Source organism: Acidovorax sp. 99 (assembly GCF_003096455.1).
GTDB classification, from domain to species: domain Bacteria; phylum Pseudomonadota; class Gammaproteobacteria; order Burkholderiales; family Burkholderiaceae_C; genus Acidovorax; species Acidovorax delafieldii.
The window spans coordinates 4,316,266-4,546,951 of sequence record NZ_QEKU01000001.1 but is presented as its reverse complement, the minus strand read 5'-3'; the positions used below and the strand labels follow the sequence as shown (position 1 = coordinate 4,546,951).

At 65.1% G+C, this 230,686-nt stretch carries 202 protein-coding genes (2 of these 202 running past the window's edge); 106 read left to right on the top strand and 96 right to left on the bottom strand.

The window, feature by feature from the left end; genetic code table 11:
* The 10 genes from C8C95_RS20895 to C8C95_RS20850 form a co-directional block, all read right to left on the bottom strand.
* A protein-coding gene (locus tag C8C95_RS20895; protein WP_243415737.1) for a Crp/Fnr family transcriptional regulator crosses the window boundary here: on the bottom strand, positions 1-354 show its start. The gene continues 459 nt to the left of window position 1, outside the view; 354 of the gene's 813 nt are visible here — the first part of the coding sequence; it begins with the start codon at positions 352-354; its stop codon lies beyond the left edge, outside the window.
* A complete protein-coding gene (locus C8C95_RS20890) occupies positions 351-1,424 on the bottom strand; it encodes a hypothetical protein (RefSeq protein ID WP_243415736.1) in 1,074 nt (357 codons plus the stop codon). The genes C8C95_RS20895 and C8C95_RS20890 overlap by 4 nt, the downstream gene beginning before the upstream one ends.
* 230 nt (positions 1,425-1,654) lie before the next feature.
* Positions 1,655-2,179 carry a hypothetical protein gene (locus tag C8C95_RS20885; RefSeq protein ID WP_133246253.1) on the bottom strand — a complete coding sequence of 175 codons (525 nt, stop codon included), beginning with the start codon at positions 2,177-2,179 and terminating at the stop codon, positions 1,655-1,657.
* Between the two features lie 398 nt (positions 2,180-2,577).
* Entirely contained in the window at positions 2,578-3,615 is a 1,038-nt protein-coding gene (locus C8C95_RS20880; protein WP_116749848.1) for a polymer-forming cytoskeletal protein, read from the bottom strand.
* Positions 3,612-4,862 (bottom strand): glycosyltransferase, encoded by a 1,251-nt coding sequence (locus C8C95_RS20875; protein ID WP_116750390.1) that lies wholly within the window; start codon positions 4,860-4,862, stop codon positions 3,612-3,614. Before C8C95_RS20875 ends, C8C95_RS20880 begins: the two co-directional genes overlap by 4 nt.
* Before the next feature lie 445 nt (positions 4,863-5,307).
* Positions 5,308-7,044 (bottom strand): sulfate permease, encoded by a 1,737-nt coding sequence (gene sulP, locus C8C95_RS20870; protein ID WP_116749847.1) that lies wholly within the window; start codon positions 7,042-7,044, stop codon positions 5,308-5,310.
* Between the two features lie 16 nt (positions 7,045-7,060).
* The gene (locus tag C8C95_RS20865; RefSeq protein WP_116749846.1) at positions 7,061-7,417 is read right to left on the bottom strand and encodes a TIGR01244 family sulfur transferase; all 357 of its coding nucleotides are present in this window, start codon (positions 7,415-7,417) and stop codon (positions 7,061-7,063) included.
* A 1-nt stretch (position 7,418) separates the two neighbouring features.
* Positions 7,419-7,868, bottom strand: coding sequence for a YeeE/YedE family protein (locus C8C95_RS20860; protein ID WP_116749845.1), 450 nt, complete (start codon positions 7,866-7,868; stop codon positions 7,419-7,421).
* Between the two features lie 28 nt (positions 7,869-7,896).
* A complete protein-coding gene (locus tag C8C95_RS20855; RefSeq protein WP_056744892.1) occupies positions 7,897-8,328 on the bottom strand; it encodes a YeeE/YedE family protein in 432 nt (143 codons plus the stop codon).
* Complete coding sequence (locus C8C95_RS20850) at positions 8,322-8,657, bottom strand: metalloregulator ArsR/SmtB family transcription factor (RefSeq protein WP_056062726.1); 336 nt, start codon at positions 8,655-8,657, stop codon at positions 8,322-8,324. Before C8C95_RS20850 ends, C8C95_RS20855 begins: the two co-directional genes overlap by 7 nt.
* Positions 8,658-8,757: 100 nt before the next feature.
* On the opposite strand from C8C95_RS20850, the gene C8C95_RS20845 reads away from it, so the two are divergent.
* The 7 genes from C8C95_RS20845 to C8C95_RS20815 all read left to right on the top strand — a co-directional run bounded on the left by C8C95_RS20845 (position 8,758) and on the right by C8C95_RS20815 (position 15,730).
* On the top strand, positions 8,758-9,618 hold the full coding sequence (locus tag C8C95_RS20845; RefSeq protein WP_116749844.1) for an MBL fold metallo-hydrolase: 861 nt from the start codon (positions 8,758-8,760) through the stop codon (positions 9,616-9,618).
* Between the two features lie 47 nt (positions 9,619-9,665).
* Entirely contained in the window at positions 9,666-10,046 is a 381-nt protein-coding gene (locus tag C8C95_RS20840) for a rhodanese-like domain-containing protein (RefSeq protein WP_116749843.1), read from the top strand.
* An 85-nt stretch (positions 10,047-10,131) separates the two neighbouring features.
* On the top strand, positions 10,132-10,323 hold the full coding sequence (locus C8C95_RS20835) for a DUF2892 domain-containing protein (RefSeq protein WP_116749842.1): 192 nt from the start codon (positions 10,132-10,134) through the stop codon (positions 10,321-10,323).
* Positions 10,324-10,388: 65 nt separating this feature from the next.
* Positions 10,389-10,757, top strand: coding sequence for a carboxymuconolactone decarboxylase family protein (locus C8C95_RS20830; RefSeq protein WP_116749841.1), 369 nt, complete (start codon positions 10,389-10,391; stop codon positions 10,755-10,757).
* 139 nt (positions 10,758-10,896) lie between these two features.
* Complete coding sequence (locus C8C95_RS20825; protein WP_116749840.1) at positions 10,897-11,433, top strand: molybdopterin-dependent oxidoreductase; 537 nt, start codon at positions 10,897-10,899, stop codon at positions 11,431-11,433.
* 27 nt (positions 11,434-11,460) lie between these two features.
* Positions 11,461-14,547, top strand: coding sequence for a response regulator (locus C8C95_RS20820; RefSeq protein WP_116749839.1), 3,087 nt, complete (start codon positions 11,461-11,463; stop codon positions 14,545-14,547).
* Positions 14,540-15,730, top strand: coding sequence for a two-component system response regulator (locus C8C95_RS20815; protein WP_116749838.1), 1,191 nt, complete (start codon positions 14,540-14,542; stop codon positions 15,728-15,730). Before C8C95_RS20820 ends, C8C95_RS20815 begins: the two co-directional genes overlap by 8 nt.
* A 115-nt stretch (positions 15,731-15,845) precedes the next feature.
* On the opposite strand, the gene bioB is transcribed toward C8C95_RS20815, so the two are convergent.
* The 9 genes from bioB to scpA all read right to left on the bottom strand — a co-directional run bounded on the left by bioB (position 15,846) and on the right by scpA (position 25,949).
* Positions 15,846-16,889 (bottom strand): biotin synthase BioB, encoded by a 1,044-nt coding sequence (bioB, locus tag C8C95_RS20810; protein WP_116749837.1) that lies wholly within the window; start codon positions 16,887-16,889, stop codon positions 15,846-15,848.
* Positions 16,890-17,243: 354 nt separating this feature from the next.
* Positions 17,244-17,633 carry a phosphopantetheine adenylyltransferase gene (locus C8C95_RS20805; RefSeq protein ID WP_116749836.1) on the bottom strand — a complete coding sequence of 130 codons (390 nt, stop codon included), beginning with the start codon at positions 17,631-17,633 and terminating at the stop codon, positions 17,244-17,246.
* 90 nt (positions 17,634-17,723) lie between these two features.
* Entirely contained in the window at positions 17,724-17,915 is a 192-nt protein-coding gene (locus C8C95_RS23920; RefSeq protein ID WP_243415735.1) for a hypothetical protein, read from the bottom strand.
* A 207-nt stretch (positions 17,916-18,122) separates the two neighbouring features.
* Positions 18,123-18,593: a VOC family protein gene (locus C8C95_RS20795; RefSeq protein ID WP_060987719.1), complete on the bottom strand. Its 471-nt coding sequence runs from the start codon at positions 18,591-18,593 to the stop codon at positions 18,123-18,125.
* Positions 18,594-18,703: 110 nt separating this feature from the next.
* Entirely contained in the window at positions 18,704-20,752 is a 2,049-nt protein-coding gene (locus tag C8C95_RS20790; RefSeq protein ID WP_116749835.1) for an acetyl/propionyl/methylcrotonyl-CoA carboxylase subunit alpha, read from the bottom strand.
* Positions 20,753-20,761: 9 nt separating this feature from the next.
* Entirely contained in the window at positions 20,762-21,172 is a 411-nt protein-coding gene (gene imm45, locus C8C95_RS20785; RefSeq protein WP_116749834.1) for an Imm45 family immunity protein, read from the bottom strand.
* Between the two features lie 15 nt (positions 21,173-21,187).
* Positions 21,188-22,720: an acyl-CoA carboxylase subunit beta gene (locus C8C95_RS20780; protein WP_056062687.1), complete on the bottom strand. Its 1,533-nt coding sequence runs from the start codon at positions 22,718-22,720 to the stop codon at positions 21,188-21,190.
* 35 nt (positions 22,721-22,755) lie between these two features.
* Complete coding sequence (meaB, locus tag C8C95_RS20775; protein WP_116749833.1) at positions 22,756-23,784, bottom strand: methylmalonyl Co-A mutase-associated GTPase MeaB; 1,029 nt, start codon at positions 23,782-23,784, stop codon at positions 22,756-22,758.
* On the bottom strand, positions 23,781-25,949 hold the full coding sequence (gene scpA / locus C8C95_RS20770) for a methylmalonyl-CoA mutase (RefSeq protein WP_116749832.1): 2,169 nt from the start codon (positions 25,947-25,949) through the stop codon (positions 23,781-23,783). The genes meaB and scpA overlap by 4 nt, the downstream gene beginning before the upstream one ends.
* Positions 25,950-26,092: 143 nt before the next feature.
* Between scpA and C8C95_RS20765 the strand changes: the two genes are divergently transcribed.
* The gene (locus C8C95_RS20765; protein WP_116749831.1) at positions 26,093-26,728 is read left to right on the top strand and encodes a GntR family transcriptional regulator; all 636 of its coding nucleotides are present in this window, start codon (positions 26,093-26,095) and stop codon (positions 26,726-26,728) included.
* A 184-nt stretch (positions 26,729-26,912) separates the two neighbouring features.
* Positions 26,913-28,769 (top strand): long-chain fatty acid--CoA ligase, encoded by a 1,857-nt coding sequence (locus C8C95_RS20760; protein WP_116749830.1) that lies wholly within the window; start codon positions 26,913-26,915, stop codon positions 28,767-28,769.
* A 21-nt stretch (positions 28,770-28,790) separates the two neighbouring features.
* Here the strand turns inward: C8C95_RS20760 and C8C95_RS20755 are convergent, their stop codons facing one another.
* Positions 28,791-29,912, bottom strand: coding sequence for a saccharopine dehydrogenase NADP-binding domain-containing protein (locus C8C95_RS20755; protein ID WP_116749829.1), 1,122 nt, complete (start codon positions 29,910-29,912; stop codon positions 28,791-28,793).
* A gap of 168 nt (positions 29,913-30,080) precedes the next feature.
* Between C8C95_RS20755 and C8C95_RS20750 the strand changes: the two genes are divergently transcribed.
* Complete coding sequence (locus C8C95_RS20750; RefSeq protein ID WP_116749828.1) at positions 30,081-30,530, top strand: Lrp/AsnC family transcriptional regulator; 450 nt, start codon at positions 30,081-30,083, stop codon at positions 30,528-30,530.
* A gap of 161 nt (positions 30,531-30,691) precedes the next feature.
* Here C8C95_RS20750 and C8C95_RS20745 read toward each other — a convergent pair whose 3' ends face one another.
* The gene (locus tag C8C95_RS20745; protein ID WP_116749827.1) at positions 30,692-31,279 is read right to left on the bottom strand and encodes a lysophospholipid acyltransferase family protein; all 588 of its coding nucleotides are present in this window, start codon (positions 31,277-31,279) and stop codon (positions 30,692-30,694) included.
* A gap of 322 nt (positions 31,280-31,601) precedes the next feature.
* Between C8C95_RS20745 and C8C95_RS20740 the strand changes: the two genes are divergently transcribed.
* The 3 genes from C8C95_RS20740 (at position 31,602) to C8C95_RS20730 (ending at position 34,637) form a co-directional block, all read left to right on the top strand.
* Positions 31,602-32,771, top strand: a complete 1,170-nt coding sequence (locus C8C95_RS20740) for an alkane 1-monooxygenase (protein ID WP_116749826.1) — start codon at positions 31,602-31,604, stop codon at positions 32,769-32,771.
* Between the two features lie 284 nt (positions 32,772-33,055).
* Entirely contained in the window at positions 33,056-34,057 is a 1,002-nt protein-coding gene (gene dusA, locus C8C95_RS20735; protein ID WP_243415734.1) for a tRNA dihydrouridine(20/20a) synthase DusA, read from the top strand.
* The gene (locus tag C8C95_RS20730; RefSeq protein WP_116749824.1) at positions 33,999-34,637 is read left to right on the top strand and encodes a GNAT family protein; all 639 of its coding nucleotides are present in this window, start codon (positions 33,999-34,001) and stop codon (positions 34,635-34,637) included. Before dusA ends, C8C95_RS20730 begins: the two co-directional genes overlap by 59 nt.
* 61 nt (positions 34,638-34,698) lie before the next feature.
* Here C8C95_RS20730 and C8C95_RS24030 read toward each other — a convergent pair whose 3' ends face one another.
* Positions 34,699-37,545, bottom strand: coding sequence for an EAL domain-containing protein (locus C8C95_RS24030; protein WP_116749823.1), 2,847 nt, complete (start codon positions 37,543-37,545; stop codon positions 34,699-34,701).
* Between the two features lie 213 nt (positions 37,546-37,758).
* On the opposite strand from C8C95_RS24030, the gene C8C95_RS20720 reads away from it, so the two are divergent.
* The 3 genes from C8C95_RS20720 (at position 37,759) to rsxB (ending at position 41,370) form a co-directional block, all read left to right on the top strand.
* Positions 37,759-38,847, top strand: coding sequence for a RelA/SpoT domain-containing protein (locus C8C95_RS20720; protein ID WP_116749822.1), 1,089 nt, complete (start codon positions 37,759-37,761; stop codon positions 38,845-38,847).
* A gap of 205 nt (positions 38,848-39,052) precedes the next feature.
* Complete coding sequence (phaZ, locus tag C8C95_RS20715) at positions 39,053-40,666, top strand: polyhydroxyalkanoate depolymerase (protein WP_116749821.1); 1,614 nt, start codon at positions 39,053-39,055, stop codon at positions 40,664-40,666.
* Positions 40,663-41,370 carry an electron transport complex subunit RsxB gene (gene rsxB, locus C8C95_RS20710; protein ID WP_116749820.1) on the top strand — a complete coding sequence of 236 codons (708 nt, stop codon included), beginning with the start codon at positions 40,663-40,665 and terminating at the stop codon, positions 41,368-41,370. Before phaZ ends, rsxB begins: the two co-directional genes overlap by 4 nt.
* 43 nt (positions 41,371-41,413) lie before the next feature.
* Here the strand turns inward: rsxB and C8C95_RS20705 are convergent, their stop codons facing one another.
* Complete coding sequence (locus tag C8C95_RS20705) at positions 41,414-42,901, bottom strand: methyl-accepting chemotaxis protein (RefSeq protein WP_116749819.1); 1,488 nt, start codon at positions 42,899-42,901, stop codon at positions 41,414-41,416.
* A gap of 180 nt (positions 42,902-43,081) precedes the next feature.
* Here C8C95_RS20705 and dapC point away from each other — a divergent pair, with 180 nt between their 5' ends.
* The 6 genes from dapC (at position 43,082) to C8C95_RS20675 (ending at position 50,821) form a co-directional block, all read left to right on the top strand.
* Positions 43,082-44,287 carry a succinyldiaminopimelate transaminase gene (gene dapC, locus C8C95_RS20700; RefSeq protein WP_116749818.1) on the top strand — a complete coding sequence of 402 codons (1,206 nt, stop codon included), beginning with the start codon at positions 43,082-43,084 and terminating at the stop codon, positions 44,285-44,287.
* Positions 44,288-44,303: 16 nt separating this feature from the next.
* Complete coding sequence (dapD, locus tag C8C95_RS20695; RefSeq protein WP_056744941.1) at positions 44,304-45,137, top strand: 2,3,4,5-tetrahydropyridine-2,6-dicarboxylate N-succinyltransferase; 834 nt, start codon at positions 44,304-44,306, stop codon at positions 45,135-45,137.
* Positions 45,138-45,208: 71 nt separating this feature from the next.
* On the top strand, positions 45,209-46,372 hold the full coding sequence (locus C8C95_RS20690; protein ID WP_056062628.1) for a PilT/PilU family type 4a pilus ATPase: 1,164 nt from the start codon (positions 45,209-45,211) through the stop codon (positions 46,370-46,372).
* Between the two features lie 162 nt (positions 46,373-46,534).
* A complete protein-coding gene (gene dapE / locus C8C95_RS20685) occupies positions 46,535-47,728 on the top strand; it encodes a succinyl-diaminopimelate desuccinylase (RefSeq protein ID WP_116749817.1) in 1,194 nt (397 codons plus the stop codon).
* Positions 47,725-48,666: a 50S ribosomal protein L3 N(5)-glutamine methyltransferase gene (prmB, locus tag C8C95_RS20680; protein ID WP_116749816.1), complete on the top strand. Its 942-nt coding sequence runs from the start codon at positions 47,725-47,727 to the stop codon at positions 48,664-48,666. Before dapE ends, prmB begins: the two co-directional genes overlap by 4 nt.
* A 115-nt stretch (positions 48,667-48,781) precedes the next feature.
* A complete protein-coding gene (locus C8C95_RS20675; protein WP_116749815.1) occupies positions 48,782-50,821 on the top strand; it encodes an ATP-binding cassette domain-containing protein in 2,040 nt (679 codons plus the stop codon).
* Positions 50,822-51,298: 477 nt separating this feature from the next.
* Here C8C95_RS20675 and phbB read toward each other — a convergent pair whose 3' ends face one another.
* From phbB to phaC, 4 genes are all read right to left on the bottom strand, one after another.
* Entirely contained in the window at positions 51,299-52,036 is a 738-nt protein-coding gene (gene phbB, locus C8C95_RS20670; protein ID WP_116749814.1) for an acetoacetyl-CoA reductase, read from the bottom strand.
* 251 nt (positions 52,037-52,287) lie between these two features.
* On the bottom strand, positions 52,288-53,070 hold the full coding sequence (locus tag C8C95_RS20665; RefSeq protein ID WP_116749813.1) for an EAL domain-containing protein: 783 nt from the start codon (positions 53,068-53,070) through the stop codon (positions 52,288-52,290).
* A gap of 272 nt (positions 53,071-53,342) precedes the next feature.
* Positions 53,343-54,521: an acetyl-CoA C-acetyltransferase gene (locus C8C95_RS20660; RefSeq protein WP_116749812.1), complete on the bottom strand. Its 1,179-nt coding sequence runs from the start codon at positions 54,519-54,521 to the stop codon at positions 53,343-53,345.
* 70 nt (positions 54,522-54,591) lie between these two features.
* On the bottom strand, positions 54,592-56,292 hold the full coding sequence (gene phaC / locus C8C95_RS20655; RefSeq protein WP_116749811.1) for a class I poly(R)-hydroxyalkanoic acid synthase: 1,701 nt from the start codon (positions 56,290-56,292) through the stop codon (positions 54,592-54,594).
* Between the two features lie 123 nt (positions 56,293-56,415).
* Here phaC and C8C95_RS20650 point away from each other — a divergent pair, with 123 nt between their 5' ends.
* Complete coding sequence (locus C8C95_RS20650) at positions 56,416-56,757, top strand: hypothetical protein (RefSeq protein WP_056745193.1); 342 nt, start codon at positions 56,416-56,418, stop codon at positions 56,755-56,757.
* Here C8C95_RS20650 and C8C95_RS20645 read toward each other — a convergent pair.
* The 3 genes from C8C95_RS20645 to C8C95_RS20635 form a co-directional block, all read right to left on the bottom strand.
* Positions 56,677-57,582, bottom strand: a complete 906-nt coding sequence (locus C8C95_RS20645; protein WP_116749810.1) for a polyphenol oxidase family protein — start codon at positions 57,580-57,582, stop codon at positions 56,677-56,679. The genes C8C95_RS20650 and C8C95_RS20645 overlap by 81 nt on opposite strands.
* Positions 57,579-58,247: a maleylacetoacetate isomerase gene (gene maiA, locus C8C95_RS20640; protein WP_056062603.1), complete on the bottom strand. Its 669-nt coding sequence runs from the start codon at positions 58,245-58,247 to the stop codon at positions 57,579-57,581. The genes C8C95_RS20645 and maiA overlap by 4 nt, the downstream gene beginning before the upstream one ends.
* A 110-nt stretch (positions 58,248-58,357) precedes the next feature.
* Positions 58,358-58,813: a MarR family transcriptional regulator gene (locus C8C95_RS20635; RefSeq protein WP_043566498.1), complete on the bottom strand. Its 456-nt coding sequence runs from the start codon at positions 58,811-58,813 to the stop codon at positions 58,358-58,360.
* A gap of 121 nt (positions 58,814-58,934) precedes the next feature.
* Here C8C95_RS20635 and C8C95_RS20630 point away from each other — a divergent pair, with 121 nt between their 5' ends.
* The 3 genes from C8C95_RS20630 (at position 58,935) to C8C95_RS20620 (ending at position 60,524) form a co-directional block, all read left to right on the top strand.
* Positions 58,935-59,630 (top strand): fumarylacetoacetate hydrolase family protein, encoded by a 696-nt coding sequence (locus tag C8C95_RS20630; protein ID WP_116749809.1) that lies wholly within the window; start codon positions 58,935-58,937, stop codon positions 59,628-59,630.
* Positions 59,631-59,730: 100 nt separating this feature from the next.
* A complete protein-coding gene (locus C8C95_RS20625; RefSeq protein WP_015014179.1) occupies positions 59,731-60,282 on the top strand; it encodes an NUDIX hydrolase in 552 nt (183 codons plus the stop codon).
* 8 nt (positions 60,283-60,290) lie between these two features.
* Positions 60,291-60,524: a DUF1737 domain-containing protein gene (locus C8C95_RS20620; RefSeq protein ID WP_015014180.1), complete on the top strand. Its 234-nt coding sequence runs from the start codon at positions 60,291-60,293 to the stop codon at positions 60,522-60,524.
* A gap of 57 nt (positions 60,525-60,581) precedes the next feature.
* Here C8C95_RS20620 and C8C95_RS20615 read toward each other — a convergent pair whose 3' ends face one another.
* From C8C95_RS20615 to C8C95_RS20585, 7 genes are all read right to left on the bottom strand, one after another.
* The gene (locus C8C95_RS20615; RefSeq protein WP_243415793.1) at positions 60,582-62,843 is read right to left on the bottom strand and encodes a transglycosylase domain-containing protein; all 2,262 of its coding nucleotides are present in this window, start codon (positions 62,841-62,843) and stop codon (positions 60,582-60,584) included.
* Between the two features lie 151 nt (positions 62,844-62,994).
* The gene (gene ligA / locus C8C95_RS20610) at positions 62,995-65,148 is read right to left on the bottom strand and encodes an NAD-dependent DNA ligase LigA (RefSeq protein WP_116749807.1); all 2,154 of its coding nucleotides are present in this window, start codon (positions 65,146-65,148) and stop codon (positions 62,995-62,997) included.
* A gap of 14 nt (positions 65,149-65,162) precedes the next feature.
* Positions 65,163-66,278, bottom strand: a complete 1,116-nt coding sequence (locus C8C95_RS20605; RefSeq protein WP_116749806.1) for a cell division protein FtsZ — start codon at positions 66,276-66,278, stop codon at positions 65,163-65,165.
* Between the two features lie 16 nt (positions 66,279-66,294).
* Positions 66,295-69,819 carry a chromosome segregation protein SMC gene (gene smc / locus C8C95_RS20600; RefSeq protein ID WP_116749805.1) on the bottom strand — a complete coding sequence of 1,175 codons (3,525 nt, stop codon included), beginning with the start codon at positions 69,817-69,819 and terminating at the stop codon, positions 66,295-66,297.
* Between the two features lie 261 nt (positions 69,820-70,080).
* Positions 70,081-71,145, bottom strand: a complete 1,065-nt coding sequence (locus tag C8C95_RS20595) for a sensor domain-containing diguanylate cyclase (protein ID WP_108499451.1) — start codon at positions 71,143-71,145, stop codon at positions 70,081-70,083.
* Positions 71,146-71,278: 133 nt separating this feature from the next.
* Entirely contained in the window at positions 71,279-74,374 is a 3,096-nt protein-coding gene (locus C8C95_RS20590) for an EAL domain-containing protein (protein WP_116749804.1), read from the bottom strand.
* 271 nt (positions 74,375-74,645) lie between these two features.
* Entirely contained in the window at positions 74,646-76,097 is a 1,452-nt protein-coding gene (locus tag C8C95_RS20585; RefSeq protein ID WP_116750389.1) for a short-chain fatty acyl-CoA regulator family protein, read from the bottom strand.
* 134 nt (positions 76,098-76,231) lie between these two features.
* On the opposite strand from C8C95_RS20585, the gene C8C95_RS20580 reads away from it, so the two are divergent.
* The 10 genes from C8C95_RS20580 (at position 76,232) to C8C95_RS20535 (ending at position 87,496) form a co-directional block, all read left to right on the top strand.
* On the top strand, positions 76,232-76,627 hold the full coding sequence (locus C8C95_RS20580) for a hotdog domain-containing protein (protein WP_116749803.1): 396 nt from the start codon (positions 76,232-76,234) through the stop codon (positions 76,625-76,627).
* Positions 76,624-77,781 carry a 2-methylcitrate synthase gene (gene prpC, locus C8C95_RS20575; protein WP_116749802.1) on the top strand — a complete coding sequence of 386 codons (1,158 nt, stop codon included), beginning with the start codon at positions 76,624-76,626 and terminating at the stop codon, positions 77,779-77,781. Before C8C95_RS20580 ends, prpC begins: the two co-directional genes overlap by 4 nt.
* Positions 77,782-77,815: 34 nt before the next feature.
* Positions 77,816-80,452 carry a Fe/S-dependent 2-methylisocitrate dehydratase AcnD gene (acnD, locus tag C8C95_RS20570; RefSeq protein WP_116750388.1) on the top strand — a complete coding sequence of 879 codons (2,637 nt, stop codon included), beginning with the start codon at positions 77,816-77,818 and terminating at the stop codon, positions 80,450-80,452.
* Between the two features lie 35 nt (positions 80,453-80,487).
* The gene (locus C8C95_RS20565; protein WP_207780627.1) at positions 80,488-81,765 is read left to right on the top strand and encodes a PrpF domain-containing protein; all 1,278 of its coding nucleotides are present in this window, start codon (positions 80,488-80,490) and stop codon (positions 81,763-81,765) included.
* 80 nt (positions 81,766-81,845) lie between these two features.
* A complete protein-coding gene (locus C8C95_RS20560; RefSeq protein ID WP_116749801.1) occupies positions 81,846-82,712 on the top strand; it encodes an isocitrate lyase/PEP mutase family protein in 867 nt (288 codons plus the stop codon).
* A 105-nt stretch (positions 82,713-82,817) separates the two neighbouring features.
* Positions 82,818-84,185: a GGDEF domain-containing protein gene (locus tag C8C95_RS20555; RefSeq protein ID WP_116749800.1), complete on the top strand. Its 1,368-nt coding sequence runs from the start codon at positions 82,818-82,820 to the stop codon at positions 84,183-84,185.
* Positions 84,186-84,206: 21 nt separating this feature from the next.
* A complete protein-coding gene (locus tag C8C95_RS20550; protein WP_133246252.1) occupies positions 84,207-84,527 on the top strand; it encodes a hypothetical protein in 321 nt (106 codons plus the stop codon).
* 135 nt (positions 84,528-84,662) lie between these two features.
* A complete protein-coding gene (locus C8C95_RS20545; RefSeq protein WP_116749798.1) occupies positions 84,663-85,130 on the top strand; it encodes a CopD family protein in 468 nt (155 codons plus the stop codon).
* Positions 85,131-85,207: 77 nt separating this feature from the next.
* Entirely contained in the window at positions 85,208-87,055 is a 1,848-nt protein-coding gene (locus C8C95_RS20540) for an ABC transporter ATP-binding protein (RefSeq protein ID WP_116749797.1), read from the top strand.
* 114 nt (positions 87,056-87,169) lie between these two features.
* On the top strand, positions 87,170-87,496 hold the full coding sequence (locus C8C95_RS20535) for an EthD family reductase (RefSeq protein ID WP_116749796.1): 327 nt from the start codon (positions 87,170-87,172) through the stop codon (positions 87,494-87,496).
* Positions 87,497-87,530: 34 nt separating this feature from the next.
* Here the strand turns inward: C8C95_RS20535 and C8C95_RS20530 are convergent, their stop codons facing one another.
* Positions 87,531-89,567 carry a tetratricopeptide repeat protein gene (locus tag C8C95_RS20530; protein WP_116749795.1) on the bottom strand — a complete coding sequence of 679 codons (2,037 nt, stop codon included), beginning with the start codon at positions 89,565-89,567 and terminating at the stop codon, positions 87,531-87,533.
* Positions 89,568-89,796: 229 nt separating this feature from the next.
* On the opposite strand from C8C95_RS20530, the gene C8C95_RS20525 reads away from it, so the two are divergent.
* A complete protein-coding gene (locus tag C8C95_RS20525; protein ID WP_116749794.1) occupies positions 89,797-90,120 on the top strand; it encodes a helix-turn-helix transcriptional regulator in 324 nt (107 codons plus the stop codon).
* A gap of 69 nt (positions 90,121-90,189) precedes the next feature.
* Here the strand turns inward: C8C95_RS20525 and C8C95_RS20520 are convergent, their stop codons facing one another.
* Both C8C95_RS20520 and C8C95_RS20515 read right to left on the bottom strand, forming a co-directional pair.
* Positions 90,190-91,182 carry a tripartite tricarboxylate transporter substrate binding protein gene (locus C8C95_RS20520; protein WP_056644750.1) on the bottom strand — a complete coding sequence of 331 codons (993 nt, stop codon included), beginning with the start codon at positions 91,180-91,182 and terminating at the stop codon, positions 90,190-90,192.
* A gap of 101 nt (positions 91,183-91,283) precedes the next feature.
* Positions 91,284-92,381 (bottom strand): beta-propeller fold lactonase family protein, encoded by a 1,098-nt coding sequence (locus tag C8C95_RS20515; RefSeq protein WP_116749793.1) that lies wholly within the window; start codon positions 92,379-92,381, stop codon positions 91,284-91,286.
* A 382-nt stretch (positions 92,382-92,763) separates the two neighbouring features.
* Here C8C95_RS20515 and C8C95_RS20510 point away from each other — a divergent pair, with 382 nt between their 5' ends.
* The 4 genes from C8C95_RS20510 to C8C95_RS20495 all read left to right on the top strand — a co-directional run bounded on the left by C8C95_RS20510 (position 92,764) and on the right by C8C95_RS20495 (position 96,349).
* Positions 92,764-93,735 (top strand): tripartite tricarboxylate transporter substrate binding protein, encoded by a 972-nt coding sequence (locus tag C8C95_RS20510; protein ID WP_056062533.1) that lies wholly within the window; start codon positions 92,764-92,766, stop codon positions 93,733-93,735.
* Positions 93,736-93,784: 49 nt separating this feature from the next.
* On the top strand, positions 93,785-94,696 hold the full coding sequence (gene kdgD / locus C8C95_RS20505) for a 5-dehydro-4-deoxyglucarate dehydratase (protein WP_116749792.1): 912 nt from the start codon (positions 93,785-93,787) through the stop codon (positions 94,694-94,696).
* Positions 94,697-94,850: 154 nt separating this feature from the next.
* Positions 94,851-95,315, top strand: a complete 465-nt coding sequence (locus tag C8C95_RS20500; protein ID WP_116749791.1) for a nuclear transport factor 2 family protein — start codon at positions 94,851-94,853, stop codon at positions 95,313-95,315.
* Between the two features lie 65 nt (positions 95,316-95,380).
* On the top strand, positions 95,381-96,349 hold the full coding sequence (locus tag C8C95_RS20495) for a 2-hydroxyacid dehydrogenase (protein ID WP_116749790.1): 969 nt from the start codon (positions 95,381-95,383) through the stop codon (positions 96,347-96,349).
* 65 nt (positions 96,350-96,414) lie between these two features.
* Here C8C95_RS20495 and C8C95_RS20490 read toward each other — a convergent pair whose 3' ends face one another.
* Together C8C95_RS20490 and C8C95_RS20485 are read right to left on the bottom strand one after the other, a co-directional pair.
* Positions 96,415-97,716: a M20/M25/M40 family metallo-hydrolase gene (locus C8C95_RS20490; RefSeq protein ID WP_116749789.1), complete on the bottom strand. Its 1,302-nt coding sequence runs from the start codon at positions 97,714-97,716 to the stop codon at positions 96,415-96,417.
* A 111-nt stretch (positions 97,717-97,827) separates the two neighbouring features.
* The gene (locus C8C95_RS20485) at positions 97,828-98,694 is read right to left on the bottom strand and encodes a LysR family transcriptional regulator (RefSeq protein WP_116749788.1); all 867 of its coding nucleotides are present in this window, start codon (positions 98,692-98,694) and stop codon (positions 97,828-97,830) included.
* Positions 98,695-98,791: 97 nt separating this feature from the next.
* Between C8C95_RS20485 and C8C95_RS20480 the strand changes: the two genes are divergently transcribed.
* On the top strand, positions 98,792-99,223 hold the full coding sequence (locus C8C95_RS20480) for a nuclear transport factor 2 family protein (RefSeq protein WP_116749787.1): 432 nt from the start codon (positions 98,792-98,794) through the stop codon (positions 99,221-99,223).
* Here C8C95_RS20480 and C8C95_RS20475 read toward each other — a convergent pair.
* Entirely contained in the window at positions 99,201-100,127 is a 927-nt protein-coding gene (locus tag C8C95_RS20475) for a LysR family transcriptional regulator (protein WP_116749786.1), read from the bottom strand. The genes C8C95_RS20480 and C8C95_RS20475 overlap by 23 nt on opposite strands.
* Before the next feature lie 108 nt (positions 100,128-100,235).
* Between C8C95_RS20475 and metE the strand changes: the two genes are divergently transcribed.
* Positions 100,236-102,617 carry a 5-methyltetrahydropteroyltriglutamate--homocysteine S-methyltransferase gene (metE, locus tag C8C95_RS20470; RefSeq protein WP_116749785.1) on the top strand — a complete coding sequence of 794 codons (2,382 nt, stop codon included), beginning with the start codon at positions 100,236-100,238 and terminating at the stop codon, positions 102,615-102,617.
* 12 nt (positions 102,618-102,629) lie between these two features.
* On the opposite strand, the gene C8C95_RS20465 is transcribed toward metE, so the two are convergent.
* Positions 102,630-103,595 carry a ketopantoate reductase family protein gene (locus C8C95_RS20465; RefSeq protein WP_116749784.1) on the bottom strand — a complete coding sequence of 322 codons (966 nt, stop codon included), beginning with the start codon at positions 103,593-103,595 and terminating at the stop codon, positions 102,630-102,632.
* Between the two features lie 329 nt (positions 103,596-103,924).
* On the opposite strand from C8C95_RS20465, the gene C8C95_RS20460 reads away from it, so the two are divergent.
* From C8C95_RS20460 to C8C95_RS20435, 6 genes are all read left to right on the top strand, one after another.
* Entirely contained in the window at positions 103,925-104,458 is a 534-nt protein-coding gene (locus C8C95_RS20460; protein ID WP_056062509.1) for a MarR family winged helix-turn-helix transcriptional regulator, read from the top strand.
* 34 nt (positions 104,459-104,492) lie between these two features.
* The gene (locus C8C95_RS20455) at positions 104,493-105,971 is read left to right on the top strand and encodes an efflux transporter outer membrane subunit (RefSeq protein ID WP_116749783.1); all 1,479 of its coding nucleotides are present in this window, start codon (positions 104,493-104,495) and stop codon (positions 105,969-105,971) included.
* Positions 105,972-106,049: 78 nt separating this feature from the next.
* The gene (locus tag C8C95_RS20450) at positions 106,050-107,375 is read left to right on the top strand and encodes an HlyD family efflux transporter periplasmic adaptor subunit (protein WP_116749782.1); all 1,326 of its coding nucleotides are present in this window, start codon (positions 106,050-106,052) and stop codon (positions 107,373-107,375) included.
* 16 nt (positions 107,376-107,391) lie between these two features.
* Entirely contained in the window at positions 107,392-109,035 is a 1,644-nt protein-coding gene (locus tag C8C95_RS20445; RefSeq protein WP_279323249.1) for a DHA2 family efflux MFS transporter permease subunit, read from the top strand.
* A 230-nt stretch (positions 109,036-109,265) separates the two neighbouring features.
* Positions 109,266-109,424 (top strand): DUF3309 family protein, encoded by a 159-nt coding sequence (locus C8C95_RS20440; RefSeq protein ID WP_007856361.1) that lies wholly within the window; start codon positions 109,266-109,268, stop codon positions 109,422-109,424.
* Positions 109,425-109,685: 261 nt separating this feature from the next.
* Entirely contained in the window at positions 109,686-111,365 is a 1,680-nt protein-coding gene (locus C8C95_RS20435; RefSeq protein WP_116749781.1) for a PAS domain-containing sensor histidine kinase, read from the top strand.
* A 74-nt stretch (positions 111,366-111,439) separates the two neighbouring features.
* Here C8C95_RS20435 and C8C95_RS20430 read toward each other — a convergent pair whose 3' ends face one another.
* From C8C95_RS20430 to C8C95_RS20420, 3 genes are all read right to left on the bottom strand, one after another.
* The gene (locus C8C95_RS20430; RefSeq protein WP_116749780.1) at positions 111,440-112,021 is read right to left on the bottom strand and encodes an EF-hand domain-containing protein; all 582 of its coding nucleotides are present in this window, start codon (positions 112,019-112,021) and stop codon (positions 111,440-111,442) included.
* A 187-nt stretch (positions 112,022-112,208) separates the two neighbouring features.
* Positions 112,209-113,024 (bottom strand): ATP-binding protein, encoded by an 816-nt coding sequence (locus C8C95_RS20425; RefSeq protein ID WP_116749779.1) that lies wholly within the window; start codon positions 113,022-113,024, stop codon positions 112,209-112,211.
* Positions 113,025-113,138: 114 nt separating this feature from the next.
* Entirely contained in the window at positions 113,139-113,957 is an 819-nt protein-coding gene (locus C8C95_RS20420) for a response regulator transcription factor (RefSeq protein WP_099730163.1), read from the bottom strand.
* Between the two features lie 474 nt (positions 113,958-114,431).
* Here C8C95_RS20420 and C8C95_RS20410 point away from each other — a divergent pair, with 474 nt between their 5' ends.
* From C8C95_RS20410 to C8C95_RS20395, 4 genes are all read left to right on the top strand, one after another.
* On the top strand, positions 114,432-114,905 hold the full coding sequence (locus C8C95_RS20410) for a hypothetical protein (RefSeq protein ID WP_056062488.1): 474 nt from the start codon (positions 114,432-114,434) through the stop codon (positions 114,903-114,905).
* Between the two features lie 151 nt (positions 114,906-115,056).
* Positions 115,057-115,485 (top strand): hypothetical protein, encoded by a 429-nt coding sequence (locus tag C8C95_RS20405; RefSeq protein WP_116749777.1) that lies wholly within the window; start codon positions 115,057-115,059, stop codon positions 115,483-115,485.
* 93 nt (positions 115,486-115,578) lie between these two features.
* On the top strand, positions 115,579-117,291 hold the full coding sequence (locus tag C8C95_RS20400) for a DUF4384 domain-containing protein (RefSeq protein ID WP_116749776.1): 1,713 nt from the start codon (positions 115,579-115,581) through the stop codon (positions 117,289-117,291).
* Positions 117,292-117,326: 35 nt separating this feature from the next.
* Entirely contained in the window at positions 117,327-118,586 is a 1,260-nt protein-coding gene (locus C8C95_RS20395; protein WP_116749775.1) for an SEL1-like repeat protein, read from the top strand.
* 166 nt (positions 118,587-118,752) lie between these two features.
* Here the strand turns inward: C8C95_RS20395 and C8C95_RS20390 are convergent, their stop codons facing one another.
* On the bottom strand, positions 118,753-119,655 hold the full coding sequence (locus tag C8C95_RS20390) for a LysR family transcriptional regulator (RefSeq protein ID WP_116749774.1): 903 nt from the start codon (positions 119,653-119,655) through the stop codon (positions 118,753-118,755).
* Between the two features lie 194 nt (positions 119,656-119,849).
* Between C8C95_RS20390 and C8C95_RS20385 the strand changes: the two genes are divergently transcribed.
* The 6 genes from C8C95_RS20385 (at position 119,850) to mmsB (ending at position 125,158) form a co-directional block, all read left to right on the top strand.
* Complete coding sequence (locus C8C95_RS20385; RefSeq protein WP_116749773.1) at positions 119,850-121,373, top strand: CoA-acylating methylmalonate-semialdehyde dehydrogenase; 1,524 nt, start codon at positions 119,850-119,852, stop codon at positions 121,371-121,373.
* A 189-nt stretch (positions 121,374-121,562) separates the two neighbouring features.
* On the top strand, positions 121,563-121,943 hold the full coding sequence (locus C8C95_RS20380; RefSeq protein WP_243415791.1) for a lysozyme inhibitor LprI family protein: 381 nt from the start codon (positions 121,563-121,565) through the stop codon (positions 121,941-121,943).
* Positions 121,944-121,988: 45 nt separating this feature from the next.
* A complete protein-coding gene (locus C8C95_RS20375) occupies positions 121,989-123,155 on the top strand; it encodes an acyl-CoA dehydrogenase family protein (protein ID WP_116749771.1) in 1,167 nt (388 codons plus the stop codon).
* Positions 123,156-123,218: 63 nt separating this feature from the next.
* On the top strand, positions 123,219-123,722 hold the full coding sequence (locus C8C95_RS20370) for a TfoX/Sxy family protein (RefSeq protein WP_116749770.1): 504 nt from the start codon (positions 123,219-123,221) through the stop codon (positions 123,720-123,722).
* 34 nt (positions 123,723-123,756) lie between these two features.
* Positions 123,757-124,158: a DUF488 family protein gene (locus C8C95_RS20365; RefSeq protein ID WP_116749769.1), complete on the top strand. Its 402-nt coding sequence runs from the start codon at positions 123,757-123,759 to the stop codon at positions 124,156-124,158.
* A 58-nt stretch (positions 124,159-124,216) separates the two neighbouring features.
* The gene (gene mmsB, locus C8C95_RS20360) at positions 124,217-125,158 is read left to right on the top strand and encodes a 3-hydroxyisobutyrate dehydrogenase (RefSeq protein WP_279323252.1); all 942 of its coding nucleotides are present in this window, start codon (positions 124,217-124,219) and stop codon (positions 125,156-125,158) included.
* Between the two features lie 254 nt (positions 125,159-125,412).
* Here mmsB and C8C95_RS20355 read toward each other — a convergent pair whose 3' ends face one another.
* Entirely contained in the window at positions 125,413-126,327 is a 915-nt protein-coding gene (locus C8C95_RS20355) for a hypothetical protein (protein WP_133246251.1), read from the bottom strand.
* A gap of 370 nt (positions 126,328-126,697) precedes the next feature.
* Here C8C95_RS20355 and C8C95_RS20350 point away from each other — a divergent pair, with 370 nt between their 5' ends.
* The 6 genes from C8C95_RS20350 (at position 126,698) to C8C95_RS20325 (ending at position 134,298) form a co-directional block, all read left to right on the top strand.
* The gene (locus tag C8C95_RS20350; protein WP_116749766.1) at positions 126,698-127,087 is read left to right on the top strand and encodes a hypothetical protein; all 390 of its coding nucleotides are present in this window, start codon (positions 126,698-126,700) and stop codon (positions 127,085-127,087) included.
* Between the two features lie 305 nt (positions 127,088-127,392).
* Complete coding sequence (locus C8C95_RS20345) at positions 127,393-129,447, top strand: TonB-dependent receptor (RefSeq protein WP_243415790.1); 2,055 nt, start codon at positions 127,393-127,395, stop codon at positions 129,445-129,447.
* 18 nt (positions 129,448-129,465) lie between these two features.
* Entirely contained in the window at positions 129,466-131,079 is a 1,614-nt protein-coding gene (locus tag C8C95_RS20340) for an ABC transporter substrate-binding protein (RefSeq protein ID WP_165836560.1), read from the top strand.
* Complete coding sequence (locus C8C95_RS20335; protein WP_116749765.1) at positions 131,076-132,044, top strand: ABC transporter permease; 969 nt, start codon at positions 131,076-131,078, stop codon at positions 132,042-132,044. The genes C8C95_RS20340 and C8C95_RS20335 overlap by 4 nt, the downstream gene beginning before the upstream one ends.
* Positions 132,041-132,883 carry an ABC transporter permease gene (locus C8C95_RS20330; protein ID WP_116749764.1) on the top strand — a complete coding sequence of 281 codons (843 nt, stop codon included), beginning with the start codon at positions 132,041-132,043 and terminating at the stop codon, positions 132,881-132,883. Before C8C95_RS20335 ends, C8C95_RS20330 begins: the two co-directional genes overlap by 4 nt.
* Entirely contained in the window at positions 132,880-134,298 is a 1,419-nt protein-coding gene (locus C8C95_RS20325; protein ID WP_116749763.1) for an ATP-binding cassette domain-containing protein, read from the top strand. Before C8C95_RS20330 ends, C8C95_RS20325 begins: the two co-directional genes overlap by 4 nt.
* A 58-nt stretch (positions 134,299-134,356) precedes the next feature.
* Here the strand turns inward: C8C95_RS20325 and C8C95_RS20320 are convergent, their stop codons facing one another.
* The 4 genes from C8C95_RS20320 to icd form a co-directional block, all read right to left on the bottom strand.
* Positions 134,357-137,989: an EAL domain-containing protein gene (locus tag C8C95_RS20320; protein WP_116749762.1), complete on the bottom strand. Its 3,633-nt coding sequence runs from the start codon at positions 137,987-137,989 to the stop codon at positions 134,357-134,359.
* A gap of 18 nt (positions 137,990-138,007) precedes the next feature.
* Positions 138,008-138,418 carry a response regulator gene (locus C8C95_RS20315; RefSeq protein WP_056062437.1) on the bottom strand — a complete coding sequence of 137 codons (411 nt, stop codon included), beginning with the start codon at positions 138,416-138,418 and terminating at the stop codon, positions 138,008-138,010.
* Positions 138,415-140,265 carry a PAS domain S-box protein gene (locus C8C95_RS20310; RefSeq protein ID WP_116749761.1) on the bottom strand — a complete coding sequence of 617 codons (1,851 nt, stop codon included), beginning with the start codon at positions 140,263-140,265 and terminating at the stop codon, positions 138,415-138,417. The genes C8C95_RS20315 and C8C95_RS20310 overlap by 4 nt, the downstream gene beginning before the upstream one ends.
* Before the next feature lie 359 nt (positions 140,266-140,624).
* Entirely contained in the window at positions 140,625-141,884 is a 1,260-nt protein-coding gene (gene icd / locus C8C95_RS20305) for an NADP-dependent isocitrate dehydrogenase (RefSeq protein ID WP_060983856.1), read from the bottom strand.
* A 225-nt stretch (positions 141,885-142,109) separates the two neighbouring features.
* Here icd and C8C95_RS20300 point away from each other — a divergent pair, with 225 nt between their 5' ends.
* Both C8C95_RS20300 and C8C95_RS20295 read left to right on the top strand, forming a co-directional pair.
* Positions 142,110-142,313, top strand: a complete 204-nt coding sequence (locus C8C95_RS20300; RefSeq protein WP_015014238.1) for a hypothetical protein — start codon at positions 142,110-142,112, stop codon at positions 142,311-142,313.
* Between the two features lie 197 nt (positions 142,314-142,510).
* Positions 142,511-143,050, top strand: coding sequence for a DUF192 domain-containing protein (locus C8C95_RS20295; RefSeq protein ID WP_207780626.1), 540 nt, complete (start codon positions 142,511-142,513; stop codon positions 143,048-143,050).
* 167 nt (positions 143,051-143,217) lie between these two features.
* Here C8C95_RS20295 and C8C95_RS20290 read toward each other — a convergent pair whose 3' ends face one another.
* Entirely contained in the window at positions 143,218-143,799 is a 582-nt protein-coding gene (locus tag C8C95_RS20290; protein ID WP_056062412.1) for a Fe-Mn family superoxide dismutase, read from the bottom strand.
* 209 nt (positions 143,800-144,008) lie between these two features.
* On the bottom strand, positions 144,009-145,334 hold the full coding sequence (xseA, locus tag C8C95_RS20285; RefSeq protein ID WP_099730138.1) for an exodeoxyribonuclease VII large subunit: 1,326 nt from the start codon (positions 145,332-145,334) through the stop codon (positions 144,009-144,011).
* A 352-nt stretch (positions 145,335-145,686) separates the two neighbouring features.
* Between xseA and C8C95_RS20280 the strand changes: the two genes are divergently transcribed.
* The 6 genes from C8C95_RS20280 (at position 145,687) to adk (ending at position 149,832) form a co-directional block, all read left to right on the top strand.
* Entirely contained in the window at positions 145,687-146,334 is a 648-nt protein-coding gene (locus C8C95_RS20280; RefSeq protein WP_056062406.1) for a MotA/TolQ/ExbB proton channel family protein, read from the top strand.
* A 5-nt stretch (positions 146,335-146,339) separates the two neighbouring features.
* On the top strand, positions 146,340-146,774 hold the full coding sequence (locus tag C8C95_RS20275) for a biopolymer transporter ExbD (protein WP_116749760.1): 435 nt from the start codon (positions 146,340-146,342) through the stop codon (positions 146,772-146,774).
* A gap of 5 nt (positions 146,775-146,779) precedes the next feature.
* On the top strand, positions 146,780-147,880 hold the full coding sequence (gene lpxK, locus C8C95_RS20270; protein ID WP_116749759.1) for a tetraacyldisaccharide 4'-kinase: 1,101 nt from the start codon (positions 146,780-146,782) through the stop codon (positions 147,878-147,880).
* 28 nt (positions 147,881-147,908) lie between these two features.
* A complete protein-coding gene (locus C8C95_RS20265; protein ID WP_056062396.1) occupies positions 147,909-148,091 on the top strand; it encodes a Trm112 family protein in 183 nt (60 codons plus the stop codon).
* A complete protein-coding gene (kdsB, locus tag C8C95_RS20260) occupies positions 148,088-148,918 on the top strand; it encodes a 3-deoxy-manno-octulosonate cytidylyltransferase (RefSeq protein WP_108499904.1) in 831 nt (276 codons plus the stop codon). The genes C8C95_RS20265 and kdsB overlap by 4 nt, the downstream gene beginning before the upstream one ends.
* Positions 148,919-149,175: 257 nt before the next feature.
* Positions 149,176-149,832, top strand: coding sequence for an adenylate kinase (gene adk / locus C8C95_RS20255; RefSeq protein WP_116749758.1), 657 nt, complete (start codon positions 149,176-149,178; stop codon positions 149,830-149,832).
* Positions 149,833-149,984: 152 nt separating this feature from the next.
* Here the strand turns inward: adk and C8C95_RS20250 are convergent, their stop codons facing one another.
* Genes C8C95_RS20250 through C8C95_RS20240 form a run of 3 tightly spaced genes read right to left on the bottom strand, consistent with a single transcriptional unit; the run spans position 149,985 to position 151,882 of the window.
* Positions 149,985-150,455, bottom strand: coding sequence for a DUF6152 family protein (locus C8C95_RS20250; RefSeq protein WP_116749757.1), 471 nt, complete (start codon positions 150,453-150,455; stop codon positions 149,985-149,987).
* A 28-nt stretch (positions 150,456-150,483) separates the two neighbouring features.
* Entirely contained in the window at positions 150,484-150,903 is a 420-nt protein-coding gene (locus C8C95_RS20245; RefSeq protein WP_116749756.1) for a hypothetical protein, read from the bottom strand.
* Between the two features lie 19 nt (positions 150,904-150,922).
* The gene (locus tag C8C95_RS20240) at positions 150,923-151,882 is read right to left on the bottom strand and encodes an asparaginase (RefSeq protein ID WP_116749755.1); all 960 of its coding nucleotides are present in this window, start codon (positions 151,880-151,882) and stop codon (positions 150,923-150,925) included.
* A gap of 83 nt (positions 151,883-151,965) precedes the next feature.
* Here C8C95_RS20240 and lexA point away from each other — a divergent pair, with 83 nt between their 5' ends.
* From lexA to C8C95_RS20225, 3 genes are all read left to right on the top strand, one after another.
* Entirely contained in the window at positions 151,966-152,640 is a 675-nt protein-coding gene (gene lexA, locus C8C95_RS20235; RefSeq protein WP_056062380.1) for a transcriptional repressor LexA, read from the top strand.
* A 566-nt stretch (positions 152,641-153,206) separates the two neighbouring features.
* Entirely contained in the window at positions 153,207-153,392 is a 186-nt protein-coding gene (locus C8C95_RS20230) for a hypothetical protein (protein WP_116749754.1), read from the top strand.
* 302 nt (positions 153,393-153,694) lie between these two features.
* The gene (locus C8C95_RS20225; protein WP_056746014.1) at positions 153,695-154,702 is read left to right on the top strand and encodes a D-2-hydroxyacid dehydrogenase family protein; all 1,008 of its coding nucleotides are present in this window, start codon (positions 153,695-153,697) and stop codon (positions 154,700-154,702) included.
* A gap of 127 nt (positions 154,703-154,829) precedes the next feature.
* On the opposite strand, the gene C8C95_RS20220 is transcribed toward C8C95_RS20225, so the two are convergent.
* The 4 genes from C8C95_RS20220 to C8C95_RS20205 form a co-directional block, all read right to left on the bottom strand.
* On the bottom strand, positions 154,830-155,957 hold the full coding sequence (locus C8C95_RS20220) for a branched-chain amino acid ABC transporter substrate-binding protein (protein WP_056062370.1): 1,128 nt from the start codon (positions 155,955-155,957) through the stop codon (positions 154,830-154,832).
* Positions 155,958-156,088: 131 nt separating this feature from the next.
* Complete coding sequence (locus tag C8C95_RS23900) at positions 156,089-156,289, bottom strand: hypothetical protein (protein WP_225581307.1); 201 nt, start codon at positions 156,287-156,289, stop codon at positions 156,089-156,091.
* A 392-nt stretch (positions 156,290-156,681) separates the two neighbouring features.
* Positions 156,682-157,116 carry a DNA polymerase III subunit chi gene (locus C8C95_RS20210; RefSeq protein WP_116749752.1) on the bottom strand — a complete coding sequence of 145 codons (435 nt, stop codon included), beginning with the start codon at positions 157,114-157,116 and terminating at the stop codon, positions 156,682-156,684.
* A gap of 6 nt (positions 157,117-157,122) precedes the next feature.
* A complete protein-coding gene (locus C8C95_RS20205) occupies positions 157,123-158,679 on the bottom strand; it encodes a leucyl aminopeptidase (protein WP_116749751.1) in 1,557 nt (518 codons plus the stop codon).
* A gap of 23 nt (positions 158,680-158,702) precedes the next feature.
* Between C8C95_RS20205 and lptF the strand changes: the two genes are divergently transcribed.
* The 5 genes from lptF to C8C95_RS20180 all read left to right on the top strand — a co-directional run bounded on the left by lptF (position 158,703) and on the right by C8C95_RS20180 (position 163,556).
* Positions 158,703-159,809 (top strand): LPS export ABC transporter permease LptF, encoded by a 1,107-nt coding sequence (lptF, locus tag C8C95_RS20200; protein WP_116749750.1) that lies wholly within the window; start codon positions 158,703-158,705, stop codon positions 159,807-159,809.
* Positions 159,806-160,915 (top strand): LPS export ABC transporter permease LptG, encoded by a 1,110-nt coding sequence (gene lptG / locus C8C95_RS20195; protein ID WP_015014258.1) that lies wholly within the window; start codon positions 159,806-159,808, stop codon positions 160,913-160,915. Before lptF ends, lptG begins: the two co-directional genes overlap by 4 nt.
* A gap of 22 nt (positions 160,916-160,937) precedes the next feature.
* Positions 160,938-161,309, top strand: a complete 372-nt coding sequence (locus C8C95_RS20190) for a CbiX/SirB N-terminal domain-containing protein (RefSeq protein ID WP_116749749.1) — start codon at positions 160,938-160,940, stop codon at positions 161,307-161,309.
* A 73-nt stretch (positions 161,310-161,382) separates the two neighbouring features.
* Positions 161,383-162,324: a CysB family HTH-type transcriptional regulator gene (locus tag C8C95_RS20185; RefSeq protein ID WP_056062356.1), complete on the top strand. Its 942-nt coding sequence runs from the start codon at positions 161,383-161,385 to the stop codon at positions 162,322-162,324.
* Positions 162,325-162,389: 65 nt separating this feature from the next.
* On the top strand, positions 162,390-163,556 hold the full coding sequence (locus C8C95_RS20180) for a pyridoxal phosphate-dependent aminotransferase (RefSeq protein ID WP_116749748.1): 1,167 nt from the start codon (positions 162,390-162,392) through the stop codon (positions 163,554-163,556).
* 22 nt (positions 163,557-163,578) lie between these two features.
* On the opposite strand, the gene C8C95_RS20175 is transcribed toward C8C95_RS20180, so the two are convergent.
* The gene (locus tag C8C95_RS20175; protein ID WP_116749747.1) at positions 163,579-164,481 is read right to left on the bottom strand and encodes a DMT family transporter; all 903 of its coding nucleotides are present in this window, start codon (positions 164,479-164,481) and stop codon (positions 163,579-163,581) included.
* 491 nt (positions 164,482-164,972) lie between these two features.
* Here C8C95_RS20175 and kdpF point away from each other — a divergent pair, with 491 nt between their 5' ends.
* The 6 genes from kdpF (at position 164,973) to C8C95_RS20145 (ending at position 173,150) form a co-directional block, all read left to right on the top strand.
* On the top strand, positions 164,973-165,068 hold the full coding sequence (kdpF, locus tag C8C95_RS20170; protein ID WP_056062349.1) for a K(+)-transporting ATPase subunit F: 96 nt from the start codon (positions 164,973-164,975) through the stop codon (positions 165,066-165,068).
* On the top strand, positions 165,065-166,858 hold the full coding sequence (kdpA, locus tag C8C95_RS20165; protein ID WP_116749746.1) for a potassium-transporting ATPase subunit KdpA: 1,794 nt from the start codon (positions 165,065-165,067) through the stop codon (positions 166,856-166,858). The genes kdpF and kdpA overlap by 4 nt, the downstream gene beginning before the upstream one ends.
* Before the next feature lie 20 nt (positions 166,859-166,878).
* Complete coding sequence (gene kdpB, locus C8C95_RS20160; RefSeq protein ID WP_116749745.1) at positions 166,879-168,945, top strand: potassium-transporting ATPase subunit KdpB; 2,067 nt, start codon at positions 166,879-166,881, stop codon at positions 168,943-168,945.
* A 51-nt stretch (positions 168,946-168,996) separates the two neighbouring features.
* The gene (gene kdpC, locus C8C95_RS20155; protein WP_116749744.1) at positions 168,997-169,614 is read left to right on the top strand and encodes a potassium-transporting ATPase subunit KdpC; all 618 of its coding nucleotides are present in this window, start codon (positions 168,997-168,999) and stop codon (positions 169,612-169,614) included.
* Between the two features lie 67 nt (positions 169,615-169,681).
* Positions 169,682-172,399: a DUF4118 domain-containing protein gene (locus C8C95_RS20150; protein ID WP_116749743.1), complete on the top strand. Its 2,718-nt coding sequence runs from the start codon at positions 169,682-169,684 to the stop codon at positions 172,397-172,399.
* A 28-nt stretch (positions 172,400-172,427) separates the two neighbouring features.
* Entirely contained in the window at positions 172,428-173,150 is a 723-nt protein-coding gene (locus C8C95_RS20145; RefSeq protein WP_116749742.1) for a response regulator, read from the top strand.
* A gap of 7 nt (positions 173,151-173,157) precedes the next feature.
* Here the strand turns inward: C8C95_RS20145 and C8C95_RS20140 are convergent, their stop codons facing one another.
* Positions 173,158-174,123, bottom strand: coding sequence for a YafY family protein (locus tag C8C95_RS20140; protein ID WP_116749741.1), 966 nt, complete (start codon positions 174,121-174,123; stop codon positions 173,158-173,160).
* A 94-nt stretch (positions 174,124-174,217) separates the two neighbouring features.
* Here C8C95_RS20140 and C8C95_RS20135 point away from each other — a divergent pair, with 94 nt between their 5' ends.
* Positions 174,218-174,826 (top strand): glutathione S-transferase family protein, encoded by a 609-nt coding sequence (locus tag C8C95_RS20135; protein ID WP_116749740.1) that lies wholly within the window; start codon positions 174,218-174,220, stop codon positions 174,824-174,826.
* A gap of 186 nt (positions 174,827-175,012) precedes the next feature.
* Here the strand turns inward: C8C95_RS20135 and rng are convergent, their stop codons facing one another.
* The 7 genes from rng to C8C95_RS20100 form a co-directional block, all read right to left on the bottom strand.
* A complete protein-coding gene (gene rng, locus C8C95_RS20130) occupies positions 175,013-176,503 on the bottom strand; it encodes a ribonuclease G (RefSeq protein ID WP_056062322.1) in 1,491 nt (496 codons plus the stop codon).
* A gap of 30 nt (positions 176,504-176,533) precedes the next feature.
* Positions 176,534-177,148 carry a Maf family protein gene (locus tag C8C95_RS20125; RefSeq protein ID WP_116749739.1) on the bottom strand — a complete coding sequence of 205 codons (615 nt, stop codon included), beginning with the start codon at positions 177,146-177,148 and terminating at the stop codon, positions 176,534-176,536.
* 100 nt (positions 177,149-177,248) lie between these two features.
* Positions 177,249-177,716 carry a 23S rRNA (pseudouridine(1915)-N(3))-methyltransferase RlmH gene (rlmH, locus tag C8C95_RS20120; RefSeq protein WP_010458753.1) on the bottom strand — a complete coding sequence of 156 codons (468 nt, stop codon included), beginning with the start codon at positions 177,714-177,716 and terminating at the stop codon, positions 177,249-177,251.
* Between the two features lie 73 nt (positions 177,717-177,789).
* A complete protein-coding gene (gene rsfS, locus C8C95_RS20115) occupies positions 177,790-178,653 on the bottom strand; it encodes a ribosome silencing factor (protein ID WP_116749738.1) in 864 nt (287 codons plus the stop codon).
* Positions 178,654-178,837: 184 nt separating this feature from the next.
* Positions 178,838-179,827 carry an oxygen-dependent coproporphyrinogen oxidase gene (gene hemF, locus C8C95_RS20110; protein WP_116749737.1) on the bottom strand — a complete coding sequence of 330 codons (990 nt, stop codon included), beginning with the start codon at positions 179,825-179,827 and terminating at the stop codon, positions 178,838-178,840.
* Complete coding sequence (purD, locus tag C8C95_RS20105; protein WP_056062310.1) at positions 179,827-181,107, bottom strand: phosphoribosylamine--glycine ligase; 1,281 nt, start codon at positions 181,105-181,107, stop codon at positions 179,827-179,829. The genes hemF and purD overlap by 1 nt, the downstream gene beginning before the upstream one ends.
* Before the next feature lie 112 nt (positions 181,108-181,219).
* Positions 181,220-181,939 (bottom strand): YebC/PmpR family DNA-binding transcriptional regulator, encoded by a 720-nt coding sequence (locus tag C8C95_RS20100; RefSeq protein ID WP_116749736.1) that lies wholly within the window; start codon positions 181,937-181,939, stop codon positions 181,220-181,222.
* Between the two features lie 250 nt (positions 181,940-182,189).
* Between C8C95_RS20100 and C8C95_RS20095 the strand changes: the two genes are divergently transcribed.
* The 7 genes from C8C95_RS20095 (at position 182,190) to C8C95_RS20065 (ending at position 190,021) form a co-directional block, all read left to right on the top strand.
* A complete protein-coding gene (locus C8C95_RS20095; protein WP_116749735.1) occupies positions 182,190-183,728 on the top strand; it encodes a helicase HerA-like C-terminal domain-containing protein in 1,539 nt (512 codons plus the stop codon).
* 184 nt (positions 183,729-183,912) lie between these two features.
* Positions 183,913-184,725 carry a hypothetical protein gene (locus C8C95_RS20090; protein ID WP_116749734.1) on the top strand — a complete coding sequence of 271 codons (813 nt, stop codon included), beginning with the start codon at positions 183,913-183,915 and terminating at the stop codon, positions 184,723-184,725.
* Positions 184,726-184,895: 170 nt separating this feature from the next.
* Positions 184,896-185,738 (top strand): enoyl-CoA hydratase-related protein, encoded by an 843-nt coding sequence (locus tag C8C95_RS20085; protein ID WP_116749733.1) that lies wholly within the window; start codon positions 184,896-184,898, stop codon positions 185,736-185,738.
* Positions 185,739-185,934: 196 nt separating this feature from the next.
* Positions 185,935-186,909 (top strand): threo-3-hydroxy-L-aspartate ammonia-lyase, encoded by a 975-nt coding sequence (locus tag C8C95_RS20080; protein WP_056062298.1) that lies wholly within the window; start codon positions 185,935-185,937, stop codon positions 186,907-186,909.
* 83 nt (positions 186,910-186,992) lie between these two features.
* Positions 186,993-187,622, top strand: a complete 630-nt coding sequence (gene upp, locus C8C95_RS20075; protein WP_056062295.1) for a uracil phosphoribosyltransferase — start codon at positions 186,993-186,995, stop codon at positions 187,620-187,622.
* A gap of 299 nt (positions 187,623-187,921) precedes the next feature.
* Entirely contained in the window at positions 187,922-188,932 is a 1,011-nt protein-coding gene (locus tag C8C95_RS20070; RefSeq protein ID WP_056062290.1) for a BMP family protein, read from the top strand.
* 123 nt (positions 188,933-189,055) lie between these two features.
* Positions 189,056-190,021: a 5'-methylthioadenosine/S-adenosylhomocysteine nucleosidase gene (locus C8C95_RS20065; protein ID WP_116749732.1), complete on the top strand. Its 966-nt coding sequence runs from the start codon at positions 189,056-189,058 to the stop codon at positions 190,019-190,021.
* Positions 190,022-190,067: 46 nt separating this feature from the next.
* Here C8C95_RS20065 and C8C95_RS20060 read toward each other — a convergent pair whose 3' ends face one another.
* Together C8C95_RS20060 and C8C95_RS20055 are read right to left on the bottom strand one after the other, a co-directional pair.
* Entirely contained in the window at positions 190,068-190,499 is a 432-nt protein-coding gene (locus tag C8C95_RS20060) for a DUF4087 domain-containing protein (RefSeq protein ID WP_207780625.1), read from the bottom strand.
* Positions 190,496-191,395, bottom strand: coding sequence for a glycoside hydrolase family 19 protein (locus tag C8C95_RS20055; protein ID WP_116750381.1), 900 nt, complete (start codon positions 191,393-191,395; stop codon positions 190,496-190,498). Before C8C95_RS20055 ends, C8C95_RS20060 begins: the two co-directional genes overlap by 4 nt.
* A gap of 187 nt (positions 191,396-191,582) precedes the next feature.
* Between C8C95_RS20055 and C8C95_RS20050 the strand changes: the two genes are divergently transcribed.
* From C8C95_RS20050 to C8C95_RS20040, 3 genes are all read left to right on the top strand, one after another.
* Positions 191,583-193,130 (top strand): ABC transporter ATP-binding protein, encoded by a 1,548-nt coding sequence (locus C8C95_RS20050; RefSeq protein ID WP_116749731.1) that lies wholly within the window; start codon positions 191,583-191,585, stop codon positions 193,128-193,130.
* A gap of 25 nt (positions 193,131-193,155) precedes the next feature.
* A complete protein-coding gene (locus C8C95_RS20045; protein WP_116749730.1) occupies positions 193,156-194,214 on the top strand; it encodes an ABC transporter permease in 1,059 nt (352 codons plus the stop codon).
* A gap of 259 nt (positions 194,215-194,473) precedes the next feature.
* Positions 194,474-195,397 carry an ABC transporter permease gene (locus tag C8C95_RS20040; protein WP_056746065.1) on the top strand — a complete coding sequence of 308 codons (924 nt, stop codon included), beginning with the start codon at positions 194,474-194,476 and terminating at the stop codon, positions 195,395-195,397.
* On the opposite strand, the gene C8C95_RS20035 is transcribed toward C8C95_RS20040, so the two are convergent.
* Entirely contained in the window at positions 195,376-195,744 is a 369-nt protein-coding gene (locus C8C95_RS20035) for a VOC family protein (RefSeq protein ID WP_116749729.1), read from the bottom strand. The two genes, C8C95_RS20040 and C8C95_RS20035, sit on opposite strands and share 22 nt — an antisense overlap.
* Positions 195,745-195,815: 71 nt before the next feature.
* On the opposite strand from C8C95_RS20035, the gene C8C95_RS20030 reads away from it, so the two are divergent.
* Entirely contained in the window at positions 195,816-197,090 is a 1,275-nt protein-coding gene (locus tag C8C95_RS20030) for an amidohydrolase family protein (RefSeq protein ID WP_116749728.1), read from the top strand.
* Positions 197,091-197,157: 67 nt separating this feature from the next.
* Here C8C95_RS20030 and C8C95_RS20025 read toward each other — a convergent pair whose 3' ends face one another.
* The 5 genes from C8C95_RS20025 to C8C95_RS20005 form a co-directional block, all read right to left on the bottom strand.
* Positions 197,158-198,291: an ABC transporter permease gene (locus C8C95_RS20025; protein ID WP_116749727.1), complete on the bottom strand. Its 1,134-nt coding sequence runs from the start codon at positions 198,289-198,291 to the stop codon at positions 197,158-197,160.
* 1 nt (position 198,292) lies between these two features.
* On the bottom strand, positions 198,293-201,103 hold the full coding sequence (gene rbbA / locus C8C95_RS20020; RefSeq protein WP_116749726.1) for a ribosome-associated ATPase/putative transporter RbbA: 2,811 nt from the start codon (positions 201,101-201,103) through the stop codon (positions 198,293-198,295).
* The gene (locus C8C95_RS20015) at positions 201,067-202,137 is read right to left on the bottom strand and encodes an HlyD family efflux transporter periplasmic adaptor subunit (protein WP_116749725.1); all 1,071 of its coding nucleotides are present in this window, start codon (positions 202,135-202,137) and stop codon (positions 201,067-201,069) included. Before C8C95_RS20015 ends, rbbA begins: the two co-directional genes overlap by 37 nt.
* A 227-nt stretch (positions 202,138-202,364) precedes the next feature.
* Positions 202,365-203,003, bottom strand: coding sequence for a DUF1569 domain-containing protein (locus C8C95_RS20010; RefSeq protein ID WP_243415733.1), 639 nt, complete (start codon positions 203,001-203,003; stop codon positions 202,365-202,367).
* A gap of 164 nt (positions 203,004-203,167) precedes the next feature.
* Positions 203,168-204,259: a GGDEF domain-containing protein gene (locus C8C95_RS20005; RefSeq protein ID WP_243415732.1), complete on the bottom strand. Its 1,092-nt coding sequence runs from the start codon at positions 204,257-204,259 to the stop codon at positions 203,168-203,170.
* Positions 204,260-204,643: 384 nt separating this feature from the next.
* Here C8C95_RS20005 and C8C95_RS20000 point away from each other — a divergent pair, with 384 nt between their 5' ends.
* Positions 204,644-205,468: a hypothetical protein gene (locus tag C8C95_RS20000; protein ID WP_116749722.1), complete on the top strand. Its 825-nt coding sequence runs from the start codon at positions 204,644-204,646 to the stop codon at positions 205,466-205,468.
* A 36-nt stretch (positions 205,469-205,504) separates the two neighbouring features.
* Here the strand turns inward: C8C95_RS20000 and C8C95_RS19995 are convergent, their stop codons facing one another.
* The 5 genes from C8C95_RS19995 to C8C95_RS19975 form a co-directional block, all read right to left on the bottom strand.
* Positions 205,505-206,797, bottom strand: a complete 1,293-nt coding sequence (locus tag C8C95_RS19995) for a hypothetical protein (RefSeq protein WP_116749721.1) — start codon at positions 206,795-206,797, stop codon at positions 205,505-205,507.
* 171 nt (positions 206,798-206,968) lie between these two features.
* Positions 206,969-207,730, bottom strand: coding sequence for a hypothetical protein (locus C8C95_RS19990; protein WP_116750380.1), 762 nt, complete (start codon positions 207,728-207,730; stop codon positions 206,969-206,971).
* Positions 207,731-207,735: 5 nt separating this feature from the next.
* A complete protein-coding gene (locus C8C95_RS19985) occupies positions 207,736-208,311 on the bottom strand; it encodes a hypothetical protein (RefSeq protein WP_116749720.1) in 576 nt (191 codons plus the stop codon).
* On the bottom strand, positions 208,308-208,604 hold the full coding sequence (locus C8C95_RS19980; protein ID WP_015014301.1) for a DnaJ domain-containing protein: 297 nt from the start codon (positions 208,602-208,604) through the stop codon (positions 208,308-208,310). Before C8C95_RS19980 ends, C8C95_RS19985 begins: the two co-directional genes overlap by 4 nt.
* Before the next feature lie 84 nt (positions 208,605-208,688).
* Positions 208,689-209,402: a YebC/PmpR family DNA-binding transcriptional regulator gene (locus tag C8C95_RS19975; protein ID WP_056062254.1), complete on the bottom strand. Its 714-nt coding sequence runs from the start codon at positions 209,400-209,402 to the stop codon at positions 208,689-208,691.
* 277 nt (positions 209,403-209,679) lie between these two features.
* Between C8C95_RS19975 and C8C95_RS19970 the strand changes: the two genes are divergently transcribed.
* Complete coding sequence (locus C8C95_RS19970; protein WP_116749719.1) at positions 209,680-210,909, top strand: spore maturation protein; 1,230 nt, start codon at positions 209,680-209,682, stop codon at positions 210,907-210,909.
* A gap of 63 nt (positions 210,910-210,972) precedes the next feature.
* Here C8C95_RS19970 and C8C95_RS19965 read toward each other — a convergent pair whose 3' ends face one another.
* The 3 genes from C8C95_RS19965 to sbcB all read right to left on the bottom strand — a co-directional run bounded on the left by C8C95_RS19965 (position 210,973) and on the right by sbcB (position 215,187).
* The gene (locus tag C8C95_RS19965) at positions 210,973-212,301 is read right to left on the bottom strand and encodes a protein kinase (RefSeq protein WP_116750379.1); all 1,329 of its coding nucleotides are present in this window, start codon (positions 212,299-212,301) and stop codon (positions 210,973-210,975) included.
* A 40-nt stretch (positions 212,302-212,341) separates the two neighbouring features.
* Complete coding sequence (locus C8C95_RS19960) at positions 212,342-213,589, bottom strand: cystathionine gamma-synthase family protein (protein WP_116749718.1); 1,248 nt, start codon at positions 213,587-213,589, stop codon at positions 212,342-212,344.
* Between the two features lie 149 nt (positions 213,590-213,738).
* Positions 213,739-215,187, bottom strand: coding sequence for an exodeoxyribonuclease I (gene sbcB, locus C8C95_RS19955; RefSeq protein ID WP_116749717.1), 1,449 nt, complete (start codon positions 215,185-215,187; stop codon positions 213,739-213,741).
* A 173-nt stretch (positions 215,188-215,360) separates the two neighbouring features.
* On the opposite strand from sbcB, the gene C8C95_RS19950 reads away from it, so the two are divergent.
* The gene (locus tag C8C95_RS19950) at positions 215,361-216,782 is read left to right on the top strand and encodes a lytic murein transglycosylase (protein ID WP_243415731.1); all 1,422 of its coding nucleotides are present in this window, start codon (positions 215,361-215,363) and stop codon (positions 216,780-216,782) included.
* A gap of 157 nt (positions 216,783-216,939) precedes the next feature.
* On the top strand, positions 216,940-217,509 hold the full coding sequence (locus C8C95_RS19945; RefSeq protein WP_116749715.1) for a YdeI/OmpD-associated family protein: 570 nt from the start codon (positions 216,940-216,942) through the stop codon (positions 217,507-217,509).
* Positions 217,510-217,581: 72 nt separating this feature from the next.
* Here the strand turns inward: C8C95_RS19945 and C8C95_RS19940 are convergent, their stop codons facing one another.
* From C8C95_RS19940 to C8C95_RS19925, 5 genes are all read right to left on the bottom strand, one after another.
* Positions 217,582-220,845 (bottom strand): error-prone DNA polymerase, encoded by a 3,264-nt coding sequence (locus C8C95_RS19940; protein WP_116749714.1) that lies wholly within the window; start codon positions 220,843-220,845, stop codon positions 217,582-217,584.
* A 19-nt stretch (positions 220,846-220,864) separates the two neighbouring features.
* On the bottom strand, positions 220,865-222,466 hold the full coding sequence (locus C8C95_RS19935) for a DNA polymerase Y family protein (RefSeq protein WP_116749713.1): 1,602 nt from the start codon (positions 222,464-222,466) through the stop codon (positions 220,865-220,867).
* Positions 222,429-223,355, bottom strand: a complete 927-nt coding sequence (gene imuA, locus C8C95_RS19930) for a translesion DNA synthesis-associated protein ImuA (protein ID WP_116749712.1) — start codon at positions 223,353-223,355, stop codon at positions 222,429-222,431. The genes C8C95_RS19935 and imuA overlap by 38 nt, the downstream gene beginning before the upstream one ends.
* A 129-nt stretch (positions 223,356-223,484) precedes the next feature.
* On the bottom strand, positions 223,485-223,607 hold the full coding sequence (locus tag C8C95_RS24025; protein WP_279323248.1) for a hypothetical protein: 123 nt from the start codon (positions 223,605-223,607) through the stop codon (positions 223,485-223,487).
* Positions 223,608-223,700: 93 nt separating this feature from the next.
* On the bottom strand, positions 223,701-225,011 hold the full coding sequence (locus C8C95_RS19925) for an HD domain-containing phosphohydrolase (protein WP_116749711.1): 1,311 nt from the start codon (positions 225,009-225,011) through the stop codon (positions 223,701-223,703).
* A gap of 531 nt (positions 225,012-225,542) precedes the next feature.
* Here C8C95_RS19925 and C8C95_RS19915 point away from each other — a divergent pair.
* Both C8C95_RS19915 and C8C95_RS19910 read left to right on the top strand, forming a co-directional pair.
* Complete coding sequence (locus tag C8C95_RS19915; protein ID WP_056746105.1) at positions 225,543-225,830, top strand: hypothetical protein; 288 nt, start codon at positions 225,543-225,545, stop codon at positions 225,828-225,830.
* 89 nt (positions 225,831-225,919) lie between these two features.
* Positions 225,920-226,216, top strand: a complete 297-nt coding sequence (locus C8C95_RS19910; RefSeq protein WP_116749709.1) for a DUF4148 domain-containing protein — start codon at positions 225,920-225,922, stop codon at positions 226,214-226,216.
* Between the two features lie 124 nt (positions 226,217-226,340).
* On the opposite strand, the gene C8C95_RS19905 is transcribed toward C8C95_RS19910, so the two are convergent.
* Positions 226,341-226,982, bottom strand: a complete 642-nt coding sequence (locus C8C95_RS19905) for a CoA transferase subunit B (RefSeq protein ID WP_116749708.1) — start codon at positions 226,980-226,982, stop codon at positions 226,341-226,343.
* A gap of 43 nt (positions 226,983-227,025) precedes the next feature.
* A complete protein-coding gene (locus C8C95_RS19900; protein WP_056067750.1) occupies positions 227,026-227,733 on the bottom strand; it encodes a CoA transferase subunit A in 708 nt (235 codons plus the stop codon).
* 75 nt (positions 227,734-227,808) lie between these two features.
* Between C8C95_RS19900 and C8C95_RS19895 the strand changes: the two genes are divergently transcribed.
* Positions 227,809-228,354, top strand: coding sequence for a PAS and helix-turn-helix domain-containing protein (locus tag C8C95_RS19895; RefSeq protein WP_056067748.1), 546 nt, complete (start codon positions 227,809-227,811; stop codon positions 228,352-228,354).
* Between the two features lie 38 nt (positions 228,355-228,392).
* On the opposite strand, the gene pcaC is transcribed toward C8C95_RS19895, so the two are convergent.
* Both pcaC and katG read right to left on the bottom strand, forming a co-directional pair.
* On the bottom strand, positions 228,393-228,779 hold the full coding sequence (pcaC, locus tag C8C95_RS19890; protein WP_082522567.1) for a 4-carboxymuconolactone decarboxylase: 387 nt from the start codon (positions 228,777-228,779) through the stop codon (positions 228,393-228,395).
* 178 nt (positions 228,780-228,957) lie between these two features.
* A protein-coding gene (gene katG / locus C8C95_RS19885) for a catalase/peroxidase HPI (protein ID WP_116749707.1) crosses the window boundary here: on the bottom strand, positions 228,958-230,686 show its 3' portion. Its footprint extends 473 nt past the window's final position; 1,729 of the gene's 2,202 nt are visible here — the last part of the coding sequence; its start codon lies beyond the right edge, outside the window; it ends in the stop codon at positions 228,958-228,960.

The following is a 230,686-nucleotide window of genomic DNA, read 5'->3' as shown; positions in this document are numbered from 1 at the left end:
CAGCCCTGCGCTGGCACCCAACATGCCCTCAAAGCCGATCTGTCCGGCCTCAAAGTGCCGCGCGCCCTCCAGGTTGGACAGCAACGAGATCATGCTGTTGGTGGGAAAGTACACATGGCTGAGTCGTTCACCCGCTCGCCCCAATACTTGCTGGCTTTCCAGTTCGACCCACTCGGCAACGGACAGCAGGCGCGACCGCTCTGTAGGCCGCAAAAGGGCCAGCAGTCGGTTCGCGAGGGATTGGTCGATGTGCGGCTTCTTGACAGCAGGACGGGATCGTTTTGAATTCTCGGAGGAGACGCCGTCTCTGTCTGTCTGCTGGCGCACATGGAGCTTACGCAGGCCCGCCCTCATGCCGCCGTGCTCCCGCCCAACACGGCTTTGGTGCGAAGATAGAAGCCCAATTCGTTGATGGTGACCAGGCTGCGGTTGGCCGCAAAGGTTTTTTCCATGGCCGCCAGTTGAGTACGCGCCTGACTGCCCTGCCCTCGAAGCGCGGCAACGTACCCGAGGATGGCCCACGGGAAAGGGTCATAGCGCCCGGTTTCCCAGCCTGGTGAGCGCGTGTTGAGGAAGTTCCACCCTGCTGCAAACAGCCCGGTCAGCTCGCGCAATCCAAAGGCCTGCGGGTACACCTGACAAGTGGTGCCAGGGTAAAACTGTGCGCTGGGTGCCAGCGTGGCGTCGCTGGCCAAAAATGACTGCTCTGGGGCCTTGTAGAGCTGGCGCGCAATGCCTTCTGCGGTATTGGTCGCCAGCAGGTCATAGTAGTTGGCTTCAGACAGTTCGCTGCGCGACCGCAGCACCGCCGCAAAGTCGCGCAGACCTCGGTAACCTTCGCAGTTGTCCATGAGGTAGCCGCTGGCGTTGGTCTGGCTGCGTGGCGCCTGAAACACTGCAGTCAGCCCCGAAGACTTGGCAGTCAATGCCAGGTTGCGGTAAGCGATATTTTTGAGGGCCGCTTTGCGCGCCTCCCACCAGGCCCAATTGCCACTGGCCGCCACATAGCGCGACGCCAGGGACAGAAAGGTGGATGCATAGGCGTCGTCCGAGTCAGCCAGCACCTTCTTGACCACCGAGGTATTGGCCCGGCCATAGGGGAACTCAATATCCGCAATGGTGCTGGTGGCAGGATCGGTGCTGGCCAGGTACAGATTCAGATACGGGAGGACGTATGTTTCCAGATCCGGCGCACTGAGCATGGGCACCAAGGGCAACAATCCCAGGTTGGCGAAGTACCAGTTCAGGCGTCCATTGGGCGCCAGCTCGTAGCCACCGGCATAGGGACCCGACAGGATGCGCAACGCCTTGATCTCCGCTACAGCATCGATGGGCGCGCGAGCTTCTGACGCCCAGCTGGCCGAACACAAAAGCAACCCAGCCCCAAAGGCTGGCACCTTTTCTAGCAATGAACGACGCCGCATGTGCACGATCTCCGAACGCAAGCCCGGACACCGCTTTCAACATCTGGAGAGCAACAGCGCAAAAAGAAGCGCACTGCCAGGAAGGCCGACACCCCCGGGTGAAGGGTGGCGTCCTTATTTTGCAGAAGATGCCTTCGATTTCTTCACTGCGTACGCAGGCGTACAGACAAGTGAACCTGGCGGCGCCGCAGAGGGTACGGCTGAACAGACCCGACAGGGGAATGAGCGCTCTAATGTGTAGCGGACAAGGGTGCCGTGCTGGCCGCCCATGCATACAGCGCCACAAACACCATCATGTCGAACAGCGCCCCGAAACACAGGTACAGCACTGGCATGAACACCACCGACAAGTGCTGCAGAACCAGCAGGTGCAACATGGCTTGCTGCGGCACCATGACCCCAAAGAACAACAAGATAAGCAGGGTATGCACGACCTTGGCCTGCCAGCTGATCTGCAGCGGGTAGTAACCGAGCGCCATCAGCACCGGTATGACCAGAATGAGCAGATAGCCAGCATCCAGCAGGTCCATGACATGGTTCAGCACCAAGTGCGGGAACGGCATCGGCGCAAACCAGAAGTACAGCAGCGCCAGCGCCTGCACCACGCACAGCACCCGCACCAGATACTGCGCAGGAAGCCATCGCCCTCGCAGGCGCAGTGCCAGTCCCCAGGCCACCACAGTCAGCACGGCAGCCAGGGCAGCACCGGTGGTGATGGACAGCCCCAGGTCACTCGCGCCTGGCAACCAGCTCATTCCCAACAGGTCCTGGCGTGATGACACTGCAGCTGGCTGCAGCGGCATATGCAGCCACCGCGCCCAGGTGAGCAGGTAGTTGCGCCAAAAACCGTACAGAGGCTCCCGCAAAGCGTAGATCAGAGACAACCACACCACCGGCAGCCCCACCATTTGCAAAAGCAGCCATGGGTTGAGCCGGATGCGGCTGAGAGCGCGGTGGGGCAACTGGTGCCTGTGGGTTTGTTGGGCCTGAGCCAACAGGCCGCGCGCAGCATTGAAAGCCAGCTCGCGGTCTTGGCGGCTGTGGGGAATAACGGTGGGATGTGGCAAGGGGAAGCCCTCTGTGGCGGTTTAGCGGACGGAACAATGCGAGGGTGCAGGCCACCGACCAACCATGCAATGCGGGTGCGCCGCGTTCACGCCGACCACACAATGCCCAGTTGGCGGGCCCACACGGTGCCATGCGCCCGGGCGCCCGCCTCCGCCATGATGGTTTCTGCGCTGACGGTGGTGAGGGCCTGCGGCGAGCCCACCTGTACCCCAGCGCCCAGCAGGATGCCCGATTCGGACACCACGGGTCCGGCCACCTGGGCATGGTCCAGGAGCTGGATCTGCTTTTCACTGCATAGCGAGCCCTGCACCCGCGCGTGGTCGCCCATGACGATGCCGCCACGGGCTTTCACGTCGCCTTCAATCACGGTGCCAGCCCCAATGAGCAAACGCCCCGTGACCACCAGCGAGCCGTGATACCGGTGCATGCGTGGCAGCTTACAGTCGCCGCGCACGAGCGTCACATGCTCGCTCTGGCGAAGCGCACCCTCCAGCCGATCAAAGCTGGCCTCGATCAAAGGTGCATGCTCGCGTTCAGGTTGCAGGGCCGCATCACCACCAAAGCGGATGTGTGGCGCCTGGATCCGCTCAAAACAGCAATCTGCCTCCAGCTCCACGGCGGTCGATGAAGACAGGCGCCGCAGCCCCGAACAGCCCTGGGCCAGATGCAGGGACGCGTCGGCATGTGCCCACTGCCCCACATCGCTACCCGCACCAAGCCGGATACGGCCCTGCGCCAGCAGGCCCACAAAGCGGCTGCGGGCCGGTGCTTCGAAGTCACCATGCACGAACAGCGGTGCAGCACATTGGATCGCTGTCTGCGGCTTGACCGAGCCCAGGCAAACCAGGGGTCGCAGCATGCCGGCCCAGTTCACGCCCTCCAGTGACACCGGCGCAAAATCAAACTCGTTGGCATAAGGACCCGGCACTTGCGCCTGGTGGGCCTGCACCAGCGCGCGGAACCGGTCAGCGAAATGATCTATGTCGGTGGTGTAGTGCGGCAACACCTGCAATGCCTCGGTATCGGTGGGGTGCTGCCACTCGCGCCAGGTGGGACCAAAGGCAATCACCATCAATCCCGAGCTGATCAATACAAAGGCCAGGTAGAACAAGGCGGTGTTCATTGTTCGACGCTCGGTTGCCGGTAGCGCACGGTCTTGTCCCACACCATGTCGCGGCGCAGCAGCTTGTCCATCAACTGCCCCCACACCGATGACGATATGGCAAACAGGCTGATCACGAAGCCCAGCAAGCTGAGCGGCAGCAGCCGTAACCGCCTGCGTTTGCCGTCCAGCAGCACCGCTACGGCTATCTCAAAGAACGCGGCAAAGTTGCCCAGCGTGCCATAGGCCATGAGCGCAAACAAGGAGATCAGCCCCGTCAGCATGTCCCCGGCATTGAAAAAATACAGGCCCAGCGCCAGCAGCCAACCCATCAGCAGCAACGGCGGCAGCACAAAAACACACAAAAGCAGCAGCCCGTCCAGGCGTTCTCGCCAGCTCAGGTAAGGACTGAATGCAAAGCGCAAGCCATAGCGCACCATCACCTGGTTGTGCCCCTTGGCCCAGCGCTTGATCTGCTTGATGCGCACCTGCCAGTCCTGAGGCACCTCTTCATAGCACTCGGACCTATTGGTGTAGACAGTCTTCCAGCCGTTGAGCAACAGCCGATAGGTAATGTCCGTGTCTTCGGCCAGCGTATCGTCGTGCCAGCCGCCCACCGCAGCCACAGCCGAGCAGCGCACGCCACCCACGGTGCCGCCGTACTGGGGCACCAGGCGAAGGTTCATACGGGCCTGCTGGTCCACCTGGTAGCCGCCGCTTCGCTCCAGATCCAGCATGCGTGTGAGCAGGTTCACCCCCGTATTGACCGGCACCACACGGCCCATCACTGCCCCCACCTCGGGGTCGAAAAATGGCGCCACTAGCTGCTTGAGCAGCCCACGGCCGGGCACATAGTCGGCATCGAAGATGATCACAATGTCGCCCTGCGCATGCTGCAGGGCATCCTTGAGCGCTGCGGCCTTGCCTGGCTTGCCCTTGGTACGGTGAAACGGCACGATTCGGCCCGGGTAACGGCCTACCCAGTCATCGATGATGGCGCGCGTGCCATCGGTAGACCGGTCGTTGACCGGCACCACCTTCAGCCGGTCGAGCGGGTAATTGGTGTCCAGCAGGGCCTGCAAGCATCCGGCGATCACCTGTTCTTCGTTGTGGGCAGCGATGAACACCGTGATCAGGGGCCAGTCTGCCTGATCGATGTCCAGGTACGGATGGCGCTGGTGCCCTAGCAGGCGGTTCAGTGTGAGCACTCCATGCCGGGTGGCATACACCATCATCACCACGATGATCATGGCCAGTAGCGCCGCCATAGTGGACAGCACCGCATATGCCACAGGGCCAGGCACCCACCGCTGACTCAGCGCTTCGATGGATTCAAGAGGCTGCGTCATCGGGGCCGCCCACGTACTGGCGCTGCCCAACATGGTGGCAAATGCCGTCGCACACCGCAGCCACCGCGCCGGGTGAATATGGAGTGCAGCGCTGCGCTCGGCAGGACCAAGCTGCCGGCTCTCTCGATTCACGTGCATAGAACGCCTTTTGTTCCGACCACTGCTGGACCCTGCGCGCAGGACGTGGAGTGGCGGCGTCTTGCGACCCCGTTACGTCACACCCTGCAGGGATGTGAGACGGAATGTAAGCAGCAGACGGGGCACGGTCTGTTCGATGGCGAACACAGGCAAAGTTCAAGCGCAAAAGGGCTGTGGATGGGGCTCAATGCACCCGTGCCGTCAGTCGCCGTCCACCCGCTGCACGCTATCGGGCCAGCGATGGCGATGGGTTGGGCGAGACAGTCGCCTCGCGGTTTGCAAATTGGAACGCTGCATGGGTGCTCAGAAACACCCTGCCCTCCAAACGCAGCCCCAGCGGCGTGGTCTGCAGGCGGTCCAGCACAGGCCCTTTGACCTCTGCCAGCAGCAATGCAATGCCGCGCTGGGCCAGGCTGCGCTCTAGGTCGGTGAGCGCACCCACGGCTGTGGTGTCGATCTGGTTGATGGCCGAGCACACCAACAGCACATAGTGCGTGTCAGGCTGTGCCGCCACCAGAGACTCCACCTTATCGAGCAAGGCATCCGAGTTGGCGAAATACAGGCTTTCGTCGACCCGCACGGCAATCAGGCCGGGTTCGGTAGTGACTGCATGGCGGGCGACGTTGCGGAAATGCTCCGTGCCTGGCACGCGCCCCACGACCGCAATGTGCGGATGGCTGCTGCGCCACACCAACGTGCCCAGCGACAACGCCACCCCCATCAGGATGCCGACTTCCACGCCCAAAGCGATCACGCCCCCTGCGGTGGCCAGCAGGGCCATGGCATCCGCCTTGTCGTAATGCCAAGCCTCGCGCAGTGTCTCTACGTCAATCAGGGACACCACCGCCACGATGATGGTGGCCCCCAGCACGGCATGGGGCAGATAGTGAAACAGCCCGGTCAGCGCGGCAATCACCACACCCATCAGCACGGCAGAAATGACACCTGCCAGGGGCGTGTTGGCTCCGGCGGCAAAATTGACGACCGAGCGCGCAAAGCCGCCCGTGACGGGGAAACCGCCCGACAGCGCACTGGCGACATTGGCCGCTCCCAAGCCCAGCAGCTCTCGGTTGGGCTGAATGCGCTGCTGCCGCTTGAGCGCCAGCGATTGCGCTACCGACACACTTTCCACAAAGCCCACCAGCGAGATCAGCAGCGCAGGCAGCCACAGCGAGCCCACAGACGCCATAGAAACTGCCGGCAGCCCAAGCTGTGGCAGGCCCTGGGGCACCGTGCCGACAATGCTGACCCCTGCCGTCAGGTCCCAGCGCATGGCGGCCACCAAGGCGGTGGACACCATCACCGCCAGCATCGGCGCCAGTTTGGATGCGATGTCTGCCAACCGAGGGCTGGCGCCCAGGCGGACCAGCCACGGGGACAAGGACTTGCGCGCCAGCACTAGAAACAACACGCTGCCCGCACCAATGCCCAGCGTGACCAGGTTGGTTGCGGGCGCCGCGTGCGCGAGCTGCACCACGGTGTCAAATACGTCGGTACCGTCGGCCCTTACCCCCAGCAGGTGCTTGACCTGGCCCACAGCGATGAGCACTGCCGAGCCGGAGATAAACCCGCTGATGACCGGATGGCTCAGAAAATGGGCCAGGAAGCCCAGCCGCAATGCGCCAAATAGCAGCAACATGCCTCCTGACAGGAGTGACAGCAGCATGGCCAGCGCCACGTAGTCGGGCGAGCCAGCCGCCGCTAGCGGCTGCAGGGCGCTCGCCGTCATGAGCGAGGCCACCGCCACGGGCCCCACAGCCAGCGTCATGCTGGAGCCCAGCATGGCGTAGGCAATGATGGGCAGGATGCTGGCGTACAAGCCGACCTCGGGGGGCAAGCCCGCCAGCAGCGCGTAGGCCAGGCTCTGCGGGATCAGCATGACCGTCACGATCACACCGGCAACCATGTCCCCGGAGAGCCAGGACTTCTGGTAGTTGCGGACCCAGCCGGGTATGAGGTTCATGATGGCTCCCGGTTGATCAGGACGCCTCGGCATCCAGGGTCTGCGTCAGTCCAAACAACTGGGCAGACCTGGCACCCGAACGGCAAAACGCCAACGTGGGCTTGGGGGCCGAGATCAAGACCTTGTGCATGGCCTGCACCTGTTCCGGGGTGATGGCACCACTCACAACAGGCAAATACACATAGTGCAGCCCAGCCACCGTGGCGGCGCGCTCCATTTCAGGGCTGGTGGGTTGTGCGCCACCGCCCTCCCCGTCGGGCCGGTTGTTGATGATGGTCTTGAAGCCCTGCTGGGCCAAAAAGGCAAAGTCCGTGGTGGCCAGCTGGGGCGACACTGCGAAGTCGGGGGTCAGGGCAATGATCTGCAGCGGCATGTCAGCGGGCTCCAGTCTGGGTAGGTGGGGCGCGGTGGGACATGCGTTCGGCCAGCTCAAACAGCCACATGCCCGCCAGCATCGCCATCACAAACACGATGGCTTTGGGCTGGCCCGCGCCCGCCGAAACGATGGCGGGCCCCGGGCAAAAGCCTGCAATGCCCCAGCCCGCACCAAAGATGAGGCTCCCGACCACCAGGCGGCGATCGATGTCGCGCGACGTGGGCAGATGCATGGCGCCTCCCAGGAAACTGGTGGTGCGTTTCTTGGCCGCAGCGAACGCAAAGACGCCCACCGCAATCGCGCCGCCCATCACAAACGCCAGCGACGGGTCCCACAAGCCAGCCAGGTCCAGGAAGCCCAGCACTTTGCCGGGATCGGTCATGCCCGAGACGATCAGGCCCAGTCCGAAGATCAGACCCACCACAAACTCTGTAATGCGATTTTTCATAGCGATCAATGCTCCGATGTAGGCCGGGTCAGCCCAGCGCGTGCCGGATGAGAAAGACGGTGACAAACCCGGCCCCCATGAAGGCCAGGGTGGCCACCAGGGACCGGGGCGACATGCGCGAGAGTCCGCACACCCCGTGGCCGCTGGTGCAGCCCGATCCGTAGCGGGTACCGACACCCACCAGCAGGCCAGCGATCACCACCATGCCCCAGCTCGCATCAATGCGCGGCTGCGTGGGGCCGACTACCAGCCAATAGAGACTGGGGGCTACCAGCATGCCCAGCACAAAAGCCAAGCGCCAGCCAATGTCCCCAGCGCGGGGGCGCAACAGCCCGCCCACAATGCCGCTGATGCCCAGAACGCGTCCGTTGAGGAGCACAAAAAGCGCCGAGGCAAGGCCCAGCAAAACGCCGCCAGCGAGCGCAGCCCAGGGAGTGAAATGGGTCCAGTCGATCAGCATGGCTTGCTCTCCTGGGCGGGGCCACAAAATTGTTCAAACAGCACGTTCATCACCGCCAAGGCCTGGGGGCTGGCGATCTCGTAATAGATGTTTTTGCCGTCACGGCGCGTGTTGACGAGGCCCTCCTCGCGCAATACGCCCAGCTGCTGCGACAAGGTGGGCTGGGAGATGCCCACCAACTCTTCCAGTTCACCCACACGCTTTTCACCCTGCGTCAGCTGGCATAGCAGCAGCAGGCGGTCGGGGTTGGACAACACCTTCATCAAGCGACAAGCGCTGTCGGCGGACCTGCGCAAGGTTTCCAGGTCCATTTGTGCTTCTGCGTGCATGGTCGCGCGCTCCTTTTCAAATTCGATGTTCATATTCTATTGACCAACAATCTATCAGTCAATAAACTATCAACATCGAAATTAAATACGGAGCCCTTCGATGAAACCCCAGATAGAAGCCTTCTTTGATGACTCCACCTGGACGGTGAGCTATGTGGTGTTCGATCGGCCTGGCGGCCACTGCGCGGTGGTGGATTCGGTGCTGGACTACGACCCGAAGTCGGGCCGCACCCGTACGCGGTCTGCCGACAAGATCGTGGAGTTTGTGCAAAGTCAGGGGCTGACGGTGCAATGGATTCTGGAAACCCATGCCCACGCAGACCACCTGTCGGCCGCGCACTACCTTCGCGACAAGTTGGGCGGAAAGATCGCCATTGGTGCGTCCATCACCCAGGTTCAGGACGTATTCAAGAAGGTGTTTCATCTGGAGCCCGGGTTCCACCCCGATGGCAGCCAGTTCGACCAGCTGCTGCACGACAACGAGGTCTTCCACATCGGCCAGCTGGAGGCCCAGGCGCTTGCAGTGCCCGGCCATACACCCGCCTGCATGGCCTACCAGGTGGGCGACGCTGTGTTTGTGGGCGACACCCTCTTCATGCCCGACGTGGGCACAGCGCGCTGCGACTTTCCCGGGGGCAATGCCCACACGCTGTACCAGTCGGTGCGCAAATTGCTCAGCCTGCCGGATGAAACCCGCCTGTTCATGTGCCACGACTACCCCCCTGCAGGGCGCGCCGTGGCCTGGCAAACCACCGTCGCCGACCAGCGTGCCAAGAACATCCATGTGCATGACGGGGTGACCGAAGACGCCTTTGTGGCGCTGCGCACCCAGCGCGACGCGACGCTGGAGATGCCCGTGCTCATCCTGCCCTCGGTGCAGGTCAACATCCGCGCAGGGGAAATGCCGCCAGCGGAAGCCAATGGCGTGACCTATCTCAAGATTCCTGTCAACGCGCTGTGACACAACTGCCACATCCGTACCGCCCCACCCACTGCAGGAACGCACACATGAAAACAGCCCACGACCTCGTCACCGCTGCCAAGGCCCTGGTGCAAGAGGTACCGCTGGACCAGGCCGACGAAGCCGTTCGCACCGCCGACGTGCTGATCGATGTGCGGGAGGCCGACGAATACCAGGCAGGACATATCCCGGGCGCGATTCACGCCTCGCGCGGGGTGTTGGAGTTCCGCCTCAGCAGTACGCCCGAACTTAGCGCACGCGACCTCAAGGTGGTGCTGTACTGCAAGACCAGTGGCCGGGCCGCGCTGGCTGCGCGCGCCATGCAGGACATGGGCTATCTGCAGGTGCAGTCCATTGCCGGCGGCTTTGACGCCTGGGTGGCTGCAGGCAAGCCTGTCGCGGCACCTGCGTCTCCCTCATTCGACTGACCGGGCAGCGAGCGCATTCCGCGTTCGCTGCGCTTGTGCAACCAGGGCCCATCCCGGGCCACAACCTCAGAGCAAGGAAATCATCATGAACATCAACGTAGGAACTGTGGACCGTGTGCTGCGCGTCTTGGCAGGCCTGGTCCTGATCGCATTGGCTGCCACCGGCACGGTGGGCTGGTGGGGATGGCTGGGCGTGGTGCCACTGGCCACCGGCCTGTTTCGCTTCTGCCCGGCTTACACGCTGCTCGGCATCAACACCTGTTCCATGAAGAAATAAACCGCCGGCAGGTACCAGCTCACACAGAGTCCGGTGCCCTCAAGGCCCCAGCAAGGAACCATTCCATGAGTACGTTCGACCACACCAGCCTGATCCAGGGCATCAACGAAAGCCTGGCCACCTTTCGCAAGGCACAGCCCGATGCCATGCGGGGCTTTGCGCAGCTCGCCCAGGCATCCATGGCGGAAGGGGCGTTGACCAGCAAGCACAAGGAGCTGATTGCCCTGGCCATCGGCGTCACGCAGCGCTGCTCCGGGTGCATCGGTTTTCATGTCAAGGCGCTGCAAAAGCTCGGCGCCACCCGCGCAGAACTGGAAGAAATGTTGACCGTGTGCGTTTACATGGGCGGTGGCCCGGCACTCATGTATACGGCCGAGGCCCTCAAGGCCTGGGACACCATGGCCGTCGCCGCCAACGCCGCAGCCGCAGCCTGAAGCAGGGGCCCCGCCACCTGTCCGCCCCCGTCGCGCGCTCGACACCCCGGCGGTCCATCCGTCAAACCGATGGTGATAAATCGGTTTACATTTTGGCCATCTATCCGCGAGACTGTTACCAAAACAGGAGGGGGTGTCCATGCAATCTCATCGTCGTTATGGGTTGAAATTGGCGTTGTCCAAGGCATGGGCGGCATGGGTCGTCGGTGCGGCGTTACTGGCAACGAGCAATGTGCAGGCGCTGGAGCCACCCACAGGCCCCGTCGTCCTGACCATCGACGGCGCCATCACCCAGACCAACCGGGGTCAGCAGGCGCAGTTCGACATGAAGATGTTGGAGAAGCTGCCGCAGCACAGCTTCTCCACCCAGACCCCCTGGTACCCCAGCGCTGTCACGTTCACTGGCCCCCTGCTGCGCGATGTGCTGGCGGCGGTGGGCGCCAAGGGCACCAAGATCACCGCCGTGGCCCTGAATGACTACAAGACGGAGATCCCGGCAGACGACGCCAAGCGGCATGACGTGATCGTGGCGCGCCTGATGAACAACCGGCCCATGCCCATCCGCGAAAAAGGCCCGCTGTTCATCGTTTACCCGTTTGATACCAAGGCCGAGTTGCGCAGCGAGCTGTATTACAACCGGGCAGCCTGGCAGCTCAACGCACTGCACATCCGGTAGTCGCCCTCCGCGCCCCGGCCCACCCGTATGCTGCGCAGCCAACACATCCTGCGGCTCATCATTGCGGGGCTGGTGTTGGCCTACGTGGCCATAGCGGCGGTGCAATACAGCCAGTACCGCAGTGTGGAAGCCGTGATGCGGCGCGGCGATGTGAATGCGCTGTGGTCGTTCTTGCAGCTCAATGTGGAGTATGAAAAGCTGGACCACGCGCTGCACCAGTTCGAGCTGGACCCCACCAGCATCACGATGGACAAGCTGGAGCTGCGCTACGACCTGTTCCTGAGCCGGTTCAGCGCGCTGGAAAGCGGCACCTCGCGCACGCTGATGCAGGACGAGCCCATTTACAGCACTGCGCTGGCCGCCCTGCAGCGGTTTGTGGCAGCGGGCGACAGCTACTTTGGCGCCAGTGTGGACGCCACCTCCAGCCAGACCAACATGCGGCGCCTGCGCATCGAGCTGGATGGCTTGCGCGAGACGGTGCAAGAGCTGTCGCTCAGCGCTTCGCGCGTGTCGGCCCTGCTGGGCGACTCGCGCAACGCCGAGGTCAAGCACCAGACCTTGTTGACCACCGGGCTCACCGCCTTCCAGGCGCTGCTCACCTTTTTGCTCGCTTTTGCCATGGCGCGGCAGTTCTTGCAGCGCGAAAAGGCCACGGCCCAGGCCATGGCAGCGCAGAACGAGCTGGTCGATGCCCTCAAGCGCAACGAGGAGGTGCTGGAAGCGCGCGTGGCCGAGCGCACGGTGGAACTGCAAAAGGTCAACGCGGCCCTGCGCGAACACGAGGACGAGCTGGAGATTGCCCGCGCCCGCGCGGAGGAAGCATCGCAGATGAAGTCGGACTTCCTGGCCAACATGAGCCACGAGATCCGCACCCCGATGAACGCGGTGATCGGCATGAGCCACCTGGCCCTGGGCACCAACCTCACACCGCGCCAGCGCGACTATGTCGAAAAGATCCAGCGCTCCGGCCAGCATCTGCTCGGCCTGATCAACGACATCCTGGACTTCAGCAAGATCGAAGCGGGCAAGCTCGAAGTGGAGGTGGTGGACTTTGACCTGCGCGGCGTGCTGGACAACGTGGCCAACCTGGTCAGTGACAAATGCGCGCACAAGGGTCTGGAGCTGCTGTTCGATGTGGACCCGGCCCTGCCCGACGACCTGCGCGGCGACCCGTTGCGCCTGGGGCAGATCCTGGTGAACTACGCCAACAACGCCGTCAAGTTCACCGACAAGGGCGAAATCATCGTGCGCGTCACCGAAACGTCGCGCGACGACACCGGAGTCCTGCTGCGCTTTGAGGTGCAGGACACCGGCATCGGCCTGACCTCTGAGCAGCAGTCGCGGCTGTTTCGCTCGTTCGAACAGGCCGACACCTCCACCACGCGCAAATACGGTGGCACTGGGCTGGGGCTGGCCATCTCCAAGAAGCTGGCTGGCTTGATGGGCGGCGAGGTGGGGGTACAAAGCCAGCCGGGGGTGGGCAGCACCTTCTGGTTTACCGCCCGTCTGGGGCTGGGCAACCCCAGCCATGCCCCCCTGCTGCCCACCCCCGACCTGCGTGGGCGGCACGTGCTGGTAGTGGACGACAGCGAGCAGGCCCGGCATATCCTGGGCGAGATGCTGGCCCGCATGAGCTTTGCCGTCACCACGGCCTCTTCCGGCGAGGAGGCGGTGGCCCAGGCCCGCGCCGCCGAACAGGCTGGTCGCCCCTGCGAGATCGCATTCGTGGACTGGAAGATGCCCGGCATGGACGGGTTTGACACCCACCGCGCACTTGCCCGCCTGCAGCACCCGCCACCCACGGTCATCGTGACCGCAGCAGGGCGCGACGATGTGCAAAGCGAACTGGAACGCGCCGGGCTGCAGCTGATGCTGTCCAAACCCGTCAGCCCCTCGCAACTTTTTGATGCCGCCATGCAGGCGCTGGGCGGGCAGATCCGGTCGTCCGACGGGCGTGGCAAACAAACACCCCGGCGCGCTGCGCACCTTTCCGCCATTGCTGGCGCACGGGTGCTGCTGGTGGATGACAACGACCTGAACCAGCAGGTGGGCGCCGAGCTGCTGAGCGGCGCTGGCCTGGTGGTGGACGTGGCCCAGAACGGACAGGTGGCGCTGGACATGCTCGCCCAAGCCCCCTACGACCTGGTACTGATGGACATGCAAATGCCCGTGATGGACGGCCTGACCGCCACCAGGCACCTGCGCCAGAACCCGTCCTGGGCCCAGCTGCCCGTGGTGGCCATGACGGCCAACGCCATGAGCCGCGACCGTGACCTGTGCCTGGAAGCGGGCATGAACGGCCACCTGGCCAAACCCATCGACCCGGACGAACTGTTTGCTACCCTGCTGCAATGGATTGCACCCCGATCCACCGGTGCGGACGAGGCTGACCGCGAAGGCGGAGACCCTCAGGGGCAGCCAGCTAGCGCCCCTTCCAACTCCGACACAGCGCCCCACTCCACAGCCGCGCTTCCCGCCGATGACGCACTGCGCCGCATCCCAGGGCTCGAAGTGACCGCCGGCCTGCGGCGCGTGCTGGACAAACGGCCTGCCTACGAAGGCCTGCTGCGCAAGTTTGTGGCGGGGCAAGCGCAGGCGGTCCAAGCCACCCGTACTGCCCTGGCTGCCGGGCTGCACGACGAGGCCCAGCGCGCCATGCACACGCTCAAAGGCACGGCCGGCACCATTGGCGCCACCGCACTGGCAGCCCTGGCGCAGCGTGCGGAAGAAGCCATCGCCCAGAAGGCCTCGCCCGAGCTGGCAGAGCCACTGCTGGAGCCCGTGGAAGCGGCTTGCCAGGCGCTGGTCATGGCGCTGCAGCAGGCCCTGCCCGCAGAGGAGGTTGCGGGCGCGGACGCTGCGCCTGGCCCGCAGATCGACGCCTCCGCTGCGCGTGCGCTGGTGGCGCAGCTCGACGCACTGCTGTCCGACGACGATTCCGACGCCATCGAAATCTTCAGGCAATCCACGCCCACCCTGCAGGCCCTGCTGGGGCCGGCGTATGGCCAGATGAAGCGGTCGCTGGACAGCTACGACTTTGTGGAGGCACTGGCCATACTGCGCCAGGCCCCCGAGGCGCACAATGACAACAAGGAGGACCCGGTCCATGAATAGCCCATTCGCACCCAACGGCAAATGCACGGTGCTGGTCGTAGACGACACGCCCGACAACCTCTCGCTGATGAGCGACCTCCTGCGCACCGACTACAAGGTCAAGCTTGCGCCCAGTGGCGAGCGCGCCCTGCAGATCGTGGCGGGCGACAGCAAGCCCGACCTGATCCTGCTGGACATCATGATGCCGGACATGGATGGCTACGAGGTGCTGCGCCGCCTGCAGTTCAACCCCGACACCGAAGACATCCCTGTCATCTTCCTCACCGCCATGAGCGCGGCCGATGACGAAAGCGTTGGCCTGGAGCTGGGCGCGGTGGACTACATCACCAAACCCATCAACCCGGCCATCGTGATGGCCCGGGTGCGCAACCACCTGCAGCTCAAGCGCGCGCGCGACTTCCTGGCCCAGCACAACCACTTTCTGGAGCAGGAGGTCGCCAACCGCACGCGGGCGATGGCCGAGCTGCAGGACGCCACGATCCGCGCCATGGCCTCGCTGGCCGAAACGCGCGACAACGAAACGGGCAACCACATCCGGCGCACGCAGCACTACATGGAAGCGCTGGCCCGCCACCTGCAAAACCACCCGCGCTTCAAGGACGAGCTGACCGACGCCGCCATCGAGACCATCTTCAAGTCCGCCCCGCTGCACGACATCGGGAAGGTGGGCATCCCCGACCGCATCCTGCTCAAGCCCGGCAAGCTCACGCCGGAAGAGTTCGAGATCATGAAGACGCATACCACGCTGGGGCGCGACGCCATCATCGCGGCCGAGACGGGGACCACACAGGACAACCCGTTTTTCCGGTATGCCAAGGAGATCGCCTACAGCCACCAGGAGAAATGGGACGGCTCGGGCTACCCCGAAGGCCTGGTGGGCAACACCATTCCACTGTCAGCGCGGCTCATGGCCGTGGCCGACGTGTACGACGCACTGATTTCCGAACGCGTCTACAAGCCCGCGTACTCCCACGAACAGGCGGTAGAGATCATTCGCGACGGCCGGGGCAGCCACTTCGACCCCGACATGGTCGATGCCTTCCTGACCCTGTCCGAGGAGTTCCGGCGCATTGCCCAGCAGTTTGCCGATGCCGAGCCAGCACGGCTGGCCCAGGTAGACCGCATGGCCGCCGATCTGCCCATGGAGCGCATCGAACTGACCTCGCGCGAAGAGCCGCTCTGAATGGCAGTGCCCCGCGCGTTACCGTACCGCATTACCGTAGCGCAGCACTGAGGCACGGCATTCGGTGGCGCCGCAGCGGGCTCCAGCAGAAGCACGCCGCCGCGTCGGGGGGGCATCAAGCGCTGTGGCTGTGCCCGTCGAGGGTGGTGGTCGTGGTGCGGTGGCCGTTCAGCCCCAGCTTGGCCAGCAGTTGCACATCGGCCTCCACATCGGGGTTGCCCGTCACCAGCAGCTTGTCGCCATAAAAGATGGAATTGGCCCCGGCCATGAAGCACAGCGCCTGCACGGCGTCACCCAGTTGCTGGCGCCCCGCCGACAGGCGCACGCGCGCCTTGGGCATGGTGATGCGGGCCACGGCAATCACGCGCACAAAGTCAAACGGGTCGATGGGCTCGCTGTCGGCCAAAGGTGTTCCAGGCACGCGCACCAGGCTGTTGATGGGCACCGACTCAGGGTACGGCTGCAGGTTGGCCAGCTGCGCAATCAGGCCCGCACGGTGCACGGGCGCTTCGCCCATGCCCACAATGCCACCGCAGCACACGCTGATGCCCGCATTGCGCACGTTCTGCAGCGTGTCCAACCGGTCCTGGTAAGCGCGGGTGCTCACCACGTCGGTGTAGTACTCGGGCGCGGTGTCCAGATTGTGGTTGTAGTAGTCCAGCCCGGCGTCTTTCAATGCTTTTGCCTGGTGCGATTCGAGCATGCCCAGCGTGGCGCAGGTCTGCAGGCCCAGGCCCTTCACCGCGCCAATCAGGGCGCTGACTTTTTCAATGTCGCGGTCTTTGGGCGCACGCCAGGCGGCACCCATGCAAAAGCGCGTGGCGCCCGCGTCCTTGGCGGCCTGGGCGGCGCGTACCACCTCATCCACCTCCATGAGCTTGTCGGCCTTTACCCCGGTGTCGAACTCGGCCGCCTGCGGGCAATAGCCGCAGTTTTCTGGGCAGCCGCCGGTCTTGACCGACAGCAGCGTGGCCAGCTCGATGTCGCCCGCAGGCCAATGCTGGCGGTGCACGGTTTGTGCCTCGAACAGCAAGTCCATCAACGGCTTGTCGAGCAGCGACTGGATGGCCTCGACCGACCACTTACCCGGCACGGCCGGCGCAGGGACGGGGCGATGGATCTGGATGGGCTGGGGGGCGGAGAGGGTTGCATTGGCCATGGGTGGATTCCTTTCGAGAGCCTGCTGCTGCAAGCACCAGGGATTGCATCAGCGATCACATAAAGCGCCACATCACGGTGTCCCAAAGAGCCGCCCTGCGTCGCTATCACCATGATTTTGAAGGAGATTTTGGTGCAATTGCCCTCAACATGGTCACAAAAGGTGCCACTGTTATTAGGCCCACAACTGCCCCGATCTTTCCGGACAAAAACGCAGAAAAAGGCGGCCGTTGGCCGCTGTAGAGAGCACGTTCAAACGGCGGCAAAACCCGCCCGCACAACATGCTCCCAACGGGCGGCTTTGGCTTGCATCTTGCAGCCGGGGCCCGCTTGCGCGGCCCGAAGTTAGACCAAGTTAGATGCAGGCCGGGTCCCGCTCGGACCGCGCTCTGGCCACAGCGCCCGCAACCAGGCACACCAACGCCAGCCCGTCAGCCACCAAAACGCGCTGCAAATGTGTGTTGAAGCCGCCGGTGGACCACGCCAGCAGCAGGAATGAGAGAACACTGACCGCACCCACAGTCAGCCCCAGCCACTGGTAGCAGGGCTTGAACGCCGCCCTCAGGCAGATGCCACCCACAATGCCAAACAGCACGGCACGGTGGCGCAACAGGATGAGGGTGTTCGGATCAGAAGGGGTCGTGCCGTGGAGGCTGGCCAGTTGCGCTGCGCCAAGCACGCCGAGCAACGGAATCAGGTGGATGGCACCTGCGAGCAGCAGGGCCAGAGAAGCAATCTTTTTCATGGGCAGGCGACACCAAAGACAAGGTGCCGCTGTTGTAGCCCCCGTCGGGGTTGGCGACCATGACGTGCCCGGTCATGGACGCCGCGCGGTTCAGCGCCCCAGCATCTGCTCCAGCGCCTCGCGGATGGCGCGGGGCTTGTTGCCCCCATCATCCATTGCAGAGCATGTGGGGCTGCGCTCCACCTCCGGACCGCTGGTGCCGACCCGAGCGAACAGGCGTTCGCAGTCGCAACGCAGCGTGGCCAGCGTCTTGCGAGACCGCTGGTGTTTCACTTCCGCCACCCAGCAGCGGTCTGCGCAGCCGCAGGACCGGTACTGCTAGGTTTCCCCCGCCCTGCCCCAATCGAGCTGATAGGCGCCAGTGCCGCCTGCGGCTCCGGCCCCTTGCCCTGCCAGCGCCAACACGAGCGCGGCACACACCCTGGTGCCGACCCGAAGCGCACGCTGCAGAGAAAACACGGAATGCACGGGAGTTGGTGATCGCGCCGTTCAGCCCAGCGCCGCAATCACATCCGCCGGGGCCTGCACCAGCTCGATCAGCACGCCCTCACCGGCAATCGGAAACTCGTCATTGCTCTTGGGGTGCAAAAACGTGATGTCGTAGCCCGCAGCGCCCTTGCGGATGCCACCGGGGGCAAAGCGCACACCCTTGGCGGTGAGCCATTCCACCGCCTTGGGCAGGTCGTCGATCCACAGGCCGATGTGGTTGAGCGGCGTGGTGTGCACGGCTGGCTTTTTCTCGATGTCCAGCGGCTGCATGATGTCCACCTCCACCTTGAAGGCACCCTTGCCCATGGCCAGGATGTCTTCGTCCACGTTCTCGCGCTCGCTCTGGAAAGTGCCGGTCTGCTCCAGGCCCAGCATGTCGACCCACAGCGTCTTCATCCGCTGTTTGTCGGTGCCACCAATGGCGACCTGCTGGATGCCCAGGACCTTGAAGGGGCGTGGGGTCGTGCTCATGATTACTCCTGATTTGATAGCCGCCAGCGCATATTCCTCTAGCGCTATCGGCCAAAAAGACTAAAAAAGGGGCGCAAGGCCCCTCCAGATGGGCTGTCGGGCCCTGGGGATCACTGGAATTCCAGGATCACCTGATCGACCGCCAACGACTCGCCCTTGCCCGCCACGATCTTGCCCACCACACCGTCCTGCGCGGCGAAGAGGATGTTCTCCATCTTCATGGCTTCGATCACAGCCAGCTTCTCACCCGCCTGCACCTTCTGGCCGGGCTGCACCGCCACATCCACCAGCAAACCGGGCATGGGCGAGAGCAGGAATTTGGACAGGTCTGGCGGCGCCTTGAAGGGCATCAGCTTGTGCAGCCGGGCGCCCAGCGGCGACAGCACCAGCGCGTCGATCTGCGTGCCGTTGTGCGCAATGCGCAGCGCCAGCGGGTTCTTGCCCACACCGCGCTCCACCTGGGCGGTGAAGCCCTGGCCGTTGCATGCGCCCTGCACCCGGATCTGACCCAGCGTGGCGTTGCTACTGATCTGATAGCTGTTACCGCCCACAGAGACTGAGCTAGAGCCCGATTTGTCTTCAAAGTCAGAGACCGTAACTTCGTGGTGCTGGTTCTGCCCTTCGGCGCCCAGCGTCACCACCACAAACTGCTCGCCCACCTTCACCTCGTGGCCGGCCAGCTGACCGCTGATGCCCGAGGCGCGTGCGCGGTAGCGGCGGTTCATGTAGGCGGCCAGCGCCACCAGGAACAGCGGGTCGCTGTGCGGCACGTCTTCGGCGTGGAAGCCCTTGCCGTAGTTCTCGGCAATGAAGCCGGTGTTGAAGTCGCCCGTCACAAACTTGGGGTGCGCCAGCAGCGCGGCCTGGAACGGGATGTTGCTGCTGATGCCACGAATCACAAAGCCGTTGAGTGCTGCGCGCATCTTGGCAATTGCGTCATTGCGGTCCGTGCCGTGCACGATGAGCTTGGCGATCATCGAGTCGTAGTACATGGGGATCTCGCCACCCTCGTACACGCCCGTGTCCACCCGCACGCCCAATTTTTTGGTCGTATCGGACTGGAACATCGACTCCTCCGGCGGCTGAAAGCGCACCAGGCGGCCGGTGGACGGCAGGAAATTGCGGAACGGGTCTTCGGCGTTGATGCGGCACTCAATGGCCCAGCCGTCGCGCTTCACATCGGCTTGCGTGAGGGGCAGCTTCTCGCCCGCGGCCACGCGGATCATCAGCTCCACCAGGTCCAGGCCGGTGATGCACTCCGTCACCGGGTGCTCCACCTGCAGGCGGGTGTTCATCTCCAGGAAGTAGAAGTCCTGGTCCTTGCCGACCACGAACTCCACCGTGCCCGCGCTCTGGTACTTCACGGCCTTGGCCAGTTGCACCGCTTGCTCGCCCATGGCCTTGCGGGTGGCGTCGCTGATGAAGGGCGATGGTGCCTCTTCGATCACCTTCTGATGGCGGCGCTGGATGGAGCACTCGCGCTCGTTCAGATAGATCACGTTGCCATGAGAATCGCCCAGCACCTGGATCTCGATGTGGCGCGGCTCCTGCACGAACTTCTCAATGAAGATGCGGTCGTCGCCAAAGCTGTTGCGGGCTTCGTTCTGGCAGCTGGCAAAGCCTTCAAACGCTTCCTTGTCGTTGAACGCCACGCGCAGGCCCTTGCCGCCGCCGCCGGCCGAAGCCTTGATCATCACGGGGTAGCCAATGCCCTTGGCGATCTCCACCGCCTGCTCGGGGCCCGAGATGGCGTCGTTGTAGCCAGGAATCGTGTTGACCTTGGCCTCGTTGGCCAGCTTCTTGGACGCGATCTTGTCGCCCATGGCCGCAATCGAATGCGCCTTGGGGCCGATGAAGGCAATGCCTTCGTCCTCGCAGCGTTTGGCGAAGGCTTCGTTCTCAGAGAGGAAGCCATAGCCGGGGTGTACCGCTTGCGCGCCCGTCTGCTTGCAGGCCGCAATGATCTTGTCGGCCAGCAGGTACGACTCGCGGCTGGGCGCGGCACCAATGTGCACGGCCTCATCGGCCAGCTTGACGTGGCGGGCTTCCTTGTCGGCGTCGGAGTAGACGGCGACGGTGGCGATGCCCATTTTCTTGGCCGTTGCAATCACTCGGCAGGCGATTTCGCCACGGTTGGCGATGAGAATTTTTGTAAACATTGCTTTGCCCTACTCAACTTGGAGGTCCCGCGAAGCGGCGGCTTCGCGGTGGTTGATACACATATTGCTTGGGTATTGAGGAATCACCAGAACTTGCTCCACCGAGCATTCTGGATAGATCCATCGTCCCCAATTCGCCCTGAGCCATTCAACAGACAAAGAGCTTGCGTCAGGCTGAAACTTCGCTTCCAGAGGAAGTTCGATCAGCGTAAGCCCAGCTTTTTGCCCCGTACAGACAATCAAACTCAAACCGCAATCGGAGACCCGTGACTCCAGACACATCAAATCAACGACTGGCTCGTATGGCCACTGAGCAGCCGTAATTCGAAGCACAGTTCCGCGCCAAAGCCCTGGCACCACCAACTGCGACAGCGGCTGCCAATCGGCACGAATTTGAGGCTGAAGATCAGCGGTGTCCATGCTCAAGCTCTCAGATCACAGCGGAATGTTGCCGTGCTTGCGCCATGGGTTTTCCAGCTTCTTATCGCGCAGCATCACCAGCGAGCGGCAGATGCGCTTGCGTGTCTCGTGCGGCAGGATCACATCGTCGATAAAGCCGCGTGCACCGGCCACAAACGGGTTGGCAAAACGCTGCTTGTATTCGGCCTCACGCGCGGCCAGCTTCACGGGGTCGTTCTTGTCTTCGCGGAAGATGATTTCCACCGCGCCCTTGGCGCCCATCACCGCAATCTCGGCGTTGGGCCAGGCCAGGTTCACGTCGCCGCGCAGGTGTTTGGAGCTCATCACGTCGTACGCGCCACCGTAGGCCTTGCGGGTGATGACGGTGATCTTGGGCACCGTGCACTCGGCGTATGCGTATAGCAGCTTGGCGCCGTGCTTGATGATGCCGCCGTACTCCTGGCTGGTGCCGGGCATGAAGCCGGGCACGTCCACAAACGTGACCACCGGGATGTTGAACGCGTCGCAGAAGCGCACAAAACGCGCGGCCTTGATGCTCGACTTGATGTCCAGGCAGCCCGCCAGCACCAGCGGCTGGTTGGCCACGATGCCCACGGTCTGGCCTTCCATGCGGGCAAAGCCGATGAGGATGTTCTTGGCGTACTCGGGCTGCAGCTCGAAGAAGTCCCCGTCGTCCACGGTCTTGAGGATCAGCTCCTTCATGTCGTAGGGCTTGTTGGGGTTCTCGGGCACCAGGGTGTCCAGGCTCAGGTCCATGCGGTCGGCCGGGTCGTTGCTGGGGCGCACCGGGGCTTTTTCGCGGTTGTTGAGCGGCAGGTAGTTGTACAGGCGGCGCAGCATCATCAGCGCCTCCACGTCGTTCTCAAACGCCATGTCGGCCACACCGCTCTTGGTGGTGTGCGTCACGGCGCCGCCCAGTTCCTCGGCGGTGACTTCTTCGTGCGTCACGGTCTTCACCACTTCGGGGCCGGTGACGAACATGTACGAGCTGTCTTTCACCATGAAGATGAAGTCCGTCATAGCGGGCGAGTACACGGCGCCACCGGCGCTGGGGCCCATGATCATGCTGATCTGCGGAATCACGCCGCTGGCCAGCACATTCTTCTGGAACACATCGGCATAGCCGCCGAGGGACGCCACGCCTTCCTGGATGCGGGCGCCGCCCGAGTCGTTCAAGCCGATGACAGGAGCGCCGACCTTCATGGCCTGGTCCATCACCTTGCAGATCTTCTCGGCGTGCGTCTCGCTGAGTGCGCCGCCGAACACGGTGAAGTCCTGGCTGAACACGAACACCAGGCGGCCATTGATCATGCCGTAGCCCGTCACCACACCGTCGCCGGGGATCTTGTTGTCCTCCATGCCAAAGTCGGTGCAGCGGTGCTCGACAAACATGTCCCATTCCTCGAACGTGCCGTCGTCCAGCAGCAGCTCGATGCGCTCGCGCGCCGTGAGCTTGCCCTTGGCGTGCTGCGCATCAATGCGCTTTTGCCCGCCGCCCAGGCGTGCCAGCGCACGCTTTTTCTCCAGTTGATCCAGGATGTCTTGCATGGTCGTCCTTTGGTGAATGGGTTGGTGTCTACTATTTATTTGATAGCTACCAGCGCATGATTGGATTGCGCTAGCAGCAGATTTCTTGCTGCAGTCGATGCAGCAATGCGCCCGGCGGCAACGTCAGCCTGCATCTGGGGCAACAGCTCCTTGACCTGCGGGTGCTGGCGAAACGCGAGCTTGAGACCTGCGTCGATGCGCTCCCACATCCAGGCCAGCGCCTGCTTCTCGCGCCGCGTGGCCAGCCGCCCATTGGCGATCTGCAACTGGCGGAACTGCGTGACGGCGGCCCAGAAGCTGTCCACACCCTGCCCCAGCAGCGCGCTGATTTGCACTACCTTCGGGTGCCACAGCGTTTCGTCGTGGTGCGCGTTTTCCGGATTGCCGTGTTGGCTGAGCAGACGCAGGCTGGAGGTGATCTGCGCCTCGGCGCGCGTGGCAGCGTTCTTGTCGATGTCGGCCTTGTTGATGACCACCAGGTCGGCAATCTCCATCACGCCCTTCTTGATGGCCTGCAGATCGTCGCCCGCATTGGGCAGCTGCATGAGCACAAACATGTCCGTCATGCCCGCCACCGCAATCTCGCTCTGGCCCACGCCCACGGTCTCGACGATGACCACGTCGTAGCCTGCGGCCTCGCAGACCAGCATGGCCTCGCGCGTCTTCTCTGCGACTCCGCCCAGCGTGCCGCTGCTGGGGCTGGGGCGGATGTAGGCCTTTTCGTGCACCGACAGGTGTTCCATGCGCGTCTTGTCGCCCAGGATGGAGCCGCCCGAGACGGTGCTGGACGGGTCAATGGTGAGCACAGCCACGCGGTGGCCCTGGCTGATGAGGTACAGGCCCAGCGCCTCGATGAAGGTGGATTTGCCCACGCCCGGCACGCCGCTGATGCCCAGGCGGAAGGCCTTGCCGGTGTGCGGGAGCAGCTGGGTCAGCAGCTCGTCGGCCTGGGCGCGGTGGTCTACACGCGTCGATTCGAGCAGGGTGATGGCTTTGGACATGGCGCGGCGTTGCACCGCCGCCGTGCCCTGCACCACCCCCTCCAAAAGCGCCGCAGGGGTCACGCCACCGCCTTGCGAATTTGCTCCAGCACATCCTTCGCGCTGGCGGGAATGGGTGTGCCTGGGCCATACACGCCCTTCACGCCGGATTCGTACAAAAAGTCATAGTCCTGCGCGGGGATCACACCACCCACAAACACGATGATGTCGTCCGCGCCCTGGTCCTTGAGCGACTGGATGATGGCGGGCACCAGCGTCTTGTGGCCCGCAGCCAGCGTACTCACGCCCACGGCGTGCACGTCGTTTTCGATGGCCTGGCGGGCGCATTCCTCGGGCGTCTGGAACAGCGGACCCATGTCCACGTCAAAGCCCAGGTCGGCAAACGCAGTGGCGACCACCTTGGCGCCCCGGTCGTGGCCGTCCTGGCCCAGCTTGGCGATCATCACTCGGGGGCGGCGGCCTTGTTCTTCGGCAAAGGCGTTGATTTCGGTCTTGAGTTTGTCCCAGCCTTCGGCCGAGTCATAGGCAGCTGCGTACACACCGGTCACCTTTTGTGTGTCGGCGCGGTGGCGCCCGTAAACCTTTTCCAGGGCATCGCTCACCTCGCCCACCGTGGCGCGCAGGCGCATGGCCTGGATGGACAGGTCCAGAAGGTTGCCCTCGCCGCTCTCCGCTGCTGCAGTCAGGGTGTCCAGCGCAGCCTGCACCTTGGCAGCGTCGCGGGTGGCCTTGATCTTTTGCAGGCGGGCAATCTGGCCGTCGCGCACCTTCATGTTGTCGATTTGCAGGATATCGACCGGGTCTTCCTTGGCCAGCTTGTATTTGTTGACGCCGACGATCACGTCCTTACCACTGTCGATGCGCGCCTGCTTCTCGGCGGCAGCAGCTTCGATCTTGAGCTTGGCCCAGCCGCTGTCCACGGCCTGGGTCATGCCACCCATGGCCTCGACCTCTTCGATGATCTTCCAGGCCGCGTCGGCCATGTCCTGGGTCAGCTTTTCCATCATGTAGCTGCCGGCCCAGGGGTCGATCACGTTGGTGATGTGGGTCTCTTCCTGGATGATGAGTTGTGTGTTGCGCGCAATGCGGGCACTGAACTCGGTGGGCAGCGCAATGGCTTCGTCAAAGCTGTTGGTGTGCAGGCTTTGGGTGCCGCCAAACACGGCCGCCATGGCCTCGATGGTGGTGCGCACCACGTTGTTGTAGGGGTCCTGCTCGGTGAGGCTCCAGCCCGAGGTCTGGCAGTGCGTGCGCAGCATGAGGCTCTTGGGGTTCTTGGCGCCCGTGGCCTTCATGATGCGGCACCACAGCAGGCGCGCGGCGCGCATCTTGGCGACTTCGAGATAGAAGTTCATGCCAATCGCCCAGAAGAACGACAGGCGCCCGGCGAACTCGTCCACGTCCATGCCCTTGGCGATGGCAGTCTTCACATACTCCTTGCCATCGGCCAGTGTGAAGGCCAGCTCCAGTGCCTGGTTGGCCCCGGCTTCCTGCATGTGGTAGCCGCTGATCGAGATCGAGTTGAACTTCGGCATGTTCTTGGCCGTGTACTCGATGATGTCGCCAATGATCTTCATCGACGGCTTGGGCGGGTAGATGTAGGTGTTGCGCACCATGAACTCTTTCAGAATGTCGTTCTGAATGGTTCCTGAGAGCTTGTCTTGCGAGACGCCCTGCTCTTCTGCCGCCACTACATAGCCCGCCAGCACGGGCAACACCGCGCCGTTCATGGTCATCGATACGCTGACCTTGTCCAGCGGGATCTGGTCGAACAGGATCTTCATGTCCTCGACCGAGTCGATCGCCACCCCGGCCTTGCCCACATCGCCCGTCACGCGGGGGTGGTCGCTGTCGTAACCCCGGTGGGTGGCCAGATCGAACGCCACACTCACGCCCTGCCCGCCCGCAGCCAGGGCCTTGCGGTAGAAGGCGTTGGATTCTTCGGCGGTCGAAAAGCCTGCGTACTGGCGAATGGTCCAGGGGCGCACCGCATACATGGTGGCCTGGGGGCCGCGCAGGTAGGGTTCAAAACCCGGCAGCGTGTTGGCGTACGGCAGGCTGGCCGTGTCTTCGGCGGTGTACAGCGGCTTGACGGTGATGCCATCGGGCGTGACCCAGTTGAGGGCGTTGACATCGCCCCCTGGCGCCGACTTGGCTGCGGCCTTGGCCCAGGCTTCCAGCGAAGACGCGGCGAACTCTGGGGCGTTGTTGGTGGGGTTGTCACTCATGGCAAAAGCTACTCCGAAGATGGCGTTGGGGCGTCCAACACAGCGCACAGGCGGTGACCGCACAGGTGCAGTGGTGTGGCGGCGAGTTTACATCATTCATAATTATTGATTCAAAATATTCCGCCCAGCTTACAATCCACCCCATGTCTGCCCTTACCCTCACTCCCCGCGCGCTCTACGAAGAAGTGGCCGAGCAATTGCGCCAGCGCATCTTCCGGCGCGAACTGGAGCCGGGCAGCTGGATTGACGAACTCAAGATTGCCGAGGAATTCGGCATCAGCCGCACCCCCCTGCGCGAGGCGCTGAAGGTGCTGGCCGCTGAAGGCCTGGTCACGATGAAGGTGCGGCGTGGCGCCTATGTGACGGAGATGAGCGAAAAAGACCTGCGCGACGTGTACCACCTGCTCAGCCTGCTCGAGAGCGACGCCGCCGGTGTGGTGGCCGAACACGCCACCGAGGCGCAGTTGAAAACGCTGCAGGACCTGCACGCCGAGCTGGAAGCCGCCGTGGCCGACCGCGAAAAGTTCTTTGCCATCAACGAGCGCTTTCACATGCACCTGCTGGAGATGGCCGACAACCGCTGGCGCAGCCAGATGGTGGCCGACCTGCGCAAGGTGATGAAGCTCAACCGCCACAACTCGCTGTTCAAACAAGGGCGCATTGAAGATTCGCTGGGCGAGCACCGCGCCATTCTGGCCGCCATGGTGGCGCGCGACGCCAAGGCCACGGTCAAGGCCATGCAAGCGCACTTTGCGCAGGGGCTGGAAGCAGCGACCTGAGGTGCTGCGGGCCGTGCTGGCATGCACCCACGCGGCCACGATCATTCCGCAAACAGGAACGCACCATTTGCAACACATGGGGTGATCGCACACGGCCCGGCCCAGGTTGCGCTCGTTATCATCCCCCGGGTTTCCACCGAGGCCGTGGCGCCGCTCGCCACCGCAGCCTCTACCGCCGAGTTTGATGACTTCTACCCCCGCCGATATCGCCAGCGTGCAAACGCTGCCCCAGCTCCTGGCCTACCGCGCCGCGCGTACCCCCCATGCCGAGGCCTACCGGGCTTTTGATCCCCCTCGCCAGGCATGGGCCAGCCTGACCTGGGCACAAACCGCAGAGCGCGTGAGCACGTGGGCCCAAGCCCTGGCCGCCATGCAGTTGCCACCGGCAGCCCGCGTGGCCATCTTGCTGCCCAACGGCCTCAATGCCATGTGCGCAGACCAAGCCACGCTGGCCGTCGGCGGCGTGCCTGTGCCTCTGCACGCCATCGACAACCCCGGCAGCATCGCCTACATCCTGGCCGACTGCGAGGCATCGATGCTGATCGTGAGCCAGGCCGAGCAATGGGAAAAGATCCGCGCCGTGGGCACGCCCTTCCCGGCCCTGCGCGCCGTGGTGATCACTGATGACGACGACGCGTTCAAGGCTACCCCGGCGTCGGGCGACAGCCCGGCCGTGGGCTCGCTCGCGCAGTGGCTGACGGGCGCGGCACAAACGGACGCGGCCACCGTGGCCACAGGCCCGCAGGCCGATGACCTGGCGGCCATCGTCTACACCTCTGGCACCACCGGCAAACCCAAGGGCGTGATGCTGACCCACCGCAACGTGGTGAGCGATGTGAAAGCCGTGCTGGAGCGCATTGCTCCCACGGTGGACGACGTGTTCCTGTCGTTCCTGCCGCTGTCGCACACCTTTGAACGCACGGGCGGCTACTACCTGCCGATTGCGGCGGGCAGTTGTGTGGCCTATGCGCGCTCGGTGGCCCAGCTGGCGGAAGATCTGAAAACCATACGCCCCACCGTGCTGGTGTCGGTGCCGCGCATTTACGAGCGCATCCACGCCAAGCTGATCGAAAAGCTCTCGCCCACCCCGTGGAAGATGCAGCTCTACGAAGCCGCGCAGAACAAGGGCTGGGCCCGGTTTTGTGCCGCACAGCGCCTGCCGGCCCCCACGCCGGACGCCAGCAGCCAGGCTGCTGGCTGGATGGCCGCCCTGCCCTGGCCGGTGCTGCAGGCCCTGGTGGCCAAGCCTTTGCTGGCCCAGTTTGGCGGCCGCGTGCGCGTGGCGGTGAGTGGCGGCGCCCCGCTGTCGCCCACCATTGCCAAGTGTTTTCTGGGGCTGGGGCTGCCGCTGATTCAGGGCTACGGTATGACCGAGACCGCACCCGTGGTGTCGGTCAACGCACTGGACGACAACGACCCCGCCTGCGTGGGCAAGGCACTGCCCGGTGTGGAGGTGCGCATCGGCGACAACCACGAGCTGCAGGTGCGTGGCCCCATCGTGATGAAGGGCTACTGGAAGCGGCCCGAAGACACGGCCAAGATCCTGAGCCCCGACGGCTGGCTGGGCACCGGCGACCAGGCCGACATCGTGAATGGCCGCATCTACATCAAGGGCCGCATCAAGGAAATCATCGTCACATCCACCGGCGAAAAGATCCCGCCGGGCGACCTGGAACTGGCCCTGCTGGCCGACCCGCTGCTGGAGCAGGCCTTTGTGGTGGGCGAAAACCGCCCCTTCATCGCCTGTGTGGCCGTGCTGAACCCGGGCGAGTGGCAGCGCCTGGCCGCTGACCTGGGCCTGAACCCCCAGGCGGCGGACAGCCTGAACCACCCCAGCGTGCACCGCGCCGTGCTGGCCCGCATCGAGAAGAACACGGCCAGCTTTGCCCGCTATGCCGTGCCGCGCACGGTGCACCTGACGCTGGAGCCGTGGACGATTGAAAACACCTTCATGACGCCCACGCTCAAGCTCAAGCGCAACAACCTGATGGCGCACTTTGCCGAGGCCATTGAGGGCATGTACCAAAAGCCGGGGCGCTGAGCCCCGCTTGCCCAGGCTCCCTTAAAGCACCAGCTCGCCTTCTCCCGCGTAGGCGGAGCCAAAGCGGTTGGTCAGGAAGTCCGCAAGCGCCATGGACTCCTGCCCGACAAAGCCCTGCTGCGGCAACTTGCCTTGCGACACCAGGTCCAGCGCCGTGCAGATGCCTGCGGCCGTGGTGAGCTGGATGGCGCTCAGCGTATGCCCAGCCACTTGCGTGCCCACGATACGGGCCGAGTACGAGTCCTGCACCAGCCGCCCGCCCTTGAGGCCTGATGCGGTGGCAAACACCACGATCACGTCCTGGTCCGTGGTGGGAATGGCGGTTTCCAGAATGTCCTTGAGCAGATCGCGCCGGTCCCGCAGGCGCAGGTCATTGAGTAACAGCTTGAGGATGGCGTTGTGGCCCGGGTAGCGGATGGACTGGTAGTCCACATGCCGCGCCTTGCCCGCCAAGGTTTCCGTCAGCGTGCCCAGCCCACCCGAGGTGTTGAAGGCCTCGTACTCCACGCCGTCCAGCGCAAAGGTTTCCAACCCCTCCAGCGCGGGCACCGTGGTGCGCACGCCGTCCACAATGGCTTCGCAGGGGTTGCAGTACTCATTGATGAGCCCCTCGGTGCTCCAGGTCAGGTTGTAGCGCAGGGCACCCTGTGGGTAGCTGGGCAGCGCCCCCACGCGCATGCGCAGCGTGTGCAGGGTGTCAAAACGCCGGGCCAGGTCATTGCCCACGATGCCGATGAAGCCCGGGGCGAGGCCACATTGCGGCATGAGCACGCTGTGGGCCTTGGCGGCCAGGGCGCGGATGGCCTGGGTGCTGGCCACGTCCTCGGTCAGGTCAAAGTAATGCACGCCTGCGCGTGCGCACAACGTGGCCACGGGCACGGCGCGATGGAACGGCAATGCGTTCAGCACGGCGAAGCGGCCGTCGATGGCGGCCTGCAGGCTCGCGTCGTCTGTGGCCAATCGGGTGGAAATACCCAGAGTTGCCACCTCGGCCAGCCGCACCGGGTCGCGGTCCACCACCAGGATGTCGTAGTCGCCCGACCGCTGCAGCAAGAGCGCCATGGCAAAGCCGATGTGGCCCGCCCCCAGGATGGTGATGGGGCGGCGGGAGGTGGAGTGCGAGGAAATGTCGAAGGTGGTCATGGCAGTGCTCCCGGTAGTGCTCTCCGCACATGGCGGAGAGGTGTTGTGGATGCCTTGATGCTAGGCAACAGCGCTGTCAATGTGTAGCGTTCAAAACGTCGAAAGCTGTTCTTTGTTTTGCCATAATGGCGAATATGATGGGCGTTATGACTTTTTGAGGAAATGCGCATGACCCAGGCCCTGGATGACACCGACCGGCAACTGCTCAGCCTGCTGCAGGCCAATGCGCGCGAGGGCACGGCCACGCTGGCGCGCAAGCTTGGCCTGGCCCGCACCACCGTGGTGGCGCGCATCGCGCGGCTGGAGCGTTCGGGTGTGGTCGCGGGCTACGGGGTGCGGCTGGGTACGCGGCTTGACGCCACCACCGTGCGGGCCTGGTGCAGCATCAGCGTGCTGCCCAAGGCAGCACCCGCCGTGCTGCGCGCGCTGGAGGCCATGCCCGAGGTTGAAGAGGTGTCGGCCGTGAGCGGGCCGTTTGACTACCTGGTGTTCTTGCGCTGCGCCAGCCACGAGCAGCTCGACACCCTGCTCGACCGCGTGGGCCAGCTCGACGGGGTGCACCAGACCCAGACCAGCATCGTGCTCAGCCGCAAGATCGACCGGCGACAGGTAGGGTGACGTCCCCCTGAGCGGCTGCGCCGCGGCCCTTGCTCGGCATCCCTTGCTTGGGTTGCGCCAGTCACGACCAGCGCGCCCGCAATGGCCCTTGAATGCTATGCTTATTGAAGCACCTAGCGCTTATTCATCATGCGCTAGAGGCGAATTTGACTACAGTTCGTTCAAGCCTCGAACTGCGTCGGGTTCTTGCCCCGGATCGACGCATAAAACGCCTTGATGCGCGCCATGTCACGATCCACATCGCCCGTGGGCTCGAACACCGGGCCCAGGCCGCCGACCTTGCGGCCATAGTCCACAAACGCGAGCACGATGGGCACGCCCGCCTGCTGGGCGATGAAGTAAAAGCCCGTCTTCCAGTGCCGCGTCTTGCCCCGCGTGCCCTCGGGCGGCACGATGAGCTGCATGGGTCCGTCGGCATCGCGCATGGCCTGGGCCGAGCTGGCGACCAGGTTGTTGGCCTGGCTGCGGTCCACCGGGATGCCCCCCAGCCAGCGCATCACCCCGCCAAACGGCGCCTTGAACAGGCTGTGCTTGCCCATCCAGTACACCCGCAGGCGCAGAGAGAACGCCAGCATCAGCGTGTACGGCAAGTCCCAGTTGCTGGTGTGGGGTGCGGCAATGAGCACGCTTTTGGCGGCATGGTCTGGCAAGACGCCCTCGACCTTCCAGCCGGTGATGCGCAGGGTGAAGCGGGAAAAAGCGCGCAGGAGCGTGTTGACAACCGGCGTGTCAAAAATGGTGTGGTGCATGGGAAAAGGGGTGACAGAACGGAGCCCGGGGCGCTGAAACAGGCAGTGGGCGCTTGGCTCCACAGGCATCGAGAGCGCCGCGAGTATCGCTGATGGTGCCAATATCCCGCCTTGACGCAAGGCAAAGTGGAGTCGCCGCAGCTCGCGTGCGCCCCTGCAGATTACTCCCAATTTCATAGCAATCAGGACAATAAACACTGGCGCTACCAGCCATTTTTGCTTCAATTGCCGGAGCAAAGGCGCCATGCCAAATAAAACTGGCGTTGGATCTCCACCGGTCCAGAATGCACCACCAGCAGGTCCGCATTGTCGCTGCCGCCCCATGCTGCCAACCCTATTGCCCACCACCCCGCCCTACCGCGACCGCAAGCGGTACGCACGGCTGCTGTCCCTGGTGGTGCCCTGCACCGTGGGCGTAGGCCCGGCACTGATGGCATGGACCGGCGAACCGCTGGTGCTGTGGGCGCCGGTGGCGTTTTTCTACCTCGTCGCCCCGTTGCTCGACGGGATGCTGGGCGTGGACCAGAGCAACCCGCCCGAATCCGCCGTGCCTGCGCTCGAAGACGACCGCTACTACCGCCGCATCACCTTCCTGCTGGTGCCGGTGCTGTGGGCGGCCTTCATCTTCAGCGCCTGGTGGGTGGCCACGCAGCCCCTGCCCTGGCATGGCGCGCTGGCGATGGTGCTGACCACGGGGACGGTGGGCGGGTTCTGCATCAATCTGGGGCACGAGCTGGGCCACAAGAACACGCCGCTGGAGCGCTGGCTGGCCAAGCTGGTGCTGGCGCCCACGGCGTATGGGCACTTCTTCATCGAACACAACCGGGGCCACCACCGCGATGTGGCCACACCGGCCGACCCGGCCTCGTCGCGCATGGGCGAGTCCATCTACCGCTTTGTGCTGCGCGAGATGCCCGGCGCCGCACGCCGCGCCTGGGCGCTGGAAAAAGACCGCCTGGCCCGCCAGCACCTGCCGTTGCTGTCGTGGCACAACGAGATCCTGCAGCCCGCGCTCATCACGGCGCTGCTGTGGGTAGGGCTGGCGCTGTGGCTGGGCGTGGTCATCCTGCCGTTTTTGCTGGTGGCGTCTTTCTGGGCCAACTTTCAGCTGACCTCGGCCAACTATGTCGAGCACTACGGGCTGCTGCGGCAAAAGGACGCCAGCGGCCGCTACGAACCCTGCCGCCCCCAGCATTCGTGGAACAGCAACCACGTATTCTCCAACTGGGCCCTGTTCCATCTGCAGCGGCACTCCGACCACCACGCGCACCCGCTGCGCCGCTACCAGTCGCTGCGGCACTTTGACGATGTGCCGCAGCTGCCCATCGGCTACTTCGGCATGTTCACGCTGGCCTATGTGCCGCCCCTGTGGCGCCGCGTGATGGACCCGCGCCTGCTGGCCCAGGTGGGGCGCAACGCCGCCCACATCAACATCGACCCGCGCCGGCGGGCCGCGATCGTGCGGAAATACGGGTTGCAGGACCTGGGATAGAACGAGTGTGGATGCGCTGGCGACCGGGCACGGGCACCCTGCGGGCCGACACCCGACACCTCCAGCACTCCTCTATTGATAGCACCCAGAACAATCGGCACTAGCACCTGCGCCCGTTCTGACCCAAAACCCTCCTCTGGCGCCCCTCACGCAGCCAGTGGGATAATGCGGGTTTTGCACCTGCAGCCCCGCAGCGCCCCCGACCAGAGGGGCGTTCTGCTGCAGAACATTCCCCTCCCCGCCTTCGCTGTTTGCCTGTGGAAACCACCCTGAGCCCCTGGCGCATGTCCGTCGCCCCCATGATGGACTGGACTGACCGCCACTGCCGTTACTTTCACCGGCTGCTGACGCGCCAGACCCTGCTGTACACCGAGATGGTGAACGCGGGCGGCATCCTGTATGGCGGCACCGAGCGCCACCTGCGCTTCAACGCCGAAGAGCACCCCGTAGCCCTGCAGCTGGGCGGCAACGAGCCCGACAAGCTCGCCCAGGCCGCCAGGCTGGGTGAGGAATGGGGCTACGACGAAATCAACCTGAACTGCGGTTGCCCCAGCGACCGCGTGCAACGCGGTGCCTTCGGCGCCAGCCTGATGAAAGCCCCCCAGCTGGTGGCCGATGGCGTCAAGGCCATGAAGGACGTGGTTAGCGTACCCGTTACCGTCAAGCACCGCATCGGCATTGACAAGGTGGAGGACTACGGCTTTGTGCGCGACTTCGTCGGCACCGTGGCCGAGGCCGGTTGCACCGTGTTCATCGTGCATGCGCGCAACGCGTGGCTGCAGGGCCTCTCCCCCAAGGAAAACCGCGACATCCCGCCGCTGCGCTACGAGGTGGTCCACCGCCTCAAGGCCGAGTTTCCGCAGTTCACCATCGCCATCAACGGCGGCATCACCACCGATGACGTGGTGCAGGAGCAGTTGCAACACCTGGACGGCGTGATGATCGGCCGCGAGGCGTACCACAACCCCTGGTGGCTGGCCCGCTGGGACCAGCTCTACTACGGCGGCGCTCCCTGCCCCCTGACCCGCGAAGAAGTGGAACTGGCCATGGTCGAGTACATGGAGCGTGAAGCCGCGCAGCATGGCACCCCCTGGCCCCACATCGCCCGCCACATGCTGGGCCTGCGCCACAGCCTGCCCGGCGCCCGCATCTGGCGCCAGGTGTGGAGCAACCATCTGCTCAAGGACCGCCCCGCGCGGGAGGTGCATGCGTTAGCGATGCAGGCCTATGCAAGTGGAACGGCCGAGCCAGAAGCCGCTCACGCGCAACCGGCGTTGTCGGTCTGAACTGAATCATCGACTGGTCGGAGCTGTAACGCAGGCGGTGATGAGCAAACGTGCGAATAGTCCGTCCACAGTGCAGGTGTGTTTGCGCCCGCCCGTCGCGGCTGATGGCGCGCGGCTTGTTGCACTGGCCCAGCACAGCAGCACGCTGCACGCGCCCTGGACTTCGGCCCCTTCAACCCCGGAAGCGTTTGCCAGCTATCTCGCACAAATGAACCTGCCCACGCACCGGGCGATGTTGGTGTGTACGCCGGACCAGCATGATGGCAGTGAACAGATCGCAGGGGTCTTCAACCTTTCCCAAATCGTGATGGGCGACTTTTGCAGCGCCTACCTGGGCTATTACGTCTTTGCAGGGTTTGAGCGCCGGGGCCTGATGGGCTTGGGTTTGCGGCATCTGTTGCGCTATGCCTTTGGCACTCTGAAGTTGCACCGGCTGGAAGCCAACATCCAGCCCGGTAATGAGGCGTCCATCGCCCTGGTGCGCAGCTGCGGATTTCAGCAAGAAGGGTTTTCGCCCCGCTACCTCAAGATCAACGGTCGGTGGCGCGACCATGAACGTTGGGCCATCGTGGCCAGCTGAGTCTAGCTGAGTCAGAAAAGTTGTCTGCGCTCGCCAGACCTCTTGCACGTTGGGCTCGCTGTCAGCCTGAGGCGCGGGACTCCAGCCGCCCCACCCAGGCAGCCAGCGGCTCGGGCCGCCCGAAGAGGTAGCCCTGCAGGCACTCGCACTGGCTTTCGACCAGAAAGTCGGCCTGGGCGCGTGTCTCCACCCCCTCGGCCACCACGCGCAGGTTGAGATGGCGGGCCACCGAGATGATGGACTGCACGATGGCCGTGTCATTGGGGTCGTCGGGCGTGTCGTCCACAAAGCTCTTGTCGATCTTGAGCTCGTAGAGCGGGAGCCGCTTGAGGTAGGCCAGGCTCGAATAGCCGGTGCCAAAGTCGTCGATGGAGAAACGCACGCCCAACTGCACGATCTCGGTCATGCGGGCGATGGTGTCGTCCAGGTCTTCGATGAGCAGGCTTTCGGTCACCTCCAGGATCAGATGGGCCGGGTTGGCGCCGGTGTGGGCCAGGATGTGGCGCACGCGCTCCACAAAGTCGTCCTGGCGGAACTGCCGCTCGCTCACGTTGACGGACAGCGATAGCGCGTGCCCTGCCACCTGCAAGCGTGCCAGGGTCTCACAGGCCTGCTGGATCATCCAGTCGCCCATGCGCAGGATGAGGCCCGAGGCCTCGGCGATGGGGATGAAGCGGCTGGGCGGGACATTGCCGCGCACGGGGTGGTCCCAGCGCATCAGCAGCTCGCCGCCCACGACGTTGCCCGCAGCGTCCACCTGGTTTTGCACAAAGGCGGCCAACTGGCCCAAGGTTTGCGCTTTTTTCAGGTCCTGCTCCAGCGCCAGGCGCTCCTGCACGTCGGCCTGCATCGCGGCTTCGTAAAAGCGGATGCGGTTGCGGCCCAGGTCCTTGGCGCGGTACATGGCCGTGTCGGCCTCCCGCAGAAGGTCTTCCACACCCTCGCCCCGCTTGGGGAAGAGCGTGATGCCGATGCTGCCGGTGGTGCTGTAGAGGTGGGTGTCGATGGTGTAAGGAGCTTCCAGTGCGGCGCGCATTTCTTCGGCCACCAGCAGCGCAGCGCGCCCGGCGGACTCCATATCCGACGCCACGTTGTGGACCAGCACCACAAACTCGTCCCCACCCAGGCGTGCCACGGTGTCGCCCGTGCGTTGCAACTGCGTGAGCCGCTGGGCCACCTGCATGAGCAGCATGTCGCCCACCGTGTGGCCCCGTGCATCGTTGATCTGCTTGAAGTTGTCCAGGTCGATGTAGAGCACCGCCCCCACCTGGGCGGCCTTCAGAGCGTTGGCCAGTGCGTGTTCCATACGGTCCAGCAGCATGCGCCGGTTGGGCAGGCCGGTGAGCGCGTCAAAGTACGCCAGCTGGTGCGACCGCGCCTCGGCCTGCTTGCGTTCGGTGATGTCGCGCGACAGCGCGATGAACCGAGGTTCGTCGCCCGGGGCGGCGCTCTCCTTGCGCGCAATCGACAACTCAAACCAGTGGGTCACCCCGCCCAGCTCCAGCCGGAACTGGTGGCCTGAAGAGTACCCGGTCTGGTGGGCCGCTTGCAGCGCCGCACGGCAGCCGGCAGCGGCTTCGGGGGGGACCACATCGCGCAGCAGGCGGCCCAGAAACATCTCTGGCGGCACAGCCAGCTCTCCCGATCGTGCCGACCGGTAGTGGTGGATACAGCCGTCCAGCCCCAGTTCGAACAACAAATCAGGAATGGCGCTGAGCGTGCTCTCCAAGTCATCCCGGGTGGCGCGCAGTTCGGCCGTCATGTCGCGCGCCAGTGCCACCGCACGCTCGCGCCCCGTGGCGAGCAGCCAGGTGAACCACGCAAGGATCAGGCTCAGCACCGTGCCCAAAAGCGCCACCGGGTGGTGTCCATCGTCCTGAAAGCGCTGCGCAAAGCCCGGTAGTGGGGCCATGTGCAAGGTCCAGCGGCGCCCGCCCAGCTCCAGCTCGCGCCGCGCTTGCAACGCCGGGGCGCCAGCGCCCTGGGCCGGTGTCTTCAGGTTGCTGAACAGCAGCGCGCCCGCTCCGGCACCGGCATCTCCTGGTCCGGTGCCGGGGGATGCCGCACCCGCGTCCGGGGTGCTGTCGGTGATCTGCAGGCCGATGTCCGCGTCAAACTCCCGGGACATGCCATGGATCACGTCCTCCATGCGAAACGGTGCGGACACCCAGCCCGCCAGTCCCTGCCGACGCCCTTCCACCGCACTGTTGTCAGCGTCGGCGCGGTACAGGGGCATGTACATGACCAGCCCAGGGGCAGCGTTTTGCATCAGGGTCAGTCGCCCGGACAATGCCAGCGCTCCGGTGTCACGGGCCCGGTCCAGCGCCTCCTTGGCGGGGGGAATGGTCAACACATCCAGTCCCAGCGCCTTCAGGTTGGGGCCCTCCAGCGGCTCGATGTGGGTGATGGGTGCGAGCCACTCGCGCTCGCCGGGTGGGCGCACTGCATACTGGTCAAAACCGCGCTGGCGCATGTCCTCCAGATGGGCAGCGAGCGCCTTGCCAGGAAACTGCAAAATCAGCGACACCCCCTGCAGCCCGGGACGGGTTGCCTGCAGCTGCAGCGCGCTCACATAGGCCTGAAACTCCTCGCGGTCGATGCGCTCCGACCCCTCAAAGTAGCCCTTGACGCCGCGCAACACCACCTCGTAGGTCGCCATGCGGTCCTTGAGGTTGTAGGCAATCTGGTCGGCCGCCACCTCAAAGTTCTGCTCGCGCTTGGTCCTCGTGTTCTTTTCTTCGCTCTGCCAGTACAGGAAGGTCAGCCCCAGGGTCAGCAGCGCAATCAAGGGGGGCAGCACCACGGGCAACCAGCGGTGGTTGCTGGTGCCCGCAACCCCTTCAGACACCCATGCCGCCTGCCCTGGCGCGGCGAGGTCCTCGTTGTCGGGGGCTGGGTGGGGTGTCATGGTGGATGGTGTGACTTCGATGCACCGGCATCGTGCACCGGCGGTGCTGCCCCATTATGAGCATCTGTCCTGCGCCGAAAAGGGGCATTTGCGCGCAAACTGCACATGCTGGCTCCCAGCATGCCGTTTATGCTCGCACCGCTGGGCCAAGGGCTATGCGCCCGCACCCACTTCCCGTATCAACCCTGGCAATACCCATCACAAAGGCCTGGCATGGCATCGCTCGATTTCGACCTGGAGGAATCCCAATTTCGCAGCTGGTACACCGCGCAGGCGGTTGCTCTGGAAGACGCCTGCGCAGCGCTGACCGCGCGGGTGGCGGCGGTGGTAACCCAGGCGGGCGGCGTGGACATCACCAAGGTGGAGGGCCGCGTGAAAGATGTGGACGAATGCGTGCGCAAGTTCGTGCGCAAATACCGTCCGGCGCTGGAAGAGAGCAACACCCCCTACGACATAGAGACCTACATCACCGACCTGATTGGCGTGCGGGTGGTGTGCCTGTATGAAGACGAGCTGGAGAAGATTGCCCAGATCGTGCGCGCCCATTTCGCGGTGATCGACGTGACCGACAAGGTCTCGGCGGTGGAAAGCACCGAGGCGTCCTTCGGCTACAAAGGGCTGCACCTGGACCTGCGGCTGAGCGTGGCCGAACGCGACCTGCCGGAGCACGCGGCCTATGCCGAGTGGCCCTTCGAGCTGCAGGTGCGCACCATCATCCAGGACTCGTGGAGCGTGCTGGACCACAAGATCAAGTACAAAAAATCCATCCCGGGCCAGCTCAAGCGGCGCATCAACGTGCTGTCCGCCCTGTTCGAGCTGGCCGACCGCGAGTTCCGCCAGATCCGCGATGCCACGGCGGCCGAGCTGCTGCAGGCCCCCGACGAAACCGCCGAACCCGCAACCGATGTCGCCGCCGATTTGCAGGCGCCCACCCGCGCAGCCACCACCAGCAGCGAGCTGAACGCGTTCACGTTCTTGAAGATCGCCACGCATTTTTTCAAGGACTTCGAATTCGAGCCGTCCAAGGTCGATGGGTTTGTGGACGACATCCAGGCCTGGTCCGCCGGCATGACACGTGCGCGCTTCAACAGTCTCATGCGCGAGACGATCGGAGTGGTCAAACGCTACAAGCAGCACTTTGAAGAGCAAAACCCGCAGGGCAGCTTCAACCCGTACACCGTGATCCGGCATTGCCTGTATCTGAGTAACAAGACGGCGTTCCGCCCCGCACTTCGCAACTCGGCCCGCGAGTCGTTCGAGGCCTGGCTGAGCGACAACGCGGAGCCCAAAGTTCAGGGTTGAGGCAAAAATCGGCGCAAGCGCTAGTGCTAATTGCCTGAGTCGCTATCATTTTTGATAGCTTCGCAGCCTTCATCGCCGTACCGGCGCGCCGCCCCTGGGGCCACGTCAATTTGTCGCATAGGCGACTGGACATTGGTGGTTTTACTCCATGCGCTTGTTACCAAGTGCTGCTATATTGCACTGCAACAAAACGGAGTTTCGCCCCATGCTGTACCACCTCTACGAAACCCAGCGCTCCTTGATGGAGCCCTTCACAGATTTTGCGCAGGCGGCTTCCAAGTTGTTCAGCAACCCCGTCTCGCCGCTGAGCCAGACCTCGGCAGCACAGCGCATGGCTGCCGGTTATGACCTGCTCTACCGCCTGGGCAAGGACTACGAAAAGCCCGCCTTCGACATCCACACGGTCGACGTGGACGGTATCGGTGTCGCCATCCATGAACGCATTGAAGTCGACAAACCGTTTTGCGAGCTGCGCCGCTTCAAGCGCTTTTCGGACGACCCTGCCACGCTGACCAAGCTCAAGGGCCAGCCCGTGGTGCTGATCGTGGCACCGCTGTCGGGCCACTACGCCACGCTGCTGCGCGACACCGTGCGCACCATGCTCAAGGACCACAAGGTCTACATCACCGACTGGAAGAACGCCCGCCTGGTGCCGCTGTCGGAGGGGGAATTCCACCTCGACGACTACGTCAACTACGTGCAGGACTTCATCCGCCACCTGCAGGGCATCTACGGCAACTGCCACGTGATCAGTGTGTGCCAACCGACGGTGCCCGTGCTGGCAGCCGTGTCGCTGATGGCCAGCCGCGGCGAGAAGACGCCCCTGACGATGACCATGATGGGTGGCCCCATCGACGCTCGCAAGTCGCCCACGGCAGTGAACAACCTGGCGACCAACCGCAGCTACGAGTGGTTTGAGAACAACGTGATCTACCGCGTGCCGGAAAAATTCCCCGGCGCGGGCCGCCGCGTGTACCCGGGCTTTTTGCAGTACACCGGTTTTGTGGCCATGAACCCGGACCGCCATGCAACCAGCCACTACGATTACTTCAAGGACCTGATCAAGGGCGACGACGCAAGTGCCGAGGCGCACCGCAAGTTCTACGACGAGTACAACGCCGTGCTGGACATGGATGCGGACTACTACCTCGAAACCATCCAGACCGTGTTCCAGGATTACAAGCTGGTGAATGGCACCTGGGATGTGCGCTCACCCGCTGGCAAGCTCGAACGCGTACGTCCGCAAGACATCAAGACCACAGCGCTCTTCACGGTGGAAGGCGAGCTGGACGACATCTCTGGCTCGGGCCAGACCGAAGCGGCCCACGACCTGTGCAGCGGCATCGTGCGCAAGGAGCAGCGCCACCTGGAAGCCAAGGGCGCAGGCCACTACGGTATCTTCAGTGGCCGCCGCTGGCGCGACATCGTGTACCCCAAGGTGCGCGCATTCATCCTGGAACACGAGTTGCCTGCCAAGCCCGCCACTGTGGCCACAGCCGCCACACCGGCCCCCAGGCTCGCCAGCCCTGCACCGGCCCCTGCCAAGGTTGCCAGCAAGCCCGCACCGGCAGCCAAACCCGCCGCCACCAAGGTGATCAAGGCGACCAAGGCGCCTACAGCAGCAGCCAAGCCTGCCCCAGCCCGCGCTGCGGCAAAGCCTGTGGCAGCCACCGCTGTGGCCACCCGCTGGGTGCAGCCCGCCGCGGCGCCCACAGGTGCAGCGCAGGCGCCCACCGCTGATCTGGCCACGGCCCAGACCAGCGCCACGGCGGCGCCGGCCACCCGCAGCGGCAGCAAGAGCAAGGCGCGCAAGGCTTGAGCCACCCCGCCTCTGCCAGCACGACCCCATCCCTCGCTGCCCTCACCGACCTGGCAGCGCGGATTGATGCCGCCCTGCCCCAGACGCAGTGCACGCGCTGCGGCTATCCCGACTGCGCCAGCTATGCGCAGGCCATCGCCCAGGGGGAGGCGGCCATCACCCAGTGCCCGCCGGGCGGTGCCGAGGGCGTGGCCCGGCTGGCCGCCATCACGGGCCATGCCGTGGCGCCCTTGAGCGCAGACCATGGGGTGGAGGCACCGCGCAGCGTGGCCTTCATCGACGAGGCGTGGTGCATTGGCTGCACCTTGTGCATCAAGGCCTGCCCCACCGATGCCATCGTGGGCTCCAACAAGAAAATGCACACCGTCATCGAGCCTTACTGCACAGGGTGCGAGCTGTGCATCCCGGTCTGCCCGGTAGATTGCATCCAGCTCGACAACGCCAGCGGCATGGCCACCGGATGGGCTGCGTGGTCTGATGCGCTCGCGCTCCAAGCCAAACAGCGGTATCAGCAACACCGTCTGCGGGTGCCGCTGGAGGATGTAGAGGACGAAGGCTCCGGAGCGCAGGCCGATTCGACATCGGCCGCCACCCACAGCCCAGCCGCCGCTGCGGTGGCCGCCGAGGGCATGGAGGCACGCAAGGCGGCCATTGCCGCCGCCATGGAGCGCGCACGGCAACTGCGTGAAAAGGGAGCTCGCTGAGAATGGCGCCTGGTCCGCTGGACCAGCAACCGCCTGTCTGAGGTTATCGAGCGGCCAGCGATTTGTACACGCCGCAGCCCACGTACCAGTCCCCCACCCGGCTCACGTAGGACATCTTGGTTTGCACCGCGCCGGTGGCCGGGTTGTTGATGTCGTACTCCACCCACCCTGGGGCGCGGTCGGCCTGGGTCACGATGTCGCTCACCAGCCGGTCGCCGGCAATGCCAGGGATGTCTTGTACCCGCGTACCCACCTTGGCCGGGTTGCCGCCAAACGCCAGGTAAGTGCCGCCAGCGTCGAGCACAAACACATACATGTCGCGGTCATGGTAGGGCTGGGCCTTGTCGGTGATGCTGCGCAGGAATTGATCACGCGAACTGGTCTTGTGCAGCGCCACCGCCTTGTTCACCAAGGCCACTGCCTCATCGGCGGTGCCCTGCTGCAGGCGAAACGCCGCCACCGCTTGCGACAGGGTGGACGCGCGGTGCTCCAGCGCCTCGGCCTGCGAGACCGCGTGGCCCACCATCTGGGCGTTGTGCTGCGTGATCTGATCGAGTTGCTGCACGGCAGAGCTGACTTCGCTCAGTCCCGTGCTTTGCTCGGCGCTGGAGCCGGAGATCTCGGTCATGCTCGCCGCCACGCTGCGAATGCCGCTGGCCATGTTGGCAATGCCCTCTCCCGCCGACCGGATCAACCCGGCGCTGGCCTCCACCTGGCTGACCGAGGCGCTGATCAGGTCGCGGATCTCCCGCGCCGCGTCACCCGAGCGCTTGGCCAGCGTGCGCACCTCGCCCGCCACCACGGCAAAGCCGCGGCCCTGCTCACCCGCACGGGCGGCCTCCACCGCAGCGTTCAGGGCCAGGATGTTGGTCTGAAACGCAATGCTGTCGATGACACCAATGATCTCGGTCATGCGGCGCGCGCTTTGCTGGATGGCCTCCACCGACTGCACGGCACGGGCCATGGCCTCGGCGCCGGTGTCGGCGGCCTTGCGGACTTCTGCGGCGCGGGCATCGGCGCTGCGCGCGGTCTGTGCGTTGTTCTGCACGGCCGAAGACAGCTGCTCCACGCTGGCAGCCGTCTGCTCCAGGTTGGCCGCCTGCTGTTCGGTGCGATCGGCCAGCGATCGGTTACCTTGCGCCAGGCTTTGTCCCGCATGGGCCACCAATGCGGCATTGCTGCGGATATCGGCCACCATGGACGACAGTGTGAGCACCATGCGGTCCAGCGACTGGGCCATGGACCCGACCTCGTCCCGTCCATAAACACCCGCCCTGGCACACAAGTCACCGCGTGTGGTCTGCTCCATCGCATGCGCCAAGCCTTGCAGGTCGGATGCCAGACCCGCATACAACGCGCACAGTGCATACAGAACCACGGCGGCTGCCAATGCCACCGCCCACCACGGAGCATCCACGGCGGCCATCGCCAGGGCGCCAGCCATCACCACGCCCAGCGTCACCAGTTTGCCCGGCAGGTGCCACCTGCGCATCCACCAGAGCCCGGGGCGCAGCGGTAGGAATCCAGACATCTTGTCTCCGTTATCGTTTTTGAATGTGGGCCATGCTATGTGCCCGCTCTTACGTCGGATTGACAACTCGGCATGGGGTAAACAGTGCTTGACTGCGCACCTGGCCCCGCCCTCGCCATGGACGGCGCGACACCCTGCACCGTGCCGTGGGCGTATGCCCTTCGCCCATAATGTCGCTCCATGAACCCCCTGCTCTCCCAACTCCAGCCTTACCCCTTCGAGCGGCTGCGGCAACTCTTTGCGGGAGTCACACTCCCGGCGGCTTACAGCCCCATCAGCCTGGGCATGGGTGAGCCGCGCCATCCTACACCGCAGTTCATCAAAGATGCACTCAGTAACAACCTGGGCGGACTGGCCAGTTACCCTGCCACCGCAGGCGAACCCAAGCTGCGCGAGGCCTTCACCCAGTGGATACAACAGCGCTATGCGCTGACCCTGGACCCCGGCTCCCAGGTGCTGCCCGTCAACGGCTCGCGTGAGGCACTGTTTGCATTTGCGCAGACCATCATCGATCCCTCGCACGGCCAGCCGCTGGTCGTCTGCCCCAATCCGTTCTATCAAATCTACGAAGGTGCCGCCTTGCTGGCGGGAGCCCAGCCGTACTACGCGGCCAGCGACCCCGGCCGCAACTTTGCGGTGAACTGGGACGCAGTGCCCGAAGCTGTGTGGCAACGCACCCAGCTGCTCTTCGTCTGCTCCCCTGGCAACCCCACGGGCGCCGTGATGCCGCTCAGCGAGTGGAAGAAGCTGTTTGAGCTGAGCGACCGCTACGGTTTTGTGATTGCCTCGGACGAGTGCTACAGCGAGATCTATTTCCGCGACGAGCCGCCCCTGGGCGGCCTGCAGGCTGCGGCGCAGCTGGGGCGCGGCGACTTCAAGAACCTGATCTCCTTCACCAGTCTGTCCAAACGCAGCAATGTGCCCGGCATGCGCAGCGGCTTCGTGGCTGGCGACGCAGCGCTGATCAAGTCGTTCTTGCTCTACCGCACCTACCACGGCAGCGCCATGAGCCCCATCGTGCAGGCCGCCAGCATCGCTGCCTGGGGGGATGAAAAGCACGTGGTGGACAACCGGGCGCTGTACCGCAAGAAGTTTGCCCAGGTCACACCGCTGCTGGCTGGCGTGATGGAAGTCGCCCTGCCGGATGCCGGTTTTTACCTGTGGGCCAAAGTACCGGAAGCCCTGGGGATGGACGATGCCGAGTTCGCGCGCGCCCTGCTGGCTCAATACAATGTCACGGTGCTGCCCGGCAGCTACCTGGCCCGCGAGGCCCAGGGGAGCAACCCCGGCGCCCAGCGCGTGCGCATGGCCCTGGTGGCCGAAGCCGAAGAATGCGTGGAAGCTGCGCTGCGCATCTTGCAATTCATCCAATCCCGTACTGCCTGATCTGATCGACAACAACATGACCCAACAACTCCAAACCCTCATCGACAACGCCTGGGAAAACCGCGCCAGCCTCTCTCCCGCCGCCGCCCCCAAGGAGATCCAGGACGCCGTCGAGCATGTGATTGCCGAGCTGAACAATGGCAAGCTGCGCGTGGCCACCCGCGAAGGCGTGGGCCAGTGGACGGTGCACCAGTGGATCAAGAAGGCCGTGCTGCTGTCGTTCCGCCTCAAGGACAACGAGGTCGTCAAGGCTGGCGACCTGGGCTTTTACGACAAGGTGCAGACCAAGTTTGCCCACCTGTCCGAAGAAGAAATGAAAGCCACCGGCGTGCGCGTGGTGCCACCCGCCGTGGCCCGCCGTGGCAGCTTCATCGCCAAGGGCGCGATCCTGATGCCCTCGTACGTGAACATCGGCGCCTACGTGGGCGAAGGCACCATGGTCGACACCTGGGCCACCGTGGGTTCGTGCGCACAGATTGGCTCCAACGTGCACCTGTCGGGTGGCGTGGGCATTGGCGGTGTGCTGGAGCCTCTGCAGGCCGGCCCCACCATCATTGAAGACAACTGCTTCATCGGCGCCCGCTCCGAGGTGGTCGAAGGCGTGGTGGTCGAAGAAAACTCCGTACTGGGCATGGGCGTGTACCTGGGCCAGAGCACCCCCATCTTCAACCGTGCTACCGGCGAAATCAGCTACGGCCGCGTGCCTTCGGGCTCGGTGGTGGTCAGCGGCAACCTGCCCAAGACGGCAGCCAACGGCACGCCCTACAGCATGTACGCTGCCATCATCGTCAAGCAGGTCGATGCGCAAACGCGCTCCAAGACCAGCATCAACGACCTGCTGCGCGACTGATTGACGGGGACCTGCGGACGGCCCGGGCCGTTCGCCCCACCGACAGAGACTGACAACAAGAGGGAAACACCATGAGCACGATGGAACGAATTCTTCGCCTGATGGCAGAGAAAAAGGCCTCCGACGTCTATCTGTCGGCCAACGCGCCCGCGCTGATCAAGATCAACGGCGAGTGCGTGCCCATCAACAACCAGATCCTGCCGCCCGATGCGCCGCGCAACCTGCTGTCCGAAGTGGTCCCCCCGGACCGTATCGAAGAGCTGGAAGAAACCGGCGAACTCAACATGGGTGTGCCGCTCAGCGGCGTGGGCCGCTTCCGGGTCAGCGCCATGCGCCAGCGTGGCAGCTATGCGGTGGTGATCCGCTTCATCTCCCAGCAGATTCCCGAGTTCGATTCCCTGGGCCTGCCCCCGGTAATGCGCGAACTCATCTTGGAAAAACGCGGACTGATCCTGATGGTGGGTGCCACGGGTTCAGGCAAGAGCACTTCGCTGGCGTCGATGATCGACACCCGCAACGAGGCGCTCACAGGCCACATCCTCACCATCGAGGACCCGGTCGAATACCAGTTCAAGAACAAGAAATCCATCGTCAACCAGCGCGAGATCGGCAGCGACACCCAGTCCCTGCAGACCGCCCTGAAAAACGCGCTGCGCCAGGCACCCGACGTGATCCTGATCGGCGAAATCCGCGACCGTGAAACCATGTCGGCCGCCATTGCCTATGCGCAGTCGGGTCACCTGTGCCTCGCCACGCTGCACGGCAACAACAGCTACCACGCGCTCAACCGCATCTTGTCGTTCTACCCCGTCGAAGTACGACCCACCATGCTGGGCGACTTGGCATCGGCACTCAAAGCCGTGGTTTCCCAGCGCCTGGTGCGCAAGACCGACGGCGGCCGGGTGCCGGCAGTTGAAGTCATGCTCAACACCAAGCTGGTGTCCGATCTCATCGAAAAAGGCGACTTCTCGGGCGTACGCGAGGCCATGGAAAAATCCATGGCCGAAGGATCGCAGACCTTTGAAGAAGCGCTGGCCCGCCTCATCATGGATGCGCAGATCGACCGCAAGGAAGGCATGGCCTACGCCGATTCGCCCACCAACCTGATGTGGCGCCTGCAAAACGACTTTTCCTTGGCCGCCAACGCCGCCAAGGCCCAGAAAGAAGCACGCGATGCACCCGACGATGCACCGTCGTTCACCGAGATCGTGCTGGACGTCAAGCCGGCGGCGTGATGTGACGCCCCTCGAGCGGCCTGCGGAGCCTTCCCTCAGGGGGATGACGCGCTCGCTGCCGAGCAGCTCTTGTTTTGCGGCTCTGGCCTGGGCCACGCAGCGCCAATGCCTGTACCCATGATCGCAGCCCGGCTGCCTGTCTCCATTCCCTGACCCCATCCCATGTCCCGTACCCTGCACCTGGCTGAACAGCTCATCTCCCTGCCCTCCATCACGCCGGAGGACGCCGGCTGCCTGGATCTGCTGGCCACACGGCTCGCTCCGCTCGGGTTTGTGTGCGAACGACTGGACAGTGGCCCCACAGACTTCCGTGTCAGCAATTTGTGGGCAAAGCGACCGGTAGCGCTAGTGAATCATGCCTCATCCGCTATCAAAACAGTAGTATTCGCAGGCCATACCGATGTCGTCCCCACTGGCCCGCTGGCCCAGTGGAGCAGTGACCCATTCGTGCCCACCCACAAGGACGGCAAGCTCTATGGCCGGGGTGCGAGCGACATGAAGACCTCCATCGCAGCCTTTGTGGTCGCGGTGGAAGAGTTCCTGGCCGCCACGCCCGCACCGCTGATCGAGCTGGCCTTTTTGCTGACCAGTGACGAGGAAGGTCCTTCCGTTGACGGCACCAAGGTCGTGGTCGAGCAGCTCCAGGCGCGTGGCGAAAAGCTTGATTACTGCATCGTGGGTGAACCGACCTCGGTCGAGAAAACCGGTGACATGATCAAGAATGGACGGCGTGGCACCTTGAGTGGCAAGCTCAGCGTCCGCGGTGTCCAAGGCCACATCGCCTACCCACAACTGGCCCGCAACCCCATCCACCAAGCCCTGCCCGCCCTGGCAGAACTGGCTTCCACCGCGTGGGACAACGGCAATGCCTTCTTTCCGCCCACCAGCTGGCAGATCAGCAACATCCATGGCGGCACCGGCGCCACCAACGTGATCCCGGGTGAGGTGGTGATCGACTTCAACTTCCGCTTCTCGACCGAATCGACGGCAGAGGGGCTGCAGCAGCGCGTGCACGCCGTGCTCGACCGCCACGGCCTCGAATATGACCTGCGCTGGACGCTGGGCGGCCAGCCCTTCCTCACCACGCCCGGTGAACTGGTGGGCGCCGTGCAGCAGGCCATCGCCTCCGAGACGGGCATCACCACCGAACTCTCCACCACCGGTGGTACCAGCGACGGGCGTTTCATTGCGCAGATCTGCCCCCAGGTGATCGAGCTGGGCCCGTCCAACGCAACGATCCACAAGATCGACGAGCATGTGGTGGTGTCCGATATCGAGCCGCTCAAGAACATCTACCGCCGCACGCTGGAGAACCTGCATGCACAGGCCCTGGCGGCCCAGGCGGTGGTCGCATGAGCAAGGCACCCAGCCACAACCCACCGGCAGTTGCAGGTGACACCGTTGGCGCCCTGATCGAATGGGGCTCTCAGCAGCTGGAGTCGGCCGGCGTCTCGTTCGGCCATGGCACCACCAATGCGCACGACGAAGCTGCATGGCTCGTGTTGTGGCGCCTGGGCCTGCCGCTGGATAGCGACCTCTCCGACGCACCCGAGTCCATCAAAAACAAGCCGGTAGCGCCCGCAGAAAAAGCGTTGGTTGCTACACTTTTTGAAGAACGCATTGCCAGTCGCAAGCCTGCCGCCTACCTCACGCGCGAGGCCTGGCTCCAGGGCGTGCCGTTCTATGTGGACGAGCGCGCCATCGTGCCGCGCAGCTTCATTGCAGAGCTGCTGGTGGACGGCAGCGTGGACGATTTCCTGAGCGACCGCACCCATCGGGTGCTGGACCTTTGCACGGGCAACGGCAGCCTGGCTGTGCTGGCGGCGATGGCCTGGCCCGAAGTCGAAGTGACCGGTGCCGATATTTCGCCCGACGCCTTGGCCGTGGCACGCATCAATGTGGACAAACATGGGCTGCAGGACCGTATCACCTTGCAGTTGTCCGACGGACTGAGTGCCCTGCCCGGCCCCTGGGACCTGATCCTGTGCAACCCGCCCTACGTCAACGCCGACAGCATGGCCGTGCTGCCCAGCGAATACCGCGCAGAGCCCGAACTGGCCCTCGCCGGTGGCAAGGACGGCATGGACTTTGTGCGCCAGCTGTTTGCTGCCGCGCCCGCTTGCATGAGCGAAGACGCTGTGATCATTCTGGAGATCGGCAACGAGCGCGCCTATTTCGAGGCGGCCTTTCCGCAATTGCCGGTTTTCTGGCTCGATACCAGTGCAGGAGAAGACCAGGTTTTGCTGGTCACCCGGCAGGCGCTGGCCGCCCAAACCCGGCTCACGGCACAATAGAGCCCTTTACGCCACCTTTGGCAGCTGCAGCGGCTGTGCCGTTGGCAGTTGCGCTGGCCCCCAGAGTTTTGCATGCCACCCGCCTCGTGCGGGTGCGCTTTTTTCTGATTCCCGGATGATCACCCTCAAGAACGTTACCCTGCGCCGAGGCACGAAAGTCGTGCTCGACAGCGTGTCCACCACCATCAACCCCGGCGAAAGCGTCGGGCTTGTGGGCCGCAATGGCGCGGGCAAGTCCAGCCTGTTTGCGCTGCTCAGTGGCAAGCTCCATGAAGATGGCGGGGATTTTCACATCCCGTCGAGCTGGCGGATGGCCGAGGTCGCGCAGAACATGCCCGAGACCGACCAGTCGGCCACCGATTTTGTGCTCGAAGGCGACACGCGTCTGGCCGAGGTGCAACGCCAGTTGGCCGAAGCCGAGGCCAGCGACGATGGGATGGCCATTGCCCATGCCTATTCGGACCTGCATGACGCCGGCGCGCACGATGCCGTGGCGCGTGCCCAGGCGCTGATCCTGGGCCTGGGTTTTCGCGTGAGCGAACTTGACCAGCCCGTCAACAGCTTCTCCGGTGGCTGGCGCATGCGACTGCAACTGGCTCGCGCGCTGATGTGTCCCAGCGACCTGCTGCTGCTGGACGAGCCCACCAATCACTTGGATTTGGACGCCCTGGTCTGGCTCGAAGCCTGGCTCAAGCGCTACGCGGGCACCATGATCGTGATCAGCCACGACCGCGAGTTCCTGGACGCCATCACCAACGTCACCCTGCAAATCCAGCAAGGCGAGTTGAACCGCTACGGCGGCAACTACAGCAAGTTTGAAGAACTGCGCGCCCAGCAGCTCGAACTGCAACAGGCCAGCTTTGCCAAGCAGCAGGAGAAGATGGCCCACCTGCAGAAATTCATCGACCGCTTCAAGGCCAAGGCCAGCAAGGCCAAGCAGGCGCAAAGCCGGGTCAAGCAACTCGAACGCATGGAGAAAATCGGGCCTGTGCTCGCCGAGGCGGACTTCACTTTCGAGTTCAAGGAACCGGCCAACTTGCCCAACCCAATGCTGGCCATCAGCGACGCCTCGTTCGGCTATGTGGACGACGAGGGTACGCCCACCACCATTCTTACGGGCGTCAACCGTTCGGTGCTGGCGGGGCAGCGCATCGGCATCCTGGGCGCCAACGGTCAGGGCAAGTCCACGCTGGTCAAGACCATTGCGCGCACCATGAAAGCATTGGGCGGCAGCATCACCGAGGGCAAGGGCCTGAACATTGGCTACTTTGCCCAGCAGGAACTCGACGTGCTGCGCCCCAGCGAACACCCGCTGGAGCACATGATCCGCTTGGCCAAAGAGCTGGGGCCTGATGCCAAGCAACCCAGCCGGGAGCAGGATCTGCGCAGCTACCTAGGCAGCTTCAACTTCACCGGGGACATGGTCAAGCAGGCCGTGGGCACCATGAGCGGCGGTGAAAAAGCGCGCCTGGTGCTGGCCATGATCGTATGGCAGCGCCCCAATCTGCTGCTGCTGGACGAGCCTACCAACCACCTGGACCTGGCCACCCGCGAGGCCCTGGCGATGGCGCTCAACGACTTCGATGGCACTGTGATGCTGGTCAGCCACGACCGCGCCCTGCTGCGCTCGGTCTGCGAGGACTTCTGGATGGTGGGCCGAGGTGTGGTCGGCCCGTTCGATGGCGACCTGGACGACTATCAACGTTACCTGCTCGAAGAGTCCAAGCGCCTGCGCGAAGAAGCACGCCTTGCCGAGCAGGCGCTGGCCTCACAAGCTCCTGCAGCAGCGCCCGCCGCAACACCGACACCGGTGGTCGCTCTGGCCTCCGTTGCCGCGCCAGCACCGGCTCCCGCTCTGTCCCCTTCGCGTGATGGGCGCGAGCAGCGCAAGCTTGACGCTCAAACGCGCCAGCAGCTGGCCGAAAAGACCCGGCCACTCAAAAAAGAGCTGGAACAGATCGATAAACGCTTGACCGCCCTGAGCGCAGAACGCACCCAATTGGAGCAAAAACTGACGGAAGCCTTGCCTCCTGCAGAGATCGCCGAGTGCGGCCGGCGATTGAAAGCAGGAAATGATGAAACGGAAAAACTGGAAGAGCGTTGGCTGGAAATTTCTTCCGAACTCGAAGAAATTTCAGCGGCCTCGGTGGGTTAGAGATGTAAAGTCCTGTAAATTCTTTCCAGAATTTTTCGGACTTTCCATTGACCCATATCGCTTTTATGCTACCAAATGTGTAGCTATTTTTAGTGTAAATCTACAGGCTATTGCGGTTGCATTTTTTTGCGAAAGGTTGTCAACGGACTGTGGACCGCCCGCGTTGTTGGTACATCACAGGAGTTTTCCACCATGAATACCACCGCAATCTTGTCCGCTTGGCCCGAAGACGAACGCGACCGTAAGCGCGCACCGGCCCGCTTCTGAAAGCCCTGCGGCCTTGCCTCTGTTGTGTAGCTACACAGTGCACATCAAGCATAAACCATACCAAGGCATGAGAAATGTGGCCACATTAGCTCCATATTTCTCAGGTGGACCATAGCAAGGTCGGAGTTAACCTCCGCGATTCTTGCAAGTCCCAACAAAAAACCCCGCAGATGCGGGGTTTTTTGTTGGTCCAAAAGGACGGAACAGCCTTTAGCCCATGTGCAGGCCGCCATTGACCGAAAAGTCTGCACCGGTGGCGTATCCGCCCTCTTCCGAGGCCAGCCAGGCGATAATCGATGCAATCTCGCTGGGCTCACCCAGGCGTTTGACAGGCACCGTGGCGACAATCTTTTCCAGAACATCCGGACGGATTGCCTTGACCATGTCAGTGCCGATGTAGCCTGGGCTTACCGTATTGACGGTGACGCCCTTGGTGGCCAGTTCCTGCGCCAGCGCCATCGAGAAGCCATGCATGCCTGCCTTGGCGGCGGAATAGTTGGTTTGCCCCGCCTGACCTTTTTCGCCGTTGACGGAGCTGATGTTGATGATGCGGCCCCAGCCCTTTTCCACCATGTCAGACACCACCTGTTTGGTGACATTGAACATGCTGTTGAGGTTGGTTTCGATCACGGCGTCCCAGTCTTCGCGCGACATCTTGAGGAACATGCGGTCGCGTGTGATGCCAGCGTTGTTCACCAGCACGTCAATGGTGCCGTGCTCTGCCTTGGTCTTGCCAAAGGCTTCCACGGTGGACTCCCAATCACCCACGTTACCGACCGACGCATAAAACGTGTAGCCCAGGGCCTTTTGCTCTGCCAGCCATTTGGCGTGGTCCCGTGTCGGGCCGCAACCAGCGATGACTTTGAAACCTTCCTTGTGCAGGCGCTGGCAAATGGCGGTACCGATGCCTCCCATGCCACCGGTGACATACGCGACTTTCTGGCTCATGTGATTTCTCCTTGTTAGTGATTGGCTCAGGACCCACTCTACCGAAGAAATTGGGCACTGCCGTGAAGGAAAACACTGAAGCCCTTTCCTTTTTGACATATCCACATGCGTCACACAGCTGACGCGAGGCACGCTTATCGACGCGTCACCGGCGTAGCGCCTTCAGATGCACCAAATGGAGGCAGCGGATTGGCTGCTGTGGACTGCGGCAGCCCCCAAGGACTGGCTTGAAATGCAGGCGCTGTGTTGCGCTAGACGTGCCGTGGCGCCAGCGGCAAGGATTCCCATCCCGGCTTGGCGAACAGATAACCTTGCTGGTAGCGAACGCCCACCGAACCCAGGTAGGTGGACTCAGCCGATGTTTCAATGCCTTCCGCCACAATGTCGATGGACAGCCGTTGGCAGACCAGCGCAATGCCGCACACGATCGCCTGTCGCACGGGGTCCTGATCGATGTTGCGAATCAGCTCCATGTCGATCTTGAGCACATGCGGCTGAAATTGCACCAGCATGTTCAGCCCCGCGTAGCCCGCACCAAAGTCGTCGATGGCCGTAATGAGGCCCTGGCGCCGGTATTCATTGAAGATCGACTTCAGGTGTGCACCATTGCTGACCTGCTCGCCCTCCGTCACCTCGAACATGATCCGGTTGTGCGGAAAATCGAACTCTTCAGCCGCCTCCATGGTGGCGCGGATGCAGGTCTCGGGCCGATACACCGCATTGGGCAGGAAGTTGATGCTCAGTCGGCAGTCTGGCAGGCTGGCGAGCCCCAGGCGCGACGCTAGTTCAATGGCCTTGACGCGGCACGCCTGGTCAAACCGGTAGCGGTTGGTGTCATCCACCCACGACAGCACCGTCCCGGCCGACTCGCCATCTGCACCGCGCACCAACGCTTCGTAGGCGAATGGGCGATCCAACTCCAGGTCCATGATGGGCTGGAACGCCATCGTGAAATCGAACGGAAGCTGCGTCTTGTCACGACAGGATTGGCAGCCCACAGGTTCGAAGGGTTGGGCAAAAATGGTCACTGTCATGGACAAACATCGTAACGCATCAGTACAAAATTGCGCTCTCCCAGCACCAGTGCAAAGCAAAGCCTTTCGCTTGTCGCAAAGCTATCTGGGTTAAAAGGTTGCGATCCGGACACAACACTCGCAGAGGCTGCCAATCCGCTCTCTGTCCCGTCCGTTCAGCAAAACCAATAAAAAAGGCCGCATGGAAATGCGGCCTTTTGACTGAGACTGGCAGTGACTTCGATCAACGCGCCGTAGGCACCACGCCAATTGCCCCAAGCTGAAGCTGAGGCTCAGCGCTCCAAAGCCAGCGACACGCCCATGCCACCACCGATACACAGCGCGGCCAGGCCCTTCCTCGCGTCACGGCGCTGCATTTCGTGCAATAGCGTGACCAGAATGCGGCAGCCCGACGCGCCGATGGGGTGGCCGATGGCGATGGCGCCTCCGTTCACGTTGACCTTGGCGGGGTCAATGGCCAGTTCCTTGTTCACAGCGCAGGCCTGTGCGGCGAAGGCTTCGTTCAGCTCGAACAGGTCCACATCGGCGGCGTTCCAGCCTGCGCGCTGCAAGGCCTTGCGCGAGGCCGGCACGGGGCCCATGCCCATGGTGGCAGGGTCCAGGCCGCTGGTGCCAAAAGCGGCGATGCGCGCCAGAGGCTTGAGGCCAAGGGCGGCAGCCTTCTTGGCGCTCATCACCACCACAGCGGCGGCGCCATCGTTCAGGCCCGATGCGTTGCCGGCGGTCACGCTGCCCGCCTTGTCAAAGGCGGGGCGCAGGCCGGCCAGGGCTTCAGCGTTGGTCTTGCGGTTGAGGTACTCGTCGGTGTTGAACAGGATGGGGTCACCCTTCTTCTGCGCCAGGCTCACGCCGACGATTTCATCGGCGAACTTGCCAGCATCTTGTGCAGCAGCTGCCTTTTGCTGGCTGGCCAGGGCCAGTGCGTCCTGCATGTCGCGGGTGATGCCGTACTGCTTGGCCACGTTTTCAGCCGTGATGCCCATGTGGTACTGGTTGTACACGTCCCACAAGCCGTCCACGATCATGGTGTCGATCAGCTTCCAGTCGCCCATGCGCTGGCCGTCGCGCGAGTTGGGCAGCACGTGCGGCGCCAGGCTCATGCTCTCCTGGCCGCCGGCCACGACGATCTCGCTGTCGCCCCAGGCCACAGCCTGGGCAGCCAGCATGACGGCCTTCAAACCGGAGCCGCACACTGCGTTGATGGTGAGTGCAGGAGTTTCCTTGGCCACGCCCGCCTTCATGGAGGCCTGACGTGCGGGGTTCTGGCCCACGCCAGCTGCCAGCACCTGGCCCATGATGACTTCGCCAATCTGGTCGGACGAGAGACCTGCGCGCGCGATCGCTTCACGGATCACGATAGCGCCGAGTTCGGTCGCAGGCGTCTTGGCCAGCGAGCCACCAAACTTGCCCACAGCAGTGCGAGCGGCAGAAACGATGACGATGTCTTCCATGGAATGTCCTTGTAGTGGTGAGTGGTGGTTCAGTGATTCTCGCAGCGCCAAAAGTCAGGACTTTTGCGTATCAGGCTTTCTGCTTGACATAGCGGCCGGGCGCGGGCTCGATGGCCTTGAACTTGGTGCCTTTGCCATAGGCCTTGGGCGCGGCAATCTGTTTGCCCGCATGGCTCTTGAGCCAGCCTGACCAGTCGGTCCACCAGCTGCCGGGGTGCTCGTTAGCGCCTTCCAGCCATTGGTCCAGCGTGCCTGGGAACTTGCCGTCGGCGCGGGTCCAGTGGCTGCGCTTGCCCTTGGAGGGTGGGTTGATCACGCCCGCGATGTGGCCTGAGGCGCCCATCACAAAACGCTTCTTGCCCGGCAGCACCTGGGTGGACGCATAAGCGGCCGTGGCGGGCACGATGTGGTCTTCGCGCGAGCCATAGATATAGACAGGCAGGTCGAGGCTGCCCAGGTCCAGCTTTTCGCCGCACACGGTGAGCTTGCCCGGCTTGACCAGGTTGTTTTCGAGGTAGAAATTGCGCAGGTACCAGGCGTAGAACGGGCCGGGAAGATTGGTGCTGTCGCTGTTCCAGTACAGCAGGTCAAACGGCGGCGGCGTTTCGCCCTTGAGGTAGTTGCCCACCACGTAGTTCCAGACCAGATCGTTGGGTCGCAAGAAGCTGAAGGTGGACGCCAGGTCCTGCCCCTTCATCAGCCCGCCATGGCCCATCTGCATCTCGCGGAACTTGACGAACGCTTCATCGATGAACACGTCCAGAATGCCGGTGTCGGTGAAGTCGATCAGCGTGGTGAGGAAGGTGGCACTGGCCACGGGCTCGTCGCCGCGCGCTGCCAGCACGGCCAGCGCATTGGACAGGATGGTGCCGCCCACGCAAAAACCCAGCGCGTTGATCTGCTCGGCACCGGTGATGTTCTGCACTACGTCGATGGCGGCCATGGCGCCGTCTTCCACGTAGTCGTCCCAGGTCTTGTGGGCCAGGCTGTCATCAGGGTTGCGCCAGCTCACCACGAAGGTGCGGTGGCCTTGTTCCACCGCGTAGCGGATCAGCGAGTTCTCGGGCTGCAGGTCGAGGATATAGAACTTGTTGATGCAGGGCGGCACCAGCAGGAACGGGCGCTCGTACACCTTGGCCGTGAGGGGCTTGTATTCGAGCAGCTGGAACAGCTCGTTTTCGAACACCACAGCGCCTTCGGTGGTGGCCACATTGCGGCCTACCTCGAACAGGCTTTCGTCGGTCATCGACACGTGGCCCTGGGTGATGTCGTGCAGCAGGTTCTGCATGCCCTTGGCAATGCTCTCGCCCTTGGTCTCAATGGCTTTTTTCTGCGCTTCGGCATTGAAGGCGAGGAAGTTGCTGGGCGCCATGGCTGCCATCCACTGCTCCACGCCAAATCGGATGCGGGCCTTGGTCTTTTCGTCGGCCTCGACCGCCTCGGCCAGCCCCATCAGAGTCCGTGCATTGAGCAGGTAGGCGGCGGCGGAAAACGCTGCCACAGGGTTGCTGGCCCAGCCCTCACCGGCAAAACGCTTGTCCTTGACCTCGGGGGTGCCCTGCAGGCCCTGCGCCCAGAGGTCCTGCGCTTCTTTGAGGTATTGCTGCTGCAATGCCTGCAGCTTGGTTTGCGACAGCTTCAGGGGTGCGGCGGTGGGTACCTGCGCCCCCAGGTCCAGTTTCTGGAACGATTGCAGCGCCTGCGACCAGCTTTGCCCGAAAATCTGCTGGAACTGCTGGGCGCTCTCGGCCCAGGGTGATTCAGAAGTCATGCTCATTCCTCGATGGTTGGTCGCTCACAGCGGCTGGGGCCTGATTTTTGTTTCGCGGGTTCATTGTTGCCCACCGCCATGGTGCATGGCAACGAATTCAACGCTTTCAGTGCACACAAACCAATGTACCTCATCGTCATCGCCTGGACCTACGTCACTCTCATGATGGCGGTGGCCGAGGCCACCAGTCCGCAGGGCACCGTGCTGGGCGCCATCATCACGTTTGCGCTGTATGGCCTGCTGCCCATGGGCATCCTGGTGTACATCCTGGGCACGCCTTCGCGCAAGCGCAAGATCAAGGAACGGGAGGCGGCCGAACAGGCTGCGTATGACGCGGAGCAGGCTGCGGCCCGCGTGGCCGATGCGGGAGCCGAGCCGGCAGCGTCAGCCGCGCCAGATGCAGGCGGCAAAGCGCCCGCTGCCGCCGAGGGCGGCGCTGTCGCGGCGGTGCGAAAAGAACCTTGAGGCCTGCGTGACAGTGCACCACGGCGGGGTGCTGTCGTTGCCGTAAATGTGCGTGATGCCCATGGCACGCAGCCGCAGCCGGGCCAGCCCTGCCAGATCGCACAGGTACTTGCCCGGTGCGTCGGGACGGGCCACAAAACATGGAGCAGCCGCAGCGCCCAATGCGCCCGGCGCGTCGCAGAACGCTGCACGCACCTCCGCCCCGACCTCGAAAGCCGTGGGGCCAATGCAGGGGCCCAACCAGGCCAGCGTGTGGGCAGCAAGCTCTGCAGGGGCCGGAGAGTCTGGCGTTAACGCTCCGTTTTTGATAGCTACCAAGGCATGATGCACTAGCGCTTCATGGCAAAAATGCTTGAAAACCGCTTCCAACACGCCCTGCCCTGCGTGCCCGGCCAGTCCGCGCCAGCCGGCGTGGGCCGCAGCCACCACCTGGCCTGAGCGGTGGGCCAGCAGCACGGGCAGGCAGTCGGCCACCATGATGGTGCAGACGGCGCCGGGTGCGCTGGCCACGCAGGCGTCGGCCTCTGTGCCGTCGGGAGTGCTCGCATCCAGCAATACAACGCCATCGCCGTGCACCTGGTTCAGGAACACCGCGCGGGCGTCCGGGGTGGTGGATTGCAAGGCGGACTGCAAGGTCTGCCGGTTGGCAGCCACTGCCAGCGGATCGTCGCCCACATGGGTGCCCAGGTTGAACTGGTCGTACGGTGTGCGGCTCACGCCGCCCGTGCGCGTGGTGCACAGCGCATGCACACCGGGCGGTGCGGGCCAGTCGGGCACCAGCCAGTCTGCGCGCTGGCTTGGGACCGACGATGACACAGGCGTCACGCTTCGTTGTCCGGGCAGGCCGAGGGCTGCGCCTGCTGGAATGCAGGCAGTGCCATGCAGGCGTCAAACACCCCCATGGTGAGTGGCAGGCCGTCCAGACTGACCTTGAAGCGCTGGGCGTTGAAGATCTGGGGCACCAGGCAGCAGTCGGCCAGCGTGGGCGTATCGCCCCAGCACAGCACCGAGGGTGCCATACCCTGTGCTGCGCGTTCTTGGGCCAGCAGCTCCAGTTGCCGCTCAAACGCCTCCAGACCGCCGCGCACCCAGTGGTGGTACCAGGCGTTCTTGGCATCCTCATCCACCTTCAGGTCGCGCACCAGGTACTTGAGCACGCGCAGGTTGTTGAGCGGATGGATCTCGCACGCCACCATCTGCGCCAGCGCCCGCACCCGGGCCCGGGCCAGCGGCGTGGCGGGAAGCAAAGCGGGCGTCGGGTGGGTTTCGTCCAGGTATTCGATGATGGCCATGGACTGGGACAGCGCCGTCCCCCCGTCGGTCACCAGCGTGGGCACCAGTGCGTCGCCAATGCGGCGCAGGTACTCGGGGTCCTTGTGTTCGCCCTTGACGAGGTGCACGGGCAGGTAGTCATAGTCCAGGCCCTTGATCTGCAGCGCGATGCGCACGCGGAACGAGGCAGAGGAGCGGAAGTAGTTGTACAGCTGCATGGAAGAACGGTGCCTGTGATGGGGTCTGTGGGATACGGAACCGGCGCACCGTGGTGCCAGCACGCCGCAGATGGCAAGCCTCTGGGGCCTGAGAGCGCGGGACGTGCCGGTCAGGCGCCCGAAGTGCCTGCCGGGTCCTGGTGGTTGTATACGACTTTGGAGAGCAGCACCATCAGGTCGGCGCTTTCCTGGGCGGTGAGCGGTGCGGTCAGGCGTTCCTGCACCCGCTGGGCGGCGTCGCGCATCTGCAGGGCGGCCACTTCGCCTTCGGGGGTGATCCACAGCAGCTTGCGGCGGCGGTCGCGGGTGTCGGGCTCGCGACGGATCCAGCCGCGCTTTTCCAGGCGCCCGATCACCGAGCCGGAAGTGGCTGCATCGAATGCCACGCGGGCAGCCAGGGTGACCTGGTCTTCGCCCGGCTGGGCCAGCAGCTCGTGCAGGATGGCGAACTGCACCGGCGTCACGTCAAATCCGGCCGTCTCTTCCATGAAAAGTGCCACGGTCCGCTGGTGGGCGCGGCGCACCAGGTGGCCCGGCGTGTTGTGGAAATCGAAGCTCTTTGCCATGGGCGCGAGTGTAGCGCCCCCCAGCAGAGGGCCTGCGCCCATGGCACACTGCCACACTGCGGCGCGCACGGTACTGCGCCCGGTTTTCTGACAGCATTCCCAGAACCATTGAAAGGCAGACATGAGCTACGTGTTTCCTCCAGCCCCCGTGGTCAGCGTGCCCGTGGTGGGCAGCGGCGAACGGTTTCCGGTACACCGCATTTACTGCGTGGGCCGCAACTACGAAGAACACGCCAAGGAGATGGGCTTTACCGGCCGCGAGCCACCCTTCTTCTTCCTCAAGCCTGCGGATGCCATCGTGGTCGTCAACGCGGGCGAAACCGGGCAGCTGCCCTACCCCAGCCTCACCGCCAACCTGCACCACGAGATCGAGCTGGTGGTGGCCATTGGCAAGGGCGGCAAGAACATCCAGGCTGCTGACGCTTTCAGCCACATTTATGGCTACGCCGTGGGCCTCGACATGACCCGCCGCGACCTGCAGAACGACATGAAGAAACAGGGCCGCCCCTGGTGCATCGGCAAGGGCTTTGACGCCAGCGCTCCCATCGGCCCCATCACCCCGGCAGCGCAGGCAGGTGATGTGGCCAACGCGCCCATCTGGCTGCAGGTGAACGGCGCAGACCGCCAGCGCAGCACCGTGACCCAGTTGATCTGGAACATTGCCGAGACCATCGAGCACCTGTCGGCCGCGTGGGAGCTGCAGCCCGGCGACCTGATCTACACCGGCACCCCCGAAGGTGTGGGCGCTGTGGTGCGTGGCGATACGCTCGAAGGCGGTGTGGGTGGCCTCACGCCTTTGCGCCTGACCGTGGTCTGAGCGCCACCGGGCGGCCAGGCGAACGCAATGCTACGATTTTCATAGCTGGTAGCGCATGTTGCACTAGCGCTACCAGCCCATTTGACCCTCAAACCCCTGCATGACCTACCGCAGCCCCATCAAACATTGCCGCGCCTGTGGCACCGCCGTGGTGTACCGCCTGCCGGACGACGGCGACACCAAACAGCGTGCGGTCTGCCCCGCCTGCAACACGGTGCACTACGAGAACCCGCTCAATGTGGTGGGCACGGTGCCCGCGCTGCCCGATGGCCGCATCCTGCTGTGCAAGCGCAACATCGAACCCCGCTGGGGCAAATGGACGCTGCCCGCAGGCTTCATGGAGCTGGACGAAACCACGGCACAGGGTGCGGCGCGCGAGACCGATGAGGAAGCCGGCGCGCAGATCGAGATCGGCCCCCTGTTCAGCCTGCTGAACGTGCGCCGCGTGGGCCAGGTGCACCTGTTCTACCGCGCCACGCTGCTCAGCGACCAGTTCAACCCGGGCTACGAAACCATCGAGGCGCGGCTGTTTGCCGAAGACGAGGTGCCCTGGGACGAGCTGGCCTTCCGCACCGTGAAAGAAACGCTGGAGTGCTACTTTGCCGACCGCAAGGCGGGCACCATGGGCATGCACTTCATCGACATTGAGTAGGCCCTGCCATGACAGTTGCCACCTCCACAGCATCACCCGCAAACACCACGCAGGCCAGCGCGCCGCCGGATGGCCTGCCCGCCTACCGCCTGCTCACCGGTCCCGACGACGCCAGCTTCTGCCGCCGCGTGAGCGACGCGCTGGCGCTGGGCTATCGGCTGTACGGCTCTCCGGCGGCCACCTTCAACGGGCAGACAGTGATCGTCGCCCAGGCCATCGTGTGGCCGGGCGTGGTGGACTGACACGATCCTCGTCGCCGAGCATCATCCGGCGGTGCGCAACCCCCGCGCCGCGCCCACTCATTCGCCCCCCACCCGCTCCTCTGCGGGCACCGGTGGCGACACCGAACCCGGTGGGTCGGTAGTGACCGGCGGCAAACCGCTCGCACCCGCAGGCCGGGGCGGCATGCCAGGCACCGGGGCCTGCTGCGGGTCGGTGCGGAACAGGCCACGAATCCAGTCACGCATGGTGCTGAGCGAGCTGTCGGGCGGCGGCGGCGGGCTGGTGTCGAACTCGTCCACGAACCGGTCGTTGCCGTCGATCACCTTGTTGCGGATGGCCTGCTGCATGAACTCGCCCACCATGGGCAACGCACTGCGCGCGCCCTGCCCCCAGTAGTCGCTGCGCAGCGTGATGCGCCCGTCGTTGAAGCCGGCCCATGCGCCTGCCACCACGCGGGTGTGCATCAGGATGAACCAGCCATCGGTGTTGTCTTGTGTGGTGCCGGTCTTGCCCGCCACGTCGGCCTGGATGCCATACCGCGTGCGGATGGCCGTGGCCGTGCCCCGGTCCACGGCACCGCGCATGGTGTTGCGCAGGGTCTGTGCAGCCCGGGGCTGGAAGACCTCTTCCGGCACGGGCTTGGCAAAGGTCTCAAGCACCTTGCCGTGGCGGTCTTCGATGCTGGTGATGAGCACGGGCTCCACATAGCGGCCCAGGTTCACGATGCTGCTGTAGGCCGAGATCATCTCCTTGAGCGTGACCGGGCTGGTGCCCAGCGCGAGGGACGGAACCTCCTCCAGCTTGGACTGCCGCACGCCCAGGGCGCGTGCCACTTCGGCCACGCGGGCCGGGCCCACCTGCTGCATCACCTGCGCGGTGATGGTGTTCTTGGACAGCGCGAGGCCATCGGCCAGCGTCATGGGCTGGTCGCTGGGCGGGCCACCGTCGGTGGGGCGCCAGACGCGGCCACCGCCCAGCGGGATTTCGACGGCTGTATCCATCAGCGTGTCTTCGGGCGTGGCGCCGTTGGCAAACGCGGCGCCGTACACAAACGGCTTGAAGGTAGAGCCCGGCTGGCGGCGCGCGGCCTGCACATGGTCAAACGGATCTTGCGCAAAGTCGCGGCTGCCCACCCAGGCCAGCACATGGCCGGTGACCGGGTCTTGCGCCAGAAAGCCCGCCTGCACACGCGTCTTTTCGGCGCGCAGCTTGGCCATGAAGGAGGCGTCATCCATCAGCGCCTTCAGGGCGTCGTCAGGGGTGTCGCCCTTGTCCACGGCGGCGCGGTATTCGGCGCTCTCGCGCACCAGGGTCTGCACCAGCTCGTTCTTGGGGCCCCAGCCGTTGCGCTGCGACCAGGCGGTGTCTGCCACGCCTTGCAATTGCCGGCCCTGCCGTGCCACCGCCTGGTTGGCATAGGCCTGCAGGCGCGAATCGATGGTGGTGCGAATCACCAGACCGTCCGAATACAGGCTGTAGCCCTTGCTGTCGGCCCAGTCGATGAGCTGCTTGCGCAGCTGGATCGCAAAGTGCGGCGCCGGGCCCATCACCTCCGTCTGGCGTTCGAAGTTGATGCGCAGCGGGCGTTTTTGCAGGGTCTCGAACTGCTTGGCATCGAGCTTGCCCCGCTTGACCATCTGCGACAGCACCGTGTTGCGGCGGGCCTGCGCGCGCTCGGGGTTGAGCACCGGATTGTAGTAGGCCGTGCCCTTGAGCATGCCAATCAGGGTGGCGCTTTCCAGCACATTGAGCTTGTCGGCCGACTTGTCGAAATAGGTGCGCGCGGCCATCTCGATGCCGTAGGCGTTGTACAGAAACGGCACGGTGTTGAGGTAGGTCTCCAGGATCTCGTCCTTGGAATACGACGCCTCGATCTTGAGCGCGGTGATCGCCTCCTTGAGCTTGCGCGTGAGCGTGCGCGAGCGCCCGATTTCCTCCGGGAACAGGTTGCGCGCCAGCTGCTGGGTGATGGTGGAGCCGCCCTGCGGGTCCCCACGCAGCGTCAGCACTACCGACGACGCCGTGCGCCGCCAGTCCAGCCCGAAGTGCTTGTAGAAACGGTGGTCCTCGGTCGCTATCAGCGCGTCCACCACGTTGGGCGAAATCTGGTTCAGCTCCACCCATTCGCGGTTGGCCCAGCGGTATTCGGCCAGCAGCTTGCCGTCGGCCGACATGAGCTGCGCCGGCAGCTCGCTCTTGGCCTTGCGGATGTCGCTGATGCCGGGAGTAAAAGGCACCAGCGCCAGCGTGAACACCAGCAGCGCAGCGGGCACCGCCACCACCGTCCACAGCAGCAGGCGCCGCACGGGCTGGGGAACCCAGGCCAACAGGCCCGCCATGCGGGCCCGGAAAGAAAGCAGCCAGTTGTGCATCAATGAATCGCCGGGAGATTGGGGGTCGCTTCAGGACCGCCCCACCAGGGGCCGGTCAGGAAGGAGAAAGGGGAATGAGAACGCGAACAAAGAGTCGGGCATGGTGCACCGTGCTCCGTCAGACACCCTGGCCTGACAACAGTTCCAGCATGCCGGCTTCGTCGAGCACGGGCACGCCCAGTTCCTGGGCCTTGGCCAGCTTGCTGCCTGCTTCTTCGCCCGCCACCACGTAGCTGGTCTTTTTGCTGACGGAGCCCGCCACCTTGGCGCCAGCGGCCTCCAGCAGGTCTTTGGCGGCGTCTCGGCTCAGCGTGGGCAAGGTTCCGGTCAGCACCACTGTCTTGCCCGCCAGGATCTGCGGAGCGCGCTCGGCCACCGGCCCCTCGGGCCAGGTCACGCCGCAAGCGCGCAGTTGCTCGACCACCTCGCGGTTGTGCGGCTGCTGGAAGAAAGTGTGCAGGCTCTGCGCCACCACGGGGCCCACGTCATTCACCTCCAGCAACTGCTCCACGCTGGCGTCCATGATGGCGTCCAGCGTGCCAAAGTGCCGCGCCAGGTCCTTGGCCGTGGCCTCGCCCACATGGCGCAGTCCCAGGCCGAACAAAAAGCGTGGCAAGGTGGTCTGCTTGGATTTTTCGAGCGCGGCCAGCACGTTCTGGGCCGATTTTTCGGCCATGCGCTCCAGCGCGATGAGCGATGTGAGGCCCAGCCGGTACAGGTCGGGCAGCGTGCGGATCACGTTGGCATCCACCAGCTGGTCCACCAGCTTGTCGCCCAGGCCTTCGATGTCCATGGCACGGCGCGCGGCAAAGTGCAGGATGGCCTCCTTGCGCTGCGCGGCGCAGAACAGGCCGCCTGTGCAGCGGTGGTTGGCCTCGCCCTTTTCGCGCACCACGGCGCTGCCACACACGGGGCAGGCCTTGGGCATACGGAAGTTGGGGACGTAAATCTCGCGAGGAGGGTTTCCGTGAGGCCGCTTGACGGGCACACCATCAACAGAAATGACTTCCGTCGCATCCGTGAGTGGGGGCATCACTCCCACGACTTCGGGAATCACATCGCCGGCTCGGCGCACGATCACCTGATCGCCCACCCGCACGCCTTTTTTGCGAATTTCGAATAGGTTGTGCAGCGTGGCATTAGTGACGGTAACTCCGCCGACAAAAACTGGTGTCAGGCGCGCCACGGGCGTGATCTTGCCGGTGCGCCCCACCTGCACGTCGATGCCTTCGACCTTGGTGGCCATCTCCTGCGCGGGGTACTTGTGCGCCACGGCCCAGCGCGGTTCGCGGGTCTTGAAGCCCAGGTCCCGCTGCAGCTGCAGCGAGTTGACCTTGTAGACGACGCCGTCAATGTCGTACGGCAGCGCATCGCGGCTGGCACCCACCTGCTGGTGAAATGCTACCAATTCAGTAGCACCCACCGCAATTTGTACCTGCGCTGCCACCGGAAAACCCCAGGATTTCAGCGTCTGCAGCATCTCGAAATGCGTGCGGAACACGGGCCCACCCTCGGCAGGCGGCGTGATGGCGCCCAGGCCATAGGCAAAAAAACTCAAGGGCCGCTGGGCGGTGATGTTGGAGTCCAGCTGGCGCACCGCACCCGCAGCCGCATTGCGTGGGTTCACAAAGGTCTTGCCGCCCTGCTCCCGCTGGCGCTCGTTCAGCGCGTCGAAGTCGGCGCGGCGCATGTAGACCTCGCCGCGCACTTCGAGCAAAGAAGGCACGCCGTCGGGCAAGGTCAGCGGAATCTGCCGAATGGTGCGGATGTTGTGCGTCACGTCCTCGCCCACCTCGCCATCACCGCGCGTGGCGGCCTGCACCAGGCGGCCGTTTTCATAGCGCAGGCTCATGGCCAGGCCGTCAAACTTGGGCTCGGCCACATATTCGATGGCAGGGTCAGCATCCGTCAGACCCAGCTCGCGCCGCACGCGGGCATCAAACGCCTGGGCGCCCGTGGCCTCAGTGTCGGTTTCGGTGTGAATGCTGAGCATGGGCACCGCGTGGCGCACGGGGGCCAGGCCCTCCATCACTGCACCAATCACGCGCTGCGTGGGGGAGTCGGGGGTGACCAGATCGGGGTGCGCGGCTTCTAGCGCCTGCAACTCGCGGAACACACGGTCGTATTCGGCGTCGGGCACGGTGGGCTCGTCCAGCACGTAGTACTGGTGGGCCCACTTGTTCAGCTGGTCGCGCAGCGCTTTGATTTTGATAGCTGGCTGCGCTTGATCCAACGGCGCTGGGGCCGAAAAAAGATCCAAACTCTCGGTCATGGCCGCACCAGCGCTCAGCTGAACAGGCGCCGCGCCAGCACCGACCCCGCAGACAGATCCCGCCCATCAAGCTGGTCATACAGCAGCTCCAGGTCGGCGGCAATCGGGTCCATGGCCATCGCGGGTAGCGGGGTGCCGTTCTGGTCGCAGAGCACACCGTCCATGGCCTGGCACAGGGCGGCGGCCACGTCGCGCAGGCGGGCGAAGGGTTGCTCGGTGCGGTGGACCTGGGCGACATCCAGGCTCAGCGTGATGTCGCGGATGGCGGACTGGTCGGGGTCGTCGGCCAGCGCGGCCTGGGTGTCGTACCCCAGGGTGAGCAAGGGCGGCAGGCCCTGAGTGCTGGCGGGCAGCACCAGACGGCCGGGCATGGCGCCGGGCACGAAGCCCAGGCGGGCCGCGTTCTGCTGCACGTAGCCAGGGCTCCAGGCGGCCTGGCGGGCGCGCAGCATAAACATGAGCTGGGCATCGTGGTCGCTGGCGAACTGGTCCAGCTCACGCGCGCGGGCCACTTCCTGCAGCATGTCGGGGAAGTCGGGAGCAGCGTTGATGGCGTCGGCAAAGGCCTGGGCCTTGACCACGAACTCGGAAAACTCGATCTCGTTGAGCGCGCCCATGCGGTTGGCGAGTTGCACGCCCGCCTGGAAGGACTGGTAGCGCTGACCGGGGGCGGGGGTTTCCCACTGCTGGGTGGCTTCGTTCAGGCCTTCGATGGCAAAGGGCTTGCTGCCTGCGCGGCGGGTGGGCGGCAGTGCGGCCAGGGCCGCGTCGCCGGACACCACGTGCTCGGGCTGTAGCGAGGCGATCACATCGATGAGCGGGTCCAGCCCCGGGCGGCGCTCAGGCGAAAACGGCGGCACGGGCAGTTGCAGGGCGTCGCCCGCGTCCACGGTGTGTTCCGACGGCTCCGGTCCTCGGTCCAGGCCGTGGAACTCGCCGGGGGGCATCGCACCGGCCGCGCCTGCATCAAAGCCGGGCTCTTGGCGCAATGCGGGTTCTGCCGCATGTTCACTGTCTTGGGGCAAGGCGCGCTTGGGCGCGTTGCGGCGCGAGGTCCAGGTGTTGTAGGCCACGATCAGGGCCAGCACCAGGCCACCGATGATGGCGAGACTCAGTTGCAATGTGCTCATGTTTGAATCAATGGGTTCAAGCGTCCACCATCGTCAGGGCCGACTCCATGTCGACGGCCACGATGCGCGACACGCCCTGCTCCTGCATGGTCACGCCGATCAGTTGCTCGGCCATTTCCATCGCGATCTTGTTGTGGCTGATGAACAGGAACTGTGTGCCCTTGCTCATGCTGGACACCAGCTTGGCATAACGCTCGGTGTTGGCGTCGTCCAGCGGCGCGTCCACCTCGTCCAGCAGGCAGAACGGCGCGGGGTTGAGCTGAAAGATGGCAAACACCAACGCGATGGCCGTGAGGGCCTTTTCGCCCCCCGACAGCAGGTGGATAGTCTGGTTCTTCTTGCCGGGTGGCTGGGCCATCACCTGCACGCCGGAGTCGAGAATTTCGTCACCGGTGATGATGAGCTTGGCCTGGCCGCCCCCGAACAGCTCGGGGAACATGCGGCCGAAGTGCGCGTTCACGGTGTCGAACGTGCCCGAGAGCAGCTGGCGCGTTTCGCCGTCGATCTTGCGGATCGCGTCTTCCAGCGTGTTCATGGCCTCGGTCAGGTCGGCGGTCTGCGCATCGAGGAACACCTTGCGCTCGCTGGCGAGCTTCAATTCATCCAGCGCGGCCAGGTTGACGGCGCCCAATGCCGCAATCTCGCGGTGCAGGCGGTCGATTTCACTCTGCAGGCCGCCCATGCGCACATTGCCCTCGTCGATGGAGCGCGCCACGGCTTCCAGATCGGCCTGAGCGTCTTGCAGCAAGGTGGTGTACTGCTCCAGGCCCAGGCGCGCGGCCTGTTCCTTGAGCTGGAACTCGGTGATGCGCTGGCGCAGCGGGTCGAGCGCGCGCTCCAGCTGCATGCGGCGCTCGTCGCTGGCGCGCAGCTTGGTGGTCAGGTCGTCGTATTCGCTGCGCTGGGCGGCCAGTGCCTTTTCGCGCTCCATCTTCACTTCCAGCGCGGCCTGCAGACCGCCTTGGGCGGCGGCGTCAGAGAGACGGGCGAGCTCATCGCGCGCACGCTGCTCTTCGTCGGCCAGGGCCTTGGCCTGTTGTGTGGCGGTTTCGATGGAGCGGTTGAGTTCGCCCCGGCGCGCCTCCAGGCTGCGCTGCGAGAACGTGGCCTCCTGCGCCTGGCGCTCCAGCGTGCGCTGCTGTTCGCGGCAGGCGGTGAGCTTGCGTTCGGCCTCAATGACCTTGTCGCCCAGCTGGGCCTCGCGCTCCTGGCTGTCGGCCAGCTGCATATCGAGCTCTTCAAAGCGGGCCTCGGCGGCCACGCGGCGTTCCTGCAGGTCGGCCAGCTGGGCTTCGACCTCGGCCAGGTCGCCATCGATCTGTGCGCTGCGGGCGCGGGTCTGCTCGGCCAGCTGGGTCAGGCGCAGGGTTTCGACCTGCAGCTCGTGGGCACGGCTTTGTGTTTCGGTGGCTTCGCGGCGTGCGGCCACGAGGCGCTGCGAGGCATCGGCATAGGCCGCTTCCGCACGGACCAACGCGGTGCGTGATTCTTCGGCGATCAGTGCCTGCGCGCGCAATTCCTTTTCGAGGTGCTCGATCTCCTGCGCGCGGGCCAGCATGCCGGACTGCTCCGAGTCCTGCGCATAAAAGCTCACGCTGTGGGCGCTGACGGCATGGCCCGTTGGCACAAACACCACTTCACCGGGCTGCAGCGTGCTGCGGCGGCTCAGGGCTTCGTCCAGCGTGGGCGCGGTGTAGCAGCCCTGCAGCCAGTCCACCAACACGGCACGCAGGCCCGCGTCGTTCAGGCGCAGCAGGTCCGACAGGCGGGCATGGGGCGACGATGTTTCGGGGTGGCCCGCAGCGGGGGCGCTGTAGAAGGCCAGGCGCGCGGGCGGCGCGTCGTTGCCGCCCGAGCCCAGGAAGCCGCGCACCATGTCCAGGCGCCCTACTTCCAAGGCGGCCAGGCGCTCGCGCAGGGCCGCTTCGAGCGCGTTTTCCCAGCCGGGTTCGATGTGGATGCGGCTCCACAGGCCCTGCAAGCCATCGAGGCCGTGCTTGGCGAGCCAGGGGCGCAGCTTGCCGTCGGTCTTGACCTTTTCCTGAAGCGCCTTGAGGGCCTCCATACGCGCCGACAGCTCAGCCTGGCGTGCGCTTTCGCTGTTGACGGCCTGCTGGCGGGCGCGGCGGTCGTCGTCCAGCTGGGGCACGGACTCCTGCAGCTCGTGCAGGCGGGCTGCGGTGGTTTCTGCGATCTCTTGCGCTTCTTCGAGCTGCTCGCGCAAGTTGGTCAGGCGGGCTTCGTCGGGCGCGGCCAGCGCATTGCGGTCGGTGCGCAGGCGCTCGAAGCGGGCATCGAGCTGGCGGCTTTGCTCGTCAAAGCTGCGCTGCTCGGCAGCGAGTACGCCAATCTGCTGCTGCACCTGCACCACGGCAGTCCGTTGCTCGGCCGTGCGGCTTTGCGCCTGGCGCAGGGCCTCTTCCAGGTCGGGCATCTGCATGGCCTGCTCTTCGACCTGGGCGGCCAGCAGCTCGGCGCGTTCTTCAGCGTCCACACCCGCACCGGCCAGGTTCTCCAGCTCGATGTCGGCCTCTTCCTTGCGGGTCTGCCACTGCGCGATCTGCTCTGCCAGTTGCACCAGGCGCTGCTCCACGCGCTGGCGGCCCTCGACCACGTAGCGGATCTCGGCTTCGAGCTTGCCGACCTCGGCTGTGGCTTCGTAGAGCTTGCCTTGGGCCTGGTTGACTTGGTCGCCCGCGGCGTAGTGGGCCTGGCGGATGGTTTCGAGGTCCGACTCGACCGCGCGCAGGTCGGCCATGCGCGATTCGAGGTCATTCACGGCCTGCAGGCCATCGAGGCGCACCTTGTTCTGCTGCTCCTCGGCCTCGGCCCGCTTCAGGAACCACAGCTGGTGCTGCTTGAGCGTCGCATCGGCGTGCAACGTGTTGTATTTGGCGGCCACCTCGGCCTGCTTTTCGAGCTTTTCGAGGTTGGCGTTCAGCTCGCGCAGGATGTCTTCGACCCGCGTGAGGTTCTCGCGCGTGTCCGACAATCGGTTTTCGGTCTCGCGGCGGCGCTCCTTGTATTTGGAGACTCCGGCGGCTTCTTCGAGGAACAGGCGCAGTTCCTCAGGGCGGCTTTCGATGATGCGGCTGATGGTGCCCTGGCCGATGATGGCGTAGGCGCGGGGCCCCAGGCCGGTGCCCAGGAACACGTCCTGCACGTCACGGCGGCGCACGGGCTGGTTGTTCAAAAAATAGCTGCTGGTGCCGTCGCGCGTGAGCACGCGGCGCACGGCCACCTCGCCGTACTGGCCCCACTGGCCGCCGGCGCGGTGATCGGAGTTGTCGAACACCAGTTCCACACTCGCGCGGCTGGCCTGCTTGCGGGTGGTGGTGCCGCTGAAGATCACGTCCTGCATGCTCTCGCCGCGCAGCTCGCTGGCCTTGCTCTCGCCCAGCACCCAGCGCACCGCGTCCATGATGTTGGACTTGCCGCAACCGTTCGGGCCCACCACGCCCACCAGTTGCCCGGGCAGCATGAAGTTGGTGGGTTCAGCGAACGACTTGAAGCCAGAGAGCTTGATCGAGGTAAGACGCACGGATCAGAAGGCGGATAAATGCAGGAGGGACGCGGGGGTCAACCAGGGCGCCGGTGCGCAGTCCCGGCGTAAAACACACCGGCAGGGCCGGGTGTGGGCAAGGCCGGAATGATACCGCGCCGCCTGCCCGCCCCCCGGCCTCCAGGGCCGAGGGTGGCGCCTGGGGGCACTGCACAGGCGAAAAATCGGCAAAAACGGCCTGATGCGCTAGTGTGATATGGCTTATTTGCTATCAAATTTGATAGCCAAAAGCGGGAAACATCAATGCAGCACACACACCTGGTTACGCCCACCCGACTTGGCCTGGAACAGGGCTTCGTCTGCGCGGGCCACCGCCTGGGGCAGGTGCTGCAGTGCAGAGATTTCGCACGCGCCAATCGACACGGTGAGCTGCTCGGGATCGGTGATGCTCTCCACCGCGCGGCGCAGTTTCTCGGCCACCTTCAGCGCGTCGGGCAGCGCGGTCTGCGGCAGGCAGACCAGAAACTCCTCGCCGCCCCAGCGAATGATCTCGTCGCCACGCCGCAAGGTGTCGGTCAGCACCCGGGCCACCGCCTGCAGGGCCTTGTCGCCCGCGTCGTGGCCAAAACGGTCATTGATGCTCTTGAACCGGTCCAGGTCCATCAACAGGATGGACGAGACGGGCTCAAACAGCGAGGCGCGGTACACGCGCCGGTCGATCAGGTCCACCGCATGGCGGTTGAGCAGCCCGGTGAGCGCATCGTGGTAGGCGGCGCGCTGCAACTCCTGGCGTTCGGCGGCCACGGTCATGAGGGAGCCGAACAGCTCGGCCAGCCCTGCAAACAGGCTGACACCGACTTCATCAAAGTAGCCATCACGGTCGGCATACAGCACAAAGATGCCGCTGTAGCCGTTGAAGGTGGAGGCGATGGGCAAGGCCAGCACGTGGTGGATGTCGTGGTGGCGGGCTGCGTCGCGCCAGGGCCCAAACGGCGAAAACTGCGACACCGTGAAAGGGCCTGCAGACTTGCCGTCCAGCGTGGTGAAGGCAGGGCCAATGCGGGTGAGCAGGTTGCGTTCGATGTTCAGCGATTCGGCATAGGCCGCCGCCGGGCCTGCAAACACCTGCGGGCGGATGGTGTGCGTGTCGGTCGGACCGAACCAGGTCCAGGCCAGGCGGATGTGGCTGGAGACATCCACAATGGCCTGGCACACCCCGCGAATGATCTCCAGCTCGCTGCGCCCCAGGATCAGCTTGGCCGAGCGCTTGAGCAGCATCTCGGCAATCACCGAGCGTTCGCGCTGCGCGTCAAAGCCCTGCGTCAATGGCGAGGGTGCGGGCGGCGAAGGCTTTTTGAAGAACATGAAGGCGGCAGCGGTGGAGCGCCTGCATCATAGGTGGCGCAGCCAGACTGCGGTTGCAAAGGGTTTCCGGCGGCCTGTTGCCACCTGCACTCCGCGCAACACACGCCACCCTGCGCACGCCGCAGGCCCCGCGTCATCCAAGGCGCCCGTCCAGGGCGCCATTGGTTCGGCGCACCAGCGCCTCAAACTCCGCCACTGCCACGGGGGGGCTGAGCAGGTAGCCCTGCCAGGCGTGGCAGTGGTGGCGCTCCAGAAACTCGCGCTGCGCCTCGGTCTCCACGCCCTCCGCAATCACGCGCAGGCCCAGGCTGGTGCCCAGCGCCACCACCGTGCGCGCAATCGCCGCGTCATTGGGGTCGGTCAGCACGTCGCGCACAAAGCTCTGGTCGATCTTGAGCTGGTCCAGCGGCAGGCGCTTGAGGTAGCTCAGCGACGAATAGCCAGTGCCAAAGTCGTCCAGCGAAAAGCCCACGCCGTAGCCCTTGAGCTGGCCCATTTTGTCGATGGTGTCTTCCACGTCTTGCAGCAGCAGGCCTTCGGTCATCTCCAGCTTGAGCTGGTGGCCGTCAGCCCCCGCACCCGCCAGCGCCGCGAGCACCTGGGCGACAAAGCCGCTTTGGTGGAACTGCCGTGGGCTCACGTTCACGGCCAGGCTCAGCAAGGCAAGGTCGGGCTGCTGGGCCCATGCGGCCAGCCGCCGACAGGCTGCCTGCAGCACCCACTCGCCCAACGGCAGGATCAGGCCGGTTTCTTCGGCCAGCGGGATGAAATGCGCGGGCGAGATGAATCCATCACGCGGGTGCCGCCAGCGCAGCAGCGCCTCGGCCCCGGTAATGCGGCCGTGGTCGATCTGGGGTTGGTAGTACAGCTCAAACTGGCCCTGGGCCAGGCCCACCCGCATGTCCAGCTCCAGCGTGGCGCGGGCGCTGACCGCAGCCTGCATCTGGGGGTCATAAAAGCGCAAGGTGTCCCGCCCCGCGTTCTTGGCCTGGTACAGCGCCAGGTCGGCACGCTTGAGCAGCTCGTCCACAGTCTCGCGCGTGCCGCTGTAAATGGTGACGCCCATGCTCAGCGAGCTGTGGTGCGCAGCGCCATCGATCTGGTAGGGCTCGCGCAGCACACCCAGGATGCGCTGACCTACGTCCTCGGCGCGCGCTGCGGCCTCCTCGGGGCTGTCGCCCAGGTCTTCCAGCACCACCACAAATTCGTCGCCGCCCTGTCGGGCCACGGTGTCGTCTTCATGCACACAACCGCGCAAACGGTGCGCCACCTGCAACAGCAAGGCATCGCCCCGGTCGTGGCCCCGGGTTTCGTTCACCGTCTTGAAGTTGTCCAGGTCCAGCATCAGCAGTGCACCACTGCGCTGGTGGCGCGCGCTGGTGGCCAGCGCCTGCTGCAGCCGGTCCATCAGCAGACGGCGGTTGGGCAGGCGGGTGAGCGGGTCGTAGTAGGCCAGCTGGTTGATCTCTTCCTCGGCGGCTTTGCGCTCGCTCAGGTCCTGCATGGTGATCAGGCGCCCCCCCTCGACAAAAATGCCGGAGATCTCCACCGGCTTGTACTTGCCGTCCGCACAGCGGATCGTGTACTCGGCCAGCGGGATCACGCCGAGGTGCCTGGTGTCCAGCAGCCTCTGGCGGATCGCGTCGCGCTCCGCAGCGTCAGGGTAGGCGCGCTGCCACCAGGTGTCGGTGTCGGGCACCTCCTCCTGCGTGTAGCCGCAGATCTGGACGTACCGCTGGTTGCGAAAGCTGATGAGCCCATCGTCCTGCACCACGCACAGCCCCATGGGCAGGCGCTCCAGAATGCTGCGCAGGCGTTGTTCATTGGCCCGGAGGTTTTCTTCCATGCGCTTGCGCGCAGTGATGTCCTGCACCACGGCAATGTGGTGGCCGGGCGCGGAGCCTGACGCCCACATCGACGACACGGTCAGGTCGCCCCAGACCTCGTGCCCATCCTTGTGGATGTAGCGTTTTTCCAGCCGGTACTCGGGCACATCGCCGCTCTGCAGCCTCCTCACTTGCGCCAGGTCCGCTGCCAGGTCATCGGGGTGGGTGAGGCTCTGAAAGGTCATGCCCACCATTTCCTCCGGGCTGTACCCCAGGATGTCGGCGTAGCGCTGGTTGACGCGCACAAACTGGCCCGTGGCCGAGTCCACCTGGGCGACACCCACGGTGGCCTGGTTGAAGAGCGCACGGAACCGCTCCTCACTCTCGCGCCGGGCATCGTCGGACAGCTGGGCGCGCACCAGCGCCAGCGTGCGCTGGCGCACCAGCAGGGCCACGACGGAAGCCAGCAACAACGACACCACCGCGGCCGCCAGCCCGGCCAGCCACGGCAAGCGCGTTTCCGACGCCGTCAGGAACGACCGGGTCGGGTAGAAGGTCAGCTGCCAGCGCCGGTCATGCACCCCCAGCTCACGCACCAGGGGCCGCACACCGGGCAGGCCCGGGGCCGTCTGCTCCAGCAGGGGGCGCACCATGGCATCGCCCGAATCCGGGCGCACCGGCCCCAGGTCCGCCATGGCGACGGCGATGCCGTTCAGAAACCCCTGGCTGCCCAGCCCCTGCACCAGGTCATAGACCCGCAGGGTGGACGCCACCGCGCCCACAAAACGCTGCTCGGCCGTGCCGGCGGTGGGGTCGAACACCGGCACGCGGATGACGATGCCTGCGCGATGTGTTGTCTCCTGCAGCAGATCGAATGGAGCCGACACCACGGTCTGTCCGCTGTCGCGGCTGTAGCGCATGGCGGCCAGGTTGGCGGGCTGGGCACTGATATCCAGGCCCAGCACCCCTTCATTGCCGAACATGGGCCAGAGATACTCGGCCACGAAGTACTCGGCACGCTCGCCGGGTGGGTGGATCTTGAACTGGGGCAAACCGTCGGGTGACAACGATGTGTCCGCCTTCACCCTGGCCTCGTAGGCCTCGCGCTCACGCCCAGGCACCCAGCGCGTGAAAGACAGGTTGCGAACACCAGGGTAGCGCTGGCCCACCTCCATCTCGCTGGCGGCCCGTTCAAAGTCCAGGCGCGACAAGCGGGGGTTGGCCGTGAACAGGCCCCGCAGGCCGTTGACCACCTCGGTGTGACCGGCAATGCGCTGGCTCAGCGCCTCGGTAAACGCCCGCGTCTCCTGGGTGAAGCGCGCTTCTTCGATCTGCGCCGTCGACGCGGCCTGGTGTTGCGCCAGCCACAGGCTCACCACCAACCCCAGAACGGCCACACCCATGCCCGCCACCCAATGCCGATAGCGGCTTGGGGGGGCCAGGGCAGCCAGCGGGGAAGCAGTGGAAGAAGTCAGAGACGTGCCTTTGCTTTGCTGGCCGGGGAGCCGACCAGACACCATGCAAATTGCGCAGGATAGCGGCAATCCAGCCACTGTGGAGCCAACATTTGGTTACGGCGAAAAATTTAAGAAAAAAGTGCCTCTAGCGCCACAGCGACTTACCTCACAAGCTATGAAATGATGAGCATATTTCGCCACCAGAACGCCCACGGGTTTACCCGACAACCGCCCCTGGCGCCACGGGGTACGGCGCGAAACGGCTGTGGTTTTCATTCACATCCAACGCCCGCCCGATGGGCGGAAACGCGCGTTGCGGACAGGCGTCTCGCTCGCACACCTTGCAGCCCATGCCGATAGGGACGGCGGCCTCGGGGTTGGCCAGGTCCAGCCCGCGTGAATACACCAGCTGCGGCGCGTGGCGGATGTCACAACCCAGGGCTACGGAGAACTCCTTGCCGGGCACGCCCCAGCCGCCGCCGCTGCGCGATACCACGCGCGCCACCCAGAGGTAGGCGCGGCCATCGGGCATGCGCGCCACCTGCGGCACGATGCGCCCGGGCTGTGCGAAGGCCTCGTACACATTCCACAGTGGGCAGGTGCCACCGATCTTGCTGAAGTGAAAGTGTGTGGCCGACTGCCGCTTGCTGATGTTGCCCGCCCGGTCTACCCGGATGAAGAAGAACGGCACGCCGCGCGCGCTGGGGCGTTGCAAGGTGGACAAGCGATGGCACACGGTCTCGAAGCCCACACCAAACTGCTGGCCCAGTCGGTCGATGTCGTAATGCGCCGCTTCGGCCGCCTGCAAAAAGGCCGTGTAGGGCAGCACCAGCGCCCCCGCAAAGTAGTTGGCCAGACCGATGCGCGCCAGCGCCCGGGCCTGGTCGCTCGACAGCCCAGCGCCAGCGGCCAAACGTTGCAGCTCGGCGCCCTGCTCCAGAAACGCCAGCTGCGTCGCCATCTGAAACGCCCGCTGCCCTCGCTCCAGGCCCGCCGCCAGCTGCAGCACGCCGGCATCGGCCTGGAATACCCGTTGCGCCTGCCCAGGCAGGTCGGCCACATCCACCACGCGCACCCCGTGGGCCACGAGCAGGCGTTGGGCCAGCGCCTCATCGGCCCGGCCGGGCAGCAGGCCCCATTCAACGGCACAGCGTTCGGCAGCATCGTCCAGCTCGGCAATGTGGTTCTGGCGCGCAAAGAAGAAGTCGCGCACTTCTTCATAGGCCATAGGTGGGTGCGGGGCCAACACGCCCTCACCGCTGCGGTCGTTACCCAGGGCCGCCAGCCGCTCCAGCGCCTGGCGGTGCCGCTGATGCAGCGCCAGCAGCGTGCGCGCCACGGCGGGCATGCCTGCAGCCAGCTCGCGGATCTCGGCCAAGGACACGGCATCGCCAGCGCCGTCTCCGCCCAGCCCCGCAGGCAGGTCCGCCAGCACCTCGCGCAGGCCAGTGATCAGGCGCGCCTCATCGTCGTCTGAGAAGCGCTGCACGTCCACACCGAATACAGCATTGATCTTGAGCAGCACGGGCACCGTGAGCGGGCGCTGGTTCTGCTCCAGCTGGTTGAGGTAGCTGGCCGACAGGTCCAGCGCCCGCGCCAGCGCAATCTGGGTCATGCCGCGCTCTTCGCGCAGGCGGCGCAAGCGCACACCCATGAAGGTTTTTTTCATTCCATCTTTCTCAGCGGCGCCTGGTAGCACCTTCACCATCATTCGCAATATTTGCAAATTGACGGTTTTTTATTCGCAATCATTCGCCAATTCAGGACCTACAGAGTGATGCCATTGTGCGTAAATTGCGAAGTATGACAACCCCCACTGGCACCGTCGAGCTGACGGAAATCGTGTTCCCCGCCGAAGCCAATCACTACGGCACGCTGTTTGGCGGCAACGCCCTGCAGCTCATGGCCAAGGCGGCGTTTCTGGCAGCGCGCGGCGCCGCAGCGCGCGACGTGGTGATGGCGGGCGTGACCGACGTGCGTTTTCTGGCCCCTGTGCCCGTGGGCCATGTGCTCACGCTGCGCGCCTGGGTCACCCGCGTCGGCCGCAGCTCGCTCACCGTGTGCGTGACCGGTCTGGCCGCCACGCTGGGTTCGCCCCAGGACGAAGTGCTGAAGGGAATTTTTGAAATGGTGGCGGTGGATGGAAAAGGCCGCCCCGCTGCCATCACCAACACACATGTAAACCAGGAGACCGCATGACTACCACCATTGAAACCCCGGGCTTCAAGCCCAAGAAGTCCGTCGCGCTCTCGGGCGTGGCGGCGGGCAACACCGCCCTGTGCACCGTAGGCCGCACGGGCAACGACCTGCACTACCGGGGCTACGACATCCTCGACATTGCCGAGGTCTGCGAGTTTGAAGAAATCGCCCACCTGCTGGTGCACGGCAAGCTGCCCACACGCGCCGAACTGCGTGCCTACAAGTCCAAGCTCAAGGCCCTGCGTGGCCTGCCGATGAGTGTGAAGCAGGCGCTGGAGCAACTGCCCGCCGCCAGCCACCCCATGGACGTGATGCGCACGGGCGTCTCGGCCCTGGGCTGTGCGCTGCCTGAAAAGGACGACCACAACCTGCCGGGCGCGCGCGACATTGCCGACCGGTTGATGGCATCACTGGGCTCCATGCTGCTCTATTGGCACCACTGGGCCAGCTCGGGCCGCCGCATCGAGGTGGAAACCGATGACGACTCCATCGGTGCGCACTTCTTGCACCTGCTGCATGGCACCAAACCCAGCGCTGCCTGGGAGCGTGCCATGCACACCTCGCTCAACCTGTATGCCGAGCACGAGTTCAACGCCAGCACCTTCACCGCCCGCGTGGTGGCCGGCACGGGCAGTGACATGTATTCGGCCATCACCGGCGCCATCGGCGCGCTGCGGGGCCCCAAGCATGGTGGTGCAAATGAAGTAGCGTTTGAAATTCAGAAGCGCTATGACTCGCCCGATGAGGCTGAGGCCGACATCCGCCGCCGCGTGGAGGCCAAGGAGGTGGTCATCGGCTTCGGCCACCCGGTCTACACCGTGAGCGACCCGCGCAATGTGGTCATCAAAGGCGTTGCGCACAACTTGTCGCAAGAGGCTGGCAGCACCAAGATGTATGACATTGCCGAGCGGCTGGAGACCGTGATGTGGGAGGTGAAAAAGATGTTCCCCAACCTCGACTGGTTCAGCGCCGTGAGCTACCACATGATGGGTGTGCCCACCGCCATGTTCACGCCGCTGTTCGTCATTGCGCGCACCAGCGGCTGGGCGGCGCACATCATCGAGCAACGCATCGACAACAAGATCATCCGCCCCAGCGCGAACTACACCGGGCCCGAAGACCTGGCGTTTGTCCCGATCCAGGACCGCAAATAAAAATCAAGACGACCCAGTACCCAGCCCCATGGCCATGAACACCCTGTACCGCAAGCCACTGCCCGGCACGCAGCTGGACTACTTCGACGCCAGCGAGGCCGTCAATGCCCTGCAACCCGCCGCCTGGGCCACCCTGCCCTACACCGCCCGCGTGTTTGCCGAAAACATCGTGCGCCGCGCCGATCCGGCCACCGTCAACGACTGCCTGCGCCAGCTCGTCGAGCGCCGCAGCGACCGCGACTTCCCCTGGTACCCGGCGCGCGTGGTGTGCCACGACATCCTGGGTCAGACGGCGCTGGTGGATCTGGCGGGCCTGCGCGATGCGATTGCCAAGGAGGGCGGCGACCCGGCCCAAGTGAACCCCGTGGTGCCAGTGCAGCTCATCGTGGACCACTCGCTGGCCGTGGAGTGTGGCGGGTTCGACCCCGACGCCTTCGCCAAGAACCGCGCCATCGAAGACCGCCGCAACGAGGACCGCTTCCACTTCATCGAGTGGACCAAAAAAGCCTTCGCCAACGTGGATGTGATCCCGGCGGGGAACGGGATCATGCACCAGATCAATCTGGAAAAGATGTCGCCCGTAGTCCATGCCGACCGGGGCGTGGCCTACCCCGACACCTGCGTGGGCACCGACAGCCACACACCGCATGTGGACGCCCTGGGCGTGATCGCCATCGGCGTGGGCGGCCTGGAGGCCGAGAATGTGATGCTGGGGCGCGCATCGATGATGCGGCTGCCCGAGATCGTGGGCGTGCAGCTGACCGGCCAGCGCCAGGACGGCATCACCGCCACCGATGTGGTGCTGGCGCTCACCGAGTTTTTGCGCAAGGCCAAGGTGGTGGGCGCCTACCTGGAGTTCTTTGGCGAAGGCGCCGCCAAGCTCACGATTGGCGACCGCGCCACCATCTCGAACATGGCGCCCGAATACGGCGCCACGGCGGCCTTGTTCAGCATCGACGAACAGACGCTGGAGTATCTGACGCTGACGGGCCGCGAGGCGGAACAAGTGAAGCGGGTCGAGGCGTATGCCAAGGCAGCGGGATTGTGGTCAGACACCCTCAAAGGCGCGGTCTACGCGCGCAACCTGGTGTTCGACCTGTCGAGCGTGGTGCGCAACCTGGCCGGCCCCTCCAACCCGCATGCGCGCGTGGCCACGTCCGACCTGACGGCCCAAGGCATCGCGGGCCCCTGGGACATGCCCGCACCACAGGACGGCACGATGCCCGATGGCGCTGTGGTCATTGCCGCCATCACCAGCTGCACCAACACCTCCAACCCGCGCAACGTGATCGCCGCCGCGCTGCTGGCGCGCAACGCCAACCGGCTGGGCCTCACGCGCAAGCCGTGGGTCAAGACCTCGCTGGCGCCCGGCTCCAAGGCGGTGGAGCTGTATCTGAAGGAAGCGGGTTTGCTGGCCGACCTGGAAAAGCTCGGCTTTGGCATCGTGGCCTTTGCCTGCACCACCTGCAACGGGATGTCGGGTGCGCTCGACCCTGCCATCCAGCAGGAGATCATCGACCGCGACCTCTACGCCACCGCCGTGCTCTCTGGCAACCGCAATTTCGACGGGCGCATCCACCCCTATGCCAAGCAGGCCTTCCTGGCCTCGCCCCCGCTGGTCGTGGCCTATGCGATTGCGGGCACGGTGCGTTTTGACATCGAAAAGGACGTGCTGGCGGTGGTGGACGGCCAGGCGATTCGCCTCAAGGACCTGTGGCCCAGTGACGAAGAAATCGACGCCGTGGTGAAAACTGCCGTGAAGCCCGCGCAATACCGCGCAGTGTACGAACCCATGTTCGCCATCCGACACGACGATGGCCAGAGGGTTTCGCCCCAGTACGACTGGCGCCCACAGTCCACCTACATCCGCCGCCCGCCCTACTGGGACACCGAGGGCATCGGCGCACTGGCCGCCCACCCGCGCACTTTGACGAGCATGCGCCCGCTGGCCCTCCTGCCTGACAACATCACCACCGACCACCTGTCACCCTCAAACGCCATCCTGCCGGACAGCGCAGCGGGCGAATACCTGGCCCACATGGGCGTGCCCGAGGAGGACTTCAACTCCTACGCCACGCATCGGGGCGACCACCTCACCGCCATGCGCGCCACGTTTGCCAACCCGCAGCTCGTCAACGAGATGGCCGTGGTGGATGGCAAAGTGAAAAAGGGATCGCTCGCCCGCGTGGAGCCCGAAGGCCGGGTCATGCGCATGTGGGAGGCCATGGAAACCTATCTGAACCGCCGCCAGCCGCTCATCATCATTGCCGGTGCCGACTACGGCCAGGGGTCGAGCCGCGACTGGGCCGCCAAGGGCGTCCGGCTGGCGGGTGTGGAGGTGGTGGTGGCCGAGGGCTTCGAGCGCATCCACCGCACCAACCTGATTGGCATGGGGGTGCTGCCGCTGGAGTTTGAGGCGGGGGTCAACCGCATCACGCTGGGGCTGGATGGGACGGAGGTGTATGGCGTGGAGGGAGACATGCAACCCCGTGCCGACCTCACCCTGGTCATCCACCGCAAGAATGGCGAGGAAACCAAGGTGCCCATGACATGCCGACTCGACACCGCCGAAGAGGTCTCGATCTACCAGGCGGGCGGCGTGCTGCAGCGCTTTGCGCAAGACTTTCTTGCCAAGAATGCAGACCAAAAACAGGCTCTTGCGCCTGCCTAGAAAGCACTGTGCGCTATTAAATTTGATATTTCTTCATGAGCATCCACTCCGCACCACAGATACGCATCCCCGCCACCTACCTGCGGGGCGGCACCAGCAAAGGCGTGTTCTTTCGCCTTGACGACCTGCCCGCCCCCGCCCAGCAACCCGGCCCGGCGCGGGACGCGTTGCTGCTGCGCGTGCAGGGCAGCCCTGATCCGTACGGCAAGCAGATCGACGGCATGGGCAATGCGTCATCGAGCACCAGCAAAGCGGTGATCCTGTCGCGCAGCACGCGGCCGGGCCACGACGTGGACTACCTGTTTGGGCAGGTATCCGTAGACCAGCCCTTTGTGGACTGGAGCGGCAACTGCGGCAACCTGTCGGCTGCGGTGGGGCCGTGCGCCATCCACATGGGGCTGATCGATGCGGCGCGCATTCCACAGAACGGCACCTTTCCGGTTCGCATCTGGCAGGCCAACATCGGCAAGACCATCGTCGCGCATGTGCCCATTACCCAGGGGCAGGTGCAAGAAACGGGTGACTTTGAACTGGACGGCGTGACTTTTGCCGCCGCCGAGGTGGCGCTGGAGTTCATGGACCCGGCGGACGATGGCGATGATGGGGGAGCCATCTCGACAGCGCCGGGCCGCCCCAAGCTGGCGAGGGCCCCCTCGGGGGGCAGCGAACCACACGCAGTGGGGAGCGTGGGGGCGTTATTCCCGACGGGCAACGTGGTGGACACGTTGGAGGTGCCCGGGGTCGGCAGCTTTGCCGCCACGCTGATCAACGCGGGCATCCCCACCCTCTTTCTCAATGCACAAGAGCTGGGTTACACCGGCACCGAGCTGCAGCGGGCCATCAACGGCGATGCGGCGGCACTGGCGCGCTTCGAGACGATCCGTGCATACGGCGCCCTGCGCATGGGCCTGATCCAGCACGTGAGCGAGGCCGCCACGCGCCAGCACACGCCCAAGATCGCGTTTGTCGCGCCGCCTGCGAGCTACACCGCATCCAGCGGCAAAGCCATTGACGCCAAGGACATCGACCTGCTGGTGCGCGCGCTCTCCATGGGCCAGCTGCACCACGCCATGATGGGCACGGCAGCGGTGGCCATTGGCACGGCGGCAGCCATCCCCGGCACGCTGGTCAACCTGGCAGCGGGTGGTGGTGTGCGCAGCAGCGTGCGGTTTGGCCACCCCTCGGGCACCTTGCGTGTGGGGGCTGAAGCAGCGCAGATCAACGGCCAGTGGAAGGTGACCAAGGCCCTGATGAGCCGCAGCGCCCGCATCCTGATGGAAGGCTGGGTGCGGGTGCCGGGCGACATTTTTTAAAGCATAAATGGCTTGATGCGCTAGTGAATCATGCGCCAATAGCTATCAAACATATAGCAACCCAGTTCACCACCCCAACCATGAACACCAGACAACAACTCAAAGCCCTGGCCCAGGCTCGCCGGGGCGTCATCGTGCCCGGCGCTTTCAACGCCCTCTCCGCCCGCGTGGTGGCCGACCTGGGCTTTGAAGCCCTCTACGTCACCGGCGCTGGCGTGACCAACATGTGGTTCGGCCTCCCCGACCAGGCCTTCATGGGCCTGACCGACATTGCCGACCACACCGCACGCATCCGCGACGCGGTGGAGCTGCCGCTCATCGTCGATGCCGACACGGGTTTTGGCAACGCCCTCAACACCTACCATGCGGTGCGTGTGCTGGAGCGCGCGGGGGCCGACTGTATCCAGCTCGAAGACCAGGTCAGCCCCAAGCGCTGCGGGCATTTCAACGGCAAGGACGTGATCAGTACCGACGAGATGCTGGGCAAGATCAAAGCCGCCGTGGATGCGCGCCGTGATGCGGACACCCTCATCCTGGCCCGCACCGACGCCTGCGCCACCCAGGGCTTCGAGGCCGCCGTGGAGCGCGCCCAGCGCTTTGAGGAGGCGGGCGCGGACATCCTGTTTGTGGAGGCCGTCACCACGCTGGAAGAGATCCGCGCCCTGCCCCAGCGGCTGGCGGCGCCACAGTTGATGAACATGGTGATCGGAGGCAAGACCCCCATCACCAGCGCCGAAGAACTCGCCGGCTTGGGCTATGGCCTGGTGCTGTACGCCAACGCAGCGTTGCAGGGCGCGTTGGCTGGCATGCAAAAGGCCTTGACCGTGCTGCGCGACGCGCAGAGCATTGACGAAGACCCCGCACTGGTCGCGCCGTTTGCAGAGCGCCAGCGGCTGGTGCGCAAAGCCGACTGGGATACGCTGGAAGCGAAGTACGCCAGGCCTTAGTGTCACCCCCGGGGCAAGAACCCGTCGCGTTTTTGCCTTCAAGGCCGCACAAGCCTCCGGTGCCGGGCACAATGGGTCTTTCCAGCACACCGTGCGCGCTGCACCATGCAAAGCATTTCTTCGTTGAACCTGGTGGACCTGTTGCTCGACGCCGTCTGCATCGTGCGGGTAGACAGCTCGATTGTGTTTGTCAGTTCAGCGTTCGAGCGCATCTTTGGGTATACCCCCGACGAAGTGATTGGCAAGCGCATGCTGGACATGGTGCACCCCGACGACCTGCCCGCCACCCAACGACAGGCCCACAACGTGACGCAGGGTGAGCTGCAGCTGCAGTTTGAAAACCGCTACGTGCGCAAGGATGGCTCCATCGCCCACATCCGCTGGACGGCCCGCTGGCTGCCCGACAAGCAGGTGCGGCTGGCCGTGGCCCACGACATCACCGCGCGCAAGGCCACCGAGTCGATGCAGGCGGTGATCTACGCCATCTCCGAAGCCGCGCACACCACACACAACCTGCAGGCCCTGTTCCAGCACATTCACCAGATCGTGGGCGGCCTGTTGCCCGCCACCAATTTTGCGGTGGCCCTGTACAACCCGCACGATGACCAGCTGAGCTTTCCGTACCACGTCAACGAGCACCTGCCCGCGCCCGAACCCATGGCGCTGGCCGAGGACCCGCGCTATGCGGAGGTGATCCGTGGCGGTGCCACCTTGCTGCTCACGCCGGACTCGTCGGTAGCAAAGGCCACGCACTGGCGCGCTGCAGCGCATGCCACGCAGGCGCCGCTGTATTGGCTGGGTGTGCCCTTGCAGACGCAGCGTGGCCCCTTGGGAGCACTGGTGCTGCAAAGCTACACCGAACAAGGCCGCTACACCGACAAGGACAAGGAGCTGCTGCAGTTCGTCTCCACCCAGGTAGCGGCCGCCATTGAACGCAAGCAGATGTATGAGCGCCTTGAACATATGGCGCAGTACGACCAGCTCACGCACTTGCCCAACCGCCAACTGTTTCTGGACCGGCTCAAGACGGCCCTGGCCCGCGCGCGGCGCCACCAGACGCTGCTGTCGCTGCTGTTCATTGACCTCGACCGGTTCAAGGAAGTGAACGACACGCTGGGCCACGCCATGGGCGACCTGCTTCTGCAGCGGGTGGCGCAGCGGCTGCTCGAATGCGTGCGTGCATCCGACACCGTGGCGCGGCTGGGGGGCGATGAATTTGTGGTGCTGCTCGAAGGCGGCCAGGCCCGTGAGCACGCCTGTGCGGTGGCCGACAAGATACTCGCGGCCTTTGGTCAGGATTTCGACCTCGAAGGCCAGCGTCTGTACATCCAGCCCAGCATTGGCGTGGCCATCTACCCCGAGCATGGTGGCGAAGAGCACCGCCTGCTGGGCCACGCCGACGAAGCCATGTACCTGTCCAAGCGCAACGGCGGCAACCAGGTGCGGGTGGCGCTGGCGCCCCTGCATTCCTGATGTCCGTGATGCCAGCCCGACTTGCACACGTCCGTCCCTGGCTCTGAGGCGACTTCGGTGGGGGCATACAACGGGACCAAGCCGCTTGTACTGCAGTGCGCGGTGCGGTTGGGTCTGGCTGTGGCGGCCTTGCCGGTGGCCCTTGCCGTCACGCTGATGCTCTATCCGGTGTGGTCATGGGTGGAGCGCACGACAGGCATCGAAAGCGTGGGCCACAGCGGGCCGGCCAGCTGGTGCTATCTGGCCGTGTGGGTGCCCATGGTCACGGCCCTGCTGCTGCCCCCAATGTGGCGCCTGGCCAAGGCACTCTTGCACAAGCCACATGGCCACGCAGACACATAGGGGTTCTTGGGTCGAGGTTCACCGCCGCAGGCATATCACCGCACAATGCGGCCTGGCATTCGCAACCCCCCGGCCGGATGCTCTGGCCCATCCCTGGGTCACTTCATCACACTCGGCGCCCAGCGCCACGCACCCATGCTCTACAACGCCTTGAAGCTTGTCCATGTCCTGTCCATCATCGTGTGGGTGGGGGGCATGGTGTTCGCCCATTTTTTTCTGCGGCCTGCCGCGCAGTCGCTGGAGCCCCCGCAGCGCGTGCGGCTGATGCATGACGTGCTGCAGCGCTTCTTTGCGGCAGTCACTGCCGCCGTGGTGCTGGTGCTGGGCAGCGGCCTGTGGATGATCGGCCGCGCGGCCAAGCAGGCCGTTCAGACGGGCGGTGTGTTCTCCATGCCACTGGACTGGACCATCATGGCCACGCTCGGCCTGGTGATGATGGCCATCTTCGGCCATATCCGCTTTGCGTTGTTCCGGCGCCTGCAGCGTGCCGTGGCAGCGTCGGACTGGCCCAGCGGCGCCAAGGCCCTGGGCAGCATCCGCAGCTGGGTGGGCGTGAACCTGGCGCTGGGTGTGGTGATCGTCGTGGTCACGCTGCTGGTCTAGGGTCTATTGATTGGATGGGCCCGCAGGCTGCTGCCCCGCGCGGCAGCACGCACCGCGTGGCCCCAGGAGTTTTGACGTTGTTCCGTTTTTTCGAAAGCCGGCTTCCCCCCTACCCCGCTGCAGAGCCGCACTTGCCCCCCAAGGCCTTTTTGGCTTTTGTGTGGGACGGCACCCGTGGCCTGCGTGGCTACGTGGCCGCCATGGCAGGTTTGTCCGCAGCCATTGCCATTTACGAAGCCCTGCTGTTTGCCGTGTTGGGCGTGGTGGTGGACTGGATCTCCACGTCCGGGTCTCCGGGCACGCTATGGGCCGAACGCAAAGCGGCGCTGATCGGCATCACTGCGCTGCTGCTGGTATCGGTGGTGCTGGTCGCCTTGCAGACCAGCATCAAGCACCAGGTGCTGGCCATCAACTTTCCGCTGCGGCTGCGCTGGAACTTTCACCGGCTGATGCTGGGCCAGAGCATGGCGTTCTACGCCGACGAGTTTGCGGGCCGCATCACCACCAAGATCATGCAGACCGCGCTGGCCGTGCGCGACATGATCTTCACGACCACCGACGTGGTGATTGGCATGGGCATCTACCTGGTGACCATCCTTGTGCTGCTGGCCGGGTTTGACGCGCGGCTGCTGCTGCCGTTTGCCGCGTGGATGGTGGCCTATGGCCTGGCCTGCTGGTACTTTGTGCCGCGCCTGGGCCAGGTGGGCAAGGCGCAGGCCGACGCGCGCTCGGTGATGACCGGGCGCATCACCGACGCATACACCAACATTGCCACCGTCAAGCTGTTCTCGCACACGCGGCGCGAATCCGAATTCGCGCGTGCCGCCATGGACGCGTTCAAGCTGACCGGCTATGCGCAGATGCGCCTGGTGAGCCTGTTCGAGATCGTCAACCAGCTGCTGGTGGTGGCCATGATTCTCGGCGCCTGTGGCACGGCCTTGTGGCTATGGTCTGCCGGCGAGGTGGGTGCGGGTGCCGTGGCGGCCGTCACCGCGATGACGCTGCGCGTATCGGGCCACGCGCACTGGGTGATGTGGGAGATGACCACCCTGTTTGAAAGCGTGGGCACCATCCAGGACGGCATCAACACACTGACCCGACCGCGTGCCGTGGTCGATGCCCCCGATGCCAAGCCCCTGGTCGTGACCCAAGGCGAGGTACGCTTTGAGGACATGAGCTTTGCCTACGGCAGCGGCCCCGATGCCCGTCCGGTCATCGACCGCCTCAACCTCACCATCCGCCCCGGCGAGAAGATCGGCCTGATTGGCCGGTCGGGCGCGGGCAAGTCCACGCTGGTCAACCTGCTGCTGCGCTTTCACGATGTGCAGTCGGGCCGCATTCTCATCGATGGGCAGGACATTGCCCACGTGACCCAAGACAGCCTGCGCCGCCACATCGGCATGGTCACGCAGGACACCTCGTTGCTGCACCGCTCCATGCGCGACAACATCCTGTACGGCCGCCCCGATGCCAGCGAGGCCGACCTGCACCAGGCGGCCGCGCGTGCAGAGGCCGCAGACTTCATCGCCACACTCACTGACCTGCAGGGCCGCACCGGCTACGACGCCCATGTGGGCGAGCGCGGCGTCAAGCTCTCGGGTGGCCAGCGCCAGCGTGTGGCCATTGCACGCGTGATGCTGAAAGACGCGCCCATCCTGCTGCTGGACGAAGCCACCAGCGCGCTCGACTCCGAGGTGGAAGCGGCCATCCAGCAAAGCCTGGACGGCTTGATGCAGGGCAAGACGGTGATCGCCATTGCCCACCGCCTGTCCACCATTGCCGCCATGGACCGCCTCATCGTGATGGACGCGGGCCGCATTGTGGAAGAAGGCACACACGCCCAGCTGCTGGGCCAGGGCGGCGTGTATGCCCGGCTGTGGGGCCACCAGAGCGGCGGGTTCCTGGGCGAATCGGAAGAAGACTGAGTCGGCGAGGACGGACACGAGCCGCCAGGGCGACACGCTGTCGCGCACGCGGCTGTGCGGCGGGTGTGTTGTCCCTACGGTGGCGGGTTTCAACCACCGGATGGAATCGCACCGATGATCAAAGTCACCGCCGTTTACCGCTGGCGTGAAGGCGCCACCTTCAACCACGACTACTACCACTCCGAGCACATGCGCATCGCCCGCGCAGCATTGCAGCCGCTGGGCCTGGTGCGGCTGGAGAGCGACCGTGTTCTCTACCCTGGCGAGCCGCGCCCGGGGCAGATTGTGGCGCTGACCAACGCGTTCTTCAGCGACCTGAAGCAGGCCCAAACGGCCGCCAAGACGACGATGGCCGAACTGTCGGCAGACATTCCCAACTACACCAACATCCAGCCCGAGTCGTACTTTGCGCAGATGCTGGAGCACCCTGTGACCGCCTGACTGCCTCGGGGGTATGCGGTGGTTGGGTCCGCCACTACCCGCGTTCGCGCAAGGCCTTGAAGAGCAGGCCCAGGCACACGCCCATGCCCAGCAAAGGGATGGTGGCCAGCGCGGCGACCACCGCGCGCGCCAGGGGCGACCAGTCAAAGTCGCGCGCTGTGCGCCAGACGCCCAGCGCCGCGATCAGGCCCAGCACCACCATGCCCACGCGAAAGCTGGCCCCGGGCTTGAAAAAGGCCATGAGCAATACCCCGTTGGCCACACCAATGCCCAGCGCCGCATGGCCCAGGTGCCATGCAAACGTGGAGGTGGAGCGTCCATAGCGGGCATCTTCATGGGCATCGTCTTCGTCCCCCTCATCGCCGGGATGCGTCTGACCCGTACGGCTGCGCGAGGGGCTGGGAGCCTGCGAGCGCGGAGTCTGAGGCTGGGGCGGCCTGGCTGCGGCTGGCGACGGCTGGGCTCCATCACCCCGCCCCCACTCGCCTGCGGACAGGCCGGCCGCTGCCGCGATACCCACCGCCCCGATGGCAGCCCCAACCGGCGCCGGCAGGTTCGGTGCGAGTCCCCGCTCTTGCAGCACGGCACGCAGCCGCCCCGGCTCGCGCAGTGCCATCACCAGCGCCCGCACGGGCCCCTGCTCTTGTGGCTTGATGCGCAGGTCGGCCACCTGCATGGTGGTGCCGCGCGTATTGGCCAGCATGAACAACGCCTTGGCCACCAGGGCATCTTTGGGGCCGCCCTTGCCGCTTTCGATGAAGGTGCCCAGGTTGTAGGTGGCGTCGGCGTGGCCTGCCTCGGCCGCCTGGGCATACCAGGCGCGGGCCTGGGCCAGGTTCACGGGGCCGCCATAGCGGCCATGCTCGTCGCTGGTGCCCAGGTGAAACGCGGCGTGCGGATCGCCCTCGCGGGCGTACCAGCCCGGCAGGTCGCGCAGGGGGTTGCCAGTCCACACCAGGGGTGCTGCGGCACCGGGTGCGGACGAAGCTGCAGCCATGGGCGCCAGGCTGAGGCCGCCGGGCGACTCTGCCGCTTGCTGGGCCTGCTGCTTTTGCTGCGCCCGCTGCCGCTGCGTTTGCGCGGCGGCGTTCCACTTGGCGGCCTGCTGCGCGTCCGCCGGCCCGCCCCAGCCGCGCTCGAACATCACGGCCAACAGGCGTTTGGCGGGTTCATGGTCCCAGTCTGCAGCGCGCTGGCACCAGGAGCGCGCGTTCTCGTAGTTGGGCTGCTCCCAGCCGATCACGGTCTCCAGCGCGTGCAGAAAGGCTGCCACCTCGTGGCCCTGGGCCGCTGCGGGCTCCAGGGCGTCTGCCGCTTCAATGCGCTTGCGCGAGTACAAGGCCAGTTGCTCGCTGCGGGCCACAGCGTCATCGACTGCCTTGCGCTCTTCGTCCACGATCCGCAGCAGTGTCTCGCCCGGGGCGGCCCTCAGCCGTGCCATCAGAGCCTGAACGCGGGCCTTGGCCTTGTCCGGAAAGCGCTCGTAGAAGGCTTGGGCGTCCTTGCGGGTCTCCGCATCGTGCGCGCCCATGAGCTGCAGTGCAGCCGCCAGATCAAAGTGCCTGCGCTGGCCCATGGTGCCAAAACGCAGGGCCCGACCCAGCGCATACAGCGCATGGGGGTTGCCCCGCGCAGCCCAGCGCCGGTACTCGGCCCAGGCTTTTGCGTCATCGCCCGCCTGGCGCGCACGGACCGCATGGCGCACCTGCAAGTCGGGCTCCTCAGGGGCGTCGCCATTGGCCAGGTAGTGCACGCCACTTTGTGGGTCATACAGATTCAGGCCCAGGCGGGCCGCCTGCTCCCAGCCATCGTCAAACGGTGGGCCCCAGTCCGGAAAGCGGGTGTTGATGCCCACGCCAAAGGTCGGGTCTGTGATGTCAGGACCACCGAGGTAAATGTCCCAGAACCCGGCAAAGCGCTGTTCGACGGCCCGGGCCCAGGCAGTGAATTGGGGGTTCATCGGCACCTGGGGGCCGGCCTCCACGCGCTCGTACTGCGCGTCCGCCTCGGCCTTGGTGGCGGGCCAGGGCCAATCAGCGGGCTTCTCCCAGATCTGGATGGTGTAACTCATGGCTCCCTCCTCGGATGCCGCTCGGAATGCGGCTTGTTGTTTGTGTTGACGCTCGTCAAGTGCGAGCAGATTCTAGAAGCGCCCCCAGCCAGCCTGCATCGCGGCACCTCTCTGTTTTGTCCAGTGATGTGCCAGCACCACACCCGGATATCTGCTGCTGTTTTTGAGTAAAAATGGGCTGTAGCGCCCATACTCTATGTGCCAATAGCTCTTTTTTTTATAGCAAACCATGTCCCAGCCACCCCTTTCTGTCATGGCCCTTGCGATGCCTGTGCCCACCGGCGAGCAACTCAAGGCCGCGCGCGTTGCAGCCGGGCTCAGCCAGGCGCAAGCTGCCGAACTCATGGGTTACCCACTGCAGACCGGCAGCCGGGGCGGCGTGCAGTCGCGCACCTGGCAGGCGCTGGAGAGCATGACCGACGAGCGCAACATGCAGGGACCCGTGTTTGCGATGTTTCTGTTGCTCACCGGACAGCATCCCGATCTCGTGCTCGCACATCGCTCACCATCGACGGACGCCCCTACGAGCGCGCCAGCGGCCAACCCGCAATAAAAAAGGCGGAACGGCCCAAAGGCAGTTCCGCCAAGTCTCTACAGGAAGAAAACAGGATCGGCCGGGCGATCAGTCCACCTTGATATTGGCCGCCTTGATGACCTGCGCCCATTTGTCCACTTCGGCCTTCTGGAACGTGGCGATCTGGGCCACGCTCATGTCGGCAGGCTCCATGCCAAAACCTTTGAGGCGTGTCTGCATGTCGGGCTGGGCGAGGATCTTGCGGATCTCGTCGTGCAGGCGGCTCACCACCGGGGTGGGCGTGCCCGCCGGCACAAAAATCGCCTGCCAGGACTGCACCTCGAAGTCCTTGAGTTCGGCCACGCCGGACTCCGCCACCGTGGGCACGTCGGGCATGGAGGCCAGGCGCTTGGGCGACGTGACGGCAATGGCGCGCAGCTTGCCGCTCTGGATGTGCGGGGCGGCCACCACGGTGGTGTCGAACATCATGTCCACCTGGCCGCTGATCACGTCCTGGATGGCGGGGCCGCTGCCCTTGTAGGGGATGTGCGTGAACTTCACGCCCGACTTGTAGGCCAGCAGTTCCACCGCCAGATGCTGTGAGCTGCCCGTGCCGGCGGACGCAGACGACAGGCCGCCCTGCTTGCCCTTGGCGGCCGTCAGCACGTCCTTCAGGGTTTTATAAGGGCTGTTGGCCGACACCACCAGCACCACCGGGTTGGTGCCGATCAGCGTGACGGGGCTGAACGACTTGATGGGGTCGTAACCCAGCTTGGGGTACAGGCTGATGTTGATGGCATGCGAGCTGACCGTGCCACCCAGCAGCGTGAAGCCATCCGGGGCCGAGCGCGCGGCGGCCTCCGAGCCGATGCTGCCAGCCGCACCGCCCTTGTTCTCCACCACCACCGTCGTGCCCAGGGCTGTGCCGAGTTGCTGGCCGATCAGACGGGCCAGGGTGTCGGTGGTGCCACCGGCGGCAAAGGGCACCACGTAGCTGATGGCTTTGCCGGTGGGCCAGGTGGTCTGGGCCATGGCGGGCAGCGCCATCAGCGCGCCTGCAGCTGCCAGCGCTGCGGATTGGACCAGGGTTCTGCGTTGCATGTGTTTGTCTCCTAGGGGCAATGAAAAAAGGGTGCAACGAGCGAGGGCGCCTGCGGAGGCCGTGTTGTCGGTGCAGCCTGTGAACGCACGCCCTTACTCGCTCAGGGCATATCGACGATCTCGATCCAGTTGGGGTTCTTGCCCACCGGAACGCGGGTGGGCGCACCGGGAAGGCCTGTCGCGGGGTCAATGGGGTGCAGTGCGACGTGGTGCGACTCCTGTCCCGCAGCGATCAGGAAGCGGCCAGACGCGTCCACTGCAAAACCGCGCGGCGTCTTTTCGGTGGGCACATGCCCCAGGGGCTGCAGCTGCCCGGTGGCGGCATCGACGCGAAATGCGCTCAGCGTGCTGGACGTGCGCTCCGACGCATACAGCGTGCGGCCATCGGGCGATAGGTGAATGTCTGCGGCCCAGGGCTTGCCCGAAAAACCTGCGGGCAATGCCGTGGTGCGCTGCAGCGGGCGCAGCGTGCCACGCTCCTTGTCGTAGGCCATCACATGCACGGCCGCATCCAGTTCGTCCAGCAGATACAGGTGGCGCTGGTCGCCGCTCCAGACAAAGTGGCGGGGGCCGGACTTTTCGGGCGCCACGGGGGTCAGCGCGGGCTCGTGGGCGGTGAGCTTGCCGGTCTCTGCATCAAACTTCCAGGCCGAGAGGTGGTCGCCACCCAGGCTGGTAGCAAAGACATAGCGGTTGGCTGCGTCCGCGTGGATGGCGTGCGCGTTGGGCGCAGTGGGGATGAGCTGCTGCACCGCTCCCACGACACCGTCCTTGCCAATGCTGTTGACCGTGATCTTGTGTCCGGGGTAGGAGGCTGCGAACAGCCAGCGCCCGGTGGCGTCGGTGTCGATATTGGCCATGCTGTCGGCCAACGGCGCCTCGCCCAGCTTGCGCAGCTTGCCGCTCGCCGGGTCAATGGCCAGGCTGACCACCCGAAACGGCTGCGAGCGCAATGCCACATAGAGCACGCGCTTGTCCGGGCTGACGGCCATGGGCATGGTAGCGCCGCCCAGTGCGGTGGTGTCCACGGTCTTGAGCGTCCCGGCGGCGCGGTCCAGCTCCAGCACCGACACATCCTGGCTGTCTGCATTGGCCACGTACACCCAGGTGGCTGCCTGTACCGCCTGTACGCCCAGCGCGGTTGCAGCGGCCAGCATCACGGGCGCGACGCGGTGATGGATACGAAATGGGATGGTCATGCTCGGTCCCCTGGTAGTGCCTTCGGCTGGACTGCGACTCTGAAACGCGCCCGCCAGTGAGGCTGTGGTGGTTTTGCTGCGCCCGGAGACGCCATTCGCAGGGCGATTCATTGCTTCAGCATCGTGTGATTGTGATATGTCGTCATACAACAAGGAATGCATTCTGACCCATCTTCAGCGCTGACAGAGAAAGGGATTACCCGAGGTCACGCACAACCTTGAAACACCCGCCAGTCAACAATATCTGGATTTTTTTGGGCTAGAAATCTCAGTACAAACCCTGAAATCCCCCTAAACATGCACTGAATGACACTGGGATGGATTGCATATTTTTCGATCTAGTTGTACGATGACTAACAACATAAACACACGGAGACATTCCATGAGCCTGCAACGTCGCGCAATTCTTCTGGCCTGCACTGCCGCTCTGGCGGCAGCTTCTGCCACGGCCCAGACCGCTGAATGGCCTGCCAAGACACTGCGCATCGTGGTGCCCTACCCACCAGGCGGCAGCTCGGACATCATTGCGCGCTCGATCAGCCAGGCGCTGTCCGAATCGCTCAAGCAGAGCGTGATCGTCGAGAACAAGCCCGGCGCCAATGGCAACCTGGGTGCCGACTTTGTGGCCAAGGCCGAGCCCGATGGCTACACCATGCTGCTGTGTGATGTGGGCGCGCTGGCGATCAGCCCCTCGGTCTACACCAAGCTGTCTTTCGACCCCTCCAAAGACCTGCGCGGTGTGACCATGCTGGCCTACTCGCCCCACCTGCTGGTGGTGCACCCCTCGGTGCCGGTCAACAACCTCAAGGAGCTGATCGCCTACTCCAAGAAGAACGAGCTGAACTTTGCCGTGACGGCCACCGGCAGCGCGCCCCATCTGGCGGGCGTTGCGCTGGAGCGCGCCAGCGGTGCACGTTGGCAGTACATCCCCTACAAGGGCGGCGTCACCGCCATCCAGGACACCGTGGCGGGCCAGACCCAGGTGCTGATGAACGGCATGCTGGCCACCCTGCCCCAGGTACAGAACGGCAAGCTCAAGGTGCTGGGCGTTTCCAAATCCACCCGCATGCCGCTGATCGGTGACGTGCCCACCATTGCCGAGCAAGGCGTAGCGGGCTACGAGTCGGGCACCTGGCAAGGCGTGCTGCTGCCACGCGGCACGCCCGATGCCGTCGTGCAAAAGCTCAACAAGGCACTCATCACCGCCATCCGCGCGCCCGAGATCCGCTCGCGCCTGGCCGGCCAGGGCGCCGAAGTGGTGACCATGACCTCCACCGAACAGGACCAGTTCTTTGCCAAGGAACGCGCGCGCTGGGCCAGCGTGGTGAAGGCCGCCAACATCAAGCTCGACTGAGCGCCGCAGACACCCGTTTCATTCACCATCCTCTCCCGCTGCACTGATCATGACCCCTCAAGAACTCAAATCCATCATGGGCTCCGGCCTGCTCTCGTTCCCCATCACCGACTTCGACGAGCAAGGCAACTTCCGCCCCAAGACCTACATCGAGCGCCTGGAGTGGCTCGCCCCCTATGGCGCCAGTGCCCTGTTTGCCGCCGGTGGCACGGGTGAATACTTCTCGCTCTCGGGCCCCGAATACAGCGAGGTCATCAAGACGGCGGTGGAGACCTGCCGGGGCAAGGTGCCGATCATTGCCGGCGCCGGTGGCCCCACCCGCACGGCCATTGCCCATGCGCAGGAGGCCGAGCGCCTAGGCGCCCACGGCATCCTGCTGCTGCCGCATTACCTGACCGAAGCCGGGCAGGAAGGCCTGATCGCCCATGTGGAGCAGGTCTGCAAGAGCGTGAAGTTCGGTGTGATCGTCTACAACCGTGATCGCACCAAGCTCACGGCCGAGTCCCTGGCCATCCTGGCCGAGCGTTGTCCGAACCTGGTGGGGTTCAAGGATGGTGTGGGCAATATCGAGACCATGTCTTCCATCTACATGAAGCTGGGGGACCGTTTCTCGTACCTGGGCGGCCTGCCCACTGCCGAGGTGTATGCGGCGGCCTACAAGGCGCTGGGCACGCCGGTGTATTCGTCGGCGGTGTTCAACTTTATTCCGAAGACCGCGATGGAGTTCTACAAGGCGGTGGCGAGTGACGACACGGCCACGCAGCACCGGCTGCTCAAGTCGTTCTTCATGCCGTACCTGGCCATCCGCAACCGGGTGGAGGGCTATGGGGTGTCGATCATCAAGGCGGGGGCGCGCATCGTGGGCCATGACGGCGGACCGGTGCGGGCACCGCTGGTGGACCTCAAGCCCAGCGAGATGGAAGAGCTCAAGGCGCTGATTGACAAGCTTGGGCCGCAGTAAAAGCCGGCGGCTTCGGGGCCTGTTCAGGGCCTGGTTCTCCAGGCCCTTTTTTTCCTAGTCCAAACCAACACCCGGGCCCGGCCGTGCACAGGTCCGGGGGCAGTCCTGGCACGCCCATTCCACAACCATCAACACAACAACGGAGACAGAAAAGATGTTCAAGAAAATCATTCTGGCCACAGCCGCCGCCGTCACCCTTGCCGCGCTCGCAGGTTGCGCCACCGGCGCTGTATCCACCGGCTCCTCGGCATCGGCCGAACAAGCTGTGGCAGCCGCCGCAGAAAAGCTGCGTGTCGCCATGATCGACCCCACGCCTGCGGCGCTGACGGCCTTGGTGGCCGACGACCTGAGTTACGGCCATTCGGGCGGCCGCGTGGACACCAAGGACATCTTCATCGGCGACCTGATCGCCGGCAAGTCCGACTTTGTGACCATCGCCATCACCGACCAGACCATCAAGGTGGTGGGCAACACCGCCATCGTGCGCCACACCCTCACGGCCGACACCAACGACTCGGGCAAGCCCGGCAAGGTGCAGATCAAGATCCTGGGCGTGTGGCAACAGCAAGGCGGCCAGTGGAAGCTGCTGGCCCGCCAGGCTGTGCGCGTCGCGGCTTGATGTAAACGCATTGGGGCGGCCGTGTGCCGCCCTTCGTATTTCTGACACCGCCGCCCCACAAAACCATGACCACAGCCACCCGCCACCGCATCCTGCAAATCGGCCGCCTGCCCCTACCCGCACTGGAGGCCGAACTGGCGGCCCGGTATGACGTCACCTGTCTGGCAGACCAGCCCGATCCGGCGGCCTTTCTGGTGGCGCGCGGTGCGGAGTTCACCGGAGTGGTAACCACTGCGGCCATTGGCCTCAAAGGCGAAGTCATCGCGGCCCTACCCAACCTTCAGGTCATCAGCAGCTTTGGCGTGGGCTTTGACGCACTGGACATCGATGCCGCCAAGGCACGCGGCGTACAGGTGGGCTACACACCCGGCGTGCTCAACGACTGTGTGGCCGACATGGCGTTCGCGCTGATGCTGGATGTGTCACGCCACGTGGCCGCCAGCGACCGTTTTGTGCGCCGTGGTGAATGGCCGAAGGCCAGATACGCACTGGGCACCCGCGTGTCCGGCAAGCGGCTGGGCATCGTGGGCATGGGCCGCATCGGGCAGGCCGTGGCCGAGCGTGCGAGCGGCTTTCGCATGGAGGTCGGGTACCACAACCGCCGCCCGGCGCAGGAATGCGCACTGCCCTACTTCGAGTCGGTGAACGCGCTGGCGCAATGGGCCGACTACCTCGTGCTCACCGTTGCAGGCGGCACTGCAACGCGCCACCTCGTCAACCGCGATGTGCTGGAGGCCTTGGGCCCCAACGGATTTCTCATCAATGTGGCGCGTGGCACTGTGGTGGACGAGGCGGCACTGATCGATGCGCTGACCGAGCGCCGCATTGCCGGCGCCGGGCTGGACGTGTTTGAGAACGAACCCAGCGTGCCCGCCGCGCTGATGGCGCTGGACAACGTGGTGCTGACCCCGCACACCGCCAGCGCCACCCACGAAACCCGCCGTGCCATGGCAGACCTGGTGCTGGAGAACCTGGCATCCTTCTTTGCGACCGGCACCGTGCGCACGCCGGTGCCGGGCACGCCGGGCGCTTGAGCCCGCCACGGCGCCCTGTGTAACGCAGCTGCCCTCACAGGGAGGGTGTGGAGCAGTTCAGCGCGTCACTTCACGCGGTCGCGCGAGATGTCCATGATCATGCGCGTGGCGAGGTACAGGCGCGGCACGATGGTGTTGATCTGCACGTACTCCGCATCATTGGAATGCGCGCCGTAGCCCGACAGGCCCATGCCTTCCACCACTGCGCCCTTGGTCTTGAGCGCGGCAAACGCTGCATCCGTGCCGCCGCCCGTGGCTTTCTCCACCACGTTGAGCGACATGCCCAGCTCCTGATAAATCACCTTGCCGTAGCCCGCCACGCGGCGGGATGCGTCGCTCGCCTCCAGCGGCGGGCGGCGCACTTCAAACTTCACATCCACCTTGGAGGCAGGCAGCAGCTTGCTCTTGACCTTCTCTTGCAGGCTTTTCTCCAGCCCGTCAAAGTCCGCCACGCGCAGCGCACGCGCATCGGCCTGGGCCGTGGCCTCAGCCGGGATCACGTTGCGGTTGGTGCCCGCCTTCGACACCGTCCAGTTCAGCTTGAGGCCTTCATCGGTCTTGGACAAGTCCTTCATCTGCAGCAACTGATGTGACAGCTCATACAGCGCGTTCACGCCGTCTTCGGGCTTGGCCCCGGCGTGCGACGCTTTGCCCTGCACCGTGAGGTAGGCCGCTCCAATGCCGCTGGTGGCCAGACGCAGCGTGCCGTCGGTGCCGCCACCTTCAAACGACAACACCACGTCCTGCTCAGCCGCCACGCGGGTGATGGTGCTGCGCCAGCCGGGCGAGCTGATTTCCTCGTCGCCGTTGATCAGCACGGTGAGCGTGCCGTAGTCCTTGAAATTGAGCTTTTGCAGCAGGGCCACGGTGTGGATGATGAGCGCGATGCCCTGCTTGTCGTCCGAGATGCCCAGGCCATAGGCCTTGTCGCCATCGATGCGAAACGGCTGGCCTTTGAGCATGCCCTTCAGGTACACGGTGTCCATGTGCGCGATGAGCATGATCTTCTTGCTGCCCGTGCCCTTGAACACGGCCTGCACAGCGGGGCCCACCTTCTCCGGGGTGTCGTCCAGGCGGTAGATATCGCTGGTCTGCAGCACATCCACCGTGCCGCCCAGTTGCTTGAGCTGGCTGGCAATGCGCTCGGCAATCTGGTTCAGACCCTCGATGTCCTTGCTGCCCGACTCGATGTGCACCAGGTCACGCAGGGTGTCGAGCAAGGGTTGCTGCTCCTTCTGGGCCAGCGCATGGACCTCGGCCACCGGTGCCGCCTGGGCCACGGCGGCGGCAAATGCCAGCGCCAGCGAGGCCATCAGGGGGCGGACAAAAGAAGGGACTGATTGCGGACGGTGCAGCGAGTGGTGCATGGTGCAAAGGCTCGGTGAAGGGATGAGGAAGGCCATTATGGAGTCTTGCAACGCCGATTTCAAACACCAAGCCTTCTTGCAATTTTTCAGTCAGCGCCTGCAGTGTCAGCCTCAGCCCACTGGCGCAAACACCTCGGGGCCCAGCCGTGACTTGCGGCCCCTGGGTTCAAACAGCCACATGCCATACAGCGGCAGCGATTCCGCCAGCCGCAGGGGCACCACCAGCGCAGACGCACCGCCCAACAACGCAGGGTGCGGCACAACAGCCAGTAGGTCGGACTGCGCCACCAGGTGCAGCAGACTGGCAAAGTCGGGGCAGCGCACGGACATCTTGGGGGCGGGCATGCGGCGCACGCGGTGCGCTTCCGTCAACACATCCACCGGCCCGCTGACGCTTGGCCCCACACAGGCCCACGCAGCGCCCTGCAGTTGCACCAGCGACTGGGCCCGGGCCAGAGGGTGGCCTTTGCGCGCATAGACCTGGGGATGCAGCTCGTACAGGGGCCGCTCCACCACTTCGGGGTGCGCAAACTTGCGCGGCTTGGGGGCGATGACCGCATCAAAGCGCCGCTGCAGCAGGCCTTCCAGCAGGCTGCCCTCATCCGCCGTCGCCATCTCCAGGGAGCGCCGGGCATTGGGCAAACACCAGCAGGCATACAGCAGCGGGCCGCAGACCAGCGCTGCTGAAGACGTGAGCCCCACCCGCAGCCGATGTCGGTCTGGCGCAGTCACCGAAGCGCGGGGCAGCGCCTCCACCCCTTGTGCCAGCGGCAGCGCCTGCGCGGCCACGGCCCGGGCCAGGTCGGTGGGCACATGGCGACGCCCTTCGCGCACCAGCAAGGGCTGTGCAAAGTGGGCTTGCAGTGCTTTCATGCCGTGGCTGATCGCGGGCTGCGACACGCCGCAGGCTTTGGCCGCCAAGGCAAACGAGCCTTGCTCGACGATCGCATGGAGGTATTGCAGGTAGCGCAGATACATAAACACCTTTTATGTATAAGCCGCCATTGTCTCTTGTCGCGCGGCGCGGACTTGGCGAAGCTACGCACTCCACTCCACGACCTTTGCAATGCCGCGTATGAGCCCTACCCCCATCGACACCGTCCGCACCTACCTCGCCCACCTGCACGCCAGCCATACCGAAGGGCTGATCGCCTGCTTTGAAGACGATGGCGTGGTGCATTCGCCCTTTCTGGGCACCATGCGCGCGAGCGACTTTTTCCAAAAGCTCGCCCAGGCCTCCAGCGGCAGCGTGATCACCGTGCTGGATCTGTTCGTCTCCGCGCAACCAGACAACGGCGGCGCCGTGCGGGTCGCCGCCTATTTCCGCTACGACTGGACTTTGAACGATGGGCGCGAGGTGACGTTCACCTGCGTGGATGTGTTCACGTTCGACGCGGGCAGCACCCGCATCCGCGACATGAACATCGTCTACGACACCCACCCGCTGCGCGAAGAAGTGGGCGACAAGTACGCGCCTGAGCCAGTCACAACAACTCCACGCCCTTGAGCGTCACAAAACTGGTCTCGCGCGTCACCTGCACAAAGTCCTGCAGATACGGCTTGGCCGACAGGCTGGGCAGGCAGGCGGCGTGCAGCTCGCCGCGCAGGCCTTTTTCACCGATGGGCCGCGCCGTCACATACCCCCGGTCCAGGTAGCTCTGCACCGCCCACAGCGGCAGCGCCGCCACGCCGCGCCCGCTGGCCACCAACTGCAGCATGGCCACCGTCAGCTCGGTGGTGCGGCGCGGGGGGCGCACGCCTGCGGGCTCCAGCACCTGGCGGATCAAATCGAGCATTTCGTCGGGCACGGGGTAGGTGATGATGGTCTGGTCGGCAAAGTCCTGCGCCACCAGATGCGGCTTGGCCACCAGCGGGTGCGTGTTGGCCAGCAGCGCGCGGATCTCGAAACCAAAGAGCGCGTGATAGTCCACGCCCGCCTCGTCGGCATCCACCTCGGACACGATGGCCACATCGGCCCGGCCCTGGTGCAGCAGGCCCACGGGGTCGGCATGAAAGCCGCTCACGATGTCCAGCTCCACCTCGGGCCAGCGGGTGCGAAACGCGTCCATCGCGGGCATCAGCCAGTCAAAGCAGGTGTGGCATTCCACCGCAATGCGCATCTGCCCGCCCTGCCCCAGCACCAGGCGGGCAATGTCGCGCTCGGCCCCTTCCACCTGCGGCAGCACGGCATCGGCCAGCGCCAGCAGGCGTTCGCCCACGGCGGTGAACTGCGGTGGCACCGATTTGCGCTCAAACAGCGGCTGGCCGTAGCGGTCTTCCAGCAGCTTGATCTGGTGCGACAGCGCCGACTGCGTGAGGTTGAGCAGCTGCGCGGCCCGCACCAGGCTGCCGCTGTCACGCAAGGCCACCAGGGTGCGCAGGTGGCGCACTTCCAGAATCGACTGGTTCATTATAAATTTTCAAGTTGATCGAATAAAACTTTCGTTTGAATAATAAACGAGCCCGCGCGACCATCGGTGCCTTCATTGCATTGCTCCATTCAGAAGAAGGAAATCACCATGTCGCTCGCTGCTCCAACCACCCGCCGCCCTGTGCTCACGCACACCCTGGGGTTTCCACGCATGGGGGCGCAGCGTGCGCTGAAATTCGCGCTCGAATCCTTCTGGCGCGGCGACAGCACCGAGGCCGAGCTGCAAGCCACCGCCGCCCAGCTGCGCCAGCAACACTGGCAGGCGCAGGCCGACGCAGGCCTGGGTTGTGTGACCGTGGGCGACTTTGCGCTGTACGACCACGTGGCCAACCACATCCAGCTGCTGGGCTGCGAGCCTGCGCGCTTTGGCTTCGACGCCCACACGCCCGAGCTGGCGCGTTACTTTGCGATGGCGCGGGGAGTATCGGCCCAAGCCGCCGACGACCACCAGGGTTGCAGCGCGGGTTGCCAGGCTACGCACCACACCGCTGGCCAGCCCGCACTGGAGATGACCAAGTGGTTTGACACCAACTACCACTACCTCGTGCCCGAGTTCAGCGCCCACACCCAGTTCCACCTCGCCAGTGGGCGCCTGTTTGCCGAAGTGGCCGAGGCCCAGGCACTGGGCCATCGGGTCAAAGCCGTGCTGCTGGGGCCGCTGAGCTTTTTGTGGCTGGGCAAATCCAAGGCGGCAGGTTTTGACCGGTTCAGCCTGCTGGAGCAACTGCTGCCGGTGTACGAAGCCGTGCTGGCACGCCTGAAGGCCCAGGGCGTGGAATGGGTGCAGATCGACGAGCCCATCCTGGGCCTGGACCTGCCCGATGCGTGGCGCCATGCCTTTGAGCCCAGCTACTGGCAACTCGCCCGCAGCGCGCCCAAGCTGCTGCTGGCCACCTACTTCTCGCCGCTGGCCGAGAACCTGCGCCTGGCCTGCCAGCTGCCCGTGGCCGGCCTGCATGTGGACGCCGTGCGCACCCCTGACGAACTGGTGGGCGTGGCCGACTGGTTGCCGTCGCACAAGGTGCTGTCGGTAGGCATCGTGGATGGCCGCAACATCTGGCGCACCGATCTGGATGCGGCTCTGCAAAAGCTGCGGCCCGTGGCCGACAAGCACCAGGGCGAGCTGTGGCTGGCGCCGTCGTGCTCTCTGCTGCATGTGCCGTTCAGCTTAGAGGCCGAAACACAGCTGGACGCCGAGGTGAAGTCGTGGCTGGCGTTTGCGGTGGAAAAACTCGATGAGCTGCGCGTGCTTGCCACCGCCTTGTCGCAAGACGAGGCGGCGGTGGTCGACGAACTGCACGCCGCCCGCACCGCCCTGGCCGCCCGCCGCGCCAGCCCGCGTGTGCACCGCGCCACCGTGGCGGCCCGCATTGCCGCCGCAGCGCCCGGGGCCGACCAGCGCGCCAGCGCCTTCCCTGCCCGGCAAAAGGCCCAGCGCGCACGGCTGAGGCTGCCGCTGTTGCCCACGACCACCATTGGCTCGTTCCCGCAGACGGCGGAGATCCGCGCCGCACGCGCCGCCTTCAAGCGCGGGGCACTGGATGCGGCCCACTACCAACAGAAGATGGAAGCTGAAATTGCCTTGGCCGTGCGCAAGCAGGAAGCGCTGGGCATTGACGTGCTGGTGCACGGCGAGGCCGAGCGCAACGACATGGTCGAATACTTTGGCGAGCAGCTCGACGGCTTTGCCTTCACCGCCAACGGCTGGGTGCAAAGCTATGGCTCGCGCTGCGTGAAGCCGCCCATCATCTACGGCGACGTGGCCCGCCCCACGCCCATGACGGTGGCCTGGACCCAGTACGCGCAGAGCCTCACCGCCAAACCCATGAAAGGCATGCTCACCGGCCCCTTCACCATCCTGCAGTGGAGCTTTGTGCGCGACGACCAGCCGCGCGCCACCACGGCCGACCAGATCGCCTGGGCCATCCGCGACGAGGTGTGCGACCTGGAGGCCGCTGGCATCGCCATCATCCAGATCGACGAGCCCGCCATCCGCGAAGGGCTGCCGCTGCGCCGCGCGGGGTGGAAGAGCTACCTGGAGCGCGCCACGCGCGCCTTCCGCATCAGTGCCAGCGGCGTGCGCAACGACACGCAGATCCACACCCACATGTGCTACAGCGAGTTCAACGACATCCTGCCCGCCATCGCGGCCATGGATGCCGATGTGATCACGATTGAGACGAGCCGGTCGGACATGGAGCTGCTGCAGGGCTTTGGCGACTTCAAGTACCCCAACGAGATCGGCCCCGGCGTGTACGACATCCACTCGCCCCGGGTGCCCGGCGTGCAGGAGATGGCCGCGCTGCTGGAAAAAGCCGCCGAGGTCGTGCCCGTGGAGCACCTGTGGGTGAACCCCGACTGCGGCCTCAAAACCCGGGGCTGGCCCGAGACCGAAGCCGCCCTGCGCCACATGGTGCAGGCCGCGCAGGAAGTGCGCGAGCGGTTGCTGGAAGAGGCGGCGCTGGCCTGACGGATCCCCGGTTCAGCCCGCAGTGCGCTTCATCTCGGCCAGCTTCACCAGCACCTGCAGCGCGTGGTTCAGCGGCGTCGGCACTCCCAAGGCGGCGCCGCGCTTCACCACATAGCCATTCAGGTGGTCGATCTCGGTAGGTTTGCCACGCGCCAGATCCTGCGCGGTGGACGAATACTGCCCGGGCATGGTGCTGGCGATGCCACGCACCGCCGCCTGCACATCGCCCGGAATCGTCACCCCATCGGCCGCCGCCACCGCCAGGCACTCGGCCACGATGTCGGCAATCACCTGCGTCACGCCGGGCACCTGCACCAGCGGGCCGTAGGGCTGCTGCGACAGTGCCGACAGCGCGTTGTAGGCGCTGTTGAGCACCAGCTTGGCCCAGAGCGCGCCACGCACGTTGGCTGACACCTGGGTGGGAATGCCCGCCGCCGTGAGCTGGCGGGCCACCTCGTCGCTGCGCGGCGAAGGTGCAATCACCAGCTCGCCCCGGCCATGGTGCACCACATGTCCCGGGCCGCCCATGGCGGTGGCCACGTAGACCACGGCGGCCGCCACCGGGGTGTTGGCATCGAGCACAGCGCGCACGCGCTCGCCGTTGTCCACACCGTTCTGCAAGGTCAGCACCAGCGCGCCAGGGGCCAAATGAGGGCGGATCTGCTGCGCGGCGTCTTCCGAGTCGGACGACTTCACGCAGAACAGCACCACGTCCGCGCCATGCACCGCGCTGGCCTCGGTGCTGGCTGCCAGGGGCACCTGCACATCCATCGCCGCCGTCTGCAGCCGCAGACCGTTGTCACGCACGGCCAGCACGTGGGCGGGCCGCCCGATGAGCGTGACGGCATGGCCCGCCCGGGCGAGCAAGGCACCAAAGTAGCAGCCCACGGCGCCCGCGCCCATCACAGCAAAACGCAGGGGCGGTGCAATGTCCAAGGCAGTGGGCAGGGAGGCAGATGAATCAGCAGCAGCGGTCATGGCGGTGTCCCGGTGGGCAAGTCACGGAAGGGGCGGTCACAAGGCGCCCCACTATATCGGCGGCAGCCTGCGCACCAAAAATCAAGGGTTTTTGGGCTGATGCGCTAGTCGAACATGCCTTATCAGCTATCAAATACGTAGCAAATTGACCTTCTGCAAGGCTGCTTGCGGGGGCGCACTCCCTTCGCTCGCGCCATTTCCAGCACCGCGAACCCTCATCCGTTACCTCCCGTTCGTGGGCTCCCACCCCGCTCAAAGGCCCCTCTCCAGTGTCAGGAATTTAATCAATGCAAAGACAATAATTGTCTAGTCAATTAAATTTCCCGCCCATGTCAGCCCCTCCCGAACCCAGCCAAGCCCCCGCGTTCTACAACGCCGAGCACTACGACCCCAGCAAGCTGGTGCCCGAAAACAGCGTCGGCTACCTGATGCGCAAGGTGATGTCGTCCATCCGCACGCAGGCCGATGCCCAGCTGTCTTTGCACGAACTCACCTACGCCCAGTGGCTGCCACTGTTCAAGTTGTCGCTGTGCGAGACCGCCACCGTGGCCAGCCTGGCGCGTGACCTGGAGACCGACCCCGCCTCCATGACCCGGTCGCTCGACCGCATGGAAGCCAAGGGCCTGGTGGTGCGGGAGCGCTCCACCGTGGACCGCCGCGTCGTGCAGCTCAGGCTCACACCGGAAGGCCAGCGCATTGCAGCCCTGGTGCCCCCCGTGCTGGCCGACGTGCTCAACGGCCACCTCAGCGACTTCAGCCATGACGAGTGGCAGCTGCTGCTGTCCATGCTGCGCCGCATGCTGGCCAACGGCGAAGCGCTGCGCCAGCAGCCCCCCTCACCCACCGAACCCGCAGCCGGTTGACCCCGCCCTGTTGCCCTGCCCCCTGGAGATTTCCGTGACTGCCACTGCCCCCACCTCCCTGTCCACCCGCTCTGCCCTCGCCGCCCATCTGGCGGTATCGGCCGTTGCCCTGGCCGCCGCGCTGCTGCTGGTGGGCTGCGCCAACCCCGGCCCGGCCCACACACCGCTGGCGCAAACCACCCCGGCCGCCGCTGGCCTGACCGCAACCACCACCGACGTGGTGGCCACCAGCCAATGGTGGAAGGCGCTGGGCGATGAACAGCTCAACACCCTGATCGACCAGGCCCTGCAAGGCAACCCCAGCCTGGCCGTGAGCCGCGCCCGGCTAGAACAGGCCGTGGCCCTGAGCCAGGTGCGCGAGGCCGCCAACGGCCCCCAAGCCACCCTGGGCGTGGACGCTACCCGCCAGCGCTACACCGCCAACGGGCTGGTGCCTGCTCCCGTTGCTGGCAACACGTACAACAGCGGCACCGTGCAGGCCACGCTGAGCTGGTCGCCCGACTTCTTTGGCCAGCACGCTGCCGAACTGCAGGCTGCGCTGGGCCAGGCCCGCGCCGCCCAGGCCGATGCCGCCGCCGCCGCCAACACCCTGGCCGCCCAGGTGGGGCGCAGCTACGTGGCGCTGGCCCGGCTGGTGGCCCAGCGCGGCGTGGCCACGCGCGCGCTGGAGCAGCGCGAAGAACAGCGCAAGCTCACCCAAGAGCGCACTTCTGCAGGCCTGGACAGCCAGGTCGAGCTGACCCAGGCCCAGGCCGCTGTGCCCGATGCCCGCACACAAATCGAAGCGCTCGAGGAGCAGATCACCCTGGGCCGCCGCCAACTGGCCGTGCTGACCGGCCAGGCGCCCGACGCCCTGCCCCAGCTCACGCCCCGCCTTGCCGCCCTGCAGCCCACCGCCGTGCCCGAGGTGCTGGGCGCCGACCTGCTGGGCCGCCGCCCCGATGTGGTGGCCGCCCGCTGGCGCGTAGAGGCTGCGACACAAGGCGTGAACAGCGCGCGCAGCGAGTTCTACCCCAACATCAACATCGGCGCGTTCATCGGCCTGAACTCGCTGGGTCTGGACCGGCTGTTCAACGGCAGCTCACGCCAGATGGGCGTGACGCCCGCGCTGCGCCTGCCGATCTTTGACGGGGGCCGCCTGCGCGCCCAGCTGGGCGGCCGCGCTGCCGAGCTGGACGTGGCCATCGCCCAGTACAACGGCGCCGTGCTCGACGCGGTGAAGGAAGCGGGCGACGCCGTGGCCTCCATCCAGTCGCTCACCCGCCAGCAGGCCTTGCAGGACGAGGCCGTGGCCAGCGCCGAAAAAGCCTACCGCTTTGCGCAGGAGCGCTACCGCGCGGGCCTGGGCAACTACCTGGTGGTGCTCTCCACCGAAAGCCAGGTGCTGGCCCAGCGCCGCCTGGCCGTGGACCTGCGCGCGCGCCAGCTCGACACCCGCCTGGTGCTGATGAAGGCCCTGGGGGGCGGCTGGACGGACGACACGGCCGTGCTGCACACCGCAGCCGCGCACTGACCGGCCCACCGCACCGCACCGGACCGGACCGCACTCATTCAAAAACACATAACAACACATTCCTGAAAGACCACAGCCATGACCGCCAACAGCGAACCCCTCACCGCCAACGAAGCCAACACCGCCCGCCGCCGCGGCCTCACCCTCATCGCCGCCGCCGTCGCGCTGGTGGCCATCGGCTGGGGTGGCTGGCACTGGGCCAACGGCCGCCATGTCGAGACCACCGACAACGCCTACGTGGCAGGCAACGTGGTGCAGATCACGCCACAGATCGGCGGCACGGTGGTGTCCATCGGCGCTGACGACACCGACTATGTGAAGGCCGGCCAGTTGCTGGTCAAGCTCGACCCCGCTGACGCTCGCGTGGCGCTGGAGCAGGCCGAGGCCCAGCTCGCCCAGACGGTGCGCGAAGTGCGCACCCTGTATGCCAACAACTCCACACTCAAGGCCCAGGTCAGCCTGCGCAGCGCCGACCTGGCCCGTGCCCAGGCCGATGCCGCCCGCGCCCAGGACGACGTGAACCGCCGCACCCCGCTGATGGCCAGCGGTGCCGTGGGCAAGGAAGAGTTCCAACACGCCACCGCGCAGCTGGCCGCCGCCAAGAGCACCGTGGCCGCCGCCCAGTCGGCCGTACTGGCCGCACAAGAACAACTGGCCGCCAGCCAGACGCAGACCGAAGGCACCTCGGTCGAACAGCACCCCAATGTGCAGCGCGCCTCGGCCCGCGTGCGCGAGGCCTACCTGGCCGTGCAGCGTGCCCAGCTGGTCGCCCCGCTGGACGGCCATGTGGCCAAGCGCGGCGTGCAAGTGGGCCAGCGTGTGCAGGCCGGCGCCCCGCTGATGACGCTGGTGCCGCTGAACGACCTGTGGGTGGACGCGAACTTCAAGGAAAGCCAGCTCAAGACCCTGCGCATCGGCCAGACCGCCGAACTGGAAGCCGACGTGTACGGCACCAAGGTCACGTACCACGGCACGGTGACCGGGCTGGGCGCAGGCACTGGCGCTGCCTTTGCGCTGCTGCCCGCACAGAACGCCACGGGCAACTGGATCAAGGTGGTGCAGCGCGTGCCAGTGCGCATTGCGCTCGACCCCAAGGAAGTGGCAGAGCACCCGCTGCGCGTGGGCCTGTCGATGGAAGTCAAGGTGGACACCGCCGACCAGAGCGGCAAGACGCTGGCCGACACGCAGCGCACTACGCCCGTGGCCGCCACCGCTGTGTTCGACGAGCAATTCAAGGCGGCCGACGACGAAGTGGCGCACATCATCGCCGCCAACCTGGGCCGCAATGGCAAGGCCGCCGTGGCCGTGGCGTCGCCCAAGGTGAGCAGCCAGCCCGCAGTGCAGGCGCAAAAGCATGCATCGGCCCCGGCGCAGCCCGCCGTGCAGTCCCCGGTGGTGCAGTAAGCGGGGTTGACCGAGCATGACTGCCGCCAACCCCACTGCAGACACCGCAGGCCAGGCCCCCACTCCGGTGGCGCCTGCTGCGGTGTCGCCACCAGCAGCCCCACCCGGGCCGCCTGCTGCCTATCCGCCGCTACAGGGCACCGCCCTGCTGCTGGGCACACTGTCGCTGTCGCTGGCCACGTTCATGAACGTGCTGGACTCATCCATCGCCAACGTTTCCATCCCGGCCATTGCCGGCGACCTGGGCGTGAGCCCCGGCCAGGGCACCTGGGTCATCACCAGCTTTGGTGTGGCCAATGCGATCTCGGTGCCGCTCACCGGCTGGCTCACCCAGCGCTTTGGCGCGGTGCGGCTGTTCACCATGAGCGTGCTGCTGTTCGTGCTGACCTCCTGGCTGTGCGGCTTTGCGTCGTCGCTGGAGATGCTGGTCTTCTTCCGCGTGCTGCAGGGCCTGGTGGCCGGGCCGATGATTCCGCTGTCGCAAACGCTGCTGCTGGCGAGCTACCCGCGTGCCTTGGCTGGCACGGCGCTGGCGCTGTGGGGCGTGACCACGCTGGTCGCGCCGGTGGTGGGGCCGCTCCTGGGCGGCTGGATCACCGACAACATCTCGTGGCCGTGGATCTTCTACATCAACGTGCCCGTGGGCCTGCTGGCCGGGGTGCTGACCTGGGGCATCTACCGCAAGCGCGAGACCCCCATCCGCAAGCTGCCGATTGACACCGTGGGCCTCAGCCTGCTGGTGCTATGGGTCGGCGCGCTGCAGCTCATGCTCGACAAGGGCAAGGAGCTGGACTGGTTTGCCTCGGGCGAGATCATCACCATGGCCGTGGTCGCCGTGGTGGCGTTTGCCGTCTTCCTGGTGTGGGAGCTGACCGAAAAGCACCCGGTGGTGGACCTGAAGCTCTTCAAGGGCCGCAACTTCACCTTTGGTGCGCTGGCGCTGTCGGTGGCCTATGCGCTGTTCTTCGGCAACGTGGTGCTGCTGCCGCTGTGGCTGCAGCAGTGGATGGGCTACACCGCCACCTCAGCCGGCATGGCGCTGGCGCCGGTGGGCGTGTTCGCCATCCTGCTCACGCCGCTGGTGGGCAAAAAGGTCGGCCAGTGGGACCCGCGCCGAATGGCCACGGGTGCGTTCATTGTGTTCAGCACGGTGCTGTGGATGCGTTCGCAGTTCACGGTGCAGACGGACTTCATCCACATCCTGATCCCCACGCTGTTGCAGGGCGCGGCCATGGCGTTCTTCTTCATCCCGCTGACCACGCTGACGCTGGCGGGTGTGTCGCCAGACCGCATCCCGGCGGCAGCAGGTTTGTCGAACTTTGTGCGCATCACCGCCGGTGCCATGGGCACGTCGATTGCCACCACGCTGTGGGAGAGCCGCGCCGCCATGCACCACGCGCACCTGACCGAAGGGCTGGTGCAAGGCCAGGGGGTGTTCGCGCAGACGCTGGATGGCCTGGTGGCCTCGGGCCTCACGCAGATGCAGGCGCTGGCGCAGATCAACCGGCTGATCGACCAGCAGGCGTTCACCCGTGCGGCCAACGACATCTTTTTGGGCTCGGCCGGGTTATTCCTGCTGCTCATCGGGCTGATCTGGCTGACCAAGCGCCCTGCGCGCACCGGCGGCGCGGGCGCGGCAGACGCAGCGGGGGCCCACTGAGAGGCTTCGGCACAGGTTTGGAGAAAAAACAGCTGCAAGCGCTAGTCAAACATGCGCCCGCAGCTATCATTTTTGACATGAATCTGCGGGGTCTCGTCCGGGCACAACCCGCGCATCCCACAGCGGGTGTCGGAAATCCCTGACCCAGTGGCGGGCGCGGCACCTGCGGGCAGTTCGCGGGGTGCACCCAACAATGCACTCACCGCAAACCACTCCAACAAGGAACTGCCATGTCACTCTCGCTGATTCTTCTGATCGTTCTGATCCTCATCCTGGTCGGCGCTCTGCCCACCTGGGGCCACAGCCGCTCATGGGGCTACGGGCCCAGCGGCGGGATTGGCCTGGTGGTGCTGATCCTGGTGATCCTGCTGCTGATGGGCCGGATATGACCGGTAGCTGAACTTCCGGTGCAGGCCACACAGCGCCTGCCGAGGTGAAGTTTTCAAATGCACACATAGGGCCCTTCCGAGGGCCCTTTGTCTTTGGCGGTTTGTAGAAGGGTGGCGCGGCATGGCGGCCACCCGGACTCGGCCAGAAACACGCAAATGATCAATTTGCAGCGAAAACACAATCAAATTGATAATATTGGCATTTTAATCATTTATTTGATATAAACGATAAATACAAAACATCGCCATACCGCCCAGACCATGCCCTCATCCCCCTACCCCGTTGGCAACATGCGGCAGGTTCAGATCCGTCTGCTGCAGGGCATCCTGTCAGCCAATGTGGCTTTTGAGTTGCTGTTGCTGGCGGTGGGCGCTACTGGGCTGGTTCCCTCCCCAGGGTCGTGGAACCTTGCCCTGGGAACTGGCACCGCGGTCATGATGGCGCTGTGGTGGGCCTTGCGCTGCTGGCCGCGGGTCTATGTTCCGGTGGCACTCATCCAGACCTCCATCGGGCTGGCATTGTTCACCTATGCCCTGTGGCAGCCCCTGGGGCACGAGCTGCGCGCCGTGTGGTTCCTGATCGGAGTGGGCGCGGCATATCTGCTGCTGGGGCGTGCCGCGGGCGTCTGCTATACCGTCCTGACACTGGCGCTGGTAGTGGGTAGCAACGGTATGCAAAGCGCGCCGTATTCGCTGCACGCGCTCATCATCTTCACGCTCGCGCTGTCGCTGAGCAGCCTGTGTTTTTACCTGTTCGTCGGTGAAGCCCTCCGCCTGTACCGGCACCTGTCCGAGCGGAACCAGCAGTACACCTTGCTGACCGAGGGCGCCGAAGAGGTCATCTGGCGGATCAACCCCGACATGACGGTGGCGTACGTGAGCCCCGCCGACGAACGGGCGCGCGGCGTGCCCGCCCGCGACGTCATCGGAAGATCCATCTTCAAGGCCCTGACGCCCGAGGGTGCCGAGGCACTGAGACATGCAGTGCGCGAGCGGCGGCAACTGCTGACGCTGCCCATGCGCTGTGCCAATGGCAGCGTCCGCTGGTTCGAGATGTCCAGCCGCCTGTACCGCGACGCCTCGGGCCAGCCCGCCGGCTACCACAGCATCGGCCGCGACGTGACCGCCCGGCGGGAGCTGGAGCAGGCATTGCAGGCCGAGAGCGAGCATCTGGAGGCCCGGGTCAAGGAACGAACGGCGGCGCTGTCTCTCGCCAAGGAAGCCGCAGAGGCTGCCCTGCGCACCAAGAGCATCTTTCTCGCCAACATTGGGCACGAGTTGCGTACCCCCATGACACTGATCCTGGGGATGACCGAACTGGTGCGCAACCGCTCGCAGGATGAGCGCCTGAAGCCCGTGCTGAACAATGTGATGGATGCGGCCAAAGGCCTCATGCGCATGCTCAACGACCTGATCGATCTGGCTGCGCTGGAAACACGCCAGGTAGCGTTCCAGTTTGCGCCGCTATCGGTGCCAGAGCTGGCGGCAGATGCGGTGCAACTGCTGGAGCCGCAGGCGCGCCAAAAAGGCTTGCAGATCTTCCTGGCCCTCGATGGCGTGGGCACCGACGCCAGCCACGTGGGGGACGCAGACCGCATTCAGCAGGTGCTGGTCCACCTGCTGGACAACGCCGTGAAATTCAGCCTCTCAGGTCACATCCAGCTGACCCTGGAGACCGAGCAGGACACCCCTGATGCGACAGTGTGGCGGCTGCGCATGACGGACGAGGGTATTGGCATTGCGGCCGGTGACCAGCACCGCATCTTCACGTTGTTCGAACAGGTCGATGGGTCATCCACGCGCAGCTTTGAGGGTGCGGGACTGGGGTTGGCGCTGTGCAAACGCCTCGTCGAGGGCATGGGGGGCAGCCTGGGTGTGGAGAGTGAACCGGGCAAGGGCAGCAGCTTTTGGGTGTCGCTGCCGCTGCCCAAGGTCACCTGACACGGCTCCAGCACCAACACGCGTGCTCAAAGCACAGGTGGCAGGTACCGGTGCACCCTCACGGTTCAGGCTGTTCAGGCAGTCCGTGTCGAGGGCGCACGCCGCTCTGCCAGAGCGAACGCCGAAGTCAGCGCTGCAAACTCGTCCTTGGCCACGGTGCCATCGGCGTTACCCGCACGGTCCATCACCTGCAGCACGGCTTGCGCGAACGGATCGCTGCCCGCCTGCTGGCCTTTGGTGCGGGCCAGCCCCTTGAGGAATTCATCGTGGGTGATGACACCATCCTTGTCCGCGTCAAAGCCCGCCGTGAGCTGCTGCTTCTGATCCTCGGTGGCACCAAACCGGGTCAGCAACGCCTGGAAATCGTCCTTGGACACGGCCCCTGCCGCACGGCCACCGGGCAGTGCTGCAGTGGCCTGGCCGGACGAACGCCCCACGGTCATCCCCGCGCCAGAAGGCTGGCCCTGGGTGGCCAGAGCGCCCTGCCCGGCCATCCCCGCCAGCGTCTGCGCCTCGGGGCTGAGCGTGACCACGGCCGAGGGCTCGGGCGCCGCCGCCTCACCCCCACGCCGCGCGGACGCCTTGCCCGCGCCACTGGAGGCCGCATTGAAAATCATCGACGCCACCGATGCGAGGCCGGAAATGAGAGGGGACATCGCCATGAACTCCTGTGTGGCGACAGCCCGGTACTTTTGACCTGTCCGCAAGTCACCGCGTCGCCCAGATGCACCAAGGGTAGCGGGCAGCAGCCCGTACGGTGGGCGAATAAGCCAACAGTTTTCACGCCAGTTTTGCGAATGGACTGCGGGCTGGAGGCTGCACCCCCGGCAGTCGCACGCGATCCTAGGCACTCCCTCTGCCCGGCATCACCACCCGAATGCAGGTGCCCCCACCCGGACGCTGCAGCACCAGCAAGTCACCGCCCGCCATTTGCGCACGGTGGTTCATGCCTGCCACCCCATGGCCTCCCAGTGGGCTGCCTTCGCCAGCGTGAAGCATCATGCCGCGCCCGTTGTCGCTGACCTCGGCACACCAGGACTCGGCACCCGCACGGTAACGCACACCCACCGAGACCTCGGTGGCGCCCGAATGCTGCAACACGTTGCTCAAGGCCTCCTGAACGATGGCAACCAGGTGCATGGCACTGTCGGCATACGGAAAACTGGACAACGGCGGAATTTGCACATCCCACACCATGCGAATGCCACGTCGATCAAGCACGGGCTGGATGCGGTGCCGGAGCCGGGCCAGGCGGTCAGCAAATGGCTCGTCCGCCGCATCCATGGAGTCCACCACGAGTCGCAGGTCCAGCATGCACTTGTCGAGCAGCGAACGGAGTTCACGCACTGCGGGCGGCTCGGTCTCCAGCAGCGCCATGGCAAAAACCAGCTGTGCGCCCAGGTTGTCATGCAAATCCTGCGCAATGCGCCGCCGCTCTGCCGTCACCTCGGCACTGGCGCGCAGCCGCAGCCGGGGGCGCCACTGCAGGGCCCGCGGCAGTTGCACCAGCAGCAGGGCCCCCAGGCCCACCGAGATCACCAGGGCGGCCAGCTCCCACCATTGCCGATCCGACGGCCTCTCCTCGTCATAGCCGAAAAACGCCATCGCAAGGAGCGTCCATTGCAGCAGCCACATGCACATGCAAGCGATGGCGAACAACGGGGGACGTGTGCGAAACACCGCTCAATCCTGGCTTTCTAGGTGGTGTGGGCAACGGAGAGCACACCTGGTGACAGCACAACCCACACACGCGGCAGCCACCTGCATCCTCCGTCAAAAGAGCCCCCGCAGCGAGGCGAAGCGCACCGCCTGGGCACGGGTGCGCACCTGCAACTTGCGGTAGATATTGCGCAAGTGGGTGTTGACCGTCATGCTGCTGATGAGCAGGCGCGCCCCCACCTCGGCGCTGGTGTAGCCGCTGGCCACCATGCGCAGGATTTCCTTTTCCCGTGTGGACAGCCGATCTGCCTCATCGGGCTGCCGTCGCTTGTTTTCGGCCGAGTGGGTGCGGTCAAACCGCTGCAGCAACCGCCGCGCTAGGTTGGGGGTGATGGAGGCGCCACCATTGGCCACCTGCAACACGGCTTGCGAATAGTTGCCGAACCACGAGTTCTTGCCCACATACCCCGTGGCCCCCAGTTCAAAGGCCCGCAGGACCTGCTCGTCGTTTTCCATGACCGAGATCACGACCGTTTGGGCCGATGGGCGCACAGGCTTCACGTAGTGCAACAGGTCAAAGGCGTCACCGTCGCCCAGGTTCAGGTCCACCAGGAGCACATCAAAATCGTGATTCTTGATGGCCTTGCGCCCCTCGCGGACACTGCCCGCCTGCGCCACCAGTAACGTGCGGGCATCGGCCATGAGCTCCTGTGCAATCACCAGGCGGATGTGCGGATCGTCGTCCACCAGCAAGACCCGCACCGGATTGGCCTCCTGCCCAGTGAGGAAGGCGGGCCAGACCGATGGCGGATTGGAATAGGTTTCAAACTGGCCCGACGGAAGCGATGCGAGGTCGCGCGCACTCTGCTTTGAAAGCAACGCTGAAGACGTCAACGTTTGCGATGGTGTATCGACCTGCCAACTGCTGCTCATGGGTGAACTCCTGCGGACGTGGTGGTGGGCCCCGATGGACTGGGTCTTTCGGATGACGCATCTGCATGCAACTCTTGCGTTCACATGCATGTTCTCCAACGCACTCATGCCTCTCTGTACGGCAGCGCACACAGTGCGCCAAATAAATTTCAAGGTCCAAATATATTTGGCAATGTTGCCCAAGTAGCAATTGGTTACTACCTGCCTTTCTTCGGCCGATCTCATGTGGTGCGGGCGGCCAAGCCGCGCTGGCAAAGGCTTTGCGCGGGTCCAAGGGTTGAACCACTCCGCTGTATGAGGTAGCCCGCCCGGCGTATTCGCACGAATCGCATCGGCTCGCACACTGAACTCCGACAGCGCCTAACGGCCACCGGTTCTCAAAAAACCAGGCCTGAAAGCGCCGTCCAACCCCCTCTGCACCGCAGGTTCGCTGCGGTTGCAGCCAGTGTAGAAGTCATCCTTGAAGGATCTGTCATGAAAACCCTTGCTTTCATCACGCTCAGCGTCATCGCCTCCGCCGCCATGGCCACCGGTCCGGTCCCTTCCACTCCGGACATCACCATCACCGGCAATTCCACGCAGTCGGTATCCCTGACGTCGGTGTCCGTCAACAACAACTCGACGGGCTCGAAGAGCGAAGCCTTCCAGAACCTGGCCTCCAACACAGGCAACGTCACCATCAGTGGCAATTCGACCCAGACGGTAACGGGCTTTGGCGGCAATCTGACCAACACCGCCAGCGGCAGCGAAGCCTACGCCAGCCAGAATCTGTCATCCAACGTGGGCGAAGTCACCATCATTGGCAACTCCAGCCAATTCACCTCGATGATCAACTCGTCGGTCAACAACCTCTCCAGCGGCAGCAACAGCAAGGCGGTGCAAAACATCGCCTCCAACAACGCCTGCTTCACCTGCCAGCCCACCAAGCCCGCCGGCTGGCCCTACTGAGATCGGCACCAGCTCGGCTGGTGAATAGACCTGCGAGGGTCTGATTCCGGCAGCACATCAGTGCCCGGATGAGTTCGTGCCAGGGGCACACCGGCAAGGCTGCAAACAGCAGCGCGGGTGGGCCCCTCATTCTCACCATAGGAGGTGTTCCATGAACACACGTTTTCTGGCGCCATGCGCAGCGTTGCTCACGGTCTGCGGCCTGATGCCAGGCCCCGCGTGGGCGCAGGCCCCAGGGGAAGACCCGGTCATCCTGACCAAGAAGCTCTCGGTCCAGATGCAGCCCACAGGGCCAGTGGCAGCCTCGACGGGACTGGACGGCAGCAACACCATGCCATCGTGGCTACGCGCCCGCATCGCCCGCTACGAAGCCAAGGCTTTCTCAGACGACACCACCGGCGTGCTGACCAACAACGACGTGGTCACCACTGCCAATGCACAGGGCATGCAAAAGACCTGCGTCCAGGAGGTGGGCAGCAACACCGTGTCTGCCAACACCACGGGATCGGCCAAGTACGGTCCCAACCAGGCGCCGCAGGTGGTGGTGCTGCGCGGCGATCTCGTCAATATCTGCAAATAACAGGCCAGGAGAGAGAACATGCCGCCCACCCCGCCGAGCCCCGCCATGCCAGCATGCTCTCGCCCCCAGCGCCCACGCTCCCTACACCCTGTGATGCGCGCGATCCATGGAGCGTTTTGGCTTGTCTTCGGGCTGGGACTGGCTGGCTGTGCCACGCCCAGGGATCCGCGCAAGGACCAGGCCTTTCAGAGCCTGGCTTCCATCACCGACCGCCCCGTGGTGCGACCCACACGCTCCATCTCCAGCTTCTCCGACTCGCTGATGTGCATGGACCACATGCTGCGCGATGCACAGCTGCCCACCACACTGATCACGAGCAAGCAGATTCCCGACTACTCCACCCGCGTCACCGTGGCCACCAAGGACATGGTGATCACGGCCCTGTCGCAGATGTCGCGCCTGAGCAATGCCTTCCGCTTTGTGGACTACGAGGTGGACATCGCGCGCCAGGACACGGTGCAGAACCTCACCACCATTCTGCTCAACAACAACCAGATGCAGCTGCAGCGGCCCGCGCTGTACCTGTCGGGTGCCATCTCGTTCGTGGACCAGAACGTGATCAACAACCGGTTTGACACCGGGCTCTCCGGCCCCCGCATCGACATGGGCTACAGCCAGAGCCGCAACGCCACCATCATCGGCCTGGAGATGCACCTGGGCGACTTTCGCACCCGCACTCTGATTCCCGGACTGGACTCCGCCAACGAAGTCATCATTGGCAACGGCGGACAGGGCGTGGACCTGGCCGGGCGCATCGGCACTTATGGCGTTCAGTTCAACGTGGGGCGTGACTACACCCAGGGCTCTGGCAGTGCAGTGCGCACACTGGTGGACCTGGCCACCATAGAACTCATTGGCAAATGGGCCCGGGTGCCTTACTGGCAATGCCTGACGCTGGAGCAAAACCACCCGGACTTTCAGCGGCAGCTGCGGGACTGGTTTGACGAAGGCTCGCCCGCCGTGCGCACCCAGCTCATCACACGCTCGCTGGTCAGCCGGGGCTACCTCGCCCCCGTCGCGCAACCCCTGCCGGACAACGACCCGGCGCTGCGCAAGGCCCTGGCGCGCTTTCAGGCGGACAACGGCATGGTGGTGACGGGCGTGGTGGATTTTGCGACCTACGAACGGGCGCTGCGCCACTTTGTCGGGCTGTCCGCAGACGGTACCCTGGCCCGCATTGGCTGGGCCAGCACGCACGCAGAGCCTGTGCCGCACATCGCCGCCAGTCCAGCCACACCAGATGCTGCAATGCAGGTGGTGAGCACCAATCCGGGGGCGGCCAAGTACGGAGACCCACCGCCTGAGCGCACCATTGATCTGCAGATCGAGAACGTGTTGCTGGAGCGCACCGCATTCGAGGTGGGGGAACAGGTCTTCCTGTCGGCCACCGTGTCGCGCGCCTCCTACCTGCAGTGTTTTCTGGCCGATGCCACCGGCACCGTCATCCGCCTGCTGCCCAACCAGGCCAACACCACCGGCTGGGTGTCTGCCAACCAGGCCATACGCATCCCCGACTGGATGAGCCCCAACCCCGGCTTCATCATGGACGCCGCCAGCCCCGGCACCGAGGGTGTGGCCTGCTTTGCCACCGACGAGGACAGCACGCCCCGTTTGCCCGAGGCGCTGCGCGGACCGCCGCTCAAGCCCATCCAGAACTACCGGGCGCTGGAGCGCTTGAACGAAGCCTTCGCCACCGCCTGGGGCACCGATGGCTACACCGGCAATGCCGTGTACTGGCAAGTCATTCCACGCCGGGCCATGCCCGCCGCAGCCAGTGCGCCTGCCCAACCCGCCCCACGCAAGTGAAACACCGTCGGTAAAGCACTGCGCAGGCGAACGCGATGACCACCACCCCGGCGACCACGGCGCGCACGCATTCCACCCTTGGTGGGGCACACGCACCGCAGGGCATATGGCGCGCAATCCATGGCGCAGTGGCGCAGGCCTCGGGTGCAGCGTGCCTGGTAATCGCGGTGGTGACTGCTGCTCCTGCACAGGGATCGGTGCGGGCGCTTCCCACGCCTGCGGAAATCACCGACATCGATCGCGCCAGCCTGAACGCGGCGTCCCCCCAGGTGCCCAGGTCTGACGACCCCACGCAGGAGAAGATGTTGCAAAAACTTCGCAGCACCGCGCAACGCGATGGGGTGCCGACGCGCAAGCCGCGCGCCCCCCCCGCCCCTACAACGCGATCAACGGGCGACCTGACGCCTGCCGATGCGGCGTGGCTGTTGGGATTGCTGGCGTTGCATGGCCTGGCCATGCCCGCTGACCAGGCGCAGGCCCAGCACTGGTTTGAACGTGCGCAAATGCTCAGCCACCCCCTGGCTCCTGCGGGCCTTGCATGGTGCCAGCTCAGCGGTTGCGTGGCAGCACCCAATCCTTCAGCCGCCATGCACTGGATTGCGCTGGTGGGCCGTGCCGATCCGGGGCTTGCCAAATACCTCGAATGGCATGCGGCCAAGGCATTGGCTCCATTGGCCGAGCCCCGTTTGTCCTCACCAGACCGATATCCCGGCTCAGCGGCCCCAGCGACGACCAGTCCATCGCTTCAAAAACTGTTGACGCAAGCCGTGCGCGCCGGCAACGCGCAGGCCGGTAACGAACTGGGGCTGGAGTTCATCGCCAGCGGCGATCTCGAACAGGCGATGGTCCAGTTTCAATCAGCGTCTGCAAAATCCGAGGCCGCCGCCGCCAACGCCCGCCTTCTGGCCCGCCGCATCCAGAGCGGTCCCAACGCCCGCACCCGATCAGCCCGCTACAGCGCTGCAGATTGGTACGCGGAGGCCCAGCGCTACCACCGCGGCGACGGCGTACCTGCCAACTACACCGAGGCCGTGCGCCTGTACCAGGTAGCAGCCAGCAGCGGCGACCCACAGGGCCGCAAGATGCTGGAGCTGATCTTCTCCAGACCTTTGCAAGGCGGCGCCATCGACGTCGCGTGGATGCAGCAGCTCGCCGGTCTTCACATCGGCACCGACGGCTCGCCCACCGGCACGACCACCGCAGCACCCACCAGCGGCTGGCAGCGCGAGCCAAGCCCGCTGTATGACCTGGTACCGCTGCAGTGGCGGACGCCGGGGCAAGTGTTGCGCCGTTAGGTCGGCCCAAAAGCTGGGGACAAAAACCAATACCCGCCCCGACACGAGCGACCTCGAAGCGTGTCCTGAGCCATGGACTCCAGCCGCACAGGTAGCTTCCCCAAAATCAGGAAATCGAATCCAACGGGCTTGTAGTGCTAGTCGAAATTGACTTATCAGCTATCAATTATGTAGCAATCACCGCAGGCAACAACAACCCCTGCTGAGCCGCCACCGCCTCCCGCAAAAACGCCCACGTGGCCTGCATGCGGGCCACGTGCTTGTTGTCGCCGGGCATGGACATCCAGAAGGTGCGCTGAAAGCGTGCCACCCCCGGCAGCACAGGCACTAGCGACGGGTCTTGCGCTGCCACAAAGGCGGGCAGCACTGCCAGCCCCGCCCCCACGCGGGCGGCTTCGTACTGGGCCAGGATGCTGGTGCTGCGCAGCGCGAATTGCGCGGGGCGGTGCAGCTCGTCCAGGATCTGCAGCTCCTTGCTGAACAGCAGGTCGTCCACGTAGCTGATGAAGGTGTGGCCCCGCAGGTCTTCCGGCGTGTGGATGGGGGCATGGCGCTGCAAGTAGCTGCGCGCTCCATACAGTTGCAGCACGTAGTCGGTGAGCTTGACAACCACCACCGCACCGCGCGCCGGGCGTTCCAGCGAGATGACGATGTCCGCCTCGCGGCGCGACAGGTGCACCAGCCGGGGCAGCGCCAGCAGGTCCACCACCAGGCCGGGGTGGTCCAGCGCAAATCGGGCCAGCTGGGGCGCCAGGATCAGGTTGCCAAAGCCCTCGGTGGTTCCAATGCGCACTAAGCCATGCAGACCTTGGCGCACGCCGGGGGCGGCGTTTTCCACCGCCAGAAAGGCGGCTTCCATGGCCTCGACCTGGGGCAGCAGTGCTCGCCCGGCCTCGGTCAACCGGTGGCCGCCCGCCTCGCGCGCAAACAGGGCGGAGCCCACCTGCTTTTCGAGCGCCTGCAGGCGGCGCGCCACCGTGGTGTGGTCTACGGCCAGGCGGCGCGCGGCCCCCACCAACGTGCCAGCGCGGGCCAGCTCCAGAAAGTAGCGCAGGTTGTCCCAGTCCACGGGGTAGTCCTTGAATCAGTGAGCAATTACGCAAACAAGGATGCGCAAAGGTCGGAGGTAAAAGCAGCGATGTGCATTTTTGCAAACCTCGTGCGCACCATTGTCTATTGTGCAGACAATTCTGCACAGCTAGGATGGCGAAGTTCCGGGCACCCTGCCCGCACCTTTGCCCGTTTTTTCCAGGAGACAAACCCATGAACGCACCCACTTCCACGGCCGTGCTGGCCCCCACCGTCAAACTGTTGATCGGCGGCAAATTCGTCGAATCCAAGTCCACCGAGTGGCGTGATGTGGTGAACCCCGCCACGCAAGAAGTGCTGGCCCGCGTGCCGTTTGCCACGGCCGATGAAATCAATGCCGCAGTGGCCTCGGCCAAGGAAGCGTTCAAGACCTGGAAGAAGACCCCCATCGGCACCCGCGCCCGCATCTTCCTCAAGTACCAGCAGCTCATCCGCGAAAACATGGCCGAGCTGGCCGCCATCCTCACGGCAGAGCAAGGCAAGACCCTGCCCGACGCCGAAGGTGATGTGTTCCGTGGGCTGGAAGTGGTCGAGCACGCTGCCAGCATTGGCAACCTGCAACTGGGTGAGCTGGCCAACAACGTGGCTGGCGGCGTGGACACCTACACCCTGCTGCAGCCGCTGGGCGTGTGCGCAGGCATCACCCCCTTCAACTTCCCCGCCATGATCCCGCTGTGGATGTTCCCCATGGCCATTGCCACGGGCAACACCTTCGTGCTCAAACCCTCCGAGCAAGACCCCATGGTGACCATGCGCCTGGTGGAGCTGGCGCTCGAAGCGGGCATCCCCCCTGGCGTGCTCAACGTGATCCACGGTGGCGAAGCCGCTGTGAACGCGATCTGCGACCACAAGGACATCAAGGCAATCAGCTTCGTGGGCTCCACCAAGGTGGGCACGCATGTGTACAACCGCGCCAGCCTCAACGGCAAGCGCGTGCAATGCATGATGGGCGCGAAGAACCACGCCATCGTGATGCCCGATGCCAACAAGGAACAGACCCTGAACGCCCTGGCCGGTGCTGCCTTTGGTGCCGCAGGCCAGCGCTGCATGGCGCTGTCGGTGGTGGTGCTGGTGGGCGAGGCGCAAAAGTGGATCCCCGAGCTGGTGGCCAAGGCCAAGACCCTGAAGGTGAGCGCCGGTGTGGAAAAAGGCACGGACGTGGGCCCCGTGGTGTCCTGCGCCGCCAAGGACCGCGTGCAGAGCCTGATCGAGCGCGGCATTGCCGACGGCGCCACGCTGGAGCTGGACGGCCGCAACCCGCAGGTGGCTGGCTACGAAAAGGGCAACTTTGTGGGCCCCACGGTGTTCAGCGGCGTCAAGCCCGGCATGAGCATCTACGACCAGGAAATCTTTGGGCCCGTGCTGTGCCTGTCGGCCGCAGCCGACATTGACGAAGCCATTGCCTTCATCAACGACAACCCCAACGGCAACGGCACCGCCATCTTCACCCAGTCGGGCGCTGCAGCGCGCAAGTTCCAGGAAGAGATCGACGTGGGCCAGGTCGGCATCAACGTGCCAATCCCTGTGCCCGTGCCGCTGTTCTCGTTCTCGGGCTCGCGTGCTTCCAAGCTGGGCGACCTGGGGCCCTACGGCAAGCAGGTCGTGCTGTTCTACACGCAGACCAAGACCGTGACGGCGCGCTGGTTTGATGACAGCACCATCTCGCATGGTGTGAACACGACGATTAGCTTGAAGTAACCCCCTGAGCGGCTGCGCCGCTTCCCCCTTTCTCTGCATCGCTGCGCGATGCTGAAGGGGGACGCCACCGGCGCGGCGGGGCGGCCCTTGCGCGGTGGCACTGGCTTGGGCCGCGCCGGTTTCGGCGGTAGCGTGCGGTGGTAAAAGCGGGGCATGCAAATATCCAAGACAACGATGCGGGGATGGGCCATGGTCTTCGGTACGGCTTGCGCAGTGTTGATGGGCGCTCGTGCCCACGCACAGGCTGGTGCCGCCTGCAAACCCGGTGGCACGGTGGAAGAAACCAACGCCTGCGCCGTGCAAGCCTTCCAGGCGGCAGACACCGAGATCGCCATCCTCTACGGCGACGTGATGCGCGCCCTGTCGGCCCACGAGCGGCCCCAGCTGCGGCAGGAGCACACCGCCTGGCAGCGTGAGCGCACCACGCGCTGCAAGCAGGCGCAACGCAGCAACGAATCGCAACCCCAGTGGCCGCGCCTGTACCACGAGTGCCTGACGGCCGAAACCCAGGCGCGCCGCAAAGGCCTGATGCGCTGGCTCACGCTGGACCACCCGTCCGCCAAGCCCTGAGCAAGGCCCCCAGAACAACAAGAACCGACGACGAGACAGAACACCATGGACTTTGAACTCACCGAAGAACAACGCGCCTTTGCCCAGACGGCCCGCGACTTTGCACAAGCTGAGTTCGCACCCCACGCCGCGCACTGGGACGAAGAAGGCATCTTCCCGAAAGAAGCCATCGCCAAGGCGGGCGAGCTGGGCTTTTGTGGCCTGTATGCGCCCGAAGCCGCCGGTGGCCTCGCCCTGCCCCGGCTGGACGCCACCCTGGTCTTTGAAGAAATGGCGGCTGTGGACCCCAGCACCACCGCCTTCATCACCATCCACAACATGGCCACCTGGATGCTGGGCACCTGGGCCACGCCCGCCGTGCGCGACCACTGGGGCCCGCTGCTCACTACGGGCGAAAAGCTCGCGTCGTACTGCCTGACCGAACCCGGCGCGGGCTCCGACGCCGCCTCGCTCAAGACCCGCGCCGAGCTGATCGGCAACGAATACGTCATCAACGGCGCCAAGGCCTTCATCAGCGGCGCAGGCAGCACCGACGTGCTGGTGCTCATGGCCCGCACCGGCGACGCGCAATCCGGCGCCAGCGGCATCAGCGCCTTTGCTGTGCCAGCCGATGCGCCCGGCATCAGCTACGGCAAGAAGGAGCAGAAGATGGGCTGGAACAGCCAGCCCACGCGCACCATCAGTTTTGACAACGTGCGCATCCCCGCCGACCACCTGCTGGGCCGCGAGGGCGAAGGCTTCAAGATCGCCATGAAGGGCCTGGACGGCGGCCGCATCAACATCGCCACCTGCTCCGTGGGCGCTGCGCAAGGCGCGCTCAACGCCGCCCAGCAGTACATGCAAGACCGCAAGCAGTTCGGCAAACCCATCGCCAGCTTTCAGGCCCTGCAGTTCAAACTGGCCGACATGGCGACCGAGCTGGTCGCTGCCCGCCAGATGGTGCGCCTGGCCGCCAGCAAGCTCGACGCCGGTGCGCGCGACGCATCCACCTACTGCGCCATGGCCAAACGTTTTGCTACCGACGCAGGCTTTACCGTGGTCAACGAGGCCCTGCAACTGCACGGCGGCTACGGCTACATCCGCGAATACCCGCTGGAGCGCCTGCTGCGCGACGCACGTGTGCACCAGATTCTGGAAGGCACCAACGAAATCATGCGCGTGATCATTGCGCGGCGCATGCTGGATGGGGACGCCACCGAGGCCATCCGGTAGCTACAACATTCATAGCTATTCAGGCATATTCCACTATCGCTACCGGCATTTTTTGCTCTCGCCATGCCCGCCCGCCCGCTGTCCGACGAAACCCTGCACCTGATCGACGCCGTGCGCACGGCGCTCGCGCACCGCAGCGACGTGGAAGAGCGTGCCCTGTTTGGAACGCACGCCTTCTTTGTGGACGGCAAGATGAGCATCGCCGTCAAGGGCGAGGAGCTGCTGGTGCGCTTGCCGCCGGAGCGGCACGGCGAGTTGCAGGAGATGCAGAACACGCGCGAACTCTCACCGGGCGGGGGGATGAAGGGCTATTTCTGGGTGGAGCCCAATGGGTTTTCTACCCGGACGCAGTGGAGCTTCTGGATTGACGAAGCGCTGGCCTACAACCCGCACGCCAAGGCTGCACCGCCCAAGAAAAAAAGGGGTGTCGCCAAAGCCCAGCCCGCCACGCCGAAGAAAGTCACAGCAACAGGCGCGCGCACAAAAGGTGCCGCTGCCAAAGCCGCAAAGCCCCTCTCCAAAAAGCCGACCGCCAAGAAGCACAGCATCTTCGAAGCCGACGACTGACTCGCCCCTCCACCCACCCACCCGGAGCCCCACCATGTCCCTTCGCATCGTCCGCCTTGGCACCCCGCGCGCCGCCGGGGAAGGCACCCGCATCGGCACCGTGCGCCGCCCGCCGCGTGGCGTGCCCAAGGCCGAGTTCGCCAGCCGCGACTACTACGACGTGTGGTACCCCCTGCTCTCCCCCAGCGCCGACCTCATGGCCCAGGGCCAGCAGGTCCCCACCGGCAAAGACGGGGACAAAGCATGGGACGCTTTCGCCAAACAGTTCCGCAAGGAACTGGCCCAGCCCGAGGCAAGCCGCACGCTGGATTTGCTGGCCGCCCTGTCGCACCACAGCGCAATGTCGCTGGGCTGCTACTGCGAGGACGAGGCCCGCTGCCACCGGTCGGTGCTCCGCGCCGAGCTGGCGGGCCGCGGAGCAGACATCACCGATTGATTTCAGATGTTTTTGGGCTCAAGCGCTAGATGAATATGCGTTGGTAGCTATCAAATTCATACCAAACCCGAACCCTTTTCTTTCACCATCACAACGACATCAGGAGCAACACAGCATGAAAATCGCATTCATCGGCCTAGGCAACATGGGCGGCCCCATGGCACACAACCTGCACAAGGCAGGCCACGAAGTGCGCGCTTTCGACCTCTCGCAACCCGCCCGCGACAAGCTGGCCGCAGACGGCGTGCCCATCGCCACCGATGCCAAGGCGGCAGTCGCAGGCGCCGAAGTCGTCATCAGCATGCTGCCCGCCAGCCAGCATGTGGAAGGCCTGTTCCTCGGCGCAGGCGACCTGCTGGCCCAGCTGCCTGCAGGCACGCTGATCATCGACTGCTCAACAATAGCCGCCGCCACCTCCCGCAAGGTGGCCGAGGCCGCCAAGGCCAAGGGCGTGGCTTTTATCGACGCGCCCGTGTCGGGTGGCACCGGCGGCGCCATTGCAGGCACCCTCACCTTCATGGTGGGCGGCGATGCGGCCGACCTGGAACGCGCCCGCCCCGTGCTCGAAAAAATGGGCGCCAACATCTTCCACGCAGGCAGCGTGGGCGCAGGCCAGACGGCCAAGATCTGCAACAACATGCTGCTGGGTATCCTGATGGCAGGCACCAGCGAAGCCATTGCCCTCGGCGTAGCCAACGGCCTGGACCCCAAGGTGCTCAGCGAAATCATGCGCCGCAGCTCGGGCGGCAACTGGGCGCTGGAGAAGTACAACCCCTTCCCCGGCGTGATGGAAACCGCGCCCGCCAGCAAGGGCTACGCAGGCGGCTTTGGCACGGACCTGATGCTCAAGGACCTGGGCCTGGCGCAGGAGAACGCGATGGCGGTGAAGGCTGCCACGCCGCTGGGGGGCATGGCGCGCAATTTGTATGCGGCGCACAGCCTGGCGGGGCATGGGGCGCTGGATTTTTCCAGCATTATTAAGATGGTGCAGAAAAGCTGATGCTGCACCGGCGGGGCGTCTCCGCCAGCGTCGGTTAGCCGACGTTGCCACCGCCCGCGCCTGACTACCATCCGTACTCTACGACCACACCGGCGCCCTGTTACACGCCGGAGCCTCGCAAGCATGTCCACCCCCACCCGCCCTAATCCATCCGCAAAGCGCCGCGAACTCCGGCGTGGTGCTGATGGAGTGTGCGCAAGGCGGTGTCATAGATGCCCTATTTCAACGCTTGTTGAAAGCGTAGACCAGCAACATTATGGACTGGTAAGTGCAAGGATTTCATCTTGCAGCTCCTTCACTACTCTCACGTTAACTTCCGAGTTGAGGTTCTCATAATGTTTTAACCAATCATTGAGTCTTTTCGCAAGTTGCCTGTCGAAATCCTTGCTGGTCACCCACGTGGTTTCACTGAGAACTTCCTTGGCTTTGTTCTTTATATGATCACGAGTATTCGTAGAAACGAGAGTGCGCATAAATGGATCAAACCATTTCATGCAGTCGCTGACCTCAAGGAAGGGGCCAATTCCTTCAATTGTCTTTAAGCTAACCGTCGTATGGATTGATGGCGCTGAACCGAGCAAGTGTTCTTTAACCATTGCCATATTCGCCGCAGGCACTACGGCAAGATCCGGTGCCCGAAAGAATGCAGCTCGGTATCGTGAAATCGTGTCCCCGTCATCTTCCTTGAGTATGTGAACAAAGCGTTCAGCAGTAATCTGCTTTATGGAGTCCGATGACAGATCAAAGATCATTCGGTGCGCGGTAGCCAGTCGCTCAAGCGTGTCATCGAAAGCGTCATCCTCGGGCGCATAGCCGAAATAGGTCTTCGGTATTAAGTCTTCGAGTAGGCGGCGCCGTTGCTGGTCATTCACCTCCGCCATCAAGTGCGATAGTATGGTTAAGGAGCTTGAGTCGCGCAGCAGCTTCGACAGAATCTGTTCGGCGGTCAAACCAACAGTAGCTCGTCTGGTTTTAGCGATATCAGCGACTATAAGTTCTATCAACGCAGTCGCAATGTCGCAAGTTGTTCGATTCGGAGGCTCTTCCTTAAGGCGGGTCATTCTCCCCGGGTGTATCAGGTTCCGGTATGACCGGACCACGCTGCAAAGGTCTGCAGTTCTCTCTGAAAGAACTCCCTCAGCCTTGCATATCGCGATGGCTTCAGCCATATCCATCTTCAAGGGGTCTTTGCTTCCGCGAGAGGCACTTGTCGTTGATGCAAGCTAGTCAATAAGCAGGCATTCAACAATGCTGCCCGCGATTACTTGCGCACTCTTCCATGACTCACTTTCCGCGCATCGGCGCATTTCCGCATAGTCAGAAATCAAAGATTCTCTAAATTCAGTTGAATTTATGTAGTCGAAATTAGGCATTTGCACCCCCTCTGAGATAGGTGCGATTTTATGGCATTAGCGTTACAGCGCTGGTCATTGCGCTATCTCATCGCGTCGAGCAACAAAGAGATTTCTACGCCATATCGTTCGACGCACGCGTGTCTGCACAGAGGACACCGCACTTGAGTATGATTCGCATCCCCTCATGCTGCGCCGCAACACCCCCGCCCTGCCTTCCCACATCGTGCTTCTGCTGGTGGCGTTGTTCAACGCCCTGGCGGGTGCGCCCTTGCATGAGGCGCGGCACATTCAAGAGATGGTGCGCAGCGCCACAGCCTCGGCAGCCGCAGGCGATGTGGATGCGTTGGCAAACAACGCCGCAGCCAGCGACGACCATAGCGAAGAAACACACACCCCCTGCGCCTGGTGCCTGACCCACGCGCTGGAGGCGGGGCTGGCGCATGCACCGGCTCGCCAGCCACAACTCCCCACTGAACCCGGCGCCATCGCGCCGCAAGGCGCAGACCCCTTCACGGCCCAGCAGGTGCGCTGGCCGTTTGCTGCACGCGATCCTCCGCCAGCCCAGCGGGCCTGACACACGTCGGGCCCCAGCCAGCCTGCGCTCCCCAGCGCATCCCCTTTTCGTTTTCGCCCTTGCATTCACCCCCGTGGGGTGGGTGTGGGCACGCGGCCATGTGCGCCTGCCAACTCCCAGGCGGGTGTGAGCCGCGTTGCTCCTGGCTTTTGCATTCACCGCTTTTGGACTGGTTTGCCGTGCGTTCTTCCTATTCTTCTGTTTCTTCTTCACGCCCAGCCGCCCTGCCGCGCCCCACATTGACGGTCCTGGCGGCCGCCGCCCTGCTGGCATCCCTCCACCCCGCCTGGGCCGCAGACGGCGATGTGGTCACCCCACCCACCCTGTCGGCCGTGGACGTGGTGGGCCGCAGTGCTTCAGGCACCTACTACGCCGACGAAGCGGAGGGCGCCAAGACCAGCCTGCCGCTGCGCGAGCTGCCGCAGTCGGTGCGCGTGATGTCGCGCCAGACGCTGGACGACCTGGGCGCCACGCGGCTCGATGATGTGCTGGACTACGTGGGCGGTGTCTCGCGCCAGAACAACTTTGGCGGGCTGTGGGACAACATCGCCATCCGGGGCCTGCCGGGTAACGAGAACACGGGCATGGCGACGCTGCTCAACGGGTTTTCGTCCAACCGGGGCTTTAACGCGCCGCGCGATCTGGCGGGGGTGGAGCGGGTGGAGTTCCTCAAGGGCCCGGCCGCCGCGCTGTATGGCAGCAGCGAGCCCGGCGGCACGCTCAACATCGTGAGCAAGAAGCCGCTGTGGAAGGCTGCGCATTCGGTAGAAGCCTACGCGGGCAGCTACGGCCTGGGCCGGGCGGCGCTGGACACCACGGGCCCCATCAACGACCGGCTGGCCTACCGCCTGAATGTGGCTGTGGAAGACAAGGGCAGCTTTCGCGACCATGTGAGCGCGCAGCGGCAGGTGGTGGCCCCGGCCTTCACCTGGAAGCTCTCGCCCGACACGGTGCTCGAATACACGGCTGAATTTCTGCGCCACGCCACGCCGCTGGACCGGGGCGTGGTGGCGGTCAACAACCGCCTGGGCGCGGTGCCCGCCAGCCGCTTTCTGGGCGAGCCTGCCGATGGCGATGTGACGGTGACCAACCAGACGCACCAGCTGGTGCTGTCGCACGAGTGGAACCCCGACTGGCGCAGCCGCGTGGGGCTGTCGTACCGCGAGACGGGGATGGAAGGCTTCTCGACCGAGGCCACGGCGCTGCAGGCCAATGGCCGCACGCTGACGCGCCAGCGGCGGCATCGCGACTTCCAGTCGGACGACGTGGCCGTGCAGGCCGAGCTGCAGGGCAACCTGCGCACGGGCGGGCTGGAGCATGAGCTGCTGGTGGGGGTGGAGAGCTACCGGTTCAGCATGGATTCGGTGATGCTGCGGGTGAACCCCAGCGCTGCCGCGCCGTATGCCATCGACATCTTCAACCCCGTGTACGGCCAGGCGCAGCCTACACCGGGGCGCAACACCGACACGCTGGAGAAGCAGCGCAACACCGCGCTGTATGTGCAAGACACTCTGAAGCTGGGCGAGCAGTGGCGCGTGATGGCCGGGCTGCGGGCCGACCACTATGACCAGAGCCTGCAAAACCGCATCACCAACCGCACCACGGCGCAAAGCCCATCGGCCGTGTCGCCGCGCCTGGGCGTGAGCTGGCTGCCCACGCCGGGGTGGACGGTGTATGCCAATGCGGGCAGTTCGTTCCGCCCCAACACGGGCAGCAATGTGGCGGGCAACAGCTTTGACCCGGAAAAATCCCGTGCGCTGGAGCTGGGCGCCAAGTGGGAGAGCGCCGACCAGCGCCTGGGCGCCACGGCGGCGCTGTTCGACATCACCAAGCGCAATGTGCTGACCAGCGACCCGCTGAACGCAGGCTTTTCAGCCGCAGCGGGCGAAGTGCGCAGCCGGGGGCTGGAGCTGGACCTGGCGGGCCGCCTGAGCCCCCATTGGCGCGTGAATGCGAGCCTGGTGGTCAACGACGTGGAGGTGACCCGCGACAACACGCTGGAGGTGGGCGGCCGCCTGCTGAACGTGCCGCGCGTGAACGGCAGCGTGCTGGCGGTGTACGAAAACCAGTTGGCCAACGGCCAGCGCTATGGCGTGGGCGGTGGCGTGACGCACATGGGCAAGCGCCTGGGCCAGGCCCGCACGCAGGCCGAGGCCAATGCAGGCACCGCCGCGTTTGAGCTGCCCAGCTACACCACGGCCAAGCTGATGGCGTACTGGCGCCTGAGCCCCACGCTGAACCTGTCGCTGGACGTGGACAACGTGTTTGACAAGGTGCACTACACCAGCTCGTACAGCCGCGTGTGGGTGGCGCCAGGGGCGGCGCGCACCGTTACGGTGGGCCTGCAAGCCAAGTTTTGAGTGGTGTCGGTGACCTGCATGACAACACACTCCTCCGCCCCCAAACCCCTGACCCGCCGCCGTGCCTTGCAGGCCCCCGTGGCCGCGCTGGCGGCGGGCGCCCTGCCCGCTGCCTCGGCGCAGGGCGCACCACCCGCCGCCCCTCCCGCACCGCTGCAAATCGTCGGCCCGTGGGAGATCAGCGGCCTGGCGCCCGCCAGCAGTGGCTATGTGTTCACGCGCATGCAGGTCACCGAAACCCTGCTGGACGCCGCAGACGACGGCCAGCCACGGCCCGCGCTGGCGCGGCTCTGGCGCCGGTCGGCGGATGGGCTGGTGTGGCACTTTGAGCTGCGGCCCGGGGCGCGTTTTCATAATGGCACGCCGGTCACGGCCGCCGCCGTGGTGCGCAGCCTGCAGGCCGCGCAGGTGGCGCCCGCACTGCTGAGCCAGGCGCCCATTGAGTCCGTCACCGCGCCTGATGAAGGCACGGTGCTCATCCGCCTGCAACGCCCCCACACCGCCCTGCCCGCGCTGCTGGCGCATTCCAGCACCATGGTGCTGGCCCCGGCCAGCTATGGGGCCGACGGCAAGGTGCGCAGCATCATTGGCAGCGGCCCCTACCGCATTGCGGTGCTGGTGCCGCCGCAGCAGGTCGAAACGGTGGTGTTTGATGCCTACGACGGCCCGCGCCCCGCCATTGCCGCCGTGCGCTACCTGGCCGCCAGCCGAGCCGAAACCCGCGCGTTGATGGCCGAGAGCGGCCAGGCCGACCTGGCCTACGGGCTGGACCCGGCCAGCCTGCGGCGGCTGCGGCGCCATGCGCAGAACCCGGCGCTGGCACGCCGCACAGCGGTGCGCATTGCGTCGGTCACGCTGCCGCGCACCGTCATCGTCAAGCTCAACGCGGGCCTGCCTGCGCTGCGCGATGTGCGCGTGCGCCAGGCGCTGAGCCTGGCCATCGACCGTGCGGGCATTGCCCTGGCGCTGATGGGCGACGAGGCGCTGGCGGCTACGCAGCTACTGCCGCCCACGCTGGGCGCGTGGCACAACCCGCACCTGCCCCCGCTGCAGCACGACCCCGAAGCCGCCGCGCGCCTGCTGCGGGCCGCTGGCTGGCAGCGCCACAGCGACGGCCTGCGCGATGCCCAGGGCCAGCCGCTGCACCTGGTGATCCGCACCTTTGTGGACCGGCCCGAGCTGCCGCTGATTGCCACCGCCTTGCAGGAGCAATGGCGGCTGGCGGGCATGGCAGTGAAGGTGAGCATTGGCAACTCGGGCGACGTGCCCCGGGGCCACCGCGACGGCAGCCTGCAACTGGCGCTGGCTGCGCGCAACTACGCCAACGTGCCCGACCCCACAGGCACGCTGGCGGGCGACTTTGCCGCCCAGGGCGGCGACTGGGGCGCCATGGGCTGGCACAGCGACACCGTGGTGCAGGCCCTGCAAGAGCTGACGCGCACCCAGACTCCGCCCGAGCGCACGCGCGCGCTGCGGCAAACCATCACGCACACCCTGCAAGCCGAGCTGCCCGTGATCCCCGTGGCGTGGTACCGCCAGCATGTGGCCGTGGCCCCCCGGCTGGCGGGCGTCACCCTGGACCCGCTGGAGCGTTCTTACCGCCTGACCGGCATGGAGTGGAACAACCCATGAACCCCTTGATTTCAAAACCCTGGGCCGCCCTGCTCGGCCGCAGGCTGGTGCAGGTGCTGGCCGTGTCCCTGCTGATCGGCACGCTGTGCTTTTTGATGGTGCGCGCCCTGCCGGGCGACCTGGCCATGCGCGTGGCGGCGGGCCGCTATGGCTATGACCTGGTGAGCAACGCCGCCGCCGACGCGGTGCGCGCAGAGCTGGGGCTGGACCGACCCGGTTGGCTGGCGCTGTTGCACTGGTGGCGCGACATGGCCACGTTCAACCTGGGCCAGTCGCTGGTGTCGCAGCGATCGGTGTGGCACGAGGTCACGCACCACCTGGGCGCCACGCTGCGCCTGTCGGCCGCCGCGCTGGCCATTGCCTTTGCCGTGGGTGTGCCGCTGGGCGTGTGGGCCGGGCTGTGGCCCCAGGGCTGGGTGGACAAGGCCAGCTGGCTGATGACCGTGGTGCTGCGCGCGCTGCCGCCGTTTTTGCTGTCGGTGCTGCTCATCCTGCTGGTGGCGGTGCAGTGGGGGTTTTTGCCTGCGGGCGGTGACGAGAGCCAGGCCAGCCTGGTGCTGCCCGCGCTCACGCTGGGGCTGGGCCTGGCCGCCGGGCTGGCGCGTGTGACCCGCGCTGCGATTCTGGAGGTGGTGGTGTCGCCCTTTTTCGAATTTGCGCGCACCAAGGGCCTGAGCAACTGGCAGGCGCTGGTGCGCCATGGCCTGCGCAATGCCGCCGTGCCGGTGACGGCCTACCTGGGCGTGCAGGCGCTGTTCCTGGTGGAGGGCGCGCTGGTGGTGGAGACGCTGTTTGCCTGGCCCGGCATTGGCCATGCGCTGGTGCACGCCGTGTTCGGGCGCGACATCCCTGTGGTGCAAGGCACGGCCCTGTGCATGGGCGTGCTGTTTGTGGTCTTCAACCTGCTGGTGGATGCAGCGTGCCTCGCGCTGGACCCCCGACACACACAAAAGGTGGCTGCATGAGTGCCGTGCCTTCCACGCTGCATCCCTCCGCTGACATCGTGATCGACCGACCCCGCTGGCCTGTTCGCACCGTGCTGGGCATTACCTTGCTCGGCCTGCTGGCGCTGTTTGCCCTGCTCGGCCCCTGGCTGGTGGGCGCCAGCCCGGTGGTGCAAGACCTGCGCAACACCCTGGCGCCCCCCAGCGCCCAGCACTGGCTGGGCACTGATGTGCTGGGCCGCTCGGCACTGGCGCGGCTGGCGCATGCGGCGCAGCTGTCGCTGGGCATGGCGCTGCTGGCGGCCGTGAGCGCCGCCGTGCCCGGCACGCTGCTGGGCGTTGCCGCCGCATGGCGCGGCGGGCGCACCGAGCGGGCGCTGCTCATGCTGTCGGACTCGGTGCTCGCCATTCCGGGCCTCCTGCTGGTGCTGCTGATTGCGGCCCTGGCGCCCGGCGCGCTGTGGGCGCTGTATGCGGGCCTGTCGGCTGCGCTGTGGGTGGAATACTTCCGCCTGAGCCGCGCGGTGGCCCGGCCCGTGCTGGCGGGTGATGCGGTGCAGGCATCGCGCCTGCTGGGGTTTGGGCGCGGCTATGTGCTGCGCCGCCACCTGCTGCCTGCGCTCGCGCCCACGCTGGGCACGCTGCTGGCCTTCACCACGTCGCAAGCCGTGCTGGCGCTGGCCGCGCTGGGTTTTGTGGGCGTGGGCATGCAGCCGCCCACGCCCGAGCTGGGCCTGATGATGACCGAGGCCATGCCTTACTACGAAGAAGCCCCGTGGCTCATTGCCGCCCCCACCGCCCTGCTGGTGTGGTTGGTGGCCGCGATGATGCTGCTCAACCCCGACCGGGAGACCGCATGACCACGCCTTTGACATCCGACGCCCTGCTGGCCGTGGAGGGGCTGGGCATCCAGGTGGGCGGCAAGCGGCTGCTGCGCGACATCAGCTTCAGCCTGCGGCCGGGCGAGGCGCTGACCCTGGTGGGCGAAAGCGGTGCGGGCAAGTCGCTGCTGGCCCAGGCCATCATGGGCAACCTGCCGCCTGCGCTGCAGGCCACGGGCCAGATCACGCTGGATGGCACCACCACCCGCGCCGAAGACGCCGCCGCGCGCCGCGCCCTGTGGGGCCGCAAGCTGGCGCTGCTGCCGCAGGAGCCCTCGCTGGCACTCAACCCCCTGGCCCGCGTGGCACCGCAGCTGGCCGAGGTGTACCGCCTGCTGCACCAGCAGCCCCCCAGCGCCGCCAGCGCCAAGGCCAAACAGGTGCTGGGCGCTGCGGGCCTGGGCGGCGCAGGCAGCCACTACCCCTGGCAACTGTCGGGCGGCATGGCCCAGCGCGCCGTGGCCGCCATCACCCTGGCCGGAGGCGCGCCGGTGCTGATGGTGGACGAGCCCACCAAGGGCCTGGACGCGCATTGGCGCGGCCGCATGGTGGAGTTGTTCCAGGGCGTGCTGAAGGCAGGCGGCTGCCTGCTCACCATCACCCACGACATGCAGGTGGCGCAGGCACTGGGCGGCCAGGTGATCGTGCTGCGCCACGGACAGGCGGTGGAGCAAGGCGACATCCACACCGTGGCCGCCGCGCCGCAGCACGCCTTTACCCGCCAGCTGCTGCAGGCCGACCCGGCCCACTGGCTGCCGTTTGCCGAGCCTTCGCTGGGGGAACCCGTCGTACAGGCGCATGGCATCTCCAAAGCCTATGGTGCGCAGAGGCTGTTTGCGCCGCTGGACCTGGAACTACGCAGCGGTGAACGCATCGCCGTGCAAGGCCCCAGCGGCACCGGCAAAAGCACGCTGGGCAATGTGCTGCTGGGCCTGGTGGCGCCCGACACGGGCCGTGTGGAGCGCAACGCCCGGCTGCGCCCGCATGCGTTCCAAAAGCTGTACCAGGACCCGGTCAGTTCGTTTGCCCCACACATCAGCCTGGCCCAGTCGCTGCGCGATGCCGCCCGCCTGCACCGCTGCGACTGGAAGGCGGTACAGCAGCGCCTGGCGCAGCTGCGTGTGCCCGAGGACCTGCTGGCGCGTAGACCCGACCAGGTGTCGGGCGGCGAGCTGCAGCGCATTGCGCTGGCGCGCGTGCTGGTGGCGCAACCGGCGCTGCTGTTTGCCGATGAGCCGACCTCGCGCCTGGACCCGATCACGCAGCAAGAGGCTATACAGGTACTGCTAGATGCCGTACACGAATCCGGGGCTGCTTTAGTGTTGGTTACCCATGATGAGGCGCTGGCAAATGTCGTTGCAACGCACACGCTGCATATGCGCGAATCGCCTTAACAAATGACCAGACAGCCCGTTGGGGACTAAAGCGCAAACACGCCGAAGACATGCTCTGTCAATCGGCCACCGCTGACTGAAGAAACTGCGCCTCAAACACCTCGGCAGGCACCGGCTTGCTCAGCAGATACCCCTGGATCTCGTCGCAACCCAGCAGCGCCAGATGCCGGGACTGGTCCTCGGCCTCCACACCTTCGGCCACAACCTTGAGGCCCAGCGAGTGCCCCAGGTTGACGATGGTGGACACCAGCGCCACGCCCTGCGGGCCTGAGGCCATGTTCAGGATGAAGGACCGGTCGATCTTGAGCGTGTCCACCGGCAGTTTGGCCAGGTAGCTCAGTGACGAGAAACCTGTGCCGAAGTCGTCGATGGCGATGGTGATGCCCATCTCGCGCAGCGCATGCAGGCTGGCGGTGCTGTGCTGCACATCGTCCATGACCATGCTTTCGGTGATCTCCAGCTCCAGCCCGGCGGCCGCCTGGGCGTCGTGGGCCACGGCGTCGCGCACCTCGGCAATGAAGCCCCGGTGCCGCAGCTGCAAGAACGACACATTGACGGCGACCCGCAGGGGCGCCAGCCCCGCCTGGCGCCAGCGCAGGTTGTCAGCCAGGGCCTGGCGCAGCGCCCAGCGGCCCACGTCGTAGATCAGGCCGGTTTCTTCCAGAATGGGGATGAACTGCGCGGGTGGCACCAGTCCCCGGCGGGGATCGTTCCAGCGGATCAGGGCCTCGGCCCCGGCGATGGCACCCGTGGCCAGGTGCTGTTTGGGCTGGTAGTGCAGCACGAACTGGCCCTGCTCCAGTGCGTCGCGCAGGCGCCCCTCCAGGCTCAGGGCTTCGGCCACGCGGGTGTTCATCTCCGAGGTGTAGAACAGCAGGCTGTCGGCCGAGGCCTTGGCCTTGTTGAGTGCCGCCTCGGCGTTGCGCAGCAGGGTCTCTGCATCGGCACCATCCATGGGGTACAGCGCGACACCGGCCTTGGCCGCCATGCGCAGCTCCGTGCCGCCCAGCACAAAGGGCGCATCAAAACAGGCCCGCATCAACCCGTCCAGCGCCAGCGCCACTGCGCCCGCATCCCGCGCGTCGGTCACGGCGATGCCAAAGCTGTTGACGCCAATGCGCGCCAGGTCGTACGCGTCGCCCGCCGCTTGTTGCAGGCGCTGCGCCACCTGCTTGAGCAGTTCGTCCCCCTCCTGGCGCCCCAGGGTGTCGTTGACGAACCGAAACCGGCTGATGTCCATGAGCCCCATGCCGAGCAGCGCCTTGGCCCCTTCGCGCGGCCGCAGGTGCTGGCCGCTGCGCTCCAGGAACAGGGTGCGGTTGGGCAGACCGGTGATGTCGTCGTAGTACGCCAGGTAGTTCAGCCGCTCTTCCTTGTCGAGGTGGTCCATGGCAAAACCGATGTCCCCCGCCAGCTCGGTCAGCAGGTGCATCTCGTCATCGTCAAAGAACCCGGCTTCGTCTGCAAAGAGGGCGATCACGCCCACCACCTCGTGCGCCACCAGCAGGGGCAACACGGCCATGGATGCCACGCCGCGCGCAGCCAGCTCCTGTGGCACCAGAATGCGCGGGTCGCTCTGAATGTCTTCACACACCGCGGCCTGCTGGGTGCGCACCACGCTGGCGCTCAGGCTTTCGCCCTCCCTGGGGGTTTCGCTGAGCCACAACCGGCGCCGCACATGCATGAGGAACTCCGCTCCGGCCCCGGCGAGCGCCACCGGCACCACCTCTTGCAGGGCATGGTCCACGCGGCCGATCCAGGCGATCTTGAACTGGCCGTGCTCCACCGCGACACGGCAGGCCTCGCGGAACAGCTCGTCGCGCTGGCGCACGCGCACGATCAAGGTGTTGATGCCGCTGAGCACGGCGTACACGCGGTTGAGGCGCTTGATGCGCCGCTCGGCATCCCGGCGCGCGGTGATGTCTTCTCCCAAGGCCGCCACCCCGGTCACCTGCCCGCCCACCGAGCGCAACACGGTGTTGTTCCAGTGCACCAGGCGCCGCCCGCCAGAGCGGGTCAGTATCTCGTTGTCGTAGTGCCAGGCCGACGGCCGGTCAGCCAGCACGTCCGCAAAAACACTGCGCACATCGCCCATCTCGGGAGGCACAAACAGATCGAACCAGTTGCGGCCAAACACCTCGTCGCGCTGCCAGCCGGTCAGGCGCAGCAGGTAGTCGTTGCAGTAGGTGATGCGTCCTTCGCAGTCAAGCATCAGCGAGATCATCTCGACCTTGTCGAGCATGTCGTTGAAGCGGCGGTCGCTTTCGTGCAGTTCTTCCTCGGCGCGCTTTTCCTTGGTGATGTCCTGGATGGTGTTGAACCAGCGGCCCTGCTCCCCACGGCCCGCCTCGTCCTCCAGCGGCTCCATCACCTGGCGCAAGTACAGCGGCTGGCCGTCGCCACGCAGGACCCGGTAGGTGAAATCCATGCGCGCGCCCAGGTGGGCGGCCTGCAGCGCATGGCGGCGGAACATGTCGCGGTCGTCGGGGTGCACCAGTGCCAGCCATTCGCGGGCCGAGCGGGGCATGGCGCTTTCGTCCAGGCCCAGCATGTCGGGCAAGGTATCGAGCCAGCTTTCGAAGGCGCCATCGGGCCCGCTGATGACGTGGGATATCTTGGCCAGCGCCTGGGCCCGGCGCAGGCTGGCCTTGTTGGCACGCAGGGCATCCACTGCGCGCTGGCGCTCTTGCACCTGCACCTGCAATTGGTCGGCGTGCTGCTGGATCTCCAGGTAGAGGCTGCCGTTCTCATAAATGCGGCCCACCTGCGCACCCAGGATGGCGAGGACTTTTTCGTCATCGGCGCTGAAGGCATCGGCCCCCAGCTTGTTGGCCAGACACAGCCAGCCATAGGAGAACGACAACGACACGATGGGTGCGATCACCGCCGTGTGCACCGGGGGATAGCCTGCGGGCAAACCCAGCGCCACAGGGTCGCCACCGGCATTGACCAGGCGCTGCGGGCGGCGTTCGGCCCGCAGCTGCCCCAACAGCCCATGCGACACCACAGGCAGATCGAGCGGTCCGTTCTGCAGGGCCGGGTCCATGCCGCTGGTGCAGGTGATGGCACCGTCGCTGTGCTTGCGCACCACGCACAACACGGCGTACTGCGCGCCCACCAGCTCGCGCGCACCCCGGCACACATTGGCCAGCAGCACCTGCGGATCGCGCTCGGAGGCCAGTTGCAGGTTCAGATCGGTCAGCGCGGACAGGCGCCGGTTCATGGCCTCCAGCTCGGCCATGTTGCCGGTGAGCTTGTCGGTCATCAGTTGCAGGTGATGGGTCTGAAAACTGTGTTCCAGCGCCACCGAGGGCTGGTGGCGGATCTGCGTGAGCGCCTGCTCGATAGCGGCCAGGATGTCCTGCGGCTCGCAGGGCTTGAACAGCACCTGGGTCACGCCGCAGGCCTTGGCAAGGCGCAGGGCGTCTTCCTCGTGATAGTGGGCACTGCAAAAGATCACCTGCGTGGCCGCCAGGCCATGTTCAGAGCGCAGTTGCCGCACAAACTCAAAGCCGTCCATGGTAGGCATCAGGATGTCGGAGATCACCAGGTCGGGGCGTTCGGCACGGACCACGGCCAACGCCTCGGCGCCATCGGCCGCCTCCAGCGCCTGGTGGCCGCTGTGCCCGATGAGGGTCACCACCAGGGCGCGGTTGGCTGGGAGGTCATCGACGACGAGGATCTTTGCCATGCTGTACGTGCTGGATATTCAACCTGATTGGGGCGGAGCCGGGTGGGCACCAGCCAAAAACGCCTCAATCTGCTGCACAAAGGTCTCGGGCGTGATGGGCTTGGACAGGTGTTCATTAAAGCCGACTTCGAGGGCCTTCTCGCGGTCGCCCGGCATCGAGAACGCAGTCACCGCCACCAGTGGCACCACCCGCCAGCGTGGGCTGGCGCGCAGGCCGCGAGCCACCTCGTAGCCGTTCATCACCGGCATCTGCAGGTCGCACAACACAATGTCCGGACTCTCGGCCAGGGCCAGGTCCAGCCCCACGGCGCCGTTTTCGGCCGCCAGCACGCGGTGGCCAGCGGCTTCCAGCAGGTAGGTGACCAGCAGGCGGCTTGCGTCATCGTCCTCGATGACCAGAATGGTGGCGGGATGGATGGTGGTTGTCATGCCAGGGGCTCCGGCAATTGCAGGGTGAAGGTGCTGCCCAGGCCTTCGGTGCTGTCAAAACCCAGCGTGCCTCCCAGTGCTTCCGCCAGCTTGCGGCTCAGGTGCAGGCCCAGGCCCGTGCCTTCGTGGTGGCGGCGGTCCGCACTTTCCACCCGCGAAAACGCCTCGAACAGCCGGGGCTGCTCCTGCAGCGGTATGCCTGGCCCGGTGTCCTGCACCCGCAGTTGCACCGCGCGGCCGGTGGGCAGCTGCAAATCCTGCAGCACCACATCCACCCGCCCCTGTTGCGTGAACTTGATGGCGTTACCCACGAGGTTGATGAGAATCTGACTGAGCGCACGCCGGTCGGTGAGCAGCAAGACATCGACCGGCGGCATGTGCACCGCAAAAGCCAGGCCCTTGCGCCGTGCCTCCATTTCCAGTGTCGCAGACACTTCTTCGATCAGGGTCTTGCAGTCCACGGGCTCCAGGTTCAGCGTGACCTTGTTGGCGCTGAGCTTGGCCACGTCCAGCAGGTCGTTGATGAGCGACAGCAGGTGCTTGGCGCCGGTCTGCACGATGCGCAACTGCTTGTCCTGTTCAGCATTGAGCGGGCCGGGCAGCTTCATGAGCAGCGTGCCGGTAAAGCCAATGATGGCGTTGAGCGGTGTGCGCAGCTCGTGGGACATGCTAGCCAGAAAACGGTCTTTCACCAGTGCCGCGTTCTCCAGCTCGAGGTTCTTGTCGCGCAGCACCTGCTCGATGCGCTTGCGCTCCGTCACATCGCGGATGGCGCTGGAGACAAACAAGCCCTCCTCCGTCTCCAGCGGGCTCAGGCTGATCTCGACCGGAAACTCGCTGCCGTCCTTGCGCAAACCGTGCAACTCCAGCCCTGCGCCCATGGAGCGGGTACGTGGTTCGGCAAAAAAGTTGCGCCGGTGGTCGGGGTGGCGGGCGCTGAAGCGCTGGGGCACCAGCAACTCGATGGGCTGGCCCAGCAGCTCATCGCGGCTCCAGCCAAACAGTTTGACCGCCTGGGAGTTGACCAGCACGATGCGCCCTTCGCGGTTGACGATGACCATGGCGTCGGGTGCGGCCTCCAGCAGGTCCTTGAACTTCTGGTCTGCGCGCTTGCGGTCGGTGATGTCGCGGATGGCGCTCATCACCATGGTGCCCTCTTCGGTGTCGATGGGGCTCAGGCTGATCTCGACCGGGAACTCGCCACCGTCCTTGCGCAGGCCATGCAGCTCCAGCCCCGCGCCCATGGTGCGCGTACGCGGCTGGCCAAAAAACCCGCTGCGATGGCCCAGGTGGGCACCCCGGTAGCGGTGGGGTAACAACACCTCCACCGCCTGGCCCAACAACTCGGAGCGGGGGTAGCCAAACACGCGCTCGGCCTGCGAGTTGACGAGCACGATGCGCCCGGTCACGTTGACCATCACGATTGCGTCGGGGGTGGATTCGAGCAGGTCGCGAAACCGTGCCTCCAGCAGCTTGGCATCGCGCTGCACCTTGAGCTGGGTGACATCCTTCTTGCTCGACAAAAAGTACAGCACCTGCCCGGCCGCATCGCACACGGCCTTGGTCGATACATTGACATGCACCAGCGAGCCGTCCTTGCGGCGGCGCACAGCCTCCTGCACCGAAGTGCCCAGTCGCAGGGCCTCGGCACGGAAAAGATCCTCTTCATGCGCGCGACCCTGGGGCACGATCAGGTCGAGGATGGAGCGACCCTGCACTTCGGCCTGCGAATAGCCAAAGATCAGCTCGGCCGCCGGATTCCACTCCAGCACCACGCCCTGGGGTGACAGCACCAGCAGTGCATCAGGGTTCTGTTCCCAGTACGCCGCAGAAAAGTCAGTCGCCATGCAGCCCTCTCGCTCCGGGGGCGGTGGCATCACAGCGTCGGCTGTGCCTGGTGTGCCTCCGCGTTGACCCCGGTGTCGGTGTTGTTGTGTGGGTGGAAAAGGCGCACACCACACTCGCAGTGCTTTACCTGGACACCACCCCTTCGCCACACGGCACACCCATCACCCTGCGTCGTGAAGGCCAGGGCAGCGCATTGCGGCGAAAGCGCCAACCCATATTAGGGGGGAATGCCGCAAAACACCAACACTGAAATGCCAACCCGGCCGCGCAAAAAAACAAACCCCTGAACCCCTCAAGGATCAGGGGTGCCATTGCATCCAAGGCCGCCCATTTCAGGCCGCGGGGCAGCGGAGGCTCATCACATGTTGTCAATCATGACCTGCCCAAACCCCGAGCAGCTGACCTGCGTGGCGCCTTCCATCAGGCGGGCAAAGTCATAGGTCACCTTCTTGGAGGCGATCGACTTTTCCAGCGAGCTGATGATCAGGTCGGCAGCAGCGGTCCAGCCCATGTGGCGCAGCATCATCTCGGCCGAGAGGATCTCGGAGCCGGGGTTCACGTAGTCCTTGCCCGCATACTTGGGCGCGGTGCCGTGGGTGGCTTCAAAGCAGGCCACCGAGTCGGACATGTTGGCGCCAGGGGCAATGCCAATGCCGCCCACCTGCGCGGCCAGCGCGTCGGAGATGTAGTCACCGTTCAAGTTCAGCGTAGCCACCACCGAATACTCCGCCGGACGCAGCAAGATCTGCTGCAGGAAGGCATCGGCGATGCTGTCCTTGATGGTGATTTCCTTGCCGTTCTTGGGGTTCCTGAGGCGGCACCAGGGGCCGCCGTCGATGAGTTCAGCACCGAATTCTTTCTGTGCCAGCGCATAGGCCCAGTCGCGGAAGCCGCCTTCGGTGTATTTCATGATGTTGCCCTTGTGCACGATGGTCACGCTGGGCTTGTCGTTGTCGATGGCGTACTGGATGGCCTTGCGCACCAGGCGCTCGGTGCCTTCGATGGACACGGGCTTCACGCCCAGGCCGGACGTGTTGGGGAAGCGGATCTTCTTGACGCCCATCTCGTCCTGCAGAAACTTGATGAGCTTCTTGGCCTTGTCGGACTCGGCTTCAAATTCGATGCCGGCGTAGATGTCTTCCGAGTTCTCGCGAAAGATGACCATGTTGGTCTTTTCAGGCTCCTTCAGCGGCGAGGGCACGCCCTTGAAATACTGCACGGGGCGCAAGCACACATACAGGTCCAGTTCCTGGCGCAGCGCCACGTTCAGCGAGCGGATGCCGCCGCCCACTGGCGTGGTCAGCGGGCCCTTGATGGAGACCACATATTCGCGCAGCACCTGCAGGGTTTCGTCGGGCAGCCACACGTCGGGGCCATACACCTTGGTGGACTTTTCGCCCGCGTACACCTCCATCCAGTGGATCTTCTTTTTGCCGCCATAGGCCTTGGCCACAGCCGCATCGACCACCTTGATCATGACGGGCGTGATGTCCAGACCCGTGCCATCGCCTTCGATGAAGGGAATGATGGGCTCGTCCGGCACGTTCAGGGACATGTCGGCGTTGACGGTGATTTTCTGGCCTTCGGCAGGCACCACGATGTGCTGGTAGGTGGTCATGGGTGGGGAGTCTCCGGTATGCGCCGAGTCTGATTCGGTCGATGAGGGGCAAAGCGAGGAAAAGATGCACCGCCACAGGCGTGGCAGTGTGGTTTCAAACCATTCTAATGACAAAAAATTTCGTCGAAGACCCTGTCAACGGGCCGCGCGCTGCTATCGTTGCGAGTGGAGCCGTGCGGAATTCGTCCGGCCCTTCAACCTTCGTTCACACTGGAAACGGCATATATGAAAAAACTCCTCGCTGTCCTCGTGGCCGGTCTGTTCACTGCTGGTGCTTTTGCACAGGCACCCGCAGCCGCCCCTGCCACCACCACTCCTGCAGCCGCTCCCATGACGGCCCAGGCAGCAGCTCCGGCCACCAAGAAGGTCGCCAAGAAAAAGACCCACAAAAAGGTCGCCAAGAAGAAAACCGCCCACAAGGCCGCCTGAACCAGCTTTGCAAGGCCTGACGTACCCGCCACTGGGCCCTCAGGCCTTCTCTGATTCAAAACCGCCCGCTCCTGCGGGCGTTTTCTTTGGTGGCGCAGACGCCCCGCGCACCGCCTGAACTTTTCGCGACCGCTGCAGTCCGTCCCTGGCGCAGTTGCCGCACTTCGTGTTGTCTTTTTTGCCTGAAAGCCCCGCCCATGACCGCCTCACGCGCCCTCCCAGCCTTCCCGCTCGCCGCCCTGCGCGTGGCGACCGGTGTTCCTAGTCGCGCCCGCCGCGCCGTCGGAGCCTGGGCGGTTTGGCTGGCGGCATTTGCACTGGCCGCGCCTGCTGGGGTCGCCCAAGCGCAGGAAGGCCCCCAGATGAACCTGCGGCGTGTGGAGCTGACGGCCGGCATGCACCGCATCGACGCCCAGGTCGCCCTCACCCCGCAGGAGCGCCAGACCGGCCTGATGTACCGCAAGGAAATGCCCGCGCACGAGGGCATGCTGTTTGTGTTTGAACAGCCCTCGCAGCAGTGCTTCTGGATGAAGAACACCTTGCTGCCGCTCACGGCGGCCTTCATTGCCGATGACGGCACCATCGTGAACCTGGAGGACATGAAGCCCCAGACACTGGATTCACACTGTTCGGCCAAGCCCGTGCGCTACGTGCTGGAGATGAACCAAGGCTGGTTTGCCAAGAAGGGCATCAAGGCGGGGGCGAAACTCGGCGGGACCCCGTTTGCCCGGCAGTAAGGAAAGCGACTGCTAGTGCTATATTTTCAATAGCAGCACAGACATGATTCACTAGCGCATCCGGCCAAAAAGACTTCAACTTTTCTGCGGAGCAACAAAAAACGGCCCGAGGGCCGTTTTTTGTTGCCTGCGCGATGTGAGCGCCACACCGCGACTGCGCGGGTCTATCAGGCAAAGTTGGCTTCAGCAAACTTCCAGTTCACCAGCTTGTCGAGGAAGGTTTCGACGAACTTGGGACGCATGTTGCGGTAGTCGATGTAATACGCGTGTTCCCACACGTCCACCGTCAGCAGGGCCTTGTCGGCGGTGGTCAGGGGCGTGCCGGCGGCGCCGGTGTTGACGATGTCCACGCTGCCGTCAGCCTTCTTCACCAGCCAGGTCCAGCCCGAACCGAAGTTGCCCACGGCGGACTTCACAAAGGCTTCCTTGAAGGCGGCGTAGCTGCCCCACTTGGCGTTGATGGCTGCGGCCAGTGCGCCCGATGGCTCACCGCCACCCTGGGGAGCCATGCAGTTCCAGAAGAAGGTGTGGTTCCAGATTTGCGCAGCGTTGTTGTAGATGCCACCGCTGGCCTTCTTGATGATCTCTTCCAGCGTCAGGGATTCGAACTCGGTGCCCTTTTGCAGGTTGTTGAGGTTCACCACGTAGGCGTTGTGGTGCTTGCCGTGGTGGTACTCCAGGGTTTCCTGGCTGTAGTGCGGGGCCAGGGCGTCGATGGCGTAGGGCAGCGGGGGAAGGGTGTGTTCCATGGTGGTGTTTCCTCGTGGTTTGAAATTCTGGGATGCCGTCTGCACCGCGGGCTTTCCTGAGCAATGCAGTCGGACACAGCGCGAAGGGGGCATTGTAGGAACATCAGGTGACCTGTGCAGCATGTGGGCTCCCGGTTCCCCACCCGCAACGCCACAAACCGCCGCTGTCCTACAAAAAAGCCCTGCCGCCCTCGCCCTCCGCGATCCGCTCACAGCAACCGTGGCTGCGACACCGTCACATCCACGGCGCCGTCGGCCAGCGTGGCCCGCAGCGCGTCGCCCGGCTGGGCTTGGCGCACGCTGGTCACCGCCTGGCCGCTGGTGTCGGTCAGCAGCGCATAACCGCGCTGCAGTACCAAGCGTGGGTCCAGCAGCTCCAGCCGCAAGGCAGCACGGTCCAGCCGCTCGGCGTGCTGCGCAGCACTGCGTTGCAAAGCCTGGGGCAATTGGGTTTCCAGTGTTTGCTGGCGTTGCGCCAGGCGCTGCATTTTCAGGAGCACCCCATGGCGCATGCGCTGCGCAAGGCGCGCCAGTTGCAGCTGCTGGCGCGCCACCAGGCCCGAGGGACGCCCGAGGCGGGCTGCGGCCTGGTCCAGCCGCTGGTGGCGGGTATCGAGCTGGCGCTGCACACCATCGCTCAGCCGGCCTGCCAGCAAATCCAGCGCGCCCAGCCAGACCTCGCGCGGCTGGGCCACCAGCTCGGCCGCCGCGGTGGGCGTGGGAGCGCGCAGATCGGCGCAAAAGTCAGCGATGGTGAAATCGGTCTCATGCCCCACCCCGCTGACCAGGGGCACCGGGCTTTGCACGATGGTGCGGGCCAGTTGCTCGTCGTTGAAGGCCCACAGGTCCTCGATGGAGCCTCCCCCACGGACCAGCAAAATCACGTCAATGGGCGGATGCCGGTTCGAATCAGCCCCAGGCGCCTGCCCCGCTTGCGCGAGCAGATACAGTTTTGATAGCGCCGCAATGATCGACGGCGGGGCTGCCACACCCTGGACCTGCGCGGGCACCAGCACCACCGGAATGTGCGGCACACGCCGGCGCAACGCCGTGACCACATCGTGCAGCGCGGCTGCGCCGGCTGACGTGACCAGGCCAATGCCGCGGGGCTGCAGCGGCAGCGGGCGCTTGCGCGCCGTGTCGAACAGGCCTTCGGCGTCAAGCTGCGCCTTGAGCCGCAGGAACTGCTCGAACAACGCGCCCTGCCCCGCGCGCTGCATGCTTTCCACGATGAACTGCAGGTCGCCCCGTGCCTCATACACACCGAGACGCCCGCGCACTTCCACCAATTCACCATCGCGCGGCGAAAAGTCAAGCAACGTGGCTGCGCGTCGGAACATGGCGCAGCGCAACTGCCCGTTGGCGTCCTTGATCGAAAAATAACAATGACCGCTGGACGCGCGCGAGAAGCCCGTAATCTCGCCGCGCACCGCGACAGGATTGAAGCGCGCCTCCAGGGCATCAGCAATGGCGCGGCACAGCGCGCCAACTTCCCAGATACGGGGCGCCGCTGCTGGGCTTGAACGATCAAACATGAGAAACGGCGCGCGTTGGCGCCGCGCCCCCCCGGCGAGTACTCCACAGTTTCGAGCCAGCGGGAGTTACCTTCAAACTGGGCACCCCAATCGGCTGCAAAACACGAGAGCACGTGCAAGTTGTTGATTTATATACATTTTTCACTGCACAATTTTTCATCAATCTGTTGCAAGCACGGCGCGAAGCCACTTTGCGAGGCTGTGGATATGGGTTGCCCACAAAGTTATCCACAGTTTTTGTGGGTGAACGCGGTGATGGGTGGCGTGCGCGATAACGTAACGGTTTGTGACGCGGTGGCCGCCGCAAGCTAGGCCATAATCGCCGATTGCTTTCATCTGCGCGGAGAGAGATTTGCTGTCCATCATACAAGCCGCAGGCTGGCCCATCTGGCCCCTGATCGCGTGTTCCGTCCTGGGACTGGCACTGATTTTTGAACGTTTTCTGGCCCTGAAAACGGCCCGCGTGGCCCCCCCCAAACTCCTCGACGAAGCCATCACGGTGTCGTCCAAGGCCTTGCCCACCCCCGACGTGGTGAACCAGCTGGCCCAGAACTCGGCCCTGGGTGAAGTGCTGGCCAGCGGCCTGCGTACCCTCAACAGCAACCCCCAGTGCAGCGAAACCGACCTGCGCGCCGCCATGGAAGGCACCGGCCGCGCGGTAGCGCACCGGCTGGAGAAGTACCTGTCGGCCCTGGCCACCATCGCTTCAGCCGCGCCGCTGCTGGGCCTGCTAGGCACCGTCATCGGCATGATCGAAATCTTTGGCTCGCAGGCTGGCGGCGGCGGTGTGGGCCAGGCCATGGGTGGCGGCAACCCGGCCCAGCTGGCACATGGCATCTCCATCGCGCTCTATAACACCGCGTTTGGCCTGATCGTGGCGATCCCCTCGCTGATCTTCTGGCGCTACTTCCGGGCCCGCGTGGACGCGTATCTGCTCACGCTGGAGCTGGCGTCGGAGCAATTCGTTCGCCACATCCTGCGCCTGCGCAAAGCCAAGTAAGCGCCATGAACTTTCGTCCCCGCGCCAAGGATGAGCCCGAGATCAACCTGATCCCGTTCATCGACGTGCTGCTGGTGATCCTCATCTTTCTGATGCTCACCACCACCTACAGCAAGTTCACGGAGCTGCAACTCACCCTGCCCGTGGCCGATGCCGAGCAGCAGCGCGACCATCCCAAGGAAGTGATCGTGTCGGTGGCCGCAGACGGCCGCTACGCCGTCAACAAGACCGGCGTGGAAGGCAAGGGTGTGGATGCCATCGCCCAGGCTCTGCGCAGTGCCGCCACCGCAGGCCGCGACAGCGTGGTCATCATCAGCGCCGACGCCATGTCGCCACACCAGTCCGTGGTCACCGTGATGGAAGCCGCGCGCCGCGTGGGCCTCACGCAGATCACGTTTGCCACGCAGTCGTCCGCGTCGGGACGCGCGGCCAGCCGCTGACGGGCATGGCCGCTTCCGGGCCGCAGCCGCCCCGGGCTTCGGCCCCGCAGGTCTCTCCGCCCACGGCCGAACAACGGCTTCACAACATCTGGCAGTCCCGGGGTCCAGCGGCTTGGGCACTGTGGCCCGTCTCCCTGATGTATGGCGCGTTGGTGGCGCTGCGCCGCTGGCTGTATGGCAGGGGCTGGCTTCGCTCCGAACACCCGGGCCGCCCCGTCATCGTGGTGGGCAACGTGATTGCCGGAGGCGCCGGCAAGACCCCGATAGTCATCGCACTCGGCAAACACCTGCAGGCGCGCGGCCTGCGCGTGGGCGTGATTTCGCGCGGCTATGGCCGCAGCACGCACGACTGCCGTGCGGTACTGCCTGACAGCCTGGCCAGTGAGGTGGGCGACGAGCCCGCCCTGATTGCCCGCAGCGTGGCGGCGGGTGGCACAGTGCCTGTGTTTGTGGCCCCGCGCCGCATCGCTGCCGCACGCGCGCTGCTGGCCGCGCACCCTGACACCGACGTTCTCATTTGCGATGACGGCTTGCAGCACCTGGCGCTGCAGCGGGACTTGGAGATCTGCATCTTCAATGACCAGGGCATCGGCAACGGATTTCTGCTGCCTGCCGGCCCGCTGCGGGAGCCCTGGCCCCGCGCCGTGGACATCGTGCTGCACGCAGGCAGTGCGCCACCGCACGGGACCACCGCGCCTGCATTTGAGCTGCAGCGTAGCCTGGCGCCCTATGCCCTGCGGTCGAACGGCCAGCAGGTGCCACTGGCCCAATTGCAGGGGCAACCGCTGCATGCGGTGGCAGCCGTGGCCAGGCCCAGCGAGTTTTTTGCCATGCTGCGCACCCAGGGCCTGGCGCTGGAGCGCACCGAGGCCCTGCCAGATCACTATGATTTTGATAGCTGGCAGCGCATATCCGACCAGCGCATGCAGCTTGTTTGCACTGAAAAAGACGCCGTAAAGCTCTGGACCCGCCATCCTGACGCACTGGCTGTTCCCCTGGTCGCGCAGATGGACCCGCAATTTTTTACCGCCCTCGATGCCTGGCTCCATCGAATTACGACCGGCCCAGGAGCCCAAAGGCCGCCGCTATCATCTGCCCCTGCCTGAACGAACCCTCCCGGAAAGCTCCTCCCCCATGGACCCCAAACTGCTTGAACTGCTGGTCTGCCCCGTCACCAAAGGCCCCCTGACCTATGACCGCGAGGCGCAGGAACTCGTGTCGCGCAGCGCGCGGCTGGCCTACCCGGTGCGCGACGGAATTCCGGTGTTGCTGGAAAACGAAGCACGCACCCTGACCGACGAGGAACTGGAGCAGTGAGCGCACCCGTGCCCGCCTTAGCCCACACCCCCTTCACCGTGCTGATCCCGGCACGCATGGCCTCAAGCCGCTTGCCAGACAAGCCTCTGGCCGACATTGCGGGCCTGCCCATGGTGGTGCGCGTGGCCCGGCGTGCTGCGCAGAGCGCCGCAACCCGCGTCGTGGTGGCGGCCGACGATGCCCGCATCCTGCAAGCCTGCGCAGTGCATGACGTGGATGCCGTCATGACGCGCACCGACCACGCCAGCGGCAGCGACCGCCTGGCCGAGGCCTGCCTACAGCTGGGACTGGACGGCGACGACATCGTGGTCAATGTGCAGGGTGACGAGCCGCTGATAGACCCCGGCCTCATCAATGCCGTGGCAAGCCTGCTGCAAGACCGAGATGGAAAGCGCCCCGAAGCCAGCATGGGTACCGCTGCCCATGCCATTGCGTCCCTGGCCGACTACACCAACCCCAATGTGGTGAAGGTGGTGCTGGACGCGCGGGGTCTGGCCCATTACTTCAGCCGTGCACCCATCCCTTTTGGCCGCGACCACGCGAGCACGGCCTGGTGGGAGGGCGCGGCACAGGCCGCCCAGCCCGGCGTCAAGGCACTGCAAGGCTTTGCACCGCTGCGGCACGTGGGCATCTACAGCTATCGCGCAGGGTTCTTGCGGAAATTTCCGCAGCTGGCGCCAGCACCGACCGAGGCGGTGGAGGCCCTGGAGCAGCTGCGCGCACTCTGGCATGGCCACCACATCGCCGTGCACCTGGCAGACGCAGCGCCCGGCCCTGGCGTGGATACGCCGGAGGACCTGGAGCGGGTGCGCGCGCTGTTTCGCTGAAAGCGCTCTGGCGCCGCCGTGCGGGGTGCACTGCGGGCGCACTCTCAACGCACTGGGGACGTACAGCGGGGCCCCATGGTGCACACGTGGAGGCGCCGACCTAGAAACGGTCACCCATGTAAGTCAGCGCAAGGTGGTCACATGCTATCCTCAACTGTAACGAGAGCACCGCATCCCGGGCGCACAGAACGGCTTCAGGCGCCCTTCGAACGTCCCCGCCAGCGGCGCCACCCGATTTCTAACCTTCGAGGACATCCATGAGACTGATTCTGTTGGGCGCGCCTGGCGCCGGAAAGGGCACGCAAGCCACGTTCATCTGCCAGAAGTACGGCATCCCCCAGATCTCCACCGGCGACATGCTGCGCGCAGCGGTCAAGGCCGGCACCCCGCTGGGCCTGCAGGCCAAAGCCGTGATGGATTCGGGCGCCCTGGTCAGTGACGACATCATCATCGGTCTCGTCAAGGAGCGCATCACGCAGGCAGACTGTGCCAACGGCTTCCTGTTTGACGGCTTCCCCCGCACCATTCCCCAGGCCGACGCCATGAAGGCCGCAGGCGTCAAGCTGGACTACGTGCTCGAAATCGATGTGCCCTTCGACGCCATCATCGAACGCATGAGCGGCCGCCGCTCGCACCCCGCCAGCGGCCGCACCTACCACGTCAAGTTCAACCCCCCCAAGGTGGAAGGCAAGGACGACGTGACCGGCGAAGAACTGATCCAGCGCGAAGACGACAAGGAAGAAACCGTCAAGAAGCGCCTGCAGGTCTACAGCGACCAGACGCGCCCCCTGGTGGATTACTACAGCAACTGGGCCAAGGATGAACCCGCTATAGCGCCCAAGTACCGCGCCATCAGCGGCACCGGCAGTGTGGACGAGATCACCGCACGCGCGCTGCAGGCGCTGGCCAGCTGATACATTGAACCAGGAACAAAAAGCCGCCTGACACACGTTGGGCGGTCAAGCTCCAACCAAGCGACGCACCGCACCAGGGCGTCGCTTTTTTCATGGGCCGTCTTGAAACACGGCAGCCACGACAGCCGCCTGCTGCGGGCGTGTGCTTTGACTCAGGCAGGACTGGACCGCAGGCCGTAGGCTTTGCCGTCCACAAACAGGTACTCGGCACGCAGTACCGCCTCGCCCTTTTCGTCCCGCAGGCCAAAACCCACGACTGATACGACGGTGCCTGGCTTGATCTCTGGCACCTGCCACGCCTGCATGCGGGTCAAAGGCGCCAGCTCAATCTCCCAGACGCGGTCCTTGCGGGCGGGGAGCACCGTTTTGGCCAGCAGCGCGCGGCCATCCACGGGCGCTGTCTGCGCAGGAATGGCACGTTGCGCAAGGTCCGCTGGCAACCGGAGCGCTGCGGGCGGTTCCAGCTCCAGCTCTGCGTGCGGGTTTTGCCAGCGCACTTTGCGCACTGTGCCCTCCAGATACAGCGGTCGGTCTGCATCGAAACTGCTCCAGCCATGGTGGGCGTGCACCCCCAAAGGCAAGGCACTGGCGGCGATCAGCACATGACGACGTTGCAGGCTCATACAGACTCCTGATGAAGAGGGGGCGATCTCAAAGATACGCAATCCAGCGGCCACAAGCCACCACCGCCAGCCACACCATGGTGGATGCCAGCATCTGAAGGCGGGCCAGCCCGTCCAGGCGCGTGAGGGAATCACGTGCATGGAACCACGCCGCATTACAGCCCGCAAGCATTAACAACAGCATCTTCAAGGTAAAGGCGCGGTTGCTGAGCAACTCCGACGGCTGGGTGGCAAACATCAACAGACCCGATGCTGCCGCCAATCCAAAGCCACACACGGCCAAAGTCAGACTCAGCCGGGCGAGGTCTTTCACCGGCAAGGCCGCACCGCGCCCAAACACCCGCAACTCCAGCAACACCAGATTGCCCAGCAACAGCGCAATGCCCACAATGTGGACGACTTCGAGCGCGGGATAAGCCCAGGCGTGTGTCTTGAGTGCGGTGAACACGGCTGGCAGTCCTTTTCGATCAATCCGCCCGCAGCAAATCCAGCATCAGAGCGACCCGCGCCTTGACTGGCGACAGGCCTTGCGAGGCAGGCAGCACATCACCCGGCTTGGGTAGCACCTGTCCCTCGGCGCAGCGGGTGGAGCGCACCACCTGCACCCCGGCTTTCTGCGCGCGCACCAGGGCAGCCTCCAGATCGTGGTGGATCGTGCCATTTCCGGTGCAAGCCACCACCAGGCCCTGCACGCCCTCTCGCACCAGCGCATCTACCGCCCTGCCCGACGCGCCTGTATGGTTCATGACGATTTCCACCCACGGCCAAGCCACAGCGTTCACTATATTATTCATAGCGCTATCGGCATGATTGACATGCGCTACCGGGCTATTGCATGCCCAGCGGACCACGCCCTCTTCCACCCATCCCAAAGGACCGGCCTCGCCCGAGCTGAAGGCATTGACGCGGTAGGGATGCACCTTTTGCACATACCGTGCGCCATGCACTTCACCCGCCGCAACAGCCAGCACACCTGTGGCACCGGGTGCCAATACCGTTGCCACAGCGTCCAGCAGATTCTGGGGTCCATCGGGGGTCAGGGCTGTGGCGGGCCGCATGGCGCAGGTCAGCACCACGGGCTTTCGCGCATCCAGCGCCTCGTGCAAAAACCACGCGGTCTCTTCCAGGGTGTCTGTGCCATGGGTGATGACCACACCTCTCACCTCCGGGTCGCTCAAATGGTGCGCGCACCGCAGAGCCAGCGTGCGCCACACCTCGCAATCCATGTCCTTGCTGTCGATCTGCGCCACCTGCTCTGCAGCCAAGGCGCCCCCTGCCAGTGCCTGCAGGCCTGGCACGGCCGTCAGAAGTTGCTCCACCCCCACCTGGGCAGCGGTGTAGCCGATGTTGTCCCCCGCCTGTGCAGAGGTGCCCGCGATCGTGCCACCGGTGCCCAAAACCACAATTTTTTGCCCACTCACTTGCATACTCCGAAAAACTGGTGAAAAATACAGTTACTGGATTAAAAAACAGTTGTTCGCCACTGTAACCGCCTGCACCGGAAACCACCATGCTCGACAACCCCAAACTCACCGCCCGCCAGCAGCAGATTCTGGATCTCATCCAGACCGCTATCGCACGCACCGGCGCGCCTCCCACCCGCGCAGAAATCGCGGCCGAGCTGGGTTTCAAGTCAGCCAACGCGGCAGAAGAGCACCTGCAGGCCCTGGCCCGCAAAGGGGTGATCGAACTGGTCAGCGGCACCTCGCGCGGCATCCGCTTGCGCGGAGACACAGTGCGCTCCATCAACGCAGCCCGTGGCAACCAATTCAGTCTGCCCATCCCGGGTCTGTCGCAGCTGGTCTTGCCCCTGGTAGGTCGGGTGGCTGCGGGGTCGCCCATTCTCGCGCAGGAACATGTGGACCAGACCTACAGCGTGGAAAACAGCCTCTTCCAACACAAGCCCGACTACTTGCTCAAGGTGCGGGGCATGTCCATGCGCGACGCCGGCATCATGGACGGTGACTTGCTCGCCGTGCAGTCCACCCGTGAGGCTCGCAATGGTCAGATCATCGTGGCACGCCTGGGCGATGATGTCACCGTCAAGCGACTTCGCCGCACGGCCACTGCCATCGAGTTGCTGCCCGAAAACCCCGACTATCCCGTGATCGTGGTGCAGCCCGGCGAGCCTTTCGAAATCGAAGGACTGGCAGTGGGACTTATCCGCAACACCATGCTGATGTAGCGTGTGCCCCAGGGGCCGCACCGTGGGTGGCGGGCGTTTGGTGAACGGATACAACCGATTCACCAGCCCTGCGGTGCAGGTCCCGTTGAACGCCAAGGCCTCTCAGGCAATGCTTGATGGATCGGCGGAGCAGCTGGCTGCACTGTCGAGGGATCAACTCGCACTGCGTCTGTCTGCACGGGTGTTCGACCACTTTGCAATCCTGCCTATGTTCAACCCCCGACTTTCGGAGTTTTCACATGGGAATTGCTTTGTTCACCCTGTCTGCTGTGCAGAACCCTTTTCGTAGTCTTAAAAAGCTGCTTGCCAACCCAACTGGTGCACCCAAAGACCGACTGGACATACTGGCACAGCCAGTCGGCATGAGACGTGCCAGGCCAGGCAACGCCCCATCATTGGCCTCCCGCAGCGACGACGCACAAACCCTGGTCCCCAGCAACTCCACAGAGCCACTGGCACAACGTCCATTGCGCGGAAATTGGCCCTTTACCGCCAAACCTCCAGCACGAACGCCGGAAAGCCCGACCAGACCCTCTGCCACCCACCGCTCCTTCCTGCCAACACACATGGCCAGCAGCAAACGACAGACCTTCTTGGCGTCGGTGGGTGCAGACCACTGCCCACCACAATCCACCCGGGTGCTGCGTCGGGCCTCTGACACAGGCACCTGCCGCCTGGTAATTGCTGGCCGCATGGCCGATGTGTGCGCAGAGCTGGACCGCCTGGCAGCATCCGAGGCGCTCCGGGCCTGATTCGCAGAGCGCAGCAGGCGAGCCCTCTTCTACGCCCCGCGCACCAAGGCTGAGGCACTGTCAGGCAGTGCTCGATCCGCAAACGTCTAACACCGAGGCACCGGCAGGTCCAAAAATCCGCACCAGGCTGCAGCAGTCGCGGTGCATGGCACTCTCTGAGTCCGGACTTCCGTGCACGCGCAGTACAAGAAGTACGTCTGCGGGGCCCATGCAGCACTCAGTCACCAAAAAGCCGCAGGCTTTGGTATGCCCAGCCCGGCCCCCGTGGCATTCCCCTGCGCCCGTCAAGGCACAATATCGGCATGAATATTGTGATCCTTGACGATTACCAGGATGCAGTGCGCAAGCTGCATTGCGCCTCTCGGCTCGACGCATACACCGCCAAGGTGTACACCAACACGGTCAAAGGGCTGGGGCAGCTTTCGGTGCGGCTCAAAGACGCTGACATCATTGTGCTGATCCGCGAACGGACCCAGATCACACGCCAACTGGTTGAAAAGCTCCCGCGGCTCAAGCTCATCGCCCAAACTGGCAAGATTGGGAGCCACATTGATGTAGCGGCATGTACCGAGCGGGGGATCGCCGTGGCAGAAGGGGTCGGCTCCCCTGTGGCTCCCGCCGAGCTGACCTGGGCCCTGGTGATGGCCTCCATGCGCCGCCTGCCACAGTACATCTCCAACCTCAAGCATGGCGCTTGGCAGCAGTCCGGTCTCAAGACCGCGTCCATGCCCCCCAACTTCGGAGTCGGCAGCGTGCTGCGGGGTAAAACACTGGGTATCTGGGGCTATGGCCGCATCGGACAACTGGTGGCCGGCTATGGACGGGCGTTTGGTATGAACGTGCGCGTCTGGGGGCGTGAAGCCTCACGCGCGCAGGCGCTGACGGATGGATACCAGGCCGCCGCCACGCGCGAAGAGTTTTTTTCGCAGTGCGACGTGATCTCGTTGCACCTGCGCCTGAACGACGAAACGCGCGGCATCATCTCGCTTGAAGACCTCTCGTGCATGAAGCCCACCTCGCTGCTGGTCAACACGTCGCGTGCAGAATTGATTGAACCCGACGCGCTCATCGCAGCACTCAACCGGGGTCGCCCGGGCCTGGCGGCCGTGGACGTGTTTGAGAGCGAACCCATCCTGCAAGGCCACGCCCTGCTCCGCCTGGAAAACTGCATCTGCACGCCACACATCGGGTACGTGGAGCAGGACAGCTACGAGCTCTACTTTGGTGCAGCTTTCGACAATGTGGTGAATTTCATCAAAGGCACGCCTACCAACATCGTGAATCCAGGCTCGCTACAAGTCAGGCGCTAACAGATCAAACCGTTGCGGCGTTGGCAACGCTGACTACACCGCGCAATTAAAAAGGCTTCCAGAGGGAAGCCTTTTTTACGATTGCTGCAAGGCACCGAAATGCCCGCAGCAGAAAGCAACACTCCAATTACAGAGGTGTCTTCTTGCCGTCCTTGTAGACGTACAGCGTGATCGCTGGGTTCTTCATTTCGCCGTTGGGTTCGAAGGCGATGGTGGAGGTCACGCCCTTGAAGTTGGACTTGGCGAGTTCGTTCACGTACACCTTGGGGTCCACGGAGTTGGCGCGCTTCATAGCGTCCACCAGCAGGAACGTGGCGTCGTAGGTGTAGGGGCTGTACACCTGGAACTGGTTGGGGTACTTGGCGTCGTACTTGGCCTTCCAGGCCGTACCGCCAGGCATCTTGGCCAGCGAGGAGCCGCCTTCCGCGCAGATCACGTTAGCCAGGGTCTTGGCACCGGCAGCCAGCTTGGCGATTTCGGACGTGCAGACGCCGTCACCACCGAAGTACTTGACGTTGGCCATGCCCAGCTGTTCCATCTGGCGCAGCATGGGGCCGGCTTGAGGGTCCATACCACCGTAGAACACGGCATCAGGGTTCTTGGCCTTGATGGCGGTCAGGATGGCCATGAAGTCCGTGGCCTTGTCGGTCGTGAACTGCTCGTCCACCACCTTCATGCCCTTGGCCGTAGCGGTCTTCTTGAACACGTCGGCAACACCTTGGCCGTAAGCAGTACGGTCATCGATGATGGCAACGGTCTTGAGCTTCAGGGTGTCCACAGCGTAGAAGGCCAGACCAGCGCCCAGGGCGTTGTCGTTGGCGATGATACGGAACGTGGTCTTGTAGCCAGGCTTGGTCAGGTTGGGGTTGGTCGCAGCGCCCGTCACCATGGGGATGCCGCAATCGTTGTACACCTTGGAGGCAGGGATCGTGGTACCGGAGTTGAGGTGGCCGACAACGCCAGCGACCTTGGAGTCGCACAGCTTTTGTGCGGCAGCAGTGCCCTGCTTTGGATCGGCAGCGTCATCTTCAGCCTGCAGCTCGAACTTGATCTTCTTGCCGCCGATGGTGACGCCTTGAGCGTTCAGCTCTTCAATGGCCATGCGGGCGCCATTTTCGTTGTCCTTGCCGTAGTGGGCTTGGGCGCCGGAAACCGGAGCCACGTGGCCGATCTTGACCACCTGCTCTTGTGCAGAGGCCACACCAGCAACAGCCGCGATAGCAGCAACCACGGTCAGTTTCAACTTCAATTGCATATCAAATCTCCAGTAAAGATAAACGCTGAGAATCTTCTTGTGTCTCAACGCAGGCGAACATATCGCAATTTACGGGCCAGATCATTAGGGAACACGATTAAACGCAAGAGAAACCACAGGGGAATACCCTGTCATCCCTTGGACACAGGGGGCGCACCACTCGCCAGCTCGTCCGCCACCGCCTCGTACACCGCATGCCGCACCACCGATTCGATCTCTTCGCGCAGACGCGGAAGCACTGACCGCGTCTGCTCCTGCACCACTGTGGCGATTGCTTCGCGCAAGCGCTGGTCCAGCACTACATCCACGCGCTGCATGACGCGGTGCACCATGTACTCCTCCATCCCATCTGGCAAGGCGCGGGCCGCAACGGGCGCAGCCCCTGGCTTTGGGCCAGCAGGGGTGGCAGCATGAACCGCCGGGCGAGGTTGGACATGCGATACCGGAGGACGTGATGCCAGGGGAGCAGCCACAGGGATTGGCGCAGCCACCGGGGAGGCCACAGGACGCTCTGTGGCAGGGGGCGCAGCGACCTGCGCCGCACCAGCCGGTCGCGCAGTGGGCAATACAGGCCTGGCCAACGCCACAGACTGCGACGGCGACAGGACGGTGGTGCGGACCGCCGGATTTGGAGCCCCCGGCGCGAGGGCCGTCACGCCAGGCACCTGCACCACTTCGGTGAGCGTGGGTACAAACCGTGGAGGGGTTTTGGGTGGGAGCGCCATCAGCCCGCTTTCAACACCAGATCATGGCGGGTAATGGCATAACCTCGGGACGCGTAATGGCGCCAACGCGCACGCGCCTGAGCACGGTCGGCTTCATCCTGGGCGCTCACCACTTCGACCAGACGGTCAAACCGGCCAAAACCTTCCGGGACTTCCGCATTCAGGTTCAACAGCACTTCGTGATGCGGTGCCAGGCGTGCATCCTGCGCCAGCAACACCTGAGAGGCCTGAACCAGCTCCTCGTCCGAGTCGGCATGGCAATGGGCCACAAAGTCCTGGGGGGCCAACAACCAGAGCATGCGGTCCAGCGCCTGAAGCGCATCCGCAGGCGCGGCAATGACCAAACGAGCCCCGCTGCGCTGCACCTTGCGCGCAAACCGGCATGCGTAGGCCAGCTTGTCGGGTGCGTTGAAGTGAAAGGCCACCTCGGTCATGACGCGTCACGCAGCCTTGGGGCTGGAGGACCGCTTGGCGGCTGGCTTGCCCACAGCTCCAGCAGCGGCCGTCCTGGTCACGGAGCGTGACGCGGACTTGGGTGCCTTGGCTTGTCGGACCTGCGACCTGGACTGCTCCAGCACATAGTGCACCAGCAGACCGACCGGGCGTCCTGTGGAACCCTTGGCCGCGCCTCCCTTCCAGGCAGTGCCCGCAATGTCCAGGTGAGCCCAGGGCATGTCGCCGACGAACTTTTGCAAGAACTTGGCAGCGGTGATGGAGCCACCCGCACGCCCCGCCACGTTGCCCATATCGGCAAAGTTGGTCTTGAGGCCGTCTGCGTAGTCATCGTCCAGCGGCATGCGCCAGCAGAGGTCTTGCGCGGCCTCACCAGCTGCCTGCAAGGACTCCGCCAGACCGTCGTTATTGGCAAACAAACCACTGCGTACGCCTCCCAAGGCGATCACGCAGGCGCCGGTCAGCGTCGCAATGTCCACCACGGCAGCAGGCTTGAATCGCGCTGCATAGGTCAACGCATCACACAACACCAGGCGTCCCTCCGCATCGGTGTTCAAAATCTCGATGGTCTGACCGCTCATGCTGGTGACCACATCGCCGGGTTTGACGGCGCGCCCGTCCGGCATGTTTTCGCATGCGGGGATCAGGCCCACCACATTGACGGCAGGCTGCAGTTCGCCCAGCGCGCGGAACGTTCCCAGCACGCTGGCAGCACCGCACATGTCGAATTTCATCTCGTCCATCTCGGGCGCGGGCTTGATCGAGATGCCGCCGGTGTCAAAGGTGATGCCCTTGCCCACCAGCACGATGGGTGCCTGGTCCTTGGCAGCGCCGTTGTAGCGCAGCTCGATGAAACGCAGGGGCTCTTCAGAGCCCTTTGCCACAGCCATGAAGGCGCCCATACCCAGACGCGCCACCTCTGCCGGGCCATGGACCTTGCACTGGATGCGTGGCAGCTTGGCGAGGGTTTTGGCTGCGTCAGCCAGCAGGCTGGGGGTGGCATGGTTGGCCGGGCGGTTGCCCCATTCCCGCGCAAACTCCACGCCAGCCACCAAGGCCACACCGCTGTCAAACCCGTCACGCGCGCTGGCGGCATCCGGCACGCCCACCACACAGCGGCTCAGGCTGCGTGCCTCCACCTTGGTCTTGGTGGTGGTGTACACATAGCTCACGTCTGCCACGGCCTGGACAGCAGCGCTGACGGCCGCCCCAGGGGCCTCGCCCGCGAAACACAGCACCACGCGCTTGGTGTGTGGCGCCTTGATGGCGCCGCCCAGCGACTGCAGCGCCTGGCGCGTTGCGCGCGCCGAGCCGTCACCCAGGCCCACCAGCACCACGCGGCGGGCTGCGACGGCAGGCACCTGGTACAGCTGCAGGTGTTTGCCCGCTTTGGTGGTCAGATCTCCATTCTTGAGCGCCAAGGCCGCCAGGGCGGACAGCGCATCCTTGCCGGGCTTGAAGCCCTCGGGAAGCAGGACGATCAGCAGGTCGCATTTCTCCGCAGCTGCCGCAGCAAGTTCAAGGGTCTTGAGATCAAAGTTCATAATTGGTGTTTTCCTTAGAGCCAATGTTATTCGATTCATCCATCCGCAAGGAGCTGGCGCGCAGCTTCGGCGCGACCCTTGTGGTGCTGGTGACCGTGGTCATGACCATGATGCTCATCCGCACGCTGGGCCAGGCCTCCAAGGGCAGTGTCAGCCCGTCCGACGTGATGCTCGTCATGGGCTTCACCGTCTTGGGGCAATTGCCCACCATCCTCAGCCTCAGCCTGTTCATCGCGGTGGTCGGCACGCTGTCGCGCATGTACCGCGACAGCGAAATGGTGATCTGGTTCGCCAGCGGGCGCGGCTTGATCAGCTTGGTGCGCCCCCTGTTGCGATTTGCATGGCCGGTCATGGTGGTGATAGCCGTGCTGTCGCTGCTGGTGTGGCCATGGGCCAACTCCCAGATCCAGGAACTCAAGACCCGCTACGAGCAGCGCAGCGACATCGACCGTATCGCTCCGGGCGAGTTCCAGGAGTCCTCCAACGGAAGCCGCGTATTCTTCATTGACAAGGACACCCCGGACACGCTGGCGGCCAACAACGTGTTCATTGCTGCGAATGACGGCAAACGCGAATCCGTCACCTCCGCCCGCAGCGCCCGGCTGGAGACCCAGGGCGGTGAACGCATGGCCCTGCTGAGCGACGGCCAGCGCCTGGAGACCTCGCGCGACAAGCCCGGCGTAAAGATCAGCGAGTTCAGCCTGTACGGCACCCGCATCGGCAGCGCGCCCCCTGGGTCGGCTGAAGAACAAGCGGTGAAGACACGCACCACCTACGACCTCGTGATGCAGCCGCTGCCCGCCTACCGCGCCGAGCTGGGATGGCGACTCGGCCTTGCACTCGCTGCCCTCAACTTTGTGCTGCTCGGGTTGGCCGTGGCCAGCGTCAACCCACGCGCAGCGCGCAGCACCAGCATGGTATTCGCGCTGTTTGCCTTCATCGTCTACTACAACCTCATGACCCTGGGCCAGAGCTGGGTGGGTGCCGACCGGCTGGGCCTGACCGGCTTCATGGTGATGCTGCATGGCGGCATGCTGGCGGCCTCACTGCTGGTACTGGCAGTGCGCCACAACCAATGGACGGTGCGCCGCCTGTGGCGATCTGCTGAGGCGGGAGGACAGTCCGCATGAAAACCATCCGCCGCCTGATCCACCGCGAGGCCCTGGGCGCCGTCACCTTCGTCACTGTAGGTTTTCTGGCCCTCTTCTTTTTCTTTGACTTGGTGGATGAACTCCGCTGGGTGGGCCGTGCCGGGGAGGACGGTTACCAGCTATCGCACGCGCTGCTGTTTGTGGTGCTCAGCATTCCCAGCCACCTGTATGAACTGCTGCCCATCACCGTGCTGATTGGCACCATCTTCGTGATGGCGCGCCTGGCCCAAAGCTCGGAGTTCACCATCATGCGCACCAGCGGCATGGGCCCTTGGCGCGCACTGCGTACCCTGCTCACGCTCGGCGGCGTCTTTGTGCTGCTGACGTTTGCTGTCGGTGACTACCTGGCTCCCCTGACCGACCGCACCGCGCAGCTCATCAAGGTGCGCTACCTGGGGCGGCTGACGGCGGGCGCCACAGGTGCATGGCTCAAAGAACGGCAAGAAGACCATTCGTTTGCCGTCAACGTGCGCGCACTCACCCCCAATGGCGGCATGCTGGACGTGCGCATCTTCGAGTTTGACGAGAAGGGGCGCCTGGCGTCGCAGACGCGGGCTGCGTCGGGGCAGTTCGGCACCGATGGATCGTGGACCCTGGAGAAGGTGCAGCGCAGTCACTTTGAACAGCAAAGCGACAAGAACGAGGCCCGCGTGGAGCACCTGGAGAGCCCCTCCCTGCAGTGGCCGACCAAGATCAGCGCCGACATGGTGGCAGCGTCCCTGCTCAAGCCCGACCGCATGGCCACGCTGGACCTCTTTCAGTTCATCCGACATCTGAACGCCAATGGACAGTCCGCGCAGAAGTACGAGATCGAGTTCTGGCGCAAGGTGTTCTACCCCTTGAGCTGTCTGGTGATGGTGGTGCTAGCACTACCTTTTGCCTACCTGCATTTCCGCTCGGGCGGCATCGCGGGTTATGTGTTCGGCGGCGTGATGGCGGGTATCAGCTTCTTCCTGCTCAACAACGTTTTCGGCTACGCGGGCAACCTGCAAAACTGGTCGCCATGGCTGACAGCGGCGGCGCCCGGCCTGATCTATTCCCTGCTCTCGCTGGCGGCGTTCGGCTGGCTGGTGCTGAGACGCTGACACCCTGACCTTGCCTCGCCCCATGACCCAAGCCATCGTCCTGTTTGCCCACGGGTCCCGCGACCCCTTGTGGCGCGCCCCTATGGAGGCAGTCGCAAAGCGCATTGCGGCGCAAAGCTCTGGCCGCCAAGCTATCTGCGCCTACCTGGAACTGTGTGAACCATCCCTGCCAGACGCCGTCCGGCAACTGGTGGCCGATGGGGCCACCGCTGTCACGGTGGTTCCGATGTTCCTGGGCACCGGCAAACATGCGCGGGAGGACTTGCCCTTGTTGGTGCAAAAGCTGCGCACCGCACATCCTGGAGTTCAATTCCACGTACAGACAGCCATCGGAGAAGACCCCCGCATGACGGCGCTGATGGCCGAGATCGCCTGCGAAAGCCCGCCGATCTGAAATTTCCGAGAGTGCGGTCCGTTTGCTTAGACGATTGCAGCATAATGATGCAATCCTTTAGGCAATATTCGATATGAATCTGCACCAATTCCGCTTCGTTCAAGAGGCTGCGCGCCGCAACCTCAACCTGACCGAGGCCGCCAAGGCCCTGCACACCTCGCAGCCGGGCGTCTCCAAAGCCATCATCGAGCTGGAAGAAGAACTGGGCGTGGACATCTTTGCCCGCCACGGCAAGCGCCTCAAGCGCATTACCGAGCCCGGCCAGCATGTGCTCAAGAGCATCGAAGTCATCATGCGCGAGGTGGGTAACCTGAAGCGCATTGGCGAGCAGTTCAGCGCACAAGACAGCGGCACCCTCAGCATCGCCACCACCCACACCCAGGCGCGCTATGTGCTGCCGGTGCCCGTGGCGCGGCTGCGCGAGGCCTATCCCAAGGTCAACGTAAGCTTGCACCAGGCCACGCCCCACGAAGTGGCCCGCATGATCATCGACGAAGTGGCCGAAATCGGCATGGCCACCGAATCGCTGGCCGACTACCCCGAACTCGTCACCCTGCCCTGCTACGAATGGCAGCACGTGCTGGTCGTGCCCAACGACCACCCGCTGGCACAAAAGGAACGTATTGGTTTGGACGATCTGGCCCATGAGGCGCTGATTACCTACCACCCCTCCTTCACCGGCCGGGGCAAGATCGACCACGCCTTTGCGGCGCGCAAGCTCACGCCCCGCATCGTGCTCGAAGCCATCGACTCTGACGTGATCAAGACCTATGTGCGCCTGGGCCTGGGCATCGGCATCGTGGCCGAGATGGCCATGCGCGATGACCCGGTGGGTGACCTGGCCGTGCGTCCCGTGGGCCACCTTTTCGGCCAGAGCGTGGCCCGCGTGGCCTTCAAGCGCGGCGCCTACCTGCGCAACTTTGTCTACAAGTTTGCCGAGCTGCTCAGCGACCGCCTGAGCCGCGAGCTGATTGCCCGCGCGATGACAGGCCATGTCAACGACTACGAACTCTGACCTGCATTCAGTCCCGAAACACCCCGATCTCTTCCAGAATTTCCCGTTTTCCAAGCTGCTGCGCCATGACCTCCACCACCGCCCGCACACCCGCCTTCCCCAGCAAGCTGCCCAACGTCGGCACCACCATCTTCACCGTGATGTCCGCCCTGGCCGCAGAGCACAAGGCCGTCAACCTGGGCCAGGGCTTCCCCGACTTTGAATGCGCGCCCGAGCTGGTGAACGCCGTCACGGCCGCCATGCAGGCCGGCCACAACCAGTACCCGCCCATGACCGGGGTGCCCATGCTGCGCGAAGCCGTGGCCCGCAAGATCGAGGCGCTGCATGGCCGCGCCTACAACCCCAACACCGAAATCACCATCACCGCGGGCGCCACCCAGGCCATCATCACAGCCATCCTGGCCATCGTGCACGCGGGCGACGAGGTGATCGTGCTCGACCCCTGCTACGACAGCTACGTGCCCAACATCGAGCTGGCCGGCGGCAAGGCCGTGCGCGTGCCGCTCACGCCCGGCACCTTCCGGCCCGACTTTGCCAAGATCAGCGCGGCCATCACGCCCCGCACCCGCGCCATCATCATCAACAGCCCGCACAACCCCAGCGCCACCATCTGGACGGCCGAGGAAATGCGCCAGCTCGAAGACCTGCTCGCGCCCACCGACATCCTGCTCATCAGCGACGAGGTGTACGAGCACATGGTGTTCGACGGCGCCGAGCACCAGAGCGCCGCGCGCTTTGCAGGCCTGGCCGCCCGTGCGTTCATCGTGTCCAGCTTTGGCAAAACCTTCCACGTGACCGGCTGGAAAGTCGGCACCGTGGCGGCCCCCGCCGCGCTGACGGCCGAGTTCCGCAAGGTGCACCAGTTCAACGTGTTCACCGTCAACACCCCCGTGCAGCACGGCCTGGCCGCCTACCTGCAAGACCCCACGCCCTACCTGCAGTTGCCCGCGTTCTACCAGGCCAAGCGCGACCTGTTCCGCGAAGGGCTGGCAGGCTCGCGCTTCAAGCTGCTGCCCAGCACCGGCAGCTACTTCCAGTGCGTGGACATCTCGGCAATCAGCGATCTGAACGAGGCCGACTTCTGCCAGTGGCTCACCCGTGAGGTCGGCGTGGCGGCGATTCCGCTGTCCGCGTTTTATGGCGACGGGTTTGACCAGCGTGTGGTGCGGTTCTGCTTTGCCAAGAAGGACGAGACGCTGCGGGCGGCGCTGGAGCGGCTGCGCAAGCTGTGAGCTGCAGGGCCCTTCGGGGCCTTTACTTTGTTTGCCTGGCCAACCACACGCCCGCCGCCGCCAGCGCCATCCCCGCCAGCGCCCAGCCGCTGAGCGTCTCTTCAAACATCGCCCACGCGATCAGCGCTGTGGTGGGCGGGGTCAGGTAGAACAGGCTGGCCACATTGACTGCGCCGCCCCGGCGAATGAGCAGGTTCAACAGGCTCACGGCCCCGAGCGACAGCACCAGCACCAGCCAGCCCAGCGCAAACACAAACTCGCCGGTCCACGATATGGCCATGGATTCGGTGGCGTAGGCGACTGCGGCCATGGCCACCGCACAGGGCAGGTACTGAATGACCGAGCCCGTGCGCAAGTCGAACGAGGGGCAGAACCGCTTCTGGTACAACGTGCCCGCCGTGATGCCCAGCAGCGCGACCACCGCCGGCAGCAGCATGCCCATCAGTGCATTGGCCGGCACGGTGGCCACCTTGCCGGCCACCACCAGCGCCACGCCGGTGAAGCCCAGGGCCAGGCCCGCCCATTGGGCAGGCCGCACCTTCTCGCCCAGCAAAGCCCCGGCCACCAGGGCTGTCAGCAGCGGCTGCAAGCCCACCACCAGCGCTGTAATGCCCGACGGCAGCCCGTGCCCGATGGCCATGAACACACCGCCCAGGTACACACCGTGCACCAGCAGGCCCGACACCCCAATGTGCAGCCAGGCCCTGCCCGACGGCGGCCACGGCGCACGCGCTACGGAGACCACCGCGAGCATGAGCACGATGACAATGGCAAACCGCAGCGCCAGAAAGGTCAGCGGCTCCACATACGGCAGCCCCAGCTTGGCGCCTATAAAGCCGGTGCTCCAGAGCGCCACAAACAGCAGAGGGACGAGGGAATCGAGCGGACTGGAAGCGCTGGGACGGAGCGGTGTGGCCTGGGTCATGGAGAACAGAAGCGTGATGCAGGGTGGGGATGATCGCACCTTGCACACGCCTTTGCTTCAGGCCGATGCGAGCGTTCTCTTATGAACCATTGGGAGAACGGACAGACCTCAAGGTGCGCCACACCTGCCGAGCGTGCTGACGCCCGAAACCGGTGCGAGAACCGGCAAACCCGCGCTACAGGCAAAACTTTGAATAGAAACGGTCTGTAGCGCTTGAATATCATGCGCATACAGCTATAAATTCAATAGCAAATTGCCATACATCTTTCTGCCAACCAGGCCTGGCGCCCGCGCATCTTGATGCGATCTTGATACCCCACACCGCACTCTTGCGCCCATCTTGATGCGGCCGTTCCTAGCATCGGTCCATGTGTCAAGGAGGACGCTATGGACTGGATATTGATGGCGGTGGGAGGCCTGCTCTGGCTGGCCGTCTATGGCTTGGCCAAGGGTTGCGCGCTGCTGCAACGCCAGGCACAAGGGGGACGGTCATGACCAGCGGCTGGATGATTCTGGCGGCCGTGCTCGCCGCTGCGCTTTTGGTGTACCTGATCGCCGTGCTGCTGCGGCCGGAGGACTTTTCATGAGCACAGGTGCCTGGCTGCAATTGGCGGTGTTTTTGGCACTGCTGCTGGCGCTGGCTTGGCCGCTGGCGCGTTACATCGACACCGTGATGGCGGGCCGCTTTGCGCTGGGACGGAGGCTGGAAGGCCCGCTGTTCCGACTGGCAGGCGTGCGGCCCGATGAGGAAACCGGCTGGCTGCGCTACGCGCTGGGCCTGCTGGTGTTCAATGGCCTGGGCTTGCTGGCGGTGTATGCGCTGCAGCGCTGGCAAGCGGTGCTGCCGCTCAACCCGCAGGGCATGGCTGCGGTGGCACCCGATTCGGCCTTCAACACGGCCATCAGTTTTGTCACCAACACCAACTGGCAAGGCTATGGCGGCGAGAGCACCATGAGCTACCTCACGCAGATGCTGGCGCTGACGGTGCAGAACTTTCTGTCTGCCGCGACGGGCTTGGTGGTGGTCATTGCGCTGGTGCGTGGCTTTTCAAGGCACTCAGCACAATCCATTGGCAATGTGTGGGCCGACCTGACCCGCGCCACGCTGTGGGTGCTGCTGCCCCTGTCGCTGGTGTTGGCCGTGGTGTTTGCAGGCCAGGGCGTGATCCAGAACCTGTCGCCTTACACCGAGGTACCGACACTGGAGCCCGTGCACTACGACGCGCCCAAGCTCGATGGCGCGGGCCAGCCGGTGCTGGACGCCCAGGGCGCCCCGGTGACGGAACCCGCCACGCAAGCCACGCAGACCCTGGCCATGGGCCCCGTGGCCTCGCAGTTGGCCATCAAGATGCTGGGCACCAACGGAGGCGGCTTCTTCAACGCCAACTCGGCCCACCCGTTCGAGAACCCCTCGGCCGCCAGCAACCTGTTGCAGATGCTGGCGATCTTCCTCATCCCCGCCGCGCTGTGTCTGGTGTTTGGCCGCATGGTGGGCGATGAGCGCCAAGGTTGGACGATTCTGGCCACGATGAGCCTGCTCTTCGTGGTCGCAGTAGTGGCAACCACCGCCTTCGAGCAGCAAGGCAACCCGCTGCTGGCATCGCTGGGTGTGGACCAAACTGCCAGCGCCCTGCAGGCAGGCGGCAACATGGAAGGCAAGGAAACGCGTTTTGGCATCGCCACCTCCGCCCTGTTCGCAGTAATCACCACAGCCGCCAGCTGCGGCGCGGTGATTGCGATGCACGACAGCTTCACCCCCCTCGGCGGCATGGTGCCCATGGTGCTCATGCAGATGGGCGAGGTGGTATTTGGCGGCGTGGGCTCGGGCCTGTACGGCATGCTGGTGTTCGCCATCATGGCGGTGTTCATCGCCGGGCTGATGATTGGCCGCACGCCCGAGTACCTGGGCAAGAAGATCGAGACGCATGAGATGAAGCTCGTCTCCATCGCCATCCTGGTCACGCCGTTGCTCGTATTGCTCGGTACCGCCGTGGCGGTGATGAGCGAGGCAGGCCGCGCGGGCCTCTCCAACCCTCGCGCGCACGGCTTCAGCCAGGTGCTGTATGCGCTGTCTTCCGCCGCCAACAACAACGGCAGCGCCTTCGCTGGCCTGTCGGCCAACACCCCCTTCTACAACGTGCTGCTGGCCGTGGCTATGTGGCTGGGCCGCTTCGGCGTGATCGTACCGGTGCTGGCCATGGCCGGGTCCCTAGCCGCCAAGAAGCGCGCCACCGCCACCGATGGCACCTTGCCCACCCACGGCCCGCTGTTTGTGGCGCTGCTGGCGGGCGTGGTGCTGCTGGTGGGGTTGCTGAACTATGTGCCCGCCCTCGCGCTGGGCCCGGTGGTAGAGCATCTCGTGCTCACACCCCGTTAAGAAATGGCTGGGAGATTGTGATGACTCGCAAAACATTGACCCTGTTCGACCCCGCCCTGGTACGCCCCGCGCTGCTGGAGGCTTTCAAGAAGCTGGACCCGCGCGTGCAATGGCGCAACCCGGTGATGTTTGTGGTGTACGTGGGCAGCGCCTTCACCACCGCGCTGGCCGCCAGCAAACCCGAGGGCTTCACCGCCGCAGTAGCGCTGTGGCTGTGGTTCACCGTGCTGTTCGCCAACTTTGCCGAGGCCATGGCCGAAGGCCGCAGCAAGGCCCAGGCGGCCTCGCTGCGCGGCCTGAAAAAGCAGACTTGGGCCAAGAAGCTCGACGGCCAGTTTGACCGCACGACGCCGCGCACCGAGATGACCTGGCTGCCGCTGGAGGCCGCCCACCTGCGCAAGGGCGATGTGGTGCTGGTGGAAGCCGGTGACACCATTCCCGCCGATGGCGAGGTGATCGACGGCGTGGCCTCGGTGGACGAAAGCGCCATCACGGGCGAATCGGCCCCGGTGATCCGCGAATCGGGCGGCGACTTCTCGGCCGTGACGGGCGGCACCCGCGTGCTGTCGGACTGGATCGTGGTGCGCGTGGCCGTGAACCCTGGCGAGACCTTTGTCGACCGCATGATCGCCATGGTGGAGAACGCCAAGCGCCACAAGACCCCCAACGAGATCGCGCTGACCATCCTGCTGGTGGCGCTGACCATCGTGTTCCTGGGCGTGGTGGTTACGCTGCTGCCGTTCTCGCTGTTCAGCGTGCAGGCCAGCGGCGCGGGCGAGCCTGTGAGCCTGGTGGTGCTGGTGGCGCTGCTGGTGTGCCTGATCCCTACCACGATTGCAGGCTTGCTCAGCGCCATCGGCGTGGCGGGCATGAGCCGCATGATGCAGGCCAATGTGATTGCCACCTCGGGCCGCGCGGTGGAGGCCGCAGGCGACGTGGACGTGCTGCTACTGGACAAGACCGGCACCATCACCCTGGGCAACCGGCAGGCCAGTCAGTTCGTGTCTGCCCCCGGCGTGACCGATGCCGCATTGGCCGATGCCGCCCAGCTCGCATCGCTGGCCGACGAAACCCCCGAAGGCCGCAGCATCGTGGTGCTGGCCAAGCAGAAGTTCAACCTGCGTGAACGTGACCTTACCAGCCTGCAGGCGGTGTTTGTGCCCTTTACGGCGCAAACCCGCATGAGCGGGGTGGACCTGCCCGGCCCACGCCTGCTGCGCAAGGGTGCGGCCGATGCCATCCGCAAGCATGTGGAGGCCCTGGGCGGGCGCTTTCCTACCGCCGTGCAGACGGCGGTGGACGATGTATCGCGCCGTGGCAGCACCCCGCTGGTGGTGGCCGATGGTGCCCACGTGCTGGGCGTGGTGGAGCTCAAAGACGTGGTCAAGGGCGGCATCAAGGAGCGCTTTGCCGAGCTGCGCCGCATGGGCATCAAGACCGTGATGGTGACGGGCGACAACCGCCTGACGGCCGCCGCGATTGCGGCCGAGGCGGGTGTGGACGACTTCCTGGCCGAGGCCACGCCCGAGGCCAAGCTGCAGCTCATCCGCAGCTACCAGGCGGCCGGGCAACTGGTGGCCATGACCGGCGACGGCACCAACGATGCGCCCGCCCTGGCCCAGGCCGACGTGGCCGTGGCCATGAACACTGGCACCCAGGCCGCCAAGGAGGCGGGCAACATGGTGGACCTGGACAGCAACCCCACCAAGCTCATCGAGATCGTGGAGACCGGCAAGCAGATGCTGATGACACGCGGCTCGCTCACCACCTTCAGCATTGCCAACGACATCGCCAAGTACTTCGCCATCATCCCTGCGGCGTTTGTCACCACCTACCCGCAGCTGTCGGCGCTGAACTTCATGCACCTGGCCAGCCCCTCGTCGGCCATCTTGTCCGCCGTGGTGTTCAACGCGCTGATCATCATCTTTTTGATCCCGCTGGCCTTGAAGGGCGTGGCTTACCGCGCCGTGGGGGCTGCTGCGCTGCTGCGCCGCAACCTGGCCATTTATGGGCTGGGGGGCATGGTGGTGCCGTTCATTGGCATCAAGCTGATTGACATGGTGTTGGCCGCAGCCGGGTTGACCTGATCGCTGCCCATTCGCCAACACAGCGCCTTAATCACTGACAAGGAAAATCGTATGCCTATCCGTATCCCCCGCGACGACGTGCCCGCCAGCCCAGGCGGCCTGCTGCGCCCTGCCCTCACGCTGTTCGTCGTGCTGTCCATCGTCACCGGCCTGCTCTACCCGCTGGCCGTGACCGGTGTCGCACAAACGGCCTTCCCGCACCAGGCCAACGGCAGCCTCATCACCCAGGGTGGCAAGGCAGTGGGCTCCGAGCTGATCGGCCAGTCGTTCACCGAGCCTGGCCACTTCTGGGGCCGCCCATCGGCCACAGCGCCCATGCCCTACAACGCATCGGCCTCGGGTGGCTCCAATCTGGGCCCCACCAACCCGGCGTTGACCGATGCCGTCAAGGCGCGCATTGAAGCGCTCCGTGCCGCCGACCCGGGCAACACCCGGCCCGTGCCCGTGGACCTGGTCACCGCGTCGGCCAGCGGGCTGGACCCACACATCAGCCCGGCAGCCGCCGCCTACCAGAGCGAACGCGTGGCCCGTGCCAGAGGCCTGCCCGTGGGACAAGTGCAAGCCTTGGTGCAGCAGCACACCGACACCCCCTGGCTGGGCCTGCTGGGCGAGCCGCGTGTGAACGTTCTGGCCTTGAATCTGGCACTCGATTCGCTATCAAATAAATAGCTATCAGCGCAATTGATACTAGCGCTTGAGGCCTATTCGACATCAAATTGGTGGATACACTGTGCCCATGCAGGATCGCCCCGACCCCGACGCGCTGCTGCAGCGCATCCAGCAAGAGCAGGCCCAGCAGCAGCGCGGGCGGCTCAAAGTGTTTTTTGGCGCCTGTGCGGGGGTGGGCAAGACCTTTGCCATGCTGTCCGCCGCCCGGGCGGCGCAGGCGCAGGGCCTGCCCGTCACCATCGGCGTGGTCGAAACGCATGGCCGCACCGACACCGAGGCGCTGACCGCCCACCTGCCGCGCCTGCCGCTGCGCGCCCTGCCCTACAAAGACCGCACCCTGCCCGAGTTTGACCTGGACGCCGCCCTGGTCTGGGGCGCTGCGAACCCCGAGGGCCTGGTGCTGCTGGACGAGCTGGCCCACAGCAACGTGGCCGGATCGCGCCACCCCAAGCGCTGGCAAGACGCCGAAGAGCTGCTGGCCGCAGGCATCGACGTGTGGTCCACCATGAACGTGCAGCACCTGGAGAGCCTGAACGACATCGTCAGCGGTATCACCGGCATCCGCGTGTGGGAGACGGTGCCCGACCAGTTTTTTGACGCCGCCGACGAAGTGGTGGTGGTCGACCTGCCGCCCGACGAACTGCTGGCACGCCTGAAAGCCGGCAAGGTCTACTTGCCCCAGCAGGCAGAGCGTGCCGCTGCCAACTTCTTTCGCAAAGGCAACTTGCTGGCCCTGCGTGAGCTGGCCCTGCGCCGCACCGCCGACCGCGTGGACGACGAAATGCGCGCCTACCGCCGCGCCAGCACCACCACGCCAGAGGCCGTGTGGCCCAACCGCGAAGCCCTGTTGGCCTGCGTGGGCACGGGCGACAACGCCGAAAAGGTGGTGCGCAGCTGCGCCCGCCTGGCCGCCCAGCTCGACCTGCCGTGGCACGCCGTGCATGTGGAAACGCCCGAGCAGCAAGGCCAGTCGGCCACCCTGCACCCGCAGGTGGAGCGCACGCTGAAGATCGCGCAGCAACTGGGCGCCGCCGCCTGCGCCGTGCTGCCCGCAGCCCAGCCCGCCCAGGCCCTGGTGCGCTATGCGCGCGAACACAACCTTGTGCGTGTGGTCATGGGGCGCAGCACCCGGCGCTGGCCGTGGCAGGCCACGCTGGCCGAGCAGATCGGACAAAGTGCCAGCGACCTGGACCTGCTGCAGGTGGGCACACTGCCCAGCCGCAGCGCCGACACCACCGAACGCAAAACCATCCGCACCAGTACCGCAGCCCCCCGCGCTGCATTCTGGCCCGGCTACATCGCCGCCGCCCTGGCCTGCTGCATTGCCGCCGTCATTGCCACACCGCTGGCCAACGTGCTGGAGCTGACCAACATCGTCATGCTGTTTTTGCTGGTGGTGGTGGGGGTGGCGCTGCGCTTTGGTCGCGGCCCGGCCATCATGGCGGCGTTCCTGGGCGTGGGGTTTTTTGACTTCTTCTTTGTGCCGCCCCGCTTCAACTTTGCGGTGAGCGACGCGCAGTACGTCGTCACCTTTGCGGTGATGCTGGTGGTGGCCCTGGTGGTGGGCCAGCTCACCGCCGGGCTCAAGGTGCAGGCCGAGGCCGCCACCGACCGCGAACACCGCGTGCGCAGCCTGTACGACATGGCGCGTGACCTGTCTGCCGCCCTACTGCCCGAACAGGTGGCCGAGATTGGCGCACGCTTCATCACGGGCGAGTTCAGCGCAGGCAGCACGCTGGTGGTGGCTGACGATGACAACCGCCTGCAGGTGCTGCCCGGAGGCACCGCCCCCGTGGACATGGCCGTGGCGCAATGGGCATTCGAGCGCGGCGAGCCCGCTGGCCGGGGCACGGACACCTTGCACTCCAGCCCCACGCTGGTGCTGCCGCTCAAGGCGCCCATGCGCATCCGTGGCGTGCTGGTGGTGGCCATGCCGCAAAGCCAAGTGCCAGGTGTAGAACCGCGCCGCCTGCTGCAGACCTGCGCCTCGCTGCTCGCCATTTCGCTCGAACGCATCCACTACATCGACGTGGCGCAAAAGAGCACCGTGCAGATCGAGTCCGAGCGGCTGCGCAACTCGCTGCTGTCGGCCATCTCGCACGATTTGCGCACGCCGCTGGCCTCACTGGTCGGCTTGGCCGAATCACTGGCCATGGTGCAGCCGCCCCTGCCTGCCCATCAACAAGAGTTGACCGGGGCCATCCAGCAATCGGCCCAGCGCATGAGCGCACTGGTCAACAACTTGCTGGACATGGCCCGCCTGGAGGCTGGGGCCGTACAACTCAACAAGGCCTGGCAGCCGCTGGAAGAAGTGGTGGGCAGCGCCCTCGCCGCCGGTGCCCCGGCCATCGCTGCGCACCGGGTTGAAGTGACACTGCCCGACGCCCTGCCATTGCTGCAAATCGATGCCGTGCTGATGGAGCGCGTGCTGGTCAACCTGCTGGAAAACGCCGCCAAGTACACGCCCGCAGACACCACCCTCCACATCAGCGCGCAGCCCCAAAGCGACGCGGTGGCACTGACCCTCACCGACGAAGGTCCTGGCCTGCCCAAAGGGCGCGAAGAGTTGCTGTTTGAAAAGTTCGAGCGCGGCGCCCGCGAGAGCGCGACGCCCGGCGTCGGCCTGGGGCTGGCCATCTGCCGCGCCATCGTGCAGGCGCATGGTGGCAGCATCCGAGGCGATACGATCTTGAACGCTCAAGGCCAGGCTGCCGGGGCGCGCTTTACGCTGCTGCTGCCACGCGGCACACCGCCCACCGACCTGGGCGATGACGCCGACGCCTGACACCCTTGCATCCATGCCATGCCATGCCATGACCGACCTGCCCACGCACATCCTCATCGTTGAAGACGAAGCCGATATCCGCCGCTTTGTGCGCCTGACGCTGGAGACCGAAGGCCACACCGTGCACGAGGCCGCGACCCTGCAGCGCGGCCTGATCGAAGCCGGCACCCGCCGCCCCGACCTGGTGGTGCTGGACCTGGGGCTGCCCGATGGGGATGGCGTCGATTTGATCCGCGACCTGCGCACCTGGTCGGCCATGCCCATCATCGTGCTCTCGGCCCGCAGCGCCGAAACCAGCAAGATCGCGGCGCTGGACGCTGGGGCCGACGACTACCTGGTCAAACCCTTTGGCTCGGGCGAGCTGATGGCCCGCGTGCGCGCGCAGCTGCGGCGCAGCCAAAGGACATCCGGCGCCGAAGCCACACCCGTCATCCAGTTCGGCCCCATCACCGTGGACCTTGCCCGCCGTACGGTGGAGCGCCGCACGCAAAGCAATGGCGAAGGCGATGGCAGCGAGGCCCTGCACCTCACGCCCATCGAATACAAGCTGCTCACCTACCTGGCCTCCCAGCCCGACCGCGTCATCACCCACGCCCAGCTGCTCAAGGCCGTATGGGGCCCAGGCCATGCTGAAGACACGCACTACGTGCGCGTGCACATGGCCAACCTGCGCAAGAAGGTGGAGGACAACGCCTCCATGCCCCGGCACTTGCGGACCGAGGCGGGTATCGGGTACCGGTTCGTACCCTGACGCCAACTCACGAACTGCGCGCGCCAGTGCAACGCAACGCCCGCTCCCCCACCACGCGCAGCCGCTCCTGCAGCGACGCGGGCGCCAGCACCTCAAACTCCACGTCCAGCGCCATGAGCCAGAACACCAGGGCATCGCTGGCCGCGCATTCCAGCTGGCACTGCTGCCCGTTGGCCAGCGTTGTGACCACACCGGCCGACTGCGGAATGCGCCTCGCCATTTCTGCATAAGGGGCATGCAGCACCACCCGCGCCTGGTCGGGGTGCGGTGCTGCGGTGATGGAGCGCGACACGTACGCCTTGAGGTCGCCGCCGTCCGGCCCGGGGCGCGGCGAGAAATGCGCGCCGACTTCGGGCTTTGCCACCATGCGGTCGATGCGAAAGGTGCGCCAGTCGCCACGGTCGCAGTCCCACGCCACCAGGTACCAGCGCATGCCGGTGTGCACCACGCCCTGTGGCTCCACCGAGCGCTGGGTAGCGCGCCCCTTGCCGTCTTCGTACGAGAAGCCAAGCCGCAACTGGTCGCGGCAGGCCGATGCCAGCGTGGCCAGCAACGTGGCCTCCACCACGGGCCCGGTGCGGTCCAGCGGCAGGATGGTGGAGCGCAACGCGTCCACCTGCTCACGCAGCCGCAGGGGCATGGCCTGCTCCAGTTTCACCAAGGCACGCAAGGCGGGCTCTTCAATGCCGCCCACGGCGCCCGCAGTGGCGGTGCGCAGCGCAATCGATACGGCCAGGGCTTCTTCATCGTCTAGCAGCAACGGGGGCAACGCCTGCCCCGCGCGAAAGGCATAGCCGCCCGCCACGCCACTGCTGGCCTGCACCGGGTAGCCCAGCTGGCGCAGGCGGTCGATGTCGCGCCGCAGCGTGCGCGGATGCACTTCCAGCCGCTCGGCCAGCTCGGGGCCCATCCAGTGGCTGCGGGTTTGCAGCAGGGACAGCAGGCGCAACAGGCGTGTGGAAGAACTGAGCATGCCGCCACTGTACGTTGAATTGAGGACTGAAATTGTCCGCAATGGTTCTTACAGTGACTCCACCTTTTCTTCCACCACGACCAAGGAGTTTTCCATGTCCATCGTCCTTTACTGGCACCCCATGTCCAGCGCCACCCCGATTGCCTGCGCACTCACCGAGCTGGGCGTACCCCACGAGCGCGTGAAGATCGACATCCGCACCGGTGAGCAGCGCCGCCCCGAATATCTCGCCCTGAACCCCAACGGCAAGGTCCCCACGCTGACGGTGGACGGTGCGCCCATGTTCGAGGCCCTGGCCATCCACTTGTGGCTGGGCCATCGCTACGGCATCGAGCGTGGCCTGTGGCCTGCCGCCGGCACGCCCGAGGCGTTGCAGGCGCTGTCGTGGTGCACCTGGGCGTACGTGACCTATGGCACGGTGCTGGTGCGCCTGCAGTTGGCCACGCAGGGCGAAGAGGCGCTGTGCAGCCCTGCCCATGCACAGGCAGCCACAGCGGGGCTGAACGACCTGCTCACCCTGCTGGATGCCCGCCTGGCCGCCCAGCCCTGGATGCTGGGCGCGGACTATTCGCTGGTGGATCTGGTGGTGGGGTCGGTGCTGGGCTACAGCGTGTACCTGGGTGCACCCGTCAATGCACACCCGCATGTGCAGGCCTGGCTGGCGCGTGTGCAGGCGCGCCCAGCGATGCAAATCGAGGCCTGAGAGGCTAAGAGTCTTCTATCCATGCCCGCCTTGCACGCCAAAACGCCCCGGCTCTTCGTTGCAAATGCTCGCCATAGCCCGAGCTATGGCTGTGCTTTGCGCCTCGATCCGAGGCGTTTTCGCGCGCCTTTCGGGCTTGGCTAAAAAACTCTCAGCCTCTGAGCGCGCGGTCGATCAACGCTGCTGCTACAGCAGCACGATGTCGTACTGCTCCTGCCCCATCGCGCTTTCGGCCTGCAGCGAGATGGGTTTTTTGATGAAGTCCGAGAGGCCGGCCAGGTGCTGGCTTTCTTCGTCCAGGAACAGCTCCACCACCCGCGCGGACGCCACCACGCGGAACTCGCGCGGGTTGAATTGGCGGGCTTCGCGCAGGATCTCGCGCAGGATGTCGTAGCACACGCTGCGCGCGGTTTTGACGCTGCCCTTGCCCTGGCACACCTCGCAGGGCTCGCACAGCATGTGGGCCAGTGATTCGCGGGTGCGCTTGCGCGTCATCTCCACCAGACCCAGTTGCGAGAAGGTGCCAGATGACATGGTCTTGACCCTGTCGCGGGCCAGCTGCTTTTTGAACTCCGACAGCACGGCCTGCTGGTGGTCGTCCCGCACCATGTCGATGAAGTCCACGATGATGATGCCGCCCAGGTTGCGCAGACGCAGCTGGCGCGCAATGGCTTGCGCGGCCTCCAGGTTGGTCTTGAAGATGGTGTCGTCAAAATTACGCGCACCCACGTAGCCGCCGGTGTTCACGTCAATGGTGGTCAGCGCCTCGGTCTGGTCCACGATGAGGTAGCCGCCCGATTTCAAATCGACCCGGCGGCCCAGGGCCTTGGCCACCTCTTCGTCAATGGAGTACAGGTCAAAAATCGGCCGCTCGCCCTTGTAGTGCTGCAGCTTGCCAGCGGCTGCGGGCATGAACTCCTGCCCGAACGCGCGCAGGCGCTGGAACTGCTCCATCGAATCCAGGCGGATGGTCTGCGTGTGGTCGCCCACCAGATCGCGCAGCACACGCTGCAGCAGGTCCAGGTCCTGGTGCAACAGCGACATGGCGGGCAGCTTGAGCGATGCCTCCTTGATGCGCGCCCAGGTCTTGCGCAGGTAGGCGATGTCTTCGGCCAGCTCGGCATCGGTGGAATCTTCGCCGTTGGTGCGCAGAATGAAGCCGCCGCCACCGCCCGTGGACTTGTCGCCCACCAGCGCCTGCAGCCGCGCGCGCAGCGCATCGCGCTCGGCGGGAGGGATTTTCTGCGACACGCCCACATGGTCGTCCTGCGGCAAAAACACCAGCAGGCGACCGGCAATGCTGATCTGCGTGGACAACCGCGCGCCCTTGGTGCCAATCGGGTCCTTGATGACCTGCACCATGAGCGCCTGGCCCTCGAACACCTGCTTTTCGATCGGTACCTGCGGCTCGTTCTTGCGAGCAAATGCGGGCGGCTCGCCATCGGGCTGGCGCTGCCACACATCAGCCACGTGCAAGAAGGCGGCACGCTCCAGCCCGATGTCGATAAAGGCCGACTGCATGCCTGGCAGCACGCGCGAGACCTTGCCCAGATAGACATTGCCGACCAGACCGCGCTCCAGCGTGCGCTCGATGTGCAGCTCCTGCACGGCGCCGTGCTCCACCACGGCCACCCGGGTTTCCTGGGGGGACCAATTGATCAGGATGTCTTGTTGCATGGCGTTGTTGTTGTCTTTGGTTGGCGTCGCTCAGATCGCAAAGCCCGCTGCGCGCAGCAGCTGCGCGGTCTCGTACATCGGCAGCCCCATGATGCCCGAATAGCTGCCCGCCAGGTGCTCCACATACGCCGCCGCCCGGCCCTGGATGCCGTAGGCGCCTGCCTTGCCCAGCGGCTCGCCCGTAGCCACATACGCCTCGATCTGCGCAGGTGCCATGGGCGCGAAAGTGACGCGCGATACCGACAGGGCCGTCAGCCGTTTGGTGCCTACCTGCAGAGCCACGGCGGTCAGCACGCGGTGCTCGTGCCCTGCCAGTTCAGCCAGCATGCGTGCCGCATGCGCGGCATCGTCGGGCTTGCCATAGATGGTGCGGCCCAGGGCCACGGTGGTGTCGGAACACAGGATGGGCGCATCCGGTAACTGGCGCCTTGCGCGCCGGGCCACGGCCGCGTCGAGCTTGAGCGCCGTCACGCGCTCCACATACGCTGTGGGCGCTTCGCCAGGCAGCACCACCTCGATGGCTTCAGCGTCTTCGGGCTCGTCGCCATCCACGTTGGGCAGCAGCAGTTCGTGGCGCACGCCCAACTGTTCAAGCAACTGGCGGCGGCGCGGGCTCTGGGAGGCGAGGTAGATGAAGTCGGGCATGAACGGATTTTGAATAAAAATCAGCTCTAGCGCTTAGTCATCAAGCGCTAGCAGCTATGAAAACAGGAGTAGCACAGACCATCATCGCAAAGGGTCTGCTTCATTCACGATGGTAAGGATGCCCGGCGTTCACCGACCAGGCGCGGTACAGCTGCTCGATGAGCAGCACCCGCACCATGGCGTGCGGCAAAGTCAGGTCCGAGAGGCGGATGCGCTCGTGCGCACCCTGGCGAAAGGCCGGGTCCAGCCCGTCGGGGCCACCGATGACCAATGCCACGTCGTCACCGCCCAGTTGCCAGCCCTTGAGCCGTTCGGCCAGGGCCTTGGTGGTGAGGTTGGTACCGCGCTCGTCCAGTGCCACCACGCGCGTGCCACGCGGAATGGCGGCTTCGATGCGCTCGCGCTCGGCGGCATAGAGCGTCTCCAGCGTCTTGGAGCCGCGTGGCTCGGTCTTGACGGCCTTGAGCTCGACCTTGAGTTCAGGTGGAAAACGTTTGGCGTAATCGTCGTACGCGGTCTGCGCCCAGTCGGGGACCCGCTGACCGACCGCCACTATCAGCAGCTTCATGGATCAACCTGGATGCGTGAGGGAGTCACCGCCGCCGCGCGCAAGCGATGGAGCGCGCAGCAGCTGAAACGGATCAGTCCTTGCTGCGAGCAGGTGCCTTCTTGGCCGCGGGCTTGGAGCCCGATGCGGAGGCTGGCTTGGCAGCTGCGCGCGCAGGGGACTTGGCAGCTGGCGACTTCTTGGCCGCAGGCTTCTTGGCGCCACCGGGCTTGACCACCACCGTCTTGACGGGGGTCTTGGTGGCTGCGGGCTTCTTGGTGGCAACTGCGCCAGTGGTCTTGCTGGCTGGCTTGGCGGTGCTTGTCTTGGCAGCCGATTTGGCAGGTGCAGCCTTGACCGCAGTTTTTGCAGCGGGCTTGGGGGCTGTTTTGGCAGCAGTCTTCGCAGCGGTCTTGGCGACCGCCTTGACGGTGGCCTTGCCCGAACGGGCGGCTACGGTGGGGGCCGCCGCCTTCTTGGCGGGCGCCTTGCCTGCCGCCTTGGCGTCCGACTTGGCCGCCTTCTGGGCCGACTTCTTCTCGGCCAACTCTGTGGCCGCGCTGGACACCGGCTTGGCTGCGCCAAGCTTCAGGCGCACGGGGGTGTCGCCCCACAGCTCTTCCAGGCGGTAGTACTGGCGGATGGCCGGTTGCATGATGTGCGCCACAGCCGCGCCGCAGTCCACGATGATCCATTCGCCGTTGTCTTCGCCTTCGATGCGGGGCTTGGAGAACCCTGCCTCCTTGACCGCGTCGCGTACGCTGGCGGCCAGGGCCTTGGTCTGGCGGTTGGAGGTGCCCGATGCCACGATCACCCGTTCAAACAGCGGCGAGAGATGCTCGGTGTTGAAGACCTGGATGTCTTGCGCCTTGACGTCTTCCAGGCCATCAACAATGGCGCGCTGGAGTTTGGTGACGTCTTTTTTGGCAGCTGTTTCCGATTTGGTGGAGGTGGTCATCAGGCGGTGAATAGAGAGGGAATGGAATCAATATAGCGTGCAACGCATCGCGCAGCCAGCGGGCTGGGCCTTGAGTGTTGCGCGGGTGTTGTGCTGGGGCGCTGCAGCAATATGAGGTGTTTTTGACCTCTTGCGCTCATGTGAAAAGCGCTGGCAGCTATTGAAATTATAGCTTTTGCGTTTTTCAGGCCATTGACTGCGCTGTGCCAAGGCCTTCAGCCAGCCAGTCGCGCCGCACCAAAAAGCGCTGCGTGAGGTCGGCTTCGGCCGAATCGGCTGCGTCAGAGCGCTGGTAAGACCAAGACACAAGCGGCGGCATGGACAGCAAAATGGACTCGGTTCGCCCGCCCGACTGCAGGCCAAAGTGTGTACCCCGATCCCACACCAGGTTGAACTCGACATAGCGGCCCCGGCGATAAAGCTGGAAGTCGCGTTCGCGCTCGCCGTGAGGCATGCCCCGACGTTTCTCTACGATGGGCAGGTAGGCGCCGAGGAAAGCGTCTCCCACCGACTGCGTCATCGCCAGGCTTTGTTCAAAGCCCAGCTCCGAGAAATCGTCATAGAACACGCCGCCCACGCCGCGCTGCTCGTTGCGGTGCTTGAGATAAAAGTACTCGTCGCACCATTGCTTGAAGCGGGGGTACTTGTCGTCGCCAAAGGCACTGAGCGCATCGCGGCAGGTGCGGTGAAAGTGCACCGCGTCTTCTTCAAACCCGTAGTACGGCGTGAGGTCCATGCCGCCGCCAAACCAGCAGGTGGGTGCCTGACCGGGGTGGCCGGCGGCGATCATGCGCACGTTCATGTGCACCGTGGGCACATACGGGTTGCGCGGGTGGAATACCAGCGACACACCCATGGCCTCGAACGGCGCACCCGCCAGCTCGGGCCGATGCTGCGTAGCCGAAGGCGGCAGCTGCGGGCCGCGTACGTGGCTGAAGCCGCAACCCGCGCGCTCGAACACGCGGCCGCCCTCCATGATCTTGGTGATGCCATCACCCTGCAGCGGCTCGCCGGGCGGCTTGCTCCAGGCATCGCCCAGAAAGCGTGCGCCGCCCTCACCTTCAGCGGCTTCCACGGCTTCCAGCGCATCGGTGATGCGGGCCTGAAGGCCCACCAAGTAGCCGCGCACGCGGGTCACCGTGTCGGCAGGGTTCAGGGTCTGAGCGTCTGCCATCAGCTTTTCAGGGCACGGAAGCCAATGTCGCGGCGGTACTGCGCGCCATCAAACTGGATGCCGCGTGCCACGTCATACGCACGTTGCTGCGCCTGCTTGACGCTGTCGGCCAGCACCGTCACGCACAACACCCGGCCACCGGTCACGCTGACCACACCATCCTTCAGCTGCGTGCCCGCATGGAACACCACGGCATCGTCCGCCTCAGCCGGCAGGCCAGTGATGGGGTCACCCTTGCGCGGATTCTCCGGGTAGCCATGGGCGGCCATGACCACGCCCAGCGCGGTGCGGCGGTCCCATTGCAGTTCCATCTGGTCGAGTTTGCCGTCAGCAGCAGCGGCCATCACGTCGCTGAAGTCGCTTTTCAGGCGCATCAGGATGGGCTGCGTTTCGGGGTCACCCATGCGGCAATTGAATTCGAGCGTCTTGGGCTGGCCCTTGGCGTCGATCATCAGGCCGGCATACAGGAAGCCGGTATAAGGAATGCCGTCCTTTTCCATGCCCCGGATGGTGGGCAGGATGATTTCGCGCATCGCGCGGGCATGCACATCGGCCGTGACCACGGGGGCGGGCGAATAAGCGCCCATGCCGCCGGTGTTGGGGCCTTCGTCGCCGTCCTTCAAGCGCTTGTGGTCCTGGCTGGTGGCCAGGGCCAGCACGTTCTTGCCGTCGCACAGCACGATGAAACTGGCTTCTTCGCCTTCGAGGAATTCCTCGATCACCACGCGCGCGCCGCCTTCGTTGTGCGTCACGCCATATTTGTTGTCCACCAGCATGAAGTCCACGGCGTCGTGGGCTTCCTGCAGCGTCATGGCCACGACCACGCCCTTGCCCGCTGCCAGGCCGTCGGCCTTGATGACGATGGGTGCACCCAGCCGATCCACAAACGCGTGGGCGGCGACCGGGTCGGTAAAGGTGTCGTAGTCGGCCGTGGGGATGCCATGGCGGCGCATGAAGGCCTTAGAGAAGGCCTTGGAGCTTTCGAGCTGTGCTGCCGCCTTGGTGGGGCCGAAGATGCGCAGGCCGTTGGCACGGAACTCATCGACCACACCAGCCGCCAGTGGCGCCTCGGGGCCCACCACCGTCAGCGCGATCTTCTCGGCCTGGGCCCACGCGCGCAGTTCGCGCACGTCGGAGATCGCCACGTTTTCGAGCTTGGGGTTCAGCGCCGTGCCACCGTTGCCGGGTGCCACAAACACCTTGGTCACCTTGGGGGACTGGCTCAGTTTCCACGCCATCGCGTGTTCACGGCCGCCGCCACCAATCACAAGTACTTTCATAGGAACCTTTGGTGAACCTGGCCCGCAGCGCAGCGCTGCCGGGCAGGGTTCGAGGGAATATCAGTCGGAAAACAGGTCAGGGCAAGAAAAAGCGGTGCTCTAGGGGGCGGAGTCACAATGCCGCGTTGTGATAAACCTCCTGGGTGTCGTCCAGGTCTTCCAGCACATCCAGCAGCTTCTGCATCTTGGCGACGTCTTCGCCGGTCAGTTCGATGGTGTTTTCAGGCCGCATGGTCACGCCCGCCACTTCGGCAGTCAGGCCTGCGGCCTCCAGCGCGTTCTTTACCGCTTCAAAGTCGGCTGGGGCGGTCAGCACCTCAACCGCGCCGTCTTCGTCGGTCACCACGTCTTCAGCGCCCGCCTCCAGCGCCACTTCCATCACCTTGTCTTCGCTGGTACCAGGGGCAAAGATCAGCTGGCCGCAGTGCTTGAACTGGAACACCACCGAGCCTTCGGTGCCCATGTTGCCACCGTGTTTGCTGAACGCATGGCGCACTTCGGCCACGGTGCGCACGCGGTTGTCGGTCATGGTGTCGATCATGATGGCTGCGCCGCCAATGCCGTAGCCTTCGTAGCGGATTTCTTCGTAGGTCAGGCCTTCGGCGTTGCCCGTGGCCTTGTCGATGTTGTATTTGATGCGGTCGGCGGGCATGTTGGCCGCCTTGGCCTTGTCCACCGCCAGGCGCAGGCGGGGGTTGGCTGACAGGTCACCGCCACCGGCGCGGGCGGCCACAGTGATTTCACGAATGATGCGGGTCCAGATCTTGCCGCGTTTTTCATCCTGGCGCCCTTTGCGGTGCTGGATATTCGCCCATTTACTGTGTCCTGCCACGGGAAGTCCTTCTGTACTTGGTGTATTGATTTAATCTACTCAGTGGATTTTACTTTTTGCTGAACCCAGGGAACCTCTGCACGCTTCGCGCGGAAAGTGGGCGCTGTGGATCGGGATGGGCTGCCAGGCACAAAGCGCAGCAATAGCCACAGCTATTGCGAGCATTTGTAACGCAGCAGGCCGCCCGAGACCGCAGATGCACACGGCGCGCGACGCGTGCAGAGGCTCCCTCACCCCGAGGAAACCCGAAATGGCTGAACCCCTCCTGATTGCCAAGCACGACACCATCGAATGCCACCTGTTGCCCGGCCTGGCCAACCGGCACGGGCTTATCACCGGCGCCACCGGCACCGGCAAGACCGTGACCCTGCAAACCCTGGCCGAAAACTTCTCGCGCATTGGCGTGCCGGTGTTCATGGCCGACGTGAAGGGCGACCTGACCGGCGCCAGCCAGCCCGGAAAGATCGGCGACAAACTGGCGACGGTGCTCAAGGAGCGCGGCCTGGACCTGCCAGAACCCCTCGCCTGCCCCACCACGCTGTGGGATGTGTTTGGGGAACAGGGCCATCCGGTGCGCGCCACGGTGTCCGACATGGGCCCGCTGCTGCTGGGCCGCATGCTCAACCTGAACGAAACACAGCTGGGCGTACTCAACCTGGTGTTCAAGATCGCCGACGACAACGGCATGCTGCTGCTGGACCTGAAGGACCTGCGCGCCATGCTGCAATATGTGGGCGACAACGCCAAGGACTTCACCACCGAGTACGGCAACGTGAGCGCCGCCAGCGTGGGCGCCATCCAGCGCGGCCTGCTGCAGATCGAGCAGCAGGGCGGTACGCAGTTCTTTGGCGAGCCCATGCTCAACATCCAGGATTTCATGCAGACCGTGGACGGCCATGGCGTGGTGAATATCCTGGCGGCCGACAAGCTCATGAATTCGCCGCGCCTGTATGCGACGTTCCTCTTGTGGATGCTGTCAGAGCTGTTCGAGCAGCTGCCTGAGATCGGCGACCCCGAGCAGCCCAAACTGGTGTTCTTCTTCGACGAGGCCCACCTGCTTTTCAACGAGGCGCCCAAAGTGCTCATCGAGCGCATCGAGCTGGTGGTGCGACTGGTGCGGTCCAAGGGCGTGGGTGTGTATTTCGTCACCCAGAATCCGCTCGACATCCCCGACAGCGTGCTGGCCCAGCTGGGCAATCGCGTGCAGCACGCGCTGCGCGCCTTCACCCCGCGTGACCAGAAAGCCGTGAAGGCCACGGCCACCACCATGCGGCAAAAGCCGGGTCTGGACATCGAAACCGCCATCACCGAGCTGGCCGTGGGCGAGGCGCTGGTGAGCTTTTTGGACGCCAAGGGCCGCCCCAGCGTGACCGAGCGTGTGTTTGTGCTGCCGCCCGGCAGCCAGCTGGGCCCCATCACGCCGCAGCAGCGCCAGGCGCTGATGGCCAGCTCGCTGGTGGCGGGTGTGTACGAAAAAATGGTGGACCGCGAGTCCGCCTACGAAAAACTCAAGGGCCGCGCAGCTGAAGCCGGCACGCAGGCAGGCAATGCAGCGGGCGGTGGCAACGGCAAGGTGGCCGCCGGCACGCCCGCCGAAGAAGGCGGGGGCCTGCTGGGCGGGCTGAACGATGTGCTGTTTGGCAGCACCGGCCCACGCGGCGGCAAACGCGATGGCCTGGCGCAGACCATGGCCAAGTCCGCCGTGCGCACCATGGGCACCACGATTGGCAAGGAGATTTTGCGGGGTGTGCTGGGCGGCATCTTTGGCGGGGGCAGCAAGCGCCGTTAGCTCCGTTGGTATGGCGCCCGGCGTCATCGACCGGCACCTCTTCCGCCCCCTGCGGCTTGCCTCTCTTGCAAAAGCACAGCACATGGCGCCTGTGACGGTTTGACGACACCCTGCAAGTCGTCACAAATCAGTCACATGGCTGCCGTGAAATCGCCATACACAACAACAAAAAGAAGGAGGGACGATGACACGGATCGAAAACATTCTGCTGCGCTGGGGCGGCAAGGTCATGCTGCTGGCCATTGGGGTGTGGGTGGCAGCCATCCTTGGCATCTTTGTCGGCGCCTGGCGCCTGCGCTGGCCCTGGGTCCTGTACTTCATTGCCACCGTGATCTTCACGGCGCTAGTGATCCAGTGGACCAACGCCGTGCGCCAGCGTTACATCCGCGAGGCTCCCCTGCCCCGCTTTCTGCAGCGCAAGCTGCGCGAGACCTACCCCCATCTGAGCACCCGAGACTGTGAGCTGGTCGAACGCGGCCTGCGCCAGTTCTTCATGGCCTGCCTGCGCAGCAACCAGCAGTTTGTGGCCATGCCCTCCAAGGCGGTCGATGCGCTGTGGCACGAGTTCATCCTGCACACCCAGGCGTACAAGCTGTGGTGCCAGAACGCGCTGGGGTTCTTCCTGCACCACACCCCCGCCGAGGCGCTGGGCCACAAGGCGCGCCACAACGACGGCCTGCGCCGCTGCTGGTACTGGGTGTGCAAGGAAGAGTCCATCGACCCCAAGGCGCCCAGCCGCCTGCCCCTGCTGTTTGCGCTGGACGCCAAGTTCGCCATTGCCGGAGGCTTCAGCTACGTGCCCGACTGCTCCGACATTGCCCGCAAGAGCGACGCGGGCGGCAGCGGCGGCGACAGCTACTGCGGCACCAGTTTTTCGGACGGCAGCTACAGCGGCAGCTCGGGCGACTTTGGCGGTGCCGAGAGTTCGGATGCAGGCAGTGACGGCGGCGGGGATGGCGGGGGCGACGGCGGCGGTTGTGGCGGCGGCGGGGACTGAGCGCCTGATCCACCGGCCCCACGGGCGGCACAACGCCAACCCCAATCACTCTCTTTTTGATAGCTACCCAGGCATGATGCACTAGCGCATGCAGCCAAAATGGCCTGAAATCACGCCCAGTCACCCAGGCGACGACCGGGCCTGCACCCACCGGTCTACAGTGGCACCCCATGAACACCCTCACCTGCTTTTCCCTCAGCATCACTGATCACGTGGCCCATCTGGTTCTGAACAAACCCGAGGCCATGAACACCATGCACCCTACCTTCTGGCGCGAGCTGGACACGGTGCTGGCCCAGCTGCACCAGGCGGGCGAGGCGCGGGCGCTGGTCATCAGCAGCACCGGCAAACATTTCAGCGCCGGGATGGCGCTGGAGACCTTTGGCGGCGCCATCACGATGGACGACCAGAGCCCCGAGGGCCGGGCCGCCATCTTCGACCTGCTGACTGACATGCAGGCCACCTTCACACGCATCGACAACCTGCGCATCCCGGTGATCATGGCCATCCATGGCGGATGCATCGGCGGTGCGGTGGACATGGTCACCGCAGGCTGCATCCGCTACGCCACGGCCGACGCTTTCTTCTGCATCCAGGAGATCAACATCGGCATGGTGGCCGACGTGGGCACGCTGCAGCGCCTGCCCAAGCTCATTCCGCTGGGTGTGGTCAAAGAACTGGCCTACACCGGCCGCCGCTTGAGCGCCGCCAAGGCCCTGGACTATGGCCTGGTCAACGAGGTGTTCGACACGCAAGAGGCCATGCTGGCTGCTGCGCTGCAGTGCGCCAAAGAGATCGCGTCCAAACCCCCGGTGGCCATCTGGGGCACCAAGCAGGCCGTGAACTACGCGCGCGACCACAGCGTGGAAGACAGCCTGCGCCAGATGGGCTGGCTGCAGGGCGCCATCTGGAGCAACCAGCATGTGCGCGAATCGGTCACGGCCATGAAGCAAAAACGCGCGGGCGAGTTCCCGGCGCTCACACCATTGCAACGGTTCAGCGAGCTGGGCTGAGCGCCGCCGGGCCGCGCCATGCGGCCCGGATTGCGGTGCGCGCACGGGCATGTGCCACATCAAAATGTATAGCTGCCCAGGCATGCAGCACTAGCGCTTGCAAGCCCTTTTGCTTGAAATGGCGAGGCGAAGGGCTATCATCAGGCCTTAAGGGGTTTGGCCGTCTTCCAGCCCTGTCCACAAGGATGCCGCCACCATGACGCTGCCCAGCCTGACCCCACCCACCTACGACGATGTGGCCGCTGCCGCGCACCGGCTCAAGGGCATGGCGCACCGCACGCCCGTGCTGCGCTCCAGCACCGCCGACGAGCGGCTGGGCGCGCAGCTGTTCTTCAAGTGTGAGAACCTGCAGCGCACCGGCGCGTTCAAGTTCCGGGGCGCGTTCAACACCCTGGCCCAGTTCACCGACGAGCAGCGCGAACGCGGTGTGCTCGCCTTCTCGGCCGGCAACCACGCCCAGGCCATTGCACTGTCGGCCCGGCTGCTGGACATGCCTGCCGCCATCGTCATGCCCGAGGACGCCCCCGCCTCCAAGATGGCCGCCACGCGCGACTATGGCGCCCAGGTCGTCACCTACAACCGCTACACCGAAGACCGCGAGGCCATCAGCCGCCGCCTGGCGCTGGAGCGCGGCATGACGCTGGTCCCCCCGTTCGACCACCCCCATGTGATCGCGGGCCAGGGCACGGCGGCCAAGGAGCTTTTTGAAGAAGTGCCCGACCTGGACTACCTGTTCGTCTGCGTCGGTGGCGGCGGCCTGCTGGCGGGCAGCCTGCTGGCCGCCGAGGCCCTGGCGCCGCAATGCCGGGTGGTAGGGGTGGAGCCCGCAGCGGGCAACGACGGCCAGCAGTCGGTCAAGGCCGGGCATGTGGTGCAGATCCCCACGCCCCACACCATTGCCGACGGCGCACAAACCCAGGCGCTGGGCCAGCTCACCTTCCCCATCATCCAGCGCCTGGCCGACGACATGGTCACCGCCACCGACGAGCAGCTGGTCGAATCCCTGCGCTTTTTTGCCGAGCGCATGAAGATCGTGGTCGAGCCCACGGGCGCCCTGGCATTCGCCGGGGCCCAGCATGGCAACGTGGACATCCACGGCGCGCGCGTCGGCATTCTCATCAGCGGCGGCAACGTCGATTTGTCGCGCCTGGCACGGTTTCTGGCAGACTAGCCCCCACTTTTTCACTCACCGCGCGGCAGAGCGTGCCTGATCATCAGCGCAAAGGCCTCTGCCCTTCTCCTTTCAGGTTCCCCATGAGCAACGTCACCGTCATCACCCACCCCCTCGTCCAGCACAAGCTCACGCTGATGCGCAAGAAAGACGCCAGCACCAACAGCTTTCGCCGTCTGCTGGGCGAGCTGTCCACGCTGATGGCGTACGAAGTGACCCGCGACATGCCGCTGCAGGATGTGCAGATCGAAACCCCGCTGGAGACCATGACCGGCAAGATGATCGATGGCAAGAAGCTGGTGCTGGTCTCCATCCTGCGTGCGGGCAACGGCTTTCTGGACGGCATGCTCAACGTGGTGCCCGGCGCCCGCGTGGGCCACATCGGCCTGTACCGCGACCCAGCCACGCTGCAGCCCGTGGAGTACTACTTCAAGATGCCGTCCGAAATGGACGAGCGCGACATCATCGTGGTGGACCCGATGCTGGCCACCGGCAACTCGGCCGCGGCCTGTGTGGACCGCCTCAAGAAGCTCAACCCCCGCTCCATCAAGTTCGTCTGCCTGCTGGCCGCCCCTGAAGGCGTGGCCACGCTGCAGAAGGCCCACCCCGACGTGCCCATCTTCACCGCCGCCATCGACCGCGAGCTGAACGACCACGGCTACATCCTGCCGGGCCTGGGCGATGCGGGTGACCGCATTTTTGGCACCAAATAAGCGCACAACGGTAGCGCCCGTGCACCAGCCACCGCAGGGCCTGCCGCCCAGCGGTGGCTTTTTTTCATCACCGGGCCTCCCTGCGTTGCGTAGCAGCCCACTGGGAGCCCTACTCTGGTGGGGTGCCCCAGCCTGGTTTCCGGATGCGCTGCACGCATGCACCATTTTTTTACCAACTGGTGGCTTTCCTCTGGCAGACTTGCCGCTGGTTTGCAGTTACACAGCCACCGACTGGCGCGCTCCTTGCTTGGTAGCAGCACACCCAACCTCCTTGTTTGCTTGTCTGAAGGAACCCCACCATGACCACTCGCCGCATCTTCACCGGACGCCTGCTCTGCACCTCCATGGCCCTCTCGGCCGCCATGGCGATGGCGCCCTCTTTGGCCTTCGCACAGTCCAAGATCAAGGTCGCGGCGATCTACACGGTGCCTTTTGAACAGCAATGGGTCAGCCGCATCCACAAGGCCCTCAAGGCCGCCGAGGCACGTGGCGAGATCGAATACAAGGCCAGCGAAAACGTGAGCAACGCCGACTACGAGCGCGTGATGCGCGAGTACGCCACCGGCGGCAACCAGCTCATCGTGGGCGAGGCCTTTGCGGTAGAAGCCGCCGCCCGCAAAGTGGCCAAGGACTTCCCCAAGACTTCGTTCCTGCTGGGCTCCTCCGGCAAGCCGCAGGCGCCCAATTTCAGCGTGTTCGACAACTACATCCAGGAGCCCGCATACCTGAGCGGCATGGTGGCTGGCGGCATGACCAAGACCAACAAGATCGGCATGGTGGGCGGCTTCCCCATCCCCGAAGTCAACCGCCTGATGCACGCCTTCATGGCGGGCGCCAAGGAGACCAACCCCAAGGTCGAGTTCACCATCACCTTCATCAACAGCTGGTTTGACCCACCCAAGGCCAAGGAAGCCACCTTCGCCATGATCGACAAGGGCGCCGACGTGCTCTACGCCGAGCGCTTTGGCGTGAGCGACGCGGCCAAGGAAAAAGGCAAGCTCGCCATCGGCAACGTGATCAATACGCAAGAGCAGTACCCCGACACCGTGGTGGCATCGGCCCTGTGGCACATGGAGCCCAGCATCGAGCGCGCGCTCAAGCTGGTCAAGGACGGCAAATTCACGGCCGAGGACTACGGCCCATATTCGATGATGAAACACAAGGGCTCCGAACTCGCGCCCCTGGGCACATTCGAGAAGAAGGTGCCGGCCGACATCGTCGCCAAGGTCAAAGCCAAAGAAGCCGACATCCTGGCCGGCAAGTTCACCGTGAAGGTGGACGACAGCCAGCCCAAGTCCACGGCCAAGTAAGCACCGGATGCAGCGGGCGCCGTGCCCGCGTCCTCAACTTCTGTGCACAGGCCACCCCAGCAAAGCGGTGGCCTGTTTGTTTTGATGCTCACCGCTATTGCACCCCGACAAGGCTCACCCACCATGTTTTCGCACCACACCACCAAGCCGACTCTGACAACCCGGTGCACCCGCCTGCTGGGCGCCCTGGCCCTGGCCGCCGTGGTCGCGGGCTGTGCCGCCACCTCGCCTGGCAAAACAGCCGTGCGGCTGGACGACACGCCCCGCATCGCCGTCATCTCCGCCTTTGCGCCCGAGCTGACCGTGCTGCTGCCCCAGGTGCAGCAGCCCGCCAAGCACCGCATCAACGGCGTGGACTTCACCACCGGCACGCTCGAAGGCAAGCCCGTGGTGGTGTTCCTGTCGGGCATCAGCATGACCAACGCGGCCATGAACACCCAGCTGGTGCTGGACCGCTTCCACGTGAGCCATGTGGTCTTCAGCGGCATTGCGGGCGGCGTGAACCCTAGCCTGCACATTGGCGACGTGACGGTGCCCGCACAGTGGGGCCAGTACATGGAATGGCTGATGGCGCGTGAAGACAAACCCGGCCAGTACAGCGCCCCCGCGTGGATGAAAAGCGAGCTGACCCTGCCCGCCTTCGGCATGATGCACCCGCGTCCGGTGGAAGTGCGGTCCGCCGCCAACCCCCAACTCAGCAAGAAGTTCTGGTTCGAAGCCGACCCCAAGATGCTGGCCACCGCCCGCAGCCTGCAGAACGTGGGCCTGGAGCACTGCCTGGCCGCCACCTGCCTCAAGCAGCGCCCACAACTGGTGGTGGGCGGCAACGGCGTATCGGGCCAAGCCTTTGTGGACAACAAGGCCTTCCGCGAATACGCCTTCAAGACCTTCGAGGCCAACGTGCTCGACATGGAAACCGCCGCCACAGCCATGGTCGCCCACAGCAACGGCGTGCCCTACATCGCCTTCCGGTCGCTGAGCGACCTCGCCGGCGGTGGTGATGGCGAGAACGAAATGGGCACCTTCATGGGCCTGGCGGCCGCCAACTCGGCCAAGGTGTTGCGGGCGTTTCTGGCGGCGTGGCATTGAGTGGCACCAACTGTCACCTCAACGCAGCAGCGACGACACAAGGCCTTCACTTCAAGGGATTGAATGGCTCTAGGCCCTTGATGGCAGGATCCTTGCGGCAGGCTGCTAGTGGCATAGATCGCGCCTGTACAAACTCGAGAATCTTCCGATCCTCCCGGTCAATGCGGGCCTTCATGCACACGCATCCATAGCCAGCGCTGCCATGGCCTGTGCGCACCCAGCGCGCCGACGGAAAGGTCGGCACGCTGCCCACGGCCTGGTGTCCGCCCTGCATTCCAACCATCCAGCTGCCTTCGCGATCAATGAAATCCACATTCCCAGGGGTAGGGTTGTCTAGCCATCCGCACAATGTGGGCGGGGTAGCCTTCGCGGTTTCAACCGCCAGGGACTGAGCAGCGGCGAGCGGCAGGATACCAGCCATACTAACGAAGGCCGCCAGCCCCCCCCAAACTGCTCGCAGCAGATACACCCGCGTCATGGAGTCACCTCCTCAAGGGTTCTGGATATTCGAGCCTTGAGCAGGATTTTCTCGAACTGCTGGGCGATTCCAGCTATGTCAGTTGCATGGTCGCTGCCGTTCACCATACTGCGCGCCGCCACATAGTTCGTAGAGCCCGCGCTGAAGTATTGTGAGAAGCTGCGGCCGTTGGCAAAACCACGGCCGGTCCGCATGCCCTGGGACATTAGCGCGTAAGCCACCTCTGGGGTCTTCACGAGTTCAGGGTTTAACAGCAGATCGAGTCCACGCCCCAATGCAACGCCGGCGACTGCATAGTTGGACCACCAAGTCAGCTGAACATAGCCGCGGCCAAAATACGCCTGTTCAACTCCATCATCCTCGGCGTATGCTGCATCGGCTGTGCCGCCCTCGGCCGTCCCCATCTTGGCCTTTTTCGTGAGTGGTGTGATCAGTCCGGTGGGCGACACGGTGAACTGATCACCATCCTGCTCCGTGATCCGCACCGAACCGCTGGGAAGCTTCTTGACCTTCACGGGCTCGTAGTATCTGCGCCCTTTGCCCCGCCCTACTTCGTCCACAGGGGCCATAGTCATCAGCCACTTGCGCTCGCGCAACATTACAGGTTGGTTGTGCTTGTCCAGGAGCGGACGGCCCTTTTTGCTAAGTGCGGGACGGGCAACGGTGATCGGAGAAGTTGTCTCCCACATGACCGTTGCCAGCATGTAGGCCACCTGCCGTACGTCAGTGACGCCTGGATCGCGCTCCATCATGCCCAACAAATTAAGCATATCGGGAATCGCGGCCGCGTTGTACCGCCCGCTCTTGCTGAACTGCGCCGTGAACTCGTTTTGGAAAATAGAACGGTCATAGAGGCCGGAATGCCCGAAATCAGTCTTCTGGGAGTTGGTAGTCATGCGGAACAAATGAAATTGATATGTAGCTGCCGCAGGCACTAGGAACCGGGGCTCCGCCATCCTATGCAGAGACAAAAGGTAGACGCGGCGGCTCAGCGCATCCATTTGCAACTGCTGTGACAGAAATACGCTGCACTAAAGAAAACCATGGTTCGACCTGGCATCAATCTTGAATACCATCTCGCCCATGACCACCACCGTGCTGCAGCTCAGGAAAATCACCAAACGTTTCGGCAAGCTCGTCGCCAACGACACTATCAGTCTGACCCTGGCACGCGGCGAAGTGCTAGCACTGCTGGGCGAAAACGGCGCAGGCAAGTCCACACTGATGTCCATCCTGTTCGGGCACTACGTGGCCGACGAAGGCAGCATCGAAGTGTTTGGTCAGCCCCTGCCGCCTGGCCAGCCGCGTGCGGCGCTGGCGGCGGGCATTGGCATGGTGCACCAGCACTTCACGCTGGCCGACAACCTCACGGTGCTGGACAACGTGCTGCTGGGCAGCGAGCCGCTGTGGCAGCCCTTCTCACGCCGCAGCGAGGCGCGGGCCAAGCTGCTGGCGGTGTCACAGCAGTTTGGCTTGCCCGTCAACCCCGATGCCCGCGTGGGCAGCCTCTCAGTGGGCGAGCGCCAGCGGGTCGAAATCCTGAAAGCCCTGTACCGCGGCGCTCGCATCCTCATCCTGGACGAGCCCACCGCCGTACTCACCCCGCAGGAGAGCGAGGCGCTGTTCGACACCCTGGCGCAGATGGTGGCGCAGGGCCTGTCCATCATCTTCATCAGCCACAAGCTGGGCGAGGTGCTGCGCGTATCGCACCGCGTGGTCGTACTGCGCCAGGGGAAGCTGGTGGCAGAGGCGCCTGCGCAGGGCACCACCCAGGGGCAGCTCGCGCAATGGATGGTGGGCCATGCGATTGAGGCGGCCGAGCGCCGCCCCGCACGGAGCGTGGGCGAGCCCATCTGCACCCTCGACAACGTGAGTACCGCCCCCACCGGGCGCGATCGGTTGCACGAGGTCTCCCTCGCCCTGCGCGCCGGCGAGATCGTGGCGATTGCAGGCGTGAGCGGCAACGGCCAGGTGGCGCTGGCCGATGTGCTGTGTGGCGTGCGAGCAGCCACCACCGGCCAGGTCACCCTGCGCGGCGCGACGCTGCAAGCGCGGCCCGCATGGCTGGTCAGCCAGGGCGTGGCCCGCATCCCCGAAGACCGCCACGCCGTGGGCGTGGTGGGCGACCTGCCCGTGTGGGAGAACGCGGTGGCCGAACGCCTGCGCGGCCCCTGGTTTGCGCACCCGTGGTTCCGAGCCTTCTGGGTCAAACGCCGCGCTGCGCGCCAGCATGCACAGCGCGTGGCCGAGACCTTTGACGTGCGCGGCGGCGGGCCGGACACCCCCGCCCGGTCGCTGTCCGGCGGCAACATGCAAAAGCTCATCCTGGGCCGGGCGCTGATGCCGCCGAAGGACGCAGCGGGCTACGCCGCGCCTGCGCCCCAGCTCATCGTGGCCCACCAGCCTACTTGGGGGCTGGACATTGGCGCGGTGATGTTTGTGCAGCAGCAGCTCATCAACGCGCGCGATGCGGGAGCGGCCGTGCTGCTGATCTCGGACGATCTGGACGAAGTGCTGGCGCTGGGTGACCGTGTGTCCGTCATGCACGACGGACAACTGAGCGAGGCGCGACGCGCCGAAGACTGGACACGCGAAGCCATCGGCCTGGCCATGGCGGGCGCTGTCCATTGAGCGACAACAACAAGAACAACCCAGCATGAGACTTGAAAAACGCAACCACACCTCCCCCGCCGCCTACGTGCTGGCACCGGTGGGTGCCGTGGTGTTCACACTGATCGTCAGCGCCTTGCTGGTACTGTGGGCTGGTGCGCCTGTGGGGCAAACCTATGTGCTGCTGCTCCAAGGCGCGTTCGGCTCGGTGTTTGCACTGACAGAAACCCTCACCCGCGCCACGCCACTGATCCTGACCGGGCTGGCAGCGGCTGTGGCCTTCCGCGCGCGGCTGTTCAACATTGGGGCCGAGGGGCAGCTTTACGCCGGGGCGCTGGCCGCCGTGGCCGTGGGCGGCATGCATGGGGGCACGGGGCTGGAGTGGTCGCCCTATGTGCTCTTTCCGCTGATGATGCTGGCGGCCGCGCTGGCGGGCGCGGCGCTGCTGCTGGGCCCGGCGCTGATGAAGGCGCGGCTGGGCGTGGACGAGGTGGTCACCACACTGCTGCTCAACTTCATCATGCTGCTGCTGGTGTCAGCCCTGCTCGATGGGCCAATGAAAGACCCGCTCTCCATGGGCTGGCCGCAGAGTGTGGCGCTGCAGGGCGATCTGGAGCTGTCTAAGCTGGTGCCGCAGACACGGCTGCACACGGGCCTGCTGTGGGCCGTGTCGCTGGCCGTGATGCTGTGGGCGCTGCTGGCACGCACGGTGCCGGGGTTTGACATTCGTGCTGCGGGGGCCAATGCACGCGCTGCTGCCTTTGCGGGCGTGCCTATCACCCGCACGGTGGTGCTGGTCGCCTTGCTCTCCGGCGGGCTCGCAGGCTTGGCCGGCGCCATCGAAGTGGCGGGCCGCACTGGCTATGTGACGCTCGACATGTCGCCCGGCTACGGCTACAGCGGCATCGTGATCGCCATGTTGGCCGGACTGCACCCGCTGGGCGTGATTGCGGCGGGCACCTTCGTGGCGGGCGTGCTGGTGGGGGCTGACAGCATGAGCCGCGCGGTGGGCGTGCCCACCTACATTGCGGATGTGATCGTGGCGACTTCGCTGATTGCGGTGCTGGTGGCCGGGCTGCTGACGCAGTACCGCGTGAAGAAATGAGACACCCCCTGAGCCGCTTCGCGTCTTCCCCCTCTCCTTCGGGAGGGGGACGCCACCCGTGGCCTGGCAAAGCCAGTTCCACGGTGGCACTGGCTTTGGCCGCGCCAGTTGCGTCGTGCAGAGGTCGAAGGAAAGCATCACTCACGACGAAGATGACTCCCTGCTTCATCCAGAATTTCAAGCCAAATTGGCCTCTAGCGCTTATCCATAAAGCGCTGGAAGCTATCAAAATTGAAGTAACCAGCACTGAGGCGGGCACATGACCGAACTGCTCGACATCCTCGCCAACCCAGCGTTCTGGATTGCCACCCTGCGGGTCGCCACCCCGCTCATTCTGGGCACGCTGGGGGTTTTGCTGTGTGAACGCGCCGGGGTGCTCAACCTGGGCATTGAAGGGATCATGGTCGCTGGCGCCTTCACTGGTTGGCTCGCGGTGTACACGGGCCATGGACTGTGGGCCGGGGTGCTGGTGGCGGCGCTCACCGGCGCAGTGTTTGGATTGCTGCACGCATGGCTCACCGTGGGGCTGGCGCTGTCGCAGCATGTGTCCGGGCTGGGCATCACGCTGCTGGCCACGGCGCTCAGCTACTACGGCTACCGGGTGAGCTTCCCCAAGGTGAACACGCCACCCACCATCGAGCCCTTTGCACCGATGGAATGGCTGGGCATTCCTATCCTGTCGGCACAAACCCCACTCACGCTGCTGGCCCTGCTGCTGGTGCCGCTATTGGCCTGGGTGCTGATGCGCACCCCCCTGGGCCTGGCGGTACGCATGGTGGGCGAGAACCCGCAGGCGGCCGAGGGCCAGGGCATCTCGGTGGCGGCCATGCGCACCGGCGCCATCGTGGCCGGGTCGGCGCTGATGGGCGTGGCGGGGTCGTTCCTCACGCTGTCGGCGTTCAACGCGTTCTTCTTCAACATGATCAACGGCCGCGGCTGGATCTGCGTGGCGCTGGTGGTGTTTGCCTCGTGGCGGCCTGGCAAGGCGCTGCTGGGTGCGCTGCTGTTTGCCTTCTTTGACGCGCTGCAGCTGCGGCTGCAGCAGGCGGGCGATGCGTGGCTGCCGTACCAGGTGTATCTGATGCTGCCGTACCTGCTGTCCATCCTGGCGCTGGTGCTGGTGGCACGCAAGGCGGCGTATCCGCAGGCGCTGATGAAGCCCTACCGCAAGGGGGAGCGGTGATCGGACCACACCGCAAACTCGTTGCCGCTGGGCTCTGTGAAATGAAAGCGCCGTCCTCCCGGAAAGTCGAACACCGGCTTGACCACATGGCCACCTGCCGCCTCCACCTTGGCCAATGTGGCTTCGAGGTCAGCGCTGTAGAACACCAGCAAGGCGCCGCCAGTGGCTGGGGTGGAACACAGGCTGGCGCGGAAGAAGCCGCCGTCCAACCCCTGGCCCGAGAAGGCCGTGTATTCGGGGCCATAGTCCACAAAGGTCCATGCAAAGGCCTTTTCAAAGAACGACTTCGTGGCGGGCACATCGCACGCGGCAAATTCGACATAGTTCAGCTTTTCATGTGCGTTCATCGGATGACCCTTTCTTTTTGAGACCCCGCAGTGTGCCAGCGCGTCCCGACGAATATCTACACTCCCCCACCATGCTCGACCTGCTCATCACCCATGCCAGCCTGCCCGACGGCCGCCAGAACATGTCCATCGCCGTGCAAGGCGGCCGCATCACCGAAGTGACCGAAAGCCTGCAAGCCCCTGCGCATGAAACGGTAGATGCGGGTGGCCTGCTGGTGAGCCCGCCGTTTGTGGACGCGCATTTCCACATGGATTCGACCCTGAGCTACGGCCAGCCGCGCGTGAACGAGAGCGGCACGCTGCTCGAAGGCATTGCGCTGTGGGGCGAACTCAAGCCCACGCTGACCCACGACGCCATCGTGCAGCGCGCGCTGCAGTACTGCGACATGGCCGTGTCGCGCGGCCTGCTGGCCATCCGCAGCCATGTGGACACCAGCCACCCCAGCCTGCTGCCGGTGGAGGCGCTGCTGGAGGTAAAGCAGCGCGTGGCGCCGTACCTGGATTTGCAGCTGGTGGCCTTCCCACAAGACGGTGTGCTGCGCGCGCCCGGCGGGCTAGCCAACCTGAAGCGCGCGCTCGATATGGGCGTGGACGTGGTGGGCGGCATTCCGCACTTCGAACGCACCATGGCGCAGGGGGCTGAGAGCGTGAAGATCCTCTGCGAGCTGGCCGCCGAGCGCGGCAAGCGTGTGGACATGCACTGCGACGAATCCGACGACCCGCATTCGCGCCACGTCGAAACCCTGGCGTACGAGACCCAGCGCCTGGGCCTGCACGGCCGCGTGACGGGCTCGCACCTCACCTCCATGCACAGCATGGACAACTACTACGTGAGCAAGCTGATGGCACTGATGGCCGAGGCCGACCTGGGCGTGGTGGCCAACCCGCTCATCAACATCACGCTGCAAGGCCGCCACGACACCTACCCCAAGCGCCGGGGCATGACCCGCGTGCCCGAGCTGATGGCTGCGGGCCTGACAGTGGCGTTTGGCCACGACTGCGTGCTCGACCCCTGGTACAGCGGCGGCAGCGCCGACATGCTGGAGGCCGCGCACATGGGCCTGCACGTGGGACAAATGACCAGCCAGGCCGCGATGCGGCAGTGTTTTGATGCGGTGACGGTGAATCCCGCCAAGCTGCTGGGGCTGGAGGGCTACGGTATCGCCCCCGGCTGCCATGCCGACCTGGTGCTGCTGCATGCGCGCAACCCGGTGGACGCCATCCGCCTGCGGGCCACGCGCCTGGGTGTGTGGCGGCGTGGCCAGCGGGTGGCCAGCAGCCCGGCGCTCGTGGCGCAGCTAAACCTGCCTGGGCGGCCCGGCAGCGTGGATTTTGCGTCTAATTAGCCCCAAGCGCTAGTTGAATATGCCTTGGCAGCTATATATTCAATAGCACATACAGTCTCCCCGACATTCATGCCATGCGCGCAATCGTCTTGCGGAACCGCGCCAGCGCCAGGCTGAACAGCACCGCACCAATGCCCAGCAGCCACACCAGCGACGGCCACACCACCGCCCAGCCCGCACCCCGGTAGAGGATGGCCTGGGCCAGCTCGGTGAAGTGCGTGGTGGGCGCGAGCGCCATGCCGTACTGCACCCACAGCGGCATGCTCTCGCGCGGGGTGACGCCGCCCGACAGCATCTGCAGCGGCATCATCACCAGCACCATCAGCAAGCCAAACTGCGGCATGCTGCGCGCCACTGTGGCCATGAAGATGCCCATGGACGTGGTGGCAAACAGGTGCAGCGTGGCCCCCAGCAGGAACAGCGGCACCGAACCCTCGATGGGTACGCCAATCGCCCAGCGGATCACCGCCGTGAGCGACACCCAGGTAGCCACCAGCACCACCAGCGCCATGGCCCAGACCTTGGCCAGCATGATCTCGCCGGGGGTGACGGGCATCACCAGCAAATGCTCCACCGTGCCATGCTCGCGCTCGCGGATCAGCGCGGCGCCCGTGAGGATGATGGATAGCATGGTCACGATGTTGATCAGCTCCATGAGCGACCCAAACCACGCGGGGTTGAGCGCTGGGTTGAAGCGCGAGCGCACCGTCAGCTCGATGGGCTGGGCGGCCACGGCGCGGTCGCGCTGCACGAACTCAGCCACCTCCAGCTGCACGATCTGCTGCACAGCCCCATTGGCCGCAAACGCCTGCCCCATGCGCGTGGCGTCGATGTTGAGCTGCACCTGCGGCACCCGGCCCGCCAGCACGTCGCGCTGGAAATGCGCGGGGATGTGCAGCACCAGCGTAAAGCGGCCTGCGTCCAGGCCCGGGTCCACCTCGCGCATGCTGATCATCGCGGGGCGCGTGAACTGGGGCGCGTAGAACGCGGTGGCGATGCGCTGGGACAAGGCCGAGTCGTCCTCGTCCACGATGGCAATGGGCACGTGGTGCAGCGTCTCGGGCTGCGCCATGCCCGCCGAATACACCGCCAGCGTGGTGGTGTAGACGATGAGGAACAGCATGGCCGGGTCGCGCCACAGGCTCCACAGCTCCTTGATGCCTAACCGAAAGATGTTCGACCACCGTCCACGCAGCGCCATGTCAGGTCTCCTGCTTGCGTAACAGCAAGATCGCAGTACCGACGATGACCGGCACCGCCACCAGCATGGGCCAGAACTCGGCCTGCAAATCCTGCAGGCCCAGCGCCTTGTTGAACACGCCCCGGCTGATGGTGAACATGTGGCTGGCCGGGTAGGCCTCTCCGAACCGGCGCGCAAAGCCCGTCATGGACGACACGGGGTTGATGAGCCCGGCGAACTGCACGGCCGGAATGATCGTGCCCACCATGGCAAAGAACATCGCCGCAATCTGGCTGCGCGTGACGGTGGAGGCCAGGAGGCCCATGCCCGTGGAGCACAGGCTGAACACCACGGCGGCCAATGTCAACGTGGCAAAACTTCCCGTCATCGGCACGCCAAACACCGTCACCGCCGCCAGGCACATCAGGCCAAAATTAAACAGCGCCAGCAGCACATAGGGCAGCTGTTTGCCCAGCATGAATTCGGTGCGCGTGGTGGGCGTGACATACAGGTTGATGATGGAGCCCAGCTCCTTCTCGCGCACCACGGCCAGGGCCGTGAGCATGGCGGGCAGCATGAGCAACAGCAGCGGGATCACGGCAGGCACCATGGATGGCAGGCTGCGCACGTCGGGGTTGTAGCGGTAGCGCGGCTCCACCTCCAGCAGGCCCCGGGGCACCGTGCCTGTGCGGCTGCGGCTTTGCTCCACCAGCCACTGCTGGTGCAGGCCCTGGGCGTAGCCGATGACGGTTTCGGCGCGCTGGGGCATGGCGCCGTCCACCCAGGCGCCGATCTGCACGGGCTGGCCGCGTGCCACATCGCGTGCAAAGCCGGGCGGGATCTCCAGCGCCAGCGATATTTCGGCGGAGCGCATGCGTGCATCCAGCTCGGCGTAGGTGGTGATGGGCGGCTGCTCGGTGAAGTAGCGCGAGCCCGCCAGGTTCAGCGTGTAGGCGCGGCTCAGCGCAGTCTGGTCTCGGTCCAGCACGGCAAAGCGCAGGTTCTCCACGTCCATGCTGATGCCGTAGCCCATCACGAACATCAGGATCAGCGAGCCCAGCAACGCCATGGCGCCGCGCACGGGGTCGCGGCGCAGCTCCAGCGATTCGCGCCACTGGGTACTGTGGATGCGGGCGAGGCTCTGGCGCAGGCGGGTGGGCCAGGTGGGGGCGTCGTGGGTAGGCACGGGCGATAGCGCAGCGGGCTCCGAAGCCTGCACAGGCACAGGTACAGGGGCCTGGGCCGTTCCCGCAGCATCCTCCAGGTAGCCGATGAAGGCTTCTTCCAGCGTGGTGGCGCCGCGTTTGGCCACAATGTCCTGCGGCGCAGCGCTCTCTAGCACGCGCCCTGCGTGCATCAGCGAGATGCGGTCGCAGCGCTCGGCCTCGTTCATGAAGTGGGTCGAGATGAAGATGGTGACCTTGTCGCGCCGCGCCAGCTCCACCATCAGGCGCCAGAAGTTGTCGCGCGCCATCGGGTCCACGCCCGAGGTGGGCTCGTCCAGAATCAGCAGCTCGGGCTGGTGCACCATGGCCACGGCTAGCGACAGGCGCTGGCGCATTCCCAGCGGCAGCTTCATGGGCAACGAACTGCGCACAGCCTGCAGGTCAAAGCGCTCCAGCATCGCCGTGACACGCGCGGGCACCTCGGCCTCGGGCACGTGGAACAGGCGTGCATGCAGCACCAGGTTCTGCTCCACCGACAGCTCGCTGTACAGCGAAAACGCCTGCGACATGTAGCCCACGCGCCGCCGTGTGGCCATGTCCTTGGGGTCCACTGGCTGGCCGAACAACCAGGCCTGCCCGTCGCTGGCGGGCAGCAGGCCGGTGAGCATCTTCATGGTAGTGGACTTGCCGCAGCCGTTGCTGCCCAGAAAGCCAAAGATCTCGCCCCGCTGGATGCGAAAGCTCACATGGTCCACCGCCACAAAGTCGCCAAACCGCATGGTCAGGTCGCGCGCCTCGATGGCGACGTTGGTGGCATCGTCTGCCTGCGACCGGTCCAGCGGCGGAATCTGCACCGCCTGGTGGCCCCGGCGCTTGGCCTCGGGCAGCAGGGCCACAAAGGCCTGCTCCAGCGAATCGTGCCCGGTGCGGGCCATCAGCTCGGCCGGGGTGCCTGTGGCCAGAATGCGCCCCTCGTCCATCGCCACCAGCCATTCAAAGCGCTGGGCTTCCTCCATGTATGCCGTGGCCACGATCACGCTCATGCCGGGCCGCGCGGCGCGGATGCGGCCGATCAGATCCCAGAACTGCGCGCGCGCCAGCGGGTCCACGCCGGTGGTGGGCTCGTCCAGGATGAGCAGGTCGGGGTCGTGGATGAGCGCGCAGCACAGCGCCAGCTTCTGCTTCATGCCGCCCGAAAGCTTGCCCGCAGGCCGCGCCAGAAACGGGTGCAGGCCGGTACTGCGTGTGAGTTCATCAATACGGCGGCGCCGCTCGGCCGCGTCGTGCCCGAACAGGCGGCCAAAGAACTGCAGGTTCTCTTCCACCGACAGCGTGGGGTACAGGTTCTTACCCAGGCCCTGCGGCATGTAGGCGATGCGGGGGCACACCCGGCTGCGGTGGCGGCCTTTGGCAATGTCGCCGCCCAGCACCTCCACCGTGCCCTGCTGCACCGCGCGTGCGCCCGCCACCAGCGCCAGCAGGCTGGACTTGCCCACGCCATCCGGCCCGATCAGGCCCACCATGCGGCCCGCGGCCACTTCCAAATCGATGTCTGCGAGCGCCACCGTGCGCCCGTAGCGCTGGCCCACGCCACGCAGGCGGGCCACGGGTGCCACGCTGCCGGGGAGGCTCACTGGTCCGCCTTGATGGCGAGGTTGGCGGGCCATTCCACGGCGGGGTCCACCAGCAGCCAGGCCAAGCCGGGCAGGCCGGTCTTGACCTGCGCCTGGTGGCGCAGCAGCAGTGCCTTGTCGATCTGGGCCCGCACGCGGAACATGAGCTTCTGGCGCTCGCTGGCGGTCTCCACCGTCTTGGGCGTGAACTGAGCGGTGCTGGCCACAAACGACACGGTGGCCGGGATCACAAAGCCCGGTGCGGCATCGAGCACGATGCGCACCTCGCTGCCCAGTGCTACCCGGCCCGCCACGGTCTCGGGCAAAAAGAAGGTCATGTACACATCGCTCAGGTCCACCAGCTGCAGCACGCGCGCACCTGCGCCCACCACCTCGCCGGGCTGCACCACGCGGAACTGCACCCGCCCGTCGCGCGGTGCCTTGAGTTCGCTGTCGGCCAGCTCCACATCAATGCGCGCCAGCGTGGCCTCCAGCGCACGCACATTGGCCTCGGCACTGGTCACCTGCGTGCGCGACGCGCCAATGCCCGCCTGTGCGGCCTTCGCCTGGGCCTTGGCAGCCGTCACAGCGGCCTGCTGGCTGCGCACCTTGGCGCGGTCGTCGTCGAGCAACTGGCTGGAGAAAAAGCCTTCGCGCGCCAACTGCTCAGAGCGCGGCAGGCGGCGGCGGGCGGTGTCGAGGTCGCTCTCGCGCTGGGCCACGACCGCCAATGCAGCCTGGTAGTCGCTCTCGCGCTGGGCCACCTGCACCTGTGCGCTGCTGATGGCCAGTTGCGCCTGCTGCAGCCGGGCCACGGCCTCTTCGCGCTGGGCTTGCAGGCCGTCGATCTGCATACGGGCCACGGGCTGCCCGGCTTTCACAAAATCGCCCTCGGCCACCAGGATGTCCTGCACCCGGCCCGCGAGCTTGGTGGCCACGGCGATCTCGGTGGCCTCGATGCGGCCGTTGCCGCTCACAAAGCCCGGGCCCGGCCCTTTGGGCTGCCAGGGCGCCCAGCGCACGACCAGCGCGGTGCCGAGCAACAACAGCGCTGCGACCGCCGCATAAATTTTCCACTTGCTGCCCATGGCTCTGATCCTCTTTGGTGCGGAGGCAGAGCGCATTGGCCGTCACATCAGCGCAGACGCCTCACCTCAAAAAGTATCGTAAGCGCAGGGCCTTCATGGGCTGCGCGCGGTTGGCCGCCTACCTTGACTTGCATCAATTTGGCTGCAATTGCGTGGGGCTTATGCCTGCGGTACGGAGCTGGTCCAGCAGATTCAGAGGAGCGCAGCTCCCGTCTTGAGCGCCTGACCTAGCCGCGCCCATCAAAGGCCGACAGATGGTTGGCCAGGTGCATGGCGTGCGCTTGCTCGTACTGCGCCCGGGTCAAGGCGCCATAGGCAAAGTGGGGCTGCAGTGCGCCGGTGTGGATGGCAAAGTCCTGCACCGCCTGGCGCAGGCGGGCCATGGCGGCCGATGTGTCCGTGGTCTGCGCATCGAGCGCCGGGGCACCCGGAATGGGCTCGGCCAGGTTGTGGCTCATGCGTCCCCGCAGGGTAAACACCTTGAAAGCTGCAGCCCCCAGGGTGTTCTGGAACAGCGCCGACTTGGGCGACGGAAAACCCTGCAGCGAGTATTCAATGCTCTGCGCGCAATGCACCAGCGTCTGCGCCCAGGTCCAGGCCGTGGCGGGTTCCAGCGCGTGGACGGAAGCTGCGTTCAGCCGCTCGGCCTCGCGCATCGCATCGTGCAGGGTGGCAAATACCAGCTGCCTGTCGTTGTCCGGCTGGTGCAGAAAATACCCGGCAGCACCAGCCGCTGCGAGCGCCACCCCCGTGCCGATGGCCAGAAACGCCCTCCGGTCGGGCGCTGCAGGCGGTGCAGGGGGCGAGGGGTGGATGGCTGCGGAGGTAGCGGCTTTGGGTGCGCCAGAAGGGGGTGGAACTGCCATGGGGTTGTCTGCCCGCATCACCGGGGGTGGTGTGAAAGCTTTGATTGTGCCGGGCAGCACCTGCCTTGTGCCCCCTGCGGCCATCACCAGGGTCGGGCAGCCGACACAGCACGCCATGGCGCAGGGCTGCAAGGCCTGGGCGCCTTCCCGGCGCTCCGCTGCGCCTAGGCCGCCAGGGTGGTTGGTGCGGCCGGCGCGGGGGTTGCCGTAACGGGGACCAAGGGCGCTGCTGGGGCCACCGTCATCTCCACCCGGTTGCGCCCCCGCTCCTTGGCCAGGTACATGGCCTCGTCCGCACGCTGCAAGGCCGTACCCGCCGACTCGCTGCCCACGCACAGGGTGACGCCAACACTCACCGTGAGCGCAATGCTGCGCTGCTCGGTCACCACAGGGTGGGCCTCCACCATGGCGCGCAGGCGCTCGGCCACCGCAATGGCGCCACCGGCCCCTGCATTGGGCAAGAAGATCGCGAACTCCTCACCCCCCAGGCGGCCCATCACGTCTTCCTTGCGCAGGCAGCGCTGGGCCAGCATCACAAAATGGCGCAGCACATCATCGCCCGCACGGTGGCCCCAGCTGTCGTTGACCTTCTTGAAATGGTCCAGGTCCATCACCAGCACGGGCAACGTCGTCTGCGTGCGCTGGGCGTTGCTGATGGCCTTGTCCAACAAGGTCAGAAACGCGCGGCGGTTGAACACATTGGTCAGCGGGTCCACCTCGGCCAGGTGGCGCAGTTCGTTGGTGATGAACTCATTGGTCAGCATCAACGCGCCAAACGCCACCAGAACCAGCGCCATGGTGGACTCCAGCACCACAAACTGCGACAGCGCAGCCACCATGCCCGTTTCGGGTTGCGACGCATCGGCCGGTGCGGCCAGCTTGAACAACAAAGGCCGCACCAGCAAAAACACGCCATGCACACCCACCGTGCCCGCAAACAAATACCGGGCCGGTACCTTGCGAAAGCCACCTTTGGCCATGGTGTGCGCAGCAAACAGAAAGCACGTGCCGGGCACCAGCCCCGACAGCACAAAACGCACCCCCAGATGGGGCTGCACCACGGTGAAATACGCCACCGTTACCAGCAGCAGCACCATGGCAACCGCAGCCATGCCATGCCGCAGCGGCGCTCGTCCCATGTATTCACGCGCGCCCAGCAGGCACAGGTAGGCCGTCAACGCAATAGAGCCCTGCGCCAGCAATACCGAAGGCAACTGCGGGACATGGTCGCGCAACATCAGGTTGGCGCAAAACACGGTGGTGCAAAACAGTGCTAGCGCCCACAAGCGCAGCCCTGGGATGTTCCTGTTGAAGAACCACACGGCAGACAGCACAGTGGTAACCAGCGCTGCAAGAATGGCCGCTACGATAACGAGGGTGGGACTGTGCACTGTAGGAAGTAACGGGGGCAAGTGGGGCCAGCAAGGCCAGTTCATCGTGCATGCGTGGCTGCTATTGCATGCCAGGCGGATCTTGGATCGTTATCGGCGTGAACAATGGTAACCGAGAGCTCCTGCAGCGATATGGGCGCTGCGCGAGCAACCAGGCCGGGTTTGCGCCACCCCAGAGGGGAACATCGAGTCCACAGCCCAATGCGTACCCCAAAATAATGTGCACCAGGATCAAGAATCCCATCCGCCATGTTGATTCAGACACGCCATACGCACCTCCCGGCCAGAGCCCTCGCCATCCTCGTGTTTTGGGCCGTCTTGGTATGGAGCCCGTCGGCACACGCCGAGGCAGCGCTGGGCGAACTGGTGTTCATGCTCCCCAAGCTGCTACTCATGGGTGTGTACTACGAAGTGGCCCAACCCACTACGCTGGCCATCATCTGGTCGGTGACTGCGCTGGCCTGGATGTTGTACCTGATCACCGGGCGGGATCTGGTCGATGAATGGCTGTCCAGACTCCCGACCGAGGACGAGACGCGCCACTGGATGTCGATCCATGCGTTCTGCACCATCGTGGCCATCGGCTCGCTGGCGATCACCATGGTCGGGTACGTACTCTGGGGGCCGCCTCCCAAGCCAGCGGCGCGCATACCCGCCCATGTGGTGACGCCCACCAAAACCGAGCGGCGCCAGGTCCACCACACTCTGCCCTACCCTTACGGCAAATCGCCATCAAACCCCAAGGGCCAGTGGCCTAAATCCTCCGGGAGTTTGCCCGACCAACCCTGGGGCGCATCCAGTGGCGCAGGCTTGGTGCTGCTGAGGAACCCCACGCCCGAGGGCCTGTGGGCGCGCTTGTGCACCGTAGGCGCAGAGCCTTGTGATCTGCTGCGCCAGGTCTATCTGGCGCCCCAAAGCGGCGAGACACTGGAACGCGTGACGCCTGGCACCTACACGGTGGAGTACACCGAAACCAGCGGAGCGCAAAGGTCTGGCCGTTCCGAGCCTTTCAGGGTGGGCACCAACCCCATCGACAACACAACCTTGGTGCTGTCCGAATTCCGGCAGCCTTGAATCAAAGCGCTTTAGCAGCGCCAGCAGGACGGAGGATCAACCCACCACGTGGCATTCGCGCCGCAGCAGCGCCAGCGCATCGTGCATCTGGTAGTCGCGGTCGCTGGTCAGCGTGGCCTGCGCGTCTTGCAAAAAACCAGACCAGAGAGCCAGGTAGTCCTGCTGGAAGGCGGCAGCCGCGTGGCTGCGGATGAAGTCAGACGCCAGCTCGGGCTGCAGGCCAGACTTGCGGATCTTGCGCACCAGGCTGGCGGCGGTTTTCTCGGTAAGCAGCGTCTTCTTGGGCGCACCGGCGGCCAGACACAGAAACAGCGTGAGCAGCGAGTGCTCATCGTCGTTGCCCCCGGTCGCCTTGGTCCATGTCTTGCTGGCAGGCTGTGGAGGCTCATCGTCGTCCTCCAGCACATCCAGGCTGCGGTGAAAGCTGTCCACTTCGGCCAGAGGGTCGTCCAGCAGGAAGTAGCGTGCCCTGAAAGCGCCCATGGGGCGCAGCAGGGTGCGCAGCGGCGCAGCGGATTGCAGCAGTTTGGGCAGGTCGGCCAGCACGGTGGCGCATTGGGCTTGCAGCACGTCACGCAGCTCTGCCGGCACGCTGGGGGGCAGGCGCAGCGCCGTCGGCAGGGGTGCCCTCTTTTTGCGCAGTGCAGTCACCAGCTTTTCAAACACCGGGGCGCTGGGCCACTCACTCGCCGCCATGGCCTTGGGGTTCAGCGCCTGCATCAGCAGCCCTGTGCGGATCACGGCCTCGGCGTCGGCACCGGCGGTTTCCAGCTCGTCGGTGTCCAGGTCGTACTGCGCGGCCAGCCACTCGGCGGCGGCGATGGCCTGGGCGATGTGGCTGCGGCGGGCCAGCTCGGCGCGGTAGTCGGCATGGCTGCGCAGCGACCAGGCAGCCAGCAGTGGGGTTTCGGCATCCGCATAGCCGCCCATGCCGAAGTTGCTGCTCTCGGGCATGGCGATCAGGCGCTTGAGCATGTCCGAGCCGCCTTTGGAGCGCGACAAAAAGGAGTTGTCGCGCAGCGACACCGCCGCCTTGGCCAGATCACCGGCTGTGGTCTCCAGCAGGTACAGGCTGATCAGGTTGACCATGCGGTCCCGCGCCTTCTCGAGCTCCGGGCGCAGAAACTCGCTGCCAAAGTAACGTGCGATCTGCACCATGCCCTTGGGCGCATCGGCATTGATGGCCGCCAGCCGGTCCGCGTCAATCAGGCCGTGCTGCACGCCGTAGACCAGCGCCTTTTCAAAGAAAGGGCGCGCGTCGTGCAGTTGCAGGGCATTGGCAGTAGCGACTGGTGCAGAAATTGAGGAAGGCGTGGGAGGCACGGTCATGTCTGAATCTATCGCGCTTCGCGCTGCTCATGGGCTATGAAACTGGCGCGGCCCATACCAGGACCGCCGCGCAAGGGCCGCCCCGCCGCGCTGACGGTGTCCCCCTTCTCTCGAATGGCACAGCCATTCGAGAGAAGGGGGAAGGCGCGAAGCGCCTCAGGGGGTTGTTCACTAAATTGCAGACTCTTCGTCGGAAGCCCGTGCGGCAGGCGTGGCCTTGCCGCGGTCGGTTTCGCTGGTCTCGAACTTGCCATCGTCTTCTTCGGACGTCTCTTCGCCCTCTTCCCGTCCCTGGTCAAACGCGCGGGCCTTGGCACGCAGCACCAGCAGCATCTCGATGAACAGGTCGCGGCACTCATAGCGCAGCAGCCAGGCCATCTGCATCCAGTCGCGGTCGGCCACTTCATCGAGGTCGATGCGCGGCTGCACATAGCCCGAGGCCAGCAGCTCGTCGTCGCTCAGTGTGACGCCGTAGTCTTCGGTGGCGTCAAAGGTGCCGGTGCGGGCAAAGGCCTCGATGCGGCTCCACTTTTCGGCAAAGTAGTTGGCCAGGGCCTCGGCGCCACCCTCCAGGTCGCCAATCGCGGTGAGGAACTCCACCGGGTCGGCATCGTCACGGAACACCACCGCGTTGACCATATTGCGCAGGTGGGTGTGGGTGAGGTCCTTGTACTGCTTTTCCAGCACCATCGCGCGCGCAAACTGCTCGGGCGTGACCAGCATGTTGACCACCGAAGCCTTGGAGTCGTCGTACTCGCGCATCACGGCCAGGATGTCCTTGGGCGCCAGCTGGTCCAGCACCACCATCAGCGCGCCGTCGCCATCGCTGTCGGCCAGTTCGGCCAGCGCCGACTCGGCGCCCACGATGTCACCGGCCGCGATGAGGCTGGTGGTCTTGGTGATCAGGGCCAGGTGTTGGTTGCTGCTGCTCATGGTCGTCATTCCTTGCGCTCAAAGCCCACATCGGCCAGCCAGTTGGCGCTGGACTCTTCGCGCGTACGGCTGTTTTGCGGGTCCACCGCGTCGTCGGCACTCAGGGCGCTGTAGTCATCGTCGTGTTCGGCGGTATCTTCACCATCGTCCTCGGCATCGCTGTCGCCATGCGACGCTGCGGCCGGAGCCAGGCGCGCGTGCTGTTGCAGGTATTCCAGGCCGGCGGCTACGGTCAGAAAGCGAGCGCCCTGGGGCTCGCGCAACACGGTCTGGGCCAGACTCATTGCCCAGGGCTCCAACGCTACGGCATGGGTCAGGCTGTGCCAGTCGGGCAGCTCGTTCACCGGCAAGCCCAGCAGATGCTCCAGTGCAGCCGGTTTGGTAAAGCGAAAGCCCCGGTGAAAGACCACGGCCACCATTTCGGGGGCCAGTTCCATCATCTGCACCAAAAACGCCATCTCGTTGCGCTTTTCGGCCAGGCGCTTGCGCAGAACGTCGTTGCCCTCGGAGTCGGACACCAGGTCGTCCAGCTCGGCCTGGTAGGCCGAGCGCAGGTCATAAAAATAGGGAGAAAGTTTCACAGGGCGGAAGGATGAGAAAGAATGCGTGCGCTGTAGGCCTGCCAGATCTCCTGGGCGGTCTGCAGCGGGTCGTCCAGCAGATTGCGGCGGCGGTTGTCGTCATAGGCCTGGCGGGCGTCGTCGTCAGACAGCACCTCATAGGCCTTTTGCACCTCGGCAAAGCGCTGTGCGGCGTCGGGCGCCGTGTTGCGGTCGGGGTGGTAGAACGAGGCCTTTTGGCGAAAAGCCTTCTTGATGTCCGCCAGCGACGCGTTGGCCGCCAGCCCAAGGGCTGCGTAGTGGTCAGCAGTCATGAAACAGTCAGTCCGTCCGTCAAAGCCAGGGGCGCCATCCAGGGCACCCTCTTCAGCACCTGTGTCGGCGCCTGCGCGCGCACATCAACCACCCAGGCTCACAAACACGTTTTGCACGTCGTCGTTCGAATCGATGGCCGCCAGGAAGTTCTCAACCTCCTCCAGCTGCTCAGCCGTGAGGTTGGCGGGGTTCACCGGGTTCTTGGGCTTGTACCCCAGCTTGGCGGACAGCACCGTGAAGCCGTGGGCGGGCAACGCGCGGCTGACAAGGTCAAGGTCGGTGGGGTCGGTCCAGAAGGTGGTGGTGCCCTCTTCGTCGCCCGCTTCAAAGTCCTGCGCACCGGCCTCGATGGCGGCCAGTTCGGGGTCAGCGTCGGGGGTGGCGGGCTCGGCTTCGATCATGCCGACATGATTGAAGTCCCAGGCCACCGAGCCCGAGGTGCCCAGCTGGCCCTTGCGGAACAGCACACGCATCTCGGGGGCCGTGCGGTTCACGTTGTCGGTCAGGCATTCAACCATCACGGCCACCTGGTGGGGGGCAAAACCTTCATAGATCACGCGTTCGTAGTTCACCGCGTCCGCGCCGGTGCCCGAGCCCTTCTTGATGGCACGCTCCAGCGTGTCCTTGGGCATGGAGGCCTTGCGAGCCTGCTCCACCACCAGGCGCAGGCGGGCATTGCTGGCGGGGTCGGCACCGCCGCGTGCAGCCACGGTGATTTCCTTGACCAGCTTGCCAAACAGCTTGCCCTTGGCGTCGGCCACCTGTGCCTTGCCTTTTGCTTTCCACTGCGCGCCCATGATGGATCTCTTTTCCTTGATGTGAATGCGGCGCGCTGGGGCGCCGTGTGTGGGAGTTACTGCAGCCATGCAGGAGCCGCCGGGAGAAAAAACGCCTCCCGAACTGCCCCCAGAGGATGGGCGTGCAACTTCAGACCGAACCCTATAGGGTACCACTGACCACCATGGACACTTTCGTTGCCCTTCCGCCACGCTCTCCACCAGTTGCACGCAGCGGTGCAGTTAACCTCGGCGACATGCGCAAAGCTCCTTCCTTTGACCCCTGCCCGGTGCACTGATGCTCAACACCCTTTGGCTGGGCTTTTTCCTCACGGCGGCCATCGCGGCCCTGGCCCAATGGCTGGTGGGGGGCAACGCCCAGATTTTTGCGGCCATGGTCGAAGCGCTGTTTGCCATGGCCAAACTGTCGGTCGAGGTGATGGTGCTGTTGTTTGGCACCCTCACGCTCTGGCTGGGCTTTTTGCGGATTGCAGAGGGGGCGGGCCTGGTCGATGCCCTGGCCCGGTGGCTGGCCCCGCTGTTCCTGCGCCTGATGCCGGGTGTGCCCCGGGGCCACCCTGCCCTGGGCCTGATGACGCTGAACTTTGCCGCCAACGCCCTCGGGCTGGACAACGCGGCCACGCCCATGGGCCTGAAGGCCATGAAGGCCCTGCAGGAGCTGAACCCCGAGCCCGACACCGCCACCAACGCGCAGATCCTGTTCCTGGTGCTCAACGCCTCGTCGCTCACGCTGCTGCCGGTGACCATCTTCATGTACCGCATGCAGCAGGGCGCGCCCGACCCGACGCTGGTCTTTCTGCCCATCCTGCTGGCCACGTCTGCCTCCACCCTGGTGGGGCTGCTGAGCGTGGCCGTGGTGCAGCGCCTGCCACTGTGGAGCCCCGTGGTGCTGGCCTATCTGCTGCCCGTGGCGCTGGTGCTGGGCGGGTTCATGGCGCTGCTGACCACGCTCAGCGCTGCGGCCCTGGCCTCGCTGTCGTCGCTGCTGGGCAACCTCACGCTGTTTGCGCTGGTCGTGCTGTTTGTGGCGCTGGGCGCATGGCGCAAGGTGCCGGTGTACGAGGCGTTTATCGAGGGAGCGCGCGAAGGCTTTGACGTGGCCAAGGGCCTGCTGCCCTACCTGGTGGCCATGCTGTGCGCCGTGGGCGTGTTCCGCGCCTCGGGCGCGCTGGGCTATGTGCTGGACGGCATCCGCTGGTGCGTGACCACGCTGGGCGCCGACGCCCGGTTTGTGGACGCACTGCCCACCGCCCTGGTCAAGCCGTTCTCGGGCAGCGCGGCGCGCGCCATGCTCATCGAGACCATGCAGACCCAGGGCGTGGACAGCTTTGCTGCCCTGGCCGCCGCCACCATCCAGGGCAGCACCGAAACCACCTTTTACGTGCTGGCCGTGTACTTTGGGGCCGTGGGCATTCAGCGCGCCCGGCACGCCGTGGGCTGCGCCTTGCTGGCTGAGCTGGCGGGGGTGGTGGCCGCCATCGCGGTGTGTTACCGGTTTTTTGGATAGTTTTTGCTGATAGCGCTAGTGCAATATACCCAAGCAGCTATCAATTAAATAGCAATCTGAGAGTCAACCGCCAGCGGGCCCTGGCGCAGCCACCAGTTCCCACTCAGCCAGCTGCTCGTTGGTGGCAATCAGCCGCCCGACCAGCAGCTTGATGAAGGCCTTGTCAAAGCGCGACTGCAAATCCTCCGACGCCTCGCGCAGCGCGGGGTTGCGCACCTTGAGCACCAGCACCTCGGTCTCGGCCACGGCAGTGGCGGTGCGGATGCGGTTGTCGGGACGCAGGTAGGTCATCTCGCCCAAGGTCACGCCGGGGCGCAGCGTGCTGAGGTTCCAGCCCTGGCGGCTGACGGCCACCTGGCCTTCGATGAGGATGCAGAACGAGTCGCCGGGCGTGTTCTCGCGCATCAGCACCGTGCCCTGCTCTAGCCGGCGCCAGCTGCCCAGGCGCATCAGCTCCCACAGCGCCACGTCGTGAAAGTCGGCAAAAAACGGCAGCGCACGCAGGCGTGCAAAGCGCTCGGCCTCGGTGTCTTGCGACTTCTGGCGGGGCAGGCCCCGATGCGCCGCCAGCAGCGCCTGGGCAAAGTCGGCCCAGGTGGCAAAGCGGTCGGCGGGCTGCTTGGCCAGCGCACGCAGCAGCACCTCGTCCACATGCGCAGGCAACGACGCCCGCAGCAGGCTGGGCCGGGTGGGCGTCTCGTTGCTGATCTTGTAGAGCGTGGCGAAGTCGGTGTCGCCATCAAACGGGCGGCGGCCGGTGAGCAGCTCGTACACCACCACGGCCAGCGAAAACATGTCGCTGTGGTGGGTAAGGTCCTGCTCGCGCACCTGTTCGGGCGACATGTACGACGGCGACCCCACCAGCCCGGACAGCTGCGTGGCATCGCTGCGCAACGACAGGGCGGCGCCAAAGTCGGTCAGCTTCACATCGCCGCCGCGCGCCAGCATCAGGTTGGCGGGCTTGATGTCGCGGTGCACCAAGCCCTCGCGGTAGGCGTATTCGAGCGCGTTGCAGCACTTGAAGGCAATGTCCAGCACCTGGGGCACGGGCAGCAGGGTGTCGGGCGTTGCAAAGTCGGACAGCGGCTGGCCGTCCACGTATTCGAGCACCAGATAGGGCGGCAGCGCTTCTTCGTCCGCATCCAGCAGGCGCACGATGTTGGGGTGGCGCAGGCGGCCCGACAGCGCGGCCTCGTTGCGCAGCAGCTTGCGGTAGCGCTCGGCCTGCTCGGGCACCTTCAGCAAGTGCGCGTGGGTCTGCTTGATGGCCACCTTGCGGCCTCGGAAGCCGTCGAGCCCCAGGTACACGATGCCACTGGCGCCCCGCCCCAGTTCACGCTCGATGCGGTACTTGCCGATGTTGGCGGGCGGTGCAGAGGTGGCAGTGGCCATGGCGGGGCTCCCGGTCAGGGTGGGCAAGTCAGGTGGGGGGTCAGGCTCCGGCCAGCGCCTGCTCAAAGTCGGCCAGCAGGTCTTCCACCTCTTCCAGGCCCACCGACAGGCGGATCATGCTGTCGGCAATGCCCATGGTGGCGCGCACGGCGGGGCCGGCCTCCCAGAAGATGGTGTGCGCCACCGGGATGATCAGCGTGCGCGTGTCAGCCAGCCCCGTGGCCTTGATGGGCAACTGCAGGCGGTTGCACACGGCCAGGCACTGGTCGGGGTTGCGCAGCTCGAACGACAGCAGCCACGAGCCCGCCTTGAGGTGCTTGCGCGCAAAGGCGTGCTGCGGGTGCGAGGGCAGCATGGGGTACAGCACGCGCGAGACGGCCGGGTGCGCCTCCAGCCGCTGCGCCAGCGCCAGGGCGGTGGCACTGGTGCGGTCCATGCGCAGCGACAAAGTCTCCGCGCCCAGGGCCAGCTGGTGGGCGGCGTGGGACGACAGCGTGCCGCCCATGTCGCGCAGGCCCTTTTTGCGCAGCTGCTGCAGGCCCCAGCCTTTCGCGTCGCCCTTGCGGTAGGCCGCAAAGATGTTGGGGTAGCCCGACCAGTCGTACAGGCCCGTGTCGGTGATGGCGCCGCCCAGCGCATCGCCCTGCCCGCCAATGCTCTTGGTGAGCGAGTTGACCACCAGCCCCGCGCCCACCGTGGCCGCGCGGAACAGGTAGGGCGATGCCACGGTGTTGTCCACCACGTAGAGCGCACCATGCGCCTTGCACAGCGCGCCGATGCCCTCCAGGTCGGGGATCTGCGTGCCGGGGTTGGCAATGGTTTCTACAAACACCATGCGGGTGTTGGGGCGCAGCGCGGCAGCCACCTTGGCCGCGTCGGTCACGTCCACCGTGGTCACTTCAATGCCCAGGTCGGCCAACGTGCCGAACACGCTGTTGGTGTTGCCAAACACGAACTGGCTGGCCAACAGATGGTCGCCCGCCTTGAGCAGCGTGAGGAACACCGCGCAGATGCCCGCCATGCCGGTGGAGAACACGATGGAGCCGTGCCCGCGCTCCATCTGCGTGATCTTGGCCTCCAGCGCCGCCGTGGTGGGCGTGCCCTGGCGCGCGTAGTTGAAGCCGCCCTTGGCGGTGCCCTGGAAGACGGCGATCAGGTCCTCGACCTTCTCGTAGCCGTACTGCACCGAGGTGTGAATGGGCTTGTGGATGGCCCCGTGCTCGGCGCCGCCCAGGCGGTCGGCGTGCACGATCTGGGTGGTGAAACTGTGGTTCTGCGGTGTCGTCATAAAAATCTGCGCTGTTTCTGCGTGGCTACTTACAAGACGGGGCGATCACTACTGGCGCGCCCTGATGCCAGTGCACCCGTGGAACTGGCTTTGCCAGGCCACCGGGTGCGTCCCCCTCCGGGGGAAGGCGCGCAGCGCCTGAGGGGGAGTCATCGCTCCGGTGCGATGTGTTCAGCGTAATCGTACAAGGCGCCCAGAATGTCCTGCGTCCGCTCGTCGTCGGCGGTCTCCGAGAGTTCGTCGATTTCGGTGAACAACTGCTCTACCGTGCGCGCCCCGCCCTGCCCGTCAAACAGGCAGGCGGCGCGGTGCGCCTCCCAGCGTTCCTGCTCCTCGGGCGACAGCGTCTGCGGAAAGTTGCGCGCCCGGTAGCGCCACAGCAGTTCGGCCAGCCGCGGGTCATCAAAGTTCGCACGCGCCTTGGCCAGTCGGTCGCCGCTCAGGGTGCGCAGATCGTTCAACAGGCGCCGGTCGTTGTTGCCCACAAAACCGCCGTACAGGTCCTGGTCCACATCCGGTGCCGGCTCTTGCGGGCGGGCAAACACCGCCGGCCAGATGCCGCTCATGTCGGGCAGCGCGCGCGCCACCTCGGCGTGCTGTGCGGCTTGGGCCAGGTCGATGCCCCAGCGCTGCGCCAGCGCGGGCGTGAGCGTGTTCACATTGCCCACCACCATGGGCGACTTGTTCAGGTGGATGGTCTTGATGGGCAGGCGCGTGACGCCCTCGGGCAGCGCGTCGGCCTTGCTGAACATGCGCAGGCGGAGGTCCTCCACATTCAGCGTGGCCAGCTCGCGTGGGTCGTGGGCCAGGTCCCAGGCGATCAGCTCGTTCTTGTTGGTGGGGTGGCTGGCCAGCGGCCACATCACAGCCAGGCAGCCGCGCTCGGTGGGGAACATGCCCGAGACATGCAAAAAAGCCCGCGCCGTGGCCGTGGTGGCGGGCAGGCGCAGCTCGGCGGCCACGCGGTCCTTCTTGTGCAGGCTGAGGGCAAAGTCGAACAGCTTGGTGTTGTGCTGGCGGATCAGCCGTGCCAGCGCAATGGTGGCGCGCACGTCCGACAGCGCATCGTGCGCGGCATCGTGCTGCAGACCGTTGGCCTTGGACAGGTGCTCCAGCTTGAAGCTGGGCGTCACGCCGTCTTCCTTCTTGGGCCAGGTGATGCCGTCGGGCCGCAGCGCATAGGTCATGCGCACCACGTCCAGCAGGTCCCAGCGGCCGCACTGGTTTTGCCACTCGCGCGCATAGGGGTCGATGAGGTTGCGCCAGAACATGAAGCGCGTGATCTCGTCGTCAAACCGGATGGTGTTGTAGCCCACGCCAATCGTGCCGGGCTGCGCAAACTCGGACTCGATGCGCGCGGCAAACTGGTGCTCGGGCACGCCCTGCTCCAGGCACTGCTGGGGCGTGATGCCGGTGATGAGGCACGACACCGGGTCGGGCAGATAGTCGCTGGCGGGCTGACAGTACAGCATCAGCGGCTCGCCGATTTCGTTCAGCTCGGCATCGGTGCGGATGGCCGCGAACTGCGCAGGCCGGTCGCGGCGCGTGTTGGCGCCAAAGGTTTCGTAGTCGTGCCAGAGAAAGGTGTGGGGCGCCATGGTCGGTAGGCTAACAGGGGGCTGCAGGCGGAGGCTCGCGCACGGCGGGCGGGGCGCAAGGCGATCAAGCCGCCACTGTAACCGCATTTTTCAGTGTTTTTGGCCGCAAGCGCTAGTGGAACATGCGCAAGCAGCTATCAAAAACATAGTAAGCATATTCACCATACGGACTGATGCACATTCGCACCCCGCACGCAGGCTGGCACGCGGGACAATGGCGCATGCCCAGTTTCATTGCTTCCCCTTGCTCCCTGGGGCGCGCCCCCGCCCTGCCGGTCGCGGCCTCCCGTGCCCACGCCCCCACAGGCGTTGCCGGAGTGGCCCTGGCAGCCGCCCTCGCCCTCGCGGGCTGCGCGTCAGCCCCCAGCCCCACCCCCACCCCCGCAGCAAAACCTGTGGCTGCGGCCACACCGCCCACAGCTTCACCCACCACAGCCGCCACACCGCCGCAGGCCAGCCCCGATACCGACCACACGACCGGCTTTGCCCAATGGCTGAGCACCTTTTCGGCCCAGGCGCTGGAGGCCGGCATTCGCCCCGCCACCGTGCGCGACGTGCTGGGCAAGGCGCAGTGGCTGCCCCGCGTGGTCGAGCTGGACCGCGCCCAGCCAGAGTTCACCCGCACCCCATGGGCGTACCTCGACAGCGCCGTCTCCCCCCAGCGCATCGCCCAGGGCCAAGCGCAATTGGCGGCGCACAGCACCGCACTGCAAGCGGCAGCCGCCCGCTACGGCGTGCCGGCCAGCGTCATCACCGCCATCTGGGGCATGGAGAGCAACTACGGCAGCAACTTTGGCACCTTCCGCACGGTGGATGCACTGGCCACCCTGGCGTATGAAGGCCGCCGCCGCGCCTGGGCGCAGACCGAGCTGCTGGCAGCGCTGCGCATCATTGACCAGGGCGACATCGCCGCCGACCGCATGATCGGATCGTGGGCCGGGGCCATGGGGCACACCCAGTTCCTGCCATCGGTGTTCCTGGCCTACGCTGTGGATGCCGACGGCGACGGGCACCGCGACATCTGGGGCAGCGTGCCGGATGTGACGGCGTCCACCGCGCATTTCCTTGCACGGTCCGGCTGGAAATCTGGCGAGCCTTGGGGGGCCGAAGTGCAGTTGCCCCCCACGTTCGACCACGCCCGCGCCGACCCCGCCGTGCGCCAGACCACAGCCCAGTGGGAGTCCGAAGGGGTCCGGTCCATCGACGGGGCGCCGTTGCCCGACCTGGCCGGGGCCTCCATCGTCACCCCTGCGGGTGCACGGGGCCCGGCGTTTCTGGTGGGCAACAACTTTCGCACCATCCTGCGCTACAACAACTCGGTCAACTACGCGCTGGGCGTGGCCCTGCTCGCGCGCCAGATCGACGGCGGCGGCCCGGTGGCCACGCCGTGGCCCCGCGACATCGAGCCGCTGTCGCGTGCACAGTTGCAAACGCTGCAAGAAGCCCTGAACCGCAAAGGCTTTGCCGCAGGCACCCCCGACGGCGTGATGGGCCCCGCCACCCGCGCAGGCCTGCGCGGCTACCAGCGCAGCCTGGGCACGGTGGCCGACGGTTATCCGACGCTGGAGCTGCTGCAAAAGCTGCAGGCGCCCTGAATGCTGGTAGCCCGGAACACAGATGCGCGGCCCTGTTCACCAAGCGGGTGTGCTGATGAGGAGTCGCCCTCACCAACGTAGCCCCGGGGTGCCATGCGCTGCAGCCACTGGGTATGGGGAAATGCTTTTCATCCGTTAGGATTTTTGTCAACGCACCATGACCGATCCCAAACTGACCTTCGCGACGCAATCGGAGTGGGATGCCTGGCTGGAGAGTCATGGCAGTACCTCGCCCGGCGTGTGGCTGCGCGTGGCCAAGAAGTCTGCCGAGCAGCCCACCGTCACCTACGCACAAGCACTGGAGAGTGCTCTTTGCCACGGTTGGATTGACGGCCAAAAGCAGTCGGAAGACCAGCACTATTGGCTTCAACGCTTTACACCCAGAACCCCCAAGAGCATCTGGTCCAAGATCAACAGGGAAAAAGCCGAGGCGCTCATCAGTGCCCGCAAAATGCGGCCAGCCGGCCTGGCCGCCATCGAACGGGCCCAGCAGGACGGACGATGGGATGCGGCTTACGCGTCAGCGCGCACGTCTACAGTCCCCGACGACTTGCAACGGGCCCTGGATGCCAACCCCCAAGCCCAGGCGTTTTTTGCCACGCTCAATAGCAAAAACAGGTTTGCCATCTTGTTTCGCATTCAAAGCGTCAAGAAGGCCGAGACACGCGCAAGAAAAATCGCTGAATTTGTTCAGATGCTGAGCAATGGCGAAAGGCTCCACCCCTAGGAACCGTTGGCCATCTCCCAGGAATGGCAAGCAGGCGCCCGGAGAAACGGGCTGGAGCTCATCTGCACGCACTCAATGAAAATCCCGGCTCCCCTGCAGCGCCTGCCCCATGCGGCCCAGTAGGGGTGTCAGGTCCTTGAAGCGCTGGGCCACCAGGTGGCGCACCACTGCCGTGCTGCCGGGTGGGCCGGCGCTGCATTGCCACACCCCTTCCACCGCCAGCAGCTGTGACCGCAGCAGCGCATTGCGCCACACATCGACCAGGGCGGGCCAGACGATGACGTTGACGGGGCCGGTTTCGTCCTCCAGCGTGACGAACATGGTGCCCTTGGCGGTGCCGGGGCGCTGGCGCACGGTCACGATGCCGCAGGCGCGCACCTTGCGGCCGTGGGCGACGCGGTGCAATTGCAAAGCGGTTTGCAGGCGCCAGCGGGCCAGGCGGGGGCGCAGCAGGGCCAGGGGGTGGCGGCGCAACGTGAGGCCGGTGGCGGCGTAGTCGAACAGGATTTCTTCGCCCTCGGGCGCCTCGGGCAGTTGCAGCGGGGCCTCGTGCACGGGCACGTCGCGCCACAGGGGCGGCGCGCTGTGCTGGGCGGCGGCGTCCCACATCTGCTGGCGCCGGTGGCCCGACAGGCTGGCCAGGGCATCGGCGGCTGCCAGGGCTTGCAGGTCTTGCTGGCTCAGTTGGGCACGCAGGGCCAGGTCTTCGGTGGTGGCAAAGGCGGGGCCTGTGGCGCGGGCGTGCAGCAGGCGTTTGGCGGCGTCTGTGTGCAGGCTGCTGACCATCCGAAGGCCCAGGCGCACGGCGGGCTGGGGCAGCGGCGGTGCGCCCAGGCCGCGTGCGGGGCGCAGCGGCTCGGGGTTGCCCTCCAGCGTGCAGTCGATGTCGCTCACGGTCACGTCGATGGGCAGCACGCGCACGCCGTGGCGGCGGGCGTCCTGCACCAGTTGCGAGGCGCTGTAAAAGCCCATGGGCAAAGAGTTGAGCAGCGCCGCCAAAAAGCACGCGGGCTCGTGGCACTTGAGCCAGCTGCTGGCATAGGCCAGCAGCGCAAAGCTGTGGGCGTGGCTTTCAGGAAAGCCGTATTCGCCAAAGCCCAGCATCTGCTGGAAGATGCGGTCGGCAAATTCGGCGGGGTAGTCCCTGTCTTTCATGCCTTGTTTGAGAGGCTCTTCAAAGCGATGCACGCCCCCCTTGCGCTTCCAGGCGGCCATGGAGCGGCGCAGGTCGTCGGCCATGCCGGGGGTGAAGCCCGCCGCGATCATGGCGATCTGCATCACCTGCTCCTGGAAGATGGGCACGCCCAGTGTGCGCGCCAGGGCGTCCTCCAGCTCCGGCTTTTCGAGTTGCAGAGACTCGCCCTTGCGCCGGCGCTCGCGCGCCTGCAGATACGGGTGCACCATGCCCCCCTGGATGGGACCGGGGCGCACGATGGCGACCTCGACCACCAAGTCGTAGAACTCGCGCGGCTGCAGGCGGGGCAGCATGCTCATCTGGGCGCGGCTTTCGATCTGGAACACGCCCACGGTGTCGGCGGCGCAGATCATGTCGTAGGTGGCAGGGTCTTCGCGCGGGATTTCCTTGAGACCCCAGTGCTCGCCGCGCAGGGCTGCGCGCAGGTTGAGGCAGCGGCGCAGCGCGCTGAGCATGCCCAGGGCCAGCACATCGACCTTGAGCAGGCCCATGTCATCCAGGTCGTCCTTGTCCCACTGGATGACGGAGCGGTCCTTCATGCTGGCGGGCTCCACCGGCACCAGCCGCGTGAGCTTGCCCTGGGTCAGCACAAAGCCGCCCACATGCTGGCTCAGGTGGCGCGGAAAGTCCTTCAGGTCGGCAGCCAGCTCCAACCACAGCCGGGCGGTGTGCCGGTGCAGCGACACGCCAACCGCCTGGGCCAGCTCCTGCAGGCGGTCGGTGGCAAAGGTTTCGTCAAACCAGTGGTGGTCTTTGGCAAACGCATCGACCAGGGCGGGCGCCACGCCCAGGGCCTTGCCCACGTCGCGCAGGGCACTGCGCGTGCGGTAGCAGGTGACCACGGCGGCGATGGCGGCGCGGTCGCGGCCGTATTTGTCGTAGATGTACTGGATGACCTCTTCGCGCCGGTCGTGTTCAAAGTCCACGTCGATGTCGGGCGGCTCGCTGCGCTCCTTGCTGATGAAGCGCTCGAACAGCAGGTGGGACTGCTCGGGGGCCACCGCCGTGATGCCCAGCACGTAGCAGACCACCGAGTTCGCCGCCGAGCCCCGGCCCTGGCACAGGATGCCCACGCTGCGCGCAAACCGCACGATGTCGTGCACGGTCAGGAAATACATCTCATACCCGCAGTGCGCGATCAGATCGAGCTCTTTGCGGATCTGCGCCTGCACGCTCTCGGGCGCGCCCAGCGGGTAATGGCTTCGCACCCCCAGCTCTACCAGCCAGGCCAGTGCCTGGGCAGGTGTCATGCCCTCGGGCACGGTCTCCAGTGGGTAGCGGTACTGGATCTCACTCAGGCTGAAAGCGCAGCGCCCGGCCACGGTGAGCGTGGCCGCCAGCAATTCGGGCGGGTAGATGCCCGCCAGCCGCACGCGCTGGCGCAGGTGGCGCTCGGCGTTAGGCTGCAGCGCAAAGCCGCACTCGGCCACGGTGCAGCCGCGCTTCACGGCGGTGATCACATCCTGCAGCGGCTTGCGCGAGCGGGCGTGCATGTGCACGTCGCCCGCCGCCACCAGCGGCAGCTGCAGCGCGGCCCCCACGCGCTGCAGCGTGGCCAGCCACAGGCTGTCATCGGCCGCCTGGTGCAATTCGACCGCCAGCCACACTTGTGGAGCATTTTGAGAGCCCAATTGGCTGGTAGCGCTAGTGATACATGCGCTGAGCGCTACAAAATCAGAAGCATCAAAGCGCTGACGACAAGGTGCCAGTAGCAGCTCGCACCCCTGCAGCAAGTGCCAGGGGCTGCCTGCTGCCACTCGGTATTGCCCCTTGGGCGCGGCGGCCCGGGCGGCGGTGATGAACTCGCACAGGTTGCCCCAGCCCTCGGCATCGCGTGCCAGGGCCACCAGTCGCAGGTCGCCCCACAAGAACTCGCTGCCCGTGATGAGGTGCATGCCACATTCCTTCGCCGCCCCCCAGGCGCGCACCACCCCGGCCACAGAACATTCGTCGGTCAACGCCAGCGCCTGGTAGCCGAGTTGGGCTGCACGCGCCACCAGCTCTTGCGGATGCGATGCGCCGCGCTGAAAGCTGAAGTTGGACAGGCAATGCAGCTCGGCATAGCCCGGCAGCTCGCCCGCGCCCGCTGCGGGGCCTGGCACCGCAGTGGCCTGTGAAGGATGTCGGCGCGTCAAACCCATGGACAACCACCCTGCCCGCTCACCCAAAGATTCCGTGCAAGAACCAGCGGTGTGGGCGAGCCACCGCTGGCGTGCCATCCAGCGCAGGCGCCAGGCGCTCGCGAAACACCCACACCAACCCCGCCACGTCGTTGTGGGCCACAAAGTAGTCGCGCAAGGCCAGGTCTGCGCAGGGGCGTGCTGGGTCTACAGCGTCATCCATGGCAGACCACCAGCCCGCCTCCAACCGGTGGGGCCCGGCCAGCAAGCGCAACAGGCCGTGGTGGCAGGGGCGGTTGCCCTGCACGGCCAGCTGCCGGGGCGGGTTCAGCAGCCAGGTGGGCAGCAAGGGGGCATCCGGAACAATGCCCTGCGAAGCACCGTCCGCACGCGTGGACTCAGGACCGGTGGGTGTGCGCGTGGCTGCATTGCGCGTCGCAGCCGAGGGCATGCCCAGCACTTCAGCGGCCGGTCGCCATTGCTGCATGCGTTCGGGCCGATGGTCGGCCAGCAGCACCGGGGCCACCACGTGGTCGGCCCCCAGGCGGGCCGACAGGCGTTCCAGCAGCTGGTGCAGGGCCTCGCCGGGGGTACCGGCCGGATCGGTGCTGCCATGGCTTGTGGGGTCACGCCCGCCCACCTCCCCCGGGGGCAGCAGGCTGGCACTGCGGTGCGGCAACGGGGCCGCGTCGAGCAGCCGCAGCGTGATCTGGTTGACCGGCGCGGCCAGCGTGGTGCGCGCCAGGTTTTCGGCCAGCAGGCGCCGCAGGTGCACCAGGTCGTGGGTGGCCTGGGCGGTGCGCACCTGCAGCGCCTGGGTGGGGGGCAGCGCCACGCCATCCAGGCGCCGCAGGTCGTGGCGCCAGGCCAGCTCCAGCGCCAGCACGCCCTGCTGGCGCGCCTGCAGCCAGGCCTGCAGGGCCGTCAGGCTGCGGCTGGCGCTCCACAGCAGTGCGTCGGCCGACGCGGCCAAGGCGGGCAGCTCGGTGGTCAACACAAACTGCTCGGGCAGTTGCAGCCAGGCATGGGCCTCGGGGGCATCGCCCAAGGCCTGGTCCAGCACCTGCAGCACGCCAGCCCCCAGGCGCCGCGCCACACCGGCACGTGGCAGCGCCCGCAGCGCGCCCCAGGTACGGCACCCCATGCGCTCCAGGCTGGCCACATAGGGGCGCAGTGCTGTCAGCGTGTGCAAAGGCAGGTTCTCTGCACTGCCCTGCGGCGGGCAGATGCGCCCTGCCAATGCCATGCGCAGCCTGGCCTGGGCAACCAGGGCGGTGGGGCCTGTGCCCCACACAGTCGGCGCATGGGGCACCGGGGCGGTGGTCGATCCAAAGGAATGGGCAGGCTCTTCAGTGCTGCGAACGGGTGGAGGGACAACGCTCTCCCCTTCGCATCGGGCCGACGCATCGGCCCAGGCTTGCAGCACCAGTGCCTGCAGCGCATCGCGCCCGCCCCACAGGCGTTCGGTGGTGGACACCTCCAGCAACACCGCCTCGCCATCGGCCAGCGCCACACGCGGCGTGAAGCGCAAGGCCCACCAGCCGGCGGCGGCGTTCAGCACTCCGGTATTTCTATCCGTGCCTGTACCCGCCAAGGCAGCGGCCTCATCGCACCAGGGCAATGGCAGGGCGATCCAGTGCATGCCTGCTCCCTTCTGGCCGGCCTCCGGGTCGGCCTCCTGGCTCGCCTACGGGCTGGACTGGGGACACATGGCGCGCCAGCGAACCCGCCAAGGCCCCGGCCACATGGGCGGCTGCGGCCTGGCGCCCCGCCACCTTGGAAATGGCAGCCTCTTGCGCAGCGCGGCGCCGCTCGGCCTGTGCCACCAGCACCTGCGCCAGTTGAGGGTGGCAGCCCGGCAGTTGGAGCGCCTGCGCCAGCGGAGGCCCTCGGCGCTTGAGGATCTGCACCTGCATGCCGGGGGCTGCTGCGGCATCCCCTGGCAAAGCCAGCCCCTGCACTTGCAGCCGCAATTGGGCCGGCGACGCCTGAGACACCTGTGATGCGGGCCCTGGGGCATCGACCGGACGAAACACCCACAACAATTGCTGCTGCTGGGCCGCCGCCAATTGCAACCGCCGCAAGGCGGCAGGCTGCGCCTGGGGCAGCCAGGCCATGACGGCCAGCACGCCCTGGCAGCGCAGCGCCTGCTCGGCTGCCCACAAGGCGGCCAGAGGGGAGTCGGCGCGCACCACACACACCCGCTCTGCGCGCAAGCCCTGCGATTGCAAGGCCGGGCCAAAAGGCTCACAGGGCGGCGCCACCAGCACGATGGCCCCACTTTGTTTTGCCGTGGCCTGCACCAGCGCAGGCAGCACCAGTTGCCATTCATGCAAGCCCGCCAGAGGCTGCAGCACCTCGCTCAGGGCCCCCACAGGCCAGCCGCCACCCGGCAGCTGGGCGTCCAGCGCGGCATGGCCCGAAGGCAATACGCGCTGCGCGCTGGCCCCCAGCGCGTCGGCATGCCACACCCCAGGCACGGGGATGGGCAAATCGGACGCAACCCGCAAAGAGGGGCGTGGCGCAGGCATGGTGGTGGGAGAAGTTGAGGCAACACGAATACTGTAAATATAACCAGTATTTTGCCGAATGGGTGAACCTGGAAGCGAAGACCCACCAAGGACGTCGGTATGAGGAGGCCCACGCAGGCAAGGGCTTGTTCACACTATTTTTGCCAGTGCGAAGGCCTCCCCCGCCACGCCAATCCAGGCGCGCGACGACGCCAAGGCCGGAGCCTTGGCCAGGAACGCAACGACGAGTGGCGTGGCGGGAGAGACCTTCACTTCGGGTTGCGATGCCCAGCAAACGCCGCGCGCCGGAGTACCCAGTGGAAGAGGCAAACCCCGCGCCCTGGCGGAGTCAATCCGAAAGTCTGCTTACAGCGTACGCATCGCCCAGTCGCACCAGTCCGCCACCGCAGCATCAGCAGGCGTGGCACGGTCCGAGAGCTGGGGCCAGCGGCGGTGGCTGGCGTTCAGAATGCTTTGCAGTTGCCACAGGGCCTCGCGCCCCACCAGGGCGACCTCGGCCATGCCAATGGCGTCGCCTTGCAATTGCGCCAGCAGCTCGCCCTGGTGCCGGGGGTGCGAGCCCGCTTCGATCAGGGCTTTTTGCAATGCCATGAGGCGGGAATCGGTAAACGCAAAGGCAGTACCCGCAGAAGACTTGGCCGCCGTGTCTGGAGGCAAGGCCGCCTTGAGCTGGTCCCAGTAGGCAAAGGCTTCGGCCAGCAATTCGATCTGGCGGGGCGCATCGTTACCCAGGGGCATCAAGGCCGATTCGCGGGCCACTTCCTCCTGCAGCAGCGGCAGGATGAACGCCACCAGTGCCGAAGGAAACTTGCGGTGATTGAGCCGCAGTACCAGCGACAGCCGCTGCGCGGGCATGTCGTCGTATTTCTCGTAGAAGGCGGCCACCACTTCGGCCAGTAGCAGGATGCGGCCCATGGGTGTGATGTCCGCCCCCAGCAAGGCGCGCGGATAGCCGCTGCCGTCCATGCGCTCATGGTGCTCCAGCACGGCCACTTCGGCAGCACGTGGATAGGCCTGCGTGTCGCGGATCATGAGCATGGCCGAGATGGGATGGGCCACCAGATGCTTGCGCCCTACCCCCACCACCTTGTGGTCCGGGTCGTCCCAGGCCGGGTCCATGTGCAGCACCCCCAGGTCATGCAGCAGCGCAGCGGCCGCCACCGTGCTGCAGTCGCGCTCACTCAGCCCGCTTTTGAGTGCCAGAAACACCGCCACGGTGGTCATCACCAGACTGTGCTGGAACAGCGTGGGCCGCTGGTCCCGCATCACCGTGAGCTTGCAGGCCATGGCAGAAGGCAACGGCAGGGACCTCAGGGGCGCCAGCAACCGGGCACCTGAGCCCAGGGCCTCGGCCAGCATGGCGGGCAGGGTTTCCTGCTCGATCAGCGTCTGGCCCAGGGCCAGCAGTGATGGCACGTCCACCGGGTTTTCGATGGACAGATGGCGGTCAATGGGTTCGCGCAGCTTGTGCTGCACCAGGCGGTCGTACAGGCGGCTGTCGATGCGCGCGCCCTTCTCCACCAGCTTGATGCCGTTGTCGGTGTAGATGGCAGCACCTGCAACCACCGTACGCCGGTCGGCCATGTCGGTTAGCGCACGCAAGTAATGGGGACTGTCAGCGTCCTCGGCATCCGCTGAAAGAAGAATATCGGTCATGCAAGCAACACAAATCGTTACTTCGCACTATAGGGGGTTCTCTTGCGGGGCACTGACTCGCGTGACGCGATACAGACATGCAATCTTGATGCACATCAAGTGGCAGGCGCTGCTACCCGTGCTCGTTTTTTGCCGCATGGCAGAGATCACACGTCTGGATTCCCATGACCAAGACCTGGACCCGCCCGGGCTCGCCGGGGTGACAAAGCCCCCTATCACCCCAATGTCATTGTCCCAAATAGGCGTCAGGGTTTTCATTCAACAATGTCGCCGATAGCATGCTTTTTGGTGATCCCGGACAGTCAGGCTTGGGTAAACCCTGAAAAGTTCCGCATTGATTGTTCACAATACTGGAACAGTTAGTTCGCGACCCGGTGGTTTTTCTCTGCACCCCACCGGCGTACAGTTCATCCCATCGATGAGCCGAACCCGCAAGGCGACTCACCGAACCCGGTCCCAGGCAGCTTTCTTTGTTTTTGGCGCTTTGTTCCGGTTTTTTGAGCCGCTTCTTTAACTTCAAGGATTTCCATCATGAACAACACCGCACGTTTCCTGTCTATCGCCGCTGTCGCCGCTTTCGCTTCTTTTGGTGCCCAGGCTGACGAAGCCGATGCTTCGCAGTTCGCCACCAAGTTTGAAACCAACCGCACCCGCGCTGAAGTGGCTGCCGAAGCCGCCACCGTGGCCCAGACCCGCTCGATCGAACCCGCTGGTTCGCGTGTGGTGACTTACAAGTCCACGGCTGACCGCGCTGCCGTGCGTGCCCAGGCTGCTGAAGCAGTGCGCACTGGCCAGATTTCTTCGGGTGAGCGCGGCTGATTCACCAGGGGCGGCTGAATCTGCCGCCCTGGTTGTGCCGTATCTCTCAGTACCCAAGTCCTCTTTTTAGAATTTTCCGGAGTTTCACCATGAACAAGTCTGTGCGTTTCCTGTCCGTTGCTGCTGTCGCCGCTTTTGCCGCTTTTGGTGCCCAAGCTGATGAAGCCGATGCTTCGCAGTTCGCCACCAAATTCGAAACCAACCGCACCCGTGCTGAAGTGGCTGCCGAAGCTGCTACCGTGGCCCAGACCCGCTCCATCGAACCCGCTGGTTCGCGTGTGGTGACCTACAAGTCCACGGCTGACCGTGCTGCCGTGCGTGCCCAGGCTGCTGAAGCCCTGCGCACCGGCCAGATCTCTTCGGGCGAAATCGGCAACGCGATGTAATTGCGAAGGCCCCATGCGGACCGCATGAGGGCTTTGTGAAAATTGCCACGCAAAAGGCCGGGGCCCTGTGAGGGGCCCCGGCCTTTTTTGTGATGCCACTCCACTGCAGGGGTGGCTCAAATGCTTATGGGATCAGCTTGACGCCGGTCTTGGCCTGCAGGGCCTCAAAAGTGACGCCGGGAGCCAGCTCCACCACCTTCAGGCCCTGGGGCGTCACGTCCATGACGGCCAGGTCGGTGATGATGCGATCCACCACACCCACGCCCGTGAGGGGCAGCGTGCACTGAGGCAGGATCTTCAGGTCTTCGGTGCCATCCTTCTTGCGGGCCACATGCTCCATGAGCACGATCACGCGCTTGACGCCAGCCACCAGGTCCATCGCGCCACCCATGCCCTTGACCATCTTGCCGGGGATCATCCAGTTGGCCAGGTCGCCCTTTTCGCTGACCTGCATGGCGCCCAGGATCGACAGGTTGATCTTGCCGCCACGGATCATGGCAAACGACTGGTCGCTGCCAAAGATGGACGAGCCCTTGATGGTGGTCACGGTCTGCTTGCCGGCGTTGATCAGGTCGGCATCCACTTCATCTTCGGTGGGAAACGGGCCGATGCCCAGCATGCCGTTTTCGGACTGCAGCCACACCTCTTTGTCGGCAGGCACAAAGTTGGCCACCAGCGTGGGGATGCCAATGCCCAGGTTCACATAAAAGCCGTCTTCGAGTTCATGGGCGGCACGGGCCGCCATTAGGTCTTGACTCCACGACATAGATACTTCTCCAGCTTGTTCTGTACGGTTGTGCGGCAGCGGCTCAGACGCCCGCTTTTTCGGTGATGGTGCGCTTTTCAATGCGCTTCTCGGGCGTGGCGTTGTGCACGATGCGGTGCACATAGATGCCAGGCAGATGGATCTGGTCGGGCGCAATGGCGCCGGTTTCCACCACCTCTTCCACCTCCACGATGGTGATCTTGCCGGCCGTGGCCGCAGCGGGGTTGAAGTTGCGCGCCGTGAGGCGGAACTGCAGGTTGCCCGACTTGTCGGCACGCCAGGCCTTGACCAGCGACACATCGGGCACCAGCGAACGCTCCATCACATAGGTTTCGCCGTCAAATTCGCGCAGCTCCTTGCCCTCGGCCACGATGGTGCCCACGCCGGTCTTGGTGAAAAAGGCCGGGATGCCCGCACCGCCCGCACGCAGCTTTTCGGCCAGCGTACCCTGGGGGGTGAACTCCAGCTCCAGCTCGCCAGCGAGGTACTGGCGCTCGAACTCCTTGTTCTCGCCCACATACGACGAGATCATTTTCTTGATCTGGCGGGTTTCCAGCAGCTTGCCCAGGCCAAAGCCGTCCACGCCCGCATTGTTGGAGATCACGGTCAGGTTCTTCACGCCCGAATCGCGCAGCGCGTCGATCAAGGCTTCAGGAATGCCACACAGTCCAAAGCCGCCAACAGCCATGAGTTGGCCATCTGCAACCACGCCCTTCAGGGCCTCGGCTGCGGAGGGGAATAACTTGTTCACCACGATCTCCTTATGAATGGGATGCGCTACGATACTACGTACTTAAATAAGTAGTTTTCCGTAAAGATTAGCACTATGGACGTTGATTACCGACTGGCTTTCGACATGGCCCCTGTGGGGCTGGTGCTCTCGCGCAACCGCACCATGGTGGACTGCAACCGCCATGTCTGCGAAATGTTCGGCGCCTCGCGCGAAGTGCTGATCGGCCAGTCGTTCCAGATACTCTATCCCAGCGCCGACGAATATGAGCGGCTTGGGGCGCACATGGAGCCCATCCTGAACGCCAAGGGCCACTATGCGGACAACCGCATCATGAAGCGCGCCAATGGCGAAGTGTTCTGGTGCCACGTGTCCGGCCGCGCACTCAACCGCGATGCCCCGCATGAGTCCGGCATCTGGAGCTTCGAAGATCTGAGTTCGCAGCGCGCCGTGAAAGCGGAGCTGACGGGCCGTGAGCGCGAAGTAGCCGCCCGCCTGCTGGAAGGCCTGACCTCCAAGGAGATCGGTCGGGCACTGGAGATCAGCCACCGCACAGTAGAAATTTACCGTGCACGCCTCATGCGCAAGTACAACGCCTCCACCGCCGCCGACCTGGTGCACAAGCTGCTGGCAGGCGGCTGAACCTGCCCTCGAAGGACAGCACTACCGCCTTTTATTGCCTACTTGGCCGGGCCGTCGATGACTTCAGCGGCGGTGCGAAACGCCTCTACCGCCGTCGGCAGGCCGCAATAGACGCTGGCGTGTAGCAGCACTTCCTGCAACTCCTCCGCAGTAGCGCCATTGTTCAGCGCGCCACGCACATGGCCCTTGAGTTCATGCTGCTTGCCCAGCGCGATCAACATGGAAACCGTGATGAGACTGCGGGTCTTGCGGTCCAGCCCGGGCCGCTGCCAGACATCGCCCCACGCGTTGCGCGTGATGTATTCCTGAATGGGCTGCGTGAAAGAGGTGGCGTTGCCCAGCGCACGGTCCACAAAATCGTCACCCATGACCTCGCGGCGGGTGGCCAGGCCTTTTTCGTAGTCTTTGGTCGGGGTTGGTGTCACGCGGGCTCTCCTTGAAGGGTTGAAACATCAAGGCCCGATGGTAGCGAGCGCACGCAGGGCTTCCACCGCGCAAACAACAGAACGCCCGGCACATGCACTGCACACGCCGGGCTTCATGGCTTCGTGAACGGCTCGCCCCATGCCATCCCCTGACGACATGGGAGCAAGGCCTCACTGATCAGGCGCTGGCACCGCCTGAGGTCAGGTCAAACCGGTCCAGGTTCATCACCTTGGTCCAAGCCTTGACGAAGTCCTGCACAAACACTGCCTGTGCATCGCTGCTGGCATAGACCTCGGCCAGCGCACGCAACACCGAGTTGGAGCCAAACACCAGGTCGGCCACCGTGCCGGTCCATTTTCTGGCACCTGTGCTGCGGTCCACACCTTCCAGCACACCCGCTGCACCCGCCGACTTCTGCCATTGGGTGCGCATGTCGAGCAGGTTCACGAAGAAGTCATTGCTCAAGGTACCAACGCGCTGCGTGAAGACACCATGGGTGGCCTGCCCCACGTTGGCACCCAGCACGCGCAGTCCACCCACCAGCACCGTCATCTCGGGCGCCGTCAGCGTGAGCTGGTTGGCGCGGTCCACCAGCAGCTCGGCCACGGCGCCTTCCAGGCCAGGGCGCACGTAGTTGCGAAAGCCATCGGCCACAGGCTCCATCACCTCGAACGACGGCACCTCGGTCTGCTCTTGCGAGGCATCCGTGCGGCCAGGCGTGAAGGGAACGGTCACGTCCTGCCCTGCCTGCTTTGCGGCAGCCTCCACGGCAGCGCCACCGGCCAGCACGATCAGGTCCGCCAGCGAGATCTTCTTGCCACCCGTCTGCGCCGCATTGAACTCGCGCTGGATGGCTTCGAGCTGACCCAGCACCTTGGCCAGTTGCGCAGGCTGGTTCACAGCCCAATCCTTTTGTGGAGCCAGACGGATGCGCGCGCCGTTGGCGCCGCCCCGCTTGTCGCCGCCCCGGAACGTGGAGGCAGAGGCCCAGGCCGTGGATACCAGTTCCGAAATCGACAAGCCCGATGCCAACACCTTGGCCTTGAGCGCAGCGATGTCCTGCGCGTTCACCAGCGCATGGTCCACGGCAGGCACAGGGTCTTGCCAGACCAGCACTTCGGCGGGCACCTCCGGCCCCAGATAGCGGGCACGCGGCCCCATGTCACGGTGCGTGAGCTTGAACCAGGCACGCGCAAATGCATCGGCAAACTGCTCGGGGTTCGCCAAAAAGCGGCGCGAGATCTTTTCGTAGGCCGGGTCAAAGCGCAGCGACAGGTCGGTGGTGAGCATGGTGGGCACCAGCTTTTTCGACGGGTCGTGTGCGTGCGGGATCGTCGCTGCAGCCCCCTTGGCCGTCCACTGGTGAGCGCCTGCCGGGCTCTTGGTCAGCTCCCACTCGTAGCCGAACAGGTTTTCGAAGAAGTTGTTGCTCCACTGCGTGGGCGTGGTGGTCCAGGTAACTTCCAGGCCACTGGTGATGGTGTCACCGCCTTTGCCAGAGCCATGGCCGCTCTTCCAGCCCAGGCCCTGGTCCTCGATGCCTGCACCTTCGGGTTCCTTGCCCACCAGCGCGGCATCGCCAGCACCGTGGGTCTTGCCAAAGGTGTGGCCGCCAGCAATCAATGCCACGGTCTCTTCATCGTCCATCGCCATGCGCGCAAAGGTGTCGCGGATGTCGCGCGCGGCGGCGATGGGGTCGGGGTTGCCGTTCGGGCCTTCGGGGTTCACATAAATCAGGCCCATCTGCACAGCAGCCAGCGGGTTGGCCAGGTCGCGCTCACCGCTGTAGCGCTTGTCGCTGCCCAGCCAGGTGGATTCAGCGCCCCAGTACACGTTTTCATCGGGTTCCCACACGTCAGGGCGGCCACCGGCAAAGCCAAAGGTCTTGAAGCCCATGGATTCGAGT

Coding starts and splice junctions, on each gene's coding strand:
- C8C95_RS20755 (WP_116749829.1), bottom strand. CDS start 29,912: ATGACCACCTTCGACATTTCCTCGCACTCCACCTCCCGCCGCCCCATC.
- C8C95_RS19910 (WP_116749709.1), top strand. CDS start 225,920: ATGAACAAGTCTGTGCGTTTCCTGTCCGTTGCTGCTGTCGCCGCTTTT.
- C8C95_RS20475 (WP_116749786.1), bottom strand. CDS start 100,127: ATGAACCAGTCGATTCTGGAAGTGCGCCACCTGCGCACCCTGGTGGCC.
- C8C95_RS20410 (WP_056062488.1), top strand. CDS start 114,432: ATGAAAACCCTTGCTTTCATCACGCTCAGCGTCATCGCCTCCGCCGCC.
- C8C95_RS20880 (WP_116749848.1), bottom strand. CDS start 3,615: ATGAACACCGCCTTGTTCTACCTGGCCTTTGTATTGATCAGCTCGGGA.
- C8C95_RS19970 (WP_116749719.1), top strand. CDS start 209,680: ATGCTCAACACCCTTTGGCTGGGCTTTTTCCTCACGGCGGCCATCGCG.
- C8C95_RS20240 (WP_116749755.1), bottom strand. CDS start 151,882: ATGCAAGTGAGTGGGCAAAAAATTGTGGTTTTGGGCACCGGTGGCACG.
- C8C95_RS20330 (WP_116749764.1), top strand. CDS start 132,041: ATGAGTGCCGTGCCTTCCACGCTGCATCCCTCCGCTGACATCGTGATC.
- C8C95_RS20855 (WP_056744892.1), bottom strand. CDS start 8,328: ATGCTGATCGACTGGACCCATTTCACTCCCTGGGCTGCGCTCGCTGGC.
- C8C95_RS20590 (WP_116749804.1), bottom strand. CDS start 74,374: ATGGGTGTGGCCGTTCTGGGGTTGGTGGTGAGCCTGTGGCTGGCGCAA.
- C8C95_RS20780 (WP_056062687.1), bottom strand. CDS start 22,720: ATGCAAGACATCCTGGATCAACTGGAGAAAAAGCGTGCGCTGGCACGC.
- C8C95_RS20565 (WP_207780627.1), top strand. CDS start 80,488: ATGAGCATCCACTCCGCACCACAGATACGCATCCCCGCCACCTACCTG.
- C8C95_RS19990 (WP_116750380.1), bottom strand. CDS start 207,730: ATGAGCAGCAGCAACCAACACCTGGCCCTGATCACCAAGACCACCAGC.
- C8C95_RS20210 (WP_116749752.1), bottom strand. CDS start 157,116: ATGACCGAGGTGGCCTTTCACTTCAACGCACCCGACAAGCTGGCCTAC.
- C8C95_RS20435 (WP_116749781.1), top strand. CDS start 109,686: ATGCCCTCATCCCCCTACCCCGTTGGCAACATGCGGCAGGTTCAGATC.
- C8C95_RS20760 (WP_116749830.1), top strand. CDS start 26,913: ATGACTTCTACCCCCGCCGATATCGCCAGCGTGCAAACGCTGCCCCAG.
- C8C95_RS20875 (WP_116750390.1), bottom strand. CDS start 4,862: ATGGCGGCGCTACTGGCCATGATCATCGTGGTGATGATGGTGTATGCC.
- C8C95_RS19895 (WP_056067748.1), top strand. CDS start 227,809: ATGGACGTTGATTACCGACTGGCTTTCGACATGGCCCCTGTGGGGCTG.
- imuA (WP_116749712.1), bottom strand. CDS start 223,355: ATGCCTGCGCCACGCCCCTCTTTGCGGGTTGCGTCCGATTTGCCCATC.
- C8C95_RS20510 (WP_056062533.1), top strand. CDS start 92,764: ATGAGCCTGCAACGTCGCGCAATTCTTCTGGCCTGCACTGCCGCTCTG.
- C8C95_RS20845 (WP_116749844.1), top strand. CDS start 8,758: ATGAAACCCCAGATAGAAGCCTTCTTTGATGACTCCACCTGGACGGTG.
- C8C95_RS20395 (WP_116749775.1), top strand. CDS start 117,327: ATGACCACCACCCCGGCGACCACGGCGCGCACGCATTCCACCCTTGGT.
- C8C95_RS20830 (WP_116749841.1), top strand. CDS start 10,389: ATGAGTACGTTCGACCACACCAGCCTGATCCAGGGCATCAACGAAAGC.
- C8C95_RS19960 (WP_116749718.1), bottom strand. CDS start 213,589: ATGACGACACCGCAGAACCACAGTTTCACCACCCAGATCGTGCACGCC.
- C8C95_RS20580 (WP_116749803.1), top strand. CDS start 76,232: ATGACAACCCCCACTGGCACCGTCGAGCTGACGGAAATCGTGTTCCCC.
- scpA (WP_116749832.1), bottom strand. CDS start 25,949: ATGAGTGACAACCCCACCAACAACGCCCCAGAGTTCGCCGCGTCTTCG.
- C8C95_RS20630 (WP_116749809.1), top strand. CDS start 58,935: ATGAGCTACGTGTTTCCTCCAGCCCCCGTGGTCAGCGTGCCCGTGGTG.
- C8C95_RS20080 (WP_056062298.1), top strand. CDS start 185,935: ATGACGCTGCCCAGCCTGACCCCACCCACCTACGACGATGTGGCCGCT.
- C8C95_RS20055 (WP_116750381.1), bottom strand. CDS start 191,395: ATGACTACCAACTCCCAGAAGACTGATTTCGGGCATTCCGGCCTCTAT.
- phbB (WP_116749814.1), bottom strand. CDS start 52,036: ATGAGCCAGAAAGTCGCGTATGTCACCGGTGGCATGGGAGGCATCGGT.
- acnD (WP_116750388.1), top strand. CDS start 77,816: ATGAACACCCTGTACCGCAAGCCACTGCCCGGCACGCAGCTGGACTAC.
- C8C95_RS20400 (WP_116749776.1), top strand. CDS start 115,579: ATGCGCGCGATCCATGGAGCGTTTTGGCTTGTCTTCGGGCTGGGACTG.
- C8C95_RS20650 (WP_056745193.1), top strand. CDS start 56,416: ATGTACCTCATCGTCATCGCCTGGACCTACGTCACTCTCATGATGGCG.
- prpC (WP_116749802.1), top strand. CDS start 76,624: ATGACTACCACCATTGAAACCCCGGGCTTCAAGCCCAAGAAGTCCGTC.
- C8C95_RS19975 (WP_056062254.1), bottom strand. CDS start 209,402: ATGGGCGCGCAGTGGAAAGCAAAAGGCAAGGCACAGGTGGCCGACGCC.
- C8C95_RS19905 (WP_116749708.1), bottom strand. CDS start 226,982: ATGTCGTGGAGTCAAGACCTAATGGCGGCCCGTGCCGCCCATGAACTC.
- imm45 (WP_116749834.1), bottom strand. CDS start 21,172: ATGGACACCGCTGATCTTCAGCCTCAAATTCGTGCCGATTGGCAGCCG.
- C8C95_RS20375 (WP_116749771.1), top strand. CDS start 121,989: ATGGACTTTGAACTCACCGAAGAACAACGCGCCTTTGCCCAGACGGCC.
- C8C95_RS20290 (WP_056062412.1), bottom strand. CDS start 143,799: ATGGAACACACCCTTCCCCCGCTGCCCTACGCCATCGACGCCCTGGCC.
- C8C95_RS20125 (WP_116749739.1), bottom strand. CDS start 177,148: ATGCCCGACTTCATCTACCTCGCCTCCCAGAGCCCGCGCCGCCGCCAG.
- adk (WP_116749758.1), top strand. CDS start 149,176: ATGAGACTGATTCTGTTGGGCGCGCCTGGCGCCGGAAAGGGCACGCAA.
- upp (WP_056062295.1), top strand. CDS start 186,993: ATGAGCAACGTCACCGTCATCACCCACCCCCTCGTCCAGCACAAGCTC.
- C8C95_RS20040 (WP_056746065.1), top strand. CDS start 194,474: ATGACCGAACTGCTCGACATCCTCGCCAACCCAGCGTTCTGGATTGCC.
- C8C95_RS20595 (WP_108499451.1), bottom strand. CDS start 71,145: ATGTTCTTCAAAAAGCCTTCGCCGCCCGCACCCTCGCCATTGACGCAG.
- C8C95_RS20385 (WP_116749773.1), top strand. CDS start 119,850: ATGAACGCACCCACTTCCACGGCCGTGCTGGCCCCCACCGTCAAACTG.
- C8C95_RS20065 (WP_116749732.1), top strand. CDS start 189,056: ATGTTTTCGCACCACACCACCAAGCCGACTCTGACAACCCGGTGCACC.
- C8C95_RS20380 (WP_243415791.1), top strand. CDS start 121,563: ATGGTCTTCGGTACGGCTTGCGCAGTGTTGATGGGCGCTCGTGCCCAC.
- C8C95_RS20190 (WP_116749749.1), top strand. CDS start 160,938: ATGACCCAAGCCATCGTCCTGTTTGCCCACGGGTCCCGCGACCCCTTG.
- C8C95_RS20460 (WP_056062509.1), top strand. CDS start 103,925: ATGTCAGCCCCTCCCGAACCCAGCCAAGCCCCCGCGTTCTACAACGCC.
- C8C95_RS19940 (WP_116749714.1), bottom strand. CDS start 220,845: ATGGGTTTGACGCGCCGACATCCTTCACAGGCCACTGCGGTGCCAGGC.
- C8C95_RS20310 (WP_116749761.1), bottom strand. CDS start 140,265: ATGGCGACTGACTTTTCTGCGGCGTACTGGGAACAGAACCCTGATGCA.
- C8C95_RS20805 (WP_116749836.1), bottom strand. CDS start 17,633: ATGAAAAAGATTGCTTCTCTGGCCCTGCTGCTCGCAGGTGCCATCCAC.
- C8C95_RS20865 (WP_116749846.1), bottom strand. CDS start 7,417: ATGCCGCTGCAGATCATTGCCCTGACCCCCGACTTCGCAGTGTCGCCC.
- C8C95_RS19915 (WP_056746105.1), top strand. CDS start 225,543: ATGAACAACACCGCACGTTTCCTGTCTATCGCCGCTGTCGCCGCTTTC.
- phaZ (WP_116749821.1), top strand. CDS start 39,053: ATGCTGTACCACCTCTACGAAACCCAGCGCTCCTTGATGGAGCCCTTC.
- C8C95_RS20015 (WP_116749725.1), bottom strand. CDS start 202,137: ATGGGCAGCAAGTGGAAAATTTATGCGGCGGTCGCAGCGCTGTTGTTG.
- C8C95_RS20365 (WP_116749769.1), top strand. CDS start 123,757: ATGTCCCTTCGCATCGTCCGCCTTGGCACCCCGCGCGCCGCCGGGGAA.
- C8C95_RS20885 (WP_133246253.1), bottom strand. CDS start 2,179: ATGAGCTGGTTGCCAGGCGCGAGTGACCTGGGGCTGTCCATCACCACC.
- C8C95_RS20230 (WP_116749754.1), top strand. CDS start 153,207: ATGGCCAGCAGCAAACGACAGACCTTCTTGGCGTCGGTGGGTGCAGAC.
- C8C95_RS20250 (WP_116749757.1), bottom strand. CDS start 150,455: ATGAGCCTGCAACGTCGTCATGTGCTGATCGCCGCCAGTGCCTTGCCT.
- bioB (WP_116749837.1), bottom strand. CDS start 16,889: ATGGCCAATGCAACCCTCTCCGCCCCCCAGCCCATCCAGATCCATCGC.
- C8C95_RS20095 (WP_116749735.1), top strand. CDS start 182,190: ATGGCTGAACCCCTCCTGATTGCCAAGCACGACACCATCGAATGCCAC.
- C8C95_RS19980 (WP_015014301.1), bottom strand. CDS start 208,604: ATGACTGCTGACCACTACGCAGCCCTTGGGCTGGCGGCCAACGCGTCG.
- C8C95_RS20620 (WP_015014180.1), top strand. CDS start 60,291: ATGACAGTTGCCACCTCCACAGCATCACCCGCAAACACCACGCAGGCC.
- C8C95_RS20220 (WP_056062370.1), bottom strand. CDS start 155,957: ATGCAATTGAAGTTGAAACTGACCGTGGTTGCTGCTATCGCGGCTGTT.
- dusA (WP_243415734.1), top strand. CDS start 33,056: ATGTCCGTCGCCCCCATGATGGACTGGACTGACCGCCACTGCCGTTAC.
- C8C95_RS20835 (WP_116749842.1), top strand. CDS start 10,132: ATGAACATCAACGTAGGAACTGTGGACCGTGTGCTGCGCGTCTTGGCA.
- dapC (WP_116749818.1), top strand. CDS start 43,082: ATGAACCCCCTGCTCTCCCAACTCCAGCCTTACCCCTTCGAGCGGCTG.
- C8C95_RS20765 (WP_116749831.1), top strand. CDS start 26,093: ATGTCTGCCCTTACCCTCACTCCCCGCGCGCTCTACGAAGAAGTGGCC.
- C8C95_RS20325 (WP_116749763.1), top strand. CDS start 132,880: ATGACCACGCCTTTGACATCCGACGCCCTGCTGGCCGTGGAGGGGCTG.
- C8C95_RS20745 (WP_116749827.1), bottom strand. CDS start 31,279: ATGCACCACACCATTTTTGACACGCCGGTTGTCAACACGCTCCTGCGC.
- kdpF (WP_056062349.1), top strand. CDS start 164,973: ATGACCAGCGGCTGGATGATTCTGGCGGCCGTGCTCGCCGCTGCGCTT.
- C8C95_RS20515 (WP_116749793.1), bottom strand. CDS start 92,381: ATGACCATCCCATTTCGTATCCATCACCGCGTCGCGCCCGTGATGCTG.
- sbcB (WP_116749717.1), bottom strand. CDS start 215,187: ATGGCGCCCCACACCTTTCTCTGGCACGACTACGAAACCTTTGGCGCC.
- C8C95_RS20750 (WP_116749828.1), top strand. CDS start 30,081: ATGACCCAGGCCCTGGATGACACCGACCGGCAACTGCTCAGCCTGCTG.
- C8C95_RS20890 (WP_243415736.1), bottom strand. CDS start 1,424: ATGCGGCGTCGTTCATTGCTAGAAAAGGTGCCAGCCTTTGGGGCTGGG.
- sulP (WP_116749847.1), bottom strand. CDS start 7,044: ATGAACCTCATACCCGGCTGGGTCCGCAACTACCAGAAGTCCTGGCTC.
- hemF (WP_116749737.1), bottom strand. CDS start 179,827: ATGGCAGACGCTCAGACCCTGAACCCTGCCGACACGGTGACCCGCGTG.
- C8C95_RS20825 (WP_116749840.1), top strand. CDS start 10,897: ATGCAATCTCATCGTCGTTATGGGTTGAAATTGGCGTTGTCCAAGGCA.
- C8C95_RS20660 (WP_116749812.1), bottom strand. CDS start 54,521: ATGGAAGACATCGTCATCGTTTCTGCCGCTCGCACTGCTGTGGGCAAG.
- metE (WP_116749785.1), top strand. CDS start 100,236: ATGTCGCTCGCTGCTCCAACCACCCGCCGCCCTGTGCTCACGCACACC.
- C8C95_RS19950 (WP_243415731.1), top strand. CDS start 215,361: ATGCACATTCGCACCCCGCACGCAGGCTGGCACGCGGGACAATGGCGC.
- C8C95_RS20275 (WP_116749760.1), top strand. CDS start 146,340: ATGAACTTTCGTCCCCGCGCCAAGGATGAGCCCGAGATCAACCTGATC.
- C8C95_RS20815 (WP_116749838.1), top strand. CDS start 14,540: ATGAATAGCCCATTCGCACCCAACGGCAAATGCACGGTGCTGGTCGTA.
- C8C95_RS20740 (WP_116749826.1), top strand. CDS start 31,602: ATGCTGCCAACCCTATTGCCCACCACCCCGCCCTACCGCGACCGCAAG.
- C8C95_RS20420 (WP_099730163.1), bottom strand. CDS start 113,957: ATGAGCAGCAGTTGGCAGGTCGATACACCATCGCAAACGTTGACGTCT.
- C8C95_RS20665 (WP_116749813.1), bottom strand. CDS start 53,070: ATGACAGTGACCATTTTTGCCCAACCCTTCGAACCTGTGGGCTGCCAA.
- C8C95_RS20585 (WP_116750389.1), bottom strand. CDS start 76,097: ATGAAAAAAACCTTCATGGGTGTGCGCTTGCGCCGCCTGCGCGAAGAG.
- C8C95_RS20445 (WP_279323249.1), top strand. CDS start 107,392: ATGACTGCCGCCAACCCCACTGCAGACACCGCAGGCCAGGCCCCCACT.
- C8C95_RS20495 (WP_116749790.1), top strand. CDS start 95,381: ATGACCACAGCCACCCGCCACCGCATCCTGCAAATCGGCCGCCTGCCC.
- xseA (WP_099730138.1), bottom strand. CDS start 145,334: ATGTTTGATCGTTCAAGCCCAGCAGCGGCGCCCCGTATCTGGGAAGTT.
- prmB (WP_116749816.1), top strand. CDS start 47,725: ATGAGCAAGGCACCCAGCCACAACCCACCGGCAGTTGCAGGTGACACC.
- maiA (WP_056062603.1), bottom strand. CDS start 58,247: ATGCAGCTGTACAACTACTTCCGCTCCTCTGCCTCGTTCCGCGTGCGC.
- purD (WP_056062310.1), bottom strand. CDS start 181,107: ATGAAAGTACTTGTGATTGGTGGCGGCGGCCGTGAACACGCGATGGCG.
- C8C95_RS20175 (WP_116749747.1), bottom strand. CDS start 164,481: ATGACCCAGGCCACACCGCTCCGTCCCAGCGCTTCCAGTCCGCTCGAT.
- C8C95_RS20295 (WP_207780626.1), top strand. CDS start 142,511: ATGACCGCCTCACGCGCCCTCCCAGCCTTCCCGCTCGCCGCCCTGCGC.
- C8C95_RS20730 (WP_116749824.1), top strand. CDS start 33,999: ATGCAAGTGGAACGGCCGAGCCAGAAGCCGCTCACGCGCAACCGGCGT.
- C8C95_RS20090 (WP_116749734.1), top strand. CDS start 183,913: ATGACACGGATCGAAAACATTCTGCTGCGCTGGGGCGGCAAGGTCATG.
- lptF (WP_116749750.1), top strand. CDS start 158,703: ATGTTATTCGATTCATCCATCCGCAAGGAGCTGGCGCGCAGCTTCGGC.
- C8C95_RS20705 (WP_116749819.1), bottom strand. CDS start 42,901: ATGTCTGGATTCCTACCGCTGCGCCCCGGGCTCTGGTGGATGCGCAGG.
- C8C95_RS19925 (WP_116749711.1), bottom strand. CDS start 225,011: ATGACCGATATTCTTCTTTCAGCGGATGCCGAGGACGCTGACAGTCCC.
- C8C95_RS20405 (WP_116749777.1), top strand. CDS start 115,057: ATGAACACACGTTTTCTGGCGCCATGCGCAGCGTTGCTCACGGTCTGC.
- C8C95_RS20225 (WP_056746014.1), top strand. CDS start 153,695: ATGAATATTGTGATCCTTGACGATTACCAGGATGCAGTGCGCAAGCTG.
- C8C95_RS20720 (WP_116749822.1), top strand. CDS start 37,759: ATGGCATCGCTCGATTTCGACCTGGAGGAATCCCAATTTCGCAGCTGG.
- C8C95_RS20530 (WP_116749795.1), bottom strand. CDS start 89,567: ATGAGTTACACCATCCAGATCTGGGAGAAGCCCGCTGATTGGCCCTGG.
- C8C95_RS20840 (WP_116749843.1), top strand. CDS start 9,666: ATGAAAACAGCCCACGACCTCGTCACCGCTGCCAAGGCCCTGGTGCAA.
- C8C95_RS20140 (WP_116749741.1), bottom strand. CDS start 174,123: ATGCTCAGTTCTTCCACACGCCTGTTGCGCCTGCTGTCCCTGCTGCAA.
- C8C95_RS20480 (WP_116749787.1), top strand. CDS start 98,792: ATGAGCCCTACCCCCATCGACACCGTCCGCACCTACCTCGCCCACCTG.
- ligA (WP_116749807.1), bottom strand. CDS start 65,148: ATGACCGAGAGTTTGGATCTTTTTTCGGCCCCAGCGCCGTTGGATCAA.
- dapD (WP_056744941.1), top strand. CDS start 44,304: ATGACCCAACAACTCCAAACCCTCATCGACAACGCCTGGGAAAACCGC.
- C8C95_RS20795 (WP_060987719.1), bottom strand. CDS start 18,593: ATGAGCACGACCCCACGCCCCTTCAAGGTCCTGGGCATCCAGCAGGTC.
- C8C95_RS20085 (WP_116749733.1), top strand. CDS start 184,896: ATGAACACCCTCACCTGCTTTTCCCTCAGCATCACTGATCACGTGGCC.
- lptG (WP_015014258.1), top strand. CDS start 159,806: ATGAAAACCATCCGCCGCCTGATCCACCGCGAGGCCCTGGGCGCCGTC.
- C8C95_RS20135 (WP_116749740.1), top strand. CDS start 174,218: ATGTCCATCGTCCTTTACTGGCACCCCATGTCCAGCGCCACCCCGATT.
- C8C95_RS20615 (WP_243415793.1), bottom strand. CDS start 62,843: ATGGCGGGCCTGTTGGCCTGGGTTCCCCAGCCCGTGCGGCGCCTGCTG.
- C8C95_RS20545 (WP_116749798.1), top strand. CDS start 84,663: ATGCTCTACAACGCCTTGAAGCTTGTCCATGTCCTGTCCATCATCGTG.
- C8C95_RS20025 (WP_116749727.1), bottom strand. CDS start 198,291: ATGGCGCTGCGTGGACGGTGGTCGAACATCTTTCGGTTAGGCATCAAG.
- C8C95_RS20185 (WP_056062356.1), top strand. CDS start 161,383: ATGAATCTGCACCAATTCCGCTTCGTTCAAGAGGCTGCGCGCCGCAAC.
- C8C95_RS20030 (WP_116749728.1), top strand. CDS start 195,816: ATGCTCGACCTGCTCATCACCCATGCCAGCCTGCCCGACGGCCGCCAG.
- C8C95_RS20320 (WP_116749762.1), bottom strand. CDS start 137,989: ATGGCAAAGATCCTCGTCGTCGATGACCTCCCAGCCAACCGCGCCCTG.
- C8C95_RS20265 (WP_056062396.1), top strand. CDS start 147,909: ATGGACCCCAAACTGCTTGAACTGCTGGTCTGCCCCGTCACCAAAGGC.
- lpxK (WP_116749759.1), top strand. CDS start 146,780: ATGGCCGCTTCCGGGCCGCAGCCGCCCCGGGCTTCGGCCCCGCAGGTC.
- C8C95_RS20010 (WP_243415733.1), bottom strand. CDS start 203,003: ATGGCAGTTCCACCCCCTTCTGGCGCACCCAAAGCCGCTACCTCCGCA.
- C8C95_RS20150 (WP_116749743.1), top strand. CDS start 169,682: ATGCAGGATCGCCCCGACCCCGACGCGCTGCTGCAGCGCATCCAGCAA.
- C8C95_RS20850 (WP_056062726.1), bottom strand. CDS start 8,657: ATGCACGCAGAAGCACAAATGGACCTGGAAACCTTGCGCAGGTCCGCC.
- C8C95_RS20315 (WP_056062437.1), bottom strand. CDS start 138,418: ATGACAACCACCATCCATCCCGCCACCATTCTGGTCATCGAGGACGAT.
- kdpB (WP_116749745.1), top strand. CDS start 166,879: ATGACTCGCAAAACATTGACCCTGTTCGACCCCGCCCTGGTACGCCCC.
- lexA (WP_056062380.1), top strand. CDS start 151,966: ATGCTCGACAACCCCAAACTCACCGCCCGCCAGCAGCAGATTCTGGAT.
- C8C95_RS20430 (WP_116749780.1), bottom strand. CDS start 112,021: ATGTCCCCTCTCATTTCCGGCCTCGCATCGGTGGCGTCGATGATTTTC.
- C8C95_RS19945 (WP_116749715.1), top strand. CDS start 216,940: ATGACCGATCCCAAACTGACCTTCGCGACGCAATCGGAGTGGGATGCC.
- C8C95_RS19935 (WP_116749713.1), bottom strand. CDS start 222,466: ATGCACTGGATCGCCCTGCCATTGCCCTGGTGCGATGAGGCCGCTGCC.
- rng (WP_056062322.1), bottom strand. CDS start 176,503: ATGCAACAAGACATCCTGATCAATTGGTCCCCCCAGGAAACCCGGGTG.
- C8C95_RS20605 (WP_116749806.1), bottom strand. CDS start 66,278: ATGAGCACATTGCAACTGAGTCTCGCCATCATCGGTGGCCTGGTGCTG.
- C8C95_RS20450 (WP_116749782.1), top strand. CDS start 106,050: ATGACCGCCAACAGCGAACCCCTCACCGCCAACGAAGCCAACACCGCC.
- C8C95_RS20370 (WP_116749770.1), top strand. CDS start 123,219: ATGCCCGCCCGCCCGCTGTCCGACGAAACCCTGCACCTGATCGACGCC.
- C8C95_RS20050 (WP_116749731.1), top strand. CDS start 191,583: ATGACCACCACCGTGCTGCAGCTCAGGAAAATCACCAAACGTTTCGGC.
- C8C95_RS20465 (WP_116749784.1), bottom strand. CDS start 103,595: ATGACCGCTGCTGCTGATTCATCTGCCTCCCTGCCCACTGCCTTGGAC.
- C8C95_RS20340 (WP_165836560.1), top strand. CDS start 129,466: ATGACAACACACTCCTCCGCCCCCAAACCCCTGACCCGCCGCCGTGCC.
- dapE (WP_116749817.1), top strand. CDS start 46,535: ATGTCCCGTACCCTGCACCTGGCTGAACAGCTCATCTCCCTGCCCTCC.
- C8C95_RS19965 (WP_116750379.1), bottom strand. CDS start 212,301: ATGGCCACTGCCACCTCTGCACCGCCCGCCAACATCGGCAAGTACCGC.
- C8C95_RS20300 (WP_015014238.1), top strand. CDS start 142,110: ATGAAAAAACTCCTCGCTGTCCTCGTGGCCGGTCTGTTCACTGCTGGT.
- C8C95_RS20000 (WP_116749722.1), top strand. CDS start 204,644: ATGTTGATTCAGACACGCCATACGCACCTCCCGGCCAGAGCCCTCGCC.
- phaC (WP_116749811.1), bottom strand. CDS start 56,292: ATGACTTCTGAATCACCCTGGGCCGAGAGCGCCCAGCAGTTCCAGCAG.
- C8C95_RS20535 (WP_116749796.1), top strand. CDS start 87,170: ATGATCAAAGTCACCGCCGTTTACCGCTGGCGTGAAGGCGCCACCTTC.
- C8C95_RS20490 (WP_116749789.1), bottom strand. CDS start 97,716: ATGCACCACTCGCTGCACCGTCCGCAATCAGTCCCTTCTTTTGTCCGC.
- C8C95_RS20035 (WP_116749729.1), bottom strand. CDS start 195,744: ATGAACGCACATGAAAAGCTGAACTATGTCGAATTTGCCGCGTGCGAT.
- rsfS (WP_116749738.1), bottom strand. CDS start 178,653: ATGACCACCTCCACCAAATCGGAAACAGCTGCCAAAAAAGACGTCACC.
- C8C95_RS20145 (WP_116749742.1), top strand. CDS start 172,428: ATGACCGACCTGCCCACGCACATCCTCATCGTTGAAGACGAAGCCGAT.
- rlmH (WP_010458753.1), bottom strand. CDS start 177,716: ATGAAGCTGCTGATAGTGGCGGTCGGTCAGCGGGTCCCCGACTGGGCG.
- C8C95_RS20350 (WP_116749766.1), top strand. CDS start 126,698: ATGCTGCGCCGCAACACCCCCGCCCTGCCTTCCCACATCGTGCTTCTG.
- C8C95_RS23900 (WP_225581307.1), bottom strand. CDS start 156,289: ATGGTGCACCGCGTCATGCAGCGCGTGGATGTAGTGCTGGACCAGCGC.
- C8C95_RS20070 (WP_056062290.1), top strand. CDS start 187,922: ATGACCACTCGCCGCATCTTCACCGGACGCCTGCTCTGCACCTCCATG.
- C8C95_RS20790 (WP_116749835.1), bottom strand. CDS start 20,752: ATGTTTACAAAAATTCTCATCGCCAACCGTGGCGAAATCGCCTGCCGA.
- C8C95_RS20860 (WP_116749845.1), bottom strand. CDS start 7,868: ATGAAAAATCGCATTACAGAGTTTGTGGTGGGTCTGATCTTCGGACTG.
- C8C95_RS20820 (WP_116749839.1), top strand. CDS start 11,461: ATGCTGCGCAGCCAACACATCCTGCGGCTCATCATTGCGGGGCTGGTG.
- C8C95_RS20520 (WP_056644750.1), bottom strand. CDS start 91,182: ATGCAACGCAGAACCCTGGTCCAATCCGCAGCGCTGGCAGCTGCAGGC.
- C8C95_RS20635 (WP_043566498.1), bottom strand. CDS start 58,813: ATGGCAAAGAGCTTCGATTTCCACAACACGCCGGGCCACCTGGTGCGC.
- kdpA (WP_116749746.1), top strand. CDS start 165,065: ATGAGCACAGGTGCCTGGCTGCAATTGGCGGTGTTTTTGGCACTGCTG.
- C8C95_RS20180 (WP_116749748.1), top strand. CDS start 162,390: ATGACCTCCACCACCGCCCGCACACCCGCCTTCCCCAGCAAGCTGCCC.
- C8C95_RS20555 (WP_116749800.1), top strand. CDS start 82,818: ATGCAAAGCATTTCTTCGTTGAACCTGGTGGACCTGTTGCTCGACGCC.
- C8C95_RS20675 (WP_116749815.1), top strand. CDS start 48,782: ATGATCACCCTCAAGAACGTTACCCTGCGCCGAGGCACGAAAGTCGTG.
- C8C95_RS20500 (WP_116749791.1), top strand. CDS start 94,851: ATGTTCAAGAAAATCATTCTGGCCACAGCCGCCGCCGTCACCCTTGCC.
- kdpC (WP_116749744.1), top strand. CDS start 168,997: ATGCCTATCCGTATCCCCCGCGACGACGTGCCCGCCAGCCCAGGCGGC.
- C8C95_RS20045 (WP_116749730.1), top strand. CDS start 193,156: ATGAGACTTGAAAAACGCAACCACACCTCCCCCGCCGCCTACGTGCTG.
- kdgD (WP_116749792.1), top strand. CDS start 93,785: ATGACCCCTCAAGAACTCAAATCCATCATGGGCTCCGGCCTGCTCTCG.
- C8C95_RS20335 (WP_116749765.1), top strand. CDS start 131,076: ATGAACCCCTTGATTTCAAAACCCTGGGCCGCCCTGCTCGGCCGCAGG.
- C8C95_RS20060 (WP_207780625.1), bottom strand. CDS start 190,499: ATGACGCGGGTGTATCTGCTGCGAGCAGTTTGGGGGGGGCTGGCGGCC.
- C8C95_RS20440 (WP_007856361.1), top strand. CDS start 109,266: ATGTCACTCTCGCTGATTCTTCTGATCGTTCTGATCCTCATCCTGGTC.
- C8C95_RS20690 (WP_056062628.1), top strand. CDS start 45,209: ATGAGCACGATGGAACGAATTCTTCGCCTGATGGCAGAGAAAAAGGCC.
- C8C95_RS24030 (WP_116749823.1), bottom strand. CDS start 37,545: ATGACACCCCACCCAGCCCCCGACAACGAGGACCTCGCCGCGCCAGGG.
- C8C95_RS20205 (WP_116749751.1), bottom strand. CDS start 158,679: ATGAACTTTGATCTCAAGACCCTTGAACTTGCTGCGGCAGCTGCGGAG.
- C8C95_RS20355 (WP_133246251.1), bottom strand. CDS start 126,327: ATGGCTGAAGCCATCGCGATATGCAAGGCTGAGGGAGTTCTTTCAGAG.
- icd (WP_060983856.1), bottom strand. CDS start 141,884: ATGACCACCTACCAGCACATCGTGGTGCCTGCCGAAGGCCAGAAAATC.
- C8C95_RS20485 (WP_116749788.1), bottom strand. CDS start 98,694: ATGTATCTGCGCTACCTGCAATACCTCCATGCGATCGTCGAGCAAGGC.
- rbbA (WP_116749726.1), bottom strand. CDS start 201,103: ATGGCCCGCCAACCTCGCCATCAAGGCGGACCAGTGAGCCTCCCCGGC.
- C8C95_RS19995 (WP_116749721.1), bottom strand. CDS start 206,797: ATGACCGTGCCTCCCACGCCTTCCTCAATTTCTGCACCAGTCGCTACT.
- C8C95_RS20560 (WP_116749801.1), top strand. CDS start 81,846: ATGAACACCAGACAACAACTCAAAGCCCTGGCCCAGGCTCGCCGGGGC.
- C8C95_RS20625 (WP_015014179.1), top strand. CDS start 59,731: ATGACCTACCGCAGCCCCATCAAACATTGCCGCGCCTGTGGCACCGCC.
- C8C95_RS20525 (WP_116749794.1), top strand. CDS start 89,797: ATGTCCCAGCCACCCCTTTCTGTCATGGCCCTTGCGATGCCTGTGCCC.